General features: G+C 44.7%; 227 protein-coding genes, 4 pseudogenes and 1 riboswitch (2 of these 232 only partly in view). Of the genes and pseudogenes, 144 read left to right on the top strand and 87 right to left on the bottom strand.

The features are described from left to right. The 9 genes from FTU67_RS07005 to FTU67_RS06965 all read left to right on the top strand — a co-directional run. A protein-coding gene (locus FTU67_RS07005) for a dynamin family protein (RefSeq protein ID WP_180061601.1) crosses the window boundary here: on the top strand, positions 1 to 1,805 show its 3' portion. Its footprint begins 466 nt before the window's first position; 1,805 of the gene's 2,271 nt are visible here — the last part of the coding sequence; the start codon falls outside the window, past its left edge; the stop codon is at positions 1,803 to 1,805. Between the two features lie 13 nt (positions 1,806 to 1,818). Further along, positions 1,819 to 2,718 carry a hypothetical protein gene (locus tag FTU67_RS07000; protein ID WP_180061600.1) on the top strand — a complete coding sequence of 300 codons (900 nt, stop codon included), beginning with the start codon at positions 1,819 to 1,821 and terminating at the stop codon, positions 2,716 to 2,718. A 24-nt stretch (positions 2,719 to 2,742) separates the two neighbouring features. Continuing rightward, positions 2,743 to 5,988 (top strand): ATP-binding protein, encoded by a 3,246-nt coding sequence (locus tag FTU67_RS06995; protein WP_180061599.1) that lies wholly within the window; start codon positions 2,743 to 2,745, stop codon positions 5,986 to 5,988. 15 nt (positions 5,989 to 6,003) lie between these two features. Further along, positions 6,004 to 6,612 carry an HNH/ENDO VII family nuclease gene (locus FTU67_RS06990; protein WP_257221847.1) on the top strand — a complete coding sequence of 203 codons (609 nt, stop codon included), beginning with the start codon at positions 6,004 to 6,006 and terminating at the stop codon, positions 6,610 to 6,612. Beyond that, positions 6,609 to 7,016, top strand: a complete 408-nt coding sequence (locus FTU67_RS06985) for an SMI1/KNR4 family protein (protein WP_180061598.1) — start codon at positions 6,609 to 6,611, stop codon at positions 7,014 to 7,016. The genes FTU67_RS06990 and FTU67_RS06985 overlap by 4 nt, the downstream gene beginning before the upstream one ends. Positions 7,017 to 7,496: 480 nt before the next feature. Next, positions 7,497 to 7,940, top strand: coding sequence for a hypothetical protein (locus FTU67_RS06980; RefSeq protein WP_180061597.1), 444 nt, complete (start codon positions 7,497 to 7,499; stop codon positions 7,938 to 7,940). Between the two features lie 266 nt (positions 7,941 to 8,206). Further along, complete coding sequence (locus FTU67_RS06975; RefSeq protein ID WP_171502409.1) at positions 8,207 to 9,439, top strand: efflux RND transporter periplasmic adaptor subunit; 1,233 nt, start codon at positions 8,207 to 8,209, stop codon at positions 9,437 to 9,439. Next, positions 9,436 to 10,659, top strand: coding sequence for an ABC transporter permease (locus FTU67_RS06970; protein WP_078194314.1), 1,224 nt, complete (start codon positions 9,436 to 9,438; stop codon positions 10,657 to 10,659). Before FTU67_RS06975 ends, FTU67_RS06970 begins: the two co-directional genes overlap by 4 nt. Continuing rightward, positions 10,652 to 11,356, top strand: a complete 705-nt coding sequence (locus tag FTU67_RS06965) for an ABC transporter ATP-binding protein (protein ID WP_078194313.1) — start codon at positions 10,652 to 10,654, stop codon at positions 11,354 to 11,356. The genes FTU67_RS06970 and FTU67_RS06965 overlap by 8 nt, the downstream gene beginning before the upstream one ends. Before the next feature lie 23 nt (positions 11,357 to 11,379). Here FTU67_RS06965 and FTU67_RS06960 read toward each other — a convergent pair whose 3' ends face one another. Then, positions 11,380 to 12,762, bottom strand: a complete 1,383-nt coding sequence (locus tag FTU67_RS06960) for a heavy metal sensor histidine kinase (RefSeq protein WP_180061603.1) — start codon at positions 12,760 to 12,762, stop codon at positions 11,380 to 11,382. Continuing rightward, positions 12,759 to 13,430 (bottom strand): heavy metal response regulator transcription factor, encoded by a 672-nt coding sequence (locus tag FTU67_RS06955; protein WP_005177241.1) that lies wholly within the window; start codon positions 13,428 to 13,430, stop codon positions 12,759 to 12,761. The genes FTU67_RS06960 and FTU67_RS06955 overlap by 4 nt, the downstream gene beginning before the upstream one ends. 105 nt (positions 13,431 to 13,535) lie before the next feature. Between FTU67_RS06955 and FTU67_RS06950 the strand changes: the two genes are divergently transcribed. The 3 genes from FTU67_RS06950 (at position 13,536) to FTU67_RS06940 (ending at position 14,849) form a co-directional block, all read left to right on the top strand. Beyond that, positions 13,536 to 14,024, top strand: a complete 489-nt coding sequence (locus tag FTU67_RS06950) for a heme-binding protein (protein ID WP_171263817.1) — start codon at positions 13,536 to 13,538, stop codon at positions 14,022 to 14,024. A 10-nt stretch (positions 14,025 to 14,034) separates the two neighbouring features. Next, entirely contained in the window at positions 14,035 to 14,436 is a 402-nt protein-coding gene (gene uraH, locus FTU67_RS06945; RefSeq protein WP_004981585.1) for a hydroxyisourate hydrolase, read from the top strand. Between the two features lie 158 nt (positions 14,437 to 14,594). Next, positions 14,595 to 14,849, top strand: a complete 255-nt coding sequence (locus FTU67_RS06940; protein ID WP_078194347.1) for a TIGR03643 family protein — start codon at positions 14,595 to 14,597, stop codon at positions 14,847 to 14,849. Here FTU67_RS06940 and FTU67_RS06935 read toward each other — a convergent pair. Beyond that, positions 14,846 to 14,965 carry a DUF2256 domain-containing protein gene (locus FTU67_RS06935; RefSeq protein ID WP_373685114.1) on the bottom strand — a complete coding sequence of 40 codons (120 nt, stop codon included), beginning with the start codon at positions 14,963 to 14,965 and terminating at the stop codon, positions 14,846 to 14,848. The genes FTU67_RS06940 and FTU67_RS06935 overlap by 4 nt on opposite strands. Before the next feature lie 36 nt (positions 14,966 to 15,001). Continuing rightward, positions 15,002 to 16,525, bottom strand: coding sequence for a cryptochrome/photolyase family protein (locus FTU67_RS06930; protein WP_180061595.1), 1,524 nt, complete (start codon positions 16,523 to 16,525; stop codon positions 15,002 to 15,004). 389 nt (positions 16,526 to 16,914) lie between these two features. Here FTU67_RS06930 and nudC point away from each other — a divergent pair, with 389 nt between their 5' ends. From nudC to FTU67_RS06885, 9 genes and pseudogenes are all read left to right on the top strand, one after another. Beyond that, complete coding sequence (gene nudC, locus FTU67_RS06925) at positions 16,915 to 17,682, top strand: NAD(+) diphosphatase (RefSeq protein ID WP_019837893.1); 768 nt, start codon at positions 16,915 to 16,917, stop codon at positions 17,680 to 17,682. A 120-nt stretch (positions 17,683 to 17,802) separates the two neighbouring features. After that, positions 17,803 to 18,351, top strand: a complete 549-nt coding sequence (locus FTU67_RS06920) for a lipocalin family protein (protein ID WP_160243331.1) — start codon at positions 17,803 to 17,805, stop codon at positions 18,349 to 18,351. Positions 18,352 to 18,487: 136 nt separating this feature from the next. Then, positions 18,488 to 19,474: an acyl-CoA desaturase gene (locus FTU67_RS06915; protein WP_180061594.1), complete on the top strand. Its 987-nt coding sequence runs from the start codon at positions 18,488 to 18,490 to the stop codon at positions 19,472 to 19,474. Then, on the top strand, positions 19,471 to 20,754 hold the full coding sequence (locus FTU67_RS06910; protein ID WP_180061593.1) for an NAD(P)/FAD-dependent oxidoreductase: 1,284 nt from the start codon (positions 19,471 to 19,473) through the stop codon (positions 20,752 to 20,754). The genes FTU67_RS06915 and FTU67_RS06910 overlap by 4 nt, the downstream gene beginning before the upstream one ends. Positions 20,755 to 20,763: 9 nt before the next feature. Next, entirely contained in the window at positions 20,764 to 21,552 is a 789-nt protein-coding gene (locus FTU67_RS06905) for a DUF1365 domain-containing protein (protein ID WP_087549659.1), read from the top strand. Next, positions 21,549 to 22,751: a cyclopropane-fatty-acyl-phospholipid synthase family protein gene (locus FTU67_RS06900; protein WP_087549558.1), complete on the top strand. Its 1,203-nt coding sequence runs from the start codon at positions 21,549 to 21,551 to the stop codon at positions 22,749 to 22,751. The genes FTU67_RS06905 and FTU67_RS06900 overlap by 4 nt, the downstream gene beginning before the upstream one ends. 24 nt (positions 22,752 to 22,775) lie before the next feature. Further along, positions 22,776 to 23,555: a DUF1295 domain-containing protein gene (locus FTU67_RS06895; protein WP_180061592.1), complete on the top strand. Its 780-nt coding sequence runs from the start codon at positions 22,776 to 22,778 to the stop codon at positions 23,553 to 23,555. A gap of 8 nt (positions 23,556 to 23,563) precedes the next feature. Continuing rightward, a pseudogene (locus tag FTU67_RS06890) lies at positions 23,564 to 24,612 on the top strand (cyclopropane-fatty-acyl-phospholipid synthase family protein). A gap of 35 nt (positions 24,613 to 24,647) precedes the next feature. Continuing rightward, positions 24,648 to 25,970 (top strand): HAMP domain-containing sensor histidine kinase, encoded by a 1,323-nt coding sequence (locus tag FTU67_RS06885; RefSeq protein WP_180061591.1) that lies wholly within the window; start codon positions 24,648 to 24,650, stop codon positions 25,968 to 25,970. 17 nt (positions 25,971 to 25,987) lie between these two features. Here the strand turns inward: FTU67_RS06885 and FTU67_RS06880 are convergent, their stop codons facing one another. From FTU67_RS06880 to FTU67_RS06865, 4 genes are all read right to left on the bottom strand, one after another. Further along, entirely contained in the window at positions 25,988 to 26,674 is a 687-nt protein-coding gene (locus FTU67_RS06880; protein WP_045795869.1) for a response regulator transcription factor, read from the bottom strand. An 11-nt stretch (positions 26,675 to 26,685) separates the two neighbouring features. Beyond that, positions 26,686 to 27,186 (bottom strand): chalcone isomerase family protein, encoded by a 501-nt coding sequence (locus tag FTU67_RS06875; RefSeq protein WP_180061590.1) that lies wholly within the window; start codon positions 27,184 to 27,186, stop codon positions 26,686 to 26,688. Beyond that, the gene (locus FTU67_RS06870) at positions 27,162 to 27,734 is read right to left on the bottom strand and encodes a nuclear transport factor 2 family protein (RefSeq protein ID WP_180061589.1); all 573 of its coding nucleotides are present in this window, start codon (positions 27,732 to 27,734) and stop codon (positions 27,162 to 27,164) included. The genes FTU67_RS06875 and FTU67_RS06870 overlap by 25 nt, the downstream gene beginning before the upstream one ends. A 118-nt stretch (positions 27,735 to 27,852) precedes the next feature. Beyond that, entirely contained in the window at positions 27,853 to 28,734 is an 882-nt protein-coding gene (locus FTU67_RS06865) for a LysR family transcriptional regulator (protein ID WP_180061588.1), read from the bottom strand. Positions 28,735 to 28,834: 100 nt separating this feature from the next. Here FTU67_RS06865 and trpB point away from each other — a divergent pair, with 100 nt between their 5' ends. Together trpB and trpA are read left to right on the top strand one after the other, a co-directional pair. After that, on the top strand, positions 28,835 to 30,046 hold the full coding sequence (trpB, locus tag FTU67_RS06860; RefSeq protein ID WP_180061587.1) for a tryptophan synthase subunit beta: 1,212 nt from the start codon (positions 28,835 to 28,837) through the stop codon (positions 30,044 to 30,046). After that, complete coding sequence (gene trpA, locus FTU67_RS06855; RefSeq protein WP_180061586.1) at positions 30,043 to 30,831, top strand: tryptophan synthase subunit alpha; 789 nt, start codon at positions 30,043 to 30,045, stop codon at positions 30,829 to 30,831. Before trpB ends, trpA begins: the two co-directional genes overlap by 4 nt. A gap of 124 nt (positions 30,832 to 30,955) precedes the next feature. On the opposite strand, the gene ribA is transcribed toward trpA, so the two are convergent. Beyond that, on the bottom strand, positions 30,956 to 31,558 hold the full coding sequence (gene ribA, locus FTU67_RS06850; RefSeq protein ID WP_168369523.1) for a GTP cyclohydrolase II: 603 nt from the start codon (positions 31,556 to 31,558) through the stop codon (positions 30,956 to 30,958). Positions 31,559 to 32,279: 721 nt separating this feature from the next. Here ribA and FTU67_RS06845 point away from each other — a divergent pair. Further along, a pseudogene (locus FTU67_RS06845) lies at positions 32,280 to 32,426 on the top strand (IS256 family transposase); the annotation flags it as partial. Positions 32,427 to 32,637: 211 nt separating this feature from the next. Here the strand turns inward: FTU67_RS06845 and FTU67_RS06840 are convergent. The 10 genes from FTU67_RS06840 to FTU67_RS06795 all read right to left on the bottom strand — a co-directional run bounded on the left by FTU67_RS06840 (position 32,638) and on the right by FTU67_RS06795 (position 44,692). Then, positions 32,638 to 32,919, bottom strand: a complete 282-nt coding sequence (locus FTU67_RS06840) for a hypothetical protein (RefSeq protein ID WP_168416378.1) — start codon at positions 32,917 to 32,919, stop codon at positions 32,638 to 32,640. Continuing rightward, entirely contained in the window at positions 32,916 to 34,475 is a 1,560-nt protein-coding gene (locus FTU67_RS06835; protein ID WP_180061585.1) for a PepSY domain-containing protein, read from the bottom strand. Before FTU67_RS06835 ends, FTU67_RS06840 begins: the two co-directional genes overlap by 4 nt. Before the next feature lie 3 nt (positions 34,476 to 34,478). After that, positions 34,479 to 34,763, bottom strand: coding sequence for a hypothetical protein (locus FTU67_RS06830; protein WP_180061584.1), 285 nt, complete (start codon positions 34,761 to 34,763; stop codon positions 34,479 to 34,481). Between the two features lie 40 nt (positions 34,764 to 34,803). Beyond that, complete coding sequence (locus FTU67_RS06825; RefSeq protein ID WP_168384493.1) at positions 34,804 to 35,415, bottom strand: DUF4198 domain-containing protein; 612 nt, start codon at positions 35,413 to 35,415, stop codon at positions 34,804 to 34,806. Positions 35,416 to 35,479: 64 nt separating this feature from the next. Then, positions 35,480 to 37,633, bottom strand: coding sequence for a TonB-dependent siderophore receptor (locus tag FTU67_RS06820; RefSeq protein ID WP_168384492.1), 2,154 nt, complete (start codon positions 37,631 to 37,633; stop codon positions 35,480 to 35,482). A gap of 571 nt (positions 37,634 to 38,204) precedes the next feature. After that, complete coding sequence (locus tag FTU67_RS06815; protein WP_005177323.1) at positions 38,205 to 38,999, bottom strand: energy transducer TonB; 795 nt, start codon at positions 38,997 to 38,999, stop codon at positions 38,205 to 38,207. Further along, positions 38,996 to 39,442: a protein TolR gene (tolR, locus tag FTU67_RS06810; protein ID WP_005177325.1), complete on the bottom strand. Its 447-nt coding sequence runs from the start codon at positions 39,440 to 39,442 to the stop codon at positions 38,996 to 38,998. Before tolR ends, FTU67_RS06815 begins: the two co-directional genes overlap by 4 nt. Before the next feature lie 6 nt (positions 39,443 to 39,448). Then, the gene (gene tolQ / locus FTU67_RS06805; RefSeq protein WP_180061583.1) at positions 39,449 to 40,135 is read right to left on the bottom strand and encodes a protein TolQ; all 687 of its coding nucleotides are present in this window, start codon (positions 40,133 to 40,135) and stop codon (positions 39,449 to 39,451) included. Positions 40,136 to 40,206: 71 nt separating this feature from the next. Beyond that, complete coding sequence (locus tag FTU67_RS06800; RefSeq protein WP_180061582.1) at positions 40,207 to 42,174, bottom strand: phytase; 1,968 nt, start codon at positions 42,172 to 42,174, stop codon at positions 40,207 to 40,209. A gap of 58 nt (positions 42,175 to 42,232) precedes the next feature. Then, positions 42,233 to 44,692 carry a TonB-dependent receptor gene (locus FTU67_RS06795; protein ID WP_180061581.1) on the bottom strand — a complete coding sequence of 820 codons (2,460 nt, stop codon included), beginning with the start codon at positions 44,690 to 44,692 and terminating at the stop codon, positions 42,233 to 42,235. A 317-nt stretch (positions 44,693 to 45,009) separates the two neighbouring features. Here FTU67_RS06795 and FTU67_RS06790 point away from each other — a divergent pair, with 317 nt between their 5' ends. The 3 genes from FTU67_RS06790 to FTU67_RS06780 all read left to right on the top strand — a co-directional run bounded on the left by FTU67_RS06790 (position 45,010) and on the right by FTU67_RS06780 (position 47,479). After that, a complete protein-coding gene (locus FTU67_RS06790; protein WP_104988725.1) occupies positions 45,010 to 45,933 on the top strand; it encodes a GGDEF domain-containing protein in 924 nt (307 codons plus the stop codon). Continuing rightward, entirely contained in the window at positions 45,930 to 46,919 is a 990-nt protein-coding gene (locus tag FTU67_RS06785) for an AraC family transcriptional regulator ligand-binding domain-containing protein (protein WP_005177339.1), read from the top strand. Before FTU67_RS06790 ends, FTU67_RS06785 begins: the two co-directional genes overlap by 4 nt. A 185-nt stretch (positions 46,920 to 47,104) precedes the next feature. Next, positions 47,105 to 47,479, top strand: a complete 375-nt coding sequence (locus FTU67_RS06780; protein WP_180061580.1) for a transposase — start codon at positions 47,105 to 47,107, stop codon at positions 47,477 to 47,479. A gap of 307 nt (positions 47,480 to 47,786) precedes the next feature. Here the strand turns inward: FTU67_RS06780 and FTU67_RS06775 are convergent, their stop codons facing one another. The 3 genes from FTU67_RS06775 to paaZ all read right to left on the bottom strand — a co-directional run bounded on the left by FTU67_RS06775 (position 47,787) and on the right by paaZ (position 52,291). Further along, on the bottom strand, positions 47,787 to 48,281 hold the full coding sequence (locus FTU67_RS06775) for a Dps family protein (protein WP_005177343.1): 495 nt from the start codon (positions 48,279 to 48,281) through the stop codon (positions 47,787 to 47,789). Between the two features lie 267 nt (positions 48,282 to 48,548). Further along, entirely contained in the window at positions 48,549 to 49,973 is a 1,425-nt protein-coding gene (locus FTU67_RS06770; protein WP_180061579.1) for an MFS transporter, read from the bottom strand. Between the two features lie 200 nt (positions 49,974 to 50,173). Then, the gene (paaZ, locus tag FTU67_RS06765; RefSeq protein WP_180061578.1) at positions 50,174 to 52,291 is read right to left on the bottom strand and encodes a phenylacetic acid degradation bifunctional protein PaaZ; all 2,118 of its coding nucleotides are present in this window, start codon (positions 52,289 to 52,291) and stop codon (positions 50,174 to 50,176) included. 262 nt (positions 52,292 to 52,553) lie between these two features. On the opposite strand from paaZ, the gene paaA reads away from it, so the two are divergent. From paaA to FTU67_RS06705, 12 genes are all read left to right on the top strand, one after another. Further along, complete coding sequence (paaA, locus tag FTU67_RS06760) at positions 52,554 to 53,498, top strand: 1,2-phenylacetyl-CoA epoxidase subunit PaaA (protein WP_104498663.1); 945 nt, start codon at positions 52,554 to 52,556, stop codon at positions 53,496 to 53,498. Between the two features lie 36 nt (positions 53,499 to 53,534). After that, the gene (gene paaB, locus FTU67_RS06755; protein WP_005177351.1) at positions 53,535 to 53,825 is read left to right on the top strand and encodes a 1,2-phenylacetyl-CoA epoxidase subunit PaaB; all 291 of its coding nucleotides are present in this window, start codon (positions 53,535 to 53,537) and stop codon (positions 53,823 to 53,825) included. Between the two features lie 11 nt (positions 53,826 to 53,836). Beyond that, positions 53,837 to 54,592, top strand: a complete 756-nt coding sequence (gene paaC, locus FTU67_RS06750; RefSeq protein WP_180006550.1) for a 1,2-phenylacetyl-CoA epoxidase subunit PaaC — start codon at positions 53,837 to 53,839, stop codon at positions 54,590 to 54,592. A gap of 28 nt (positions 54,593 to 54,620) precedes the next feature. Further along, positions 54,621 to 55,121, top strand: a complete 501-nt coding sequence (gene paaD, locus FTU67_RS06745) for a 1,2-phenylacetyl-CoA epoxidase subunit PaaD (RefSeq protein ID WP_180061577.1) — start codon at positions 54,621 to 54,623, stop codon at positions 55,119 to 55,121. Positions 55,122 to 55,160: 39 nt separating this feature from the next. Beyond that, a complete protein-coding gene (gene paaE, locus FTU67_RS06740; protein WP_075174494.1) occupies positions 55,161 to 56,219 on the top strand; it encodes a 1,2-phenylacetyl-CoA epoxidase subunit PaaE in 1,059 nt (352 codons plus the stop codon). Between the two features lie 24 nt (positions 56,220 to 56,243). Beyond that, positions 56,244 to 57,014 carry an enoyl-CoA hydratase-related protein gene (locus FTU67_RS06735; protein ID WP_016658266.1) on the top strand — a complete coding sequence of 257 codons (771 nt, stop codon included), beginning with the start codon at positions 56,244 to 56,246 and terminating at the stop codon, positions 57,012 to 57,014. Further along, entirely contained in the window at positions 57,014 to 57,805 is a 792-nt protein-coding gene (gene paaG, locus FTU67_RS06730) for a 2-(1,2-epoxy-1,2-dihydrophenyl)acetyl-CoA isomerase PaaG (RefSeq protein WP_016658265.1), read from the top strand. Before FTU67_RS06735 ends, paaG begins: the two co-directional genes overlap by 1 nt. A 2-nt stretch (positions 57,806 to 57,807) precedes the next feature. Further along, a complete protein-coding gene (locus FTU67_RS06725; protein WP_180061576.1) occupies positions 57,808 to 59,361 on the top strand; it encodes a 3-hydroxyacyl-CoA dehydrogenase in 1,554 nt (517 codons plus the stop codon). Positions 59,362 to 59,375: 14 nt separating this feature from the next. Further along, a complete protein-coding gene (pcaF, locus tag FTU67_RS06720; protein WP_180061575.1) occupies positions 59,376 to 60,602 on the top strand; it encodes a 3-oxoadipyl-CoA thiolase in 1,227 nt (408 codons plus the stop codon). 43 nt (positions 60,603 to 60,645) lie between these two features. Next, the gene (paaK, locus tag FTU67_RS06715; protein WP_005177377.1) at positions 60,646 to 61,938 is read left to right on the top strand and encodes a phenylacetate--CoA ligase PaaK; all 1,293 of its coding nucleotides are present in this window, start codon (positions 60,646 to 60,648) and stop codon (positions 61,936 to 61,938) included. A 60-nt stretch (positions 61,939 to 61,998) separates the two neighbouring features. Continuing rightward, the gene (gene paaX, locus FTU67_RS06710; RefSeq protein ID WP_005177380.1) at positions 61,999 to 62,946 is read left to right on the top strand and encodes a phenylacetic acid degradation operon negative regulatory protein PaaX; all 948 of its coding nucleotides are present in this window, start codon (positions 61,999 to 62,001) and stop codon (positions 62,944 to 62,946) included. 70 nt (positions 62,947 to 63,016) lie between these two features. Further along, positions 63,017 to 63,616 (top strand): gamma carbonic anhydrase family protein, encoded by a 600-nt coding sequence (locus FTU67_RS06705; RefSeq protein WP_180061574.1) that lies wholly within the window; start codon positions 63,017 to 63,019, stop codon positions 63,614 to 63,616. Between the two features lie 108 nt (positions 63,617 to 63,724). Here the strand turns inward: FTU67_RS06705 and FTU67_RS06700 are convergent, their stop codons facing one another. Then, positions 63,725 to 65,359, bottom strand: coding sequence for a long-chain-fatty-acid--CoA ligase (locus FTU67_RS06700; protein WP_180061573.1), 1,635 nt, complete (start codon positions 65,357 to 65,359; stop codon positions 63,725 to 63,727). 659 nt (positions 65,360 to 66,018) lie between these two features. Between FTU67_RS06700 and FTU67_RS06695 the strand changes: the two genes are divergently transcribed. Continuing rightward, positions 66,019 to 66,228, top strand: a complete 210-nt coding sequence (locus FTU67_RS06695; RefSeq protein ID WP_075166751.1) for a hypothetical protein — start codon at positions 66,019 to 66,021, stop codon at positions 66,226 to 66,228. A gap of 42 nt (positions 66,229 to 66,270) precedes the next feature. Here FTU67_RS06695 and bioB read toward each other — a convergent pair whose 3' ends face one another. The 3 genes from bioB to queG all read right to left on the bottom strand — a co-directional run bounded on the left by bioB (position 66,271) and on the right by queG (position 68,828). Beyond that, a complete protein-coding gene (gene bioB, locus FTU67_RS06690; RefSeq protein ID WP_180061572.1) occupies positions 66,271 to 67,272 on the bottom strand; it encodes a biotin synthase BioB in 1,002 nt (333 codons plus the stop codon). Between the two features lie 143 nt (positions 67,273 to 67,415). After that, on the bottom strand, positions 67,416 to 67,631 hold the full coding sequence (locus tag FTU67_RS06685) for a hypothetical protein (protein ID WP_005177388.1): 216 nt from the start codon (positions 67,629 to 67,631) through the stop codon (positions 67,416 to 67,418). 120 nt (positions 67,632 to 67,751) lie between these two features. Further along, positions 67,752 to 68,828, bottom strand: a complete 1,077-nt coding sequence (queG, locus tag FTU67_RS06680; RefSeq protein ID WP_163146317.1) for a tRNA epoxyqueuosine(34) reductase QueG — start codon at positions 68,826 to 68,828, stop codon at positions 67,752 to 67,754. Positions 68,829 to 68,869: 41 nt separating this feature from the next. Here queG and FTU67_RS06675 point away from each other — a divergent pair, with 41 nt between their 5' ends. Further along, positions 68,870 to 70,327, top strand: a complete 1,458-nt coding sequence (locus FTU67_RS06675) for an NAD(P)H-hydrate dehydratase (protein WP_180061571.1) — start codon at positions 68,870 to 68,872, stop codon at positions 70,325 to 70,327. A 3-nt stretch (positions 70,328 to 70,330) separates the two neighbouring features. Next, complete coding sequence (locus FTU67_RS06670) at positions 70,331 to 70,606, top strand: acylphosphatase (RefSeq protein ID WP_005177399.1); 276 nt, start codon at positions 70,331 to 70,333, stop codon at positions 70,604 to 70,606. Positions 70,607 to 70,658: 52 nt separating this feature from the next. On the opposite strand, the gene ruvC is transcribed toward FTU67_RS06670, so the two are convergent. Beyond that, a complete protein-coding gene (gene ruvC, locus FTU67_RS06665; RefSeq protein ID WP_045795787.1) occupies positions 70,659 to 71,204 on the bottom strand; it encodes a crossover junction endodeoxyribonuclease RuvC in 546 nt (181 codons plus the stop codon). A gap of 482 nt (positions 71,205 to 71,686) precedes the next feature. Here ruvC and FTU67_RS06660 point away from each other — a divergent pair, with 482 nt between their 5' ends. Both FTU67_RS06660 and FTU67_RS06655 read left to right on the top strand, forming a co-directional pair. Next, entirely contained in the window at positions 71,687 to 72,262 is a 576-nt protein-coding gene (locus FTU67_RS06660) for an FxsA family protein (protein WP_016658253.1), read from the top strand. Positions 72,263 to 72,378: 116 nt separating this feature from the next. After that, positions 72,379 to 73,014 carry a LysE family transporter gene (locus FTU67_RS06655; protein ID WP_005177415.1) on the top strand — a complete coding sequence of 212 codons (636 nt, stop codon included), beginning with the start codon at positions 72,379 to 72,381 and terminating at the stop codon, positions 73,012 to 73,014. Here the strand turns inward: FTU67_RS06655 and FTU67_RS06650 are convergent. Beyond that, positions 72,961 to 73,191 carry a hypothetical protein gene (locus FTU67_RS06650; protein ID WP_005177416.1) on the bottom strand — a complete coding sequence of 77 codons (231 nt, stop codon included), beginning with the start codon at positions 73,189 to 73,191 and terminating at the stop codon, positions 72,961 to 72,963. The two genes, FTU67_RS06655 and FTU67_RS06650, sit on opposite strands and share 54 nt — an antisense overlap. A 319-nt stretch (positions 73,192 to 73,510) precedes the next feature. Here FTU67_RS06650 and FTU67_RS06645 point away from each other — a divergent pair, with 319 nt between their 5' ends. Further along, positions 73,511 to 73,747 carry a hypothetical protein gene (locus FTU67_RS06645; RefSeq protein WP_370459256.1) on the top strand — a complete coding sequence of 79 codons (237 nt, stop codon included), beginning with the start codon at positions 73,511 to 73,513 and terminating at the stop codon, positions 73,745 to 73,747. Between the two features lie 40 nt (positions 73,748 to 73,787). Here the strand turns inward: FTU67_RS06645 and FTU67_RS06640 are convergent, their stop codons facing one another. Together FTU67_RS06640 and metK are read right to left on the bottom strand one after the other, a co-directional pair. Then, complete coding sequence (locus FTU67_RS06640) at positions 73,788 to 74,108, bottom strand: monooxygenase (RefSeq protein WP_306669562.1); 321 nt, start codon at positions 74,106 to 74,108, stop codon at positions 73,788 to 73,790. Positions 74,109 to 74,244: 136 nt separating this feature from the next. Continuing rightward, positions 74,245 to 75,411, bottom strand: coding sequence for a methionine adenosyltransferase (metK, locus tag FTU67_RS06635; RefSeq protein ID WP_005177421.1), 1,167 nt, complete (start codon positions 75,409 to 75,411; stop codon positions 74,245 to 74,247). Between the two features lie 642 nt (positions 75,412 to 76,053). On the opposite strand from metK, the gene tkt reads away from it, so the two are divergent. From tkt to FTU67_RS06620, 3 genes are all read left to right on the top strand, one after another. Next, positions 76,054 to 78,042 carry a transketolase gene (gene tkt / locus FTU67_RS06630; protein ID WP_005177422.1) on the top strand — a complete coding sequence of 663 codons (1,989 nt, stop codon included), beginning with the start codon at positions 76,054 to 76,056 and terminating at the stop codon, positions 78,040 to 78,042. A gap of 86 nt (positions 78,043 to 78,128) precedes the next feature. Next, on the top strand, positions 78,129 to 78,578 hold the full coding sequence (locus FTU67_RS06625) for an N-acetyltransferase (RefSeq protein ID WP_180061569.1): 450 nt from the start codon (positions 78,129 to 78,131) through the stop codon (positions 78,576 to 78,578). A 113-nt stretch (positions 78,579 to 78,691) separates the two neighbouring features. Beyond that, positions 78,692 to 79,276: a YceI family protein gene (locus tag FTU67_RS06620; protein ID WP_005177424.1), complete on the top strand. Its 585-nt coding sequence runs from the start codon at positions 78,692 to 78,694 to the stop codon at positions 79,274 to 79,276. A gap of 85 nt (positions 79,277 to 79,361) precedes the next feature. On the opposite strand, the gene FTU67_RS06615 is transcribed toward FTU67_RS06620, so the two are convergent. Together FTU67_RS06615 and FTU67_RS06610 are read right to left on the bottom strand one after the other, a co-directional pair. Further along, complete coding sequence (locus FTU67_RS06615; RefSeq protein ID WP_180061568.1) at positions 79,362 to 80,072, bottom strand: glutamine amidotransferase; 711 nt, start codon at positions 80,070 to 80,072, stop codon at positions 79,362 to 79,364. A 237-nt stretch (positions 80,073 to 80,309) separates the two neighbouring features. Continuing rightward, a complete protein-coding gene (locus FTU67_RS06610) occupies positions 80,310 to 81,821 on the bottom strand; it encodes an aldehyde dehydrogenase family protein (RefSeq protein ID WP_016658247.1) in 1,512 nt (503 codons plus the stop codon). 244 nt (positions 81,822 to 82,065) lie between these two features. Here FTU67_RS06610 and FTU67_RS06605 point away from each other — a divergent pair, with 244 nt between their 5' ends. After that, entirely contained in the window at positions 82,066 to 83,247 is a 1,182-nt protein-coding gene (locus FTU67_RS06605; RefSeq protein WP_160243289.1) for a transcriptional regulator, read from the top strand. Between the two features lie 57 nt (positions 83,248 to 83,304). Here FTU67_RS06605 and FTU67_RS06600 read toward each other — a convergent pair whose 3' ends face one another. Both FTU67_RS06600 and FTU67_RS06595 read right to left on the bottom strand, forming a co-directional pair. After that, positions 83,305 to 84,300, bottom strand: a complete 996-nt coding sequence (locus FTU67_RS06600; protein ID WP_168398626.1) for an alpha/beta hydrolase — start codon at positions 84,298 to 84,300, stop codon at positions 83,305 to 83,307. A 247-nt stretch (positions 84,301 to 84,547) separates the two neighbouring features. Continuing rightward, positions 84,548 to 85,720, bottom strand: coding sequence for an iron-containing alcohol dehydrogenase (locus FTU67_RS06595; protein WP_104491824.1), 1,173 nt, complete (start codon positions 85,718 to 85,720; stop codon positions 84,548 to 84,550). A 454-nt stretch (positions 85,721 to 86,174) separates the two neighbouring features. Here FTU67_RS06595 and FTU67_RS06590 point away from each other — a divergent pair, with 454 nt between their 5' ends. From FTU67_RS06590 to FTU67_RS06575, 4 genes are all read left to right on the top strand, one after another. Continuing rightward, the gene (locus FTU67_RS06590) at positions 86,175 to 88,193 is read left to right on the top strand and encodes a hypothetical protein (RefSeq protein WP_180061567.1); all 2,019 of its coding nucleotides are present in this window, start codon (positions 86,175 to 86,177) and stop codon (positions 88,191 to 88,193) included. Positions 88,194 to 88,280: 87 nt separating this feature from the next. After that, positions 88,281 to 89,996, top strand: a complete 1,716-nt coding sequence (locus FTU67_RS06585; RefSeq protein ID WP_168405410.1) for an AAA family ATPase — start codon at positions 88,281 to 88,283, stop codon at positions 89,994 to 89,996. A 253-nt stretch (positions 89,997 to 90,249) separates the two neighbouring features. After that, positions 90,250 to 91,170, top strand: coding sequence for a LysR family transcriptional regulator (locus FTU67_RS06580; protein WP_180061566.1), 921 nt, complete (start codon positions 90,250 to 90,252; stop codon positions 91,168 to 91,170). Between the two features lie 173 nt (positions 91,171 to 91,343). Then, on the top strand, positions 91,344 to 92,525 hold the full coding sequence (locus FTU67_RS06575) for a CynX/NimT family MFS transporter (RefSeq protein ID WP_228153082.1): 1,182 nt from the start codon (positions 91,344 to 91,346) through the stop codon (positions 92,523 to 92,525). A 43-nt stretch (positions 92,526 to 92,568) separates the two neighbouring features. Here the strand turns inward: FTU67_RS06575 and FTU67_RS06570 are convergent, their stop codons facing one another. Beyond that, positions 92,569 to 93,021 (bottom strand): DUF441 domain-containing protein, encoded by a 453-nt coding sequence (locus FTU67_RS06570; RefSeq protein WP_034597660.1) that lies wholly within the window; start codon positions 93,019 to 93,021, stop codon positions 92,569 to 92,571. Between the two features lie 151 nt (positions 93,022 to 93,172). Between FTU67_RS06570 and FTU67_RS06565 the strand changes: the two genes are divergently transcribed. Beyond that, a complete protein-coding gene (locus FTU67_RS06565) occupies positions 93,173 to 93,883 on the top strand; it encodes a pseudouridine synthase (protein ID WP_005177444.1) in 711 nt (236 codons plus the stop codon). A 21-nt stretch (positions 93,884 to 93,904) separates the two neighbouring features. Here FTU67_RS06565 and FTU67_RS06560 read toward each other — a convergent pair whose 3' ends face one another. The 3 genes from FTU67_RS06560 to FTU67_RS06550 all read right to left on the bottom strand — a co-directional run bounded on the left by FTU67_RS06560 (position 93,905) and on the right by FTU67_RS06550 (position 95,791). After that, the gene (locus FTU67_RS06560; RefSeq protein WP_180061565.1) at positions 93,905 to 94,348 is read right to left on the bottom strand and encodes a GNAT family N-acetyltransferase; all 444 of its coding nucleotides are present in this window, start codon (positions 94,346 to 94,348) and stop codon (positions 93,905 to 93,907) included. 92 nt (positions 94,349 to 94,440) lie between these two features. Then, positions 94,441 to 94,776, bottom strand: a complete 336-nt coding sequence (locus FTU67_RS06555) for a type II toxin-antitoxin system RelB/DinJ family antitoxin (RefSeq protein WP_005177448.1) — start codon at positions 94,774 to 94,776, stop codon at positions 94,441 to 94,443. A gap of 112 nt (positions 94,777 to 94,888) precedes the next feature. After that, on the bottom strand, positions 94,889 to 95,791 hold the full coding sequence (locus FTU67_RS06550) for an RluA family pseudouridine synthase (protein ID WP_104488995.1): 903 nt from the start codon (positions 95,789 to 95,791) through the stop codon (positions 94,889 to 94,891). Between the two features lie 128 nt (positions 95,792 to 95,919). Between FTU67_RS06550 and tsaE the strand changes: the two genes are divergently transcribed. The 4 genes from tsaE to hfq all read left to right on the top strand — a co-directional run bounded on the left by tsaE (position 95,920) and on the right by hfq (position 99,936). Continuing rightward, positions 95,920 to 96,399, top strand: a complete 480-nt coding sequence (tsaE, locus tag FTU67_RS06545) for a tRNA (adenosine(37)-N6)-threonylcarbamoyltransferase complex ATPase subunit type 1 TsaE (protein WP_075166770.1) — start codon at positions 95,920 to 95,922, stop codon at positions 96,397 to 96,399. After that, entirely contained in the window at positions 96,389 to 98,371 is a 1,983-nt protein-coding gene (mutL, locus tag FTU67_RS06540; RefSeq protein WP_180061564.1) for a DNA mismatch repair endonuclease MutL, read from the top strand. The genes tsaE and mutL overlap by 11 nt, the downstream gene beginning before the upstream one ends. Before the next feature lie 6 nt (positions 98,372 to 98,377). Continuing rightward, a complete protein-coding gene (gene miaA, locus FTU67_RS06535; RefSeq protein WP_005177459.1) occupies positions 98,378 to 99,322 on the top strand; it encodes a tRNA (adenosine(37)-N6)-dimethylallyltransferase MiaA in 945 nt (314 codons plus the stop codon). A gap of 92 nt (positions 99,323 to 99,414) precedes the next feature. After that, positions 99,415 to 99,936, top strand: a complete 522-nt coding sequence (hfq, locus tag FTU67_RS06530; RefSeq protein WP_168407102.1) for an RNA chaperone Hfq — start codon at positions 99,415 to 99,417, stop codon at positions 99,934 to 99,936. Between the two features lie 131 nt (positions 99,937 to 100,067). Here the strand turns inward: hfq and FTU67_RS06525 are convergent, their stop codons facing one another. Next, entirely contained in the window at positions 100,068 to 101,366 is a 1,299-nt protein-coding gene (locus tag FTU67_RS06525; RefSeq protein ID WP_016658233.1) for a peptidylprolyl isomerase, read from the bottom strand. Further along, positions 101,366 to 103,831: an LPS-assembly protein LptD gene (locus FTU67_RS06520; protein WP_180061563.1), complete on the bottom strand. Its 2,466-nt coding sequence runs from the start codon at positions 103,829 to 103,831 to the stop codon at positions 101,366 to 101,368. The genes FTU67_RS06525 and FTU67_RS06520 overlap by 1 nt, the downstream gene beginning before the upstream one ends. Positions 103,832 to 103,951: 120 nt before the next feature. Between FTU67_RS06520 and FTU67_RS06515 the strand changes: the two genes are divergently transcribed. From FTU67_RS06515 to pyrF, 28 genes are all read left to right on the top strand, one after another. Further along, positions 103,952 to 104,965: an aminoglycoside phosphotransferase family protein gene (locus FTU67_RS06515; protein WP_005177470.1), complete on the top strand. Its 1,014-nt coding sequence runs from the start codon at positions 103,952 to 103,954 to the stop codon at positions 104,963 to 104,965. After that, entirely contained in the window at positions 104,965 to 105,654 is a 690-nt protein-coding gene (gene murU / locus FTU67_RS06510) for an N-acetylmuramate alpha-1-phosphate uridylyltransferase MurU (protein WP_180061562.1), read from the top strand. The genes FTU67_RS06515 and murU overlap by 1 nt, the downstream gene beginning before the upstream one ends. A gap of 86 nt (positions 105,655 to 105,740) precedes the next feature. Next, positions 105,741 to 106,373 (top strand): 16S rRNA (guanine(527)-N(7))-methyltransferase RsmG, encoded by a 633-nt coding sequence (gene rsmG / locus FTU67_RS06505; RefSeq protein ID WP_016658229.1) that lies wholly within the window; start codon positions 105,741 to 105,743, stop codon positions 106,371 to 106,373. A 24-nt stretch (positions 106,374 to 106,397) separates the two neighbouring features. Beyond that, complete coding sequence (locus FTU67_RS06500) at positions 106,398 to 107,180, top strand: ParA family protein (protein ID WP_005177476.1); 783 nt, start codon at positions 106,398 to 106,400, stop codon at positions 107,178 to 107,180. After that, positions 107,177 to 108,064 (top strand): ParB/RepB/Spo0J family partition protein, encoded by an 888-nt coding sequence (locus FTU67_RS06495; RefSeq protein ID WP_005177477.1) that lies wholly within the window; start codon positions 107,177 to 107,179, stop codon positions 108,062 to 108,064. The genes FTU67_RS06500 and FTU67_RS06495 overlap by 4 nt, the downstream gene beginning before the upstream one ends. Before the next feature lie 31 nt (positions 108,065 to 108,095). Then, positions 108,096 to 108,728, top strand: a complete 633-nt coding sequence (locus FTU67_RS06490) for a MotA/TolQ/ExbB proton channel family protein (protein WP_005177480.1) — start codon at positions 108,096 to 108,098, stop codon at positions 108,726 to 108,728. An 8-nt stretch (positions 108,729 to 108,736) separates the two neighbouring features. Further along, positions 108,737 to 109,159, top strand: a complete 423-nt coding sequence (locus tag FTU67_RS06485; RefSeq protein WP_005177483.1) for a biopolymer transporter ExbD — start codon at positions 108,737 to 108,739, stop codon at positions 109,157 to 109,159. Further along, the gene (gene msbA, locus FTU67_RS06480; protein WP_180061561.1) at positions 109,159 to 110,883 is read left to right on the top strand and encodes a lipid A export permease/ATP-binding protein MsbA; all 1,725 of its coding nucleotides are present in this window, start codon (positions 109,159 to 109,161) and stop codon (positions 110,881 to 110,883) included. The genes FTU67_RS06485 and msbA overlap by 1 nt, the downstream gene beginning before the upstream one ends. Positions 110,884 to 110,889: 6 nt before the next feature. Continuing rightward, positions 110,890 to 111,906, top strand: coding sequence for a tetraacyldisaccharide 4'-kinase (gene lpxK / locus FTU67_RS06475; RefSeq protein WP_016658225.1), 1,017 nt, complete (start codon positions 110,890 to 110,892; stop codon positions 111,904 to 111,906). Then, on the top strand, positions 111,903 to 112,667 hold the full coding sequence (gene kdsB / locus FTU67_RS06470) for a 3-deoxy-manno-octulosonate cytidylyltransferase (protein ID WP_104488987.1): 765 nt from the start codon (positions 111,903 to 111,905) through the stop codon (positions 112,665 to 112,667). Before lpxK ends, kdsB begins: the two co-directional genes overlap by 4 nt. An 8-nt stretch (positions 112,668 to 112,675) precedes the next feature. After that, the gene (locus tag FTU67_RS06465; RefSeq protein WP_075166783.1) at positions 112,676 to 113,659 is read left to right on the top strand and encodes a DNA polymerase III subunit delta'; all 984 of its coding nucleotides are present in this window, start codon (positions 112,676 to 112,678) and stop codon (positions 113,657 to 113,659) included. A gap of 11 nt (positions 113,660 to 113,670) precedes the next feature. After that, positions 113,671 to 114,012, top strand: coding sequence for a PilZ domain-containing protein (locus FTU67_RS06460; RefSeq protein WP_005177501.1), 342 nt, complete (start codon positions 113,671 to 113,673; stop codon positions 114,010 to 114,012). Positions 114,013 to 114,041: 29 nt separating this feature from the next. Continuing rightward, positions 114,042 to 114,815, top strand: a complete 774-nt coding sequence (locus tag FTU67_RS06455; RefSeq protein WP_005177502.1) for a TatD family hydrolase — start codon at positions 114,042 to 114,044, stop codon at positions 114,813 to 114,815. 60 nt (positions 114,816 to 114,875) lie between these two features. Next, positions 114,876 to 115,490, top strand: a complete 615-nt coding sequence (locus FTU67_RS06450) for a TetR/AcrR family transcriptional regulator (RefSeq protein ID WP_075166784.1) — start codon at positions 114,876 to 114,878, stop codon at positions 115,488 to 115,490. A gap of 5 nt (positions 115,491 to 115,495) precedes the next feature. Further along, positions 115,496 to 116,068: a prepilin-type N-terminal cleavage/methylation domain-containing protein gene (locus tag FTU67_RS06445; protein WP_180006533.1), complete on the top strand. Its 573-nt coding sequence runs from the start codon at positions 115,496 to 115,498 to the stop codon at positions 116,066 to 116,068. Between the two features lie 115 nt (positions 116,069 to 116,183). Next, positions 116,184 to 116,555: a type II secretion system minor pseudopilin GspI gene (gene gspI / locus FTU67_RS06440; RefSeq protein WP_228288776.1), complete on the top strand. Its 372-nt coding sequence runs from the start codon at positions 116,184 to 116,186 to the stop codon at positions 116,553 to 116,555. Then, complete coding sequence (gene gspJ / locus FTU67_RS06435) at positions 116,552 to 117,187, top strand: type II secretion system minor pseudopilin GspJ (RefSeq protein ID WP_152342358.1); 636 nt, start codon at positions 116,552 to 116,554, stop codon at positions 117,185 to 117,187. The genes gspI and gspJ overlap by 4 nt, the downstream gene beginning before the upstream one ends. A 45-nt stretch (positions 117,188 to 117,232) precedes the next feature. After that, positions 117,233 to 118,180 carry a type II secretion system minor pseudopilin GspK gene (gene gspK, locus FTU67_RS06430; RefSeq protein ID WP_180061560.1) on the top strand — a complete coding sequence of 316 codons (948 nt, stop codon included), beginning with the start codon at positions 117,233 to 117,235 and terminating at the stop codon, positions 118,178 to 118,180. Positions 118,181 to 118,327: 147 nt separating this feature from the next. After that, positions 118,328 to 118,924, top strand: a complete 597-nt coding sequence (locus tag FTU67_RS06425; protein ID WP_005177512.1) for a 6-carboxytetrahydropterin synthase — start codon at positions 118,328 to 118,330, stop codon at positions 118,922 to 118,924. A gap of 41 nt (positions 118,925 to 118,965) precedes the next feature. After that, entirely contained in the window at positions 118,966 to 119,679 is a 714-nt protein-coding gene (gene ung, locus FTU67_RS06420; RefSeq protein WP_005177514.1) for a uracil-DNA glycosylase, read from the top strand. Further along, entirely contained in the window at positions 119,676 to 120,800 is a 1,125-nt protein-coding gene (locus tag FTU67_RS06415; protein ID WP_005177517.1) for an enoyl-CoA hydratase/isomerase family protein, read from the top strand. Before ung ends, FTU67_RS06415 begins: the two co-directional genes overlap by 4 nt. Before the next feature lie 3 nt (positions 120,801 to 120,803). Beyond that, on the top strand, positions 120,804 to 121,325 hold the full coding sequence (tadA, locus tag FTU67_RS06410) for a tRNA adenosine(34) deaminase TadA (RefSeq protein ID WP_180061559.1): 522 nt from the start codon (positions 120,804 to 120,806) through the stop codon (positions 121,323 to 121,325). Positions 121,326 to 121,382: 57 nt separating this feature from the next. Next, on the top strand, positions 121,383 to 121,814 hold the full coding sequence (locus tag FTU67_RS06405; protein ID WP_104473640.1) for an SRPBCC family protein: 432 nt from the start codon (positions 121,383 to 121,385) through the stop codon (positions 121,812 to 121,814). A gap of 27 nt (positions 121,815 to 121,841) precedes the next feature. Then, entirely contained in the window at positions 121,842 to 122,525 is a 684-nt protein-coding gene (gene cmk, locus FTU67_RS06400) for a (d)CMP kinase (RefSeq protein ID WP_016658215.1), read from the top strand. A gap of 106 nt (positions 122,526 to 122,631) precedes the next feature. Next, on the top strand, positions 122,632 to 124,308 hold the full coding sequence (rpsA, locus tag FTU67_RS06395) for a 30S ribosomal protein S1 (RefSeq protein WP_005177527.1): 1,677 nt from the start codon (positions 122,632 to 122,634) through the stop codon (positions 124,306 to 124,308). A gap of 160 nt (positions 124,309 to 124,468) precedes the next feature. Then, positions 124,469 to 124,774 (top strand): integration host factor subunit beta, encoded by a 306-nt coding sequence (locus FTU67_RS06390; RefSeq protein WP_005177533.1) that lies wholly within the window; start codon positions 124,469 to 124,471, stop codon positions 124,772 to 124,774. A 25-nt stretch (positions 124,775 to 124,799) separates the two neighbouring features. Further along, positions 124,800 to 125,165 carry a lipopolysaccharide assembly protein LapA domain-containing protein gene (locus tag FTU67_RS06385; RefSeq protein ID WP_005177535.1) on the top strand — a complete coding sequence of 122 codons (366 nt, stop codon included), beginning with the start codon at positions 124,800 to 124,802 and terminating at the stop codon, positions 125,163 to 125,165. A gap of 245 nt (positions 125,166 to 125,410) precedes the next feature. Continuing rightward, positions 125,411 to 126,091 carry an orotidine-5'-phosphate decarboxylase gene (gene pyrF / locus FTU67_RS06380; protein ID WP_104488985.1) on the top strand — a complete coding sequence of 227 codons (681 nt, stop codon included), beginning with the start codon at positions 125,411 to 125,413 and terminating at the stop codon, positions 126,089 to 126,091. Positions 126,092 to 126,160: 69 nt separating this feature from the next. On the opposite strand, the gene FTU67_RS06375 is transcribed toward pyrF, so the two are convergent. Both FTU67_RS06375 and FTU67_RS06370 read right to left on the bottom strand, forming a co-directional pair. Next, a complete protein-coding gene (locus FTU67_RS06375) occupies positions 126,161 to 127,069 on the bottom strand; it encodes a lysine exporter LysO family protein (protein ID WP_180054538.1) in 909 nt (302 codons plus the stop codon). Between the two features lie 41 nt (positions 127,070 to 127,110). Further along, on the bottom strand, positions 127,111 to 128,640 hold the full coding sequence (locus tag FTU67_RS06370; protein WP_180061558.1) for an NAD(P)/FAD-dependent oxidoreductase: 1,530 nt from the start codon (positions 128,638 to 128,640) through the stop codon (positions 127,111 to 127,113). Between the two features lie 157 nt (positions 128,641 to 128,797). Between FTU67_RS06370 and FTU67_RS06365 the strand changes: the two genes are divergently transcribed. From FTU67_RS06365 to FTU67_RS06345, 5 genes are all read left to right on the top strand, one after another. Continuing rightward, the gene (locus FTU67_RS06365; RefSeq protein WP_168389801.1) at positions 128,798 to 129,805 is read left to right on the top strand and encodes an AraC family transcriptional regulator; all 1,008 of its coding nucleotides are present in this window, start codon (positions 128,798 to 128,800) and stop codon (positions 129,803 to 129,805) included. Between the two features lie 83 nt (positions 129,806 to 129,888). Then, positions 129,889 to 131,043, top strand: coding sequence for a cell division protein ZapE (zapE, locus tag FTU67_RS06360; protein ID WP_005177549.1), 1,155 nt, complete (start codon positions 129,889 to 129,891; stop codon positions 131,041 to 131,043). A gap of 379 nt (positions 131,044 to 131,422) precedes the next feature. Next, positions 131,423 to 133,588, top strand: a complete 2,166-nt coding sequence (locus tag FTU67_RS06355; protein WP_005177554.1) for a malate synthase G — start codon at positions 131,423 to 131,425, stop codon at positions 133,586 to 133,588. Positions 133,589 to 133,723: 135 nt separating this feature from the next. Next, a complete protein-coding gene (locus FTU67_RS06350) occupies positions 133,724 to 135,166 on the top strand; it encodes an aldehyde dehydrogenase family protein (protein ID WP_180061557.1) in 1,443 nt (480 codons plus the stop codon). A 68-nt stretch (positions 135,167 to 135,234) separates the two neighbouring features. Continuing rightward, positions 135,235 to 135,903, top strand: a complete 669-nt coding sequence (locus tag FTU67_RS06345; RefSeq protein ID WP_005177558.1) for an SOS response-associated peptidase — start codon at positions 135,235 to 135,237, stop codon at positions 135,901 to 135,903. Positions 135,904 to 135,926: 23 nt separating this feature from the next. Here the strand turns inward: FTU67_RS06345 and FTU67_RS06340 are convergent, their stop codons facing one another. Continuing rightward, positions 135,927 to 136,391, bottom strand: a complete 465-nt coding sequence (locus FTU67_RS06340) for a MarR family winged helix-turn-helix transcriptional regulator (protein WP_005177561.1) — start codon at positions 136,389 to 136,391, stop codon at positions 135,927 to 135,929. 992 nt (positions 136,392 to 137,383) lie between these two features. Between FTU67_RS06340 and FTU67_RS06335 the strand changes: the two genes are divergently transcribed. Next, entirely contained in the window at positions 137,384 to 138,904 is a 1,521-nt protein-coding gene (locus FTU67_RS06335) for a transporter associated domain-containing protein (protein WP_005177562.1), read from the top strand. A 99-nt stretch (positions 138,905 to 139,003) separates the two neighbouring features. Here the strand turns inward: FTU67_RS06335 and FTU67_RS06330 are convergent, their stop codons facing one another. Further along, positions 139,004 to 139,861 (bottom strand): alpha/beta fold hydrolase, encoded by an 858-nt coding sequence (locus FTU67_RS06330; protein WP_180061556.1) that lies wholly within the window; start codon positions 139,859 to 139,861, stop codon positions 139,004 to 139,006. 116 nt (positions 139,862 to 139,977) lie between these two features. On the opposite strand from FTU67_RS06330, the gene FTU67_RS06325 reads away from it, so the two are divergent. Then, positions 139,978 to 140,439, top strand: coding sequence for a hypothetical protein (locus FTU67_RS06325; protein WP_005177567.1), 462 nt, complete (start codon positions 139,978 to 139,980; stop codon positions 140,437 to 140,439). A gap of 85 nt (positions 140,440 to 140,524) precedes the next feature. On the opposite strand, the gene FTU67_RS06320 is transcribed toward FTU67_RS06325, so the two are convergent. Both FTU67_RS06320 and brnQ read right to left on the bottom strand, forming a co-directional pair. Continuing rightward, positions 140,525 to 140,770 (bottom strand): hypothetical protein, encoded by a 246-nt coding sequence (locus tag FTU67_RS06320; RefSeq protein ID WP_016658209.1) that lies wholly within the window; start codon positions 140,768 to 140,770, stop codon positions 140,525 to 140,527. A 489-nt stretch (positions 140,771 to 141,259) separates the two neighbouring features. Further along, positions 141,260 to 142,552, bottom strand: a complete 1,293-nt coding sequence (gene brnQ, locus FTU67_RS06315; RefSeq protein ID WP_160241350.1) for a branched-chain amino acid transport system II carrier protein — start codon at positions 142,550 to 142,552, stop codon at positions 141,260 to 141,262. Positions 142,553 to 142,895: 343 nt separating this feature from the next. Between brnQ and map the strand changes: the two genes are divergently transcribed. Then, positions 142,896 to 143,690 carry a type I methionyl aminopeptidase gene (gene map, locus FTU67_RS06310; protein WP_171431941.1) on the top strand — a complete coding sequence of 265 codons (795 nt, stop codon included), beginning with the start codon at positions 142,896 to 142,898 and terminating at the stop codon, positions 143,688 to 143,690. A gap of 171 nt (positions 143,691 to 143,861) precedes the next feature. Here map and FTU67_RS06305 read toward each other — a convergent pair whose 3' ends face one another. Continuing rightward, positions 143,862 to 144,761: a LysR family transcriptional regulator gene (locus FTU67_RS06305; RefSeq protein WP_075168197.1), complete on the bottom strand. Its 900-nt coding sequence runs from the start codon at positions 144,759 to 144,761 to the stop codon at positions 143,862 to 143,864. 176 nt (positions 144,762 to 144,937) lie between these two features. Between FTU67_RS06305 and FTU67_RS06300 the strand changes: the two genes are divergently transcribed. Beyond that, positions 144,938 to 145,273 (top strand): hypothetical protein, encoded by a 336-nt coding sequence (locus FTU67_RS06300; RefSeq protein ID WP_180056811.1) that lies wholly within the window; start codon positions 144,938 to 144,940, stop codon positions 145,271 to 145,273. 48 nt (positions 145,274 to 145,321) lie between these two features. Here the strand turns inward: FTU67_RS06300 and glnG are convergent, their stop codons facing one another. Together glnG and glnL are read right to left on the bottom strand one after the other, a co-directional pair. Next, complete coding sequence (gene glnG, locus FTU67_RS06295) at positions 145,322 to 146,797, bottom strand: nitrogen regulation protein NR(I) (RefSeq protein WP_005177581.1); 1,476 nt, start codon at positions 146,795 to 146,797, stop codon at positions 145,322 to 145,324. Next, a complete protein-coding gene (gene glnL / locus FTU67_RS06290) occupies positions 146,784 to 147,893 on the bottom strand; it encodes a nitrogen regulation protein NR(II) (RefSeq protein ID WP_005177582.1) in 1,110 nt (369 codons plus the stop codon). The genes glnG and glnL overlap by 14 nt, the downstream gene beginning before the upstream one ends. Before the next feature lie 349 nt (positions 147,894 to 148,242). On the opposite strand from glnL, the gene rimO reads away from it, so the two are divergent. The 14 genes from rimO to FTU67_RS06220 all read left to right on the top strand — a co-directional run bounded on the left by rimO (position 148,243) and on the right by FTU67_RS06220 (position 163,339). Beyond that, positions 148,243 to 149,586, top strand: a complete 1,344-nt coding sequence (rimO, locus tag FTU67_RS06285; protein WP_005177586.1) for a 30S ribosomal protein S12 methylthiotransferase RimO — start codon at positions 148,243 to 148,245, stop codon at positions 149,584 to 149,586. A gap of 48 nt (positions 149,587 to 149,634) precedes the next feature. Beyond that, positions 149,635 to 150,363, top strand: coding sequence for a UMP kinase (gene pyrH, locus FTU67_RS06280; RefSeq protein ID WP_005177594.1), 729 nt, complete (start codon positions 149,635 to 149,637; stop codon positions 150,361 to 150,363). 79 nt (positions 150,364 to 150,442) lie between these two features. Beyond that, entirely contained in the window at positions 150,443 to 150,997 is a 555-nt protein-coding gene (gene frr / locus FTU67_RS06275; RefSeq protein WP_005177597.1) for a ribosome recycling factor, read from the top strand. 6 nt (positions 150,998 to 151,003) lie between these two features. Next, a complete protein-coding gene (gene uppS / locus FTU67_RS06270) occupies positions 151,004 to 151,756 on the top strand; it encodes a polyprenyl diphosphate synthase (RefSeq protein WP_005177599.1) in 753 nt (250 codons plus the stop codon). A gap of 3 nt (positions 151,757 to 151,759) precedes the next feature. Beyond that, positions 151,760 to 152,584 (top strand): phosphatidate cytidylyltransferase, encoded by an 825-nt coding sequence (locus tag FTU67_RS06265; RefSeq protein WP_180061555.1) that lies wholly within the window; start codon positions 151,760 to 151,762, stop codon positions 152,582 to 152,584. Then, the gene (gene ispC / locus FTU67_RS06260; RefSeq protein ID WP_180061554.1) at positions 152,585 to 153,781 is read left to right on the top strand and encodes a 1-deoxy-D-xylulose-5-phosphate reductoisomerase; all 1,197 of its coding nucleotides are present in this window, start codon (positions 152,585 to 152,587) and stop codon (positions 153,779 to 153,781) included. Between the two features lie 3 nt (positions 153,782 to 153,784). Beyond that, the gene (gene rseP, locus FTU67_RS06255) at positions 153,785 to 155,140 is read left to right on the top strand and encodes an RIP metalloprotease RseP (protein ID WP_180061553.1); all 1,356 of its coding nucleotides are present in this window, start codon (positions 153,785 to 153,787) and stop codon (positions 155,138 to 155,140) included. A gap of 42 nt (positions 155,141 to 155,182) precedes the next feature. Beyond that, a complete protein-coding gene (gene bamA / locus FTU67_RS06250; RefSeq protein ID WP_180061552.1) occupies positions 155,183 to 157,684 on the top strand; it encodes an outer membrane protein assembly factor BamA in 2,502 nt (833 codons plus the stop codon). Positions 157,685 to 157,726: 42 nt separating this feature from the next. Next, entirely contained in the window at positions 157,727 to 158,224 is a 498-nt protein-coding gene (locus FTU67_RS06245; protein WP_075168192.1) for an OmpH family outer membrane protein, read from the top strand. Between the two features lie 3 nt (positions 158,225 to 158,227). Beyond that, positions 158,228 to 159,298 carry a UDP-3-O-(3-hydroxymyristoyl)glucosamine N-acyltransferase gene (gene lpxD / locus FTU67_RS06240; protein WP_180061551.1) on the top strand — a complete coding sequence of 357 codons (1,071 nt, stop codon included), beginning with the start codon at positions 158,228 to 158,230 and terminating at the stop codon, positions 159,296 to 159,298. Between the two features lie 5 nt (positions 159,299 to 159,303). Beyond that, positions 159,304 to 159,789, top strand: a complete 486-nt coding sequence (fabZ, locus tag FTU67_RS06235) for a 3-hydroxyacyl-ACP dehydratase FabZ (RefSeq protein WP_087662207.1) — start codon at positions 159,304 to 159,306, stop codon at positions 159,787 to 159,789. Next, positions 159,786 to 160,574 (top strand): acyl-ACP--UDP-N-acetylglucosamine O-acyltransferase, encoded by a 789-nt coding sequence (gene lpxA, locus FTU67_RS06230; protein ID WP_016658197.1) that lies wholly within the window; start codon positions 159,786 to 159,788, stop codon positions 160,572 to 160,574. Before fabZ ends, lpxA begins: the two co-directional genes overlap by 4 nt. A 141-nt stretch (positions 160,575 to 160,715) precedes the next feature. Continuing rightward, a riboswitch (glycine riboswitch) is annotated at positions 160,716 to 160,802 on the top strand. Positions 160,803 to 160,934: 132 nt separating this feature from the next. Next, a complete protein-coding gene (locus tag FTU67_RS06225; RefSeq protein WP_180061550.1) occupies positions 160,935 to 162,185 on the top strand; it encodes a D-amino acid dehydrogenase in 1,251 nt (416 codons plus the stop codon). A 245-nt stretch (positions 162,186 to 162,430) separates the two neighbouring features. Continuing rightward, positions 162,431 to 163,339: an AEC family transporter gene (locus FTU67_RS06220; protein WP_104488970.1), complete on the top strand. Its 909-nt coding sequence runs from the start codon at positions 162,431 to 162,433 to the stop codon at positions 163,337 to 163,339. A gap of 14 nt (positions 163,340 to 163,353) precedes the next feature. On the opposite strand, the gene FTU67_RS06215 is transcribed toward FTU67_RS06220, so the two are convergent. Continuing rightward, entirely contained in the window at positions 163,354 to 164,004 is a 651-nt protein-coding gene (locus tag FTU67_RS06215) for a hypothetical protein (RefSeq protein WP_005177627.1), read from the bottom strand. A gap of 97 nt (positions 164,005 to 164,101) precedes the next feature. Between FTU67_RS06215 and ispF the strand changes: the two genes are divergently transcribed. Then, positions 164,102 to 164,590, top strand: a complete 489-nt coding sequence (gene ispF, locus FTU67_RS06210) for a 2-C-methyl-D-erythritol 2,4-cyclodiphosphate synthase (RefSeq protein WP_180061549.1) — start codon at positions 164,102 to 164,104, stop codon at positions 164,588 to 164,590. Here ispF and FTU67_RS06205 read toward each other — a convergent pair. From FTU67_RS06205 to FTU67_RS06195, 3 genes are all read right to left on the bottom strand, one after another. Further along, positions 164,578 to 165,102, bottom strand: coding sequence for a protein tyrosine phosphatase family protein (locus FTU67_RS06205; protein ID WP_016658194.1), 525 nt, complete (start codon positions 165,100 to 165,102; stop codon positions 164,578 to 164,580). The genes ispF and FTU67_RS06205 overlap by 13 nt on opposite strands. 64 nt (positions 165,103 to 165,166) lie before the next feature. Continuing rightward, positions 165,167 to 166,258 carry a 3-deoxy-7-phosphoheptulonate synthase gene (locus FTU67_RS06200; RefSeq protein WP_005177632.1) on the bottom strand — a complete coding sequence of 364 codons (1,092 nt, stop codon included), beginning with the start codon at positions 166,256 to 166,258 and terminating at the stop codon, positions 165,167 to 165,169. Between the two features lie 127 nt (positions 166,259 to 166,385). Beyond that, positions 166,386 to 167,276 carry a sulfite exporter TauE/SafE family protein gene (locus FTU67_RS06195; protein WP_016658193.1) on the bottom strand — a complete coding sequence of 297 codons (891 nt, stop codon included), beginning with the start codon at positions 167,274 to 167,276 and terminating at the stop codon, positions 166,386 to 166,388. 631 nt (positions 167,277 to 167,907) lie between these two features. Here FTU67_RS06195 and lpxB point away from each other — a divergent pair. Then, positions 167,908 to 169,077: a lipid-A-disaccharide synthase gene (gene lpxB, locus FTU67_RS06190; protein WP_045795717.1), complete on the top strand. Its 1,170-nt coding sequence runs from the start codon at positions 167,908 to 167,910 to the stop codon at positions 169,075 to 169,077. Here lpxB and FTU67_RS06185 read toward each other — a convergent pair. Beyond that, a complete protein-coding gene (locus tag FTU67_RS06185; protein ID WP_180061548.1) occupies positions 169,067 to 170,005 on the bottom strand; it encodes an AraC family transcriptional regulator in 939 nt (312 codons plus the stop codon). The genes lpxB and FTU67_RS06185 overlap by 11 nt on opposite strands. Before the next feature lie 192 nt (positions 170,006 to 170,197). Here FTU67_RS06185 and FTU67_RS06180 point away from each other — a divergent pair, with 192 nt between their 5' ends. Continuing rightward, on the top strand, positions 170,198 to 171,403 hold the full coding sequence (locus FTU67_RS06180; protein WP_016658190.1) for an alkane 1-monooxygenase: 1,206 nt from the start codon (positions 170,198 to 170,200) through the stop codon (positions 171,401 to 171,403). Between the two features lie 85 nt (positions 171,404 to 171,488). Here the strand turns inward: FTU67_RS06180 and FTU67_RS06175 are convergent, their stop codons facing one another. The 5 genes from FTU67_RS06175 to FTU67_RS06155 all read right to left on the bottom strand — a co-directional run bounded on the left by FTU67_RS06175 (position 171,489) and on the right by FTU67_RS06155 (position 176,689). Beyond that, positions 171,489 to 171,983 (bottom strand): GNAT family N-acetyltransferase, encoded by a 495-nt coding sequence (locus tag FTU67_RS06175; RefSeq protein WP_104498771.1) that lies wholly within the window; start codon positions 171,981 to 171,983, stop codon positions 171,489 to 171,491. A gap of 115 nt (positions 171,984 to 172,098) precedes the next feature. After that, positions 172,099 to 173,298 carry an acyl-CoA dehydrogenase family protein gene (locus FTU67_RS06170; protein WP_168406309.1) on the bottom strand — a complete coding sequence of 400 codons (1,200 nt, stop codon included), beginning with the start codon at positions 173,296 to 173,298 and terminating at the stop codon, positions 172,099 to 172,101. A 26-nt stretch (positions 173,299 to 173,324) separates the two neighbouring features. Then, complete coding sequence (locus FTU67_RS06165; RefSeq protein ID WP_180061547.1) at positions 173,325 to 174,620, bottom strand: acyl-CoA dehydrogenase family protein; 1,296 nt, start codon at positions 174,618 to 174,620, stop codon at positions 173,325 to 173,327. A 224-nt stretch (positions 174,621 to 174,844) separates the two neighbouring features. Further along, complete coding sequence (locus FTU67_RS06160; RefSeq protein WP_005177645.1) at positions 174,845 to 176,218, bottom strand: AarF/ABC1/UbiB kinase family protein; 1,374 nt, start codon at positions 176,216 to 176,218, stop codon at positions 174,845 to 174,847. Positions 176,219 to 176,383: 165 nt separating this feature from the next. Continuing rightward, positions 176,384 to 176,689, bottom strand: a complete 306-nt coding sequence (locus FTU67_RS06155) for a hypothetical protein (protein WP_005177647.1) — start codon at positions 176,687 to 176,689, stop codon at positions 176,384 to 176,386. A gap of 197 nt (positions 176,690 to 176,886) precedes the next feature. Between FTU67_RS06155 and FTU67_RS06150 the strand changes: the two genes are divergently transcribed. From FTU67_RS06150 to aroC, 3 genes are all read left to right on the top strand, one after another. Then, positions 176,887 to 177,264 (top strand): lysozyme inhibitor LprI family protein, encoded by a 378-nt coding sequence (locus FTU67_RS06150; protein ID WP_257221844.1) that lies wholly within the window; start codon positions 176,887 to 176,889, stop codon positions 177,262 to 177,264. A gap of 168 nt (positions 177,265 to 177,432) precedes the next feature. Continuing rightward, positions 177,433 to 178,443: a 50S ribosomal protein L3 N(5)-glutamine methyltransferase gene (prmB, locus tag FTU67_RS06145; RefSeq protein ID WP_180061545.1), complete on the top strand. Its 1,011-nt coding sequence runs from the start codon at positions 177,433 to 177,435 to the stop codon at positions 178,441 to 178,443. 14 nt (positions 178,444 to 178,457) lie between these two features. After that, positions 178,458 to 179,549, top strand: coding sequence for a chorismate synthase (gene aroC / locus FTU67_RS06140; protein WP_016658184.1), 1,092 nt, complete (start codon positions 178,458 to 178,460; stop codon positions 179,547 to 179,549). A gap of 363 nt (positions 179,550 to 179,912) precedes the next feature. On the opposite strand, the gene FTU67_RS06135 is transcribed toward aroC, so the two are convergent. The 8 genes from FTU67_RS06135 to FTU67_RS06100 all read right to left on the bottom strand — a co-directional run bounded on the left by FTU67_RS06135 (position 179,913) and on the right by FTU67_RS06100 (position 185,941). Continuing rightward, the gene (locus FTU67_RS06135) at positions 179,913 to 180,215 is read right to left on the bottom strand and encodes a cyd operon YbgE family protein (RefSeq protein WP_005177656.1); all 303 of its coding nucleotides are present in this window, start codon (positions 180,213 to 180,215) and stop codon (positions 179,913 to 179,915) included. Positions 180,216 to 180,218: 3 nt separating this feature from the next. Further along, the gene (gene cydX, locus FTU67_RS06130) at positions 180,219 to 180,320 is read right to left on the bottom strand and encodes a cytochrome bd-I oxidase subunit CydX (protein ID WP_002120988.1); all 102 of its coding nucleotides are present in this window, start codon (positions 180,318 to 180,320) and stop codon (positions 180,219 to 180,221) included. A 26-nt stretch (positions 180,321 to 180,346) separates the two neighbouring features. Then, positions 180,347 to 181,492 (bottom strand): cytochrome d ubiquinol oxidase subunit II, encoded by a 1,146-nt coding sequence (cydB, locus tag FTU67_RS06125; protein ID WP_005177659.1) that lies wholly within the window; start codon positions 181,490 to 181,492, stop codon positions 180,347 to 180,349. Continuing rightward, positions 181,489 to 183,075, bottom strand: coding sequence for a cytochrome ubiquinol oxidase subunit I (locus tag FTU67_RS06120; RefSeq protein WP_005177660.1), 1,587 nt, complete (start codon positions 183,073 to 183,075; stop codon positions 181,489 to 181,491). The genes cydB and FTU67_RS06120 overlap by 4 nt, the downstream gene beginning before the upstream one ends. Beyond that, positions 183,075 to 183,266 carry a cytochrome oxidase putative small subunit CydP gene (gene cydP / locus FTU67_RS06115; RefSeq protein ID WP_005177663.1) on the bottom strand — a complete coding sequence of 64 codons (192 nt, stop codon included), beginning with the start codon at positions 183,264 to 183,266 and terminating at the stop codon, positions 183,075 to 183,077. The genes FTU67_RS06120 and cydP overlap by 1 nt, the downstream gene beginning before the upstream one ends. A 701-nt stretch (positions 183,267 to 183,967) precedes the next feature. Next, complete coding sequence (locus FTU67_RS06110; RefSeq protein ID WP_016658183.1) at positions 183,968 to 184,585, bottom strand: OB-fold-containig protein; 618 nt, start codon at positions 184,583 to 184,585, stop codon at positions 183,968 to 183,970. A 28-nt stretch (positions 184,586 to 184,613) separates the two neighbouring features. Then, positions 184,614 to 184,922 carry a Rieske (2Fe-2S) protein gene (locus FTU67_RS06105; protein WP_171065079.1) on the bottom strand — a complete coding sequence of 103 codons (309 nt, stop codon included), beginning with the start codon at positions 184,920 to 184,922 and terminating at the stop codon, positions 184,614 to 184,616. 14 nt (positions 184,923 to 184,936) lie between these two features. Next, positions 184,937 to 185,941, bottom strand: coding sequence for an adenosine kinase (locus FTU67_RS06100; RefSeq protein WP_016658181.1), 1,005 nt, complete (start codon positions 185,939 to 185,941; stop codon positions 184,937 to 184,939). Between the two features lie 136 nt (positions 185,942 to 186,077). Between FTU67_RS06100 and FTU67_RS06095 the strand changes: the two genes are divergently transcribed. The 3 genes from FTU67_RS06095 to FTU67_RS06085 all read left to right on the top strand — a co-directional run bounded on the left by FTU67_RS06095 (position 186,078) and on the right by FTU67_RS06085 (position 190,779). Further along, on the top strand, positions 186,078 to 186,527 hold the full coding sequence (locus FTU67_RS06095; protein WP_005177673.1) for a GNAT family N-acetyltransferase: 450 nt from the start codon (positions 186,078 to 186,080) through the stop codon (positions 186,525 to 186,527). Positions 186,528 to 186,672: 145 nt separating this feature from the next. Then, positions 186,673 to 189,612: an insulinase family protein gene (locus FTU67_RS06090; RefSeq protein ID WP_075167736.1), complete on the top strand. Its 2,940-nt coding sequence runs from the start codon at positions 186,673 to 186,675 to the stop codon at positions 189,610 to 189,612. A 21-nt stretch (positions 189,613 to 189,633) separates the two neighbouring features. Continuing rightward, the gene (locus FTU67_RS06085; RefSeq protein ID WP_005177679.1) at positions 189,634 to 190,779 is read left to right on the top strand and encodes a phospholipase A; all 1,146 of its coding nucleotides are present in this window, start codon (positions 189,634 to 189,636) and stop codon (positions 190,777 to 190,779) included. A gap of 71 nt (positions 190,780 to 190,850) precedes the next feature. Here FTU67_RS06085 and FTU67_RS06080 read toward each other — a convergent pair whose 3' ends face one another. From FTU67_RS06080 to ilvA, 3 genes are all read right to left on the bottom strand, one after another. Beyond that, positions 190,851 to 192,215, bottom strand: a complete 1,365-nt coding sequence (locus FTU67_RS06080) for a TrkH family potassium uptake protein (protein ID WP_168406313.1) — start codon at positions 192,213 to 192,215, stop codon at positions 190,851 to 190,853. A gap of 11 nt (positions 192,216 to 192,226) precedes the next feature. Further along, entirely contained in the window at positions 192,227 to 192,877 is a 651-nt protein-coding gene (locus FTU67_RS06075; RefSeq protein WP_005177682.1) for a TrkA family potassium uptake protein, read from the bottom strand. Between the two features lie 144 nt (positions 192,878 to 193,021). Further along, on the bottom strand, positions 193,022 to 194,560 hold the full coding sequence (gene ilvA, locus FTU67_RS06070) for a threonine ammonia-lyase, biosynthetic (RefSeq protein WP_005177685.1): 1,539 nt from the start codon (positions 194,558 to 194,560) through the stop codon (positions 193,022 to 193,024). Between the two features lie 107 nt (positions 194,561 to 194,667). Between ilvA and rpiA the strand changes: the two genes are divergently transcribed. The 7 genes from rpiA (at position 194,668) to FTU67_RS06035 (ending at position 201,380) form a co-directional block, all read left to right on the top strand. Continuing rightward, a complete protein-coding gene (rpiA, locus tag FTU67_RS06065; RefSeq protein WP_005177689.1) occupies positions 194,668 to 195,339 on the top strand; it encodes a ribose-5-phosphate isomerase RpiA in 672 nt (223 codons plus the stop codon). Positions 195,340 to 195,449: 110 nt separating this feature from the next. Further along, on the top strand, positions 195,450 to 196,130 hold the full coding sequence (locus FTU67_RS06060; RefSeq protein WP_180006519.1) for a M48 family metallopeptidase: 681 nt from the start codon (positions 195,450 to 195,452) through the stop codon (positions 196,128 to 196,130). 183 nt (positions 196,131 to 196,313) lie between these two features. Beyond that, positions 196,314 to 197,369: an N-acetyl-gamma-glutamyl-phosphate reductase gene (gene argC / locus FTU67_RS06055; RefSeq protein ID WP_180057202.1), complete on the top strand. Its 1,056-nt coding sequence runs from the start codon at positions 196,314 to 196,316 to the stop codon at positions 197,367 to 197,369. A 79-nt stretch (positions 197,370 to 197,448) separates the two neighbouring features. Continuing rightward, positions 197,449 to 198,195 carry a DUF6776 family protein gene (locus tag FTU67_RS06050; protein WP_005177701.1) on the top strand — a complete coding sequence of 249 codons (747 nt, stop codon included), beginning with the start codon at positions 197,449 to 197,451 and terminating at the stop codon, positions 198,193 to 198,195. A gap of 18 nt (positions 198,196 to 198,213) precedes the next feature. Further along, entirely contained in the window at positions 198,214 to 198,630 is a 417-nt protein-coding gene (gene clpS / locus FTU67_RS06045) for an ATP-dependent Clp protease adapter ClpS (protein WP_035363010.1), read from the top strand. Between the two features lie 9 nt (positions 198,631 to 198,639). Further along, the gene (clpA, locus tag FTU67_RS06040) at positions 198,640 to 200,916 is read left to right on the top strand and encodes an ATP-dependent Clp protease ATP-binding subunit ClpA (protein WP_005177712.1); all 2,277 of its coding nucleotides are present in this window, start codon (positions 198,640 to 198,642) and stop codon (positions 200,914 to 200,916) included. 110 nt (positions 200,917 to 201,026) lie between these two features. Further along, on the top strand, positions 201,027 to 201,380 hold the full coding sequence (locus FTU67_RS06035) for a YnfA family protein (RefSeq protein ID WP_005177718.1): 354 nt from the start codon (positions 201,027 to 201,029) through the stop codon (positions 201,378 to 201,380). 83 nt (positions 201,381 to 201,463) lie between these two features. On the opposite strand, the gene FTU67_RS06030 is transcribed toward FTU67_RS06035, so the two are convergent. Continuing rightward, complete coding sequence (locus FTU67_RS06030) at positions 201,464 to 201,937, bottom strand: hypothetical protein (protein ID WP_016658171.1); 474 nt, start codon at positions 201,935 to 201,937, stop codon at positions 201,464 to 201,466. Positions 201,938 to 202,295: 358 nt separating this feature from the next. On the opposite strand from FTU67_RS06030, the pseudogene FTU67_RS06025 reads away from it, so the two are divergent. Next, positions 202,296 to 203,549: pseudogene (locus FTU67_RS06025) on the top strand (MFS transporter). A gap of 78 nt (positions 203,550 to 203,627) precedes the next feature. Here the strand turns inward: FTU67_RS06025 and argF are convergent. Together argF and FTU67_RS06015 are read right to left on the bottom strand one after the other, a co-directional pair. Beyond that, on the bottom strand, positions 203,628 to 204,542 hold the full coding sequence (argF, locus tag FTU67_RS06020; RefSeq protein WP_180006518.1) for an ornithine carbamoyltransferase: 915 nt from the start codon (positions 204,540 to 204,542) through the stop codon (positions 203,628 to 203,630). 114 nt (positions 204,543 to 204,656) lie between these two features. Continuing rightward, positions 204,657 to 205,307 (bottom strand): TetR/AcrR family transcriptional regulator, encoded by a 651-nt coding sequence (locus tag FTU67_RS06015; RefSeq protein WP_075167741.1) that lies wholly within the window; start codon positions 205,305 to 205,307, stop codon positions 204,657 to 204,659. A 226-nt stretch (positions 205,308 to 205,533) separates the two neighbouring features. On the opposite strand from FTU67_RS06015, the gene prpB reads away from it, so the two are divergent. Beyond that, positions 205,534 to 206,418, top strand: coding sequence for a methylisocitrate lyase (gene prpB / locus FTU67_RS06010; protein ID WP_016658168.1), 885 nt, complete (start codon positions 205,534 to 205,536; stop codon positions 206,416 to 206,418). Positions 206,419 to 206,422: 4 nt separating this feature from the next. Continuing rightward, positions 206,423 to 207,562 (top strand): 2-methylcitrate synthase, encoded by a 1,140-nt coding sequence (prpC, locus tag FTU67_RS06005; RefSeq protein WP_045795691.1) that lies wholly within the window; start codon positions 206,423 to 206,425, stop codon positions 207,560 to 207,562. Between the two features lie 77 nt (positions 207,563 to 207,639). Here the strand turns inward: prpC and FTU67_RS06000 are convergent, their stop codons facing one another. Both FTU67_RS06000 and FTU67_RS05995 read right to left on the bottom strand, forming a co-directional pair. Next, positions 207,640 to 208,260: an aminotransferase gene (locus tag FTU67_RS06000; protein ID WP_180006517.1), complete on the bottom strand. Its 621-nt coding sequence runs from the start codon at positions 208,258 to 208,260 to the stop codon at positions 207,640 to 207,642. Between the two features lie 74 nt (positions 208,261 to 208,334). Next, the gene (locus tag FTU67_RS05995; protein ID WP_005177742.1) at positions 208,335 to 208,817 is read right to left on the bottom strand and encodes a CinA family protein; all 483 of its coding nucleotides are present in this window, start codon (positions 208,815 to 208,817) and stop codon (positions 208,335 to 208,337) included. Between the two features lie 209 nt (positions 208,818 to 209,026). Here FTU67_RS05995 and FTU67_RS05990 point away from each other — a divergent pair, with 209 nt between their 5' ends. The 4 genes from FTU67_RS05990 (at position 209,027) to FTU67_RS05975 (ending at position 210,671) form a co-directional block, all read left to right on the top strand. Then, positions 209,027 to 209,260: a hypothetical protein gene (locus FTU67_RS05990; protein WP_005177745.1), complete on the top strand. Its 234-nt coding sequence runs from the start codon at positions 209,027 to 209,029 to the stop codon at positions 209,258 to 209,260. 177 nt (positions 209,261 to 209,437) lie between these two features. Next, positions 209,438 to 209,581 (top strand): hypothetical protein, encoded by a 144-nt coding sequence (locus FTU67_RS05985; RefSeq protein WP_168395233.1) that lies wholly within the window; start codon positions 209,438 to 209,440, stop codon positions 209,579 to 209,581. A gap of 118 nt (positions 209,582 to 209,699) precedes the next feature. Beyond that, entirely contained in the window at positions 209,700 to 210,032 is a 333-nt protein-coding gene (locus tag FTU67_RS05980; RefSeq protein ID WP_160241333.1) for a hypothetical protein, read from the top strand. A gap of 402 nt (positions 210,033 to 210,434) precedes the next feature. Beyond that, positions 210,435 to 210,671, top strand: coding sequence for a hypothetical protein (locus FTU67_RS05975; protein ID WP_005177751.1), 237 nt, complete (start codon positions 210,435 to 210,437; stop codon positions 210,669 to 210,671). 377 nt (positions 210,672 to 211,048) lie between these two features. Here the strand turns inward: FTU67_RS05975 and FTU67_RS05970 are convergent, their stop codons facing one another. Next, a complete protein-coding gene (locus FTU67_RS05970) occupies positions 211,049 to 211,396 on the bottom strand; it encodes a four-helix bundle copper-binding protein (protein ID WP_180061544.1) in 348 nt (115 codons plus the stop codon). Between the two features lie 38 nt (positions 211,397 to 211,434). Continuing rightward, positions 211,435 to 211,671 (bottom strand): DUF2171 domain-containing protein, encoded by a 237-nt coding sequence (locus FTU67_RS05965; protein ID WP_075174873.1) that lies wholly within the window; start codon positions 211,669 to 211,671, stop codon positions 211,435 to 211,437. A gap of 290 nt (positions 211,672 to 211,961) precedes the next feature. Here FTU67_RS05965 and FTU67_RS05960 point away from each other — a divergent pair. Next, positions 211,962 to 212,117: pseudogene (locus FTU67_RS05960) on the top strand (N-acetylmuramidase domain-containing protein); the annotation flags it as partial. A 28-nt stretch (positions 212,118 to 212,145) separates the two neighbouring features. On the opposite strand, the gene FTU67_RS05955 reads toward FTU67_RS05960, so the two are convergent. Continuing rightward, positions 212,146 to 212,730, bottom strand: coding sequence for a hypothetical protein (locus tag FTU67_RS05955; protein ID WP_168391026.1), 585 nt, complete (start codon positions 212,728 to 212,730; stop codon positions 212,146 to 212,148). 153 nt (positions 212,731 to 212,883) lie between these two features. On the opposite strand from FTU67_RS05955, the gene FTU67_RS05950 reads away from it, so the two are divergent. From FTU67_RS05950 to FTU67_RS05935, 4 genes are all read left to right on the top strand, one after another. Then, entirely contained in the window at positions 212,884 to 213,249 is a 366-nt protein-coding gene (locus FTU67_RS05950) for a hypothetical protein (RefSeq protein ID WP_158650429.1), read from the top strand. A 457-nt stretch (positions 213,250 to 213,706) separates the two neighbouring features. Next, positions 213,707 to 214,234, top strand: a complete 528-nt coding sequence (locus FTU67_RS05945; RefSeq protein WP_171526645.1) for a Panacea domain-containing protein — start codon at positions 213,707 to 213,709, stop codon at positions 214,232 to 214,234. An 18-nt stretch (positions 214,235 to 214,252) separates the two neighbouring features. After that, on the top strand, positions 214,253 to 215,305 hold the full coding sequence (locus FTU67_RS05940; RefSeq protein WP_168391025.1) for a hypothetical protein: 1,053 nt from the start codon (positions 214,253 to 214,255) through the stop codon (positions 215,303 to 215,305). A gap of 278 nt (positions 215,306 to 215,583) precedes the next feature. Further along, positions 215,584 to 216,744: an MFS transporter gene (locus tag FTU67_RS05935; protein ID WP_075175222.1), complete on the top strand. Its 1,161-nt coding sequence runs from the start codon at positions 215,584 to 215,586 to the stop codon at positions 216,742 to 216,744. Between the two features lie 48 nt (positions 216,745 to 216,792). Here FTU67_RS05935 and FTU67_RS05930 read toward each other — a convergent pair whose 3' ends face one another. Continuing rightward, entirely contained in the window at positions 216,793 to 218,280 is a 1,488-nt protein-coding gene (locus FTU67_RS05930; protein ID WP_180061543.1) for an amidase, read from the bottom strand. A 197-nt stretch (positions 218,281 to 218,477) separates the two neighbouring features. Between FTU67_RS05930 and FTU67_RS05925 the strand changes: the two genes are divergently transcribed. Further along, positions 218,478 to 218,969: a hypothetical protein gene (locus FTU67_RS05925; protein WP_034597534.1), complete on the top strand. Its 492-nt coding sequence runs from the start codon at positions 218,478 to 218,480 to the stop codon at positions 218,967 to 218,969. 64 nt (positions 218,970 to 219,033) lie between these two features. Here FTU67_RS05925 and accC read toward each other — a convergent pair whose 3' ends face one another. The 3 genes from accC to aroQ are packed head-to-tail and all read right to left on the bottom strand — an operon-like array spanning position 219,034 to position 221,310. After that, positions 219,034 to 220,398, bottom strand: a complete 1,365-nt coding sequence (gene accC, locus FTU67_RS05920) for an acetyl-CoA carboxylase biotin carboxylase subunit (RefSeq protein ID WP_005177767.1) — start codon at positions 220,396 to 220,398, stop codon at positions 219,034 to 219,036. Between the two features lie 17 nt (positions 220,399 to 220,415). Next, complete coding sequence (gene accB / locus FTU67_RS05915; RefSeq protein ID WP_005177770.1) at positions 220,416 to 220,838, bottom strand: acetyl-CoA carboxylase biotin carboxyl carrier protein; 423 nt, start codon at positions 220,836 to 220,838, stop codon at positions 220,416 to 220,418. 16 nt (positions 220,839 to 220,854) lie between these two features. Further along, entirely contained in the window at positions 220,855 to 221,310 is a 456-nt protein-coding gene (gene aroQ, locus FTU67_RS05910; protein WP_005177772.1) for a type II 3-dehydroquinate dehydratase, read from the bottom strand. Positions 221,311 to 222,373: 1,063 nt separating this feature from the next. Here aroQ and FTU67_RS05905 point away from each other — a divergent pair. The 6 genes from FTU67_RS05905 (at position 222,374) to FTU67_RS05880 (ending at position 226,496) form a co-directional block, all read left to right on the top strand. After that, a complete protein-coding gene (locus FTU67_RS05905; protein WP_005177774.1) occupies positions 222,374 to 222,631 on the top strand; it encodes a hypothetical protein in 258 nt (85 codons plus the stop codon). Between the two features lie 3 nt (positions 222,632 to 222,634). Further along, complete coding sequence (locus FTU67_RS05900; protein ID WP_016658159.1) at positions 222,635 to 223,381, top strand: hypothetical protein; 747 nt, start codon at positions 222,635 to 222,637, stop codon at positions 223,379 to 223,381. A 496-nt stretch (positions 223,382 to 223,877) separates the two neighbouring features. Continuing rightward, positions 223,878 to 224,294 carry a YeeE/YedE family protein gene (locus FTU67_RS05895; RefSeq protein ID WP_016658158.1) on the top strand — a complete coding sequence of 139 codons (417 nt, stop codon included), beginning with the start codon at positions 223,878 to 223,880 and terminating at the stop codon, positions 224,292 to 224,294. Position 224,295: 1 nt separating this feature from the next. Then, complete coding sequence (locus FTU67_RS05890; RefSeq protein WP_005177782.1) at positions 224,296 to 224,718, top strand: DUF6691 family protein; 423 nt, start codon at positions 224,296 to 224,298, stop codon at positions 224,716 to 224,718. Beyond that, entirely contained in the window at positions 224,715 to 225,590 is an 876-nt protein-coding gene (locus tag FTU67_RS05885; protein ID WP_005177784.1) for an MBL fold metallo-hydrolase, read from the top strand. Before FTU67_RS05890 ends, FTU67_RS05885 begins: the two co-directional genes overlap by 4 nt. 141 nt (positions 225,591 to 225,731) lie before the next feature. Further along, positions 225,732 to 226,496, top strand: a complete 765-nt coding sequence (locus FTU67_RS05880; protein ID WP_180061542.1) for an alpha/beta fold hydrolase — start codon at positions 225,732 to 225,734, stop codon at positions 226,494 to 226,496. A 13-nt stretch (positions 226,497 to 226,509) separates the two neighbouring features. Here the strand turns inward: FTU67_RS05880 and FTU67_RS05875 are convergent, their stop codons facing one another. The 5 genes in view from FTU67_RS05875 to tssA are tightly spaced (at most 14 nt apart) and all read right to left on the bottom strand, a layout consistent with a single transcriptional unit that may run on beyond the window. Beyond that, entirely contained in the window at positions 226,510 to 227,472 is a 963-nt protein-coding gene (locus FTU67_RS05875) for a M15 family metallopeptidase (RefSeq protein WP_180061541.1), read from the bottom strand. Continuing rightward, entirely contained in the window at positions 227,469 to 228,113 is a 645-nt protein-coding gene (locus FTU67_RS05870) for a hypothetical protein (protein ID WP_180061540.1), read from the bottom strand. Before FTU67_RS05870 ends, FTU67_RS05875 begins: the two co-directional genes overlap by 4 nt. 14 nt (positions 228,114 to 228,127) lie before the next feature. Then, complete coding sequence (gene icmH / locus FTU67_RS05865) at positions 228,128 to 228,934, bottom strand: type IVB secretion system protein IcmH/DotU (protein WP_005177793.1); 807 nt, start codon at positions 228,932 to 228,934, stop codon at positions 228,128 to 228,130. A 12-nt stretch (positions 228,935 to 228,946) separates the two neighbouring features. Further along, entirely contained in the window at positions 228,947 to 230,311 is a 1,365-nt protein-coding gene (tssK, locus tag FTU67_RS05860) for a type VI secretion system baseplate subunit TssK (RefSeq protein WP_005177795.1), read from the bottom strand. A gap of 5 nt (positions 230,312 to 230,316) precedes the next feature. After that, positions 230,317 to 230,686, bottom strand: partial view of a type VI secretion system protein TssA gene (gene tssA / locus FTU67_RS05855; protein ID WP_104484624.1) — the 3' end only. 746 nt of this gene lie beyond the right edge of the window; 370 of the gene's 1,116 nt are visible here — the last part of the coding sequence; the start codon falls outside the window, past its right edge; the stop codon is at positions 230,317 to 230,319.

The following is a 230,686-nucleotide window of genomic DNA, read 5'->3' as shown; positions in this document are numbered from 1 at the left end:
TCATTAATGCAATGTTAGGCACTGATTTATTACCTGCTCGTAATGAAGCCACTACTGCAACAATTGCAAAAATTTTTGATACTAAATCAGAAGCCTACTATGGCAATCGTTATAATGTAGATGGTGAGATTCTAGAAGAAAATATAATTCTAAATAGCGATGTTTTGAATTCTTGGAATGATCAAAAAGATACACATACGATCAATATTACTGGTCCAATTTATGGAATGAAAAAAAGAGATAATGTCAGACTAGTATTGACTGACACACCAGGTCCAAATAATAGTCGTGATGAATCTCATGCTCGTTTGACAATGTCTTTCATTCAAGACTCCCAACGTAGCCCTCTAATTTTATACATTTTAAATGCTACACAATTAGGCATTAATGATGATAAAAACTTATTAGGGCTAGTGGCTAAGGAAATCAAAAAAGGTGGTAAGCAGGCCAGAGATAGATTTATTTTTATCGTAAATAAATGTGATGAATTTGATTTAGAAAAGGAATCGTTAGAAAAAGCTTTGGATAATGTTAGAGCATATCTGATAGAGAATGGTATCCAAGATCCTTTGGTATATCCAATTTCAGCATTTGCTACTCGATTAATGCGTAATGATGAGCAACAGCTAACAAAACGTGAACGTAGCAAGAAAAATGAGTATATTGATCAATTTTTAGAAGAAGAATATAACTTTATTAAATATATGCCTTTAACGTCAAAGGTCTCTCATAAGGTGAACAGTTTAAAGCTAGTTGATGATTATGAGCTGAATACTGTATTAAAAAACAGTGGTATACCAGCTGTTGAAATGATGATAGATGAATACATTGAAAAATATAATCTACCACACAGGTTAAATCGGGCAAGAGAAGCCTTAGATACCGCAATAGGGTTAGCATTAAATGAGGAGCAAATGAATGCTTCATTAGAGCAAGATGAGAAGGAGTTAGAAAATATTTTAGCATCCATTAAACATCTAGAAGCTAAGCGGGCTAAAGGTTTTGAAACAGCTTCATATAAGGCAAAACTTAAAGAACGTAAAAATCATGTCCCTGAAGCTATTCAGTCTAAAATCAAATCACTAAGACGTGGAATAGAAGATAAATGGAGTTCGATTACTAATACCATGCAAGGTGATGTGAGTGTTGATCAGGCGAATGACAAATTAGAAAAATTAGAAGATGATTTGAAATTTAAATTTAATGAAGTCATTAATGAGTTGGATAATGCTTATTTGGCTATACAAAAAAATATTCATAAGGAATTAAATTTAGAATATCAAAAGTATATTTCAGATATTTTTGAAGATGTGAAAGATTTAAAAATTCCTGTTTTGAGTGGATTAGAGAGTAAATTTAAAAACTTTGATATTACAGTGACTAAAACTAATCGTGGTGAGATTAACACACGTACTGTGGTTGTTGGTCAAAAACAAGTTAAAACCTCAAAATGGTATAAACCATGGAGTTGGGGGGATACTAAGACAGTTAATATAACTGAAGAAAGAGAGTATGTTTCTTTAAAAGATGCTTGGGATAAACGTGGAGCAGAAATAAGAACGCAATTTAATAATCTTATTCAACAGGGTACAACGCATATCACTGAAGGTGGAAATAAAATTATTGATATGTATACGGAATTTTTGACTCAAGAGTTTGACAAGAAATTTGAGCAAATAATAAAAGAGATCAAAGGGAAAATTCAGGATAAAGATTTACGTATAAAAGCTATTGATCATGCTAAATCTGAATTAGTTTGGATTGAAAAGATGCGTCAAGATTTAGATGACATTTTAAAGATTTAAGGAGAAATACCCAGTGTTTAAGTTAAAAGAAGAGATTATTGAAACTCTTGAAAATTGTAATCAAGAGGAACAATTAAAAAAACTCATTGATGTCGATTCGGAATTCTCTGAATTGGATCTTGATTATGGTGAATTAATTTCTAAAAATACTTTATATAACGAAAATGATTTTTATGGATCTTTAGACCTGTTAAAGAGGAATTTTAGTAAGGAGAGGCTTGATAGTGTAATTGGAATAAAACTTTGGTTAATTAATCATGAAATTCAAGGTTTTGTAGATGTTATCCAAAATGAAATTATTAATATTGAAGAAAATTTTATCAACACTAACCCTGATTTAGATGAAAGTTTAAATCAATTGAATCTTAAACAGAAAGAAAATAAATTTTCAAATAATTTATTTGATCAGGCTTTTTCATCAAAAGATCTAGATAAAATTAAAGCTATTCTTTTAAACCTAATTATTGATCGAGATGTTAGCACCTTAAAGTTGACAGAATATGGGAAAGTTATTCAAGAAAAAATTCCTGAAATATTTGAAGCTTATAAGGAAGATATTTTTAATGAAAAAATGAAGATCGATCGTGATAAATGGGATTCACAATATTTACAAGATCAGCATTTATCTTTACAGACAAATTTTTCCTTAGATCGTTATAACCATGTACTTGAAGTGAGAAAATTTCTAGGTATAAATAATAATGCCTTGTTAAATAATCCAAATCCAAATCCAAATCCAAATCCAAATCCAAATGTGGAATCAGATAATACGGCTTATGATAAGAATCCTAATAGAGATGAATCTAGTAAAAGTATTATTGAAGAACTTCTTGATAAAATTGTTGATGGTTTGAATAAATTAAAAGATGCTAGTTGCAATTTAATTGAAAAAATAAAATCTAAGTTTAAGTAATTTAAATAATAGGGGGAGAAAAATATGAACAATCAATTTAACCGAAAATTGGTAAGAGCTGAAGAAACAGAAAATTTAGAAAGATCATTATATTCAGCTGAATATATGATCAAGAAAAGTTATCTAACTGACTTGCCAAACATGTCTATTCTCCCTACTTTTAATATTGAGCAGATTAATTTTAGTGCAGAAGTTCGCTTATTTAGATTAGAGCGTTTAGTACAAAATAATAAGCAATCAGTATTAGAAAGTTTAGTTGCTATTTACACTGCCCTTGGTAAAGCAGGTCATAGTATTTTCTTTATCTTAGAGGGTAATGGTGATACTACCCAAATTTATATTGGTGTAAAAAGTAAATCGGGAGATTTTGAAGGGCAGAATGCTGGTGAGTTGCTAAAGTCAACATTTGATGGGCAATTCTCCGGTAGTAACTTAACAGGAGTATTAAATACTGAATTAAAAGAAATTTTTCAAACTACCGTAAATCATGAAAAAAATGATTGTAGTGGCGTTACGGCTGTGACTTTGATTCCATCATTATCAGTAGATAATCGAGAAAACTTTATCCAGGGTATGGAGCGATTTATTGATGCTGCGGAAGGAAAGATCTATCAAGCAATCTTTTTAGCAGAAGCGGTCGAGGAAGCTGTTTTACATACTATTCGCCGAGGTTACGAACAGATATACACTCAAATATCACCTTATTCGAAGAATACATTTAGTTATTCAACACAAGAGTCAGAAAATATTGCTCATGTACTTGGTTCAAGCGTAACAGAGACACTAGGTAAAAGTATTGCTTTAACTGAAACTAAAGGAACTAGTATTTCAAATGGGGTAAATGAAAGTTCACAACAAGGTTCATCTACTTCCCAAAATAAAGGGGGGGCTGTAGCTAGTGTTGGAGCTGGTATTGGTATGGGAGTTGGTGCAGCTATAGCTGGCCCTGCTGGAGTGCTTATAGGTGGGGCAGTGGGTGGAGCAGTTGGAGGCCTTGCAGGAAGTTTATTAGGATCTGACAGTCAAAGTTCATCTCAAACAAAAGGAACTAGCTATACGGAGTCTGAGAATCTTTCAGAAGGAAAAACTAGTACGAATACAAGTTCAACAGCTAATACATCAACGAAAAGTACAAGCAAGGGTGCAACATACGGCACAAGTCAACAGAGTACTATAGAATTTCAAAATAAATCTGTACAACAAATTCTCAATAAAATAGACCAGAACCTAGCAAGACTTGATGATGTTGAATCTTATGGCGGGTGGAATTTCGCTGCTTACTTTATAGGTGAAACACCTACCGTTTCTCATGCTTTAGGTAGTATTTATTATGGTTTAATGAAAGGTGATGATTCGAATTCAGAAGCATCTACTATAACCACTTGGACTAGTGAGGATAAATCATTAATCCTAAAATACTTAAAAAATTTACAACATCCACAATTAAAAGTATCCACGCAATTAAATGTACAAGTACCATTTTTAAGCCCGACGAGTTTATTGTCTACCAAGGAAATAGCGTTAACATTGAACTTACCTCATCACTCTACATCTAGTGTAAGTGTTGTTGAAACAGTGCCTTTTGGACGATCAATTCAGTACCTAAATGATCTTAAAACGTTTCATGACAATGCAATTGATTTAGGCGTATTACGTCATTTGTGGAAAGATTCCAATCAGCCTGTATTCTTAGAAAATAAACAATTAACGCAGCACACATTAGTATGCGGATCAACAGGATCAGGTAAAAGCAATACTTTATATACGATTTTAAAAAACTTACGCCAGCAGCAGATTCCCTTTTTAGTGATTGAACCTGTAAAAGGTGAATATAAACATGTATTTGGTAATTATTCAGATGTTTTTGTCTATGGGACTAATCCGAAACATACTGATTTATTGAAATTAAATCCATTTAGTTTTCCAGTGGATATTCATGTCTTAGAGCATGTGGATCGTCTTGTTGAAATTTTTAATGTATGTTGGCCAATGTATGCCGCTATGCCAATTGTTTTGAAAAAAGCAATTTTACAGGCTTATCAGCGGGTAGGATGGGATTTAGATGTATCCGAAAATGTACAAACGCAGCAAATTTTTCCGACCTTCACTGATGTAGCATTGACATTAAAAGAGATTATTGAAGATTCTGCTTATTCTGAAGAGGTTAAAGGTAATTATATTGGTTCGTTAGAAACTCGTATTATGTCTTTAACGGATGGTTTAAATGCACAATTATTTACGTCAAATGAGATAGATAGTTCTATCCTATTTGACCAGAATGTCATTGTTGACTTAAGTCGTGTAGCTTCATCAGAAACTAAATCGCTCATCATGGGGATATTAGTAATGAAGTTGAATGAATATCGTACAAGTCAAAATTTAGACATGAATTCAGATTTAAGACATGTCACGATATTAGAAGAAGCACATCATTTATTAAAACGTACAAGTACTAGTCAATCAATGGAATCCAGTAACTTAGTTGGAAAGTCTGTTGAGATGCTTAGTGATTCAATTGCAGAGATGCGTACTTACGGTCAGGGTTTTATCTTAGTTGATCAATCACCTAATGCATTAGATATTTCTGCAATTAAAAATACAAATACTAAAATTATTTTAAGGCTTCCTGAAGAGCAAGATCGACAGGTTGTAGGAAGTTCTGTTTCCCTAAAGGATGAACAATTGGCTGAAATTTCTAAATTACCTCAGGGGGTTGCAATTGTTCATCAAAGCCATTGGCTAGAACCAATATTATGTAAAATTAATTATTTTCAGCCAGACCATTCTAAATTTTATTTTAAAAGATTAATTGGAAAGGCTGTGACTATAAAACAAATTGAACAAGAAATCTTGCTCTTTTTATTGTGTATAGGTGAACGTTTACCTTCGAATTATCAGCAACCTAATCTTGATTTCCTTCTAGAAAATTTGGTCATGATTTCAGATACGGTTATGCGAATTGAGCTCGAACAACTTTTACAAGCATATAAAGATAATAAGTTAAAATTGAATATTAAGGACTTTGCTAAAATTAGTCGATATATTGTAAGAATATTAAATTTAGAGAATAAACTAGAGCCATTATTAAAAATATCTGTAGATATAATAGATTTTGACGAACAGTTAAACAGATTGATTTTTAATGAAGATTTTATTATTAAAAATCAAATCAAGCAGGCTTGTTTGAAATATCTTACTAGTATCGATTACGGTTATCTCAAAGCTTACCAAACATGGGTAGAGCATGTACACAAACAAAATGTTGCTTAATAAAAGAGAAAAAGTATGGAATTGATTTCAGTATTGGCTTCTACTCTAGAGAAAATGGGCGATAGTAGTGCAGTTCAGAACATCTGGTATAAAGATTCAATTATGGACCAGAAAGTTTTCTATAATGTAGGGCAATTGGATCAGCCTACGTATCTGCAAAATAAGATGCAATTGACCGACTTATCTGATGAAAGCAAAGATAATTTAAAAGAGCAAGGATATGGTGAAAAAACAGTAGAAGCAATTCGCTCTGAAGAGGAAGCGGAAATTTATAAGGAAGCGGGACTTGAATCAAAAGAAATTAATGGTAGAGAATGCTTAGTTCGTACTGATATCAATTATGAGCAAGTTGATGATCGTGGTAGAACAAACCTAGAGCGTATGGAAAAGGGATTGTCGCCTTTAGATAAAGATGGTCAACCCTATGAATTACATCATATTGGTCAAAAAATGGATGCCCCTTTAGCTGAGTTGACAAAGAAAGAACATATTACGGATGGCAATTACAATATATTGCACGAATCAAAAGAGTCTGAAATTAGTCGTCCCGATTTCAATAAGGAGCGTGCAGATCACTGGAAATCACGTGCATCAGAAATAAAACAGGAATTAGCAAACACATGAATACTTTAAAAGATTTTATTGAATCAAATGCTATCGATGTTATATCAGTGAGTGAAGATGAGATTCTTCAAGCACAGCAGATTTTAAAACTTCAGTTTGATACTGATTATTTATCATATTTACAAATTTGTGGACAATTGGAGTTTGAATATCTGGAGTTTTATGGTCTAGGCGTTAAACCTGATTCATACTTGAATCTCATTCAAATCTATAGTCTATTAAAAGAAAATGTTACTTATCCACAAAAAGCTTTACCTCTTCTAGATCTTGGAGATGGTCATTATTCTATATATGACTTAGAAACTGGACATGTTTTAGAATGGACGAAAGACGGGGTAGTGAGTAAATTGAGTCAAACATTGGAGCAATATTTATTAGATACTTTAGAAAAAGTTAAGGCTTAATAATTTTTATTCAATTTATCACTTATTCTCTTGTCAAAAATTTTAAATGTTAGAATAGAAAAGTGATTTATAGAAAGACGCCTTATGATCAAGAGATAAGTTTTGATTCATATATTTATTATTAACCGAGCAATTTTCTAATAGCAGCTTAATCTTTAACTTGGATTGTTGAAGGAAGAATTAGTTGCATATTACTGAATAAGTCGGCCACCCATTCCTGTTCGTGGTCTACCAGTTATTCTATCCAAGTAGGGCATTTATCAGTCACAACACCTAATTCAATTGGGGTGGGTAATGCAACGCAGACGATCGTACCTAATCGAAATTTATGGACAACACCAAAATCAATCAATATACAGATTAAGGTGAAGTAATGTGAAACTCTGGTGTATTTATATTATTGTCTTGATTTTTCCGATAGTTATATATGGATTATCCCGAATTTCGGTGGATTATTTTGAGAAGAAAAGGATATGTAAAGTGAATGAACAGGAAGAGCAACGGAGAGCTGAGATACAAGCAACTCTCAAAAACAAACCTTTTGTACTAGATCAAGCGGCGATTCAAATTGCAGCTGAAGAGTTTATGCAGGCATTAATTAAGTGGAAAGATCGGGATTCCATTCGTAAATTACTTGTTGAAACTGGAGATTCTTGGGCAGAAGAAAAGCTTGATAGAACAGTGCAATTTGAGTCAAATTATATTGATCCAATAATAAAAGTGTACCAGCCTGTTTATGACGTGGAAATTCAGGGAGGAGTGGATCAGCCCTTTGCCTTTTCAGGTTACATCCATTCTTTTTTTACGGGTTTTTATTGGAGTGAAGTTGATTATTCCGAGATTAATAAGCCTTTAGATAAATTAAGTGAATTAATGAGAGGAGGGTTATCTCAAGAGGAGTTTTGGGGTACTGATTTGTACTAGCTCAAACCTGATCTGACAGTTACCCATTTTTAATTTAGTCCCCACTTAAAAACAAGTGGGGACTAAATTTATGACTACAAATAATCAGACATTCATCGCATATCTTGTGAAAAAACGAAGACCTCACACCCAAGTTGTTACTTAAATTTGAATATATTAGGGGGAAATTAGCTGTTGAATGTTTATGCAACAAAGCCATTTTCATATATATTTAACTAAGAATTAATTATTCGATTAAAAAACTTTCTTTTAATCTGGCTTGGAGAATGGAATTGCTTGTTACCCACTATAAGCCTTGGATCATGATCATACTACTGGTTTTAGCTGTCAGTTTTGCTACATATCGCTGGTGGCAAGGACCATTGCTGCCTAGTTATGAAGTCGTATCTAGTCCATTGATTCAAACAGTTGTCGCTTCAGGGCGGGTAGAGAAAGTATCTCGGACTCAGATTGGTAGTGAAATTACAGGGGTTGTTCTTGAGCGATTGGTTCAAGAGGGAGATCGGGTCTCTCGAGGGGATATTCTTTTAGTACTGAAATCTGATGAAATTTCAGCGCAAGTGCGGCAGGCAGAAGCTGAATTAAAAGAACTCGAAACCACTAGACGCCCGCAAGCAGAAGTTGATTTAGCGAATGCCAAAGTACAATTAGAACAGGCTCAAAGAGAGGCGTTACGCAGACGAAATACCGAATCAGGAATATTATCAGCAGAGGAAAGGGAGAAATCGATAGAGGCAGAAAGACTCGCCCGTAATAATTTGGAATCAGCTCGATTAAAAGTTGCTTCACTTGCCCCAAATAAAGTTGAAGAGACAAAATTACGCGAACGACTCGCTGCACTACAAGCGCAACTTGCCAAGACCAAAATTCGTGCAGAAGTTTCAGGTATTATTTTAACGCGTAATGTTGAGCCAGGGGATCTGGTACAACCGAGTCAGACTCTCTTCACTATTGCACTGGATGGTGCGACTGAAATACGAGTGCCATTTGATGAACGAAATTTACCACTGCTGGCTTTACAACAAAAAGCCGCAGTGATTGCAGATGCCTATCCAAATCAATCTTTTCCTGCCCATATTAATTTTATTGCTCCAAGTATTGATGCTCAACGTGGCACAGTAGACGTCCGATTAACAGTTGATCCAGTCCCAGGTTTTCTGCGTCAAGACATGACGGTATCGGTAAATGTTGAAACCAACAAGCGCGAGCGAACCTTGGTCATTCCAAATGATGCTTTAAGCAGTATAAGTGGCAACAAGGCTATGGTTATTTTAGTAAGAGATAGAAAAATTCAACGTCATCCTATCACACTGGGTTTACGTGGTTTGGTTATGTCTGAAGTTGTAGCTGGAGTGAAAGAAGGTGATCACGTCCTTACCGATGCAGAATCAGTGCTTAAAGATGGAACTCGTGTCCGAATAGAGAAAACTAAACGTGTTTTCCAGAGTCAAACGGATCAGAAAAATAGCAAAAATGAATTACCGGTGAAATTCGATTGAAAAACTTTTTTAGGCGACTTTGGACCGAGTGGACCATCGCAATCAGTTTTTTGCGAGAGGGTCGCACACAGTCGATGATGATTACCATTGGCGTCGCGGTGGGGGTAGCGGTCATTGTGTTCATTAGCGCTTTAATTCAGGGTTTACAATCGAATATTGTAGAAAGGACTTTAGGGACACAAGCGCATATTCGTTTGCTCTCACCAGATGAGGTGAATCATATTGTGCCACCAGCAGCAGGAACACTTCAGTTGTTACTAGAAGATCAGCGTGCACAACGCTTACGTTCTATTAATAATTGGCAGCAGATTACTGGGACTTTAGATCATTTACCGGTGTTGACTGCGGTTTCTCCTGTGGTCTCTGGTCCTGCATTTGTACAGCGCGGAGATGCAATTCAATCTGTTGCATTGGTTGGTATCAACCTTGAACGTTATCAACAGATTATTCCGTTGAAGCAATATATGGTGAGTGGTGAATTACGGGTCAGTGCGGATAATGTATTAATTGGGCGTCAATTAGCCAAAGATTTGGGTGTGCAAGTCGGGAGCAAATTAAGATTAGATACTGGGCAACAGAAAAATGCAGTGGTGAATATCTCTGGAATATTTGAACTGGGCGTGCGTGAATTGGATGCGCGCTATGTCTATCTGGATTTGAAACAGGCGCAATCTTTACTTAATTTGCCTGGTGGGGTCACAGTGATTGATCTGACGATCCAAGATATTTTTCAGGCGGAGCAAATTGCCTCACAAGTTGGACGCCTGGCTGGATTAAAAGCAGAAAGCTGGATTGAAACCAATGCTCAATTAATGAATGCGATTACCGCTCAAAGTCTTTCGACCAACATGATTATTGTTTTTGTAGGGATTTCAGTCGCTTTTGGAATTGCCAGTGTGATGTCGGTGAGTGTGGTGCAACGGACTCGGGAAATCGGTATTTTACGTGCAACTGGGGCTACACAAACGCAAATTTTAAGAGTTTTCTTATTTCAGGGAGCAATTTTTGGTCTGCTTGGTTCGATGCTTGGTAGTGTTGTCAGTTATTGTCTAATTTGGGGATTTAATCAGTTTGGTCCCGGTTTGTTTTATATTTCGATTTCAATCAAGCTTATCTTGTCAGCATTATTCTTGGCGACTTTAACGGGAGTTTTGGCTGCTGCAATACCATCCCGTCGGGCTGCTGCACTCGATCCTGTGGAGGCAATTCGTCATGTCTGATTCATCTGAGGAAGTACTACGTTTAGAAGCATTGCGAAAGTCCTATAATGTTGGGCAACCTAATGAAGTGGAGGTATTACATGGAATTGACCTGTGTATTCAACGGAATGACTTTGCTGCATTAATTGGTCCTTCTGGTTCAGGCAAAAGTACTTTACTGAATATTCTTGGCTTATTAGATCAGCCTAGCTGTGGTGAGTTGTACTTGTTGGGTCAGGCAACAAGTCGTATGGATGATATGGCTCGGACAGCATTACGTGGCAACAGTATAGGTTTTGTGTTTCAATTCCATCATCTTATACAGGCCTTTACTGCCTTAAATAATGTGCTTATGCCATTAATGCTGAAGCAAGGTAAGCCAGATCAATCTGCGTTGCAATATGCCCATGAATTATTGGCCGCTGTAGGGTTAGATAAGTTCGCTGACCGTAAACCCAATGAGCTTTCTGGAGGGCAACAGCAACGCATAGCGATTGCACGTGCACTGATTACTCAGCCTGCACTATTGTTGGCCGATGAACCGACAGGTAATCTTGATACTCAAACTGCTGCGGAAATGTTTGAATTATTTCGTAAAGTTCATCGCGAACATGGCTGTGCAGTATTATTGGTGACTCATGATCCTAGATTATCGGCAACCTGTGATCGAACCATTAATTTGGTGGATGGGAGAATTCAGAGTGATTCCAAAAAATGATATAAGCTCAGTGTGAATGTGAATCACGTATCTGGGAAAAGCAGTTCAAAGCATATACCTTCTGCGCTATTAATCGCCTGATACATCCCTTGATGAAGCGTCATAATAGATGCCACAATGGATAGTCCCAAACCACCTGTTTGATGATAACTTTGTCTACTGGAACTGCATTGATAAAATCGCTCAAAGATATGCGGCAAATGTTCCGGGGCAATTTCTAAACCACTGGTCACGACCGATAGCGCAATCATAGACAGTTTGTTGATGATCTTTCGATAGCTATGCACATAAATAGTCCGGTGCTTGCCGCCATGAATCAGGGCATTGGAGAGCAGATTATACAGAGCTTGTTGTAACTGTTCTGGATCTGCCAATAGCTCAGTTGCCTCAAGCTTTAAAACAAAATTGCAGTGTTGTTCTTCGGCTTGATACTCAAAAATGCTGAAGATATTTTCTATAAAGGATTGAAGTTGGATTTTTTGTCTGTTTAAGCAAACCTTCTGCGCATCTGCACGTGCCAGAAATAACATGCTGTCAATCATTCTTTTTAAGCGTTGATAGTCCTCTAGGTTGGAAATCAGCACTTCCTGATATTGTACGGGACTGCGTTCACTCATGAGTAAAATTTCGGTTTGTCCTATTAAATTATTCAATGGTGTTCTAAATTCATGCGCAATGTCTTCTGAAAAACGATTCAGCTGGCTATATCCCAGCTCAATACGGTCGAGCATGGCATTGATATCGGAGGCTAGTTGTGCAATCTCTTGAGGGGGATAGGGCAGATTGAGTCGCTGTTCAAGTTGCTGAATATTTATCGCATGGGTTTGTTCTCGCAGGGTTCTTAATACTTTTAATCCCAGATGGCTAGCAATAGCACAAAGGATGAAAATCGCCAAGATACCTGTGAAAACATAAATGACAAGGCTCTTTTGAAAAGGTGCAATGATGCCTAAACGTTCAGACCACTGTTTGCCTGCAATTAACAGATACGGCTGGCGATTAATTTGAATAGTTTTCCAGGCAATGCGGGTGGGATAAGCATGCGCCGATAAATCTTGGAATTGAATTTGGGGCTGATGGGTAAATTCAGGTAGAGGAATGCCAAGAGGATTAATGCTGATCAGCGCCTGATCACCCTGAATCAATAAAAACAAATTATCCTGATTTCCCAACATGTTTTGATACAGCTTCGGGCGAGCGATAATCTGTTCAATATTGCTACTGTCTTGTAGTAATATTTCCAGTCGCTCAATTCGCTCAATCAAAGCCCTATCTTGCTGAGCAATTAAAATCTGGTTGATACCCAGATAGGTCATAAATGCTACACCGCACAAGACCATTGCAGCACACCCTGTAACCAAGAGTGTTAATCGGAGTTCTAGCGAACGAATCGGTTTCAACATTATTTCTCTGCCGAAATTTTATAGCCCAAACCGCGAACAGTATGAATTAACTTTATATCATGTCCCTCATCAATTTTACTACGTAAACGCCTTACCGCTACATCAATAAAATTGGTATCGGTATCAAAATTGATCTGCCAGACTTCAGAAGCTATTTGCCTGCGCGTAATAATTTCATTCGGATGGCGCAGCAGAAAGCGCAAAAGGTTGAATTCTTTTCTACTGAGTTCTATCGACTGCTCGTTACGCCAGACTTTATGATGGATCAAATCCAATTTCAGATTGGCAATTTCTAATTGGTTTTCCTGTGCATACTGCTGGCGCCTAAGTAGACTTTTAATTCGGGCCAGTAATTCAATATAAGAAAAAGGCTTGGCCAGATAATCATCGGCGCCCAGTTCCAAACCTTTGACCCGATCAATCACCTGATCTTTTGCTGTAAGAAAAATGACCGGAATTTGGGAAAATTGTCGCAAGACTTTCAGGACTGCCCAGCCATCAATATCGGGCAACATTACATCTAATATGACTAGGCTATATGCATGCATCTTTAACTTTTCCAAACCTTCTAGTCCTGAATGGACGCATTGTGCCTCATAGCCAGATTCATTTAACCCTTTAACCAGATATGAGGCGATCTTCGCTTCATCTTCGATAATTAGAATACACATTTTGTTCAGACTCATTTTAAAGATGACAACTTTGTAATGTGATTGTCATCCTTCAAATCATTCAGGTTGTATAAGATTTTTAAAACTTAATTCAGGGCAATCATGATGAACAAACTCAAAGGGCTTATTGCAACAGTAATGCTGATGAGTAGCAGTACTTTTGCACAATCCGTTCAATTCAATCAAGTTTATTCACTTGATTCTCAGTCAGCACGAACTCTTACGGATGCTGCGGTGACTGCGTGTCAAAAAATACAGCACAATATCGCTGTGGTGGTGGTGGATCGGGGCGGAAATACGTTAATGGCAAACAGGCATGAAACTGTCGGACCGCATAATTTGGGCGCAGCTGAAAAGAAAGCCTATACCGCCTTATCGACCAAAACGGCGACTATGTTGTTAAGTCAAAATGCCAATGAAAACAAGGATGCAAAAAATTTAACCACCTTATCTAATCTACTGCTGTTGGGTGGCGGCCTACCTGTGAGTTATGAAAATCAGGTGGTCGGTGCCATTGGCGTTGCCGGAGCAGGGGGTGCAAAAAATGACCATTACTGCGCTGAAACAGCTGTTAAGTCTATTTTCAATCCTTAAGGAATTCATCATGTTTAAAAAATTATTGCCACTTTCAACACTATTGTTGACCTCAATGACTTTCGCACAAACTAACCCTTTAAGTGTGCATGTGTTGAATCTAGAAAATGGTCTACCCTCAGCTCAAGTCGAAGTGGTACTCGAAAAAAGTACTGGGAATAAATGGGTGAAGTTAAATCAGCAATATACTGGTCCTAATGGCCGTATTACTGGATTGTTTCCTGAAAATCAGAAGCTTGAAGCCGGTATTTATAAAGTTACTTTTAAAACTGAGGACTGGTTTAAAAAAAATAAGCAAGATACTTTCTTTCCTGAAGTTCCTGTAATTTTTAAGGTAGATGGAAGTGTCAGCCATTATCATATTCCTCTACTTTTAAGTCCTTATGGATATTCGACTTATAGAGGTAACTAAGACTTAACAGGGCTAGTTTAACTAGCCCTTTTATTCGTGCTGAGTCCGTAAACTAGAGAAAAATCACAAAAAATTCATGACTGTATTGTTATTCTTTTAGTCAGATTAAAGTCGATAAAGCTTATTGACGCTTCGTGATGATTAAAAACGAGAATGGTATGAATCAATTTTCTGAAGAGGACTTATCCAGAATTATAGAAATGGCTTGGGAAGATAGAACTCCTTTTGAAGCTATTTTATGTGAGTATGGTTTAAATGAAGCGGCGGTGATCCGCTTGATGCGGCAAAATATGAAAGCATCGAGTTTTAAAATGTGGCGTGGACGCGTCACCGGCCGAAAAACCAAACATCTGCAACTGCGTTCACCCGACGTGATACGGGCCTATTGTTCACGGCAATACAAGCGTTTCTAAGCGTTTGATTTTGATAAACGTCTGGACTCACGTTTACATCGTTCAGAACAGTATCTGACTTCCTCCCAGCAGCGTTGCCATTTTTTGCGCCAAGTAAAAGGACGCAAACAGTGCATACAGATTTTTTCAGGAAAATGCTGTTTTTTCATGGTTTATAACTCATCAATCCGGCTAAGAAGTTGCTGGGCATGGCTGATAATCTGAGGCCGATCTTTAAGCTTGTCCAGCTGTCGATAGATCATGCACATACGTGGATGATTGCGGAATGTCGCTTCATGCCGGATCATGAAATACCAGTACAGGCTGTTGAACGGACAGCTGTCTGGCTCGGTACGGGTTTTGACATTGTAGCTACAGTGCTTGCAATAATCAGACATCTTATGGATGTAATTGCCTGAAGCGGCATAGGGTTTGCTGGCCATCAAGCCGCCATCGGCATGCATCACCATGCCCAGCGTATTCGGCAGTTCTACCCATGCATAGGCATCGGCATAGATTCCCAGATACCACTCGCTGATCTGCTGCGGGTCTACACCAGTTAATAAAGCAAAATTGCCAGTCACCATCAAACGTTGGATATGATGTGCATAGGCATGCTGAAAGGTATTACGGAAACACTCCGCCATACAGTTCATCCGGGTATGGCCGGTCCAGTAAAATTGCGGCAGCGGAGTTGAGTGCTGCAGGGCATTGCGGCTGGCATATTCCGGCATGTACAGCCAGTAAATCCCGCGGACATATTCGCGCCAGCCGAGAATCTGCCGGATAAAACCTTCGACTGCATTTAACGGTGCATGACCAGCATGGTAGGCTGCTTCTGCAGCATCACAGACTTCTCGGGGCAGCAGCAAGCCACAGTTCAAATAGGGTGAGAGCAGGCTGTGAAACAGCATGTCTGCACCCTGAACCATGGCATCCTGATAATCGCCAAAATGCGGCAAACTGTAGGCAATGAAATGCTCCAGTGCAAGCAGGGCATTGCTACGCGTGGTGGCCCAGCGAAAATCGGCAAGGCTGCCGGGGTGATGGGAAAACTCGCGTTCAACCAGTTCCAGTACATCCAGATCAATCTGATCGCGTTCAAAGTACAGTGGCGCGGTCAATGGTGGACTGCCTGACCAAGCCTTGCGATTGGCACTGTCATAGTTCCATTGCTGTCCAAGCGGCTGCTGTCCCTGCATTAAATAGCCGGTCTGCTTACGCATTTCCCGATAAAAATATTCCATACGCAGTGTCTGGTAACGGCTGGCCCAGTGCCGGAACTGCTCCGGACTGCAGAAAAAACGCTCGTCATTCAGACACTGTATCGGCAGTTGCAGCTGCTGGCTCCAGTGCTGTTCAATCTGCTGCTGCAAGCGGTATTCTCCGCATTGGGTCATGACCAGTACTGTGACGGGGAACTGCTGTTGCTGTGCCTGCACAAAATCCAGCAGGCTACGAATCGGACTGCTGGATTGAAAAGCATGATAACGTACACGCCAGCCTTCTGCTTTGAGTTCTTTGGCAAAATGACGCATGGCGCTAAAAATCAGGGCAATTTTCTGCGGATGATGGGCGACATAAGTGGCTTCCTCAACAACTTCGGCCATCAGGATCACATCCCGGGTACGGTCCAGTGTCTTGAGTGTAGCAAGCTGATGATGAAGCTGATCACCCAGAATTAAACCGAAACGCATAGCTATTCCAGACCCAATGAAAGATAGCGCAGTGTAAATTCAGAGAGTTCAATTTTTTGTGAAAATAAATATCAACCCGTATGTTGAATCAATTCAACTCGACCAGATGATCCTCTGACATCGCATAGGAATCATAATTGCTGCAATAAAAGACTGTTCATCTCTACAATGCTAAAGCCAGTTGATGAAACTTACTTTGCATGATTTCTGAGTTCATAATTGGTGTGAAAATTATGTGATTTTAATCAAAAAGATACAAATTATTATGCTTGTAATTTAGGTGGCGTGCACCTAGTATCTGGCTAGAAGTTACTCCATGTAAGCTTCCTTAGTTTTGTCCCATACATCCCCAGTATGGGATTTTTTTTAATCAGGGAATTCTCACGAGCATGCATTCAAAAGCGTATATTTTTAGACAGCAGCAATTACTGGTGGATGAGCATTTTCAGTTGCCGCAGGTAGCCAAACTGCAGCACGACTTGAACTTGACGGAAAATGGCGAGATCATTGCTCGTGACCTGAAAGAAGACGAACCGGTGCCTGAAGGTTATCAGCTGGTTCCGATCCGACAACTAGTGCAAGTCTGGAACAGACCACAATTTGAAGAGGCCAGCCGTGCGGTACAGTTACTGGAATGGCGCCGTAACCACCGCTTTTGCAGTAAATGCGGCCATGCCACCCAGCAACACGCCAGCCAGTATGCCATGGTCTGTCCATCCTGTGGCTATAACCAGTATCCACGGGTGAATCCCTGTGTGATTACCATCATTACCCGGGGCGAAGATGAAATTCTGCTGGCAAAAAATGCCCGCAATAAAACCCAAATGTACAGTCTGATTGCCGGCTTTGTTGAAGTCGGAGAAACCCTGGAAGAGGCAGTCCGCCGTGAAACCCTAGAAGAAGTTGGGCTGCAGATCAAAAACATTCAATATCTGGCCAGCCAGCCGTGGCCGTTTCCCAGCAATCTGATGATGGCCTTCAAGGCGGAATATCATACAGGGGACATTCAAATTCAGGAAAATGAACTGAGCGATGCGCAGTTTTTCAAATTTGATCAGTTACCCGAAATTCCGTTCAAGGGCAGTATTGCCTATGCCATGATTCAGCATGTGATGCATGGTACCCCTGTGGCAGATGACAGCAAAGAATGGCTTTAACCCGGAAACCAGTCTAGGACTTTTTTAGCAGCACGCCTCCTGAATCACATCATTTCGTCTTCACGCTTTGTTCACATGCTGTTGAGTTATCTTAAGCCTAAAATCAAACAAGGCTAAAAAATGAAGATGCTATTCAAGTCTGTTTTGGCAGCGACAACGCTGGCGATAATCAGCTTAAGCTTTACTACGCAAGCTGAAACGGTTCCACCTCAGGCAGTCGATCAGGTAGATATCCAACGGTATGCGGGCAAGTGGTATGAAATTGCGCATCTACCGATGTATTTTCAGCGTAAATGCGTATCGAATATCTCGGCACAATACACTGTCAATGCCGATCAGACTATGGGCGTATTAAATAGCTGCCGGATTGAAAATGGTGAAATGATCAGCTCTGAAGGGGTGGCCTATCCGCAAAATCAGGGCAACAGCAAACTGAAGGTCAGCTTTTTGCCGCCAGGTTTAAGATGGATTCCGTTTACCAAAGGGCATTACTGGGTATTACGCGTGGATCCGGAATATAAAGTGGCGCTGGTCGGTGGACCGAGTACCAAATACCTGTGGATTTTATCGCGCGAACCGCAACTGGATGAAGCCATCTATAAGTCTTATCTGGAGACAGCAAAATATTATGGTTATGACATCACAAAACTGATCAAATTGCCGCATTAATCTGTTACCCTTTTGCCGAACTCATTAGTCTCTCTACAGTTCGGCTTTTTTTTATTTCACTTCACATAAAATTCATATCTGACTGATTAGACTCATCAAATGGAATAAAGACAGTCGCTTGAAATAGGATGAGTCCATGTTGAAAAGTCTGATGCGATGGATAGACAGCTGGTCTACACCCACAGCGCCCAAAACCCTGACGGCTGAAAACAGCAAGATTCAGTGGCTGAGGATTTTACCCTTTATTCTATTACATCTAGCCTGTCTCGCCGTGTTCTGGGTGGGAGTGTCGTGGTTTGCGATTGGCTTTATGCTGCTGTTCTACCTGATCCGCATGTTTTCCATTACGGCCTTTTTTCATCGCTATCTGTCACATAAAACTTTTCAGACTTCGCGTCCGGTGCAATTCCTGTTTGTGTTAATTGGAACTATGAGTGCACAGCGTGGTCCGCTATGGTGGGCGGCCCATCACCGTTATCACCACCGCTATACCGATACACTACAAGATCCACACTCCTCAACACATGGTTTTTGGTACAGCCATGTCGGCTGGTTTTTAAATGAATATAATTTTGCCACGCGTAAAGAAGTGATCAAGGACTGGCTGAAATATCCGGAACTGATCTGGCTGGACCGCTTCAGTTTAATTGTGGTGCTGCTGACCGCGGGCGGGATTTATGCGCTAGGGGAGTGGCTGGCCATCACCTGGCCGCAACTTAGTACCTCCGGCCTGCAATTGCTGGTCTGGGGATTTGTGGTCTCCACTGTGTTGCTGCTCCATGCCACTTTGTGTATTAACTCACTGGCGCATCATTACGGCAGCCGGGATTTTGATACGGACGATCACAGCCGCAACAACTTATTCTTGTCCATCATTACCTTGGGCGAAGGCTGGCACAACAATCACCATTATTATGCCGGCAGTACCCGGCAGGGTTTTTACTGGTGGCAGATTGATGTGACCTATTACTTGCTGAAACTCATGTCCTGGCTGGGACTGGTCTGGGGCCTCAAGCCCATTCCGGCACGGATTTATGAAGCCAGTAAAATCGCTCAGGCTCGAAAACATAAAAAAGCTGCTACTGCCGACACTCACACGATTCAATCGAAGGAATCACCATGAAAATTGCAATTATTGGTTCAGGTATTTCCGGTCTGTACGCTGCCTGGAAACTCAGCAAAGTGCATGAAGTCACAGTCTTTGAAAAGAATAACTACTTTGGTGGTCATACCGATACCCATCAGCTGAATATCGAGGGTGAACAGGTTGCGGTGGATAGTGGCTTTATTGTGTTTAATGAGCATAACTATCCGCTGTTTTGCTCGATGCTAAAAGAACTAGGGATTCAATCGCAAAGCAGTGACATGGGCTTTTCGGTGAATAATCAGGTCAGTGGCTTACAGTACAATCCTTCAAAAAAATTCTCGCTGTTGTTCCGACCTCAAAACTTTCTTAATACTGATTTTCGCGCGATGTTGTCGGATCTGTTCCGTTTCTATGCGGCCAATAAAGATCTGGATGTGGAACAGGTCGATGCACAGCTAAGTATTGATGAGTATTTAAATCACCATGGTTATAGCGATGCCTTCCGTCATGAACATCTCTATCCGATGTGTGGAGCGCTGTGGTCCTGTCCGGTGGAACAGGCCGGACAGATTCCCTATAAATTTGTGGTGAGCTTTTTCCAGCATCATCGGATGTTGCAGCTCAAAGACCGTCCTTTATGGCTGACGGTCAAGGGTGGATCAGCTCGCTACGTTCGTGCCATTCAAGCCCAGTGCAATATCACCTTCCGTAAAACTGCTGTGCATCAGGTGTCTCGCAGCGCCAATGATGTACTGATTGAAACCCAACAAGGTAGCGAGCGTTTTGACTGGGTGATTTTCGCCAGCCACGCCGATGACAGCCTGAAACTGCTGAAAGACCCGACCGCGCAGGAGCTGGACGTGCTAGGCAAGTTCCGCTATCAGGATAACCGCATGGTGGTACATTCCGATACCTCTATCATGCCCAAATCCCGTCGCCAGTGGGCCAGCTGGCATGTACACGTCACGCCGACTCAGGCCACTGAACAGACGCCATTCCAGCACAGTGGCACACATTATGGCTTTAGCTACTGGATGAACCAGTTGCAGAACCTGAACTGCAAAACCCAAGTCTTTGCCACCCTGAATCCTAATTTTGCCCTGAATCCGAAAAAAGTCTGGGTAGAACGACATTACCGTCATCCAGTGTTTGATGCCCCGGCGATTGAAGCACAGCAACGCTGGGTCGAGGTCAACGGCCAAAACCGCACTTCATACTGTGGTGCTTACTGGGGCTGGGGCTTTCATGAGGATGGGGCGCGTAGCGCATCATGGGTAGTCGATCAGCTATTGAAACAGGCCGAACAGGCCGCCTAGGAGCACATGATGCAGATGTATCCACTGGCGATTGCCTCTGCCGAAATCCGGCACCGACGTTATTTGCCCAAAGCCCATGCTTTTGAGACCCAGCTAACCTATCTATGGTTTGATCCGGATCAGCTCGCGACCTTTACCGGTAAATCCTGGCTCTGGTCTTCCAGCCGCTGGAATTTCTTGACCCTAGATGAGCGGGATTTTCTGACCATGGAATATGGTTCGATTCGGCAGAAGGTCTCACGTTTGCTCATCAAGCGGGAAAACTATCTATTACCGCATGCCGCATCTATCCGAGTAATGGCTTTGCCACGAACACTCGGCTTTCGCTTTAATTCTGTAGTGTTTTATCTAGTCTTAGATGCCACCGACCAACTGATATTTGTACTTAGTGAAATTACCAATACACCGTGGAATGAAAGACAGGTCTACATTCACGACTGCCGAAACAATGCAGACCAACATGCGCCGTACCAAAGTCACCAGTTTGATTTTAAAAAGGACTTTCATGTGTCGCCGTTCATGCCGATGGAGCTAGATTATCGTTGGCGTTTTAGCTTTTCAGAACAACAAAATGTGATTCATATGCAGCTGTTTGAGCAGGCCGTGCTGCAATTCGATGCCACCCTGAAATTTTCCCTGCAGGCCATCACAGTTCCTTCACAGCAGCATCGCTATGCTGTACTGAAAGTTCTTGAACCCTTCAGGATGGTCAGCGGAATTTATCTGCATGCCTTTCGTTTATGGAAAAAGAAAATTCCGTTTTACCGCCATCCTAAAAAAGAAAAAGGAAAGACATGACTATGAAAACACTGTTAATGGGAGAGCACACCGAACTGCCGGTGGTATTACGGCATTTGCTGAAATTGCGGCATGGTCAGCTGATTTTTAAAGGCATCTGGAGCGGAACAGTTGGCGAAAACAGTGATCTGCAGGCCGTGATTCAGGTGCACGATACCCGTCTAATGGAACTGTTGTTCCGTAATGGTGTACTGGGGGCAGCAGAAGGATTTATTCGTGGTTACTGGAGCAGTGAAGATCTGGTCAATGTAATTCGTATTCTAGCGCGTAATCGTGATGTGCTTGATCGGATGAATCAAAATGTGGTGGCAAAAGCTAGCCAGCTGGTACTCAAGGCTTGGTATAAATCCCGCAAGAATTCGATTGATGGCAGTCGTCAGAATATTGCTGAGCATTATGACTTGAGCAATGATTTTTTTAAATTGTTCTTAGATTCCAGCATGATGTATTCCAGTGCGGTGTTTAAAGACCCTTGTATGAGCTTGGAACAAGCTTCAGATTATAAAAAAGAACTGATCTGCCAAAAACTTCAATTGCAACCGATGGACCATTTGGTTGAAATTGGCAGCGGCTGGGGAGGCTTTGCCATTTATGCGGCTCAGCATTATGGCTGTAAGGTGACCACCATTACCATTTCCCAGGCACAATATGATGAGGCTGTAGCCCGAGTTGCTGAAGCAGGGCTGTCTCATCGGGTGTCTGTACAGCTTCAGGACTACCGTTTACTAGAAGGCAAATACGACAAGCTTGTGTCGATTGAAATGATTGAAGCAGTGGGTGAGCAATATTTACCAACTTATTTCCAAAAATGCCGCGAGCTCCTTAAGCCGAATGGTCTAGCCTTGATACAGGCGATTACCATTGAAGATGCACGCTATGTTAAAGCTTTAAATACGGTGGATTATATTAAGCGTTATATTTTCCCCGGTAGTTTTATTCCATGTATCAGTGTGATGACGCAAACGGCTTCTGAGCAAAAACTTCGTCTCAAACATCTGGAAGATATTGGTCAAAGCTATGCACAAACCTTGAAGTGTTGGCGCCAGCGTTTTCTGGAGCAACGTGATCAGGTGTTGCAACTTGGTTTTGATGAGCGCTTTATCCGCATGTGGGATTTTTATCTGTGTTATTGCGAAGGTGGCTTCCGCGAAGGTGTGATCAGCGATGTTCATTTGCTGTTTGAAGCCAGTGCTTACTAAGCAAAAATAAAACAGGAGGGCGACATGCTGCTAGATTTATTTTTGCTCAATGTCTTCATCATGCTCTGTAGCTGGGTGTTGGTGACCTATAACCGCAGAGCAGGGCTGGTCGATGTCGCTTGGAGTTTCAGTATTGCTCTTAATGTGATTATTGCCGCTTGGGCGACTGATAGTGCACCACTGTTGGTTCGGTTATTTCTGGGACTGGCGAGTGGGATCTGGTTTTCACGACTGACTTGGCATCTGTTACGGCGCTATGCCAATGAAACCCAAGAAGACACGCGTTATGCCAACATGCGCAGAGCGATGGGGGACTATCAGCATCTTGGTTTTCTGGTGTTTTTTATATTTCAGGCAGGTTTGGCGCTACTGTTTTCTTACCCAATGCTGAAGTTGTTAAGTATCTCGACCGAGCAATGGAATGACTGGACTTTGGTCACTGTGATTGGGGCGGGTATGATCATGCTCTCGGCTTTGATAGGCGAAAGCACTGCCGATCAGCAACTTTACCGTTTTAAGCTAGATCCACAGAATCAAGGTAAAACTATGGATCAGGGCTTATGGAAATATTCGCGTCATCCGAATTATTTTTTTGAATGGCTGCATTGGTTTGCCTATCCAGTGCTCGGTTTGGCAGCAGGATGCTATGAATTATGGATATATCCACTGCTGATGTGGCTATTCTTGTACTACTTTACAGGTATTCCATTTAGTGAAAAACAGGCGATCGCCCACCGTGGCGACAACTATAAAGACTATCAACGACGAACTTCAATGTTTATTCCGTGGCCACCCAAAGAGTAGGTAAATACATGGACTTTATGATTCAAAAAACCTTAGAACTGATCGAAAATGGCAAGGTGCCAGACCCAGTGATTCGTGCAGGCATTCGTACTTTAAGCAAAAAACGTTTGGCACAAGAAGGTCGGTTTAACCCCGCATTGGCAGCGCAGCGCTATATGGATGTGCTGACCATGCTGAAAAACAGCGAAATTGCCATTGAGACAGACAAAGCCAATGAACAGCATTATGAACTGCCGACCGCATTTTTTCAGGCAGTACTCGGTAAGCGTTTGAAATATAGCGCGAGTCTCTTTGAACATGCCGATACAACGCTAGACCAAGCCGAAGAAGCTGCTCTTGCATGCTATTGCCAGCGAGCACAACTGAAAGACGGGCAGGATATTTTGGAAATTGGCTGCGGTTGGGGTTCTTTAAGTCTATATATGGCCGAGCGTTATCCAAGGGCCCGTATTACAGTCGTGTCAAATTCTTCAACGCAGCGCGAGTATATTCAGGAACAAGCCCGTTTAAAAAACTGGATAACCTGACGGTGATCACTTGTGATGTCAATGTGTTGCAACTTGAACCTGCCTCTTTTGATCGTGTGGTGTCAGTGGAGATGTTTGAGCACGTGCGTAACTATCAAAAACTATTTGAAAATATCAGTATTTGGCTCAAACCAAATGGCTTATTGTGGTGTCATATTTTCTGTCATCGTTTCTTGCATTATCCTTTTGAAGTCAAAAATGAGTTTGACTGGATGTCGCAATATTTCTTTAGTGGTGGTTTGATGCCAGCAGCCTCAACTTTCCTACATTTTCAGCAGCATTTACAGCTAGAACAGCACTGGCAATGGGCGGGCACGCAGTATGAACGTACCGCAAATGCTTGGCTAGAAAATATGGATGCTAAACAGGCCGAGCTAAAGCCCTTATTTGAACAAACTTATGGCGCGGATGCCGCAATCTGGTGGCAGCGCTGGCGGATTTTCTTTATGGCCTGTGCCGAGCTATTTGGTTATGACCATGGACGTGAGTGGGTGATTGGACACTTTCTGTTGAAGAAGAAAGCCGTATAACTGAACATTGGGATGGGCCAGCGGGGAATGCATCAATGTTAAAGCTGTTTAGGGATAAACGTGATCATCCTCTGGGTGAGGTGTTTAACCGATACTACTGGCTGCAAATCGGATTCATTGCCCTGTCCGTGGTGATTGGGATTGGCTTCAGTGCTTGGGTGATTAAAGGGTCTTTGCTCAGAACAGCGCTAGAACAGGAAATGTCTCACTACTGGCAACGATTAGAACGTAATCCTGCCGCAGAATTGCCCGACACCAAAAATCTGTATGGTTACCGCTGGAACACTGTGCCACCACCCCAATTTAAGACTATGCAGCTTGAGCAAGGAGTGAATCGGCATTTTGTCGATGGCAAGGAACGCATGACCGTTTATGGTGAAAAAGACGGGCAGCATGTGCTGTTGGTTTTTGGCGAAAGCAATGTCAATAAACTGGTCTGGCTGTTTGGTCTGGCACCACTGATGGTCAGCTTGTTTGTACTTTATAGTATGTTATGGTGGTGGAATCGTCGTGCTCGGCGCTATTTTTCTCCCATTACCAGGCTTGCCAACGCACTGGAACATATTGATTGGGAAGACTATAAAAATCAGGCTTCGCCGTTTCAGGACATCCGTACCGATTCCAATCTAGAAGCAGAATATCTGAAGCAGGCGCTAGAAAAATATCATCAAGTATTAAGCGAGTTTATTCAGCGTGAGCGTGAATTTACAGGTGATGTCAGCCATGAACTGCGCACGCCACTGACCATTCTAAAAGGCAATGTGCAGCTGTGTCAGGCACGCTATGGCGACAACAAATCATTTACTCGCTTGAACAACACCATTGAAGACATGCAACTATTAGTGGACACACTACTGGCTATCGCCCGCAATACCACCAATACTTTAACTGCTGAACCGACTATGCTTTCTGAATGTCTGGAAAATCTAGTTCAGGATCTGGATAGTGTTAGCGATAACAAAGGCATGCGGATAAATTTTCAAAAAGATCTAGACGAACAGCGACGTAAACTTTACCCGTCGATGACAAAAATGGTATTTGGCAATATTCTGCGCAATGCGCTGAATTATTCACAAGGCACAGAAATTGATGTCATTTTGCAAAAAAATACAGTATTGATTGCAGATAATGGTGTCGGCATTCCTTTACCGAATAACTCCAAAGTGCAAGAACTGTCAGGGCAACAATTGCAATTAGAGATCAAAGGTCATGGCATTGGACTGCAATTGGTACAGAAGTTGTGCAAGCAGCTTGGCTGGCGGGTGGAGTTGTTTGATCGGCAGTTTTATCTCAATACCCATCAGGATGTTGATCTGGCGATGACGACTGGACTGATTGTCGTCGTGTATTTAAAGTAAGGTTGGGCTTCTACAGCTTAAGCTTCTAAAGTGATCTTTAAACCGACCCCCGAGATGGTATGAATTAGCTTTTGCTCAAAAGGCTTATCGACCATTTTACGCAGATTATAAATATGACTACGTAGGGCATCGCTTTCAGGCTCCTCATCCCCCCAAAGCTCTATCATAATTTCCTGTTTAGTTAGAACTTTAGGCGAATGACGCATCAGTAGTTTGAGCAGTTTGAACTGAATTGGAGGCAGTTCAATGGGTTGTCCTGCACGAGTCAGTTGCTGTGTTGCGGGGTCCAGAATAAGATCATGAATTTGAAGACGGCCAGACGAGACTTCACCCAGTGAGCGCTTGATCAAAGCTTTGACTCGAACCACCAGCTCATTAAAATCAAATGGCTTGACTAGATAATCATCCGTGCCTGAATTGAAACCTTTGAGTTTGTCATTCAACGTATCGCGTGCGGTGAGCATCAGCACAGGGAGGTCCATAGCTTCTTTATTTCGTAGCCATTCACATAGTTCATAACCCGAACCATCAGGTAAGTTAATATCTAAAAGTAAAATATGATAGCGTTGCTGTTTGAGTAATTGACGCGCAGCATTAAGGTTTCGAGCATGATCGACCACAAAACCATGCTCTTCTAGAAACTCGCATAAGGTAGATGCCAGTTCGTAATGATCTTCAACCATCAAAATAAAATGTTTAGACATAACTGTAGAGACTACTTTATTAATTGCTGTTTTAATTTAACACTAAATGGCTGGGGACCCAGCCATATATTAAAATATTGTTGTGCCAGAGGATGTTTAAGCTGCCCTAAACTTTGCTGGTTCAAAGATAAGCTTAGGGTCTGTGTAGTATGGTTGTATTTTAAACGGTACAGGTCGCCTGATCTGACCGGACGATACAAATCAGTGATTGGGTTGAATAGAGCATGTATTTTTGCGTCTTTAACATTACGTTTCAGTAAATGTGTGGCCGCACGTTTAAATGCCCATTCCGGAATATTCTGGGTATAGGAAAAGTCCATCTGTATATTTTGTTTTTCCCAGGACTGACTACAGTTTTGTGCAAAATAACTGGCCATACCGACCTGTTTTTTACCCACCATCAGCGGACCATTGCCGCATTGATTCAGGCTTTGTGCCTGTGCCCATGGACTGAAGCTACATCCTATCACTAAGGCCGTGCTGATCGCTATTTTTTGAAAGGCAGTAGCCATGAGTAGACCCCTCCAACATAAGGCAGGGAACGGTACAGGCCATTCGCAGGGTCCCAGAAATCCTGCTGGAAAATAATCTTGTTGTTTTCGTTGATCTTGATTTCACTGATACCGTAAGAGTCCATACTGCGGGTCGTGCCGAACATTTTAAAATCATAGGCCATATGCCAGTGCACATAGGCAGAGTCCTGATGATAAGAAGCGTTTAACAGCTTGACGCTGACCTTGCTGACCCGTTTGTTCATGCCTTGAAAGTGCTCCAGCAGATTTTGACGGGATGAAAATTGCGATAGGGTATCGTTAATAAACAGCTGGTCGGCATACAGCGATCCGGCTCTTTCCACAAATTCCGGTGTGCCCAAGGTATTAAAGGCTGAGGTAAAGCGGAGGCCGATATCCTGAGCTTTAGCCTGATCCAGCGCTATCCCCTGAATACCGTTTCTGGATGGGGCGTAATCGGCTGAATAACTGGGAATACTTTTACATCCGGCTAACAACAGAAGCGGCAAGGATAAGGCTGTAGCAATTAGTGTTTTTACAAGTCTCATCATCAGTGTCCGTATGAAGTGTATGTTTATACCTTAGGCAGCACAGCGTGAACAGAATGTGAAATAGACGTTATAGATGAGCAATTGAATAGAATTTTTCAAATCAAAGATTAAATGTTTAACTTTTTTCTTCGGCCATTAACCAATCAATGATATTCATAACATCACGATTTTCGTTATTTTTTCTGACCATTGCATAAAAATTATAGTCACAATAGATAAAACCAAAAGGGGCAATGATCTTTCCATTTAACATTTCTTTTTCTACTAGAATTTGAGGTGCTATGGCAATTCCTAACCCAGACACGGCAGCTTCTATCATTAAATTCAGACTATCAAAATAACGGTCATTGGATTTTGGGGAAAAGCTTATTTGAAACTGATCAAACCATGTATGCCATGCACTTTTATTTGAGTGGGTATGAAGTAATGGATAGTTTAAAAGATCATTTACGGAATGAAGAAGATTTATTTCACGATTACAAATAGGACCCATGTTATCGGGAAATAACAGATATTTATTCAAAAAGTTGGGAAGTAGATGATGCTCACTGACGCTATTGATAAATATGTCAACTTTCTCTTTTTCTAACAATCTTAAGTCATTACATGTCATTAATTTGATATGGATATTGGGATAAATGACTTCGAGCTTTTCTAATCGAGGAATCAGCCAATTTGCCATAAAACTATGAGAAGCGCCTATTACCACCTCTACCTCTGATGTTTTATTTGTTAACTCAAAGACACATTGTTCTAAACGATTAAAAAATTGCGTACAAACGAGCGATAATTCTTCGGCGTCCGCCGTCAGAGAGATGGTCGAGGAATGTCGAATAAACAATTTTTTATCTAACCATTCTTCTAACTGCTTTATTTGATGACTAATCGCACTATGGGTGACACACAATTCTTCCGCAGCTAAGCTAAAACTTTTATTTCTAGCAACTGCTTCAAATGATTTTAAAGCATTAAGGGGAGGGAGTGTTCTGCGTTTCATGTTGTAAAATTTTCTAACATCATCAGCTCAAAATATATCAATTATCAGAAAAATGAAAATATTTTAAGATGAAAAAAATGGATACAGTAAGAGATATGAGATGACAACCCCTTATACAGGTAATGGTCCTGATGACTTGGGATTTTTTGGTAAATTTGGTGGATGTTACATGCCAGAGAGCTTAATGCCAGCACTTCAAGAATTAGAGCAAGCCTTTAATACTGTTCGGCACAAACCTGAATTTTGGGCTGAATATCAGCAGATTTTAACGGACTTTGTTGGTCGTCCTAGTCCTCTTTTTTTTGCAAAAAACCTAACAGCTTATGCAGGCGGCGCTCGAATATATTTCAAGCGAGAAGATTTGAACCATACGGGTGCGCATAAGATTAATAATTGTGTAGGGCAAATCTTATTAGCCAAATTTATGGGTAAAACCAGAATCATTGCAGAAACGGGTGCTGGGCAACATGGTGTTGCAACAGCAACGGTTTGCGCGCTATTTAAGATGAAATGTACCATTTTTATGGGAGAAACAGATATTCAGCGCCAACAAATGAATGTTGAACGCATGAAATTACTCGGTGCTGAAGTCAGAAGTGTTCAAAAGGGTCGTGGGACTTTAAAAGATGCCATGAACGAAGCATTACGTGACTGGATTCGTCATGTGGATACAACCTATTACCTATTGGGTACGGGTGCAGGCCCTCATCCATATCCCACCATGGTGAGAGAATTTCAGAAAATTATTGGTTTAGAAGCCAGAAACCAAATACTCCTGAAAGAAAATAAACTGCCTGATGCTCTAGTTGCTTGCGTGGGTGGGGGATCAAATGCACTAGGGTTGATGTATCCTTTTCTAGAAGACCTGAATGTCAAAATGTTTGGCGTTGAGGCAGGTGGAAAAGGAATAAATAGCGATGAACATGCCGCCTCTATTTGCAAAGGTCAGGTCGGTGTGCTGCATGGCAATTTAACCTATTTATTACAAGATTCAGATGGGCAGATTTTAGAGGGGCACTCTATATCAGCTGGCTTAGATTATCCTGGTGTTGGTCCAGAGCATGGCATTCTGTTTGAAACAGGACGTGTTACATATACGGCGATCACCGATCAAGAAGCGGTAAATGCCTTTCAGCTTTTAAGTCAACAGGAGGGTATTATTCCTGCTCTTGAGAGTTCTCATGCGATTGCATATGCGATTCAACTTGCTCAAGAAATGCAGCCAGAACAGATCATTATTGTCAATTTAAGTGGCAGAGGAGACAAAGACTTAAACACGGTCAAAAAATATCTTTCAGGAGCTATAGCATGAACCGTCTAGATCAAAAATTAGAGCAATTGAAACTGGAAAATCGAAGTGGTCTGGTCTGTTATTTTACTGCTGGAGATCCTAATTTTACAGAAAGTTGTCGTCTGTTAAGCCAATTAGGGCAAGCAGGGGCTGACATTATTGAAGTGGGTATTCCATTTTCTGATCCAGTGGCAGATGGAGAGATCATTCAGGCAGCGCATCTTCGGGCTTTAGATGCAGGTCAAACGGTAAAACAGACCATTGAGTTGGTAAAAGTAATCAGGCTGCATGATGACCAGACACCAATAATTTTCATGACTTATTTAAATCCGATGATGCAATATGGTTTTGAGACACTTATCGCCGAAACAGAAAATCTTATAGATGGAATATTGATTTTAGATGCTCCATATGGATATCGAGAAAAATTTGAGGTGCAATTAAATGAAAAAAATATGCATTTAATTGCAATGACAGCGCCGACTACCCCAGTTGAAAGGTTAGAGCAAATTTCAGCGCGCGCGACAGGTTTTTTATATCATATTGCAGAAAATGGCTTAACAGGAGGAGAATTAAATTTGTCTAATCTTGAGAAAAAGATTGCTGAAATCAAGCCCGTTTTTAATATTCCAGTTGCAATTGGCTTTGGGATCAAAAATGCAAGTCATGTTAAAGCATTAGCCAATAAAGTAGATCTTATTGTTATTGGCTCAGCGCTTGTTGATACTTTTTTTAATAAGGGAATGAATGCGACTTTAGAAAAAGTGACGGTTTTTGCACAGATACTGAGACAAAATAAAGAATAGTCAGGCACCTTTCATAAATCTTCTTTAAAACCATAATTGGATATAAAACAATATTTTATCTTGGCCTTCTCCCGAAAGGGAGATGGAACTTTATACGTGAATTTTTTCTAAAAGTGATCGCTTTTTAAAAATCACTATTATCATATAGATGTGACATGCGTTTTTGCTTTGTTTCAAGATAAGCTTTGTTAAAGATATTTAAACCAACTTTTAAAGGAATACGTTCAACAACATTAATTCCTAAATCAGTTAAAGATTTAATTTTAAGGGGATTATTTGTAATGAGTTTTACATTCTTTATTTTTAAATAATCTAACATAATGGTACACATATCATATTTACGAGCATCTGCTGGTAAATTTAATAATAAGTTAGCATCTAGAGTATCATGTCCTTGGTCTTGAAGTGCGTAAGCTCGAATTTTATTGGTTAGTCCTATGCCGCGACCTTCTTGGCGTAAGTATAAGATCACACCTTGACCTGCATCATTAATCATTTTCATGGTTGATTGTAATTGAGGTCCACAGTCACATTTCAGTGAAGCAAAAGCATCACCTGTTAAGCATTCTGAATGAATTCTAACAAGTACTGGTTGATTAGAAATAGTATTCATGCCTTTGGCAAGAGCAATATGTTCTTCACCAGTACTTTGGTCTTGAAATGCTATAATTTCAAAATTGCCAAATGCAGTAGGTAGTTTTGATTTTGAAACAAATTCTATAGCCATTGAAGAATACACCTATATAAATTTATATTTGATACGATTTACTTAATCTATCTTAAAAGCATCGGCTAAATTTTTTACAATTATAAATTTCAGCGTTTTACTTCTGATTAAAGAGTATGTATTTAATAGTGAATTTTTTGTGAAATGTTAAGTTGACAAAAACAACTAACCAGGTGGAAAAGTTTTTTAGTTAGCCAATGTTCACACATGCCTCGCATTGTTTCTATCCTACTCAGCCTAGAACAGCAAGAACAACTCATTTTTTTGACTAAGCATGCAAAACATTCGCGTGAAAGGCAACGTACCTAAATGATTCTTTTGCTTTCTGAAAGTAAAAGTGTTGTAGAAGTTGCTGTTTTACAAGAATGTATTTGATAAAAGATAAGGCTACTACGTCGACGTTGGGAGCTATATGAATTTGAATCGATCTAAGATGGGCATCGCTTAAGTCGGTGCAATACATTAACCTCGGACGATCAGGCGAAAATTCTAGGTTGGGTCAATACAACTACACTCGGCGCAGAACAAATCTGAGTCTAATTATATGAAGGATATAATGTGTCCGTGTCGATAATGTCAGTCAGTTAAGCAAACATTAGCAAAATGTAGTAAAAATGAGTGTATGCCAATACGCTCATTTTTTATGACTTTATCTGAAAATTTAGATTGCACTCTCCAAAAAGCCTCCCCCTCACTCGAGCCTGTAAATTAAATTGTGTAATTGCCTGAATTTGCTAAAGGAATCAAAACAGAAGACGATCTCAACCAATTCACCCGATTGTTGACCAAACTCACTGTTAAAACGGCTCTTAATGCCGAACTTACCGAACATCTCGGACATGAAAAAAATGCCCGTAAATCTGGCTCTCCTTCGGGGTATTATTTTTTCTTATGAACAATATTTTTTTTTAATTTTGTTATCTTTAAGATAAATCATCTGAAAAACTTCAGATATTAAATAGTCTATGTATAAAAGCAAAACAGAGTAATAAATATATAAACACTTCAAGCTTATTAATTAGGGAACTTTAATTTTAAAATCTTTACGTAACCAAGCCATTTATAATGAAAACCCAAAATTATAACTTTTTCCCTAAATGGTTCATTTTTAAAATAAAGACAAAAAGTACCGGACTTAGCAGCACCCAGAGCGCAACGAAGCTAATACTCTTGCTAAACTGTGCATTTAAGAGCCACATCACCATACATAAAATAGTGCCTGACGTGATTTGAACCAAGACTGGAAATGTCGCGAGTAGGGCATATCTGGAGGTTCTGGTTTTGATGATCTGTTTTTCACTGACGGTATAAAAACCAAAACAGGCCAGCCAGAGAAGTCCAAGCACTGCAATCCCTATCATGATGAAGATCCTTGCTGCACAGTTTTGAGTTTGGTCTGGATTTTACGGACCGCCTTTTGCTGAATAGGGTGAATATTCTGGTGTAAAAAGCAAGCAAGCAGTGCCAATAGCCAGAGCATCAAATCAATACGTAAAAATGGCCAGTAGCTTTTAAACGAATCAATATCGTGTTGCGAAACCAGATAATACATATCAATAAGTGGAAGTATGAATGCAGCCCCAATCAGGATTTTGAGCTGGGTTTTCCATAAATACTGCTGTGGCGTTAAACAGGCCAGCATGAAACTGCCAATCCAGATAATGAAAAAACTATAAATTTCATAATTCGGTGCACCTGCAGGGATGCTGACAAAACGATTGGCATACAGATAGCCGAGCATGGCCAGCGGAAGGCCAAGGATCATGCTGATATTTAAACGGTTAACTAGATAGTATCCGAGATGAAAACGTACCGACTTTTTCTGCATCTGACGTTTCAGGCTCCAGAGCAATAAACCCGAGGCAATCATGGCGCAACCTAAGAGGCCGGAAAAAAACAGAGCCAACCGTAACACCGGGTCAGCAAAACGTGCCATATGCAAGCCATACACGCCGGCATTTAAAGTGGCAATTGCACTGTCATTACGTGTGTTTTTTAGCAGTTTACCTGTGGCGGCATTGAATGTGAGTTGAGCCTGATTTCGGGTAATAGAATGATCTTTCAGTTCCGTGAAGGTGATTTGAGCCAGTTGGGTATTGGGCTGTTTAATGGTAATGCTCTCAAATTCAGTCTGTCCCCAATGCTGCTGTACCGTTGTAGTAAAATGCTGAACAGGCAGCATGTTGCTTTTGACAGGCGCAGTAGAAATAGCTGATCCCTTTACAGTCTGGATATCTTCAAAATATTGAAAAGGATGTTCCGGATATAACTTTTTCATACCAGACGGCAGGATAATATAAAAGAAAATCGCCAATCCGGTAAAGGTGATGGTCAAGAAAAAGGGAAGTGCAATTACCGAACTGACATTATGAAAATCCAGATAGGATCGTTGTCCTTTAAAGGCCCTTAAGGTAAAAAAGTCGGTCAGGATTTTTTTGTGGGTAATAATTCCTGAAATCAGGGTGATCAGCATGATGAATGCTGCAATGGTCACCATCAGACGCCCGATGGTGTAGGGCATACCATACAGTTGAAAATGAAAATTATAGAAAAAATCTCCGCCTTGTGTCGCTGAAAGGGTTAATTCACGGCCCGTCGAGGCATCTAGAGTTTTCATTTCATAGTGGCCATCGGGTGTTTGCCAGTAGATTTTATTGACCGGCGCGGCGGGATGAGCGACGCCAATGTACCAGTGCTGCGCATCCGCTGCATGTTGCTGTAAATATTGATAGGCCGTTTTGACCGCGATGTCCTGATTTACCTGCATTGAGGCAAATTGTGGCTGCATCCACATGGTAATTTCATGACGATAATAGGTCACTGCACCGGTTAAAAAGATCGCGAAAAGCAGCCAGCCAAAGCTTAAACCCAGCCATGAATGCAGCCATGCCATAGATTGACGGACAGATTTATGCATGATTTAACCTGTGAAGTGCGAGAGAATAAACAAGAGGATGATGGGGACCAAGCCATATACAGAAAGCTTTTTTAAACTTTGAATGCAAAAGGTTCCAATCACGAAGCAGATATAAAAAATCAGTGCAGTAAAGGCCGCCAGATAGACCGATTCGGCTTTGGGGAAATAGGCTTGTAAAAAATAAGCCAGATCACGTGCTATCAGGTCACTGCCTATATAGCCCATCCCAAAGCATATTCCTAAGCGATAAAGGACAGCGAAGGGCTGAATCACAGAAATCGAAATCATAGAGGACCTTTAGCTGCATCCAGACAAAAAATAAGCTGGCTTAATGCACAAAGCTGAGCGTGGTGACAAAATATTGTTTTTTATAGGCTTGCTGATTAAAGGTGCCTGCTTGATCTAATTCTTTTGCCACTTCAAGCATGTACTGACCTTTCCATGGCGTAGCAACCGTAATTTGTCCCTGGCTATTGGTGGTGTATTTTTTCAGCCAATACTGAGGAGAAAAGACGGTAACCTCCAGATCAGCCGCGGGCTTGCCTTGATACAGCACGGTAAAGGTATTGCTGTTGCGTTGGGCGGGGATAATATCCAGCTCGGATTCGGCTTTCAGATTCTGTCGTCCGGCTTTAGCATGGTAGCTCAGTAAAGATTCACCATAGATCAGTTCATGGCTGAGTTTTACATCAGCCTGATCTTGCGTAGCATAGACCAGATGATCCTGCTGAAGCTGAGGACTGAAGATTTTTTTGGCCTGAACCAGCTTGGCCTGGCTGAATGACTTTAAGGCACCTTCCTGAGTTTCTTTCAGCTGTTCACTGTATTCACCAAAGAAGGCATAGGTTTGAGCATTTGGGCCACGTTCAAGCCACAGCATATGCGCTTGAGCAGACAAGCTCATCGACAAGCCCATTGTCAACGCTATCATTTTTTTCATGTGTTTTTACCTGTTTTTAAATAAAAGGATTGGTCCTGAAAAAGTTTTAAGGCCAAGGGAGTAATCAATATTTGAATTTCACCGCAACGCTATAATTTGCGGGAGCACCATAAAAGCCTTGCTGGTTCGGGAAATTGAACAGGTATTTTTCATTGGTCAGATTATTTCCGTTGGCCTGCAGGGTGATATGTTCATTCAGCTCATAACTGGCCATCAGATTGACCAGTGCATACGCATCCTGTTCAATCACACCTGCTTGCTGGGTCACGCCATTTGTAGTTGTTTCAGGTACTTCCAGATAGGTTTTATCCTGCCATTGCAGCCCAAGGCCCAGTTTGAGTTTTGGAATTTGCGGTACCTGATAGGTTGTTAACAGATTAAAAGACTGGTTCGGATTAAAGGTACGGGCATCTCCGCCGTTGATCAGATCTTTGAGGCTAAACTGGGTATAACCAAAACTGAGATTGAGATGATCGCTTAACTGTCCAGCAAGACTGAACTCATACCCTTGAGAACGTAAATCGCTGACCTGGGTTTTGCGTAACGTCGGAATACCATCAGAGTCGCGTAGCGGATAATTGCTTTGTTCTGTCCTGAAGATGGCCATGGTGGCGGTCAGTCTGTCATCTAACCAGGAACTTTTAATGCCGGCTTCGTAACTTTCACCTTCAATCGGTTTATTGAGGTTGCCATCTGCCGCTTTGCTGGTTTGCGGACGGAAAATGGAGGTATAGCTTAAATAGCCGGTATATTCAGGACTGAAGTTATACGTCAGCCCGGCATAGGGGAGGACTTTATCTTCATCATAAATGGTATCGGTCCCATAACTGCTGCCTGTACTTTTGGCTTGTACATAATTGGCACCAAGCAGTACTTTGAGATCATCATTCAGATGCAGACGGGTGGCGGCATACAGGCTCTGATTTTTCTGCCGGATATGCATTTCCCCACTGGTTTTCGATAGATCCCAGCTCGGTTCTTCCGGGGTAAAACTGGCTAAATCTGTGGTGAGAGGCTGGGCAAAACGACCTCCGTAACCCAGTTCATCCAGCTGGTTTTCTGCCCAGATATACCCGACAGATGCTTCATGACGTTGTCCCCAGAGTGGATAAGTACCACTGAAACTCAGACTGGCTTGCTGCTGTTTATTGTCATCCAGATACATGCCCGGATAGAGAAACACGCCTGATGTGCCATCAGCCGCTGGCCTGCCGGACAGATATAAAAGTTTTGCATCCCGTTTTGTCCGCTTTTCGTCATAGCTGAGTTTGGCCGTCCAGTCACCCCCGAGTTTTTGTTCAATCTCGGCAAAATAGTTTTTAATATTGCTATCCCAATAGGCCCAGTCCGGACTGTAATTATAGTTTTGTGGATAATGAAGCTGTTCGCCTTCGGTGTTGATGAGCGGATTGGAACCCCAGTTCACGCTATTCGGTTGATGCTGAGTTTCGCTATACCCGGCGGTCAACAGGGTGGTATCGGTCAGATCTGCTTCTAGCACAGCCCCGACACCGTTTTTCTCCAGGCTATAACGCTCCAGATAACTGTCACCCGTCTGCTGATAACCAAACAGTCGCCCTCGGATTCTGCCATCTTCCGTCAGGGCGGAGGATACATCGGCTTCATAGCGCTGGGTATTCCATGAACCGTAACTGGCATTGAGTGCTGCCTGAAAGTCCTGAGTCGGGCGTTTTCGAATCAGGTTAATGGTTGCGCCCGGATTGCCAATCCCATTATTCAAGGCATTGGCACCTTTAACGACTTCAATCCGGTCAAATAAAAAACTATCCGGATTGTCATTATTGTAATTATAGCCTTCAAGCGGCAGCCCAACGCCGTCGACCAGCACATTGGAAATTTCAAAGCCGCGTGAGAGGTAAGAGCTTCGTTCCGTTTCCTGATTGCTCACCATAATACCGGGGGAGTTACGCAGGACATCGCGGGTATTGTTCAGGCTAAAGTCATCCAGTTGCTGGCGCGTGACCACATTGACCGTTTGTGGGGTTTCTTTGAGTGGAATATCGAGCTTGGAGGCTGTTGCAGAGTTTTGAATTATATAACGTTGAGTGTGTTCAGAACTTTGATCTGCCTTAGCGGGTTCAGCGGTCATGGTAATGGTGGCGAGCTGCTGCGTATCTTCTGCAAAGCCTTGTTGACTCACTAAAATTGCAAGACTTAGCAAAGATAGCTTGAAGGATGGGTGCACGATGTAGGACATTTTTGTTAATGAAAATGATAATAATTATCATAAATATTATTTGTTAATTTATTGCAAAGCAATCCTGAATCCATAGGAAATATGAATGAAAGATGAATAAATCATAGAGAAATTAGGAGGTCGTGCTCTTAAGTGTGCGATAGAAGTTAATTATTGTGATGAATAATAAGGAGTTACTGCATTAATTATTTCTGGCCAGATCATGTTGCAGATATCGCTATATATTCTTTTAAATATTCTGGTTGGATGTTCTGGTGTTAAGTGATTGGCTTTTGAATAAGAATTGGGGGATAGAAGAGGTATTTTGCATCTTAGTCTATAAGAGATGACCTCAATTCAATGATCGGGGATAATGCAAAGCTTCTTTATCAAAGTTTTGCTCTGGTGAACAGGATTGGTGTCATATTGCTGTCAGCCATTTTTCAGTTCAACCACCTGAGTTCCTGTTCGCATCGAGATGACTTCATTTTTGAGCTACTCATATCAGCCCTTATGAATGACAGATAATCCAGTGACCTAGATGTTTTCATAAAGATAGACTATACAAAGAACTGAGCCTATTTAAGCATCTTTATTCAATCCGGTATTCAAAGGTATTTTTAATTTTAGCAACTTCAACAGCCTGACCATTGACGATCCGTGGCTGGTATTTGAACTGCCGGGCTGCATTGAGTGAAGGACGCACAAATATCGGATCACAGTCTGTTAATGCTTTAGGATTTACCACTTGGCCTTGAGTATTCACGCTATATTCGACCGTGCAGTTGCCTTCCAATTCATTCTCCAGAGCTCGCATTGGGTAATCCGGTTTCACTTTTGAAATCGGTTTATAGTTTTTTTCATCAAATACAGGCGGAGGTTGTGTATTTTCCGCCACTATCGGTTTGCTGACAGATGGCGCCGGCTGTGTGGTCGCAGCAGGCTGGGCCGGTGCAGGAGGAGCCTCATGCGTCACTACTGCAGTAGTTTGCATGGTGGTGGATGTATGATCTGTCATTGCTTGTGAGCTGGTGATTTTGGGTTGAGGATTTGGCTCTGGTCTTGCTTTGGCAGATTGGTTTGAAACTGGCTTCGCTTTAACCGGCTGAACGGGTTGAGTTGGCGCGGACTGGACTGGTGCAGCGACTGGGGGCATTACTTGAGGTTGAGCTGGTTCTTGAGTTGGCGCATGTTCAGGTTGGAGCTGAGGTGATATGTCAGCTTTTGGAAGCTGTATAAATTTAACCTGTACCGACTTGGGTGTGACTTCTTGGATGGGACTGTCAAAATTCTGGTTTAACACGCTGTAGACCAGGGTGGCATGCAATACAGCCGTCACAGAGAAAGCGACAGCAGTGGCTGGATTGATCCGTGATATGCTTTTCACTGATCCTGCTCCTCGGTGACTAGGCCCAATTGCTCAACGCCACTTTGTTGTAGCAATCCAATGGTTTGTGCAACAAGCTCATAATTGGCGCTACGATCCGCACGAATAAACACCTGAATATCCTGATGGATTTGTAGCAGTGGAGATAATTTTTCTTTCATTTCTGTCAGACTCGTTGCCCGATCGGTGACTTGTGTAGTATCGACACTTTCTCCCACATTCCAGTAATAGCGGCCATCTTCCTGAATCGAGATAGTAATGACTTTTTGTTCCTTGGGGGTGACCAGAGTTTCAGCTTCCAAATTCGGCAAGTTCACTTTTATGCCTTGGGTGAGCATGGGGGCAGTGACCATAAAAATCACCAGCAGCACGAGCATCACGTCGATATAGGGAACAACGTTCATTTCTGCGTTGAGTGCGTGCTTTTTCTGACGTTTCTGCATGTGGTATTAATTCCCTGCCTGTAAAAAACGCAGCATTCGGGTTTGTAATTCATTGCCGAAACTGTAATAACTATTAGAAATTTTTTCTGCACGGGCACTCAGGCGGTTATAGGCAATCACCGCAGGAATGGCTGCAAATAAACCAATGGCAGTGGCAATTAATGCTTCCGCAATACCCGGTGCGACAGCGGAAAGGGTGGCTTGTTCAAGCTGAGACAGGCCAATAAAAGAATTCATGATGCCCCAGACGGTGCCAAACAAACCGATATAGGGACTAACTGAACCCACAGTCGCCAGAAAACTCAGGTGCTTTTCCAGTTTTTCTTCCTGTTCGGTGACGCAGGTGAGCAAACGCCGTTCAACTTGATCGGTCACCGCTGCCGAGGAGAGGCGAGTGCTGGCATGTTGAAGCGCATGAAATTCATCCAGGCCGGCCTGATAGATCTGTCCAAGACCCCCTGATTTCGGCCCGGATGGTTCGGTTGTGGCAAGCGGAAAAGGCTGTTGGCGGAACTGGCTTAAAAAGACTTTATTCGCAGCTGTTTCCTGACGCAGACGAATACTCTGTTTGATAATGACATACCAGCTAATAATGGATGCCAGTAATAAAATCAGCATTACTGCTTGAACCAGCAGACTGGCATGGCTAATCAATTCCCATACTGAAAGCTGTGCTGCAGATGGATTCGACATAAAAACCTCAATAAAATTATTCTTAGATGAAACACAGGTACAGCGCCGTAGGCTGTACCTGAGGCAAGGGCTTATTCCAGACCCAAGGCTTGTGCAATTTTTTCCCAGGCCACATATTTGTAGTTCTGATTGCCTTCTGGCATACGCTTACGTCCGTCCTGAACCACCAGCATACCTTTTTTCCAGATACCTCCCAGATTGGCTGAGGTCACCTCAAGCCCGTCCGTTTCAGAGACCGCATCAATCTCGTGATTCAGATTGGCCAAGATTTTAAATTTCCCGCGCAGCTGATAAGGGGCGGCAGCATCGACCACAACATAACTGTCATCTCCCTGGCTGGAAATGACCAGATAATCACGTACTTGACCTTTATAAATGGCCAGTCCTTCAATGTCTGCCTTGACCTGTTCCCCAACAGTAATCACCGGTTGTAGCTGAATCTGTTTAGGGTCATCCAGCCTGGTGGTCCACACCGCTTTTGCTTCTTCACCGACATAGATCCGGTCATGTTCATCATCCACCACACAGCCTTCAGGCTGGCTAGATACTTTAAACCTAAGGACTTCCTCTACGCTCAGGCCGCTTGCCTTGCTTTGAATCTTATATTGCACAAAAGTGCCATTTTTATCGTTTGGAATGGCAAAGGTTTCACCTTGCCGGTTCTGGTACATACAGAATCCATAGATGTTATTGAGATCTGTTGGCAGTTCTCCTAAATCTTTGACCTGTCCGGTTTTTTGATGGATGCTGAACAGGTGAAGGCTGTTCTGATCGCGGTTGGTGGCGATGGCTAAATCGACTGTCTGTTGCCCCAGTTTGAAATTCGGTCGAATATCAACATTATTCAGACGGCCGACTTTTAAGTATTGCAGCTGTTTCCCGTTCAGGTCGTAGACCGCAAGGCCACCTTGTTTATCTGTACCCAGTACACGTGACAGACGTGGGTTAGCCTGATTGACCCAGATTGCGGGATCATCAGCCGCATCACCACGGCTTGGAACCAAATCGGTTTCGACATCTGCCGGGATGGCTAAGCCTGCTTTTTTAGGAGGCAGGGCTTGCGTGGTCCAGTCAATGTTCAATAGCTTGATCTGATCATCAACCAGTAATAGCTGTTTCTGGTCTTGGGTACCTTTCAGGCTGATACGTTCAGGCTCATCTACATTCTGTAGAGAGAGCGGAGGTAATTTGTGCCATGAAGTACCCTCAATGCGATAGCGGTACAGCATAGCTTTGGATTCATCCATTGCTGCCAGTGCATTGTCGATCAAGCTTAGTCCGCTAACATTGCCTAGAATTGATCCATGCGGATGATTCAAATCTACTGGATAGCGGATCAGATCTGCTTCAGGATCTGCCTCATAGGCCCAAATGCCCACATCTTCTTCATTGATATACAGTTTGTCTTGATAGTCATCTACCACACAAAAACCACTGTTGGGTGGCAGGCTCATGTTACGAATAAAACGAGGGCTAATCTGGTTTGAGCCTTCAGACTGAATCATCCATTGCTCCCCGATACCTTCTTCTCCCACCAGAAAGCTATATAAAGATTGATCAGGCGTGAGATACAGGCAGTTATCTTCGGTTTTAAAGCTACGGGCCGCCAGATAGACAGGCTTTGCCCAGGTTCCGGTGTTTAAATCAAAACGGAAAATGATCGGTTGCTGCTGTAGTAAATCAGTGGTCTGGATAATCAGCTGTTGGCCAATGCTGCGATAGTCAATTTTACTGAACGAGCCGGGAATATGCTGTACACGTTGGGCATTTGAATTCCACAGGCTTAGGCCTTGGGTTTTGCTGCTGGTGAGCACTTGAGCATTTAAACCATCAATCTCAATCCAATGTGCATCTTCGACGGTGATGGGTAACTTGAAAATTTGCTCCACCGGCAGCGCAGGCTGATCCAATGCTGAAAGAGTTTGTTCCAGATGAAGCGGGCTGCTGATGGTGTTCTTTTGGGTATGAGCAGAGGAGGTGCAGCCAGATAAAGCCACAAGCGCTGCACAGAAGGTGCTTAATTTAAAAAGCATTGTCATGATTTTTCTCTAAATAAAAAGTACCCAAAGCCAAAGTGGCTTTGGGTGAGCTAAAGGCTTAGAAATGTGTGAATTTCAGACCAACTTTATAGCTCGGGCCGTATTCTTCGTATTGCGCGTTATAATGACGATTGCCGTTATAGTTGTAATACACTTCATCGGTCAGGTTTTGTGCATTAAAGAACAGCTGGATATTTTTGTTAAAATTCACATGACCGCTCAAATCAACAAACACCTGATCATCGGTATATAAATCTTTTTCTGGCTCATCAATGCCAGAAATTTCATTCAGATAACGGGATTTATAGTTGGCGGCAAGACGCAGACCCACACGGTCGTTTTCCCAGCCGATCATGGCATTACCGACCACTTTAGATTGGTTTGGGAAATTAATGGTTCGGGTCATCAATTCACCATCGACCATACCATCAATATCGGCTTTGGCACGACTGAAGGTGCTGTTGAGACCAAAGATGAAGTTATGCCATTTTTGGCTATAGCCGAGTTCTACACCGTAAATTTTGGCGGATGAACCGTTTTTGAAAGTCATGGCTTCATCAAAATCGATCCAGTCACCAGTGCCTGCAACGTTAGCGTTATAAATAAAGTGATCAATATCTTTATAGAACGCATTCATGGAAATTACGCTGGCATCACCAAAGTATTTCTCTACGCCTAAATCAAAGTTGGAGGCTTCCAGCGCTTTAAGATTTGGATTACCAAACTCGGCTTCATCACCATCAATATAAATTCCCGGTCGGGATTGTTCAAAGTTTGGACGTACCACAGTATTGGTCCATGCGGCTCTTAAAATAGCATCACTACTTAATTGATATTTAAGATGCAGGCTCGGTAACCAGTGATCATAATCATTTTGGGTGGAAACAGAGCTGCTTTCACCGTCCAGAATCCGATAGCCTTGTGTTTCAAAATCGGTATCTTCATAGCGTAAACCCGCAATCACCCGTAACCGATCAAAATCAATGGTATTCATGACGTAAGCGGCATGAATATCTTCCGAAGTTTTATAATCGTTGATGACCGATTCTTCAGCATCTCGCCAGTCATTCAGGTTGAGCTGGGCCAGTTGGTTATGGATCGGGCCACTAGACAAGGTCGGGCCGAACTGTGCCAGTTCATAATGACCGTTTGAACCAAAATGGGCAGGGGATGTGTCTAAATCTTCAACTTTCCAGATTTCAGTATCATTGGTTTTGGTGCGCTGGCTGACTTTTGCCCCAAATTTGAAGATAGATGCATAATCGTTGAGCAGATAATCGCGGCTCAGATCGAATTTGGCATTTTTCTCTTTATCTTTGGCTGTGCTTTTTTCCCATTCTACTTCATCGAGTTCATATTGGCTTGGGTCATAGAAGCTGGCCGCGCCTTTCACGACAGGAATACGCGTGCTTGAATATTGCAGATCATCAAATTCACCGACAAATCCGGCACCGGCAATACCGCCCGGATTCTTTTCCGAGGCTTCGCTATAGCCGAGCTGAACTTCCAGCGTCCACTGATCAAAACGGTTTTTACCGCCTAGCACAAAGGATTTAATTTCCTGGGTTTCTTCACGTTCTTTCAGTTCACGAACTACTTCTGCACTGCCTGGTGTATTTATGGCGAGCGGATCGGAAAATTCAACACCTGCAGCCTGACGGGTTTCATTGTCCTGGAAGCGGCTATATAAGGTACGTAAATAGTATTCACTGTTCTTATTTGGTCGAAAATCGAAATTCAGGCCCGCGCCCAGACGTTCACGTTCAATATCATATTGACGCATTTCTGTTTCTTCGAGCAGGCCATCCTCCCATTTCCCTCCGGTTTCAACGTTATCTGAACCAAAGGTACGCTCTTGCCAGCTCAGGGCTGCAGCGACACCAAAATTATCGGTGCCGGAACCGAGACTGAATTTCTGGCTCACCGCACCTGATACTTTCGGGCTATATTCTTCACGTTTTTCATCATAACCGCCTTCAACTGCAGCCGTATAAAACAGGCCGTCATGATCAAACGCCGACAGACTTTCAACCTGAATGGTCCCGCCCAGTGAGTTTGCATCCATATCTGGAGTTAAGGTTTTAACCACGGTTAAAGACTGCACTAGTTCTGCAGGTAAGACATCCAGCGCTACACCACGGCGCGATGCTTCTGGTGCAGGAACCAGCGTGCCATTAATCGTAACCGCATTCAGATCGGTGCCCAAACCTCGCACTGTAACAAAACGGCCTTCACCCTGGTCACGTTCAGTTGACACTCCAGGAATCCGTTGTAAGGCTTCCGCTGCGTTATCATCAGGTAGTTTTGCAATGGCATCGGCATGCACCACGCTGGAAATCGAATCGGATTTGCGCTGTTCTTTTAATGCTTCATTGATACTTGCGGCCTGTCCAATTACACGGAGGTATTCGGTTGCGGTTTCGGCTGCCAGACTATGGCCAGTGGCCAACATACATAACACTAAAGTGCTGACCTTAAAGGTAAATGCTGCTGTTTTATTACTGCAATGAGTGCTCATTTATATTATCCCCAAAGAGCGCAATGGCTGTTTGTTGAGCACCTTAAATTTGGTCAATGACTAAATGATGACAATAATAAAAGCTGAAATGATATCCACCGATGTTTCAGTCCGGTTTGAGCTGATTTGATGGAAATATTGAGGCTCATGAAGCGCAGAAACGCGTATAAGCACCTGTTAGCAGTGGCATTAAAAGCGAAGCGACAGACTTTTTAAAATTTATCCTGAGCTGATTTGAAAATCGGGCAAAAGCGGCTTGCAATTAAATTGTCATAAAATACTGATTAGCTTATGAAAACAATAATTATGTTCGGGCTATGCTAAAACCATTCTTCTACTATCCACGGCACTTTTTACTGGTGATGATCATGGCCATCGCCTGTCTGGCTTTTTTTATGCTGTCCGGAAATTTTAAAGCACACAGTGAAATTCAGGTGATTGATGTGATTGGGGAGGGGCTGGCCTGTTTACTGACTTTATTATGGATTTATCTCATTCTGAAAAGCCGTCCAAGAGGCTATGTGACCCGATATTTTTATTGGGGACTGACCTTTGTCTTTCTGGCTTTATGGATGGATGTGCTGGATGAATTTATTGCCATCCCCAAAACATTGGTTTGGGATGATTTACTGGAATCCTTTACTACCCCTATCGGTTTTATTGTGCTGACCATTGCTATGGTGAACTGGCATAAAGAGCAGCTGGTCTTGTCCAGAAAATTGCAAACCAAAGAGCATGTATTTCGGGATCACCGTTTATTTGATGCGATTACACCGCTGGCAGATGCCCAATACTTTAAACAGCAATTACAGCATGAAATTAACCAGCGCCATCATTCGGCAAAAAATATCCATCTGATGATGATCAATATTAAAGATTTAAGCGCCATCAATAGAGAGTTTGGTTTTGATACGGGCAATCAGGTCTTGTCGGTCATTGCACAAACCATCAGTCTGAATATCCGACCGTGTGATCTGGTCTGCCGTTTGGCCGGTGACAAATTTATTTTGATGCTGCTGGATCTGGCTGATGCACAGGTTGAGATCATGGCCAGAGAACTGCAGAAATGTATTCAGTCACAAATTTTTTATACACATCAGGATTTTCAGAAATTTAACATCGACTGCCGCTATACCATCAGTGAAGTTCAACAAGACAGCCCAGCTACGGAAATCCAGAAATTATATAAACAGATGAAACATCAGCAGATTATCAAGTTAAGAACAAGGATGTCGGTATGAGCTATCAGAATGATCAGTTGATTCTGCCGACTTATCTGGCACCTGCATTATTGATTGATTTAGCTGAGATGTACGGTGTAAATCCTAACCGTATTTTAAAAGGAACACCGGTGTTTATTGAGGGGCTGATCTCGGTGAATCAGTGTGTTAGTGTCGAACAGCTGATACACATGATCAGGAATTTGCATGAGAGTATTGTGCATCCTGAAGTGCAATTTTTATTTGGTCAGCGTTATATTGAAACTTTAACGCATCCGGCCTTAAATGCCATTGCGTATAGCCAGAATATTAAAGAAGCGATACAGCGCTATGTCGAGTTTCATATATATTTAAGCCCTTGGCTGACGCCGGTGGCTTACTATTCTGATCATAAAATTATTCTGTTCTGGCTAAATAGCCAGGAGCGTCATGCCACCTCTCTGGTTATTAGTGCCATGACGGCTGTCCGGACAATTTTGCTCAATAGTACCCAAGAAGAGCTGAAGATGAACTATCACTTTGTCGGTGCAGAGCCGGAATTTATTGAGCAGTTCTGGGAACATCTGGGAGAGAATATTCAATTTAATAGTCTGGTGAATGCCATACAGATTGATATTCAGGAGTGCACACAAAAACAGAATTATCAAACCAGTGCGATGCGCCAAGCCTACTATCATCAGGCGAAAGTGCTGCAACAACAGTCCGGTCTGGAGCAGAGCTTTCTGCAAGAGGTACATCATTTTTTGATTCGTAACATTCATCAGGCACCGAATCTGGAAGAATGTGCAGAATATTTTCAAATCAGTATTGCGAGTTTTAAGCGAAGATTGAATAAACATAATACCAGTTATCAGCAAATGCTGGATCAGGCCCGTTTGTTTACGTCTATACAATTAAAGACCTTATTTGCCTATAACGATGAGCTGGTCGCCGACTATTTAAATATTAATGATATTCATAATTTTAGAAGGGCATTTAAGCGCTGGAGTAATGTGGTTGTATCCTGATTTAGAGGATTTTATAGAGAGCTGGGACAGGTTTCGGCTTTGAGTTGAGGCCTTGATTGATGTCTCGGATTTCCAAGTGAGTTGCAATTTAATTTCCGTTATTTGTAAGCGTCCGCTGAGCCCCACTTTTTCTAACTCATTAATACCGCGATAGTGTCCACTAAATTTTAAGTGGACACCTATTTATGGATTTAAAGATAGTTATAGACAGCACACCAACGCTAAAAAAGCCCCGTCGAACCTTCACTGCTGAATTTAAACATCAACTTATTCAGCAATGCCAGCAGCCAGATACATCGGTGGCTAAGGTCGCAATGCAACATCAGATCAATGCCAATCTGTTGCATAAATGGATTCGTCAGTCCAGATCAATGGTTCCATCATTAACAATCTCATCCATTCCACAGATCGACTTCCTTCCCGTCATTCTTCACCCGACGCCAGTCAAACAAGAAGCACCTCCGCCACCTGTGCCAGAGAGGAAAGCTACCGCTCATATCAGGATTCCATTACATGATGAACAATGTTCCGTAAAGGATCAGATGATCGAAATCGAATGACCGGTGGAGTCTGCAACTGAATTACTGCTTTTACTTCAGGGCTTGATCAAATGATCCGTATCGATGAAATCTGGTTGTCTACCCAGCCCATGGACATGCGTGCGGGTATGGATACGACCCCATACAGGCAGCTTAGAAAATTCCGCTCTGCTGGCTGGAAATACCTGTCTAGTTCACTGCCATATAGGCAGCTTAGAAAATTCGCCAAAGCAATCAGCGCCTCTTCACCACGTTCACTGCCATGTAGGCAGCTTAAAAACACCCAAAATAAAACCGGAGCATCGCCCCGGTTTTATTCTTCATCTATTTATTCTTCTAACAGGCTTCTTAACATCCAGGCAGTTTTTTCATGGACTTCCAATCGTTGGGTCAGTACATCCGCAGTTGGCTGGTCATTGGCTTCTTCCACCACATCAAAAATACTGCGTGCGGTACGGGCAACTGTTTCATGGGCACGAACCAATAACTCCACCATTTCATTGGCTTTTGGTACACCTTCGACTTCTTCAATCGACGCCAGTTTTACAAATTCTTTATAGGTTCCCGGCGCCGGAAAACCCAGCGCACGAATCCGCTCGGCAATAACATCCAGTGCATTCCATTGCTCGGTATATTGCGTCATAAACATGGTGTGCAGGCTGTTAAACTGTGGCCCGGTCACGTTCCAGTGGAAATTATGGGTCATTAAATATAGGGTATAACTGTCGGCCAGAAGTCGGGAAAGCCCTTCGACAATTTTGGCCCGGTTATCTTCAGAAATACCAATATCAATATGCATCGATGCTTTTTTCATTTTCGCCATGAGTCGCTCCCAAAGCTTGTCGTTATAAGGAATCAGATGATCAACATACATGAATGTAGCACAGTTGCTGCTGCAAAAAGATTGCAGATGGTAGTAATACTGTATAAGCATCATCACCAGAAATCAGAGGAATTTTGAAGATGCTGAGAACGCGCAGATCAGGAGATAGAAAAGTCAATTTGAACAGGGAAGATGAGATAGGATGGATGATCTGCCAGAAATAAATGAAGAATGAGACCGGCTCATTCTTCATTAGGGATGGAGCACTTAGTTCAGTTTTTCATGCTGGATACTGTCACGATAATAGCGACAGCCTTTATACAGCAGGAATACGCCAATCACACCGGCTACTGCATTGACAATTGAAATTGAGTTGCCAACCATCAGTGTGTTTTCAAAATAGTTATCGGTAATTAAAGCCACAGCCGTAGTACCCACACCCAGGGCAATCAGGTTGGAGATTAGCAGGAATTTTGCAGAAACCTGAGCACGTAGCTGGTTGGGAGTCAGCATTTGTGTCGCGGCAGCCGAGGCTGGAATCGGGAAGGTCGAGAAGAACATGGCCACAAAAATCAGCGCAAACGATAAGTACAGATTATCTACCTGGGTAAACAGCATACTTGGAATAATCAGCGCTGCACAGCCCAAAGCACCGGCACGAATAGCCGCATCGCTATAGCCACGTTTGGAGAAAAAGTCGATGAGCCAGCCGCAGAACAGCGCACCCGCCGTATTCGCCACCAGAATAATACAGCCCAAGACATAACCGGTCTGACTGGCATCGAGACCAAAATGACGCATGTAATAGGCCGGTGCCCAGCCTAATAACGAATACAGCATCATGGTGTAGAAAGAGAAGCCAATAAAATGACAGAAGAAAGTTTTCTTGTGCAATTTAATAAAAGCCACCGAGTTCTTAAATGAGGCTTTAACCACTTCACCATCCTGACCGACTTTTACACCTTTACGGCTGGGTTCACGTACGGTCAGAATCATCACCAGGGCCAATAATACACCCGGTAAACCGACAATAAAGAAAGTCAGTTGCCAGGTTTTTAATTCACCAATTATTGGCAATACCACAAAATCGACTTCTTTTAATAAGCCAATCACGTAGCCGCCAATCAGGAAGGCCAGACCAGAACCAATAAAGGCACCAATCGCATAAACACCTAAAGCACGGCCAAGTTTTTCTTTCGGGAACAGGTCAGCCACAATCGAGTAGAAGGCAGGTGACAGGGCCGCTTCACCGGCGCCGACACTTAAACGTGCTAAAAACATCTGGATGAAGTTTTTACTTAAACCACAAGCCGCTGTGGCCAGACTCCAGAAGGCAATGCCGATAGAAATAATTTTAATCCGTGATTTTTTATCGGCCAGTGCGGCAATGGGCACACCCATAAAGGCATAGAACAGCGAGAAGGCCAGGCCTTGCAATAAGCTGAACTGGGTATCACTGAGCATTAAATCGGCCTTAATTGGCTCAATCATTAAGGACAGAATCTGGCGGTCTACAAAAGACAGGATATAGGCCACCATACAGATAATCACCACATACCACTGATAGGTACTGCTGCTGTCCTGCGAACTAGGCGTGGCCGGCAGGTCAATGGGATGAGCCGCTTCAAACTGTTTGCTTTCGGGTTGAATATTCCTTTCAACCGCATCTATCTCTAGAGTTTTATCATTCATTGTGCAACTTCCTGTGCTGAACGTATAAGATAATATGATACGTTTTAAACCTTGTTATTTTTGTTTTGTATCGTCTATCTTCAATTTATTCCTTTCTGCACAGCGGGTCAATCTGTTCTGAATAAAAAGATACATATTTTTAAGTATAAATAAAAAAAGGAATCATAAAGATTCCTTTTCTTGGTTCAATATAGTTCGGCTTAAGCTTCGCCACGTTCTACCAGTGTCAGAATATCGTAGGTGGCGACCAGTTCATTACGCTGGTTTTTCACTTTAATATCCCACACCACCACGCCGTGTGGCTTCTGGCTTGGGTCGCGTTGCTGTTTCGGGGTTTTCTGCTTGCAGGTCAGCTCGACCTGAATGGTATCACCAATTTTCACCGGCTCGACAAAGCGCAGGTTGTCCATGCCGTAGTTGGCAATCACCGGGCCAGGCGCAGCATCAACAAACAGACCGGCTGCGGCCGACACCACAAAGTAGCCGTGTGCGACACGCTCTTCAAACAGCGATTCTGCCGCGGCAATTTTGTCCATATGTGCATAGAAATAATCACCGCTTAAGCAGGCGAAGTTCACCAGATCGGCCTCGGTTACGGTACGGCGTGCGGTGAGCAGACGTTCACCAACACGTAATTCATCAAACGATTTTTTAAATGGATGAACCCGATCTTCAAACACCTGAGCACCGGCGGTCCAGCTATGCCCAATCTGGGTCATGGCATTCGGTGAACCTTGAATTGCGGTGCGTTGCATATAATGTTTTACCGCGCGCAAGCCGCCCAGTTCCTCACCTCCACCAGCACGACCCGGACCACCATGCACCAGATGCGGCAATGGCGAACCATGACCGGTACTTTCTTTGGCGCTTTCCTCATCCAGCACATGCACACGGCCATGCCACGGGGCAATCTTGGCAATCAGCTGTTCAATATTCTGCTCGCAATCACGTACCACCGAGGCCACCAGACTACCTTCACCGCGTGCCACCAGACCGGCCAGTTGTGCCAGATTATCATAGGCCATCAGCGTTACCACCGGACCAAAGGCTTCAATCTGATGCAGGCTGCTGGCCTGTTCAGGCTGTTCACAGACCAGTACAGTTGGTGGATAGAATGCGCCGAGTTCAGGTTGATCAGCCTGAATACTAAAGTCCTGACGTAAATGGCTACCAAAGACAATTTGGGCTTCCTGGCTTAACTGTTCCACCTTGGCCGCCACGTCCTGTTTCTGTTTGAGGCTGGCCAGTGCGCCCATAGTGACCTGATCCAGCTCCGGATTACCGACCACCACTTTTTGCAGCTTGGCAATCAAACGTTCTTGTACGGTCGCTAAGAGTTCACGTGGCACAAAAGCACGACGAATTGCAGTACATTTCTGGCCTGCTTTGCTGGTCATTTCGCGGAAGACTTCACGCACAAACAGGTCAATTGCCGTTTCGCTGGCCTGTTCCGTCAGAATGGCGCTGTTGACGGAATCGGCTTCCATGCTAAAGGGAATCGAGTACTGATTCAGGTGCGGATGTGCACGTAATTTCTGGCCGGTTGCCGCAGAACCGGTGAAAGTCACGGTATCTTGTGGAGTCAGCTGCTCAAACAGGTCATAAGTCTGGCCGCAAATCAGCTGTAATGCACCTTCCGGTAAATACCCGCTGGCATGAATAGCTTTAACCACGGCATGGGTCAGCTCGGCACCTTCGGTCGCCGGTTTAACAATACATGGTACACCGGCCAACAAGGTTGGCGCGATTTTTTCCAGCATGCCCCAGATCGGGAAGTTAAAGGCATTAATATGCACCGCCACGCCTGCTTTCGGGCTTAAGACGTGTTTGGCGCCAAAAGAGCCATGCTTGGACAGTGGAATCCAGCTGTCTTCCACCCAGGCGGTTTCATCACTCAGTTCGCGGCGCACCAGACTGGAGTAGGCAAACAGGGTACCAATACCACCTTCGACATCAATCCAGGCATCTTTACGGGTACAGCCGGTGGCTTTGGCCAGTTCATAAAAGTCTTCTTTACGTTCCAGCAGATATTGCGCCACCTGTTTTAGCGCATTGGCACGCTGATGAAAAGTCCAGGCAGCAATCGCCGCGCCATGCTGTTTGGCATAGTCGACCACCGCACGGGTGTCGAGGCCAAAGCTACTGACCTGATAAATGGTTTCACCGGTAATGGCATGCTGTACCGGACGGAAATCCTGACTGGCGACAAATTCCTGACCGCATACCAGTGAGCTTAAGGTCTTCAGTGCCGGGCGAACGCTTGAATAATCAGTCGCTTGTGATTCCGTCTGCGCTGTCTGGGTGTCTAACTCAAGCATGATATAACTCCTTTTATGATACGTTTTTGAGTAATATTTTAGTTTTGATGTTTCATAATTTCTGACTTTAACGCGATTTTGTCAATCATATTTCTGCTCAAATTTTGCAATAAAAAATTTTTTAAAAAATAAAAATATTAAAAAACAATAAATTGAGTTAATTTTGTGAATTATTTTATTTGATACTTAAAAATTAATATTGATTTTTAAAATGTATCGTTTTAATTTTAATACCAGAACACTTGGGATAAGTGAGGATAAAATGACAAATCAACTTCACAGCTTTGAGCAGGCAATTGAAAAGGACATTTCAATTGAACCTAAAAACTGGATGCCAGAGGCTTACCGTAAAACCCTGATTCGCCAGATTGGCCAGCATGCACATTCCGAAGTGGTCGGCATGTTGCCAGAAGGCAACTGGATTACCCGTGCACCTAGCCTAAAACGTAAGGCCGTATTGCTGGCCAAAGTGCAGGATGAAGCCGGTCATGCGCTGTATCTGTACAGCGCGGCAGAAACTCTGGGCGCCGATCGTGACGACATGATGGACAAGCTGATTGCCGGTCGCATGAAATATTCATCCATCTTTAACTATCCAACCCTGAGCTGGGCCGATGTAGCCGCGATTGGCTGGCTGGTCGATGGCGCAGCGATTGTGAATCAGGTCGCGCTTTGCCGTACCTCTTATGGTCCGTATGCCCGTGCCATGGTGCGCATCTGTAAAGAAGAAAGTTTCCATCAGCGTCAGGGCTTTGAAGCCATGATGCAACTGGCCAACGGTACGTCAGAACAAAAACAGATGGCGCAAGATGCGGTTAACCGTTTCTGGTGGCCGGCGCTGATGATGTTTGGTCCAAGCGATGACAACTCGCCGAACAGCGCGCAAAGTATGGCCTGGAAAATCAAACGTTTCAGTAATGATGAACTGCGTCAGAAGTTTGTCGATAACACCGTACCACAAGTGTTGCAGCTTGGCCTGAGCGTGCCAGATCCAGATTTACGTTTTAATCAAGACACTGGCCATTACGAGTTTGGTGAAATTAACTGGACCGAATTCTTTGATGTGATTGCCGGCAAAGGCCCATGTAACCACGAACGCATTGAAGCACGTCGTAAAGCCTGGGAAGGCGGCAAATGGGTGCGTGATACCGCAGCCGTTTATGCCCAGAAACAACAGACCCAGCAACAACAACAGAAAGTTGCTTAAACAGCTCACATACGGAAATGAAGAAGGAATACGCTCATGGACAATAAAAATCACTGGTCTTTATATGAAGTGTTTGTACGCAGCAAACAGGGTTTAAGCCATCGTCATGTTGGCAGCCTGCGTGCATCTGATGATGAAGTGGCACTGCAAAATGCACGTGATGTTTATACCCGCCGCAATGAAGGGGTGAGCATCTGGGTGGTGAAATCGGAACTGATTACTTCATCTCAACCAGATGAAAAACCGGAATTTTTTGATCCTTCACTGGACAAAGTCTATCGTCACCCGACGTTTTACAATATTCCAGATGGCATTGAGCACATGTAAGGAGCAGTACAATGAATCAAACTGTATTAGCACAATTTCTCCTGCATGTGGGCGATAGCCAGCTGATTTTATCGCACCGTCTGGCCGAGTGGTGTGGCCATGCGCCGGAACTGGAGCTGGACATTGCACTGGCCAATATCGGTCTGGACCTGCTCGGTCAAGCACGTACCGCTTTAAGTCTGGCTGGTGAGATCGAAGGTTTGGGCCGTGATGAAGACAAACTGGCTTATTTCCGCACCGAACGTGAATACCGCAACCTGTTGTTATGTGAACAGCCGAATGGTGACTTTGCCCAGACCATGGTACGCCAATGGTTGATGGATCTGTACCACCTGGAGCTGTTTAGCGCTTTAAGCCAGAGCCAGCAGGCCGATGTCGCTGCTTTTGCGGTGAAATCTTTAAAAGAAGTCAAATATCATCTGCGTTTTTCTACCACCTGGATGGAGCGCTTAAGTCTGGGCACTGCCGAAGCGCATGAGAAAACCCAGCAGGGTTTGAACCAGTTATGGCGTTTTACTGCAGAGCTGTTTGAACAGACCGCAGATGAGCAGCAGCTGGTCGCACAGGGCATTTTACCAGACTTTGCACCTTTAAAAGCCGCCTGGACGGCACAGGTACAGACCGAACTGCAACGTTTTGGCCTGAGCCTGCCAGACACGGGTGCGTATCGTAGCGGTGCCAAACAGGGCCTGCATACCGAACACCTGGGCTTTATTCTGGCCGAACTGCAATATATGCAGCGTTCCTATCCAAATATGGCCTGGTAATTCAGCTTGATCACAGGGAGTGAGTCGAATGAATTTAATTAGACATTGTCTAGATGAATGCTGGGATGCGCTGGCGCAGGTGTCTGATCCGGAAATTCCAGTGCTGTCGGTGCTGGATCTGGGCATGATTCGCGGCGTTGAACTCAACGCGCAAGATGAAATTCTGGTGCGACTGACCCCGACCTATAGCGGATGTCCGGCCACCGATCTGCTTAAAGATGAAATTACCGCGGCGTTTCAAAGTAAAGGTCTAACCCCGGTTCAGGTGGTGGTGGATTTATCGGAAGCCTGGACCACCGACTGGATGAGCGAAAGCGGCAAGCAGAAGCTGCAGCAGTACGGCATTGCACCGCCACAAGGCCAGTCACATCAATGTGGTACGCATGTGGCGCTCAGTGATGGCATTCGCTGTCCACACTGTCATAGCCAGCAGACCAAATTATTAAGCGAATTCAGTTCCACAGCCTGCAAAGCCTTATACAAGTGTCAGGACTGTCTTGAACCGTTTGACTATTTCAAATGTATATAAGCATGACAAGCATCGTCGGCATGCAAGAGGGATTTTCACATGAGCCAATTTATACCTTTAACCATTAAATCAATTCAGCCACAAACCGAACAGGCCATCTGTATTGCCTTTGATCTGGCACCTGAACAGGCCGATTTATTCCAGTATCAGCCAGGCCAGCATCTTACCATCCGTCATTTGACCGAGCAGGGTGAAATCCGTCGTTGTTATTCAATTTGCAGTGATCGTGCTGAAGACATGAGCATTGCCATCAAGAAAATTGATCAGGGCCAGTTTTCGACTTGGGCCAATGAACATCTTAAAGCCGGTGATGTACTGGAAGTGATGCCACCACAAGGCGTATTTTTTCAAAAAGCAGCCAAAACTGGCGGCCAGAATTATCTCGGCTTTGCTGCCGGCAGCGGCATTACCCCAATTTTGTCGATTGTAAAATCGGTGCTGAATCATCAGCCGGGTGCGCATTTTACCTTGGTTTATGGTAACCGTTCCTGGAAACAGACCATGTTCTCGGAACAGATCATGGATTTAAAAGACCGTTATAAAGAGCGTCTACAACTGGTCAATGTTTTCTCGCGTGAACTGAATGACAGCCAGTTACTCAATGGCCGGATTGATGCGGAAAAACTGCAACAGCTGTTTCAGGCGGGTTTAATTCATTCCCAGTTCGATCACTGCTTTGCCTGTGGTCCGGAAGAGATGATGAATGCGGTGGAAACAGTGTTACCAGAACTGGGCATCGAGCGCAGCAAAATTCACACCGAGCGTTTTAATACCGGTACTGTGCCGAAAGCCAGCGCTGCGCAAATTGAAAGCCGTAGCGAAGAGAAGGTCAATATTATTCTCGATGGCCGTGAACTGATTGTCGACGTTTCCAAACAGGATGACAGCATTCTCGATGCCGCCTTGCGTGCCGGTGCTGACTTGCCTTATGCCTGTAAAGGCGGGGTCTGTGCGACCTGTAAATGCAAGGTGCTGGAAGGTGAGGTCGAAATGGCCATTAACTACAGCCTGGAAGAAGATGAAGTGGCCAAAGGCTATGTGCTGAGCTGTCAGGCACGTCCGACCAGTGCCAATGTGCGCTTGAGTTTTGACGAATAAGCAGCGGACAGGGAGTCACAAGCCATGGATTATTTAAAAAGCAGTCTGGCTGCGCCGGGTGTGGTGTTAATTGAACTGAACCGCCCGGAAAAGCGTAATGCCTTGAACAATGCCACCTTAAAAGAACTGGCTGATCATCTGCAGCAGCTGGATGCAGATTCCAGTGTAAAAGCCGTGGTGATTACCGGCAATCCGCAATGTTTTGCTGCCGGCGCAGATTTAAATGAACTGGCGCAACTGGATGTGGTGAGCATCCAGCAGGATCAGCGTCCATTGCTGTGGAAAGGCATTGATGAGTTTTCCAAGCCACTGATTATGGCGGTCAATGGTTATGCACTGGGGGCAGGTTTTGAACTGGCCCTGCATGGCGACATGATCATCACCGGTGAAAATGCCCAGTTTGCACTCCCTGAAATTGGTTTGGGCATGTTACCAGGCGCCGGTGGGACCCAGCGTTTGGCGCGTCTGGTTGGGCAGCAACTGGCGATGCGCTGGGCCATGACCGGAGAGATGGTCTCCGCCACGACCGCCTTGCAACACGGCATTAGCAGTCAGGTCTGTCCAAGCGGCCTTACGGTGCAATATGCACTGGAACTGGCAACAAAAATTGCAGCGCAGGCGCCACTGGCTATCCGTGCCATCAAACAGTCCTTAAAGTCGATTCATGAAGTGACCTTGAGCCAGGGCCTCAAATTAGAACGTCAACATTTTGTCTGGCTGGCCGCGACCCAAGACCGTCAGGAAGGCATTCAGGCATTTTTAGAAAAAAGAAAACCGGAATTTAGAGGTGTGTAATGGATTACCAAACAATTATTGTCGAAGAAAAAAATGCAGTGGGCTATTTGACCTTTAACCGTCCGAAGCAGCTCAACAGTTTTAATGAAACCATGCATCAGGAAGTGTCCAAGGTTATGAAGGCCTGGGCCAAAGACAGCAAGATTCGCGCGGTGGTCATTTCTGCCGAAGGTCGTGGTTTCTGTGCCGGACAGGATTTGAATGACCGCGTGGTCGATCCGAATGCCGATGCACCAGATTTAGGCCTGTCAATTGAAAAATATTACAACCCTTTAATCAAGCTGATTACCGATATGCCCAAACCGGTGCTGTGCGCAGTCAATGGGGTTGCGGCCGGTGCTGGTGCCAATATTGCTTTGGCCTGTGACATTGTACTGGCGGCAAAATCGGCGTCTTTTATTCAGGCTTTCTGCCGTTTAGGTCTGGTTCCGGATTCTGGCGGCACCTGGTTCCTGCCGCGTCTGGTTGGCCGTGCCCAAGCCATGGGGCTGGCCATGCTGGGTGATAAAGTCAGCGCAGAACAGGCGCTGCAACTGGGCATGATCTGGCAGGTGGTAGAAGATGATCAGCTGAAAGCCGAAGCCGAGAAAATGGCCGAGCATTTAGCCAAACAGCCGACCTATGGCCTGTCCTTAATTAAAAAAGCCATTCATGCTGCAGCCGACAATAATCTGGATGAACAGCTCATTCTGGAACGTGACCTGCAGCGTCTGGCCGGCCGTTCAAGTGATTATAAAGAAGGCGTCCAAGCCTTTATGCAAAAACGCACACCGCAATATACAGGATGCTAATCATGGAACAACTTTGTTTACAGCAGGCCCGTGTCGCGGTGATTGGCGCCGGCACCATGGGCATTGGTATTGCACAATTGGCGGCGATGCATGGCCATCCAACCCAGCTGTTTGATGTGGATGTGCAAAAATCTGAGGCTGCTTTGGCACAATTGAAAACACAGCTGGAAAAACGTGTTACGGCCGGGAAAATGACAGCGCAGCTGTTACAGCAAACGCTGGCCAATTTAACGATTGCCAGCGATCTTCAGGCACTGGCTGATGCACAACTGGTGGTTGAAGCCATTGTGGAAAAGAAAGAGGTCAAACAAGCGCTGTTTCAGCAACTGGCGGCACTGTGTCCAGAAGAAACGATTTTTGCATCTAACACCTCATCCATTTCCATTACCGCCATTGCCGCGGCAATTCCACAGCCTGAGCGTGTGGTCGGACTGCACTTTTTTAATCCGGCACCGGTAATGAAACTGGTAGAAATTATTCGTGGCCTGAAAACCTCAGCAGAGATTGCACAGGCATTGTTCAGCCTGATGCAAAGTTGGAATAAAGTGCCAGTGACGGCCAAATCAACTCCGGGTTTCATTGTCAACCGGGTGGCGCGTCCTTATTATGCCGAAGCTTTTCGTGCCTTACAGGAAAATGTCACCACGCCTGAACAATTGGATTTTATCATGCGTGAATGTGGCCGCTTTGCCATGGGGCCATGTGAACTGACCGACTTAATCGGGCAGGATGTCAATTTTTCCGTGACCCAAAGCGTGTATCAGGAATTCTTTTATGAGCCGCGCTATCGTCCGTCTTTAATCCAGAAAGAACTGGTGGATGCCGGCTGTTTCGGCCGTAAAAGCGGGCAGGGTTTTTATGATTATCGTCAGGCTGAACGTTCACCGGCCTATCGTTTGCCGGCCATGCCGAGCGTTGCACCGGGTGAACTTGAGATTGAGGTCAATGGGAGCTGGTCACATTCTAGCGGCTTGATCTCGCGGATTCAGGCTGCCTCACAGCTGAAGGTGCAGCGTCAGCCGCAGGCAGATGAAGCGATTGTGCTGGGTGATGTACGCCTGCGTTTAAGCCGCGGTGAGTCGGTCGAGCTGGACTATAGCAAGGACAAAGTGGTGCTGATGGACTGGCATGCTGACTGGAATGTGGCACAGGCGTTACCAATCGTGGCATCACCGGCCTGTAATGCAGCCGATATCGCCAAAGTCGAGCAGTTTTTTGCTGCGATTGATCTGATACCAATCTGGACTAAAGATCATGCAGGTCTATATGTGCTGCGTACCATTTCCATGCTGGTCAATGAAGCCAGTGAAGCAGTACTGCATGCTATAGCAACCGAACAAGATATTGATTCAGCAATGAAATATGGTGTGAATTATCCGCAAGGTCCATTCCAGTGGGCAGAAAAAATTGGATATAACACTATTTTACAAATTTTGGAAAATATGTATCGTATTTATGCTGAAGAGCGCTACCGTTGTAGTATATATTTAAGCAAGAAGGCTGCACAGGAACGTACGCAGTCAGAGCAAGAATTAGAATTTCGCCAAGCAGGCTAAGGAAACCACAGGACATGGAACAGGTATTTATTTGCGATGGAATTCGCACCCCAATTGGCCGTTATGCCGGTGCGCTCAGCAGCATCCGTGCAGATGACCTGGCTGCCTTGCCAATACAGTATTTAAAAGCCCAGCATCCTGAACTGCCTTGGCAGGAACTGGATGAGGTGATTTTAGGCTGTGCCAATCAGGCTGGTGAAGATAACCGTAATGTGGCGCGTATGGCTGCCTTGCTGGCCGGCATGCCGGACAATGTCGCGGGCATTACCCTAAACCGTCTTTGTGCTTCAGGTTTAGATGCGGTTGCCACAGGCGCGCGTATGATCAAGGCTGGTGAAGCGCGGTTTGTACTGGCCGGTGGGGTCGAGTCCATGAGCCGTGCGCCTTTTGTCCAGTCCAAACCGGAAACCGCTTTTAGCCGTACCCCGGAAATTTTTGACACCACCATCGGCTGGCGCTTTATTAACCCGAAATTTAAAGCGCAGTTTGGTGTCGACAGCATGCCGGAAACCGCCGAGAACGTTGCAGAAAAATACCAGATTCATCGTGCCGATCAGGACCTGTTTGCCTATCGTAGCCAGCAGAAAACTGCAGTGGCCCAGCAAAACGGAATTCTGGCCGAAGAAATTATGCCGGTTGAAATTAAAGACCGTAAGAAAAACAGCATCATCTTCCAGACCGATGAGCATCCACGTGCTGACACCACGCTGGAGGCTTTAGGCAGCTTGAAAACCCCGTTTCGTAAAGAAGGTGGTTCAGTCACTGCTGGTAATGCTTCCGGGGTAAATGATGGCGCTGCCTGTGTCATGCTGGCCAATCAGGCTTTTGTCGATCAGCATCAGCTCAAGCCTTTGGCAAAAGTGGTGGCTTCGGCCAGTGCCGGTGTTGAAGCTAAATATATGGGCATTGGGCCGGTGCCGGCGGTACGTAAAGTACTGGCGCTGACCGGGCTAACCCTGGACCAGATGGATATCATTGAGTTGAACGAGGCCTTCGCCGCACAGGCACTGGCGGTGACCCGTGAACTGGGCTTGCAGGAGGATGATGCCCGGGTCAATCCAAATGGCGGCGCGATTGCCTTGGGACATCCACTCGGGATGAGTGGAACGCGTCTGGTGATTACCGCCATGAAAGAATTAAAACGTCGTCAAGGGAAATATGCACTGTGCACCATGTGTGTCGGTGTGGGCCAGGGCGTGGCCATGATTATCGAAAATGTGGATGAGGACACATCCAAGTAAAAAATACAGCACTCAATCAGGATGATTGAAAAGGAGTAATAAGATGAATAACAATGCAATGGAAAAAATCGAAACTGTTTCAATCGATGAGTTACGTAGCATCCAGCTGCAACGCATGAAAAAAACGCTGCAGCATGCCTACCAGAACAGCCCGGTGTATCAAAAGAAGTTTGATGAAGCAGGGGTCCATCCTGATGATTTCAACACTTTGGAAGATCTGGCCAAATTCCCGTTTACCACCAAACAAGATTTACGTGACAACTATCCGTTTGGCATGTTTGCCGTGCCACAGGAACAGATTGTGCGCGTGCATGCCTCATCAGGTACCACCGGCCAGCCGACCGTAGTCGGGTATACCCAGCAGGATATTCAGACCTGGTCAGATGTGGTGGCGCGTTCCTTACGTGCAGCCGGTTTAAGCGCCAAAGATACCATTCAGGTGTCCTATGGTTATGGTCTGTTTACTGGCGGTTTGGGTGCGCATTATGGCGTAGAGCGCTTAGGTGCCACGGTTATTCCAATGTCGGGCGGCCAAACCGAGCGTCAGGCGCAGCTGATTCATGACTTTAAGCCTACCGCTTTAATGGTTACGCCATCTTACTGCCTGAATATTATTGAAGCGCTGGAAAAGAAATTTGGCACAGCCAAAGACTGTTCTATCCGTACCGGTATTTTTGGTGCCGAGCCGTGGACCAATGAAATGCGCAAGGAAATTGAAGAGCGCTTGGGCATTGATGCGCTGGATATTTACGGCCTGTCTGAAGTAATGGGGCCGGGTGTAGCAATGGAATGTCTGGAAAGCAAAGACGGCCCAACCATCTGGGAAGATCATTTCTATCCGGAAATTATTAATCCGGAAACCGGTGAAGTCCTGCCAGATGGTGAACTGGGCGAGCTGGTCTTTACCACCATCACCAAAGAAGGCATGCCAGTGATCCGTTACCGTACCCGTGACCTGACCCGTCTGTTACCCGGTACGGCACGCACCATGCGTCGTATGGACAAAATCGTTGGACGCAGCGATGATATGATGATTATCCGCGGTGTGAACGTGTTTCCGTCACAAATTGAAGAGCAGATTCTGCATATTCCGCAGCTGATTCCGAATTATCAGATTCATATTTGTAAACAGGGACACCTCGACACATTGCATATTCAGGCAGAAATGCGTAAAGATACCAATGATGTTATGGCGCACCAGTTGGCCGGGCAGTTAAAAGCCCAGATTAAAACCATGGTGGGCATTAGCGTGACGGTGGATGTGTTGCCGGAAGGCAGCCTGCCACGCTCAGAAGGTAAGGCGCAGCGGGTATTTGATATCCGAAAGTCTGCATAGGTTCAGTGGGCGATTGACTGCGGTCAATTGCCCTCACAAACAGGGTGTGAATACATCGCAATGAATCCAAAATTAAAACAAAGTATTGATGATTTTATTCAGCATGAAGCCTTAAGTGGCACATCGCTGATTATGACCGTATTTGGTGACTGTATTTTTCATCGCGGTGGGATTATCAGTCTGGCTAGCCTGATCCAGCTGATGGATGTGTTTGGCCTGAACGAACGTTCGGTGCGTACCGCTGTGTTTCGTCTGGTACAAAACGGCTGGCTGGTGTCGGAAAAAATTGGCCGCACCAGTTATTACCGTATTACCGAAAACAGCCGCCAGCGTTTTATTATGGCGGACCAGAAAATTTACAGCTTCCAGCACAAGGAATGGGATCAGAAATGGGATCTGGTACTGCTCAGTTCGGTCGAGCTGGAAAATAAAGCCATTTTAAAGAAAGAACTGGAATGGCTCGGTTTTGCCAATATTGCCACCAACGTGATGGCTTATCCGGGTTGTGATCATCTGAAACTGCAAAATCTGCTACTGAATCTGCAAATGACCGATCAGGTGGTGATCTTTAAAGCTGAAACCTTGCAGTTATGGCAGGAGTCGTATCCAACCATCAAACGCATGGTGGCAACCAACTGGCCAGTGCCGGAACTGCATCAGCGTTATGAAAAATTCATGGGTGATTTCCGCGAATTTCTGAATCTGGTTGATGCTGAAGATGAACTGGACCCGGTGCAAGCCTTCCAGATCCGGATTTTGCTGATTCATCAGTATCGCCGGATTTTGCTGAAAGATCCGAACCTGCCGTTTGAGCTGCTGCCATCGGACTGGTTATCGCTGAATGCACGCAACTTAAGTAGCAACCTGTATCAGCGTGTGGTCAGTGCCGGAGAAGAATTCTTTATGGAACTGGCGCGCACGTCGGAAGGTTCAATGCCACCGGCGCATCCGCAATTCTTCAAGCGTTTTGGCGGTATTAAAATAGAAGAACCCAGCTCATTGGCTTGAGCTTATTCATAGAGCTTCCTTGCCTCGTGGTGGGGAAGCATCTACTCCGCTTATTTTAAAGGAATAAAATATGCCGTGTTACTCCATTGATGGTGTGATTCCTGTGGTGCATCCGCAGGCTTATGTGCATCCAACTGCTGTACTTATTGGTGATGTGATTATTGAAGCCGGGGCTTATATTGGCCCATTTGCTGCCTTACGTGCCGACTTTGGCCGAATCCATATTCAGCAGAATGCCAATGTGCAGGATTCCTGTACCGTGCATGGTTTTCCAGACAGCGTGACGCTGGTAGAAGAATATGGCCATATCGGACATGGGGCAATTTTGCATGGCTGCATCATTCGTAAAAACGTACTGGTTGGCATGAATAGCGTGATTCTGGATGAAGCGGAAATTGGTGAAAATACCATTATTGGTGCCAACAGTACCGTAAAAGCCAAAGCCCAGATTCCGGCCAATGTCCTGGCACTTGGCAGTCCGGCTAAGGTGGTGCGGCCACTGGAAGACAAGGAAATTGCCTGGAAACGTCATGGCACCCAGCAATATATTGAACTGACTGCACGCTGTCTGCAGAGCATGCACGAGGTCGAGCCATTGCCTGAACAAACTGCCTCACGCTGTAGCTATCGTGATTTTTCCGCCGAGCATGTGATTAAAAAAAACGCTTAATTGAATATAAAAACCTGTGATCTTTAGGTATATCGCATTGTTGATCCCATAAAAAAGCGCTGAATCCATCAGCGCTTTTTTCTATCTTATCTCTACATAGACCAATATTTACACGGGCGCTTCCATCAGCACCTGACCATATTGTTCGCGTAAATCTTTTTTCAGCATTTTGCCGGTCCCGCTGAGTGGAATACTGTCAACAAAAATCACCTTGTCCGGAATCTGCCATTTGGCAACCTTATCGGCATAGTAGTCCAGCAATTCGCTTTCGGTAAGCTGACTGTCCGGCACTTTCATGGCAATCACCACCGGACGTTCATCCCATTTTGGATGGCTGGCGGCAATCACTGCGGCCATGGCAATCTCCGGATGGCACATGGCCAGATTTTCCAGTTCTACCGATGAAATCCATTCACCACCCGATTTAATCAGGTCTTTAGAACGGTCACTAATGTGCAGGAAACCATCACTGTTCAGGCTGGCAATATCACCGGTATCGAACCAGCCATCACTGGTCAGGGCAGATTCCTCTTTGCCAAAGTAACGCTCGATAATCCAGTGGCCTTTAATCTGTAAATTGCCAGTGGTCTGGCCATCACGTGGTAGCAAGTCGGTGCCTTTTTCTGCCGAAGCCAGACGTAAATCCACCCCAAATGGCGGACGACCTTGAGACAGGCGTAGCTGGGTTTTCTCCTCCGGACTGAGCAGTTCATGCTTGGCTTTGAGCTGGTTGGCAGAACCCAGCGGACTGGTTTCAGTCATGCCCCAGGCATGAATGGTGTCGCAGTTATACTGCTCTTTAAAGGTTTTCAGCATCGCTGGCGGGCAGGCTGAACCACCAACCACATTGCGGTTCATGCTTTCCAGTGTGCTGCCCGACTGTTTGGCTGCGGCCAGTAAACCTTGCCAGATGGTTGGTACCCCCAAGGCCACGGTGACTTTATAATTATCAATGAGCTGTACCAGACTGGCACCGTCCAGCCCTGGTCCCGGCAACACCAGGGTTGAGCCAACCATCGCCGCAGCATAAGGCGTGCCCCAGGCATTGACATGGAACATTGGAACCACCGGCAGCATTACATCTTTGGCCGATAAATTCAGGGAGTCGGGCAGGCTGATGCCATAACTGTGCAGCAAGGTGGAACGGTGGCTGTAGAGCACGCCTTTTGGATTACCGGTGGTGCCTGAGGTGTAGCACAGGGAACTGGCCATATTTTCATCCAGTTCTGGCCAGTCAAATGTCTTGGACTGGGCGGCAATCAAATCATCATAAAACTGAACTTCAGGCAATTTTTCCCGGACCGCATCATCCGGTGCATCCAGACAGATAAAATGCTCCACCTGCGGCAAATGCTGTTTGACCCCGACAATTAGCGGCAGGAAGGTTTTATCAAAAATCACCACCCGGTCTTGAGCATCATTAATAATAAAAATCAGCTGTTCAGGAAACAGACGCGGGTTAATGGTATGGCAGACCAGACCACTCCCGGAAATTGCATACCAGCTTTCCAGGTGACGATGATTGTTCCAAGCAATGGTTGCCACACGGTCACTCTGTTCTAGGCCCAAGGCCTGCAGTGCATTGGCAAAGTGTTTGGCATTCTCTGCCACAGCGGCCCAGTCAGTGCTGCTCATGCTGCCATCGGTATTTTTTGAAATGATGGGTGTATCGCCATGATAGCGTGCTGCATGTTCAATCAGCGAGCTAATCAATAACGGTTGATACATCATACGTCCAAGCATGTTGATATCCTTATTCCATTTTTTTGTTGTTTAAATAATGTCTTGTTTCTTGACTACTTTTCCGAGGCATCATTGCCGAAAAAGGCTGTTTTTTTCATCCTAAACACTTGCGTGATGAAATCAAGAGGGGATTACAAAAAATCTGTTTTGTGCAGACTTAAACCGAAAAATGCGCTAGCTATTTGAATATAGAGTAAAAGCTTCAATAATTATGATGAATGACGTTCAAAAGAAGTCCTTGAAATAACACTTGATCTTTTTAAAAAATGTGTTAAAAAATGAGTATAACCAATTTTGGTTATGCTTGTTTCAGGATGAAATAAGCGGCAAGAAGCTGAATGAAAAAATAATCAAAAATAGGAGTGTTAGGATGCTTCAATTATTAAAAAACTTTTTCTGCTTACATATTTATGAATATGAGCAAATGGAGGAAATTGGTGCGCATATTGAGTGTCGTAAGTGTGGGGCCAATAAATCATAGAGGGGATCAAACCAGATTCAAAAAAGAAGTGGGCTAGACTCACTTCTTTTTGTTTATACACTGCATCAACATTCGCGCAGGCTCATTTCCGCCTTTAAATATCTAAATCTCATTCCAAGCTGCTTTTTTACTGCCGTTTCAGGCTAAAATCCTGTCATCTCTCTATAACTGAATGCACATGGCCAAAGATTTTAATGCCCCGACCTATATTGTAGATGATCAGCTCAGCGATACCTTGGCCTGGCTGTGTCAGCATCAGGACTGTTTTGATGCCTTTCATTTTGATGTCATCAAGCAGGAACTCACGGTTTATCATGCCAATGGTGCCGATCTGATTAAACCGGGTATGTATCTGAATGCCAATTATGGTCTGTTAATTACCTCATAAAAAAAGCCCATCCAGAAGATGGGCTTTTTCGTGTGATGCGGATTAAACCGCCATCGCATTTACCGACAGTTCCTGAACGGTCGGTTTGGCTTTTTCCGCCACCAGTCCCAGTTTCTGGAACAGTTGACGGTCTTTACCTTCACCGGCATTCGGGGTGGTCAGCAGCTTTTCACCCGAGAACAGCGAGTTGGCACCGGCCATAAAGGCCAGAGCCTGATCTGAATCAGATAAAGATTCACGACCGGCAGACAGGCGGATATAACTGGTTGGCATGATAATGCGTGCCACGGCAATAGTACGAATCCATTCGGTGACATCGAGTTTTTCTACATCGGCCAGTGGTGTACCTTCAATTGGGACCAGCATGTTAATCGGTACAGATTCCGGATGAATCGGCAAGGTGGCCAGTTCATGTAACAGGCCAATCCGGTCCTGAGTATCTTCACCTAAACCGACAATACCGCCGCTACAGACTTTCATGCCGGCATTACGCACATGCTCTAGGGTATTTAAACGGTCATCGAAGCTGCGGGTACTAATAATATTGGCATAGTATTCGCGCGAAGTATCGAGGTTATGGTTGTAATAATCCAGGCCGGCATCTTTCAGGCGTTCTGCCTGAGACTGGTTCAGCATACCCAGCGTCATACAGGTTTCCAGACCCAGCGCTTTTACTTCACGCACCATTTCCAGCACATAAGGCATATCGCGTTCATGCGGATTGCGCCACGCTGCGCCCATACAAAAACGTGAAGAACCTGATTCCAGCGCTTCCTTGGCTTCCTGAATCACTTTTTCAACGGCAATACGTTTTTCAGCTTCCAGCTGTGAATCATAATGAGCCGATTGAGAGCAGTATTTGCAGTCTTCCGGGCATTTACCGGTTTTAATCGAGAGTAAGGTACTCACCTGAATGGTATTGGCAGCAAAATGCTCACGATGTACACGCTGCGCCTCAAAAACCAAATCTAAAAACGGTTGCTGATAAAGTGCCTCAATTTCTTCACGAGACCAATCATTACGTACCGGACGCATACTGCTCATAAGTCTGTCCCTAATTATCCATATTTTGCATACTGCATATTAAGCAAAAGCGGCAGGCGCTTCATTAGCAAAATATGACGTAATCCAAAAACAAAGTCCACCTGAAGTGGACTTTGTTGAGCGAGGGAACATGAACTTCAGCATTATTCACGATGATTGCCGTGCATGTTCTGGTTTTGCAGATCGGCGCGATGCTGTTTATTCAGCATCCGGTCATCCTGTTCATGCTGGTTGTTTTTAGGGCTATCAATAGGCCCTTGGGGTTGCTGCTGTTGCTGTTTTAAATGTTCAGTCTGCTGTTCAAGTTCCTGCTTTTGCTGTTGTTTCTGCTGCTGTTGGTTTTTATGATGCGTTTGCATAATAAATTCCTCCTGATGACAACATCTTTTCTGTTGGATTCCTCTATTGAGCCACAATTCAATACCACGCGCTGTAGGGCTTGTGTGGGGATCTGTGAGCTCAGGTAAAGAAATGAAAAATTATGCAGATTTGGTCAACTGCTCCTGAATGGCCCAGTCGATATGCACATTCACCACCTCATCATGCAGCGTTTTGGCCTGTTGCAGCTGGGCAATAATATCTGCGGAATAAGGCGCATTGCCCAGACCAATCGCAATATTGCGTTTAAAACTCTGATAACCGGTCCGTCTGAGTGGACTGCCTTCGGTGCAGGCCAGGAAGGTGGCTTCATCCCATTGCCAGAGTTCCAGCAGGCTCATCCGGTCTAGCCCATGACGCGGGGCAAAATCATCCAGCGGAGTCAGCTGGGCAAAACTGTTCCAGGGGCAAATTAACTGGCAGTCATCACAGCCAAAAACCCGGTTGCCAATCGGCCGGCGCAAATCTTCAGGAATAATTCCCTTATATTCAATGGTTAAATAGGCAATACATTTACCAGCATCCAGCACGTAGGGCTCGACAATGGCTTTGGTCGGGCAGATGTCGATACAGGCGCTACAGGAACCGCAGTGCGCCGTGGCCGGTTCATCAAACGGCAACTCAAGCGAGCTAAACAGCTCACCTAATACAAAGAATGAGCCGGATTTTTTATGAATCAGCAGGGTATGTTTACCGGTCCAGCCCATGCCGGCACTTTCGGCCAGTGATTTTTCAAAGATCGGGGCTGAATCGGCAAAAGGACGTGATTCAAAATCACCAACTTTGTCCCGAATCAGGCTGGCTAAAGTTTTAAGACGACCGCGCATGACTTTATGATAATCGCGGCCGCGGGCATAACGCGCAATAATGGCGCTATTGGGTGCATCTGGCACGTGTCGTGGTGTAGGCCGATCGACCAGATAATTCATGCGCACACAAATAATGCTCTTGGTGCCCGGCACCAGTAAGGCCGGGTTGGCACGTTTCTCCAGATTTTCGCCCAGAAAATGCATATCTGCCTGATAACCTTGTGCTAAATAGGCTTCCAAACGGGGTAATTCTGCTTGAGCATCGGGCCGGGCAATGACACAATCAGCAAAGCCCAGTGCTAAAGCCTGCGCTTTAATCCATGCTTTTAACTGGACGGGATCAAGTTGACTGACCGGAATATTCTGCATGGCAGGCGATGAGTTCATAATGACAAAACAAGGGAAAAACAATGCATCCACAAGTTTATCATAGCCGTGATATTCAAGCATGGGAGCAGCGCTGGTTTGCTCGGCAAAACTCGTCTTATGGCCTGATGCAGCAGGTGGCCTGGTCGATTGCCCAGCGCGTCATTCCCGTTTTACAGCAACATAAATATCAGACAGTGGCGGTTTGTTGCGGGCAGGGCAATAATGCCGGAGATGGCTATCTGCTGGCCAAATATTTACAGCAGGCCGGTTTTCAGGTGCATATTTATGCGGCTGAATTGGGTTCTTCACCTGATTTGCAGCAGGCTGAACACGAGGCTCGAGCGGCTGGCCTGGATATTCAATCTGGCTTTCAGTTTCAGCAGTCGTATGAGGTCTATGTTGATGCGCTGTTTGGGATTGGCCTGAATCGTGAACTGAGCGTTGAGTGGCAACAGATTATTCATCAGATGAATCAGCAGCGCGGCTTGAAAGTGGCGATTGATATTCCAAGTGGCCTGGATGCCAATTGTGGTCAGCCTTTACCCTGTGCGATTCAGGCCGATTTGACCTATAGCGTATTGGGTTTAAAAGCTGGACTCTTTACCGGTAAGGGCAAAGCCTACGCCGGACAGGTGGAGCTGATTGCCGCCATTCCTCCCGATCCTGAATTACACGCCATCGCCCAGCTGGTACCCACCCAGATTCAGTTGCCGCCACGTCAGGCTTTTGGTCATAAAGGCAGTTATGGGCATGTGCTGGTGGTCGGCGGTCATGCCGATATGGGCGGCGCGGTAATAATGGCGGCGGAAGCGGCGTTTGCGGTTGGCTGTGGCAAAGTAACCGTGGTCTGTGATGCCAAACATCATACCGCCATTTTAAGTCGCGCTCCGAATATCATGCTGCGTGATATTAACAGCTTGCAGGATGATGCCATTGAACAGCTGCTACAGCAGGTCGATGCCATCTGTTTTGGTATGGGACTTGGACGTGATGACTGGGCGGCTTGTCAATATGCGATGTGGTTGCCGAAACTGTTACAGGCTGAACTGGAACGGGTACTCGATGCCGATGCCTTATGGTTTCTGGCCGCACATCCGCAGCAGTTACCTGAAGGTAGTTATTTAACGCCACATCCGGGTGAGGCGGCGAAACTTTTAGGCCTAACGACAATGGAAGTTGAGCAGAACCGCTTACAGGCTATTCAGGAATTACAGGCTCGTTATGGCGGCCAGTGGGTGCTTAAAGGCGCGGGCAGCCTGATTCTGGAAGATCAGCTCTGGCTATGTACTGCCGGCAATGCCGGAATGGGCACAGGTGGCATGGGCGATGTCCTGTCCGGCATGATCGCCAGTTTAAAAGCGCAATATCATACTGAACTCAGTTTACATGAGATTGTCACTTTACATGCGCAAGCTGGAGATGTACTGGCGGAATCCGGTATGCGCGGACTTCAGGCACAGCAGATGAATCAGGCCATTTATCAGGTCGTGAACAGGTGAGAGATGCAAGCACTTAAAATTATTATTCAGGGAAATGTGCAGGGCGTGGGGTATCGCCGCTGGTTTGAACAGCAGGCGCAAGAACTGCAGCTAACCGGCTATGTCAAAAATCTGGACAATGGTGATGTCGAAGCAGAAATTATTGGCGAGGAAATGCAGATTCAGGAAATTCTGAAACGCAGTCTGGTTGGACCATTGCGGGCACAGGTCACTAAAATTGAGCGCATCCCGTTTGATCCGGCAGAACGTGAATACACCCATTTCCAGATGATCCGTTAAGTAGAAACTCCCGATTTGGACATCCCCTCACCGGGATCAAGATGGCTTCCAGTTAGCGCCGTCTGCTGCTAGAACGGCTACGGCCGCGCGCCATACCACCCAGGGCATTCAGTACCGCCATTTTGCTCATACTGCCGGAGGCGTGGGCATGGCAGATGGCAGCGGCCAGCGCATCAGCTGCATCAGCTTGCGGTTTAATGCTTAAATTTAACAGCTTCATCACCATCATCTGCACCTGTTCTTTATCGGCTGCCCCATAGCCGACCACAGACTGCTTGATTTGGCGGGCGGTATATTCCGCCACCTGTAAATCCAGATTGGTCAGTGCGGCAATGGCAGCACCACGCGCTTGACCCAGTTTCAGTGCCGAGTCCGGGTTTTGCGCCATAAAAACCTGTTCAACTGCGGCCTCAGTCGGGCCATGAAATTTTACAATCCGGTCAATACCACCAAAAATACGTTTCAGGCGTTCAGGCATTTCCGTGGTTTCGGTCCGAATGGTGCCGGCATCTACAAAACGCAATTTTGAGCCATCACGCTCAATAATGCCGTAACCGGTAAGCCGGGAACCGGGATCGATACCAATAATCAGTGACATGCCAAGCCTTAAAAAATTACATCAAAATGAATTATATGATTTTACAGCGGTATTGTGTGAGGGAATTTGCAGCAACCGGTGCGGATACTCAAGACTATCAATAATGCTTCAAACTCGCTGGAGCTGCTATTAAAAATAGCAGGGACAATATATAGGTTATCTTGGTAAAAAAGGCTGCATCTTCATTTTGGCTTAAGTTTCGGGGTTTATACTGTACATCTACAGTCAAAAGCCGTGCAGTACAGTGGCCGCGGCAGTGTTTATCGGGCTGTGGCTGCTGCTCGTGTATGCGGCTTATGTTTATTTTTATCGTGCTACAGCATAAAGCTCAGGTCTGTCATTGAAAATATTAATGACAGGCCTGCACTTTAAAAATAGAATAATGCCCATATTGTTACATAAGCGTGTCAAAAAAAGCTTGATGCTGATTAAGCAGTTGATGCCTGCACTCTATTTATTTTGTTGAGATTAGATTAATTTTCATGAAATTATTTCTTATTATTCTGGCTGGTTTAATTCTGGAAGTATTCGTCTGGATCGGCGTGGGTGACCTGGTCGGTAGCATGTGGTACGTGTTCTTCTGGTTTATTGCCGCCTTCTTTATTGGTATGAATCTGATCCGTAAGTATTCTGCGGGCATCATGCCACAAATGCAGCAGATGCAGATGGGACAAATGAGTGCAGATCCGGCATTAAGCAATAACTTGCCTAAAATCTTTGCAGGTTTCCTGCTGTTGATTCCAGGTCTGATCACCGATGTGCTGGCTGTGCTGATTATGATTCCGGGCGTACAAAATGCCTTTAAAGCGGCCATGATGAAAGCGATGATGAAACGTCAGCAAGCCATGATGAACCAGATGATGGGGGGCATGATGGGCGATATGAATGGCATGGGTGGTGGTGCACAAGGCCAGAATCCATTTGCTGATCTGATGCGTCAGATGCAGGACATGCAAAACCAGCAGGCGGGCCGCGACTCGACTATTATTGATGGTGAAGCGCGCGAAGTGACGCCAGAAGCAAAAAAAATTGAAATGAAAGATGTGAATAAACACTAAGCCATCTTTATTTGAAAAACCGGATCTGCAAGGATTCGGTTTTTTTATGCTTGCAGTGCTCGTATATTTTTGAACGGGCGATATAATAAATGACTTTTTAAGCTTCTCCCTGTGTTATGTCCTTACTGTTGACCATTTGTGCCTTACATTTTGTGGCACAGCTTAGTCCCGGCCCCGATATTATTCTGATTGCCAAAAGCTCGGCATCGACCACACGTCGCAATACCATTCATATTATTGCCGGAATTTCATTGGGCATTGTGCTGTGGGTGGTTTTAACCCTGCTGGGCTTTACCGTTCTGGTCGAGCAGTTTCCATGGATTCAGCAGGTATTGATGCTGATAGGCGGTTTGTTTCTGGCGAAAATGGGCTGGGCCATGCTCAGTGGCGGACTACGCAGTTTAAAACAGTCTAGTGCACTGGAGGATGTGCAGGCACAGAGCTCTGCACAGAAAAACTATTTTTTACTGGGCCTGTTCACCAATTTATCTAATCCTAAAACCCTGATTTATTTTAGCAGTGTATTTTCATTGGCGCTCAGTTCATCGGCCAGTGATTATTTAAAAGCACAGCTGGCAGTGATTATTCCGCTGCAAACCTTCCTGACCTTTGTGTTGCTGATGCTGTTATTGTCACAGCCGAAAATTAAGGCGGTGTACCAGCGTTCAGGCAGTTATATTGATATTTTATCGGGCGCCTTATTCCTGATTTTTGCCCTGTGGCTGGGCTATGACGCCATCGGTATGTTCTGATTCAGAATCTGGCTGATCCTGTTCACTAACCAAAGCAGAAACAGCCGTTTCTGCTTTTTTATGGGCAGATGAATAACGGTTTGGTGCCAGAGTGGTTTCGGTATTTTCAGAGCCATGAAAACGGCGGCTGCGGTTGGCGCGTTCGCGTAATCCGCCTTTTTTGATCAGTTGTACCATCTTCATCCTCCTGTATTTCAGTCCGCTAGTTTAAACAAAAGGGCAGCCGGATGCATCTGACTTAAGAGTAGTCCGATAAAATTATTGGCAGAGAATACGGTGTTAAAGCAGCAGCTTAAGTGTCTGAAAGCGTGCATAAAAAGATAAATAAAGTCAACAAAAGCAGGCAGGGTTTACTTAAGCTTACATAGACTCACCAGTAATAGAGCTTGCTATGCTACACAGGCTCACATAAGATAAAACAATATTACAAAAAGCGTTTTTCGCATGATGTAAAAATAAAAACAAGAATTACAGTAAATTAGGAGAACTGCCTATGCTGTACCATCAATACCATTGCTCATGTTGCAATCAAGTGGTGGCGTCAACAGAAAAAGAATGTCCAAATTGCGGTTCACACAATATTCGTAGTCCTTATGGTTTCTGGATGTTCTGTATTTTAAGTTGTCTGGCCTTTGCGGTTATTTTTAAAGTCGTGCATGTCTATTTGCAGGACCATCAGGAAACCCCGACACAGCCGACTTTATTGGAAGTCTTAAAACAGGAATCCAGCTAACTGGATTCCTTGAATCTGATGAGCTTAACTCAACTTTCGTTTAGCGGGATGACGCCAGAAAAGCGGCCTGATTCAGCACCGACAGTTCAGTATTAATGTCAAAAATTTTCCCGTGAATCTTGTCGATGCCAAAACTTTGCAGACGCGCCGTATGCATCTGTAAATATTGTTCTGCATGATGCTTTGTATCAAACAGGTAAATCCCGCCAGCCTGCTGGGTGTCACTATTTTCGGTCCAGATTTTCCAGATGAGACCTGGTTCCTGGTTAATACTGGCTGCCAGCTCGCGATAGGCCGTGGCCATTTCTGCGCCAAAAGGGCCATTTGAAGGGAAATCAACCTGAAGAATTACCACCATCATGTTCATCCTGTTTTAAATGTTCCATCTTATTGTAAACAGTTTATGTTTTTATAAAATGATATTTCTGCCCAGAGTTGCGATAAAGCAGACAATAAAAGACCCATCACGTGGATGGGTCTTTTAATATCTTCAGAGCTTAAAGGCCAGCAGCGGCTTTTAAGATATCGACTTTGTCGGTTTTTTCCCAGGTAAAGGCAGTGTCTGAACCTTCGCGGCCAAAGTGACCGTAGGCAGCAGTCTGCTTGTACATTGGTTGTAACAGGTCCAGCATACGGGTAATGCCGTATGGACGCAGGTCAAAGTGTTCACGAACTAGCTGAACAATCAGTTCATCAGCCACTTTACCGGTGTTAAAGGTGTTAATTGAAATTGAAGTTGGCTCCGCCACACCAATTGCATAAGACACCTGAATTTCACATTTGTCTGCCAGGCCAGCAGCGACAATATTTTTCGCCACATAACGACCCGCATAAGCAGCAGAGCGGTCTACTTTCGATGGGTCTTTACCAGAGAAGGCACCACCACCATGACGCGCCATACCACCGTAGGTATCTACAATAATTTTACGGCCAGTCAGACCACAGTCACCCACTGGGCCACCAATCACAAACATTCCGGTCGGGTTGATGTGGAATTTGGTGTCAGCATGGAACATGTCCGCAGGGATGATCTTTTTCACGATTTCTTCAATCACAGCTTCTTTCAGCTGTGCTTGACTAATTTCAGGATCATGCTGGGTTGACAGCACCACCGCATCTAAACGTACTGGTTTGCCATTTTCATAGGCAAAAGTCACCTGGCTTTTCGCATCTGGACGTAACCAAGGCAGGGCACCGCTACGACGCAGTTCAGCCTGTTTTTCCATTAAGCGATGCGCATAAGAAATTGGCGCAGGCATCAGCACATCCGTTTCACGGCTGGCATAACCAAACATCAAGCCCTGGTCGCCGGCACCCTGATCTTCAGGTTTTTGACGGTCTACACCTTGGGCAATTTCTGGTGACTGCTTACCAATCATGTTAATCACGGCACAGGTTGAACCATCAAAGCCGAGGTCAGAATGATGATAGCCAATACCATTTACGGTTTGACGTACAATCGCTTCAAAGTCCACATTGGCTGTGGTTGTGATTTCACCCGCAAGTACGACCGCACCGGTTTTTACAAGCGTTTCACAAGCAACCCGCGCATATGGGTCTTCTTTTAAGATTGCATCCAAAATGGCATCACTGATTTGGTCAGCCATTTTATCTGGATGGCCTTCGCTTACAGATTCCGAGGTAAATACAGCGTACTCGCGCATAAGTCCTATCACAGTTATTTCAAAAGACGCAATATGTTACATCGAGTTAGACTTTAGGACTAGCTCAATACGACCAAATTGGCTGAATTTATTTCAATTCAATGACTTTTTATCTGATATAGGCATTTAAAAAACTGATATAAAATCCAAAACGGTATAGATTCATCATCCGGATAAACTTGAGTTTTAATTCAATAAATCACTATTTTAAAAGCGGCTGTATTCTTATAATTTATATTAGGAATCAACCAATTATCTTGTTTTTAGAGTTTTGGGAAAATGCTGTCTGTCGTCTTTTGGTCGTCATCATGCTCTAAAATGAAGTCTGTTACTGTTGAGCAGGATTGTGCAGTTTTGAATTAAATTGAATGAATTTCACAATGAGCGCTTTTTTGTATAAAAAACCATCCAAACAGGTCAGTTATGTAACGGGAAAATCCGGATGAGCTACCCGGTTATTCGCCAGAAATTCAATTTTCTCATGCCTCTAGCCAGGAATTGTACGAAAATGCGCAGGCAAACGAATAAATACCGAAAAATTACCGCTGAGGCTTTACCCCATACGCTTTTTTTAAGACAATAGACGTGTTTTGAATTCCTATTCATCTTCCTTTATTAAACGATTTATTTGGACTCTGACCTATGACGACCCCGCTTAATGAACGTCGTATTGCAAACGCAATTCGTGTATTGGCTATGGATGCCGTGCAAAAAGCAAATTCCGGACATCCAGGTGCGCCGATGGGGATGGCAGACATCGCTGACGTGGTGTGGCGTGAATTTTTAAATCATAACCCGACGAACCCACAATGGGCTAACCGCGACCGTTTTGTTTTATCCAATGGTCATGGCTCTATGCTGCATTATGCGCTGTTACATTTAACCGGTTATGATCTTTCAATTGAAGATTTAAAAGCATTCCGTCAACTACACTCTAAAACACCAGGTCACCCGGAATACGGCTATGCACCAGGGGTTGAAACCACCACTGGTCCACTTGGTCAGGGTATTGCCAATGCGGTTGGTTTTGCTCTGGCTGAAAAGACGCTGGCAGCGCAGTTCAATAAAGATGATATGCAAGTGGTTGACCATTACACCTACTGTTTCCTGGGTGATGGCTGCCTGATGGAAGGTATTTCTCACGAAGTATGTTCACTGGCCGGTACTTTAGGTCTGGGTAAACTGGTGGTTTACTATGATGACAACGGCATTTCAATTGATGGTGAAGTTGAAGGCTGGTTCTCTGATGACACTGAACAACGCTTCCTGTCTTATGGCTGGCAAGTGCTGAAAGTTGATGGTCATGATGCAGATGCTATTCGTGAAGCAACTGTGGCTGCCAAAGCTGAAACTGCTAAACCAACCATTATTATCTGTAAAACCATTATCGGTTTAGGTTCACCAAACAAACAGGGTAAAGAAGATTGCCACGGTGCACCGCTGGGTAATGATGAAATCGTGTTAACCCGCGAAGCGCTGGGCTGGACCGATGAAGCGTTTGTAATTCCTGAAGATGTGTATGCTGCTTGGGATGCCAAAACCAAAGGTGCTGAAACTGAAGCTGCCTGGAATGCTACTTTTGCTGCCTATGCAGCAAAATATCCTGCAGAAGCGGCTGAATTAAAACGCCGTTTAAGCGGTGAATTACCAGCAGAATTCCTGGCACAGGCCGATGCCTATATTGCTGAAGTGAACGCGAAAGCAGAAACCATTGCGACCCGTAAAGCCAGCCAGAATACGCTACAGGCTTTTGGTCCATTATTACCTGAATTATTGGGTGGTTCTGCGGACCTGGCTGGTTCAAACCTGACGCTTTGGAAAGGTTGCCAGGGCGTACAAGACAATGCCGCAGGTAACTATGTGCACTACGGCGTACGTGAATTTGGTATGACCGCGATTGCCAACGGTGTGGCGCTGCACGGCGGTTTCATTCCTTATGTAGCAACATTCTTAATGTTCATGGAATATGCGCGTAATGCCGTGCGTATGTCTGCGTTAATGAAGCAACGCGTAATTCATGTTTATACCCATGATTCGATCGGTCTGGGTGAAGATGGTCCTACGCACCAGCCAATTGAGCAGATTGCATCGTTACGTGGTACGCCAAACCTGAACACATGGCGTCCATGTGATACGGTTGAAGCAGCGATTTCCTGGAAATCTGCTTTAAGCCGTGCGGAAGGTCCATCTGCGTTAATCTTCTCTCGTCAAAACCTGCCATTCCAGGCGCGTACTCAAGCACAAATTGAAAACGCGGCCAAAGGTGGTTATGTGCTGGCTGAAGAAAAAGGTGAATTGAAAGCAATCATCATTGCGACTGGTTCTGAAGTGGCCTTGGCGATGGAAGCACATGCACAGCTTGAAGGTGTGCGTGTTGTATCTATGCCATGTGCTGAAGAATTCATGCAGCAAGATGCGGCGTATCGTGAAGCAGTTCTGCCATCTAATATCCGTGCCCGTGTTGCGGTTGAAGCAGCGCATGTCGATTACTGGTGGAAATTTGTGGGTCTGGACGGCCGCGTGATTGGTATGACCACTTACGGCGAATCTGCACCAGCCAAAGATTTGTTCCAGCACTTTGGTATTACTACTGAAGCAGTGGTTGCTGCAGTGAAAGAACTGACGGCTTAATCGCTCAGACATTTCAAAAAGACGCTCCGAATGGGGCGTTTTTTTATGCTAGTTTTAAAGGCTGAACAATATAAAAGAAGACCCTCATGACAGCAATCAGTATTGTGCCTTTGGCACAGACCAGTCAGCCGCAATGGCAAGCACTTTGGGCCGGTTATCAGGCCTTTTATCAAACCCGGTTATCAGATGAACTGAGTGCCCATACCTGGCAGCGTCTGACATCAGCCGAGTCTGCGCATATGTATGGTTTTGCGGCACTGTTTGAACAGCAGATGGTCGGCTTTGTTCATGTGATTGAACATGACAGCTGCTGGACATTCAGGCCTTATGCCTATTTGCAGGATTTATTTACTCACCCCGATTATCGCGGGCAGGGTGTGGCCAGATTACTGATTGAACAGGTCTATATGGAAGCCAAAAAACGCCAGTGCGACCGGGTTTACTGGCTGACACAAGAAGCCAATCAAACTGCACAAATATTGTATGATAAAGTGGCACACAAGACCGGATTTATTCAATATAAACAGGGTCTATAAACAGCATCCATGCGTTAATCGTTTCATTGCTGCAACAGAACGTTTTATCTGTAGCAATGAACTCTAACAAGAAATCTATACACTAATAAGCATTCAAAAAGCGAGATAAAAGCATGAACTTTAAAGCACTTGTACTTGGTTTGGCGGTTACTTCAGTAGCAACAGCTGCGTTGGCAAAACCAGTGGCGTATCAAATTGACCCGACCCATACTGCAACTGTATTTAGCTGGGATCACTTTGGTTTCTCTACGCCATCAGGTAACTTCTCTAACATTCAAGGTACCATTAATGTTGATGAGAAACAGCCAGAAAAATCATCTGTAAACGTGACTATTCCATTAAACAGCCTGAACACCAACGTCAAAGCGCTGGATGAGCACTTAATGGCAGCAGACTGGTTTGATGCAGCAAAATATCCAACTATTACTTTCAAAAGTACCAAAGTTGAAACTCAGGACAAAAAGAACTTTAAAATCACAGGTGATTTAACCGTGAAAGGTGTAACGAAACCTGTAGTTCTGGATGCAGTACTGAACAAACAGGGTCCACATCCAATGACCAAAGCGGCAACTGTTGGTTTTAATGCCACTACGTCATTTGACCGTTCAGCATTTGGTATCGCCGGTTTTGTACCAAATGTAGGTGATAAAATTACTGTAAACATCACCACTGAAGCTTCTGTTGCTGCGAAAAAATAATTGCAAAAACAGCTAAAAAAAGCACCCGCTTCAGGGTGCTTTTTTTATGACGATGATAAATGTAAGGGCAATCTAAAGCTTCCGGTCAGCTTTGAGATTTTAAGCCGGCCAGAAACTGACCCAGAACCGTCGCGCTGACCTGTTGCAGTTGCGGCGCGTATTGCTGATGAGCGGCGCGTAAGGCGGGAATATTAATCTGGGCCTGACGTAATTCACAGGTATGGCCAATCAGCCATTTTTCTAAACTGTCTGCTGCAACTTCAGCATGAAACTGTAGTGCCAGAATATGTGGTCCGACCCGGAATGCCTGATTCGGATACAGGTCGGAGCTGGCCAGTAATTCAGCCTGTGCTGGTAAATCAAAAGTATCGCCGTGCCAATGCAACACCGGTGTGTTGGCTAATGCCGCCAGTGGATGATGGACGGCATCTGCCAGACTGAGGCGGCTCCAGCCAATTTCTTTGGCATGGCCAGCATAGACTTTGGCACCCAAGGCATGAGCAATGAGCTGTGCACCCAAACAAATACCAATAGTGGGTAAATTCCTCTCTAAACGTACTTTTAGTAAGTCTATTTCTTGTTGTAAGAAAGGGTAGTCTGTGGTTTCATAAATGCCAATTGGGCCACCCAAAATAATCACTAATCCTTCATGTGCAAACGCCTTTTCTAGATTTTCCACACCAGCTTCAAAATACCGTACCCGTAAACCTTGTTCATACAGGACATCTTCCCACGCGCCGAGGTCTTCAAATGCAAGATGTTGAATGGCATAGACAGTGTCGGGTAAATCGAACATGGCAGATACTTCAGGCTGAAAGGGAGATTTAATGTAACGTGAAATAATCCTGAACTAAAGTGTAATACTTTAATAAAGGATAGATTTTTAATTTGATCTTCCGGTTTATAACACGCTGAAAGAGCGTGCTGCGAAAGTCATAGCATTTTATGTCGCAATAAAAACGCCCGATGCAAATACATCGGGCGCAGCTTGAAACGGTAACTTCAACGCTGTTGGAATCCTAAAGACGAGTCTTTAGAAAAAGCCAGCAGGTTTAGTTGAGTAGCTCACCAACAAGTTTTTGGTTTGTTGATAATGTTCTAACATCATCTTGTGGTTTTCACGGCCAATACCTGATTTTTTATAACCACCGAAAGCTGCATGCGCAGGGTAAATGTGGTAACAGTTCGTCCAAACGCGGCCCGCTTGAATAGCACGACCTGCACGGTAAGAAGTGTGCGCAGAACGTGACCAAACACCTGCACCTAAACCGTAAATGGTGTCATTGGCAATTTTAATGGCTTCATCAAAGTCTTTAAATGTAGTCACAGAAAGCACTGGGCCGAAAATTTCTTCTTGGAAAATTTTCATGTCATTGGTGCCTTTGAAAATTGTCGGCTCAATATAGAAACCACTGCCAACTTCATGACGTTCACCGCCACCCGTTAAAACTTGCGCACCTTCGGCACGACCTGTCGCAATACAACCCAAGATTTTGTCTTGTTGTTCTTGTGACGCCTGCGCACCAATCATAGTTTCAGTATCAAGCGGGTGACCTGTTTTAATACGTTTAACACGTTCGATGGCTTTTTCAAGGAAACGGTCAGCAATACTTTCCTGTACGAGCGCACGTGATGGACAAGTACAAATTTCACCCTGATTCAGCGCAAACATAGCAAAGCCTTCGAGTGCTTTGTCTAAGTAGTCGTCATCTTGCGCCATAATATCTTCAAAGAAAATATTTGGAGATTTACCACCAAGCTCCAAAGTCACTGGAATGATGTTTTCAGTGGCGTATTGCATGATCAATTGACCGACCTGGGTCGAACCTGTGAACGCAATTTTGGCAATACGTGGATTGGTTGCCAATGGGCGACCCACTTCTACACCGTAACCATTGACTACGTTTAATACGCCTGCTGGCAATAAATCTTGAATCAGTTCAACCAAAACTAAAATGCTGGCAGGGGTTTGTTCTGCAGGTTTAAGTACGATACAGTTACCCGCAGCCAAAGCAGGTGCAAGTTTCCATGTTGCCATTAAAATTGGGAAGTTCCATGGAATAATTTGCCCTACAACGCCCAACGGCTCATGAAAGTGATAGGCAATGGTATCTTCATCAATTTCAGAAATTCCGCCTTCTTGGGCACGAATACAGCCTGCAAAATAACGGAAATGGTCAATCGCCAATGGAATGTCGGCAGCCAATGTTTCCCGAACAGGCTTACCATTATCCCATGTTTCTGCCACTGCCAATAATTCTAGATTTTGTTCTAAACGATCTGCAATTTTTAACAAAATATTAGAACGTGTCGTTGGAGATGAACTGTTCCATTGTGCTTTGGCTTTATGGGCTGCATCTAAAGCTAGTTCAATGTCTTCTGCCGATGAGCGTGGGACTTTGGTAAATACTTTGCCATCTACAGGAGAGATATTTTCAAAGTATTCGCCTTTTACAGGGGCGACCCACTCGCCACCAATAAAGTTTTCGTATTGTGCTTTAAATTGAACTTTTGAACCGGGTTGATTGGGATCTACATAACGCATAATTCACTTCCTTTGATGGTTTTTTTATAATCTGCAGTCTATTTACCGTTTACAATAATCCTGTGTTTAAATCAGGTTAAATTTACGGCTAAGGTATAAGGTACTTTAGTACGTTATTTGTTTAGCATACCAATATAAGGTTGGAAAAAGGTTGGAAAGTTGCAGGTTTACAAGCAGCGAACAAATCCTTACAAAAGTAAGCGGTACAATGGATGTAATGCCCACAGGATTGTGAGAATCAATAATGATGAAAAAACAAGACCTATTGAAAAAAAGGCAGCATATTGAACAGTTTAGACAAAGCAGCAGTTTATCGCCGCTGCATGCGCAGCAAATTCAGCAGAGTATTTTAAAATCTTGGCAACGCTCTCAAATTGCTGAAATTCCTGTTGATCGGTTGGCAGCCCCGTTAAATTATAGTCTAACGCATACACGTGGTGGTTCGGCCTTACAACGTGCTGTGCAAAACTGCGCAGAAGATTTAAGACATATCGCGCAGCAGTCCGACATGGTGGCAGCCGTGGGCGATGTGGGCAGTACAATTATTTGGACGGCAGCGAGCGCGCAAATGCGTAATGTGGCGGAACAGGTGCATTTTGTAGAGGGCGGGCAGTGGCGTGAGGAGTTGGTAGGTACCAATGCTTTGGCTTTGTCACTTAAAACGCAGCAAGCAAGTTGTGTGTTTTCCAGTGAACACTTTATGTCATCATTACATGACTGGGTTTGTTATGCAGCGCCTATTTTAGACCCTTATTCCAAACAAGTATTGGGCGTAATTGATTTATCGACTACTTGGAAAAACCATAACAGTTTGGGGATGTTGGCAGCAGAACGCTGTGCTTCTTTGATTCAAAATGCACTGCTTGATCAGCAAAAACAGCAGATTTATATTCGCGCGTTTCGCGTGCCACAAGTGTTATTTAATGGCAAAGTGGTGGTGATGACACCACGTCAAATTGAAATATTGGTGATTTTAGCACTTTGTCCACAAGGCATGAGTTTAGATACTTTACACCAAGCTCTATATGGTGAGCGTAAAGTCAGTATGGGCACGCTTAAAGCTGAGATGTCTCAATTACGTGATATTCTAGGTGGGATGCTTGGTTCGCGTCCTTACCGAATTTTGGCGCATATAGAAGCCGATTTTTTACAAGCTGAGCAGGCTTTAGATGCTGGTTATGTGCAGTCTGCCTTACAAACGTGTGCAGGAGTATTTTTGGCGAAAACTGAAAGTCCATTTTTATGTGCATGGCGAGATTGCTTAGAATCTCGCCTGAGTGATGCCATTTTTAATGCACAAGATACCGATGTATTGCTAAAACATTTGGCACGCAGCCCTGAAGCGATTGACGCAGTGGAGCGTTTAATTGAATTGATGCCCAAGGGGCATCCTGCACATCAAATTTTATTAAAATACACAGCTTAAGGGATGCATCAAGTCATTTAGCCGTTAATTCACTTCCTTTAGTTCTAGTTTTTAGTTTTATAGCCCCTTGCGGTTTAACCAGTCAAACAAGGACTGATACACTTCCGCACGGACTTCGGGCGCAGAAAGTACCAAATCATGCACGCCATTTTCAATTTGGCAAAGCTGAATATCGCCATGCATGTGATGTCCATATTTTTGCATATCTGCAACATTTAAAATTACGTCAGTGCGTTGCGCAATCTCATTCCATTGGCGTGGATAACTACTTTGACTCGCATGCATAATTAAGGTGGGTACACCTAAATGCACACTGGCATGAATTTCTTTTTGCGCTTCATGAATTGCACGTACAAAACTTAATCGCACTTTTGGATAACGCGGTTTCTTCCATTCCAAATTAAATAACCATTCACCATGATATTGTTTGTGTAGACTTGGTACATAAAATGGATTAAGGCGGCTTGGAAATTTCATTTCTGGCAACAATTTGCCCAATTGGCTCAAACGAGGAATGCCGAATTTTTTCTCAATCTCGCTCATATTGAAATCATAAAAAGGGCTGTTACACCATAAACCACGAATCAGTGGATGATTGGGATGATGTGCTACATATAACGTGGTGATTAATCCACCTGTTGAATGTCCCGCCAAAATCACCGAGTCATGTTCTTCTGTGGCAATTTGCTCAAGTGCAGCGGAAATTTCTGCATCATATTCAGACAAGCTGCGCACATTGTACCAATGTTGATGTGACAAATGCGAACGCCCGTATTTACGCAAATCCAACGCATAAAAGTCATAACCGCGCTGATTAAACTGGTCTGCCATTTCTGTTTGAAAAAAATAGTCAATAAAACCATGAATATAAAGTACGGCTTTACGGGTTTTCTGTTCGGCTTTTTTGCGTACCAAGGTAGCAATCACTTTGCCTTCATAATCCGAAGGAAAATCCAGCGTCATTTGTTGGTAATCGGCACCCAAAATATCGGGTTGATAGCTTGGTGTTGTTTTTTGTTTTTTACCTAACAGCATAAGGTGTTCGTCATCCATTTTATTTTGACTATATCCTTGATGCGCTGTGCGCATTTGTCAAATTGAATTATGCAAACCCTCTGCATCTACATCGCTTTAGTTTTATGCTGCGAGTTCATTTTGTTCTGAACAGCAAAAAAAAGCAGAACGCATCTGAGATGGTTCTGCCAAAGGGAAGGATAAAAATAAAACAGCAAAAGAGGAAAATTGAAAAAAAGATGGGAGATGCTGAGCAAATCGTGATTCACTCAGCAGGAGATTCAAATTACATCGCGGCTTTAAAAATTTCGACCACTTGTGCATGATTGGCTTTACGTGGGTTGGTGAGCATGCAGGCATCTTTTTGTGCATTTTCAGCCATAATAGCCAAGTCATTTTCTTTCACGCCTAACTCTGCTAAACCTGTTGGAATACCAATCGAGCTAGATAGTTCACGAATTGCATCAATTGCAGCATAAGCAGCCTCTGTGGTGGTTAATCCATCAGTATTGACTCCCATCAATTCTGCAATATCGGCATAACGCTCAGGGCAGGCAATCAGGTTAAACTCGCAAACATGCGGCAATAAAATTGCATTACAGACGCCGTGCGGCAAGTTGTAGAAACCACCGAGTTGATGCGCCATGGCATGCACATAGCCCAATGAGGCATTGTTAAATGCCATACCTGCCAAATATTGCGCATAGCTCATGGCATCACGCGCTTCAATATTTTCACCATTTGCCACGGCAGGGCTGAGCCACTGACTAATCATACGGATAGCTTTTTCAGCACAGGCATCGGTAATAGGATTGGCTGCGGTTGAAACGTAGGCTTCTACAGCATGGGTTAAGGCATCCATGCCTGTTGCTGCGGTTAAACCTGCAGGTTTGGCAATCATGAGTTTTGGATCATCAATGGCGATGAGTGGTGTACAGCGCCAATCGACAATTGCCATTTTAACGTGCGTGTCTGTATTGGTAATAATACAGAAACGGGTCATTTCCGAAGCTGTACCTGCAGTGGTGTTAATGGCAATCAGTGGGGTCATTGGCACAGTACTTTTATCAATGCCTTCATAATCACGAATATGCCCACCACCTGCGGTCACTAAGCCAATGCCTTTGGCACAGTCGTGGGAAGAACCACCACCTAAGGACACAATGAAGTCGCAGTGATTGGCATTGTAGGCATCAACACCGTTATGCACGTTAATATCGGTCGGATTTGGCTCTGCACCAGCAAAGATATGGCTGGCAACGCCTGCTTCGGTGAGGTAGCCTGCAATGGTATCGGCAACGCCAAATTTAAACAGTCCTTCATCAGTCACAATTAGGGCTTTTTTGGCGCCTAAATTTTGTGCTCTTACGCCAATTTCTTTGGCACAACCAGGGCCGAAGAGTGACACACAAGGAATATAAAAACCGTTGGTTTGATCTGCAATATTTTTAAAAGCCATGCTCAGATTCCTTCTTGCATTGGGTATTGGAATAATGTGTTGTTATCGCGGTGTTGAACCGTAATTTGAGTATCCAATGCTTTGTTGTGAAATCCTACCTACCAAATACCAACCCTATTTGCTGATCAAAGAGTGTAAAACAATCACTTGAAAATTATGGATTTTTAATTTGTTTTATTATCTGAAGTAGTGCGCAGTCTATAGGCAAGAGCACAAATCTTGTTTATAGTATTTTTTGTATCTCTAATTTTAAGGTGTGAATACAGCACACACATATTTAAAGTGTAATTCAATTAATAAGTGGCTTAAGCTAGATTGAAGAATTGTCCACTTTTTGCGGATGGGAAATAAAAAACAAAAAATAGGGATGTATCACGTGATGGGTCTATTCGGTGTAATCAAATAAAAATAAGATGACACTTAGATAGACCGCACTTAAGCATGAGGAGCGTATATGCAGCCAAGTCGCCAGCATAGCCAGTTGCATGCCGTTGCACAGCAATTGGTACGTATTTCCAGTGTGGCCGCAGAAATATATCAAGATCAAATGGATCTGGTTGGGCATTTTACAGCACAAAATATGTTTCGAATTGATCCTTTGCAGCATCGGGTCGAATTGTTGAATGGTCTGTTTAGCCTTGAATTTTATTCGCCAAAATCGCATACAAATTTAATAGAAACCCACTTTGAATTTGCGGGGCAACAGCAAGAAGCGTTTGAAGATTTTTTCTTACATGATCTGCATTTTTTGACAGGGGATTTAAAACCGCAGCATTCCTTATTTTTGCGTAAGCAGGCGCAGCAATTGCGGCAATTGATTCTGCAGCAAGTTTATCTTTGGGTAGATGGTGCAGCACGGGTTAAGCAATTGTTGTTGCATTTAGATGCTATGCAGGCACAAATTTTAGATCAGGCATTAATGCAGGTAGACGATCAGTATCAACCAGTATTGACCAAATTTGTGCAGCAAGGGCAGCCGATTCCTGAAGATGTTTTAACTGCTTTATCGACACTATGCGCTTTGGAATTTGTAGAGGGTGAAACCTTTTTGCCAGTGCAAGCACTGATGCTAAGTTATGATGATTTTTGTTTTAGTGCAGCAGAAATTCTGCCTAAAGCCATGTATCGTATTTTAAGTATCTCATTTCCAGAGCGATTTAATTTACAGGATTTAATCGATCATCAGGACGATATTCGGCTGTTGTATCGACCCGCGGTAGAGCAGAGTCATTTATTAGGCTTTGTCCGGATTATGAACCGCGCGGTCTGGGCCGAAGATAATATTCTGGCCAAACGGCATTTTCTGGAAAAAAATACCCGCATCTGGCAGACCAAAGTTGCGCGCTTGCCACTGTTTGATTATCCACGTGCAGTCAACTGGCTGTTTCGGCAATCGAAACTGGTGCTGGACTGGCTCAGTGACAATATTCATCATTCCAGTGTCCGTGTGGCGGTGGTGGCGCTAAGTTTTGTTGATTGCAGCCAGATTCATCCACGCATTATTCTGGCCACCTTGCAGTATTTCCAGTATGCCTCGGCGCGGCTGTTTATTCAGAGCTGTGATCATTTTGCGCTGCAACATCAATGGTTTGAACATCAGCATAATTCCCGGGTGGTGCAAAAAGGCCAGCGCCAGTCACTGGAAGACCCGCGAATTAGCATCAGCCCGTCTATTTTGTATTTAGATGAATGGATGAATTTGCTGGCGATTGTTGCGGCACAGGATGAACTGCAGGTGAAACAGGTTTATGCATGTTTAAGCCGGGTGATGCAGGCCTATATGCTGCATCTGCATAAGGTCACGGCAGAACTGCCGGCTGAATTAATGCAGTTTATTCATCCGGAGAGTCAGCAATCGCGTGACTTTATGCACTGTTTACGCCGTCATCAGTTGACGCTGGAGCAATTCCGGCAGCTGTTTTATTTAAAGGCCGGGCCGGTGCGTGAATCGGTGTTTGATGCTTATGTGCGCGATTATCTGGTCGATTATTTTAATGAAAAAAATTACACCCCGAAAAATGTCAGCTGGAGCAGTATTTTTCAGCGTGCGGTGCGCTGGCATCATGAAGTACATAAAGCCGAAATTCTGGCTAAGCTGAAAAAACAGTTAAACGTCAGCCACTGGCCGCCCGTATCGCTACAAGGCAGAACCCAGTATCTGGGCTGGTGCTTTGAGGAATTGAACAGTCTGGACCGGATTATTCAGGAGTCGCGCAGTTTTCATCATTGTCTGGCGGTGAGTTATAGCCAGAAAATTATTGAAGGCGAATATGTGGCTTTTCATATGTCATCGCCGTGTTATCGCCAGTCCTTAACGCTGGGTTGTCATCTGCTTGACGGGCAGTTGCGCTTTGATCAGCTGGAATATCCGAACAATCATAAAGCGGAGCAGTTGCTGGTCAATATTGCGGAACAGTTTATTCAATGGCTGAACAGCCGCTTAAAACCGGACCCATCTGCTGGAACTTTATGACAAGTGATGTCGCCAGATGTGGTTTTTGCCTTAACTTTTTGCTGAAAAATGGGTAGGCTATAGCCGTTCATCTACGGTATAGGTCTTATGAAACAGGAAACTGCACTCAAACTCTTAAAAGCGGGCGAAAATGTATTTTTAACAGGCTCGGCCGGTGCAGGGAAAACCTATACGCTCAATCAGTACATCAACTATTTAAAAGCACGTAAAGTGCCGGTGGCGATTACGGCCTCGACCGGAATTGCCGCCACACATATGAATGGTATGACCATTCACACCTGGGCCGGTATAGGCATTAAAGATGTCTTGTCTGATGCCGACCTGAAAAATATGAAAGAGCGCAAATATCTGAAAGAACATCTGGAAAATGCGCAGGTCTTGATTATTGACGAAATTTCGATGCTGCATGCCAAGCAGCTGAATCTGGTCAATCAGGTACTGAAATATTTTAAGGAAAGCGATGAAGCCTTTGGTGGTATTCAGGTGATTGTCGCCGGTGATTTCTTCCAGTTGCCGCCGGTGGGCAGAAATGAGGAACGCAATCGCGATAAATTCTGCTTTATGTCGGAGGCCTGGGTCGAGGCCAAATTCCGGGTCTGCTATTTGACCGAGCAGCATCGTCAGGGCAATGACTTTTTAAACGATATTCTCAATGCGATTCGTCGTCAGAATATTGGCCCGCAGCATCTGCAGGCGCTGCAAAATACCCGTCAGCAGGATATTGGCGACACCTTTACCCGTTTATATACTCACAATATGGATGTCGATACCATCAACTTTAAGCATTTAAATGAAATTGATGCTGAAAGTCGCCAGTTCGATGCCAGCTGTGATGGGAATGACAAACTGATTGAAACCTTAAAATCTTCGGTACGTGCGCCTGAAACCTTGACCCTGAAAAAACATGCCAAAGTGATGTTTGTTAAAAACAACTTTGATATGGGTTATATCAACGGCAGTCTGGGCGAGGTGATTGGCTTTGAAGAAGATGATGAATATGGCTGCCTGCCGAAAGTCAAACTGACTGATGGCACGGTGCTGCTGGTCGAACCAGAAACCTGGTCGATTGATAATGAAGCCGGAAAAACCATTGCCAGTTTCCAGCAAATTCCGTTGCGTCTGGCCTGGGCAATTACCATTCATAAATCGCAAGGCATGACCCTGGAAGCGGCAGAAATTAACCTGAGCCATACCTTTGAAAAAGGTCAGGGCTATGTGGCACTGTCACGATTAAAAACCTTAGATGGCCTGCGTTTATTGGGCTTTAACGAGCAGGCGCTGGAGCTGGACAGTCTGGCAATTAAAGCTGATCGCCGTTTTCAGGAACTGTCAGAGGAAGCAGAACAGAATTTTGCCGAAATTGACCTGACCGCACAGCATAAAGCCTTTATTCGGCATTGTGGCGGCACCTTGAATGAGGTTGAAATTGAACGCAATGAACGGAAAATCGCACGCAGTGGCGGTAAGCAGAATTATGCCTCGGCAACGCTAGATGAAACCCGGGCCTTGTTTGAAGAAGGTTATGAGATTGAAGATATTGCCCATGAACGTGGCCTGACTCCAGCGACGATTATTAACCATCTGGCGCGTTTGCATAAGGAACAGGGACTAGATATTTCGGTGGCGCATCCGGGTGAGGAAGTGGTGGAGCAAATCCGCAAAATTTATAAACGCCTGCAAAAACGTCAGCAAAGTGATCATTTTAATGATGATGGCACGATCAAGCTGCGTCCGATTGTCGAGCTGACCAGCCCGCGGATGGGCTATGATCAGGTGCGTCTGGCCTTGTTATATGTAGAATAAACTTTGCATCCTCCCATCATCAAAGAGCATCTTAAAGATGCTCTTTTTTATGCTTATTCGGTATTTAGGCGTATTTCAAATTCAACTTCATCTTGCTTAAAAACAGCGCCATCTCTTAAAAGCTGCCTTATTTAGAATAATGAAACCAACTCATGGAATTTATGCTAAGATGAATTTAATTCATATTTTTATTTTTAGGGCGACATTGCATTCAGCGCAGTGCATCTCCTGATTTTGAGATACTTCATTTCCCATGCTTGAAATTCGTCATTTAAAAACCTTATTGGCCTTACGCGAACATGGTTCACTGGTGGCCGCGGCCAATGATTTATGCCTGACCCCATCTGCCATTTCCCATCAGTTGAAAGAGCTGGATCACTGGTATGGGGTGGAAGTGGTCAATCGTCGCTCGCGTCCGGTGACGTTTTCCAATGTGGGGCAGCGTTTGCTGAAACTGGCAGATGATATTTTGCCGCAGATCCAGATTGCCCAAACCGATATTACCCGGATTGTGCATGGGCAAACCGGCCGGATTATTTTTTCTTCGGAATGTCATAGCTGTTTTGACTGGCTGATGCCGCTGTTAAATCAGTACCGCCAGCAATATCCCGATGTTGATTTGGATTTTGCTTCCGGCTTTGAAGCCAATCCGCATGAATTATTACAACATACCGAATTTGATTTGCTGATTACCGCCGACCCGATTGCCTTAAAAGGCATCGAGTATTTCCCGATTTTTGAATATGAGTCGCGTCTGGTGCTGTCCAATACCCATCCATTGGTACGTGCTGCGGACATTTCGGTGCAGGACCTGGCCGAAGAAACTTTAATTACCTATCCGGTGGATAAACACCGCCTGGATATTATGGCCAAGCTGTTTATTCCGGCCAATATCTATCCGAAAGCCATTCGCACCACAGATTTAACCCAGATGTTAATCCAGCTGGTGGCCAGCGGTCGGGGTGTGGCGGCCTTACCGGACTGGGTGGTAAATGAATATGAACAAAAAGGTTGGGTCACTTCACGCCGTCTGCATTGTGTTTCGGCAGAGGGGTTACGCCGCACGCTGTATGCTGGCTATCGCAGTGAAGAAAAAGAAAAAAGCTATTTTGAAGGCTTCCTGAAACAGCTGGAAAAATTTTCGCAAAAGCGTAGTCATTACTATGCACAATAACATCCGCACAAATAGCGTAATTTTTGAGTAAATAATGGTGAGGATTCAGGTCGTTGAATCATCTGCCAGCTACGCCATTTATTTAGGAAAAACATAAGCTGAGATGTTTTTTCAATAAATGACAGTTACTGAACTTGATAAGCTCAAGTCACAAGATTGAAGTGAGTAAGGGTATGTCCAAAGTACAATGGTTCAGCAGGGATATTTGGATTATTTGTGCAGGTTTTGTCGCGGCGATGCATGTCGGTAAATTACCGCCAGCGGTGCCGGTATTACAGCAGGAACTGGGGATCGGGCTGGTACAAGCTGGTTTGTTGCTGTCGCTGGTGCAAGGGGCTGGTATGCTGTTTGCACTGACCTTGGGCAGTTATGTCGAAAAAATTGGACTGAAACGCTGTGTCTTGCTTGGACTGGGCTTACTAAGCGCAGCCAGTTTGCTCGGTGGGTTTAGCCAAAGCGTCAGCAGTTTGCTGCTGCTGCGGGTAGTGGAAGGATTTGGCTTTTTACTGGTGACCTTAAGTGGTCCGGCCTATATTCGCCAGCTGGTGCCGGCAGAAGAAATTTCCGCCAAAATGGGCTTGTGGAGTGCCTATATGGGCGGCGGCATGGGGATTTCCTTATTACTGACGCCGTGGCTAATCACCATGATGGGCTGGCAAGGGGTATGGCTGACGCTAACACTACTGACCTTAAACCTGTTTGCGCTGGTCGCCACCCGAGTGCCGAAACCGCAACAATCAACCCAGAAAATTGAAGTGTTTCAGCTGATCAAAACCACGCTCAAACATCCACCAGCGTGGATGCTGGCATTGATGTTCGGCACCTATGCCGGACAATGGTTTAGTCTGGTCGGTTTCTTACCGACGATTTATCAGCAAAACGAGATTTCCTTGACGCTGGCAGGCGCATTAACTGCCTCGGTGGCGATTGCCAATGCAGTCGGGACCTTTGCCTGCGGCATCATGTTGCAGCGCGGTTTGCTGCCTAAAACTTTAGTCCAAACCGGTTTTATCATCTTGATGCTGTGTGCCTTAAGTTTCTATATCTTTCAGGCCCAGTTACCATTTTTACTGCAGTTTGCCTGCGTGTTTAGCTTTTCGTTATTTGGTGGTCTGGTCGCCGCGGTGGTCTTTGCTCAAGCCTTGCGTTTTGCGCCTAGTCCGGTGGCCATTAGTGCGACCATTGGCATGATTTTACAGTGCTCAGCGACATCGCAGTTTCTGTTGCCACCAGCAATTGCTGCGATTGTTTCTGCCACCGGAGACTGGTTCTGGGTCGGTATTGTGATGGCTGCGTTCTCGGCAATGGGCTGGCTATTATGCCAAAAGCTGTTTCAGGCCGATGTACGTGCCTAATCGTGTATCCGTATCTCTTTAAAGCCGTGTCTGTATGAAGCGGCTATTTAGAACCAATCAATAACGATAAAATGCCGGCGGCAATTAATGGTCCGACCGGCACACCGCGCAGCAAGGCCACACCGGCAACCGTACCAATCAGCAGGCCAGCGACAATATTCGGTTGATGGCTCATCAGCTGTACCCCACGTGCACCGAGCCAGGCCACAAACAGGCCTATGCCAATCGCGAGTATGGATTTCCAGTGCATAAATGATTTCAGGATTTCATCACCGGGGATTTTACCGCTGGCAATGGGCGTTAGTACGCCAATGGTCAAAATGATAATGCCAATATTTAAACCATGCTGTTGCAAGAGCGGAAAATATACTTCCAGTGGTGTGATGCGAAACACGATTAACACCGCGGCGGCAATGGTGACGGCAGTATTGTGACTAAAAATACCGCAGGCCAATAAAATAAGCAGAACAATCAGGTTTAAATCGAGGTGTGACATACAGGCTGAACACGGTGGCATGGGAGAAAAAGAGGCCATTATTGTAGCCTTTTTCAGCGGGGCCTGCTGATAGATTCCAACTCCAGCGCGGTTTCAGTATAAAATACGCCATCTTCCATATTGATACAGCTTTCACTCCACAGGTAATTCGATGACTTTAGAAAAAATGTTGCAATCGCAAGGCTTTGGTTCACGCAAACACTGCCAGCAGCTGATTCAAAATGGTGCGATTGCCATTGAGGGTGAAGTCATCACCCAACCCAAACAGAAACTGCAGTTGCAGGGTTTAAAATTTTCGGTCTATGGGCAGGACTATACCTATCGGGAGAAGGTCTATATCGCGTTAAACAAACCGCAAGGTTATGAGTGTTCACATCAGGCCACCCATCATTTTAGTGTGTTTGATCTGTTTGACGATATTTTGCTGAACCGTGGCCTGCAATGTGTGGGACGTTTAGATCAGGACACCACCGGTTTGTTATTGCTAACTGATGATGGCCAGTTTTTACAGGCGCTGACCCATCCGAAAAAGCATGTGGCCAAAGTCTATCGCATGTACACCGCAGATCCGGTCACAGATGCGCAAATCCAGCAACTGGCAGATGGAGTCGAACTGCGCAATGAAAGCGGCATTTTTGCTGCCACCGATATTTGCCGTCTGGCCGAGCACGAGCTGGAAATGACCATTCATCAGGGTGTCTATCATCAGGTAAAGCGGATGCTGGCAGCAGTTGGCAATAAGGTGGAAAAGCTGCATCGTCAGCAAATTGGCGCTTTAAACCTGCCAGAACTCGAGTTGGGGCAGTGGATCTATTTAGATGACGCCCAGGTACAGCAGGCGCGTACCCGGATGCAGGATTAAACCGGCTTTTAATAGATTGGGCTATTTTAAGAAACAGTGGTAGGTCTGAAACTCATTGTCTTTAATAAAGCCCATCTGTTCATACAGTTGATGCGATTGATAGTTGTTGTTCTGGGTTTGCAGACTAATCCGTAGTGCATTGTTATGACGGGCAAAATGAATTGCGGTATCAATCAGCTGTTTGGCCGAGCCTTGACGACGATAGACCGGCGTCACATAGACATCATCCAGAATATAATAGGTGGTACAGGCCACCGAAGAAAAGCCTAAATACAGCAGGATAAAACCGGTAATCACCTCATCTTTCACATGAATAAAAATCACGCTTTCATGATTTTCAAAACGCTGTTGTAAAAACTGGTGTGAAAGCTTCGGGTTAGAAGATGCACCATAAAATTGACGATATTCATCAAATAATACGGCCAGCTGCTCGAGATCTGCTACGGTTGCGCGTCTGACAATCATCCATGACTCCCTGCATATCTTATTGTTGTCTATGCAGCATAACCAAGTTTTTAGCAGATTAAATTAAAATATTGTTTATAAATACAACACTGTTAACTTTTGTCAGTTTCACCCAAGAGGGCATTTAATTCGGCAAACAGGTCCAGATCTTCATCGTCCAGTGGGGAAGTGTCGGTGCTGACGGGCGCAGGTGTTGGTGTGGCCTGAGTATTTTGCTGTTCTTGCTTGAGCTTTCTTAACTTGATCAGCTGCTCCAGATTAATATTCTGGTTTTCGATAGAAAAAGGAATAGATTTGGTCAGAACGACCTGTTTAAAGAACAGACGAACCGCTTGTGCCGGTGTAATCCCCAACTGTTTAAACACGGCAAAAGCCTGTTTCTTTTCCTGAGAATCCAGGCGAATTTGATAAACTTCAGTTTTTCTCATGATTTTAATTAATTTAAGTGCACTTAACTGTGTAGACACATTTTAATCTAACCATTTGTAATTTCAATATTCATACACAGGAAAAATTGAAATAAATGTAATGACAATTAGATTACAGTGTCAGGTCAAATTGGGAGCTAAACGCCATTGCTGCTTTGCTGATTGGGTCCTGAAAGCAAATATCTTTGGCCAGAAGCTGTAAAGGCGCAGAAAAATCATCTTCCGTTTTATGCTGCACCTGCGGATAAAATGGATCGTTTAAAATAGCAATTCCAAGCTGATTTAAATGCACCCGCAATTGATGCTGCTTACCGGTGACAGGTTTAAGCAAATACTTTGCCAAATGACCGTTATGCGCTAACAGCTCAATATCGGTTTCGCTGTTGGGTACTCCATCCACCACCTGCATGGTATAAAACGGCTGACCTTTTTCCATGCGGTAACGGGTGGTGCAAGGAAAACTTAAATCGGCACGAAAAGGTGCAATCGCATGATAGGTCTTGCGGACCTGACGTTCGGCAAACATTTGCTGATAAAGACCACGACTGGCCGGCTGTTTGGAAAATAGCACCACGCCGGCAGTTTCCCGGTCTAAACGGTGAATCGGGGTCAGCTGTTCATTGCCAGTTTGCTGTTTCAAACGCACCAGTAAGGTTTGCTGCACATATTGTCCGGTTGGGCTCATGGTCAGAAAATGCGGTTTATCTACCACCAGCAAATCTTCATTTTCAAATAAAATCTGATGCTGAAACGGCACCGTTACTTCATGGGCCAAAAAACGATAGTAAAAACAGTGCGTATGCGCCTGAAAAGGACTGTCTGTGTTTAGACGCTGACCATGTGCATCATAGATCAGACCATCCTGAAAGCGCGACTGCCATTCAGCAGCGGAAATATGCGGAAACTGCTGGCACAGGTAGGCATACACTGTACGTGCCGATGATAGCTGCAAATAAACTTTGCTGGCGCTAACGCCATTAATCATCGGGGGAATAAAATCGGCAGTGGAGCTCATGAACGGGTGTACATCTCAAATTAGGCAACAAATGCTGTGAAAAAATACAGATTCTGACGCAGTCGAATAGGCTTTTAAGCGGCTGCGATGCTATCATAATTGCTGTTTTGAATCATGTCGCGAGTATTATGCAGTATTCATTTTGTCTGAACCTGAACAATGAACAAGAGACCCAAAATCTGGCTCAGGTTTTGGCGGCGCATTTCCCGCGCGGGGTGATTTATCTGATTGGGGATTTGGGCGCAGGGAAAACCACGCTGACCCGTTATCTGTTACAAAGCTTAGGTCATCAGGGATCGGTAAAAAGTCCCACCTATACCCTGGTGGAGCCGTATCAGGTCAATGGTCAGGATATTTTCCACTTTGACCTGTATCGCCTGAATGACCCGTATGAACTGGAGCTGATGGGCATCCGTGATTATCTGGATACAGCAAACGCCTTATTTTTATTTGAATGGCCATCAAAAGGTGGGGATGAAATTCCAGCACCGGACCTGATTATTAATATTCTAAAGTCTGAAGATGAACTGAGCCGCACCGCAACTCTCAACTCGTCTTCTGCCGCTTTGCAACACGCTCTGGAGCAGAATTTTACCCATGTCGGCTGATTTAAGTACACGTCGTATCCGCGCGCTTGATCCGGCACTGGCCAACCAGATTGCCGCCGGAGAAGTTATTGAGCGTCCGGCTTCTGTGGTCAAAGAATTATTAGAAAATGCGATTGATGCCGGTGCGACCGAACTGATTATCCGGGTGGAACAGGGCGGCAGTACCCTGATTGAAATTATTGACAATGGGCGCGGCATTCATCCTGAAGATCTGCCCTTGGCAGTGATGCGTCATGCCACCAGTAAAATTCAAACTGCCGATGACTTGCATGCCATTGTCAGCCTCGGTTTTCGCGGTGAAGCGCTGGCGTCCATTGCCGCAGTATCGCGTTTAAGCCTGATCAGCAGCCAGACAGATGAAGGGGTGGGCTATCAGGTTGAAGTGAATGGCACGGCTTTTGATCATCAGGAGATTGTGCCGGTGGCTGCGTCGAAAGGAACCCATATTCGGGTGCAGGATCTGTTTTTTAATGTGCCGGCACGCCGTAAATTTTTAAAAAAGCCGGGTACCGAATTTGGCCATATTGAAGAAATTGTGCGCCGTCTGGCACTGACGCATTTTGATATCCGTTTTGTGCTGGAACATAATAACAGCATCAAGCTGAACCTGCCGGTTGCTGACAGCGGCGAGCTGCGTTTTCAGCGTGTACAGCAATTGCTGGGACGACAGTTTACCGAAAATGCTTACTGGATTGATGCCGATAGTATCAGCATGCGTCTGTCGGGCTGGTTGGGCCATCCTTCCGATGCGCGGGCACAGGCCGATTTACAATATGTCTATGTAAATGGCCGGATTGTTAAAGACAAGACCATCTCACATGCGCTGCGCATGGCCTATGATGGTATTTTGCATGGTCATCAGCATGCGGCGTATTTGCTGTTTCTGGAAGTTGAACCTGAAAATATTGATGTCAATGTGCATCCAACCAAGCATGAAATCCGCTTTTTAAACCAGCGTGAAGTGCATGAGTTTGTGCGTCATTATGGCAAAGAAACCCTAGCACAGTTCCAAACCGCCAGTGCCGACTTGGCCACGGCCATGAAAACTGAAACCCCGGAGCCGGTGTTTGCGGCGCAGCCACGTTATCAGGAACAGTTCCAGCTGCATAAAGCAGCCGAAGCCATCGTGCCAGTATCTAATCAGGCGGCACCAGAATTACTGACAGATTTTAGCGATGCCCGCCCGCAAAGTGTGGATTATGCACTACCACAAGGCCAGAAAATGGCCAGTGGTCAGAATACCGGTTATAGCAATGCCTATACCGGTTCACAGCAGCTGAACAATGCGCTAAAAAGCTATCTGGCACCGTTACGTGAGCTGGATGAATCTGCATTATCCAGCCCACAGTCGGCCGCAGGTGAGACGCAGCCAGCTCCGGTAGATGAACATCCGCTTGGGATTGCCATCGCCCAGTTACATGGAATTTACATTCTGGCGCAAAATACCGAAGGCTTGATTATTGTCGATATGCACGCGGCACATGAGCGGATTTTATTACAGCAAATGAAATTGGCTTGGGATAAGCCGGAATTCTGGACCTCACAGCAGCTGCTAATTCCTAAAGTGATTAGCATTAGCCGGATGCAGGCGATGCGGATTGAAGAGCTAAAACCGCAGCTGGCACGTTTAGGGCTGGATCTGGATCAATATGGTGATGAGCAGGTGATTGTGCGTGGGGTGCCGGCGATTTTGCATAAGGCCAATTTTGATGCGCTGATTCCTGAATTGTTGAATGATCTGGACCCGGCCGATGAAGCACAAGCGCTGCTACAAAAACGTGACCAGATTCTGGCCGGCATGGCCTGTCATGGTGCCGTGCGTGCGCATCGTATGCTGAGCCTGTCTGAAATGAACGCCTTGCTGCGCCAGATGGAACAAACCGAATTTGCCAGCCAATGTAATCATGGCCGCCCGACCTGGCGTGCCTTTCCATTGGCTCAATTAGATAAACTTTTTGCTCGAGGAGAGTAGTGGTACATGTCAAATCAATTGCCGGTCATCAATTTAATGGGACCTACTGCAAGCGGTAAAACTGCTTTGGCGTGTGAACTCTATGAACTGGGGCATTTTGAGCTGATTTCAGTCGATTCCGCTTTGGTGTATCAGGATATGGACATTGGCACCGCCAAACCAAGCAAAGCCGAGCAGGCGCGTTATCCGCATCATCTGATTGATATTATTACCCCTTTAGAGGTGTATTCTGCTGCGCAGTTTGTAGAAGATGCCTGTGCTTTAATTGATGATATGCATGCGCGTGGCAAAACCCCGATTCTGGTGGGCGGAACTATGCTGTATTTCAAGGCCTTGCTGGAAGGGTTGTCCAGTAATTTGCCAAGTGCAGATTATGCGGTGCGCGCTGAAATTGAAGATAAGGCTGCACGTGAAGGCTGGGAAGCGGTGTATGCCGAATTGTGCACGGTAGATGCTTTAGCCGGACAAAAATTTAAAGTCAGCGATAAGCAACGGATTATCCGGGCCTTGGAAGTGTTCAAGTTAACCGGTCAACCTATTACCAAACTACAAGCAGAACAGCCCAAAAATGTACCATATCGTTACACTTTTCATAATCACGCCTTGCTGCCAGATCGGGTAGAATTACATCAACGTATAGAAAAACGATTAGAAATAATGTGGTCAATGGGTTTTTTGAATGAAGTAGAAAGGCTTATTGAAAAATACGATTTAGATGAGAATTTACCCTCTATGCGCTCTGTTGGATACCGACAAGCTTTAGAATTTCTAAAGAAAAGTGATAAAAGTCTCAATAAAAAGCAGGAAATGGAGGATAAGGCCCTATTTGCAACACGACAACTTGCAAAACGTCAATATACTTGGCTCAGATCGTTGCAGGAATCGCATAAAATTCAAACATATTTTACGATAAAGCAGGCTCAAGAAGACTTGCGAAACTGTTACGGATAAAGCAAAATTTATGAACTGTCTTTTTTATAAATTTTAATTGAAAAATAAAGATAGTTTTTGCGCTGATTTTTAATTATTTTTGGAGTTATAACATGTCTAAAGGTCAAACTTTACAAGATCCGTTCTTGAATTCTCTCCGTAAAGAACGTATTCCAGTTTCTATTTTCCTTGTAAACGGTATTAAATTACAGGGTCATATCGAATCTTTTGACCAGTATGTGGTGCTATTAAAAAATACAGTAAGCCAAATGGTTTACAAACACGCGATTTCTACAGTTGTACCTGCACGTAATCCACGTCCTGCTGGTGCACCTGCTGGTGCTCAAGGTGCTGGTGGCTTCGGTGGTCAAGGTGGTGGCTTCGGCGGCGGACAAGGTGGTGGCTTTGGTGGTCAAGGCGGCTTCGGTGGTCAAGGCGGCGGCTTCGGTGGTCAAGGTGGCTTCGGTGGTCAAGGCGGCTTCGGTGGTCAAGGCGGCGGCTTCGGCGGTCAAGGCGGCGGCTTCGGCGGTCAAGGTGGCTTCGGTGGTCAAGGCGCTGGCTTCGGTGGTCAAGCTTCTGGTTTTGACAACGACTCTAAATTTGAAGATTCTCAAGAAGATGACAACAACCGTTAATCAATATTAATGGCTTAAGTCCTCTTATAAAAAACCGCTGAATTCAGCGGTTTTTTTATTGCTATTGATGGCGAGGTGAAAAGCCAGAATTAAAAAACCAGTGCAGGCACTGGTTTTTCATTTTTTAAGACCTAGTTATTTTTACGGTCCAGGTTTGGATCTTTAATATCGACAAAGGCATTGCTGCGAATTTCACGTAACCAGCTGTCCAGTTCGGTATCAAACTGACGTTCACCTAGAATCTGGCGTGCCATACGTTCCTGGTATTCGCGGGTCATGTCCTGCTGGCGGGTATCTGTCACCTGTAGAATATGCCAGCCAAACTGGGTTTGAAACGGCTGGCTGATTTCACCTACCGGGGTGCTTTTCATTTGCTGTTCAAATTCAGGCACCATCACCCCAGGGCTAACCCAGCCCAGGCTACCGCCATCGCGGGCAGAACCGGTATCGGTTGAGAAAGTACCGGCCAACACTGCAAAATCTTCACCGGCTTTGAGGCGGTTATACAAACTGTCAATCATGTGCTTGGCATTTTCTGGGCTTACCACTTCTGTCGGCTGAATCAGAATATGACGGGTTTGATATTGGGGAACCAGGGCGCGCTGTTCACCGGCTTTACGATCGACCAGTTTCAGCACATGAATACCATCATTGACTGCAATCAGCTCAGTGGTCTGACCGACGTCAAGTGCACTTACACGTGCAGCCAGTTCAGCCGGAATTTCAGAAAGGCTGCGGAAACCCATATCAGCCGATTCAACTTTGGTGGCAGCTGTGCTGAACTGCTTGTTAATGGCATTGAGGTCATTGCTGTTATTCAGTGCAGTTTTAACCTGTTCCGCGGTGGCCTGTGCATTTTCACCGGATACGCGCACATGCAACACATGCGCCTGACTGCCTAAAGCGGCCTGACCTTGCGGGGTTTTCAGGAAGTTATCGACATCCTGATCGCTAATTTTAATTCGCGACATCACGACTTGCTGACGCAGACGGTTAATTGCCAAATCTTCAGCAATACGGTTGCGTAAAGAGGCATAGGTCCCCGGTGCAATACGGTCGACTTTCTGCTGGAAATCTTCCAGACTTTTGCTGCCATTTTGTTGGGCCACACGCATCACCGCTTCATTTAAGGCTTTTTCATCAGGCTTGATGTTATAGCGTTTGACCTGTTCCAGCTGTGCCTGACGCACGATCAGTTGTTCTAAGGCCTGTTGTTGTAGATATTGAGCCGGTGGCACGGTTTTGTTCTGTGCCTGTAATTGTTGCTGCATTTCAGCAGCGGTTTGCGCTAAATCACTTTGTAGGATGACACTGTTATCCACCACGGCCACGACCTGATCTACAGTTTGTGCAAAAGCAGGTGCAGCTGAAGAAATACATAAAGCTAAGGCAGTGGCTTTAAAAAATTGTTTTAACTGTGGTGTCTTCATTAACGTTGTGTCCAAGTTTGATTAGTTCTATTAAACCCTAAAATACGGTTTTCAAGTAAAGATGCAAGTTTATTGTTGAAACTGCCGAGGCCTTTCAGGTTTAATTCGGCCATGATGGCGCGTTTCGGCTTGACGTTGTGATCGGAGACATCATCCAGATCATTATAATAAGAGCGGCCGTAGACCGAGATGCCCCAGCAGCAGGATTCATAGTTCACACCGAGTAAATATTCACGGGCGACGCTATTGTCCAAATCGTATTGGGCATGACCCAGAATACGCCAGTTGTTGTAGACCGGTTGAATGAACGAGGCCACCACCTGATCATAATGATCCTGACGGTTTGGAATATGACGACGGTTAATATAGCCGACATTGTATAAATTGCCTTGTTCACCGGTATAGAACAGGTGCAGATCGCGCTGGGCATTGTCACCGTTTGACATCCAGGCGGCATTGGCACCAATATTCAGGTTTTCGGTTAACTGGCTGGCCAGACTCACTACCGGGCCGGTGCGGCTTTCGGTATCAAAGCTGTCTGCAGTATTTTCCAGGGTCACACGGCGATCTTCAAAGAAGAAGCTTTGACCCAGGCTGGCACGAATCCGCTCTAAACCTACTTCATCAAACAGGCTGTAGCTTAAACCGAGTGACAGGAAGTTGTTGTCTTCCAGGCGGTCATGGCCGTAGAAACGGTATGGGCTAAACAGCTGGTCATAATTAATGGAAGCAGTGGCTGAATCAAAATTTGGATGGCCATCCTGCTTCTGATACGGCGCGTAGGCATAGAAGGCACGCGGGGTAATGGTTTGCAGGAAGCGACCTTCTTTTTCAAAGGTCAGACCGGCGTCCAGGGTAAACTGCGGTACCGTCACCGATTTGGTTTCGCTAGATGAATCAAACTGATTCAGCGCGTTTTGGGTGTCTTTGTCAAAGAAGGTGTTGACGTTGCGAAGTGATACTTCTGGAATCACAAAAGACCATGGGTTGCGGTAGTTATAACGTGCTTTAAAATCGTTATAGATACGGGTACCACTTGGCTCATAGCTGTTCAGGTCGGTGGTACTGGCTTCCAGATTGTTAATATCTTTCTTGAAGTAAGCCGTGTCGTGGTTAAACTCGATCTGGAAACCTTGAGGATTCCCGGTTTTATAGTTCAATAAGAACTGTGGTAAACGCGCATACGGACGGTCTTCATCTGGAATAGTCGGGTCCAGCGTCTGGAAATCTTCAACTTTTAGCTGCGCTCTTAAACCCGGAATGCCATTGCGATAATTTAGTTCCCAGGCGCGGCGTAAGTTCAGGTCGGTTCTGGAGTTCGGGTTGTTGTTTAAGTCAGCAAAATAGTCTTTATCTGAAGCGTAGTTATATTCCAGATTGGTATTGAACTGCTCGTTAATCTGCCAGTTATGCAGAAAGTGAAAATCCTTACGATCTTCATCATTGTATTTATTGTCAGAGGCCAGGTAGCCGCCCCAGATCTGCCCCTGACCAAAATTCTCGGTCAGATAGCGGAATTCACCTTCCAGCATCGGGCCACGGTCACCAATATAGCGTGGTGTCACGGTGGCATCATAGTTTGGAGCCAGGTTCAGGTAGACCGGTACCGCCAGTTCAACTCCACCATCATTGGTAAAGCCAAAACTCGGGGTCAAAATACCGGTAGTACGACGGTCATCAATCGGGAAGTTAAAATATGGCACCGCCAGCACCGGTACATCTTTTACATACAGCTTGGTGCCACGGGTTTCACCGCGACCGGTTTCCTGATTTAGCTTGATTTCATCGGCCTGAATTTTCCAAGTCGGTGCCTGTTCAGGCGGGCAGGTGCTATAGGTGGCATTATTCAATACCAAGGTATTGGTTGAAGTGCGGGCAATCTTTTCCGCCATGCCATGTGCGTGCTGTTCTTCTGCAATATAGAAGCTGTTGTGTAAATCGCCTTGCTGGGTTTTCAGGTTGTAATTGATCTGGTCGCTTTGCGCCAGTAAACCGGCTTGCGCCATTTGTACCCGGCCTTCGGCACTGGCATAGGTCTGGGTCTGCTCAATGGTAATTTTATCGGCGCGAATCTGGCGGCCTTGCTGGTCAATGACCACATTGCCTTCTAAGACCGAATCCCCATTAGGGTTATAGTGACCATAATCAGCGGTAACGGTCGAGGTGGCTTCTTCCGCAGCAACGGCCACGGTGTCCGGGCTAATTGGCGTAACCCAGGCGCCCTGGCAATAGGCTGAACTCAGCTCCTGACCAAAACGCTGCTGGGCTTCCGGCGCGGTTTTATCGACATAATACTGTTCAAAAAACGACTGGCCCGGATAAGCATCTTGAATGCTCTGTTTGAGTTGTTGATTGGTGATGGATGAAGCGGGCTCTGTGGTCTCTGCATGACTGCTCATCGCGTGTCCACATAACAGGGTCAAGATCGCAGTCGCTAAAGGATTAAATTTAAACTGATGCTTCATTTGTCTCATTAACCAAGAGTGCTTAATCGCAATTAATTATTGTCGCATCATAGAGAAAAAGCGCAGAAGTAGCTACACTTAGCACTTTAAAAACTCAGCCTGTATTAGAATTTATTGCAAATGAATACACAACGTGAACAATTGATACAAACATGGATTACATCTGTACTCGGTTCAGATCAATTTGAAACTCATTTTTTAGCAGGCGATGCAAGCTTCCGTCGTTATGCACGAATCAAATTGAATAATAAAACATTTATGCTGATGGATGCACCACCAGAAAAAGAAGATTGTGGTCCTTTTGTGACGATTGATGAATTTTTTGATGCGCATGGTGTACGCGTGCCGCATATCATCGCCAAAGATCTGCAGCAGGGCTTTTTGCTACTGGAAGATTTTGGTGATGTATTGCTCTCGACCCTGTTAAATGAACAGACTGTCGATGACTACTATGCACAAAGCTTCAAGCAGCTGATCCAATTGCAGTCCATTGCTGGCGAAGGCCATTTCCCGGACTATTCCTATGAAAAACTGATCAGTGAAATGGAGCTGCTCACCGACTGGATGTTGCCCTCATTACAGATTCAGCCAACCGCAGAAGAGAGCGCGTTAATCAAGCGTACCTTTGCTATTCTGGCCAATGCGGCTTTGGCCCAGCCACAAGTGATTGTACATCGTGATTTTCACAGCCGGAACCTGATGAAAATTGCAGGTGAAACCGAACTTGGGGTGATTGATTTTCAGGATGCGGTAATTGGCGCCGATACCTATGATCTGATTTCAATTACCCGTGATGCCTACGTGCAGTGGAATGCAGATCGTGTCTATCGCTGGTTTAAAACCTTTTATGATTTGCTGCCGGAAAGCGCCAAGCAGGAGCGTGATTTTGAGCAGTTCAAGAAAGACGCCGACCTGATGGCGATTCAGCGTCATATCAAGATTCTGGGTATTTTTGTGCGCCTGTTCGAGCGTGATGGCAAATCGGGTTACTTAAAAGATTTGCCGCGCGTGATGTGGTATCTACTGGAAGAATCGCAGCCTTATGCCGAATTGCAGCCTTTTATGCAGTTTATTCGTGAAAAAGTTATGCCAGCATTTGAAGCCAAATATGGCCGTTATGAGGTAGCTGCCTGATGAAAGCCATGATTCTTGCTGCTGGTTTAGGTAACCGGATGCGTCCTTTAACCTTGCATACGCCTAAACCCTTACTGGAAGTAGGTGGTAAGCCGCTAATTGTCTGGCATATCGAAAAGCTGCAGCGCATCGGCATAACCGAAATTGTGATCAATACCGCCTGGCTGGGTGAAAAACTGGCTCAGGCTTTGGGGGATGGCAGCCAGTTTGGCGTTAATATTCTCTGGTCGCATGAAGGCGAAGGTCTGGAAACCGCAGGCGGGATTATTAACGCGCTGCCGCTGCTCGGCAATGAGCCCTTTATTCTGGTCAATGGCGATGTCTGGACCACCATGGATTTTGCGCCATTATTGTCGGTACAGTTACAAGATCAGCTGGCGCATCTGGTGCTGGTAGAGAATCCGGCGCAGCATCCGCAAGGCGATTTCACCTTATCGGAACAAAAAGCTTATACCTTTGATCAGGAAAAATCCGGTGAAAATCTGACCTATAGCGGTATTGCCGTGATTGATCCGCAGATGTTTCAGGGCCTGGAAGGTGGCAAGCGTCCACTGGCACCGTTATTGAAACAGGCCATGCAGGATGAAAAAATTGCCGCCAGCAAATTGCAGGGTGTCTGGGTAGATGTTGGCACTCCTGAGCGATTAAATGCACTGGATCAACAAATTCAGCAAGGTGTGTACGCTTAAGTGCATATTCACTAAGCACTCGCTGCTGTGACTTGGCAGATAAATCGGTATACTTTCAGCTAACTTTTTCGAGACGTTCATTGTTTATGCATACGTTTTTTCAGGAACTCAAGCAGGGTAGTCAGGCCTTGGGTTTAGAGCTCAGCGATGAGACTTTAAATTTATTACTCCAATATCAAGATGCTTTGGTGCTATGGAACAAAGCGTATAACTTGACCGCAATTCGTGATCCGAAAGAAATGCTGGTCAAGCATTTGCTCGACAGCCTGAGTATTCTCAACGATTTACCTGCCGGCCGTTTGCTGGACATTGGTACCGGTGGCGGTATGCCGGGCATGATCATTGCCTTATGTCAGCCGGAACGTCAGTGCGTGTTGCTGGACTCGAATGGCAAAAAAATCCGTTTCTTGAAGCAGTTTATTGCCGATCTGAAACTGCAAAACGTGGTGGCGGTCCAAACCCGAGTCGAAAATGAAGACAGTATCCGTGAGTTAGGCCAGTTTGATGTCATCACCAGCCGTGCCTTTGCATCTCTGACCGATTTTGTGGCGGCATCAAAACCGTTTATGCATGGACAGAGTATTATTGCTTCCATGAAAGGTCTGATTCCGGCCGATGAGGTTGAAGCATTGAAAGATGAGTTCAGCTGTGAAATTATCGAGCTAAAAGTTCCACGTCTGGACGAACAGCGTCATCTACTTTTATTAAAACATATTTAATTCATTCTAAGGATTGGGGTTACCATGGCACAAATTATTGCGATTGCGAACCAGAAAGGTGGTGTCGGTAAAACTACAACCGCAGTAAATTTGGCAGCATCGTTAGCTGTTTTGAAAAAGCGCGTTTTACTTGTGGATATGGATTCACAGGGAAATGCCACGATGGGTTCTGGTATCCAAAAAAACGACCTTCTATATTCCATTACCGATGTGTTGCTGGGCGAAGTGCCAATTGAAACGGCCATTACCAAATCGGAAGTGGGTTATAAGGTTTTAGGTGCAAACCGTGATTTGTCCGGTGTGGAACTGGCTATTGCCGAGCAGGAAGGGCGCGAGTTTATTCTGCGTGATGCACTGGGCGAAATTGAAAAAAGTTTTGACTACATTATTGTCGATTGTGCGCCAAGCTTAAGCTTAATTACCGTGAATGCGCTGGCTGCGGTACAGGGCGTGATGATTCCAATGCAATGTGAATACTATGCGCTGGAAGGTCTGGCCGATTTAACCCAGACCATCGACCGGATTCAGCAGGCTTTAAATCCAGAGCTGGAAATTATTGGTGTGCTGCGAACCATGTACGATGCGCGTAATGCATTAACCCGTGATGTGTCTGAAGAGCTGCAACAGTATTTTGGCAAAAAGCTGTATGACACCGTGATTCCACGTAATGTGCGTCTGGCCGAAGCACCGGCGCATGGTTTGCCTGTAATTTATTTTGAGAAAAGTTCAAAGGGTGCAGTTGCTTACCTGAATCTGGCAGCTGAAATGTTAAAGAAAAGCAAAGTGAAAAAAGGAAGTAAAGCATGACCATAAAAAAACGCGGACTCGCCAAAGGTCGTGGTTTGGATGCCTTACTTGGGTCGATCCAGAAAGAAAAATTACAACTTGAAGCCCAGTCTTTGGATCATGGTCAGCTAAAACAGATTGATGTGCATTTATTAAAACGGGGTGAATATCAGCCACGCCGTTTTATCCATGAACAGGACTTACAGGAACTTGCCGCCTCGATTGAAAAACACGGGGTCATGCAACCGATTGTGATTCGTCCGATTGATGACGAACAGCATCCGTATGAAATTATTGCTGGTGAACGTCGCTGGCGTGCCGCACAGCTGGCGGGACTCACCGAAGTTCCGGCAATTGTCCGTGACCTGACCGATCAGGTGGCGATTGCACTGGCTTTAATTGAAAATATTCAGCGTCAGGATCTGAATCCGATTGATCAGGCCATGGCCTTGCAGCGCTTCCATGACGAGTTTGGTCTGAGCCATCAGGAAATTGCCGACACCGTCGGTAAGGCACGAACTACGGTCAGTAACCTGTTGCGTTTGTTGACTTTAACTGAAGAAGTTAAAGACCTGATGCAGCAAGGGCTGCTGGATATGGGCCATGCGCGCGCCATTTTGACCTTAAAAGCCAAAGATCAGCTGAAAGTGGCTGAACTGGTGATTGAAAAGAGTTTGTCGGTCCGTCAGACCGAACAGCTGGTGCGTGACTGGAGCGCACCAAAAACAGAAAAACCAAAAGCAGAACCGGCACCGGATATTCAGCAACTGACACAACGTCTGTCAGAGCGTTTCAGTGCCAATGTCAAAATTGATCATAACAAGCAGGGTAAGGGGAAGCTGGTGATCAGCTATCACTCCTTAGAAGAACTAGATGGTATTTTAAATATCTGCTTGGCTGATTAATTTTTATTGTAGATTTATTGGGGAAAATCGAATGTGGGAATTGGTAAAAGCAGGCGGCTGGCTGATGCTGCCGTTACTGTTGTGCTCTGTGTTTACGCTGGCCATCAGTATTGAGCGTTTTTTACGTCTTAAGCGTGCCGGTGTGGTGCCGAAAGCCTTGCAATTACAAACCGGACAGCCGGTGCAAGGCGTGTTACAGCAGTTGCAGCAATCGGAAAATTTACAGCACAGTACTTTGGGCCGAATCTTTATGGCTGGTGCGCAAAATAAACACCAGTCTGAACAGTTTGCGCGCGCGCAGATGGAAGCGACAGCCTCTCAGGAAATTGGCTATCTGGAAAAAAATATTAATTTCCTCGGGACTTTAAGTGCTGTGGCGCCGTTGCTGGGCTTATTGGGGACCGTTCTGGGGATTATTGAATCTTTCCTGATGATTGATATCAGTTCAAGCAATCCGACTTTAATGATTCCGGGGATTTCCAAAGCACTGATTACCACCGCAGCGGGTATGCTGATTGCGGTGCCGGCTTTATTTGCTTACCGTTATTTCCAGCGTCTGGTACAGGAATATGTGGCCGAGCTGGAACAGCAGGCGACATTGTTTCATGCTGCGCTGTTTCATCAAACCCAGATTGTTGATGAAGACATTAAAAAAGCAGGCTAAGGTGACCTATGAAATTCAAACGCTCGCAAGTGGAAGATATTCATATTAACCTGACACCGATGATTGACTGTTTGCTGTTTATTCTGGTGTTCCTGTTACTGTCCACCAGTTTTAACCAGTTTAGCCGGATGAACCTGACCTTGCCGGAAGCGCAAGGGGTGCCACCGAAAGCCTATGACCAGAAAGTCGAGGTGGTGGTCGATGCTTCCGGGCATTATTCGGTCAACGGGCAGGCGCTTTCCAGCAAGGAAGTTGCTGATTTAAATACAGCAATTAAACAAATTTCCAATGATCGACGTGATTTAATGTTTATCATTGCGGCAGACGCGAAAGCTTCTCATCAGGATGTGATTCGTGTCATGGATGTTGCGGGACAACTGGGTTTCGTCAACATTAACATCAGTACGAAAGTACCAACTCGAGGCTATTAGTGAATCCGGATTATAAAGTCTACCTGCGTCTACTCGGTTATTTAAAACCTTTCTGGGGAATCGCAATTCTGGTTGTGGTGGGTTTTGCCATCAATGCGGCGACTGAGGTATCAGTGGCCAAGTTGCTGGAAAAAATTATTACGGCAATTCAGGAAAAAGACTACACCTTCACCCACCTGTTTCCTTTTCTGGTGGTGTTGCTGATGTTTTTCCGTGGTGTCGGCCTGTTTCTGGGCGGCTACTATACCGCGGTCATTTCACGTAATCTGGTGTTTAATGTGCGCCAGGAAGTATTTGCCAAATTGCTGCGCTTACCGTCGCAGTATTATCTGGACAATACCAGTGGCCACATTACTGCCAAAATCATGTATAACGTGGAGCAGCTGACAGCGGCTTCCACCGAATCTTTGCGTACCTTGCTGCAACAGGGTTTAATTACCATCGCCTTGCTTGGTTACCTGTTTTATAGCAACTGGCGTTTGACCATCTGTATCCTGATTTTTGCCCCGCTGATTGGCCTGTTAATCCGGAAAGCCGCCAAGCGTATGCGTAAGCTGTCAATTCAGGTGCAGGATACCATGGGTGATGTGAACCACGTGGTGCAGGAAACTGTAAACGGCAATCTGGTGGTGAAAGGTTTTGCCGGTCATCAATACGAGCAGGAACGCTTTAAACAGAACTCACTGGAAAACTTGCGCCGTGGCCTGAAAATGGTAGCTGTGCAGCAGCTCAACAGTCCGGTGGTACAGTTGATCATGTCGATTGCACTCTCCATCGTGATCTGGATTGCGCTGCGCCCGGAAATTTTACGTGACACCTCAGCTGGTGAATTTGTGGCCTATATTACTGCCGCTGGTATGCTGAGCAAACCAATTAAAGCGCTAACCGATATCAACGAAAAACTGCAACGCGGTATGGCGGCGGCGCATTCTGTATTTGAACTGCTGGATATGCCGGAAGAAAAAAATACTGGTACCTTAACTCCAGCCTTAAAAGGCAATATTGAATTTGATCAGGCCAATCTGGTCTATGCCGATGGCCATCATGCCATTCATGACTTTAGCCTGAATGTTAAAGCCGGTGAAACCGTGGCACTGGTCGGACGTTCAGGGGCGGGCAAAAGCTCACTGGTTAATTTGCTGGTGCGTTTTCAGGAATTATCTTCAGGCCAGATCAAGCTGGATGGGCTGGATATTCATCAGATTGAACTGAATAGCCTGCGTACCCAAATTGCCATGGTCAATCAGCAGGTGGTGCTGTTTAACCGTACCGTGCGTGAAAATATTGCGTATGGTCAGCTGGAAGGTGCGTCGGATGAAGAGATCATCGCGGCGGCCAAAGCGGCGTATGCGCATGATTTTATTATGGCCTTACCACAAGGTTATGACACACCACTCGGTGCGCAGGGTTTAAACCTGTCCGGTGGTCAGCGTCAGCGTATCGCGATTGCCCGTGCTATTTTGAAAAATGCGCCGATCCTGATTTTGGATGAGGCGACCAGTGCATTAGACAATGAATCTGAATACTTTATTCAACGTGCCTTTGATGCAGCGATGCAGAATCGTACCACCATTGTCATTGCACACCGTTTATCTACCATTGAAAATGCCGACCGTATTGTGGTGATGGATCAGGGGTGTATTATTGAGCAGGGTACCCATCAGGAACTGTTAAACCAGCAGGGTGCTTATTATCAGTTGCATCAGCGCAATTTCGAGGAATAATCAGCCATGTCATTTGCACAATTCATTCAGGACGCTTGGAACAAGCAAGCCAAATGGTTGGTTGTGCTACGGCCGTTGGCGCTGTTATATCGTGGTGGCAGTGTGCTGAATCAGAAGCTGTATGCTTCGGGGATGAAAGCAGCCTATACCGCACCAGTGCCGGTGATGGTGATTGGCAACATTACTGTAGGCGGTAGCGGCAAAACGCCGCTGCTGATTCATCTGGTTAATTATCTGCATAGCCTGAATGTGCGTGTTGGCGTAATTAGCCGCGGCTATGGCGGCAAAGGCCCATTCCCGGCCTATGTTGATTTTGAATCGACGCCGGACATGGTCGGCGATGAACCCTGTCTGATTGTACAATCTACCGGTGCGCCAATGGCGGTCGGTGCCAATCGTCAGCAGAGTATTGAATTGCTGCTGTCCAGACATGAACTGGACCTGATTATCAGTGATGATGGTTTGCAACATCTGGCGCTCAATCGCCAATTGGAATGGATTGTGCTGGATAATAATCGCGGTCTGGGCAATGAAAAAATTCTGCCTGAAGGTTATTTGCGAGAGCCGAAAAGCCGCCTGAATACAGCAACCGTGATTGAACATGCGGCACAGCCAAGTTCAGCGCTGAATATGCATCTGGAAGTGGCTGAGCCTTATTTACTTAATGCCATAGAGGGTAAGGTGTTTAATCCGCAAGAGGCTTTTTATGCCGTGGTTGGGATTGGTTTTCCGCAGCGCTTTTACCGCACTTTAGAGTCGATGGGCATCCAGCAATTCCAGTGCCACGAATTTCCAGATCATCATGATTATGAAATTGATGACTTGCAGTTTGAAGATCATCAACCGATTATTACCACCGAAAAAGATGCGGTGAAAATTTTGCCCTTGCTGAAACAGTATCCTGATTTTAACCGGGAAATCTGGGTGGTGCCGGTTGAAGCGGTATTGTCACCTGCTTGTTATCAGGTTTTGCATCAACAGTTAGCGCAACTGGGTTTGACCCTGAATGAAGGACAGTTATGAAACACATCGTTATTCCTGCACGTTTTGCCAGTTCACGCTTACCGGGTAAGCCCTTACTTGAAATTCATGGCCGTCCCATGATTTTACGGGTGGTGGATCAGGCCAAAAAAGTTGAAGGTTTTGATGACTTATGTGTGGCGACAGATGATGTGCGTATTGCCGATGTCTGCCGCGCTGAAGGGGTGGATGTGGTCTTGACTTCAGCGGATCATCCTTCCGGGACTGACCGTTTAAGTGAAGTAGCGCGAATCAAAGGCTGGGCCAGTGATGACATTATTGTCAATGTGCAAGGTGATGAACCTTTATTGCCCGCGCAGCTGGTGAAACAGGTGGCGCAGCTCTTGGTTGATCAGCCCGGCTGTTCGATGTCGACACTGTGTGAACCGATTCATGCACTGGATGAGTTCCAGCGTGACAGCATTGTCAAAGTGGTGATGTCCAAGCACAATCAGGCTTTGTATTTTAGCCGCGCGACCATTCCTTATGATCGTGACGGGGCGAAAAATGCCGTGCCGCAATTGCATGATCAGGCTTATCGTCATTTGGGCCTGTATGCCTATCGGGTAAAACTGTTACAGGAATATGTGACTTGGGAGATGGGTCTGCTGGAGCGTCTGGAAAGTCTGGAGCAGCTGCGGGTGCTGGAAAATGGACATCGGATTGCGATTGCCGTGGCTGAAGCCAATTTACCGCCGGGTGTCGATACCCAGGAAGATCTGGATCGTTTGAATGCGCTTGATCTTGCACATTTTGAATCGTAGAGCTGGCCATGCAGAATGAAGTGACTGCGCAGATTTATCCCTGGCAGCAAACAGTTTGGGATACACTAACGGGCAGATTTCCCCAGTTGGGCCATGGACTGCTGTTTTATGGTAAAAAAGGCTGTGGCAAAGAAGCTTTTGCGCAGCAGTTTCTGGCCTGGATTTTGTGCCAGCATCGTCATGAGCGCAATCTGCCCTGTGGCGAGTGCGGCAGTTGTCAATGGTTAAAATCAGATACGCATCCGAATTATGTTTATATCACGATCGATGAAGAGAATAAAAAACAAAACGCGAAAATTAAGATCGAGAAGATCCGTGATTTATTACCATTTGTGCAACAAACCGTAGATGGCTGGCGGGTCATTGTGATTGAGCCGGCAGAAGCCTTGAATATTGCCTCTGCCAATGCCTTGCTAAAAACACTGGAAGAACCCGGCGAGCGGGTGGTGATTATCTTGCTGGCCGATCATTATCTAAAGCTGCCCGCAACTATTCGCAGCCGTTTACAGCATTTTGCCCTCGACCGGATTGCCCCGGAACTGGCCCATGATTTTTTAAGCCAGCACTTGCCGGAAAGCAGCGAGCAGCAAAAACAGCTGCTGATGAACCTGTCCAATCAGATGCCGCTGCAAGCCATTCAGGTGGCCGAGCAGGACTGGTTCTTTAAGCGCGCTGACTTTGTGCAAGACTGGCAAAAATTGGTCAGTCAAAAAAATATGCCGATGGCAATTGCGACCAAGTGGAATAAAGAGCTGAGTTTTAGTGAATTTGGTCAGATGTTTGAATACTTGTTGTCAGATTTGATTTGTGTCAAGCTAAATCAACCGGTGAAAAACATCGACTTGACACTAAGCGCGCTGGCCGAGCAGTATTCGCTGGAAGCATTATTTGATATTTATAGTGATATACAACAATCAAAACAGATGACAGAGCAGAATGTTCAAAGCAATCTGATTCTTGATCAGCTGTGTATAAAATTGATGAATCTTTAAGGGGAAACAGTATGCAGCCACGTATGGGCGGAATTATCCAGGCCAATATTCCAGATCTAGAAACGCTTTATTTAAGTTATATGCCCTATGTGGTCGATGGCGGACTGTTTATTCCTTCCAAGCAACCGGTGCAGATGGGCGAAGAAATCTTTGTACTGGCGACCTTGCCGGAACAATCACAAAAAATTCCACTGACCGGTAAAGTAATCTGGATTTCACAAAAACAGAATGGGGTGAAATTACAGGGCTTTGGTATTCAACTCAGTGGTGAAAAGGGTCTGTATTACAAAGCAGAAGCAGAAAGACTACTGGCAGGACTTAAGTCTTCAAATCGAAACAGTTACACTATGTAGTCTGTTCTAAGTTGTTGTAGGAAACGCCTGTGTTTGTAGATACGCATTGTCATTTAACCATGCTCGATTTAACTCCGTATGATGGAAATCTGGATCTGGCATTGGCGCAGGCGCGAGAAGCCGGCGTATCTAAATTTATGAGTATTTCGGTCGATCTGGATGACCATATCGAACTGGCAAAAATTGCCGCACGTCATGCAGATGTCGGTTATACCGTGGGTGTGCATCCTTGTGAAGATGCGGCCACCATGGCGCGTGCCACCACTGACTATCTGGTCGAGCTGGCACAACCGGAAAAAGTCTGGGCGCTGGGGGAAACCGGGCTGGATTATTATCACAGTACCGATTTTATTGCCGAGCAGAAAGACTGTTTTGCCCGCCATATCCATGCCTCGCAAATCGTAAAAAAACCGGTGGTGGTGCATACCCGTTCAGCCAAGCATGATACGGTTGATATTATCCGCGCGGAAAAATCAACCCATGGGATTTTGCACTGTTTTACCGAAGACTGGGAAACCGCCAAAGCGGTACTGGACTGCGGTTACTATGTCTCTTTCTCGGGTATTGTGTCGTTTAAAAATGCCCAGGATTTACGGGATGTGGCCAAGCAGGTGCCGCTAGATCGTGTCCTGATTGAAACCGATTCGCCGTATCTGGCGCCAATGCCATATCGTGGTAAATCAAATGAACCAAAATATGTCCCATATGTAGCCAAAGCCCTGAGTGATGTATATGATAAGTCACTGGAAGAGATGGCTTTCATTACCATGCAGAATTTTGAGAACCTCTTGAACCAAAAGTAAAAATCTAGAAATTTTTAAAACTGACCGATAAGTGCATAAGAGAGAGTTTATAGGGTGAAGATGGATCGTCAGGCTCAATTTCGAGCAAGAGAAACCTTAATTTTTCAAGTGGCAGAGCAATTGCTATTAGAAAATGGTGAAGCAGGGATGACGCTTGATGCCTTGGCCGCAGAATTGGACCTGGCCAAAGGCACGCTTTATAAACATTTCCAGAGTAAAGACGAGCTGTACATGTTGCTGATTATTCGTAATGAGAACATGCTGCTCGAAATGATCAAGGATGCTGAGAAAAAGTTTCCTGAACATTTGGCCTTCTTTATGCTGCATCACTTGCATCATCCAGAGCGCACGGTACTGTTTCATCAGATTGAAGAGCGCCTGTCGACTACCGGTATGGGCATCAACCATCTGTTTAACGAGCTGTATCAGGTGCGTAAACAGCGCCTGCGTCTGATTATTCGCATGACTGAGCATTATCTGGAATCAATTCAGAGCAAAATGTCGGTGCGTGACTATCTGGCTTCGATCTGGTCGTTGACGCACGGTGCGGCAGCCATTCTAAACTCCAGTTTCTACCAGCGCTATCTGGGTTCACGCGATACCTTGCGCGTGGCCTATATCGACCAGGCGCTGGCCTTGCCGAAACAAGTTCAACATCTCGAACAGATCGCCTAAACCTCATGACTAGATCGCATCACTTCTCATCTGTTCGTGGTTTTACACTCATTGAATTGATGGTGGTGATTGTGGTCATGGCCATTGCCGCCTCACTGGTGCTGATGAATATTGGCGGGGTGGACCAGCGCAGCGCCATGCAGGCACGTGAAGTGTTTTTGATGGATGTGAAGAAGCTGCAACGCGAAGCAGACGATCAGTCGCGTGTGCTGGCTCTAAATGTTCAAAATGCCACCGATGTGTCACCATTTCGTTATGAAGTTCTGGAATATTTGCCAGCAACCACCGCTACCGACAGTTCAAGCGTCATGCTCAGTCAAGCCGCGACCCGCTGGCAAAAATATGCCGAATTTGAGATGCAAAGTTTGCCTGATGGGGTGAGCTTTCAGATTCAGCCTTTACAACACGGATTTGAGAATGCGCAGAATGCTGCCTTGCTGCAAGGCGATGCACCGAAATTGATCTGGCTGGGGAATGGTGAAGTTAAGCCGGTGCGGATTCAGTTTTATTTCGAGCAGCGTCCGGTTGGGGCTGAAATCGAAATTGATCATCTGGGTAAGATCGTGAATGAAGAATAGATTATTTTCAGCGTTCTTGTCGCCTGATCTGCAAAAACTAAACCGGCTTTTCTCCAGCTGTTCAACATCCGCGTACCGATTACGAGCACATCCGCATCAGACCCGATTCAAGCGTATTGCCGGTTTTACCTTGCTGGAAGTAATGGTGGCACTGGCGATTTTTGCTACAGCTGCTATGGCGCTGACTCAAGTGGCCATGCAATATACCCAGTCGACCTCTCATGCCATTTTAAGAACCAAAGCGCAGTTTGTGGCCTTAAACGAACAGGCTCTAATGGAAATCCAGCAGGACTGGCTGACGGGTACGCAATCAAAACAGGTCACCCTGCAAGGTGAAAGCTGGCAAATTGATAAAAGCGCACAGCCGACCATTAGCCCGAATGTGCAGCGGGTAGAAGTGCAGGTCAGCTTATTTAACCCCGATACCGGTCAGGTTGAAGCCGGCATCACCCATTTGGTGTTTTTTAATCATCGGGTGGCGCAATGATTAAGGCTAAACGCGGATTTACTCTGGTCGAGCTGCTGGTGGCCATTGCCATCTTTGCGGTGCTGTCTGCCTTAGGCTGGAAAGTATTTGATTATCTGGTCAAGGTCAAAGACCGTAACCAGTGGCATGAACAGCAGTTAGAAGGATTGCAGGGTGCCTATCAGCAAATCTTGCGTGACAGCATTCAGATTGTACCGCTGACGGCCAACATCAATAATGATATTCAGCCAGCTTTGGTATTACAAAACGGCCGTTTTAATTTTAGCAAGACCGGTGTGACCGATCCTTTGCAGCAGGGCATTGCCCCCACTGAACGGATTGAATATCAGTACCGGGCCGACGAACAAAAACTGTATCGTCTGAAATATGCCAATTTGCATCAATCCGGGCAGGATCAGCCGGTTTCCAGCGTATTATTGGACAATGTTAGCCAGTTTCAGGTTAGTGTGCTGAATCCGCAGGAACTGAGTAACTGGCCAGACAGCAGTATTGACTTAAATGATAATCAACAAAAACGCAAACTGCCAAAAGGCATTAAAATAAATTTAACCGTACAAGATGTACAATATGAATGGATTTTTAGCCTGTTAAATACTGACTTCCTGAAATCAGACAATAAAACCACATCATAAAACAGGCACTAAAGATAGGCAGTGAATGGGGCAATGGGACAGAACATGAAGCAGCAACAGGGTATTGCGCTAATCACCATTTTAATGATGGTGGCATTGGCCACCATTTTGGCGGCGACCATTGCCAAACGTCAGGCCTATACCGCAGAAAGTACTGCTTATTTAATGCGGCAGAACCAGTCCTTGCTCTATGCCAAAAGTGCCGAAGCCTTCTTCGCTGAATTGCTCAAAGATGATGCTGAAAATGCTGCCGAGGTCGATCATCTGCAAGAAAACTGGGCCCAGCCGATGCCAGCCTTTCCTGTCGAAGATGGTTTTGTGGCGGGTGTGTTGAGTGATGAATCGGGGAAGTTCAATTTAAATGCCTTGCTGAATGACAATGGCAATGTTAATGAAAATGCCAAACTGTATTTTGAACGGCTGCTGGTGCGTGTTGGCTTGCCTGCCCAAATCAGTGAAGCGGTAATTGACTGGCAAGATGCCGATGATTTACCCATCGGGCCGATGGGTGCCGAGAGTAGCTATTATCAGGGCCTACCTAATAGTTATTTACCTTCAAATTCCCTGTTTTATAGTGTCGAAGAACTGAAACAGGTGCGCGGCTTTGAAGAGGGCCAATATCAGCTGTTACTGCCTTATGTCAGTGCTTTGCCGAACCGCAGTACCAGTATCAACATCAATACGGCACCGGCTTTGGTGCTGGCCAGTATTGATGACAAGCTGGATGTGAACCAGATTCAGCAGGTGCTGCAACAGCGTCAGGCCAATCTGGAGCATTTTGCCAATACGCAGGAACTGTGGGAGCTGGATGCCTTTAAACAGGTGGATGCCGCCCTGAAAGCTCAGGTCGGTGCTTTACTGGGGGTACAGTCCAATTACTTTAAGGCAAAAATTGAAGTGATGCTGAGTGAACGCAAACGCCAGTTTAGTAGTGATCTGGTGCGCGATAAAAAAACGGTTTATGTGGCCTATCGCAGCATGGCATCATTTTAAAACACAGCCTTTCAGCGCAATTTTCACTGTGCATAAAGCGAGATAGGTTTTAGCTATCAAGTTAAACAGCAAATTTAATGCTTATTCCTTTAATTTTGCTTTATAATTAATAGTCGATTCACAAATAATCTGGCCTGATCGGGACACATGTTAATTCGTAAGTTATTTAAGTTTGAAAATGCTCATATTGTGCGTAACTGCACTTCAGACCGCTGTAAACGTTCAATACACGGCCATAGCTATAAAGTTGAGCTGTTACTTAAGGCAACGAAATTAGATCATGGTCAAATGGTCTATGATTTTGGCTTGCTAAAAGGTGTGATTAAAGAAATTTTTGATTCTTTCGATCATGCGATCTGTTTCTGGCAACAGGACAATCCGGATTATATTCAGGCCTGCCAAAACTTCAGTGCACGCTGGGTCTCTTTACCAGTATCGCCATCTGCCGAGCAGTTTTCCCGTATTTTCTTCTTTCTGGCGCAGCAGGTGCTGGCCTCAACCATCACCCAGAATGGTGAAGGTGATGTTGAAGTCTATTCGGTAATTGTGCATGAAACCGATACCGGTTATGCGCAAAGCTTTTTAGAAGATATTGAAAACGAACAAATGGGACGGCTTGCCCTGGATCAGATCGAGTTTTCAGCGCAGGTGCGCGCGGAATGGTCAGATCCCGAGATGTATGAAAAATTGAAACAGGGTATTAAATTCCAAAACCCAAGCGTAGATTTACAGGTTAAACTCTAATACACACATCCTGACATGGATATAAAGGATTTAATACAGGTATGTCTTTAACTGAACAGCAACACGCGAAACTGGAGAAGGTTCAGTTAGATGCGAGCTGGAAATATGCCCTGAGCGATTTTTTGCTGGGTGAGAAAATGGATGCCTTAAAAGCATTCCTACTCGAAGAAAAACAAGCCAATAAAGTGATTTATCCACCAAGTGGCTTAATTTTTAATGCACTAAATACCACGCCGCTAGAGCAGGTCAAAGTCGTTATTCTGGGCCAAGATCCTTATCATGGTCCGAATCAGGCACATGGCCTGAGCTTTTCTGTGCAGAGAGGGGTTGCATTACCGCCATCTTTACGTAATATTTTCCATGAGTTACATACCGACTTGGGGCTAGATATTCCCAAGCATGGCGATTTAACCCGTTGGGCGGAACAGGGTGTGCTGCTGTTAAACAGTGTCCTGACTGTTGAGGCTGCACAGCCAACATCGCATCAGAAGCGGGGCTGGGAAGAATTTACAGATCATGTGATTGATGTCCTAAATGAACAGCGTGAGCATATTGTGTTCATTTTATGGGGTGCCTATGCACAGCGTAAGGGACAACGCATTGATCCGAATAAACACTTAATCTTGAAAGCCGCACATCCGTCGCCGCTGGCGGCAAACCGTGGTGGTTTTTTTGGATGTAAAGTGTTTTCAAAAACAAATAATTACCTGAAACAACATGGCATTGAGCCTATAGACTGGCAGCTGGACGCATGACACAAACTCCCGTATTGAAACAGTATCATCCCGATTTAATTGTTGAAGAAGCACAAAATGGCTGGCGTATTGTTCGTTTGAATCGCCCAAAGTCGTTGCATGCACTGGATGAATCTATCGTGACTGCTTTACTGGAAGTCTTTCAGGACTTTCATACGGATGAGCAGGTGAAAGCCATTTGGCTCGATTCCACTACACCAAAAGCCTTCTGTGCCGGTGGCGATGTGCGCAAACTGCGTCAACTGGTGATTAATGACGAAGTTGAGGCAGCCAATAAATTCTTTGAACAGGAATATGCGCTGGATTTGTTGCTGCATAACTATGCCAAACCGGTTCTGGTCTGGGGTGAAGGTTATGTGATGGGCGGTGGTTTGGGTCTGTTTATGGCAGCGCCGTTCCGTCTGGTAACCCCGCATTCACGTCTGGCAATGCCGGAAATTAATATCGGTCTTTATCCAGATGTAGGTGCATCGCGCTTTCTGGCAGATCGGGGTGCTATTGGTCTGTTCACTGGTTTAACCGGTTCGATTATGACTGCCGCCGGCGCTTACGGAATTGGCTGGGCCACACATATCTGTGATGTCGCACGTGATGTGGTGTTGGACCGGATGATTAATATTGACTGGGATCATTATCCTGCCGGTGATTTCCGTGCTATTGATGACACTTTGAACAGTATGCATCGTCCGGTTGGACCAGGACCATTACAGAATTCGTTGGATGTAATTCATAGCGTGTGTCGTGGTGTCAACTTTGAACATGACTATGAAGCAATTGTCGGTTTAAGTGATGCGCGTAGCGACTGGCTGCGTCAGGCCAGTGAAAACCTGCAAAAAGGTTCACTGACAACTGCAGCCCTAAGCTGGTTATTATGGCAATGGGGCAAACAGGTGCATTCATGGAATGAAGTGTTTGAACTGGAAACCCAGATTTCGGCCTGGAAAATCAATCACCCTGACTTTGTTGAGGGTGTGCGTGCCCGTCTGGTCGATAAGGATTTATCTCCAGAGTGGAAGCAGGGCGCTGATCGCAGCCTAAAAGGTATTCTGGCCGATGATCCACCGGTGACGTCAATTCAAAGCTGGAATGACCTGCTGAAACGTCATGGTGTTATCAGCTGATTTATGTCTGATGTTGAAGCTTATTCTGATGAATACTGGATGCAGCATGCTTTTGAGCAGGCTGCATTAGCGGCCTCGCAGGGAGAAATTCCTGTCGGGGCAATTTTAGTCAGTCAGAACCAGATCATTGGGGCGGGCTATAATGCGCCCATTTCCCTGAATGATCCTACCGCGCATGCTGAAATTCTGGCGATTCGTCAGGCCTGTATTCACATTGAAAATTATCGCTTGCCGGAAGATACCACGCTTTATGTTACGCTTGAGCCGTGTACTATGTGTGTGGGTGCGCTGATTCATGCCCGAGTAAAACGGGTAGTCTTTGGCACCACCGAGCCGAAAGCCGGTTCTCTGGTCAGTGCACGCCAATTGCTGGACAGTGGCTATTATAATCATCTGTTTGAGTTTGAAGCGGGCTGTTTACAAGCCCAGTGTGCAGCCCAGCTGAGTGATTTTTTCAAGCTGCGTCGTGAGCAGAAAAGACAGCAAAAATTACAACAAAAGTCCTTAAATGATCAGAATCTTTAAAGCATTTTCCTCTACACTAAGCCGTGTATGTGATTGAATCCCTTTAGGAACAATAAAATGAACGCTATTCAAATTAAAAAAGAATTTAATGCGCCTGTAGCACAGGTATTTGAATTAATGTCGAAACATGCCACCTATAACACCGCTTTTGCACCTTTACAGGTTAAGCGTGTCAAGGATTCCGCTGATCCTGAACGCCCGGATGGTGTGGGTTCGGTGCGCCGGATGGGTTTTGGCCCGGTTAAGCCTTTGCAGGAGCAGATTACGGTGCTCGAGCCAAATCAGCGGATTGAATATAAAATTATTAAAAATCCGTTGGTGAAACATCATTTGGGCGTGATTGAATTTGAGCCGGTGGCAGAAGATAAAACCCTGGTGACCTACCGGATTGAGCTGCAGGCACGCGCGCCTTTTGTCAGTAAACTCATTCTTGCCCAGTTGAAAACTGCAATTAAAATCGGTTTAAGTAAACTGGCTAAATCTGTATAAAAATCTGTAAATATGTCTGGAAACGCAATGACAGTTCAAATTATTACCATTGATGGGCCAAGTGGCTCAGGTAAAGGTACGCTTGCCGCCAAACTGGCTGCACATTATCAATTTCACTTGCTGGATTCAGGCGCGCTGTATCGTCTGCTTGGGCTGTCATTGCATAAGGCAGATTTGCTGGAAAGTCTGAGTAACGAACTAAGCAAATGCATCGAAATTGCAACAAACTTAGACATCAAATTTCAGAGCACAGCAACCGGCACTCAGGTCATGCTGGATGGCGAAGATGTCAGCCAGACCATCCGTACCGAACGTGTCGGAGAATATGCTTCAAAAGTAGCAGCAATTCCGGAACTTAGAACGGCATTGTTGGCCCGTCAGCGTGCTTTTGCCCAGGCGCCGGGGCTGGTAGCCGATGGTCGTGACATGGCCACCTCCATTTTTCCTGAAGCACAAGCCAAAATTTATCTGACTGCATCGGCAGAGTCGCGCGCGCAAAGACGTGTAAAACAGTTGCAGGGTATGGGGCTGGATGCTAAAATAAACGACATTTTAGCTAATATCGAAGCTCGCGACAAACGGGATATGGAGCGCGAAGTTGCTCCACTCAAGCCAGCGGTTGATGCTTACATCATTGACAGTTCAGATTTGAACATCGATGAAGTCTTTCAACTGATGACACGTTATGTCGATCAGCAATTAGCAAACTAAATTTATTCAGCGAATGCATAGCTTGATCAGTTTTATACGGACTATGTAAACGCTTAACTAAACCGGCCTTGTCTGATCCAAGACCGCTGACTTTATCGGAAATATCATGACCGAATCTTTTGCAGCCCTCTTTGAAGAAAGCGAATTAAACCTCAACGTTGAAAAGGGTGCTGTCATCCAAGGCGTTGTAGTAAGCATCGACTCTGATTGGGTAACAGTTGACACTGGCCTTAAATCTGAAGGTATTGTTGACCGTGCTGAATTCTTAAATGAACAACGTGAACTTGAAGTTCAAGTTGGTGATACTGTTGATGTTGTTGTTGAAGCTCTCGACAACGGTATGGGTCAAACAGTTTTATCACGTGAAAAAGCGAAACGTGCTGAAACTTGGACTAAACTTGAAAAAATCTTTGAAGACGGCGAAATCGTTACTGGTGTTATCTCTGGTAAAGTTAAAGGCGGTTTCACTGTTGACATCGGTCCAGTTCGTGCGTTCTTACCAGGTTCTTTGGTAGACACTCGTCCTATCCGTGACACCACTCACCTTGAAGGTAAAGAGTTAGAATTCAAAGTTATCAAGCTTGACGCTAAACGTAACAACGTTGTTGTTTCTCGTCGTGCTGTTATGGAAGCTGAATCTTCAGCTGACCGTGAAGCGCTTCTTGCTCAGCTTGAAGAAGGTCAAACAGTTACAGGTACGATCAAGAACCTTACTGATTACGGCGCGTTCGTTGACCTTGGCGGTATCGACGGTCTTCTTCACATCACTGACATGGCTTGGAAACGTATCAAGCACCCATCAGAAGTTGTTGAAGTTGGTCAAGAAGTTACTGTTAAAGTACTTAAGTTTGACAAAGAACGTAACCGCGTATCTTTAGGCCTGAAACAATTAGGCGAAGATCCATGGTTAGCGATCATGAGCCGTTATCCTAAAGGTTCTATCGTTAAAGCTCGCGTAACTAACTTAACTGACTACGGTTGCTTCGCTGAAATCGCTGAAGGCGTTGAAGGCTTAGTACACGTTTCAGAAATGGACCACACAAACAAAAACATCCACCCATCTAAAGTTGTTCAGATCGGTGACGAAGTTGACGTTATGGTTCTTGAAGTTGATGAAGAGCGTCGTCGTATTTCTCTTGGTATCAAACAAACTCGTGCTAACCCATGGGAAGAGTTTGCTAAGAACCACGACAAAGGTGAAAAAGTTTCAGGTACAATCAAGTCAATCACTGACTTCGGTATCTTCATCGGTTTACCAGGCGGTATCGATGGTCTAGTTCACTTGTCTGACATCTCTTGGAACGAACAAGGCGAAGAAGCGATTCGTCGTTACAAGAAAGGTGACACTGTTGAAGCGGTTATCCTGTCTGTAGACGCTGAAGGCAACCGTATCAGCCTTGGTATCAAGCAATTGAACAGCGATCCATTCAACGATTTTTTGGCTGCTAACGAACGCGGTGCGCTGGTTAAAGGTACTGTAACTGCAGTTGACGCGAAAGGCGCGACTGTTAAGTTAGCTGACGAAGTTGAAGCAACTCTGAAAGCATCTGAAATCAACCGTGATCGCGTTGAAGATGCAACTAAGTTCTTAGAAGTTGGTCAAGAAGTTGAAGCGAAAATCATCAACGTTGACCGTAAGTCTCGCTCTATCAACTTGTCTATCAAAGCGAAAGACGAAGCTGAAGAGAAAGAAGCAGTAGCTAACTTACGTCAAGCAACAGCTTCTCAAGACAATGGTCCTAAGACTATTGGTGATCTGATCAAAGCTCAGATGAACCACTAAGTAGCCGTGGAAAAGTATGATTAATGTAATTTAACTCTTACTTTTTACACAAATACTGTAAACGGTAGCGTAGTATTAACTTATTGCGCTACCGTTTTGTATTTAAACAGGTTATTATCGGTTTTGAGTTAAAGTAGCTTGATAATTAAAGAGGTCGCAGATGACTACTGAAGCACTTAATAAGTCTGACTTAATAGAGCGAATTTCCCTAAAAAATCCACATTTAGCGGAACCTTTAGTTGAAGAAGCTGTTAAGATTATGATTGATCAAATGATTGAATCACTGTCTGCAGATAACCGAATTGAAATTCGTGGATTTGGTAGCTTTGCATTACATCATCGTGAGCCACGTGTAGGTCGTAACCCGAAAACGGGCAAGTCAGTTAAAGTGGCGGCAAAAGCGGTACCTCATTTCAAACCAGGTAAAGCATTGCGCGATGCAGTGAACGCATCTGCAGAGAAATAATTAATTTATATCCTGAGGTGTGTTTATGCGTTACGTCTTAGTCGCATTATTGATTGTACTGTTTGGCTATTCATTGGCTCTGGTTTTACAAAACGGGACCGAGCTGTCGGTTGACCTTTTGTTCACTCAAGTTCCAGCCATGCGTTTGGGGTTGTTGTTATTACTGACCCTGGCATTGGGTGTTGTTGTTGGACTTTTACTGGGTGTGCAGATTTTCCGCGTATTCCAGACCAGCTGGGAAATCAAGCGACTGCGTAAAGATATTGACCATCTGCGCAAAGAGCAAATTCATACGGCACAGTTGGCAGCGGCTGAGGCAGCTGCAAATACGCGCCATGAAAAAACGGTAGTCGATATTCATCCGAATGATCGTTCATCTACACCTTTATAGTGGACGCTTGAATAAAGTTGAATGGCTTTTTTGAGGTCTGCAACTTGAAATATTTAACGCTTAAGAGCTGATCTCCTAAGCGTTTTTTTATGCAGCCATGTTTTGAAACGCTTAGTTTAATCCATAAGGTTTTATAAATAAGCAGTTTAACTTAACTGCTTTGCTTATATTCAATAAAATTCACTTGGTTGCCAGATTTGAAATTCGTATAATGCTTTAATTTTGTCAGTTTTAAGGGTCTTCTCATGAGTATTATCGTTGCTTTAGATGCAAAAAGTCATTACGACGCAATGACAATTGCCGAGCAGCTAGACCCAGCCTTATGTCGGGTCAAGGTCGGTAAAGAGCTGTTTACCCATGAAGGGCCAGCAGTGGTTAAAGCACTGCAAGATAAAGGCTTTGAAGTTTTTCTGGATTTGAAATTCCACGATATTCCTAATACCACGGCTCAGGCTGTATGTGCGGCAGCAGACTTAGGGGTGTGGATGGTGAATGTGCATGCCTCTGGCGGCCGAAAAATGATGGAAACCTGTGTAGAGCGCTTAAAAGCAGGGAATTACAATACCCAGCTTATTGCTGTGACTGTTTTGACCTCAATGGGTCGTGAAGATTTACGTGATATCGGTTTAGATATTGAGCCATTTGAACAGGTGAAGCGTTTAGCTGCCTTAACCAAAGACAGTGGTTTAGATGGTGTGGTTTGTTCAGCGCAAGAAGCCAAGATGCTGCGTGACAGCTTGGGTCAGGAGTTTGCTCTGGTAACGCCGGGGATTCGCCCTGAAGGTTCAGCTGCAGATGACCAGAAGCGTATCGTCACGCCTAAACAGGCAATGCTGGATGGTTCTACACATCTGGTGATTGGTCGCCCAATTACCAAGGCGGAACATCCTCGTCAAATGCTTAAAGATATTCTAGCGACGTTGTAATCTTCCTAAACCCCCCTTTTCCAAAGGGGGACTCCTCCCTTTGTAAAGGGAGGTTGGAAGAGGTTAAATCTAAATCACTGCCAGAATACTGACCACGATAGGTGCCAATACTGACAACACAAAACCACTGACCATGGCATGAGGAATAAAGTCATTGCCACAGGCCTGTTTCACCATTGGTAAGGTCACATCCATCGCTGTAGCGCCGGCAGAAGAAATGGCCGCACGCGGATAACGCCAACCAATCAGATACATCAGCACAATCGCAAAGATTTCGCGGAATAAATCATTCATCAGGGCAATACTGCCCAGTTCAGCTGTACGCAGTTCACTAATTACAATCCCGCTCATGGAATAAAAGCCATAGCCTTGCGACAGCATGATCAGATCTTTTAGGGAAATATGTGATAGCCAGAATAAGCAGAACAGCGCCCCTAAAATCGAGCCAACAATACAGCCTACTGGCACCAGCAGGATGTTCCAGTTTAACCAGGAACGGTCAAGCGGTGCGCGTGCGAGATCAAAGCCAATCATCAGCATAAAGACCAGCAATAAATGCCAGGTACTAATATGTAAATTGAGCTGCCAATATTCACTGCCCAGATAAAGCAGATAACCAGCGGCTAAAGCAATGAAGGCATAACTGATATTGAGTAAGGATTGTAGTACCAGACTAAAGGATACGCGTCCTTGGCTGGGCTGAAAGCCGGCCCATTTAAACAGGCCATAACAGCAGGCGAAAGCACCGAGACTGGTGCTAAATGAAATCAGCATTGCGCTGGTTAAAATACGTTCCGGTTGAGGAATTTGGTTTAAAGTCTGGGCAAATTCAAGTGAAATGGCGATCAGTAGAATATAGCTAAAATAAGGTAACAGTTTTAGCATAAGCTGTTGCAGCCAGCGGGGAAACCGGGCTGCAAAGGCATAGCCGAGATAGAGACAAAATAGTAGCTGGAAAATAAGCCAAAAGGATTGCATCTATACTCGCCTAAAATCAATTCCTGCTTATTATGCCTGAATTAGCTGGCCAGCTGTTGTTTTGCACGTTTATTCAGTAAGCGATAATCGGCCGGATTCACTTTCTGGGTTTTTAACCAGTATTTCCAGGTATAGGTCGGCCAGAGGGCAAAGTTTTTACCGCCATCTTGCTGATACCAGCTGACACAACCGGATTGCCAGATGGTTCCGGCCAGCATCTCCTGAACATAACGGTTATAGTCATCATGAACCTGATCTTTAATGACTATGGCATCGGTCTGGGTACGTTCGCCCAGCTTGATCATCTGCAAAATATAGTCAACCTGTGCCTCAATCATAAACACTACGGAATTATGCGCCAGCACGGTATTGGGGCCTAGCAGCTGGAACAGGTTGGGAAAGCCTTTGGTGCAAATGCCATAATAACTTTCGGCGCCATCTTTCCAGGCCTGTTTCAGCTCCACGCCATGTTCACCGACACAATCAAACGATTTCAGATAAATGCGCGGATCGGTAATAAAACCGGTGCCATAAATCAGACAATCAATTGGGCGTTCTTTGCCATCTTTGGTGATGATGCTGTGTTCAGTCAGCTCCTGAATGGCATCAGTCACCAGTTCGACATTGGTGCGATTAAAGGTCGGATAATATTTATTGGAGACCAGAATACGTTTACAACCCATAATATAGTCAGGAATCAGCTTGGCGGCGATGCGTTTGTCCTTGACCTGATATTTTAAAAAGGCTTCGGCCAGTTTCTGGGTATATTTCATTACCCCTGGTTTTACAATCGGCACCACGCGGGATTCATTGGACCAGTACAGGCGGGCGCGGTGCAGTTTTCTAAACCAGTCAAACTTTTTAAACAGCTTTTTTTCAAGCTGGCTATAGAGTCGTTCATCGCGTGGAATGACCCAGGCGGCGGTACGCTGAAACACATACAGTTGTCTGGTTTGTGGGGCAATTTCCGGAATATATTGAATGGCACTGCCGCCAGTACCAATTGAGGCGACATTTTTACCGTTTAAGTCGTATTGATGATCCCACTGCGATGAATGAAAGACCTTGCCTTTAAATTTTTCGATCCCCGGAATATGTGGAATTTGCGGCACATGCAAGGGTCCGGAGGCAAATACCACGTATTGGGCAATTAGCTTGCGCTGCTGATTGAGCTGTAAATGCCATTCGCAGTCCTGTTCCTGATAATGCGCAGACAGGACTTCAGTCTGAAACTGGCAATAATCTCTGAGCTGGAACTGATCGGTCAGGCCCTGAATATAGGCAAAAATCTCTGGCGCTTCGGCATAGCGTTTTGACCAGTCGGTTTTGGGCGCAAATGACAGGGAATACATATGCGATTGCACATCACAGGCCGCACCCGGATACTGGTTTTCCCGCCAGGTGCCACCAACCTCATTGGCTTTTTCCAGAATCATAAAATCGGTGATCTGTTGCTGCAGCAGGCGAATAGCCATCGCCAGGCCACCAAAACCGGCACCAATAATGGCAATTTTAGTTTTTTGAACGGCATGATTTGTAGAAAAATCATGATTTGACAATGCATCATGCATAGTTGTATATCCTTTTCTTTTTATTTCTATGATTAGCATATAAGCGGGTCAGTGCAGATGCCATGATAGCACTGACAAAAAAATTGATATTTTCGGCAATTTAAAAATAGTGAATGATATAGTAAAACAGATACACAGACGTGACTCAAGCGCCCCTATGAAACGATCCATTCTCGGTCTCATGTACTTAATTCAAGGTATGCGAAATGCCGGAATTGATGTGGATGAGCGTTTGCAAAGTATCGGGCTGCATGCAGATGCACTGGATGCCAGTTCGGTGATTCATCCGCGGTTGGAACTGGATATTCTGAAGATTATTGGCGCCGGGGTGCGACCTGAGCAGGGTATTTTTATTGGCCAGCATTATGCACTGGCCGGTTATGGTCCCTTGCTGATGTTACTGGTGACCTCTGACACTATTGCGACCGCGATTGAAAAAGGCATTCAGTATCAGGGGCTGACTCATCTGACCGGGCAGCTAAAGCTGAAACATGAAGCAGATCGGGTGGCGCTGCAATATCTGCCGAATGATCTGGATAGCGATTTGGGCATGCTGCGGGCACAATGTGAAATTTCCGGGACTTTCAAGTTTATTCAGGATCTTTACAAGATGATGAGCCTGAATGTGCCGCAAATCCGTATTGAACTGCCATTTGCACGGCCAGATCAGGCGCAGGCCCTGGTGGCTTATCATGACTATTATGGTCATGACTTGTGTTTTGGCCATGACCATGCAGCGTTCTGGTTCGAGCAGTCGGTGCTGGAAGTGAAAATTCCATCCGCCGATTCAATTACCTTTAAGACCTTTGAAGAAAAGTGTATTGAAGAGCTGCAGCGCTTAAAACTGGAAGATCAGGCACCGACCTTGGTGCAGCGGGTCAAAGATTATCTGGAATTGCAGCAGGGCGTGATGCCGACCATGGCCGAAACCGCGCAGGCCTTACAGATTCCAGAGCGCACCTTGCGTCATCAGTTACAGCAGCTGAACACCAGTTATAAACAGATTCGTGAAGATTTAATTAAAGACAAGGCATTGAGATTAATTGAATATCAAGCTTATTCAATTGAAATGATTGCAGAGTTACTGGGTTATTCAGAACCTGCGGCCTTTAATCATGCCTTTAAACGCTGGTTTGGACAAAGTCCGCGCCAGTATGGGAAATAGCCTAAGCATTTTAAACCCAAAGTGGTATATTGTGCGGCGGTTATCTTCGTTATCATTTATTAACCCCAAAAGTACTGAATAATATGTCTGACTTCAACTCATCCCACAACACAGCATATACTCCATTGTCTCCGGCAGAACGCTATGCACAGGCGTTGGCGTCGGGGCAGTTCATGCCAGATGAAGCACAGGCCGAAGCGGTACACGAGCTGGATCGGGTGTGGCAAGAGTTAATTCAGCGTTATAAAGCCTCGAAAAAGGCCTTCCGCCGTTTTCGTCGTCAGACATCTCCGCGCGGTGTGTATATGTGGGGTGGGGTTGGACGCGGTAAAACCTGGCTGATGGACCAGTTCTATGAATCAATTCCGTTTCGCCGCAAAATCCGTATGCACTTCCATCACTTTATGCAGCATGTGCATCGTGAACTGAACAAACTGTCAGGGCAGCGTAACCCGCTCGATACAGTGGCTGACCAGATTTATAAAGATGCGGTGATCATCTGTTTTGATGAATTCTTTGTATCTAACGTGACCGATGCCATGATTCTCAGCGACCTGTTCCAGAAGCTGTTTAATCGCGGTATTACTTTGGTGGCCACCTCAAACATCGCGCCAGATGGCTTGTATAAAAATGGTATTCACCGTGACCGCTTTATTCCAACCATTGAAATGGTGAAAAAGAACTGTGCCATTTTAAATGTCGATGCAGGAGTGGATTACCGTTTACGCGTGTTAAAACAGGCGCAACTGTTTAAATCACCGCTGACGCATGACCATAATGTCTGGATGGCGCAGCGTTTTGATGCGCTGACTCATACCCAAACCCATTCGGATGAGCCCATTACCATCAACAACCGTTTAATTGAAACGGTGGCGCATACTGAAGATGTGTTGTGGTGTGAATTCTCGGAAATGTGCCTGAAACCGCGTAGCCCAGCTGACTATATTGAAATTGCCAACCTGTACAATACCGTGCTGGTCAGTAATGTGCCGCATTTAACCGATTATCTGGCCGATGGTACACGCCGTTTTATTTATCTGGTCGATGAGTTTTATGATCGTGGCGTAAAGCTGCTATTAACCTCAGAAGATTCGATTATTGAACTTTACCAAGGTGAAAAACTGGCCTTTGAAATTGAACGGACGCGTTCACGTTTGCTGGAAATGCAGTCAGATGATTATTTACATGCAGCGCATCGTCAGATTTCAGCTGCGGGTGCATCGACTGAAGCATCTTAATACTGAATTCGACATATTTAAAAAGCGTCCAACCGGGCGCTTTTTTTGTAGCAAAAAATCTTTGCTGCTTTTATCGACATTTTGTTCAATTCATGGCTTAATCTTGGCTAATAATAAAACCCGGAAGGGCTGAAGTGCCGAATTTTCTTTACAATTCTGAACTTAAGTCTAATTCCGACATTTCAAAAACTTTATACACTGTAGGTTATATATTTCGCTTAATGATAATGTCACATCCTAAGATTATTTTATTTTTAAATAACAATATTTATTTAATAAAAAATGATCACTATTTAGCAATGTGATAATACTATTCAGCCAAATATAAATCGGTATACTAGAATCTCTTGTATAAAAAGTAGCAATATCAGGAAAGACAATGACTGCACGTATTCAAAAAGGCAAGTTAGCGATTGCTAAAGAACTTTACGATTTCATCGAAAATGAAGCATTACCAGGTTCTGGTTTAGACAGTGACACCTACTGGAAAAACTTTGAGCAAGTCGTTGTCGACCTTACGCCTAAGAACAAGGCATTGCTTGCCAAACGTGATGATCTGCAAGCGAAGATTGACGAATGGCATCGCAATAACACATTTGAACTAGAAGCTTACAAAGCTTTCTTGTCTGAAATTGGCTACTTATTACCAGAAGTAGAAGATTTTCAAATTACGACTGAAAATGTAGATGAAGAAATTGCATTACTGGCAGGCCCACAGCTGGTTGTCCCTGTACGTAATGCGCGTTACTGCCTGAACGCAGCCAATGCACGTTGGGGTTCTCTATATGACGCACTATACGGCTTTGACGTAATCTCTGAAGAAGATGGCGCAGAAAAAGGCAAAGGCTATAACCCGAAACGTGGTGAGAAAGTTATCGCATTCGCGAAAAACTTCCTGGATGAAACTTTCCCGTTGGCGCAAGGTTCACACGCAGATGCAACAAAATATGCGGTTGAAGGCAATGCACTGGTTGTTAGCCTGAAAGATGGCTCAACTACGACTGTTGCAGATGCTGCTAAATTTGTCGGTTATAATGGCGAAGCGGCTGCACCAACTGAAGTTGTGCTGAAAAATAACGGCCTGCACGTCATCATCCAGATTGATGCCAACAGCCCAATTGGCCAAACTGATGCTGCTGGTGTTAAAGACGTAGTTCTTGAAGCTGCAGTAACAACAATCCAAGACTTGGAAGACTCTGTTGCAGCGGTTGATGCTGAAGAAAAAGTAGAAGGCTACCGTAACTGGTTAGGCCTGATGAAAGGTACACTGGAAGAGTCGATTGAGAAAAATGGTAAAACCATTACCCGTAAACTCAATGCTGACCGTACCTTCAAAAATGTTGAAGGCGGTGAAACCAAGGTCCATGGCCGTTCATTGATGCTGCTTCGTAACGTAGGTCACTTGATGACCAACCCGGCGATTCTGGTCGATGGTGAAGAAATTTATGAAGGCATCATGGATGCATTGGTAACACCACTGCTTACCGTGGCTGACATCCGCGGTGAAAACACGATCAAGAACTCGCGTAAAGGTTCAATGTACATCGTGAAGCCAAAAATGCATGGTCCAGAAGAAGTGGCATTTGCAGTTGAACTATTCGAGCGTGCTGAACAGGCGCTGGGCTTACCTGCGAAGACTTTAAAAATTGGTATCATGGATGAAGAACGTCGTACTTCTGTGAACCTGAAGAACTGTATTGCACAGGCGAAAGACCGTACCATCTTCATTAACACAGGTTTCATGGACCGTACTGGTGACGAAATCCATACCTTCATGGAAGCGGGTCCATTCGTTCGTAAAGGCGAAATCAAAGGCCAAAAATGGTTCCCGGCGTACGAAAACCGTAACGTGATGGTCGGTCTGCAAACCGGTTTACGTGGTAAAGCACAGATTGGTAAAGGCATGTGGCCTAAACCAGACATGCTGCTAGACATGTACAAAACCAAGACTGAACATCCAGAAGCGGGCGCAAGCTGTGCATGGGTTCCATCACCAACAGGTGCAGTGGTTCACGCGATTCACTACCATCAAATTAATGTCGCGAACCGTCAGCAGGAACTGCTTGCGACTGAAGCGCTGCCATTAGATGACCTGTTAACGCCACCACTGGCAACAGACACCAACTGGTCTGACGAAGAGAAACTGAAAGAGCTTGAAAATAACTGTCAGGGTATCCTAGGTTATGTGGTTCGTTGGGTTGACCTGGGTGTGGGCTGTTCGAAAGTTCCAGACATCAACGATGTTGGCCTTATGGAAGACCGCGCAACTTTACGTATTTCTTCTCAGCACGTTGCTAACTGGTTACGTCACGGTATCGTCACGCGTGCACAGGTTGAAGAAGTGATGCAACGTATGGCGAAAATTGTGGATGAGCAAAATGCCAACGATCCACTGTACACGCCAATGGCAGCAGACTTTGCCAACAACGTTGCATTCCAGGCAGCGTCTGACCTGATCTTCAAAGGTGGCGAGCAGCCAGCAGGTTATACCGAGCCGCTATTGCACGCAGCACGTTTAAAATTAAAAGGCTATACAGGTGACTAATCCTGAATTTGCCTGATCTAAAAAAGCCTTCTTCGGAAGGCTTTTTTTATGGCAATAATTACACACCGAATAGCACTAGAACTTTCTGTGCAGACCTTTTAGAGTGAGGGAAATCATCAAAATCTGGAAGATGTTATGGGCGCGTATCAATTTCTTGATCAACAGTTTATTGCCGGTGAATGGATCAAGGGCACTTCAACCCGAATCCTGGACAATCTGAATCCTTATACCCAAGAAAGCATTTTAAAATTACAAGGTGCCAGTATTGTCGAGGTCGACAGTGCCTATGCGGCGGCTTTGGAGTATGCTGCAAGGTGGGCAGACAGTTCAGCTGAAGCACGAAAAAACCTGCTGCTGCGTGTGATTGAGATTATTCAGGCGCGTCGGGAGGAAATTATCGACTGGCTGATTCAGGAATCGGGCAGTACCCGTTTAAAAGCCAATATTGAAGTCGATGCAGCAATAGGCATTTTAAAAGAAAGCTCGACTTTCCCGGAGCGCATGTTAACTCAGGAACTACCATCTCCCGATCCGACCCGTCAAAGCTATGCGGTACGTAAACCGCTGGGTGTGGTGGCGGTAATTAGCCCGTGGAATTTTCCTTTTCATTTAAGTATGCGTTCGGTGGCTGCAGCACTGGCGCTGGGCAACACTGTGGTACTGAAACCGGCCAGTGATACGCCAATTACCGGTGGCCTGCTACTGGCGAAACTGTTTGAAGAAGCCGGTGCTCCGATGGGCAGCCTTAGTGTGCTGGCAGGTGCAGGTAGTGAAATCGGCGATTATTTTGTTGAACATGAAGTGCCGAAACTGATTTCCTTTACCGGTTCTACCGAAGTGGGCAAGCGCGTGGGTCAGCTAGCAGTGAGCAGTCCCAATTTAAAACGGCTGGCGCTGGAGCTGGGCGGAAACGCACCTTTGGTGGTGCTGGATGATGCCGATCTGGACTTGGCGGTAGAACTGGCGGTGATGGGGCGCTTTTTGCATCAGGGTCAGATTTGTATGAGTACCAATCGCATTATTGTCGATGCAAAAGTGCATGACAGTTTTGTCGGTAAACTGGTTGAACGCAGTAAAAGCATTCCTTTTGGTGATCCGAATGAAGATACTACAGTGATTGGCCCAATTATTAACCGTGATCAGGTGCAGAAGATTCAGCATATTATTCAGCAAGGGCAAGAGGCTGGCGCGACGCTGGTACTGCAAGGTGCCACGCGCGGTCATGTGATTCCACCGCATATTTTTATTGATGTTGACCCGGCGTCGAGTCTGGCGCAAGAAGAAAGTTTTGGGCCGGTACTGCCGGTGATTAAAGCGCAAAATGAAGCTGAAGCACTGATGCTGGCCAATGCCACACGTTTTGGCTTATCGAGCGCGGTCTGTAGCGCCAATATTGAACGTGCCAAAGCTTTTGCTTTAAAGATTGATGTCGGGATGACGCATATCAATGCCATTACCGTAGCCGATTATCCGAATGCACCTTTTGGCGGTGAGAAAAATTCAGGTCTGGGACGTTTTAATGGTCAATGGGTGTTGGAGGAGTTTTGTCGCACCCACTGGTTAACGCTACCCAGTTAAAGCACAGACGCAACTTAACCGCCTGAAGGCGTATAATAGAGCTGTCTAAACTGAGCAGCCATATTGTCATGTGTGCCAACTTTAAACCGCTTACACCACAACAGCGACAGGATTTAAATCTCCCGGATATTCCTTTTGAATATGAAGATGAGGTCTATCCGGGTTATCACTTGCCTTTACTGTTCAAATCTGAACAGGGACTGGAATGGCGTAAGGTGATGTTTGGTCTGGTGCCGAAGTGGGCGGAAGATAAGAGTATTGCCCATAAAACCTATAATGCCCGTAATGAAACCCTGTTACAGAAACCCAGCTTTCAGGAAGCGGTGCTGAAACGCAAGTTTGGGGTCATTCCGGTAACGGAGTTTTATGAATCCAAATATATTGACAATAAACCGCAGCGCTGGGGCGTGCGCCGTAAAGATGGGCAGGCGTTTTATATTGCGGCTTTATATGAAATTTGCAAAATTCAGGATGAGATTATTCGTTCCTGCACCATGATTACCATGGACGCGATCGACCACCCAATGATGAAAGACTTTCATGAGCCGGGCAATGTCAAACGTTCGGTGATTGTGATTCCACATGCACGTTTGCAGGAATGGCTTGGCCAAACTCAGCCGGATATTCAGCGTTTTGTCGAAGGTTTTCCGGTTGAAGAATTTGAATGCTCGCATGTACCAAAAATAAAAATCGAAAAAGTTAGCCCCCAACTGAACTTTTTCGATTCTTTGTCATAAACAGTGTACAGAATGCTGGATGATTAACGCGATAAGTTATTAAAAATATGACGCAAACTATCCATCATTTTTTCAATCTGTAGCGGGGTTAAACCTTCAAAGGACTGTTCCAGTACCACACCGGTCAGGTCATTGATTTTTTCGGTCATGGCATGGCCCTGATCGGTCAGAATAACCCGGGTGATGCGCGCATCATCTTCACAGGAGTAGGTCTCCACCAGGCCTTCTTCTTTCAGGCGATAGACAATTTTGGTGGTGGTCGACATCTTTGATACCACCATGTCTGACAGGTCGGAAACGCTGGCATTCGGTTTGGCTTTTAGCGCAATCAGAATGCGGCGGCGTGAGTTATCCAGACCATATTTCTTGAGTGCATGATCGACATTTAACACATATTGAGCATGGACTTGGGTTACCCAGTAATAAGGAAACTGCTCAATATTGAAGTCTTCAGTAGAAGGCAGAAATTTGGAATATTTCTTGGTCATTTAGTTATTCCTTGCATTTTTAATTGTATTTGTGTGAAATCCCATCACATTTTATTTGAAATGTCATATGCTTAGCAAGTCGTTTTAATCGTATTCGTCAATAAAAGGCTCAGTCAAAGCGTTTTTATCGGGAGATCAGCTGGCTTAGACTGGGATAGTTAGGGAGAGATCATCCCTATTTTAGTCCTGATAAATGGTCATAATCTTCTGTGTAAACTTCAGTATTTCATCTTAAAGATGCGTATTTTTAAAGTGGTTTAGATGAGTAATGAGGATGAAGGTTTTATCCAGCAATCATTCTGCCCAAAACACCCCAAGGTCTTGTCTCCTAAAAAACAACCAATTTCACTTGATCTTAATTGGCTGTTTTTTTCTGCTTGAAATAGCAACTGATAGAGCGTGACACCTCTCTCGCGCAGTACTTTGATAAACGTATATTTGTTGTATTGTCATATATTTTTATTCGTTATTTTTTGCATGAAAATGATCATGATGATGATGTTAAGAGTGAAGCATTGAGGTTAGGGACTTGCTTATCTTTCTTCAGGATTTACTTTCAAACCGTTTAAGTAAAAGTAACAAATTGCAAACTGGGCTGCATTTATCTCAATACTAGAAATTTGAGTCTTTTAGATAGAAAAATAATATCTTGGAATTTATTTTTTAATAAAATAATAAAAATCAAATATTTATATTTAAGTTGTGAAATCTAGCCCCGATTTTTGCTCTGATTGCAGTCATTTATCTCTCTTTGGAAGTTTTAATAAAACCTGAAATTTAATTACAAACTTGTACTTTTTTTAAGCAGAAAACTTGGCTTAATTTAACCAATACAGGAATTTACCAAAAAAATTCCGAAAAAATGATTACAAAAATAGAAGATTATGCATAATATTTTTATCTACAGTTGAAAAGGTTAAATTTATGGATCCGTCGCCGGGCCCAGGTCTACATTTCGAATTACACGCTAACCCTATCGGAGAGATGAACTAATGGAGTTTTTATTAGATCCGGGAATTTGGGTTGGTTTAATAACACTTATTATTTTAGAAATTGTTCTAGGTATTGATAACCTAGTCTTTATTGCCATTCTGGCAGAAAAATTACCTCCTGAGCAGCGTGATAAAGCCCGTGTGATTGGCTTGTCTTTGGCTTTGCTCATGCGTTTGGGGTTATTATTCGCAATCTCTTGGTTAGTCACCTTGACTCAACCGCTTATTTCGATATTTGATTTAACATTCTCAGGGCGGGATTTGATTCTCCTGTTCGGTGGTTTGTTCTTGGTCTATAAGGCCGTGACCGAATTGCACGAGAAGATGGAAGGCAAGCCGGAAGTTAAAGTGACCACCAATGTGGTTTATGCCAGCTTCACCGCAGTGGTTGCCCAGATCGTAATCCTGGATGCCGTATTCTCTTTAGACTCTGTTATTACCGCAATTGGTATGGTCGACAACATCTATGTGATGATGGCCGCCATGATTGTAGCAATGGCGGTCATGTTACTGGCGTCTAAACCGCTAACAGCCTTTGTTAACCGTCATCCAACCGTGGTAATCTTGTGTTTAAGCTTCCTGCTGTTGATTGGTATCAGCCTGATTGCAGAAGGTTTTGGTTTCCACATTCCGAAAGGTTATATCTATTCAGGTATTGGTGTAGCCATTGCCATTGAAGCCTTTAACCAGTTTGGGCAGCGTAATGCGGCAAAACATGAAGCGAAAATTCCGCTGCGTCACCGTACTGCAGATTCGATTCTGAAGTTAATGGGCGGCCGTATTGAAACTACGGACATGCATTCAAGTGAAGCACAAGAAACCTTTGCGCATGAAGAGCGTTATATGATTGGCGGCGTATTAACGCTGGCAGAACGTTCGGTTGCGTCGATTATGACGCCGCGTAACCAGATTTCCTGGGTGAATATTGAAGATACACCAGAACAGATTCGTGAGCAGGTATTGTCGGTACCGCACAGTTTATTCCCAGTGTGTCGTGGTAGCCTTGACAAAGTCATCAGTATTGTTCGTGCCAAAGAGCTACTGGATGTGCTAGATGATGAAGAAGCCTTTAAGGCGCTGGTGAAACGTCATCGTCCAATTTACATTTTTGAAAAAATGAAAGTTATTGATGCGATCAATACTTTACGTACTTCAAAAGGTTCATTGGTGCTGGTGAGTGACGAGTTTGGTAATGTGCAAGGTCTGATTTCGCCGCTGGATGTGTTTGAAGCGATTGCCGGTGAATTCCCGGATGCCGATGAACAGCCAGATTTAATCCGTGTTAACGAGACCACCTGGAAAGCGACCGGTATGCTGGACGTTTATCAGCTTGAGCTGGAACTGGGTATGCTGGATCTGGTGGAAGAAGATGCAGGCTATATTAGTGTTGCTGGCCTGATTCTGGACAAAACCCAGGGTGATGTTCAAGTCGGTACGCATCTGGACTATCAGGGCGTGCACTTTGAAGTCACCGAGCTGGAAGGTAATCGCATTAAAACCGTGATGATTACCTACGCTTAATTGCCAAAAGTTGGTAAATTAAAAAAGCCTCACTGATGTGGGGCTTTTTCTGTTCTGGTGTTTATTTAAAGCTCATCTTTTTTCAAGAGCGTTACAGTTTTAGATACGTAACTCGGCCGCAATCACCGGCCACAGGTTCTGGTGAGAGCGTTTAAACATCAGCATATGACCAATTGTTTTATGACCATACTGCTGTGGTTTTAGTTCAATCATCCGGGTAGGAGCATTGGGATAAAGGCGCAGTAAATCTTTGACGTTGGCTTCAGTGGCAATTTCATCATGGGAACTCCAGAGCACGCTCATCGGGCTACGGATGTCAGCATGAAAATCTTCAAATACACTTTTACCAATAGCATTGATCACATAACCGGGTTTGCCGCAAAACTCTGCCCATTGCCGGGCCACATTTTTCGGTAAATTTTCACCCATACCAATAGCCTGGGTCGGGCCATATCCATGGGTAATACGAGCAATTGGGAAAATGACCTGAAACATCAGCGGCGCCAGTAATTTGGTGCGTCCCTTAAGACCTTTGACATGACCAGTCGAACCCGATACCGCTACAACTTTGGCTACCTTGGCATGGTTGGGGCAAATCCCCAGCAGCTGGCCGCCAGCACTATGTCCCAATAAAATCACCTGTTCGGCCTGGCTGAGTTGCAATACATGCTCGATACCGGCTGCAATATCCAGTTGTCCCCAATCGACAATACTGGCTTGCGAGTGCTTTAATTTCCCTTGTAAAGAGCCGCCAATACCACGAAAATCAAAACTGAGCACGTCATAACCTTGCTGGCTTAACCACTCGGCAAAAGGATGATAAAACCCTTGAGTAATACCGGTGGCGGGACAAATTAGAACTGGGTAAGGCTGCTTTTCAGCCTGATGGGTATAGAAGCGGCCACTCAGCTGATAGCCATCTGCGCAGGTGATATGGACGGGATCAAACGAAGTCATAGGATGAATATTAAAAAAGTGAATGACTCTAATGTAAAGGAGTTTGCTGTGAATGCGGTTGCAATCTCTGACTTCGGGGTCATGCAGTAAGGCAATTCAAATAAGGACAAAACGAAATGAATGCAATGGATCTTGATGTTGCGGTGAAAGGGGCGATTCTGGCCAGCGGTATATTTTTATGGGTGGGCATGCTGACTGGGGTGTGGAAATATTGGCAGATTCGGCATTCACCGCAGGCGCGTGCTCATTATTATGTCGATATTGCGCATCGTAGCAGTTTGCTCTATGCGCCGGCCAGTCTGATTCTGGCGGCTATGGCTTATTTTTCGGTATGGTCCACCGAACTGAATTTGCTACTGGTGGCAATTAACCTGTTTTTCTTTGCTTTTTCAATCTTGAGTTATGCACTGCATGGTTATTTAAAGGACACCACCAATCAGTTTAAAACTCCGCATCAGTTGGGCAAATGGCATCTGCCAAAAAGTTTAATGAGTCTGGCGATGTTGCTGCTGGTACTGGGTGAGGTACTGGCCACCTTGCTACTGGTGGTGGGTGCGGGATTATATTTATGGGCTTAAGGGTGTGTTGCCAAGCAGTATAAAAAGCTATTTTTCTGATTCTGAGTAGATGGATGAAGGCTCATCCATCTGGGTCGGTTAAAAATTAAGAGTTGTGCTGATCAATGGGAGCCGGCTGTCGATATTTTTCATCGACCACAGCCCAAATATAGAAGGCGATACAGACGATTAGTGCGTAGATAAAGTATGCGGGTTTCAGGTTACCCTGAATCAATCCTTGAAAGACCAGCGTCAGCAGCAGCGCAAAGGTGGTGCTGAGGAAAGTCACTAAATTGTTATTTGCCTTCAGAGCGTTAATGAAGACTTGCTTATTGAAATGTAATGATAACATCTCCATCCCTCCTGTATTTTGATCAAAAACAGACTATTTTGATCGGATTAGTTTGTTTAGTTGTACTGCGAATTGCAGTGTATTTCAAGCGCCTATCGCAATATTTTAAAAGAACATAGTGTGTATAAATAAATGCTCAAATTCAGTTCATTTATTTACGGAATATTAGGGCATCACTGTAAAGAAGTGAGTAAAGATGTAGCATTATTTATGCCAGCTTAACAATAGGGCAGCTATTAGGCTTTGGTAGAAGGTATGCAAAAAGAGGGTAAAGAGCAGCATTGCGCTGAATTGAAGGGTTTCAGAGAATGAGGAGAAGCGAAAGTGGATGAGCTTACTTCAATTGACCTGGAAGTTGAGCAAGAATGAGCTAAACCAGACTGAAAGAAAGTGACACAATAAGAGTCAGTTTGGGTAAAACTTGACCATTATTGAGCAATTTAAAATCGGGTTTGGGTAAAACCAGACTTTAACGACTCGGGTTAAGGCTTAGTGTTTAACCTTGTCGATCACAATACAAATCAGCAGGACAATGGTAGATGGAATCAGCCAGGCCAGGTTTTGCGCGCTTAACGGTAAGTTCAGTAAAGCTTCTGGTAAAAAGCCATCTAACCCCGCCACTTTTAAGCCATCAATCACGCCAAAGAATAAGGCTACTGCGGTGACCGGACGAATTACACGCGCTGGAGAATGGAAGTTTTTCCAGAAAAAGCCCAGTAAGATCACTACAATCGCAGGCGGATAAATCGCACTTAATACCGGCACTGAGAGTGCAATCAGTTTGGTCAGACCGAGGTTGGAAATCACCAGTGAGAAACCGACTAAGACAAATACCCAAGTACGATACCTAATGCGGGTAATTTGCGAGAAGTATTCTGCACAGGCACAGGTCAGGCCAATCGCGGTTACCATACAGGCAATGAAAATCATGGCACTTAAGAACAGGGAACCTAAGTCACCAAAAGCATGTTGCACATAGGCATGCAGGATCACTGCGCCATTGGTTGCATTCGGTGCTACTTCATGACTGCCTAAGCCCAGTTTGAACAGGCTTAAATACACCAGGGTTAAACCGATACCAGAGATCAGTCCGGCAATCATGGCGTATTTGGTCATCAGCTTTTTATCGCTGACCCCACGCGAACGCATGGCATTAATAATCACAATACCAAATACCAAGGCACCCAAGGTATCCATGGTTAAATAACCATTGACGAAACCTTCCGAGACTGGACTGTTGATATAGTTATTAATGGCTGGCGGAATATGACCCGCGGGAATGAACGTTGCTGCAACACCCAGAATAATTAACGATAAAATTTTCAGGGGCGACAGGAAATAACCCACCGTATCCAGAATCTTGTTTGGATACAGCGCAACAATAGTCACCACAATAAAGTAGATCAGACTGTAAATCAGCAAGCTGCTCGGGGCTGCACCAAAATAAGAGGAGAAACCAATTTCATAAGAAACGGTTGCGGTACGGGGAATGGCAAATAAAGGGCCTACCGCTAAATAACACACCACGGTTAAAATCAGACTTGCTGCTTTGCCCAGTGGCGAACTTAAAAGCTGGATCGAACCTTCTACACGAGACAGGGCAATAATGGTCAACACCGGCAAGCCCACGGCTGTAATTAAAAAGCCGAAAGCTGCTAACCAAACGTGTTCACCTGCCTGCTGTGCAACAATAGGCGGAAAGATAATATTGCCGGCACCGATAAATAGTGCAAAGGTCATTAAACCTAAGGCAATAATATCCCGTGTACGTAAACTCGTCATAAGGGAGATAGATCGGTTAAACAAAAGAAAGCGATTCTAGAACATGGCAACTGCTTTGGCTAATTTATTTTATAAATCTTATGAATTATTTTTATATCTTGGCTTGGGAAATTGATCGGGTTGTCAAAAATTAGTGAAACTATATTGTTGATTTAATTTTTAAAAGATGAAAACTGTTAAATATCAAAAGATAAATTTGAAAAAACAGTCAATAAATATAAAGGTTTTTAATTGTTGAATATTTAAGCAGTAGTGGGTTTGTGGCAGATGGAACCGCTTGTGATCAAACAAAAGTCACTGAAAAGGACTATACTAAGCAAATGTTTCATAGGGGATTTTAAGCATGAGAGCGTCTGCCGTATCGATTAAAACCGAGCAGGATTTAGAAAAATTGCGTATTTCAGGTCGTTTGGCTGCTCAGGTTTTGGCGATGATCGGGGAGCATATCAAGCCGGGCGTGACCACTGAATATCTAGATGACCTGTGCCACGACTATATTGTCAATACCTTGCAGGTGATTCCGGCCAATGTTGGCTATTGCGGCTATACCAAAACCACCTGTATTTCACCGAATGAAGTGGTTTGTCACGGTATTCCATCTGCGTCGGTTGTGCTTAAAGATGGCGATATTATCAATATTGATGTGGCGGTAATTAAAGACGGCTACTACGGCGATACCAGTCGCATGTATTACGTCGGCACGATCAAGCCGGAAGCGAAAAGGCTGGTCGAAACCACCTATGCGGCGATGGTCGCAGGGATTCATGCGGTGAAGCCGGGTGCGACTTTAGGCGATGTTGGTCATGCAATTCAAACTGTCGCGCAGCAGGCCGGCTATAAAGTGGTGCGTGAATATTGCGGGCATGGTATTGGTAAAATTTATCATGAACAGCCAAGTGTACTGCACTATGGCCAGCCGGGTCAGGGGCTACAACTCAAGCCAGGTATGGTGTTCACGATTGAACCGATGGTCAATGCCGGCGGCTCCAGAGTCAAAGAGCTCAATGATGGCTGGACCGTCGTGACCACCGATAAATCACTTTCTGCACAGTGGGAACATATGATTGCCGTGACTGAAACCGGCTTTGAAGTGCTGTCGCCGTGGCCGGAAGGTACTGGAGAATACCCGGAAATCTAGCTATAAAACGGCTTATTTATACTTTAAAAGTATTAAGTGATATAAATTAGCTATTTGTTAATGCTGTCTTTTGTACATATTATGTATTTATAGATTCTTGCTGTAGTTTCTAGTTTTTATAGCTTATCCATCCCTGGATAAGCTTTTTTTTGCCTGAAATTTGAGTTGGCTTTAACGCTGTGACAGTTTTTCCACCAGAAAATCAATAAACACCCGTACTGCCGGTAACAGGCCGCGACGGGATGGATACACGGCATGAAAAACCCCGTGCGGCGCACGCCAGTTTGGTAACACGCGTACCAGTTCGCCTGACTGAATATAGGGTTCCACAATATTGTCCGGGAGCAGGGCAATTCCACAGTCCTGACGGGCCAGTTGTGCCTGTAGCATCAGATCCGAGCCCATTACGGTCGGGTTGACTTTAATTTTCTTCTGCTGCTGATGTTCATCATAAACCACAATATGCTGATCGACATGGTCATCGGCCATACTGAGAATATGGTGCTTGGCCAGATCTTCCGGCTGTTTCAGATCACCGTGCTGGTTTAAATAGGCCTGACTGGCAAAGAGATGCTGTTCAATGGTTTCAAAGGTACGAATCACCAGATTTGGGTCATCATCCAGGTTACTACGCACACGCAAGGCCAGATCAATCCCTTCATTAATCAGATCAACCCGGCGGTTACTGACCAGAAGCTGGACTTTAATTTCCGGATAGGTCTTTAAAAATTCCGGCAGAATTCTGGACATTTCATTCTGGGCAATGGAGACCGGCAGGCTAACTTTAATCAGGCCGCGCGGCTGAATACTCAGATGATCAACCAGATCATGCGCTGCCTGTGCGGCATTGGCCATCACCTGTGCATGTCGATACACGTTCATGCCAATATCGGTTACGGCAAAATGGCGGGAATTGCGCTGAATCAGGCGCACGCCCAAACGTTCTTCCAGATTGTGCACACGGCGGCTCAGTTTGGATTTGGGGATATCGGTTGCACGTTCTGCGGCGCTAAAACCGCCATGCTCAACCACCTGGGCAAAGCAGTAAAAATCATCGAGGTCCGAAAGCATGTGTAGTTATTCCATTTATGCAACGATAAGCAGATTAAATTATGATTGTTCTGGGCTGTCAATTTGATTTGTGCGGTTTTTGCAGCGTCTCTTTTCGCCTTTGTGATGCGTGGCGAGCTTAAGTTATGGCTACAAATCCTTTACACTAAGGATAAAGTCCATGAGATGATCAATACATGTCTTATCAACTGATTCAACAGCCCGATGCCGATGCCAACGTGATTTGTCCTTGCTGCCAGCAGGCGATTATTGACTGGTCACAAGAGCAGTATATTCAGCCCTGTGAGCATACGCTGTTTGTGGCGCTGGATTTGGGTTTTGAATATATTGCCGATGTATTTGAAGCAACCATGGCGCGTAGTGTCGATGAAATTCACGCATATGATGATCAGCTGAATATGTTTCAGGAACTGACCACAGCCAGCTTTCCGCATTATCTGATTATTCGCACCGATTTGGGCGTGCAGGATTTATCACGTTATATCGGCATTGCTGTGCCGGAATCCAATTAAAAATAAGCTCCTGAAGGAGCTTATTTTTATCATGAAGATGAGACTGGTTTAGCCTTCAATTTCTTCCTCGACATCATCATCAGCACTGTCCATGCCCAGTTCTTTCAGCTTGCGGGTCAGGGTATTGCGTCCCCAGCCCAGCAGTTCAGCGGCATGGCGTTTGCGGCCACGGGTCTGTTGCAGCGCGGCATTAATCAGGGTGCGTTCAAACATCGGTGTGGCGATGTCCAGAATTTTCATTTCGCCGTTTTTCAGTTTCTGTACGGCCCATTGACCCAGCAGCTCATCCCAGTGATGGATCGAGACGCGGTCTAAATGCAGATTGGACGGTACATCGCCTGATTTTTCAATTGGAATCTGTTTCAGTTCCGAAGGTAAATCTTCCGGATAGACTTCACGGCCGGTAATCATGACGGTTAACCAGCGGCAGGTGTTTTCCAGCTGGCGCACGTTGCCTTGCCAAGGCAGTTGCTGCATATACTCCTGGGTTTCCGGACGCAAGATTTTCGGACTCACGCCTAGCTCTTTACCGGCACGCGCCAGGAAGTGCTGCGCCAGCATTGGAATATCTTCACTGCGATGCGCCAGTTTTGGAATATGAATCCGGATCACGTTCAGACGGTGATACAAGTCTTCACGGAAACGGCCTTCGTGTACCAGCTTTTCCAGATCTTGGTGCGTTGCTGCAACAATACGCACATCTACCTTCACCGGAATATGGCCACCGACACGGTAGAATTCACCATCGGCTAAAACACGTAATAAACGGGTCTGGGTTTCAAATGGCATATCGCCAATTTCATCCAGGAACAAGGTGCCGCCATTGGCCTGTTCAAAACGGCCCTGACGCTGGGTGTTGGCGCCGGTAAAGGCACCTTTTTCATGACCAAATAATTCGGTTTCAATCAGGTCTTTCGGAATGGCGGCCATGTTGAGCGCAATAAACGGTTTGCTGCTACGCGGTGAATGGCGATGCAGGGCATGTGCCACCAGTTCTTTACCGGTACCCGATTCACCATTAATCAGTACGGTAATATGCGATTGTGATAAACGGCCAATGGCACGGAATACTTCCTGCATTGCCGGTGATTCACCAATAATTTCGGTCGACTGAATGGGCTGTGCGGTTTTGGCTGATTCCTGTTGCTGTAATTTGGTGATATGCAAAATGGCACGATTCACCAGCGCCAGCGCTTCATCAATATCAAACGGTTTTGGCAAATATTCAAAGGCACCAGTTTGATAGCTCGACACTGCAGATTCCAGATCCGAATGTGCAGTCATGATAATCACCGGTAAATCTGGATAGCTGGCTTTGACTTTACCGAGGAAGGTCAGGCCATCAATACCCGGCATACGGATATCGGTCAGGATTACATCCGGTGCATCGACACCCAGTTGCTCCAGAGCAGATTGGGCTTCTTCAAAACTGGTGACGTCAAAGCCCTCTTCCTTGAAGGTTTTTTCCAGTACCCAGCGCATGGCACGATCATCATCAATTACCCAAATTTTATTTCGCGACATGGTTAGACTCCCAAGGTATATATAAGCTAAATATTGTTTTTCCTGGAACAGATTGGCACTCAATCATTCCGTTGTGTTGATGCATAATATTCTGTGCGATGCTCAGGCCCAGTCCGGTGCCTTTGGCGCGTGCCGTAACCAGCGGATAGAACACCGATTCAATAATTTCTTCCGGCACACCGGGGCCGTTGTCTTCAATATCGACCCGTACCACCGAGCGATGAATCACGCCATTAATGGTGACCAGGCGCTGAATACGAGTTCTTAAAATCAGTTCGGGCTGATGTTCTACAAAGAACTCCTTGTTTTCCATCATGGCCTGTACCGCATTGACGCTAATATTCAGCATGACCTGAATCAGCTGGTCACGATCCGCCATCACTTCCGGTAACGACAGGTCATAATCCCGGATGATTTTGACTTTTTTCTTGGTCTGGTTGGCAATTAGCGAGCGCACGCGTTCCAATGGTTCATGAATATTGACCAGTTCGTAACTCGGTAACTGACGTGAACCGAGCATGGTGTCGGCCAGATTTCTGAGCCGATCGACTTCATTAATAATAATGTCGGTAAACTCTGCATATTGAGAGTCATTCAGACTGCGCGCCAGTAGCTGGGTTGCACCGCGAATGCCGGCCAGCGGGTTTTTAATTTCATGCGCCACGCCGCGCACCAGCTGCCGCGCCACCTGATGCTGCTGAATCAGGTTTTCTTCTTTGGAAATTTTCAGCATCCGGTCAATCGGATTCAGCTCAATCAGCAATAAAGGATGATAGCTTTTGCCGGCATTCAGCTGCGAAGCGGTGTAATCGACATGAATGTCTTTAAAGTTGACATTAATGGTGGCTTCACGGCGGGTATAAGGCTGTCCGGTGCTTAAAGTATTCTGTAGTGCTTCGTAGGTATTAAATTCATCGGTCGGGAGATGCAGTAAATTCATTACCGGCTGTCCGGCAGCACGTAATAAACTGATATCAAACAGCGCCTCACAAGAGGAATTGAGGTAAAAAATATTCAGGTTGCTGTCAACCAGTAAAATGGCAGTGGTCAAATTGTCCACTAAAAGGCGATAGTCGATAGCCGGGCTTTGATCCATTAGCGGTGGCATCCTGTATTAAAATAGCGCAATGGCATCTTCATAAAGCAATAGTTTCTGAATTAAGAACGTTAATGATGCAAATTAAGCAAAATGCACGCCAACTTTGTTCAAATTCCTGTAAATCAAGCCAATTTATGAGAAAAATGCGCTGAAATGGACGGGTTGATTCAGGTATAGCGGATAACGCCAGTGCTGTAAACCAAAAGTGAATCAAAATGGTGCAATATTGTGTATAAGCCGGCTTTAGTGGTTGTATTTTGGTGCATTATGCAAAGAGTGGGCTATTTCTCTATTTTTATGGCCAGAAAAGTCATACAATACGCGCATTCTAGTGGAGCGCAGATTCATGAAGTCCCCCAAAGTCGGTTTTGTTTCTTTAGGTTGTCCTAAGGCATTGGTAGATTCTGAACGAATTTTAACTCAGTTAAAGACTGAAGGTTATGATGTCGCATCGGATTATGACGGTGCTGATTTAGTCGTGGTTAACACCTGTGGTTTTATTGAATCTGCAGTACAAGAGTCTTTAGACGCCATTGGCGAAGCCATGAATGCCAATGGTCGCGTCATTGTGACTGGCTGTTTAGGTAAAGACGAAGACAAGATTCGTCAAATGCATCCGAATGTCTTAAAAGTGACTGGTGCAGCAGCCTATGAAGAAGTTATGGATGCCGTGCATCAGTATGTGCCGGAGCCACCAAAGCACAATCCGTTTATTGATCTGGTGCCAGAACAGGGGATCCGTTTAACCCCGAAACATTATGCTTACCTGAAAATATCAGAAGGCTGTAACCACCGTTGTACTTTTTGTATCATCCCGAGCATGCGTGGTGATTTAGTTTCCCGTCCGGTCGGTTCTGTTCTGGAGGAAGCCGCAGCGCTGAAACGTGCTGGTGTAAAAGAAGTTCTGGTCATTTCTCAAGATACTTCAGCTTATGGTGTGGATACCAAATACAAGCTAGATTTCTGGAACGGCCAGCCGGTTAAAACCAAATTCTATGACATGTGTGAAGCCCTGGGCCAGTTGGGTATCTGGGTCCGTTTGCACTATGTCTATCCTTATCCGCATGTCGATGCTGTGATTGACCTGATGGCGCAAGGTAAAATCTTGCCGTATCTGGATATTCCATTCCAGCATGCCAGTCCGAAAATCCTCAAGCTGATGAAACGTCCGGCGCACAGTGAAAATACACTAGAGCGCTTAAACGTATGGCGTGAAAAATGTCCGGATCTGGTGATTCGTTCCACCTTCGTGGTTGGCTTCCCGGGTGAAACCGAAGAAGACTTCCAGATGTTGCTGGACTGGTTGAAAGAAGCGCAGCTTGACCGCGTCGGTTGCTTCACCTATTCACCAGTAGAAGGTGCAACCGCGAATGATCTACCAGATCATGTGCCGGAAGAAATCAAGCAGGAACGTTATGAACGTTTCATGCAGGTGCAGCAGGAAATTTCAGCTGCAAAACTGCAAAAACGCATTGGTCAGACCATGACTGTGCTGGTGGATGATCTGGAAGAAGAATTCCCGGTTGCCGTTGCGCGTTCTTATGCAGATGCACCTGAAATTGATGGTAACGTGTTTGTTGAAGATATCGACAAGTCAAAAATTAAAGCAGGCGATTTGCTTGAAGTCGAAATTACCGATGCAGATGAATACGATTTATTTGCCAAGCTGATTGCGATCAAATCTGCTTAAGTACTGATATACATAAAAAATTTAAATTAAATACTTTGGAGTTTGATGATGTTGGATTCTAAAAAACCACGTTATGAACGTATTTTGCTGAAGCTTTCAGGCGAGGCATTGGCGGGTAACAAGGATATGGGGATTGATGCCCAAATCCTTGATCAGATGTCTTTGGCAATTGCACACCTGGTCGGTCTGGGTGTGCAGGTCGGCATTGTGGTTGGTGGCGGTAACCTGTACCGTGGCAGCCAGTTACAAAAAGACGGTCTGGTCGGTCGTGTGACTGGTGACCAGATGGGTATGTTGGCAACTGTGATGAACGGTCTGGCCATGCGTGATGCTTTAGTACGCCGTAACATTAAAACACGTCTGCTTTCAGCACTACCAATTGGTACCGTTGTAGAATCTTATTCAAGCCGTGATGCTATTCGCCACTTAACCCAAGGTGAAGTGTGCGTATTCGTTGCCGGTACAGGTAACCCGTTCTTTACTACAGATACAGCTGCCTGCTTGCGTGGTATTGAAATTGAAGCCAATCTGATTCTGAAAGCCACCAAGGTAGATGGCGTTTATAATAAAGATCCAAGCAAATACGAAGATGCGGTGAAATATGACACCCTGACGTTCGATCAGGTGTTAGATGAAAAGCTCGGCGTGATGGATTTAACCGCAATCTGCTTATGTCGTGACCACAATGTACCGTTACAGGTATTTGATATGAATAAAGCCGGTGCTTTACTTTCAGTGGTTATGGGTGAAAAAGAAGGAACTCACGTTACGAACTAATGTACGTGGGCCTGAAAGCTCTTTATACTACACGCTATTTTAGTAATTACATCTTTAAGAATTAAGTAAGGAAGATCATATGATTAACGATCTTAAAAAAGACAGCGAACAGCGTATGCAAAAGACTCTGGAGTCTTTGGAGCAAGGTTTTGCCAAAGTTCGTACCGGCCGTGCCCATCCATCAATCTTAAACGGTGTGATGGTTCCTTACTATGGCTCAGATGTGCCGTTAAACCAGGTGGCGAACGTGGGTGTTGAAGATTCACGTACTCTAATCGTACAGCCATTTGAACGTACCATGGTGTCTGCAATTGACAAGGCGATTCGTGAGTCTGACCTCGGTCTGAACCCGATTACCGCTGATTCGATTCGTGTGCCGCTACCAGCTTTAACCGAAGAAACCCGTAAAGACATGCAGAAAGTTGCGCGTTCTGAAGCGGAAAATGCCAAAGTGGCGATTCGTAACATCCGTCGTGACGTCTTGGGCGATATCAAAGCATTGTTGAAAGAAAAAGAAATTTCTGAAGATGATGAACGTCGTGCAGGTGATGATATCCAGAAAATCACCGACAAATATGTTGCTGAAGTCGACAAGCGTTTGGCTGCTAAAGAAGCTGAGTTGATGAAGGTCTAATTGTCGATGACCACATCTGAAGACTGTCAGACGCTTCCAAAACATGTTGCCATCATCATGGATGGCAACAACCGTTTTGCCAAGAAAAATCAATTGCAAAAAGGCGACGGTCACCGTGAAGGTAAAAATATTCTAGATCCGATTGTTGACTATTGTCGCAGCAAACACATTCAGGCACTCACCGTTTTTGCATTTTCAAGTGAAAACTGGAATCGTCCGCAATATGAAGTTGATTTACTCATGCAATTGCTGGAAGACACGATTCATGAGCAAATGCCGCGCATGGAAAAATACCAGATTGCCTTGCGTTTTATTGGCGATCGCAGCCGTTTATCTCCACATCTTCGTGACTTGATGTTGCATGCTGAACAAAGGACTGCTAAGTTCAGTAGCATGACTTTAACCATTGCCATCAGTTATGGTGGCATGTGGGATATGGCAGAAGCAGCTAAACAGATTGCGGCTGATGTGCTGGCCAATAAAGTCGCGCTGGAGCAGATTGATAGCACGCTGTTCGGTCAATATGTGTGCCTAGGTGATTTACCGCCTGTGGACCTGTTGATCCGTACGGGTGGTGATTATCGGCTGTCCAATTTCTTGCTTTGGCAGGCCGCGTATGCCGAACTGTACTTTACTCCGACCTTGTGGCCAGAGTTTAGTGTGGAAGAGCTGGATGATGCGTTTCATGTGTTTGCAGGACGCGAACGTCGCTTTGGAAAAACTTCAGAGCAAATCCAACAAGAGAAACTTGAGAATTAATACATGTTAGAGCGGATAATTACCGCATTGGTATTGGTCGCTGTGGTGCTGAGCTGTATGTTTGCAACTCAGTCCCATTATCCAATGTTTGTGCTGATGATTTTTGCAGCAGGGGTTGCGGGCTATGAGTGGTTCAAACTCATGCCAAGAACAACAAAATATGTCATCAAGCCCATGGCTTGGGGTTATGGTCTGGTGACCGCCGCTCTTTCCGCGCTTGCTTTATATTTTAGTGATATTACGTTATTGCTGTGGTCAGCCTCGATTTTAACCTGGCTGCTCAGCCTGTATTGGGTCAAATCCTATCCTGAATATGATGGCTGGTACAATCCAAGCCTGAACTTTATTGGCTTTGTGCTGATTTCTGCCGCCGTGACTGCCATTTATGCGGTCTGGACCCATTCACCGTGGTGGCTGATGTATCTGTTCCTGCTGGTTTGGGGTGCAGATTCTGGCGCTTATTTTGTCGGACGCAAGTTTGGTAAAAAGAAACTGGCACCACATGTCAGTCCAAACAAATCGGTGGAAGGTTTATATGGTGGCGTGTTTACCGCCATCCTGATTGTGCTGTTCGTGGAAATTGTCTATCTGGACTTAAGCCTGACCCAACATATTTTATTCCTGATTCTGTCCATGATAACCGTATTTAGTTCGGTACTGGGCGATCTGTTTGAATCCATGATCAAACGCCGTGCCGGAATTAAAGACTCTGGTCGTATTCTGCCAGGACATGGTGGAGTGCTGGACCGCATTGACTCCTTGCTCGCAGCGGCTCCAATCTTTGCTGCAAGCATGTATGTACTGAAACTTATTGGCGTAGATTTATAGATGTTACAAGCTGTTTGTATATTGGGTGTTACAGGTTCAATTGGTCAAAGCACCTTAAAAATACTGCAACAACATCCTGAAAAATATTCGGTATATGCCGTAACGGCTCACAGTCGTATTGCTGAGCTGGTTGAAATATGCAAACAGTTTCATCCCAAAGTGGCCGTGGTACCTGCTGCACAGGTCGATTCCTTAAGACAGCTGTTACAGCAGGCCAATCTTGCCGATATTGAAATCCTCTGTGATGAAGCTGGTTTAATAGCTGTGGCTTCACATCCTGAAGTGGATGTGGTGATGGCGGCAATTGTTGGTGCCGCAGGTTTAATGCCAACGTTGGCCGCAGTGCAGGCCGGTAAGCGCGTGCTACTGGCCAATAAAGAAGCCCTGGTGATGTCCGGTGACCTGATGATGCAGGCAGCGCGTGATCATGGCGCTTTATTATTGCCGGTCGATTCCGAACACAATGCAATTTTCCAGTGCCTGCCGCAAAACTATTTTGAGGTCGAGCGTAATGGTCAACCAAAACTGGGTGTGCAGCAGATTCTGCTGACCGCATCGGGTGGGCCATTTTTAAATCATAGTCTGGAACAGTTACACAGTGTGACCCCGGCGCAAGCCTGTAAACATCCCAATTGGTCTATGGGTCAAAAAATTTCCGTCGATTCCGCCACCCTGATGAACAAGGGTCTGGAGCTGGTTGAAGCCTGCCATTTGTTCGCAGTAAAAGAACAATTTGTTACAGTGGTGGTGCATCCACAGAGTATTATTCACTCCATGGTTCAATATGTCGATGGAACAACTTTGGCGCAAATGGGTAATCCGGATATGTGTACGCCAATTGCGCATGCGTTGGCCTGGCCGGAACGTCTGCAGACGCATGTTCCGCCGCTGGATTTATTTATCCATTCACAGCTGAATTTTCAGGCACCGGACACCACGCGTTTCCCGGCCTTAAAGCTGGCACGTCAGGCCATGCAGGCAGGTGGTATTGCACCGACCTTGCTAAATGCGGCCAATGAAATTGCAGTGGCATCTTTCTTGCAAAACCAGCTTGGGTTTACCCAGATTCCAGAAATTGTTGAACAGACCCTGAATCATCTGGCCAATCGCGCCGCAGATTCAATTGAAACCATTCTTCAGGCAGACCAGAATGCCCGTGCTTTTGCACAGCAGTGTGTGATTCAGACAGGAAGCTAAGACATGAGTGCCTTATTTATTATTGTTGCGGCCATTCTTTTGTTGGGGCCGTTAATTGCAATTCATGAATTTGGGCACTACTTTGTTGCACGCAAACTGGGGGTCAAAGTCCTGGTTTATTCTATTGGTTTTGGCCCGACAGTGCTGAAATGGACCTCGAAGAAATCCGGTATTCAATATCAGCTCTCGGCTTTGCCTTTGGGCGGCTATGTCAAAATGCTGGATGAACGTGAGGGCAATGTGGCAGAAGAAGATCTGCCTTTTGCTTTTAACCGTCAGCATCCGTGGAAACGGATCGCGATTGTCGCGGCAGGTCCTTTAATTAATCTGGTTTTTGCGATTGTACTGTTCTGGATTCTGTTTTTACCGTCTCAGGAACAGCTGAATACCCGTGTTGGGAAAGTCTTGCCACAAACGCCTGCGGCTGAAGTGAATATGCAGCCGGGTGACCGGATTACCGCAGTCGATGGTACCCAGGTCAGCACCTGGGAAAAACTGAATTTTGCGCTGGTGGATCGTGCTGGTGAAACAGGTACCATTCATATTCAGGCCAACCGCGATGGTCAGCCACAAAACTTTCAATTACCGATTCAAGATTTCTTGAAAGATCAATCTCAGTCACCACTTGAGGTGCTGGGCTTTACGCCATATCGTCCGAATATTCCAGCAGTGGTCAGCAAACTGAGTGAAGATGGCGCTGCCATTCGTCAAGGGATGAAAGAAGGTGACCAGATTTTAGCGATTGACGGTGTTGTCATGAAAGACTGGTACGATGTGGTACAAGTGGTACAGGCATCGCCAGAGAAACTGTTGAACATTGATGTGTTGCGTCAAGATCAGCGGGTACAGCTGGAAATTATGCCGCAGGCCAAACGCGACAATATGGGCAACACCACCGGTATGTTAGGTGTACAAAGTGACCCTGGAAAAATAACAATTCCTGAAGAATATAAACAAACCATTCAATATAGTCCTACAGAAGCCTTAATGATGGCGGTCGATAAAACCGGTCAAATCTCTTCGATGATTTTGAACTCTATCGTCAAAATGGTGCGTGGTCTGATTGGTTTAGATAACCTGTCTGGCCCGATTACCATTGCCAAGGTGGCAGGACAAAGCGCTGAAATGGGCTGGCAAACTTTTATTTCGTTTATGGCCCTAATGAGTGTAAGCTTGGGTATTCTAAATTTACTGCCAATTCCAATGCTGGATGGTGGACATTTGGTTTATTATTTTATAGAACTAATTCGTGGTAAACCTGTTTCTGAACAAATACAATTAGTTGGTTTAAAAATTGGTATGGTATTGCTCGGTAGCATGATGCTTCTGGCATTATTTAATGATTTTATGCGTTTATAACAACGTGGATAGGCAATAAATTTAACATTGGAAAAGACTGGCATGCAGCACACACATTTATTTATGCCTCTGGCACTGGTTAGTGCTATGGCAGCAGTACAACAAGTATATGCAGCAGATGAATTTATCGTAAGAGATATACAAATTGACGGACTTGTTCGTTTAACGCCAGCCAATGTTTATGGAATGATTCCTGTAAATAGTGGTGATCGTGTCAACGATGCCACCATTGCAAATGCAATTCGCAGCCTGTATGCCACAGGTTTATTCGATGATATTAAAGCTGCCCAGCAAGGTGATACCTTGGTGTTTCAGGTGGTGGAACGTCCGATCATTTCGAAAGTCGAATTTAAAGGCAATAAATTAATTCCCAAAGAAGCCCTTGAAGAAGGCTTAAAGAAAATGGGCGTGGCTGAAGGTGAAGTGCTGAAAAAGTCTGCCTTGCAAACGCTAGAAGCGGAACTTGAACAGCAATACATGCAGCAAGGCCGTTATGATGCCGATGTCAAAGTCATTACCACAGCGCGTCCGAATAACCGCGTTGACCTGACCATTGAGTTTATTGAAGGTAAAGCGGCCAAAGTTTTTGATATTAATATCATTGGCAATACCGTCTTTAAAGACAGCGAAATTAAACAGGCCTTTGCAGTCAAAGAAAGTGGCTGGGCTTCTGTGATTTCACGTAATGACCGTTATGCGCGTGAGAAAATGGCAGCAAGCTTGGAAGCTTTACGTGCGCTGTATTTAAACCGTGGTTATATCAACTTTAATATCAATAATTCGAGCCTGAACTTAAGTGAAGACAAGCAGCACATCTTCATTGAAGTGTCGATTGATGAAGGTGAGCAGTTCAAATTTGGTCAAACCAAATTCCTGGGTGATGCTTTATATGCACCAGAAGAATTAAAAGCGCTGCAAATCTATAAAGATGGTGAAACCTATTCGCAAGAAAAGGTTAATGCGGTTAAACAGCTGCTGCTTCGCAAGTATGGTAATGCCGGTTATTACTATGCAGAAGTGAATGTGGTGCCACAAATTAATGAAGAAACCAAACAGGTTGATCTGAACTATTACATCAACCCGGGTCAGCAAGTCACAGTACGCCGCATTAACTTCAGTGGTAACACCAAAACTGCCGATGAAGTGCTACGTCGTGAAATGCGCCAGATGGAAGGTGCATTGGCCAGTAACGAAAAAATTGATCTGTCTAAAGTCCGTTTAGAACGTACTGGTTTCTTTAAAACCGTGGATATTAAACCGGTGCGTGTTCCGAATGTACCGGATCAGGTTGATCTTAACGTTGCGGTAGAAGAACAGCATTCAGGTACCAGTACCTTGGCGGTGGGTTTCTCGCAAAGTGGCGGTGTAACTTTCCAGGCCGGTTTAAGCCAGACCAACTTCCTGGGTACCGGTAATGCCGTGTCGATTGACTTGTCGCGTTCTGAAACACAGGACTACTATAACCTAAGCGTAACCGATCCGTACTTTACCATTGATGGTGTGCGTCGCGGTTATAATATGTACTACCGTAAAACCAAACTGGATGATGACTATAACGTTAACAACTATGTGACCGACAGTTTTGGTGGCGGAATTAACTTTGGTTATCCAATTGATGAAAACCAGAGCATTAGTGCGGGCTTAAATATTGATAATACTGAAGTGACAACTGGTCCTTATGTATCGACTTATGTGGCAGATTATTTAGAAAGCCATGGTGGTCGAGAAACACAAAGAGGCGATCATTGTCCAGCAAATATCAATGCAGATGGGGAGTGTGTGGATGAAAATGGAACTCTAGTTCAAACCATCCCATATGGTCGAGAGTTTAAGGGAGACTTCCTGACTTATAACCTAAATTTAGGTTGGTCATATAATACCCTTAACCGTCCGATTTTCCCAACAATGGGGATGTCGCATCGGGTGAATGCAGAAATTGCTTTACCGGGCAGTGATGTGGAATATCAAAAAGTTACCTATGATGCACAGGCCTATTATCCGCTGGGCAAAGATTTTGTGCTGCGTGGCTATGGTAAGGTGGGTTATGGTAATGACTTACCATTCTATAAGAACTTCTATGCCGGTGGTTATGGTTCGGTACGTGGTTATGACAACAGTACCTTAGGACCAAAATATCCAGGTGTTTATTTCTCTGATATTGGAAAGACTGATCCATCTCCAGAAGAAGTGGGTGGTAATGCTTTAGTACAGTTTGGTACTGAACTGGCTTTGCCGGTACCATTTAAAGGGGACTGGGCACGTCAGGTTCGTCCGGTGATTTTTGCTGAAGGTGCACAAGTATTCGATACTCAATGTAATGTTTCTAATAATGATATTTTCGTAAATGGGGATTCAGTAAGTAGTAAACAGTACTGTGAAGATAACTTTGGCTTTGACTTTGGCAATATGCGTTATAGCGTCGGTGTAGGCTTTACCTGGATTACCATGATTGGCCCATTGTCCTTAAGTTATGCATATCCGCTGAATGAAAAACCAGGTGATGAAACCAAGAATATCCAGTTTGAAATTGGCCGTACGTTCTAAGTACGGTCTGTTCATGGATGCTTGAAATAGGGATAGATCAAGATGAAGAAGATACAACTGGCTGTTTTAGGTTTTACACTGTCCTGTGCCGCAGCGGCACAGGCGGCAGGTTATGGTGTGGTCAGCTTAGAGCGTGTGGTTGAAAGCAGCAGCTATTTAAAACAGCAAAATAGTGCATTGCAACAATCGCTTAAACCTCAAACCACTAAACTTGAACAGCTGGGTAAAGAGCTGGAAACATTACAGCAACGTGCCCAGCAGTCAGCAAATTTATCTGAAGCCGATAAGCAGAAATTATCGGCGCAGTATCAGGCCAAGTTAAAAGAATTTAATACTTTACAGCAAAGTTTGCAGACCAAAGTGCAGGCTGATCTGCAAAAAATGAATGACAGTTTTGAGCAGCGCATCAAGCAGGCAGCAGAACAATTGCGTAAAGAAAATAATTTAGATGTGGTTTTGAACAAAAACTCAGCACTTGCCTATGACCCTAAGTATGATTTAACTGATAAAATGATTCAAAAGGTTAATGCAATCAAGTAATCAATGAGTTATCAACATTATCGCTTAGAAGAACTTGCTCGTCTGGTCCAGGGCGAGCTGGTCGGTCAGGCCGATTTAGGTCTCCAGGGTTTAGCGAGCCTGGAGCTTGCTAAACCGCAGCACATTGCTTTTGTCAATGCTGACAAGTATGTGGAGCAGGCAAAAGTATCTAAAGCGGGTGCTTTAATTGTCACGCCCGAGTTACAGCAGCAGCTTGATACGCATCAGAACTTTATTGTGGTGGCAAATCCCTATTTGGCGTTTGCAATTTTAACCCATGTCTTTGAGCGTAGGCACACTCAAACCGGTATTGAAAGTACCGCACAAATTCATCCCTCAGCGATCATTTCCGAAAGTGCTTATATTGGCCATTATGTGGTGGTGGGTGAAAATTGTGTGGTGGGTGATAAAACCATTATCCAATCGCATAGCAAAATTGATGATTTTGTTGAAATTGGTAAAGAATGTTTTATTGATTCGCATGTCACCATCACTGGTGAAGCCAAAATTGCTGACCGGGTCCGCATTCATGCCAATACCGTGATTGGGAGTGAAGGCTTTGGTTTTGCTCCGTATCAGGGCAAATGGCACCGTATTGCACAGTTAGGTTCAGTACAGATTGGTAATGATGTACGAATTGGTTCGAATTGTAGTATTGACCGCGGTGCGCTGGATGACACAATTTTGGAACATGGTGTCATAATTGATAACCTTGTGCAAATCGCCCATAACGTGAAAGTAGGGGCCAATACTGCGATCGCTGCAAAATGCGGTATTGCCGGCAGTACTATCATTGGCAAAAACTGTATTCTGGCAGGCGCATGTGGGGTCTCTGGTCATCTTTCTATTGCTGACAACGTGACTTTAACCGGAATGTCAATGGTCACAAAGAGTATTTCTGAACCAGGAACCTATTCTTCGGGCACCGGTGCATTACCAAATGCGCAATGGAAACGCGCGGTGATTCGCTTTAGACAATTAGCAGATGTGCCATTGACCCAATTGCAGAAAAGACTCGATCATATGCAGACTCAAATTGAGTCCCTTGAATCAACTTTAAAATTGCGTAAATAATTATGATGACTGAGTCGAATACCCCAACATTTACGAAACCTGAATTGCCAATGCATATTCAAACCATCCGTGAATATTTGCCACATCGTTATCCATTCTTATTGGTAGATCGAATCGTTGATGTAACTGACAATGGGATTGTGGGTTATAAGAACGTTTCGATTAATGAAGAGTTTTTACAAGGACATTTCCCTGAATATCCAATTATGCCAGGGGTGTTGATTGTAGAAGCGCTGGCACAGGTTTCAGGCGTGCTTGGCTTTATTATGAATAATCAGAAACCGACTGCGGGTGCATTATTCCTATTTGCCGGTGCCGAAAAAGTTAGATTTAAAAAACAAGTGGTTGCAGGCGACCAACTTGTATTAAAATCTGAATTAGTAATGCAGAAACGTGGTATTTACAAATATAATTGTATCGCCACGGTCGATGGCATTGTTGCAGCAACCGCGGAAATTATGATTTCGCATCAGAAAACAGAGCAAGCATGAGCAATAACCCCCTCATTCACCCCACCGCTATAATTGACTCCTCTGCAGTCATTGCGCCTGATGTGCAAATTGGACCTTATAGTATTATTGGTCCGAATGTCAGCATTGGTGCGGGTACAAAGCTGCATTCACACGTGGTGGTGGGTGGCTATACCCGTATTGGTGAGCATAATGAGATTTTCCAGTTCGCAAGTGTTGGCGAAGTCTGTCAGGACCTGAAATATCAGGGTGAAGAAACTTGGCTGGAAATTGGTGACTATAACCTGATTCGTGAACATTCCAGCTTACATCGCGGGACGGTTCAGGACAAAGGCATCACTAAAATTGGTAGCCACAACCTGTTGATGGTCAATACGCATATTGCTCACGACTGTATCGTGGGTGATCACAATATTTTTGCCAATAATGTCGGTGTCGCAGGGCACGTGCATGTCGGTGATTATGTGGTGGTGGGTGGAAACTCGGGTATTCATCAGTTCTGTAAAATTGACTCTTACAGCATGATTGGTGGCGCATCTTTAATTCTGAAAGATGTACCGGCCTATGTGATGGTTTCGGGTAATCCTGCGCATGCTTTTGCTATGAATATTGAAGGTATGCGTCGTAAAGGCTGGTCGAAAAATGTGATTCAAGGATTACGGGACGCCTTTAAACTGATTTACAAATCAGGATTAACCACTGAAGAAGCCATTCAGAAAATCCGTGCAGAGATTCTGCCAGAAGTGCCGGAAGCACAGCGTTTAATTGATTCACTAGAACAGTCTAAACGCGGGATTGTACGCTAACACGCTGTTTGAAGCTGATTCAAAAAACTGCTCCAATTGGGGCAGTTTTTTTATATCCAGATTTTGAGGTTTCTTGAACATCAGATACAAATTTCTACTCGTGCTTGGCCCGGATTTTGCTCATATTCAAGCTATACAATAAAAATTATTGCGGGAGAGCGGCACTTGGTGCTCGCCGAAGGAGCAACGACCCCGGAAACTCTCAGGCAAAAGGACCGTAATAATTCAAAAATCTGGAGAGAAGCACGCGCAGTGCTCACCGAAGGGGATGGTTGGGCTGAACATCAGTTCAATCGAAGCTCTCAGGTACCCTGACAGATGGGGCATCACGTCTGGAACAGCTGTTCCAAGGAGCGTTTTATGCCGCATGTTGTTGTCATTGGTGCAGGAATTACCGGGGTCACTTCAGCCTACGAGCTGATGCGTTTAGGCTATCAGGTCACGGTGATTGACCGGCATTTATACCCGGCGATGGAAACATCGTATGCCAATGGTGGCCAGTTATCGGCCAGTAATGCAGAAGTCTGGAATCAGAAAGCCACTGTACTGAAAGGCCTGAAATGGATGTCGCAAAAGTCGGCGCCGCTCTTATTAAATCCTGCATTTGATCTGCATAAGTGTGGCTGGCTGATCGAGTTCTTAAGCAATATCCGCAACTATGAACACAATACCCAGGAAACAGTGCGCCTGGCACTTCTGGCACGCAAACGTTTATTTGAAATTGCAGACCAGGAACAGATTGATTTCAATCTGGAAAAACGTGGAATTTTACATTTTTATCATAATAAAGCGGATTTTGACTTTGCAATTCGGGTCAATGATTTGCTCTGTCAGGGGGGGCTGGAGCGTTATCAGGTCAGTCTGGATGAAATCCGACAGATTGAACCAAGTCTAACTGGGCAATATTATGCAGGTTTTTACTGCCCGGGAGATGCCACCGGCGACATTCATAAATTCACGGTGGGGCTGGCTCAAGTCACCATGCAGCAGGGTGTACGTTATATTTTCGGCCGGGATGTTCATGATATTCAGCTAGACGCCCAGCAGGTACAGCTGAGTTATAGGCCAGCCATTGAAGATCCGCTGGCAGATCAGCCGATGGTGGAAACCTTACATGCCGATGCCGTGCTGATTTGCGGCGGTGTGGGGAGCTATCAATTGGCGCGACAGGTAGGTGATCGGGTCAATGTTTATCCGGTCAAAGGCTATTCCATTACCGTCAATTTACAGGATGAACAGAGCCAAAAGCAGGCACCTTGGGTCAGTCTGCTAGATGAAAGTGCCAAAATTGTGACCTCACGTTTAGGCACAGATCGGCTGCGGATTGCCGGAACGGCCGAATTTAATGGTTATAATCGCGATATTCGCCATGACCGGATTCAGCCACTGGTGCGCTGGGTGCAGCGGAATTTTGATATTTCAACCGAAAGCGTGGTGCCGTGGGCAGGTTTACGTCCGATGATGCCAAATATGATGCCGGTGATTCGGCAGGGCCAGCATCCACGGGTATTTTATAATACTGGCCATGGGCATCTGGGCTGGACCTTATCTGCGGCGACAGCATTGATGATTAGTCAGGAAATTGCGCAGCATTATCCGGTGACCGGGTAATGAGAACATTCAGTTAAGCTCTGTTTTAAAGTAACAGGGCTTTAGGAGAGATGCTGATCATCTGCCGGGTTCTGGCAAAATAAATCCATCAAAATGAAGCAAATCGCTGTCAATTCAACGGGCTATTTGGCTTATACTCAGGCTTTAAATAAAATATCTTTTTGCTTTAAGATTTTGAACTGCCATTAAAAAAATGGATTGAGATGCTGCCGTCCTGGGCAGACCGCGATATGTATGGATAAACGATGGCAAATATAATTCTGGTTGCGCTATTTCCTTTAATCTTTCTGATTGCGTTGGGCTATGTACTCAAGCGCTTTAGGTTTTTAGAAGATAAATTCTGGCACGGTGCAGAAAAGCTCAACTACTATCTGCTGTTCCCGGTGATGCTGTTTTTGGGCCTGGCGCATGCTGAAATTCAGGCCAGCGAAATTCGCCACATGATGCTGGGAGCGGGTCTGACCCTGCTGATTGCGGTTTGTCTGTTATATATCCTCAAGGCGCTGTATGGCACTGCAGCGGCACGTTTTGGCGTGTATATGCAGGGCATGGTGCGTTTTAATACCTATATCGGTCTGGCGCTGTCGGCGTCTTTGTTTTATCAGCAGGGTATGGCGCTGTTTGCTATTCTGCTGGTGTTTTGCATTCCTCTGGTCAATGTGCTTTCGGTTTTGGCCCTGACCAATTCAGAAGGGATGCGCTTGCAATCCATCCTGTTATCATTATTGAAAAATCCCTTAATTTTAGGCTGTATTGCAGGCGGGGTGTTTAATCTGCTGAATTTACGCTTATGGATTGGCTTTGAAAATTATTTAAAACAGATTGCCATTTCCAGTTTGCCATTGGGCTTGATGTGTATTGGTGCAGCATTACAGTTTCAGGGGCTGCGTAAAGATCTGCGGACCTTGTTATTAAACACTTTTGGACGCTTGCTGTTGATGCCGATGATTGCGTTGGCGACCTGTCTGGCATTGAATCTGCCGGCCCTGCATACCCAGATTCTGGTGATGTTTTTTGCCTTGCCGACGGCCTCATCGGCTTATATTCTGACCAAAGTTTTGGGGGGAGATAGCCAGCTGATGGCCAGTGTGATTAGCCTGCAGACTGTGTGTGCGGCGTTCAGTTTGCCATTGATTTTGTGGTGGGTGATGTAAAGCGCTGTCAGGTTTTAATCATAGAGTCGATAAATACCACTAAAACGCTCGCAGCCTTTTTGTTCAGTACGCACCGCCAGATAAGCCTTCTGAAAGTCGAGCTGGTAATTGCAGTCATGTTCATTGTCAATAATATGCTGCTTTTGCTGCGGTGAGGTATAAGCCAGTAAGGAAATGGTTTGGGTATCTAGCTTGTTGTTTGGACTGCGATAGGCCACACCTTCAATTTTAATACTGTCTTTATTCAGTTGATGAATCTGCAAATGTACCGGTTGCTTGGCCAGTTGTCCCTGTTCAAATTTCAGATAATGCTGGGTCATGCTCTGGTTCATCGAGCTAAAGAAATTTAACTGATCCAGACGCGCTTCAAACTGTTGTTTAAAACACTCGGTGGTTTTACACTGCTGCGCACGTTTAAACCAGAGCTGATGGGTATCTTGCAGAATACGCAGCGGGGCATCGGTCACCAGAAAAGCTGTCAGAAACTGATCATTGAGCTGCTCACGAATCTCCTGTAAATCGGCATGGCAGATTTTATTGAAAGCAGGCGTGTTGGCCTGCTCGCAATTGATTTTCTGTGCATGCGACAGCGGGGTGCCCGCGGCGCCCAAAAACAACAGGGTTCCAATGATTTTTATAAGATTCATCTCGGTTTTCAACAGCATGATCGCTTATACTTTCATTAGCTTGCGTAAGCTAACTATAGCGAAAGAGAAACTGTGAATACAAGATTTCAATCGTTTATTTCTGAAGGAGTTGAATATGGTTGCACAAATACGAATTGGGCAGGGAATAGACGTACATGCCTTTGAAGAAGGCGATTTTGTGACATTGGCTGGGGTTAAAATTCCACATACCCATGCTCTGAAAGCCCACTCAGATGGGGATGTGATTTTACATGCGCTATGCGATGCCTTATTGGGTGCATTGGCACTGGGCGATATTGGACAGCATTTTCCCGACACCGATCCTGAATTTAAGGGCGCTGACAGCCGGGTGTTGCTGAAGCATGTTTATCAGCTGATTTTAGACCGCGGTTATCTATTGAATAATGCCGACATTACCGTGGCCTGTGAACGCCCGAAACTGGCCAAGCACAATCTGGAAATGCGCCAGAGTATTGCCGATGTGCTGGATGTGGATGTGACTCAAATCAGCATTAAAGCCACCACCACGGAAAAATTAGGCTTTACCGGCCGTCAGGAAGGAATTCTGGCTACAGCTACGGTGTTAATTTATCACGCAAAGTGATCGGTTTTCATTAAGGAAATTTGCAGTTCCTGGGTTGCTTTACGGCCCTGAAGTTGTAAGGCAACAGCGTGAATCAGACCGGTCCAGGTTTCATTCGGCTCCCAGATCTGGTGCAACATTTCCTGCGCGGTAGGCATGTCCATATTCATATAATACTGACGATATAAATACATCAGGCTGCTGACATGCTGATTGGTACCGCAATGCAACCACACCATCTGATCCTGCACCAGATGATCAATCAGGTCTAAAACCAGCAGACATTGGGCGTCAGATGGAGTTTCCCAAGAAATCGGTAATTGTACATAGTTCAGGCCCAGTTCCAGACAGATTTTATCTTCATTGGCTAGATGCTGCTCGGCATCACTCAGTGCGACATTAACCACAGTGGTAATGCCATATTCTTTAATCTGACGTAACTGTTCCGCATTCGGCTGGCCGGATGTGTACAGGTGTTCATGCACAAACTGAAAGTGATCAATTTGGCTTAAAGCGGTTTCAATTTCATTCATCAGATAAAATTTCCTGCAACTGAAATGGAAACGCCATCTTGACGATGGCGTTTTTGAGTCAGTTTTAGCGGCTGGCTAAAACCTCTTTCAATGCTTCATGCATCTCAAGCAGGGATTTTTCAGTGGTTTCCCAGTCGATGCATCCATCGGTAACAGACTTACCATACTCCAAATCGCAAAGATTTGCAGGAATATCTTGACGACCGCCTTTTAAATGACTTTCGACCATAATCCCGACAATTGATTTATTGCCATCTAAAATCTGTTCGGTGATGTTTTTTAAGACCAGTGGTTGCAGGTACGGGTCTTTGTTGGAGTTGGCATGACTGGTGTCAATCATGATTTTGGTGCTGACTTTGGCTTTAATTAGCGCTGCTTCTGCATCGGCGACTGAACCGGCATCATAGTTTGGCTTGCCATTACCACCACGCAATACCACGTGCGCATAGTTGTTACCGCTGGTACGAATTACCGACACCTGACCATGTTCGTTCAGCCCCAGGAAGCTGTGACCATGTTTTACAGACTGCATTGCGTTGGTCGCAACAGTTAAGCCGCCATCGGTACCATTTTTAAAGCCAACCGGTGAAGACAGGCCAGAAGACATTTCACGGTGAGTCTGACTTTCTGTGGTACGCGCACCAATCGCTGACCAGGAAATCAGATCCTGATAATACTGTGGAGAGTTCGGGTCCAGTGCTTCAGTGGCACAAGGCAGACCTTTTTCATTCAGTTCCAGCAGCAGTTTACGGCCAATACGCAGACCTTTTTCAATATTGAAAGAGTCATTCATGTCCGGGTCGTTAATCAGACCTTTCCAGCCCACGGTCGTACGCGGTTTTTCAAAGTACACCCGCATTACGATGTATAAGGTATCTTTTACTTTTTCGCTCAGCACTTTCAGGCGGTCTGCATAATCATGTGCTGCCACAGGATCATGAATCGAGCAAGGCCCAATGACCACAAACAGACGTTTGTCTTTACCATCAAGAATATTGCGGATGGTTTCACGACCTTTCAGTACGGTGTGATAAGCAGAGTCAGTCAGTGGAAGTTCTGCTTTGAGTTCAGCAGGGGTCACAAGTGGCTGGATGCTTTTAATATTCACATCATCGATATCTGAAGGTGTAATAGGGTTAGACTGTAAAGTGTTCATTGCCGTCACTGGTTTAATCGTATACAAGATTGTTTAATAGCCTGAATATAACACGAATATAGCAGCCTATTGTTATAAAAAAGATCAATAGATTACTGAAAAAAAAGTGATGAATCGCAGAGATAAATTAAACTGGCGATGTTTTTTCAGCGCTCACCACCATCGCCGCTTCAACTGGTTGTGCCGGTTTGGATTTGACCGGGTTCAGCATAAAGTTCACCCCAAGTGCGAACAGGGTAATGCCCAGCACTTTACGGATAATTTTTTCAGGCAGGCGTGAGCTGACTAAAGTACCGACCACAATTGCCGGAATAGAACCGACCAGTAACCACATCAGCAGTTCAAAATCGACATTGCCCGAGGTCATGTGACCCATACCGGCGACAAAGGTCAATAAGACTGCGTGGACCACATCGGAGCCGATAATGCGGATCATTGGCAAGTTCGGGAACATTAGCACCAGCGCCATAATGCCGAAGGCACCTGCACCCACCGAAGATAGGGTGACGAACACACCCAGGACAATTCCCATCACCACAATCATCGCGCGCTTGTTGGTGGCCTTCAGGTCGACCTTTTCCAGGTCTTGAGTCATATCTGGCAATTCGTGTTTGCGATATTTGTTGAAAAATTTTTCAATCTGGCTGCGGAAAATAATAGATATGCCGGTTAGGGTCAGCATAAAGCCCAAGACCATGGTCAGCACAGCTTTATAATGCGTGGACTGGCTTAAATAGTTGTCGAGTACCCAATGCGTTGCAAAAGACGCCGGGATACTGCCGACAGACAGCCAGATCACAATTGGCCAGACGATATTCATTTTTTTGGCATGGACTAGTGAACCACAGAATTTGGAAATTGCGGCATAGAGCAGATCGGTACCAATGGCAATGTGCGGTTCAATCTTAAACAGGCTGATTAAAATCGGGGTCATTAACGAACCACCGCCTACACCGGTCACACCTACACAGAAGCCAACCAAAACACCTGCCAAAATAAACTCAACTGCACCAAACATGGGGATATGCCATACATCAAAAAACGTGCTTATCTTATGACTTTCGGATATAAGTCGTTGGCATGATTAATGATTTGCTTATTCTAAAAAATGCTAAAGATGAGAAAAAGATCAACATTTATAGTGAAACAGCGTGGAGTAGATCTATCTGAAATCTGCTGGATTTAAAGCTGAAAAAAAGGGGATTTTTTAGTAAAAAGATCAGGATGTGCAGGGCCGAATAGACGGATTTTGTGATGACAGCGCAGCAAAATGGAAAGATAAAAAGATTAAAAATAGCAGGAAATTTCACTTTAAAATTATTATTTGTGTATTCAGTGTCATTACATAGGGATGACATGTGTTGGGTTTTGGATTTTATTTGATCAATCTTTCAGCATGATAAAAAGCAGTTAATGGTCATGAAACTGCAAGTCAGGTGGAATAGAGTGAGATAAAGCGGTGAAAGCGTGATAAATGAATGGGCCCAGCACAGCATCATAAATCAAACCTGATAGTCATGCTGTATAAAAACAAAGCAGTTAAAATATAGAAAAACCTGAATTTTTTCTCAGCTCAGGACAAACAGTCGTTACAGTCACTTCAAGCAGAATATGTTAAAATTCCACGCAGCAATTGAAGGAGCAAGGTCTTGCAAAAACGAAAACTGAAAATAGGCATTGTGGTGGGAGAAGTTTCTGGGGATACCTTGGGTGCCAGACTGATCCGCCGTTTTCGTGAGCAAGGCATTGAGGCTGAATTTGAAGGTATTGGCGGCCCGCAAATGATTGCTGAAGGCTTTAAAAGCTATTATCCGATGGATATTTTGTCGGTCATGGGCATTGTTGAAGTCTTAAAAGACATTAAAAAGCTGTTTGCCGTGCGTGATGGACTGGTTGAACAGTGGAGCAAGGAGCCGGTCGATGTTTTTATTGGGATTGATGCGCCGGATTTTAACCTGCGTTTATCGAAAAGCCTGAAGCAGAAAAGTCCAAGCATTAAAACCGTGCAGTATGTCAGTCCTTCGGTCTGGGCATGGCGTCAGGGCCGTGTCCACGGCATTAAAGCCAATATTGATCTGGTGCTGTGTTTATTTCCATTTGAAAAAGCCTTTTATCAAAAATGGCAGGTTCCGGCTGCCTTTGTCGGGCATCCATTAGCGAGTCAGTTGCCTGTCGATAATAATCTGGCCGATGCCAAACTGGAACTGGGGCTGGAAGCTTCGCAAAAGCATATTGCCTTATTGCCCGGTAGTCGTCGTGGTGAAATTGAGCGTTTAGGGCCATTGGTTCTGGCAGCCGCTGAAATTCTGGCTGCGAAATATCCAAACTATCACTTCTTAATTCCCGCCATTAACGATGCGCGTAAACAGCAGATTGAAAGTTTATTACAGCATTGTGCTGCTGATCTGAGATCACGGGTTAGTCTGCTGGAAAATACCGATACAGAATCAAAAATTGGCCGTCAGGTCATGAATGCAGCGGATATTGTTGCGCTGGCTTCAGGTACTGCAACGTTGGAAGCGATGTTATTGCATCGTCCAATGGTGACTTTTTATAAGCTCAACCGGATTACCTACTGGATTGCCAAACTGCTGGTTAAAATTCCGTATTACTCGCTACCGAATATTATTGCCGGCAAAAAAGTGATTGAAGAGCTGATTCAAGAAGAGGCTACACCAGAGCGTCTGGCGCATGAAATTGAAAAGCTGATGCATATTGAAGCTGCACAAATTCAGGTGATGCAGCATCGTACCATGCATAAACAGCTGCTATCCGGCAATTGTGAAGACCCGGTAGCGGCGATTCTGGCTATTTTATAAGAGCCTGCTGAAACTGCTGCCGGTACTGGCTTGGGGTCAGGGCAAACTGTTTTTTAAAAGTCTGGCTAAAGGCGGTTTCAGAAGAATAGCCAACTTTATAGGCAATTTGCTGGATTGAGAGCTGGCCATGACGTAAATATTGAGCCGCCAGTCTTAAGCGATGTTGCTGTAAATAGGCCAGTGGCGATTCACCAACAATCTGGGCAAACAGATTGGCAAATTTTGAGCGCGACATGCAGCATTGTTCGGCCAGGGTTTCGACGGTCCAGCTTTTTTCCGGTTGTCCATGAATGGCGGTTAAAGCATTGGACAGTTCCGGATGGGTCAGGGCACTGAGCCAGTTATTAGAATCACTCAGCTGGGCAATATAATCACGCACACATTCAATAAATAAAATACTGATCAGATGATCAAGAATTTTATCGCGGCCGGGCCGGATCTGATGGCTTTCTACTGCCAGAAACTGTAAGCCAATTTGCAACCATTCCGGCGCAGTGCTGCTCATAATATGATGAATATGCATATAGTCCGGCAAGGCATTTAACAGCGGCTTGGCCATAATGCTGTCCATTGTGCCGTGCATGGCTAAAATAAATGATTTTTCACCGGATGCTTCACCAAACTCGATGGTCTGCTGGCGTTTCTGCTGAAACAGGTCACTAATATCCAGGGCATCTAGCCACTCCAGTTGCGTGCTACTTTTGCCAACATGGCTACCGCCGGAAGGAATCAGCACAATATCACCGGCCTGCGCATAGACCTGACGCTGGGTCGATAATTCCAGATATAATTCACCACTTAGTACCACATAGGCAATAATGGCGCTGTGATCCTGATATTGAAATGCCCAGTTTCCCTGTGGATTCAAATAGATAAATTCAGATTTGTTGAGATGAATATCATCAAAAATTTTACTTAAAGCATCCATATCGGGTTGATATCTTCTTATTTGAGCCTAGCTATTTGGTCATTAAGCCTGAATTTATCGTGTGATGAAAGGCCAATTTCAGGCAATGTGGGCCAAAGACGTTTACATAGCTTTTTTGGACGTTTGCAACTGTTCTCTGTGGCTTGTTTGCTGAAATATATAGATAAGTTAAGCAGGATGGAAGTGCAGGCAATGAATGCTCCGCTACAGCTCACAGAACAACAACAGCAATTTTTACTTGAAAAATCCGGTCTGGCTTTAGATAAAAAACGTTATTTATGGCTGATTAGCCCATTTTTACCGGTTTTAGGCATAGGGATTCTGGCCGGTTACCAGTTTGCACCGAAACCATTTAAAACTGTATTTGCTCTAGGTGGACCACTGTTAATTCATGTGATTATTCCCAGCATTGATACCCTGGTCGGTAAAGACGAGCACAATCCAAGCCCGGAAGAAGTCAAGCTCTTGGAGCAGGACCCGTATTATTCCCGTTTGGTAAAAAGTTTTATTCCCTTGCAGTATATCGCCAATATTTATGCGGCCTATCTGGTATCGCGTAAAGAGACTTCACTGCTGGATAAAATTTTTCTGGGCGCGTCGATGGGACTGGTTAATGGGGTGGCGATTAATACTGCGCATGAACTGAGTCATAAATCCTCCAAACTGGAGCATTATCTGTCGCATCTGGCACTGGTACCATCGGGTTATAACCATTTCCGGATTGAACATCCGTATGGGCATCATAAACGCGCTGCAACTCCAGAAGATCCGGCGTCTTCCCGTATGGGAGAAACCTTTTATGAATTCTGGCCACGCACGGTGAAAGGCTCGTTTAAATCGGCAATTGAAATTGAAACCCAGCGTTTAAAACGCAAAGGCAAGAATTTCTGGTCAAAAGACAATGAATTGCTACAAGGCTGGGGCATGAGTGCGCTGTTTCATGCCGGAATGCTGGCGAGCTTTGGGAAAGGCATTGTGCCGTATTTAAGCACGCAGGCCTTTTATGCCATCAGCCTGTTTGAACTGGTCAATTATATTGAGCATTATGGCTTGCTGCGACAAAAAGATGCGCAGGGCAAATATGAGCGTACCCAGCCGGAACATAGCTGGAACAACAATAATATTGTCACCAATCTGTTTTTATATCAGTTACAGCGTCATTCTGATCATCATGCCTATCCGACCCGTCCATTTCAGGCCTTGCGACACTTTGATGAAGCGCCTGAATTGCCAAGCGGTTATGCCAGTATGTTGCTGCCGGCGCTGATTCCACCGCTGTGGTTTAAAATGATGGATAAGCGCGTGTTCAAGCATTACAAAGGTGATTTAAACAAAGCCAATATCCAGCCGAAACGCCGTTTAAGCCTGTTTAAAAAGTTCGGCCTGAAGGCAGATTAATTGTATAAAAATCCATTCGACTGTTTTAATCGGCCCTATGGTGAGTAGGGCTTTTTTGTACTCAGGCGGTTGATGTTATGCAGATTTATCTGCATTTAAAGCTCTTTTCCATCCAGATTTCACAGGCATGACTATGACCGGTCTGGCCTTGTGGGGCAGATAAATGTACAAACCCCAGCTTTTCATAGAGTTTTACTGCCTGCCACAGTGATGCTGTGGTTTCCAGATAGCAGGACTGAAAACCAGCCTGTTGGGCAAAGTCAAAAGCGTGTTCCAGAATCTGTTTGGCAAACCCGTAGCCGCGTACCTTCGGCAGAAAATACATTTTCTGGATTTCTAGGCGGCTTGCATCGCCCTGTAAAGGCGCAGCTCCGCCACCACCAAAAATATCGCCCTGATCATTGGTAACGACCCAATACTGTGCGTGTGGCTGTGAATACGCCGCATATAAATTATCGACCGCAGCATCGGCCACGGCAAAACCGGATTCTGGCGCCAGTCCAAATTCTTTGGAAACCTCACGAATAATACGGGCCAGTGCAGGATTGTCTTGGGCTTGAATCGGGCGTAAAAAATACATAAGCGCAGTGCTAAAAGATAAAGAGATGAATTTTATCACTAAATATTCATCTCTTGAGCAGATTTGAGGCACATTTGTTGGACTTTAAATGTCGCTTGATGCTGTATTCGGTATCTTATTTAAGTTCACTGGAGTTTTTACCCAGTTCACGCCGGGCAATAATCAGTTGCTGAATTTGCTGGGTGCCTTCAAAAATATCCAGGATTTTGGAATCGCGTGCCCATTTTTCCAGCAGTTCATCTTCGTTATAGCCCACAGCGGCGGCCAGTTCTACACACTTCAGGGTAATTTCATTCCCGACACGGCCAGCTTTGGCTTTGGCAATTGAGGCTTCTTTGGAATTAGGCTGCTTGTTATCGGCCATCCAGGCAGCTTTAAGCATTAATAAACGCGCTGCTTCCCATTCGGCTTCCATGCGATAAATCTGCGCGGCTATCTGGGAGCTGTGTAAATAGGTGGTCTGATAATGCTCATCCAGCTCGTGTTTAAAAATCTGCTTGATCCGTTCCAGGGATGCTTTGGCACAGCCAATGGCCATGGCCGCGACCAAAGGACGGGTGTTGTCAAAGGTTTCCATCACCCCGGCAAAGCCTTTGGAGACATCAATCTCGGCATTGCCAAGCAGGTTGCTGGCTGGCACCCGGCAATCGACAAAGCTGATGGCTGCAGTATCGGAGGCTTTAATCCCGAGTTTATGCTCCAATCGCTCTACGGTCATGCCGGGCGTGCCTTTCGGCACCACAAAAGACTTGATGGCAGCACGGCCGAGCTTTTTATCCAGCGTGGCCCAGACCACCACGGCATCGGCGCGTTCACCCGAGGTCACAAAGATTTTCTCGCCATTCAGGATATAATCATCGCCATCTGCGACCGCTGTGGTGCGAATTGCCGCTGAATCGGAGCCGCAGCCGGGTTCGGTAATGGCCATGGCGGCCCAGGTGCCGTGAAAACGCTGTAACTGCTCGTCATTGGCCACCGCAGCAATGGCGGAGTTCCCCAGACCCTGACGCGGCATACTCAGCAGCAGGCCGGTATCGCCATAACACATTTCGACAATACTTAAAGCGGTGGACATATTGACGCCATTTTTATTGCCACTGGCGGTATCGCCACGTTTATTCACCGCAGCGCCGGCGTTCATGCCATCGCCACCTGCATTCATGCCATCGACCACTGAGGCTAGCATATCCAGTTCTTTCGGGTAGGCATGTTCCGCCTTATCATATTTACGTGAAATTGGACGCAGGACATTCAGGGCAACCTCATGTGCCTGATCTATCAGCAGTTTAAATTTTTTCGGGTTCTGTAAATTCATGGGCTGTTCCTTATTTTTATGGTTATTTAGGCATGCAGGCCAGACTGGACAATCGCGGTCGCGCGCAGATCACGATACCAGCGCTCGACCGGATGTTCTTTGGTAAAGCCGTGACCGCCCAGAATCTGCACGCCATTTGTGCCAATTTGCATGGATTTTTCTGCACATAACAAGCGTGCCAGATAGGCTTCCCGATGAAAGTCCTGTCCAGCTTCGGCCAGACTGGCAGCATTCAGCACTAGCATGCGCATCGCATCAATTTCAATCGCCATATCGGCAATCATAAAAGCCACACTTTGACGATGTGAGATGGGCTCGCCAAAGGCCGTGCGCTGGTTGGCATAGTCAATACAATAGGCTTTCACGGCTTCGCAGCACCCAACCGCCATGGCACACCAGACTAAATTACCCAAATCAATAAAAGCACTATAGTCAAAATCATCATCGCCCAGACGTTCGGCTGGGGTATGCTGAAAACTGAGGGTGACTGTTTCTGTGGCCTTCAGCCCCATTGCCGGGCTTTTTTGTGCACGAATGCTGCTGTCGCGTTTCACCACAAATACTTCTGGCTGGCCATTGAATTCAGCACTTACCAGATACAAGTCCGCCGTTTCACCCAGCATTACCAGAGTTTTTTCACCCTGAATCCAGTACTGGCCCTGGCTAAAAGTGGCTTGTGTATTTAAACGCAGCGGATCAAAAGCCGGTGTAGCTTCCTGCACGGCAAAGCTGGCGCGCAGTTCCGAATCTTCTGCAAAACTGGTCAGATAACGTGACTGGATGCTTTCAGAACCCCAGCGGGTCAGGGCATTGATTACCCCAAAGGTCGACAATAAACCTGCGGTCAGGCTGAAATCACCCCGGGCCAAATGCTCGGCCATCAGAATATTAGTGACAATATTCTGCTCGCTGGCCACGCCACCCAAAGCCTCCGGCAGTACATAATCATTCAGGCCCAAATCCTGACTGTGTCGCCATAACACTTCGGGAAACTGTTCCAGATGATCCGCCTGATGCGCCAGTGGATAAAGCACCTCTGTGGCAAACTGCTGCATGGTATCTACCGTCATTTGCTGTTCTTCGCTCAGGCTTAAATCAAACAGGGATTTTTGCTGATGGGGTAAACGCTGTCTGGGTACCTCATCGTGCTTTTGAAAAGCTTTCTGGGTCACGCTTAAGGTTTTAAAGCCGGCTTTGGCCCCCTGATATAAAGATTTTTCTACAAATTTACGCAGTTTGAGCTGGTCTAAAACCTCGCTGCTGGCAAGCCGAGTGAGCAGCGACAGTCCAAATCCTTGGGCCTTGTTTACCATATTGGTCATTGTTGTTGTTCCATCATGCGGGTGATTATTTTTATGCTGACACGCGGCTGTTTAAAAAACCATGTCAGAACTGACATACTCAATTGTCAAAGATAAACGGTTGTTGCAAGATGAAACAGGAATCTAAATAGTTGCTTCTGTTTATATTTTTAATTTTTGGAAAGAGCGGGGAAGGGAGAGGATTGACCCGAATGACATTAGCTGCATTCGGGTCGGGTGTGGCTTTACTGGAATTTTTTGATCATGTCGCGCACATTGGTTTTGGCATCAATCACGGTCATAAAGGTATAAGCCCCAATAAATTTACGGCTAATAAACATAAACTCTTTCGGCGGAACACTGAAATAACGTGAAGCCATGGATTTAGAGGCCTGTTGCATCACCCGGCTATGCAGCTGGCTTTTTTTCCAGTCATAACGATGCTGATCATCCATCACACCGGCTGGTAAATCCGGGTTGTTTTCAGGACTGCTAAAGGCTTCGGTGGCCAGTAAAAAGACTTTGGCCATATCCGGCTTAATGCTTTGCGGAATGGAGTCAAAAAACTCATAACCGGTCATGGCTTTCACCATCATCTCCGCGTCATGCTGATAGCCGGCCTGAATCAGGTTACGTGCGACCGAGAGCAGGTTGTCATCAAACTGGCGAATGGCACCGAAATCCAGCAGCACAATTTTATCCTGTACATCTGCGCCATTGCCCAGACGTACTAGATAGTTACCGAAGTTTGGGTCGGTCTGCATTTCGCCCCATTCAAAAATTTCCCGCACTGCCACTTCTAAAGAGGCTTCACCAAGCAGGTTACGACGTTCTTGTGGTAAAGACAGCATCACCGGACTGTTGATTGGTACGCCACGTTCAAAGGTCATGCACAGCACCTGATCGGTACAGTAATCTTCAATAATGGTTGGAACGATATAGCGCGGGTCCTGCTTTAAACGCTCGGCAAAACGGCGTGTGGTGGCTGCCTCAATCCGATAATTGACCTCGCGGTGCATCATTTCGCGGACTTCATCAAACCACTGATCAAATTCGCGGGTTTGCGGCACCATGCGGGTCAGTTTCAGCATGTTTTTAAACAGACTCATATCCGAATCAATGGCATCGGCCACACCCGGATACTGGATTTTTAATACCAGTTCCATACCATCAGATTTACGGGTGGCGCGGTGTACCTGAGCTAAAGAGGCGGTACCTAAAGGCTCATGGTCAATGGTGAGATCATTAAGTTTGGAACCTAACTGGTCCTGTAACTGGGTTTTAATCGCAGGCCAGGCCAGGGCAACAGTCTGGTTATTCAGGGTATTCAGGGCTTGGGTGATTTCTTCAGGCAGGAAATGTTCGCCGTAAAGCGCCATCATCTGGCCAATTTTAACGATAGAGCCTTTCAGTTTGCCAATTTCTGCGACCAGATAATCGGCCTGTTCTTTCATGGCTTTTTTGCGTTTCTTTTCTTTTTCTTCTTCACTGGAAAAGATTGAACCGGCACTGGAGGCGGCCCAACGTGTCCCGGCCAGCAACGATGCCTTCGCGATCGATAAGCGTCGATCCATAGAGGAAGTTTTCAATTGTTTAAGCTTATCGTTCTGATCTGACATGTAAATTTAATCCTTCAATCAGCAATTCGCAGAAAGGTCATAGTTTAACGAATATTAACGGGTCTTAACGTATTAAAAAAGTTCAAGTTGCTGAATGTCGAGTTAAGTTTTGCATTCTCTATGAAATAGCCTAAGCAAAATCTATAAAGATGCAATTTCGCTCACTCACATCCGGAATTTAATCTTGAGGGTACTTTTTTGTTGCAGCATCTGCTTGTTTTCATCAATGTATTTTAAAATCAGGCTTTGTACCGATTCATGCAGAAAACCATGCGCATAGCCTTTGACAATAATAATGCTGGGCAGGTTAAAGAACAGATATTTGGCATCATCCAAAGTCGCATCCTGAAAAATGCCGCGTTCCACCAGCATCTGCTGTAAAAACTGTTTTTCCTGCAAGACACGCGGTGAATCGTTGTCATTCCAGTAGTTTTGACGCATGGCCAGCAGGTTATTGTGTTTGTAACTCATATCAACAGGTTCACGGGAGTCTCATAGTCAATATAAGGTCTATTTTTGCAGATTCAATCGCAAAATGGCAGGAAATTGTGAAGATCTGGAAATTCTATCCTGTTCATCGCTATAGGTTTTTTGCTTGAAGTTCAGTAATATGCTTTACATAAATTAAAACAAAGATGATCGCTGTGTTTGGCAGCAAGGGGAATATGATGCGTTTAGCATTCATCGGGGGAATGGCCTGGGCGCTGCTGGCGGGTTCGGCCTATGCGCAGGAAAGTTATTCAAAACAGTATATTCAATGTAGCAATCATGCCTATGGGCAACCATCAGTCTTGCAAAAATGTGTCGATAAAGAGCTGAAACAGCAGCAAAAACGCTTAAAGAAAAGCTATAAGTCCTATTATCGGGCCAGTGGGATGCATCAGGCCAATATTGCCCAGCAACATGCGCTGTGGGAGCAGCGTTTAAAGCAGCAATGTTATCGGGGCATGAACGGTGATGTTGCCAAATTGCAGCAATCGCGTTGTACGCTGGCACAGGTGATTGATCAGGCCAATTATTATCAGAGCAAATTTATTGCCCGTTAATCGTGTACTTACCATTTCAGGGCTTTATTCCAAATCTGGCTAAGGCCGTGAAAGTTGAGATCAATTTATCAGATTGAAATCCGGCTTTTACGCACAGAGACATTATAAAAGCGCACAAAACAAGGTATCATAAGGCGTTTTAAAAAATTGACTCTGGAGAGACCTTAGGTGGATCGACCGACTATTAGCCCTGAACATTTGCAGGAAGCCGCTGAAACATTAGTCACCATTCGTGATTTTATCCGTTTTGGTGTAACAGCATTACGTCAATATGATGCACATCTAGGTCAAGGTACAGAAGATTATTTTGCTGAAAGTTCCGCGTTGGTATTACAAACCCTGTCGCTGGACTGGAATGCCGATGCAGAAATTCTGGATGCCAAATTACTGCCGAGCGAAAAGCAGGAATTTTTAAGTCTGCTGGAGCGTCGTATTAATGAACGCACGCCAACCTCTTATCTGCTCAATCTGGCCTATTTCTATGGCAAGCCGTTTTATGTCGATGAGCGTGTACTGATTCCACGTTCGCCAATTGCTGAACTTATCGAAAACCGTTTTGCGCCATATTGTCTGGATGAAAATGGCCAGATGGGTGAAGCCAATAATAACTTGCCAGCCAACCCAAAGCCGCAAATGCCACGTCGTATTCTGGATATGTGTACCGGTTCAGGCTGTATCGCAATTGCATTGGCTTATGCTTTCCCGGATGCAGAAGTGGATGCGACCGATATTTCTAAAGATGCTTTAGAAGTTGCGGCCATTAACACCGAACATCACAACATGCAGTATCAGGTGGCGCTGCTTGAGTCGGATTTGTTCTCTAAAATTCCAGCAGAAAATCAGTATGATCTGATTGTATCGAATCCACCATATGTCGATGCCGAAGACATGGCCGACCTGCCAGATGAATTCCGTCATGAGCCAGAGCTGGCGTTGGCTGCCGGTCAGGATGGTCTGGACTTGGTGCGTAAAATGCTGGCCCAAGCCGCAGACTATTTAACCGAAGATGGTCTGATTGTGATTGAAGTCGGTAACTCTGAATGGGCCATGAAACAGAACTTTAATACCGTCGATTTCCACTGGCTACAATTCCAGAAAGGTGGTTCAGGCATTTTTGCCCTAACCGCAGCACAGTGCCGTCAATACCGCGATTTATTCATTCAATCTGTTAATTCATAAAGGAGTCGTTGCACATGGCAGGTAATAGTATTGGACAACTCTTCCGTGTCACGACTTGTGGTGAATCGCATGGTGTAGGCCTGATGGCCATTGTTGATGGTGTACCGCCGGGCCTGGAACTGACTGAAGCCGATTTACAGCACGATTTGGACCGCCGTAAGCCGGGGACTTCCAAATTTGCAACCCAGCGTAAAGAGCCGGATCAGGTTGAAATTATTTCTGGGGTATTTGAAGGTAAAACCACAGGTACCCCAATTGGCTTGCTGATTCGCAATACCGACCAGAAATCCAAGGATTATGGCAACATTGCCCAGACTTTCCGTCCGGGTCATGCCGACTACACCTATACCCAAAAGTACGGTTTCCGTGATTATCGTGGTGGTGGTCGTTCCAGTGCCCGTGAAACTGCGATGCGTGTAGCTGCCGGTGCGATTGCCAAAAAATATCTGGCAGAAAAATTCGGGATTCTGATTCGTGGTCATGTGACCCAAATTGGTACAGAAAAAGCGGAAAAGCTGGACTGGAATGAAGTGCCGAATAACCCGTTTTTCTGTGGCGATGCCGATGCTGTGCCACGTTTTGAAGCGTTGGTGACTTCACTACGTGAACAAGGCACCAGCTGTGGCGCCAAACTGGAAATTCTGGCCGAAAAAGTGCCTGTGGGCTGGGGCGAGCCGGTATTTGACCGTTTAGATGCCGATATTGCCCATGCCATGATGTCGATTAACGCCGTTAAAGGCGTAGAAATTGGTGATGGTTTTGCCGTGGCGGAACAGTTCGGTCATGAAACCCGTGATGAACTGACTACCCAAGGTTTCCTGGCCAATCATGCTGGCGGTATTTTGGGGGGTATTTCCAGTGGTCAAACCATTCGTGTGGCGATTGCGCTTAAACCAACCGCATCTATTACCACACCGGGTAAAACTATTACTATTGATCGTGAAGATACCGATGTACTGACCAAAGGCCGTCACGATCCATGTGTGGGTGTGCGTGCTGCACCAATTGCGGAAGCGATGCTGGCGATTGTGCTGATGGATCATTTCTTACGTCACCGTGCACAAAATGCCGATGTGGTGGCGCCATTTGCACCGATTGAGCCTTAATTATCCCAGATTAAAGAAGCCGGACTGAATGTCCGGCTTTTTTTATGGCGATAGGTTGTATCCGTTTGAAATTTCCTAAGAAAATACCACGATCAATGAGATAAATACAGAAGTTGATTGAGCTTGAATCTAAATATTAGTTGCTTTATCACCACCTTAAATTAAGCATCCATATAGACATCAATTCAGATATAAATAAAAAGCGGGGTTGGATAAAAATAGATTTTAATTTTTAAAAGAGATCGGGCTGATCTTTTTTAAAGGATGTGGGAAATCATCTTGTGATGAAATTGTGCTGATCCCATTTTGTATCAGAATGGATCTCCCAGAAATTAAAAAGCTCCCCGAAGGGAGCTTGTTTCATCAAGAAAAGAACCAGGTGTAATAGCCCCAGATCATTAATGGCCAGGCCACAAATGGACTAAACAGCCATTTCCACAGCCAGAAACGTGGGACAAAACCAACACCATGGATAAATCCGCCGGAAATGCCAATCATTATATACATCATGGCACTGTGGCTGTAATTGCCATCGGCATCCAACATGGCAGCTGGATGAAGTAATAACACGGCTGCCAATGGAAAGGCCAATAAGCAAGAAATGACCATCGCAAGTTTATTCGGTTTTTTTTCGATTACTGGAGTTTCCATTACAACCTCTGTCATGACTTATTCCTCATCCAGGTCTTGATGATGCTCGATATAGAGCGCACTCAGTACACCTGCAAAACAGGCCATCAAAATACCGAGAATCCAAGCAAAATACCACATAATCTTTACTCCTTTAGAGCATAGCCTTAGTACAGGCTATGCGAATTCTCTTTGATGTGTTTGTTGGTAATCACGCCCCACATCTTGTAGTAACACCAGGTGGTGTACAGCAAAATGATTGGCACAAAAATACAGGCTGCAACAGTCATTACCGTTAAAGTATTTTGACTAGATACCGCATCCCACATGGTCAAGCTAGATACAGGATCTATGCTCGATGGCATCAGGAATGGGAACAGGGCAAAACCTGCAGTCAGAATCGCACCTGTTACTGCCAGTGCAGAACCAGTGAAGCTTAAACCTGCTTTACCTTTAGAGGCTGCCAGAATCACAATGATACCGCCAAGAATACCCATAATTGGTGCAATCATGGTGATCGGGTAAGCCGAGTAGTTGTTCATCCAGCCCGGGTTGGCATTGGTCATCACTTCTTTGGCTAACGGGTTTGCAGCGCTACCGGTGTCATATGGTGTAACCAGGGTATAACCTTGGATGCCACCGAAGTATAACCATGCACCTGCCAGCAGGAAGCAGACCAGGAACACGATACCGCTGATTTTGGTGGCTTTAGCAGAACGCTCGCGTAAAGCACCATCGGTACGTAACATTAACCATGCACCACCATGCGCACACAGCATGGCCAGACTCACGATACCGCAGACCAAAGCAAACGGGTTAAGCAGGGCAAAGAAGCTGCCGGTGTAGTTGGATCGTACAGTCTCATCCAGTTCAAAAGGTACACCCAAGAACATGTTACCGAACGCTACGCCAAATACCAGCGCAGGTACTGCACCACCGATACATAGACCCCAGTCCCAGGCAGTACGCCATTTAGTGTTTTCCAGCTTGGAGCGGTAGTCAAAGCCGACCGGACGCAGGAATAGCGCAAACAGGACTAAAAGCAGCGCCCAGTACATGCCCGAGAAGGCAGTTGCATACACCATTGGCCATGCAGCAAATAGAGCACCACCAGCAGTAATGAACCAGACCTGGTTACCGTCCCAGTGTGGGGCAATCGTGTTGATTGCCGCACGACGTTCTTCATCATTTTTTCCAACGAATGGCATGATCGCCATAGAGCCCATATCGAAACCATCGGTGAGGGCGAAACCGATGAGCAGTACGCCCACCAGTACCCACCAGATGATTTTGAGTAATTCATATTCGATCATGCTTGAGTCTCCTCAGATGCTTTTTTGGCAGCTTCCAATTTTTCGAAATGGTATTTGCCGGTATGTAACGAGCTTGGACCAAGACGAGAGAATTTAATCATCAGGTACATTTCAATGATCAGCAGTACGGTATAGAACGATGCTAATGCAATGATTGAACCCCATACATCGCCAGTACTTAAGCTAGATGCAGAGAGATATGTTGGTAGAACTTCACCAATAGTCCAAGGTTGACGACCTACTTCAGCCACATACCAGCCAGTTTGCGCAGCAATCCATGGTAGTGGTAGGGCAATCAGGGCGAATTTTAATAACCAAGGTTTGTTTTCTGCATTACGTTTTGCTACAGCCAGTGTTGCCAGAACGAACAGGAGTAGCATTAAGAAGCCAGAAGCCACCATGGCACGGAAGGCCCAGAACAAGCTTGGAACGTGTGGAATAGTGTCTGCTGCAGCAAGTTTGATTTGCTCATCAGTCGCATCTACCACGTTAGGTGTATATTTTTTCAGTAACAGGCCATAACCCAGGTCTTTTTGAGATTCATCAAATGCCGCTTTGAGTTCTGGTGAGGTGTCACCTGCACGCAGTTGTTCAAGTTGCTGATAAGCCACCATACCGTTACGGATACGCACTTCATGCTGGGCAATCAGGTCTTTGATCCCGGTCACTTCTTCAGTGGTTGAACGTGTTGCAATCAGACCCATCACATACGGAATTTTAATCGCATAATCGGTGGTCTGGGTTTCCTGATTTGGAATACCAAACAGAGTAAATGCAGCCGGTGCCGGGTGAGTTTCCCATTCCGCTTCAATTGCAGCCAGTTTGGTTTTTTGGACATCGCCCAGTTCATAACCAGATTCATCACCCAGTAAGATTACAGACAGGGTAGATGCCAGACCGAAGATAGCCGCAATCGCGAAAGAACGACGCGCAAATGGCAGGTCACGTTTTTTCAGCAGGTAGTAGCTCGAAATCGCCAGAACGAAAATCGCACCTGTAACATAACCGGCAGAAACGGTATGGACGAATTTAACCTGTGCCACCGGGTTGAAAATCAGCGCACCGAAATCAATCATTTCCATACGCATGGTTTCATAGTTAAACGCAGAGCCGACCGGGTTTTGCATCCAGCCGTTAGCCACCAGAATCCACAGTGCCGACATGTTTGAGCCCAAGGCCACCAGCCAGGTTACACACAAGTGCTGTACCTTGGACAGACGATCCCAGCCGAAGAAGAACAGACCAATAAAGGTCGATTCAAGGAAGAAAGCCATCAAGCCTTCAATGGCCAGCGGAGCACCAAAAATATCACCCACGTAGTGCGAGTAATACGCCCAGTTTGTACCGAACTGGAACTCCATGGTCAGGCCGGTAGTTACCCCTAAAGCAAAGTTAATACCGAACAGTTTTCCCCAGAATTTGGTCATGTCCTTATAAATTTCTTTGCCGGAAATCACATAGGTGGTTTCCATAATGGCCAGAATAAAAGCAAGACCAAGTGTCAGTGGAACAAAAATAAAATGATACATCGCGGTCATTGCGAACTGGAACCGCGAGAGATCGACCACGCTTTCAGAAATCATCAACGTGTCTCCTTGATTTGGGAAGGATTGCTAGCAATACGCTCAGCAACTTGAGAGTCAAAATTTTCAGGAATGGTAGGGGCATCGAACCAGATATTTTTAATCGCCATTAAAATAACAACCTTAATTATTAAAATGGCTGCTATTTCTCGGGTTACGCGACGGTTCAAATCTTTCGGGACTAAGCTCATAGAAACAAGCCTGTTTTTTAAACTGTGTCTTATATTATTAAACAAAATAATACAAAAAATAAATAGTCTGCACAGTTAAAATAAAAATATATTGTTTATATTATAAAATACAATCACTTATAAAAAGTTTTTTTAATTTTTAATCAAAAGTATTCCAGTTAAAAAACTGACTAAAATGCTTGTATTTATAATAATGATTATTCTGACTAAAATAGTTTGAATTAAAATTTAATTCCGACTAAAATAGTTATATTTAAAAATTTTGACGATTTTATTAAAAATTCCAGCTTTTAATTTTTAACTTTTATTCAATAGTTAGGTGTTAAAAAATGGCTGTAAGGCTTGAGGTGTAAGCATTTGCGCGGAAAACAATCAAGCACCAAAATGAAGCAATTTGTAGCAAATATGCACAGTGAAGTGCGATAAAAGTGCAATAAGCAGTGACACGGAAAATTTCTTTTTCGTATTCAACGTGGAGGGCAGAGTGAATAACTACAGCGAACAACCATAGAGATAGTCACAATGCACAGAACAGCTGATCTTGAGGCCAAGAGAAAGTGAATCGAGCAGCTTAAACGGAAAGAACGAACGTACACGGCAAGGAAGAAGGGAAAGCTGCGAGATACATGGCGTTGTAGCTTTATCTTGGACAAAGTAAGGATGTGTATCTGACTCGTGGCTGAAAGATGAGCGAGCTTAAATCAGCTGCTAGTTTCACCATAGAACAGATTGTTCGAAGCGGAAATTTTCTTGGCAATGTAATAGGATTTTTTTTGCCGGATTAAAATGACTTGTGCCTGAAATTCCAATTCACCAAATTCCGGTTCGACCTGCACGTAATGCAGCTGGCCGTATTCATCCCGAACCCGAGCCTGAGCCGAAAAACCGGGACGGGCATTGCCACTAGAAATGGTGGCCAGTCGGCCCAGCAAATTGACATGCTGAATGGTTTTTTGCGGTTTAATCACCTGATCCAGACAGTGAATCATAAACACGGTAAAAAACAGGGCAATGATAAGCGCCGGTAAAATCAGATAGTACGATGGAACAAAACTTTGCTGCTGCGAATAGAGCGCAAACTGCAGGAAATAGCCTGCAACACTAAAATTCAGGAGCAGAAACACGAAAATTAGCAGTTTGGAGAATTTGACATTGAGTAAGGGAGAGTCTAGCAGCCGCTGCGGAAACAGTTGCTTGAATATCGCGCTGGGCTTGAGATTAAAATAATGCCCCACAATTTCCGCCAGGCTGAGCAAGACAAGTGCAATCAGACTTAAATGAAAAGGAATTAAGTCGATGTCTAATACAAACTCAAGCATGGCGTAACCTGCAGATGGGGGCTTAAAATTATTCTGTTAAGTAAATTCCGCCATCAGAATGCACGGTAATCTCTACTTTTTCAAGTGCTTGACCTTGGCATGGGCCAGAAATACATTCCCCGGTTTCAACCACAAACAGCGCACCATGAGTCGAACATTCAATAAATTCTTGATCCCGGTCTAAAAACTGGTTTTCCAGAAATTCAAGCTCGACCTGCAAATGCGGGCACAGGTTCTGATAGGCATAGAACATGCCATCACGTTGGGTAATAAAAATGGTATCGCCATCTGGAAGCTCGAACGAGCGTGCTTCGCGTTCAGGGATATCTTCGGTCATGCAGATTTTATGCATTAGGCACATTCCTTGTTATAGCTCTGAAGAAGGGTTGCGTACTGTTCAACCTCTAGACGTGGGCCAAATTGTGATACCACTTCACTGGAAATTAAAATGGCCAGCTCGGCAGCGGCTTTAAAGCCAAGGTTGGCATTCAAGGCATACAGGAATGCACCGGCAAAGGCATCACCCGCACCATTGGCATCAATGGCATGCACCTGACGGCCTGCAACGCTAAAAGTATGTTGACCATCAAAAATCATTGCGCCTTGTGCGCTCATTGTAATGACAACGTATTTGCTTTTTTGCTTCAGCTGTTCCAAAGCGGCTTCTGCCGTTTCGGTGCCGGTATACATCATGGCCTCCTGCTGGTTACAGAACAGCAGGTCCACGCCATCATCGAGTAATTCATCTAAACCTTGACGCGCATATTGCACCATTGCCGGGTCAGATAAGGTTAAGGCAATTTGGGTCTGGTGAGCTTTGGCAATTTCGCGCGCCTGTTTTACCGCCTGACGTGCGCTGTCCGAAGTCGATAAATAACCTTCGATATACAGCCATTTCGCGGTTTTTAAGGGTTCAAAATCAATTTGTGCATCGGTGAGTTCTGCAGTAATACCCAAATAGGTATGCATGGTGCGCTCAGAATCCGGGCTGACTAATACCATACAGGTTCCGGTTACGCCTTCACTGACCGATTTTGCGGTGGTGCGAATGCCCGCATCATTCAGGCCATTCAGGTAAATTTCACCCAAGTCATCATTACCTACGCGGCAGGCATAAAAGGCAGAACCGCCCAATGCGCTAAAGGCAACTGTTGTATTTGCAGCCGAACCGCCTGAAGCTTGACCTTTATAGCTTTGCGTTTGCTGTAAGTTGTTGTATAAATTTGCTTGGGTTTCGCCATCGGTCAGCTGCATGGTGCCTTTTTGCAAATTTTGTTGAGTAAGGAAGTCATCAGAGACTTGAAATTCCTGGTCAATGAGTGCATTACCAATTGCAAAGAGGTCAACAGTTGCCATGTCGTTCAATCACATCAAAAAATAAATGCTAAGTTTACACCAATGCTCAGGATTGCTGTAGATTTGTGAATAAAATTCATTTTTTAGACGGTTTTATTCATTGAGGAAAGTTAGTAAAGCAGATCAGGATAGTGAAATGAATATCGAGATAAAAGAAGCGCAAGGATTACCAGAGCAAATTGTAGAGCTTGAAAAACAGGCATCGAAAGAGGGTTTTGCTTTTGTACAGCGTTTAATTGATGAGTATCAGAGTGCCAAGAATCGTTTCGATCAGCCTGGGGAGTTTTTACTTTTTGCTTATGATCAGGACAAGCTGATTGCCTGTGGCGGCCTGAATCAGCAGTGGAATGATCAGGAAGTGGAACAGGGAATTGGCCGGGTGCGCCGTTTCTATGTATTGCCTGAATATCGTAAACACGGCGTGGGCAAGCTGTTATTGCAATACTTAGAGAAAAAGGCGCGTCCTCATTTTTCGGCCTTGTGTCTGGATACCGAAACCAAATCTGCGGCGCATTTTTACCAGAAGCAGAATTATGTCTATGTCGAAAACCATCCCAATTATAATTATTTTAAATATTTGGTTTAAACGGCAGCATGAGCTTCGGACTGGGGTTTGAAAATTGCCTGGTTTGCAAATTTCTATAATTTTAGTCGGGATTTAAGCGTGAATTATATCAAGAACTAAAGCTATAATGGCTTTAGTTTTTTTATTTTGATGATTAGGAGATCGCATGACTGTAGATGTCACTGAAACCATTTCTCAAACCGTTCATCCTGCGTTTCAGTTGGTACGTCAACACCATGTTGAAGCCTTAGACATTTTAGTGTCTGAATATAAGCATCGGGTTACCGGTGCGGTGCATTATCATTTGGCCACCAATCATGATGAAAATGTATTTCTGGTGGCATTTCGTACCCAGCCCATGGATTCCAAGGGCGAAGCGCATATTCTGGAACATACTGCACTGTGTGGCTCTGAAAAATTCCCGGTACGCGACCCGTTTTTCCTGATGATTCGCCGTTCATTAAACACCTTTATGAACGCCTTTACCGCAGCCGACTGGACGGCCTATCCATTTGCCACCCAAAACCAGAAAGATTTCCAGAACCTGCTGGAGGTGTATCTGGATGCAGCCTTTGCAGCTAACCTGAATCCACTGGATTTTGCCCAGGAAGGGATTCGTATCGAGCTGGAAAATGGTGAGCCTGTATATAAAGGCGTGGTCTTTAATGAAATGAAAGGCGCGATGAGTTCGCCTTCAGATCAGCTGTATCACCAGTTGGCACATCATTTGTTCCCGGAAACCACCTACCATTACAATTCCGGTGGTGACCCGAAAGATATTCCAGACTTAACTTACCAAGAGTTAGTGGATTTCTATAAATCCCATTATCACCCAAGTAATGCGGTATTTATGACTTTTGGTAATCAGTCAGCGTATGACTTGCAAGAACAGTTCCAGAGCTTGGCTTTAGCCAAGTTTGAACAGGGCGAAACCCTGTATTCAAAACCTGAGCGCCGTTTGGCTGCGCCAGTGACCGTAACTGAAAGCTATGCGGTCGATGCTGAAGATTTAAAAGACAAAACTTACCATGTTCTAAGCTGGTTATTGCCAGAAGCCAGTGATATTAAACTGCGTTTGGGCATGCGTCTGGTCGAAGGTGTGTTACTGGAAAACTCGGCTTCACCACTGCGTCATTATTTAGAAACCTGTGGTTATGCGCAATCAACCGGGCCATTTATGGGCGTGGATGATTCCAACTTTGAAATGACTTTCTTCTGTGCCATTCAAGGTTCTAATCCTGAGCATGCAGCAACCTTTAAAGAGGGCGTCTTCAAGGTACTGCAAGAAGTGGCGTCTAAACCGGTCGACAGCGATACTGTCAATGCCATTTTACACCAGATCGAGCTGCATCAGCGTGAAATTAACGGCGATGGTATGCCATACGGTTTAAGCCTGATTCTAAACGGCTTGAGCAGCGCGATTCACCATAGTGATCCGGTGCATGTCTGGGATGTTGACAGTGCCATTGAACAGGTTAAAGAAGAACTGAAAGATCCAATGTGGCTGTCTCAGTTGATTCAGCAGCACTTGATTGATAATCCGCATCGCGTCCAAATGACCCTGGTCCCAGATGCCAGCAAATCAGCCAAAGATGCCGAAGCTGAAAAAGCCCGTCTGGCTGAAATTGGTGCGCAGCTGACCGAAGCACAAAAAGCAGAAATTATCGCCCAGACCGAAGCGCTAAAAGTGCGTCAGGATACCCCGGATGATTTAAACCTGCTGCCAAAAGTCGGCCTCGAAGATGTGCCGGCAGAATTGCAAATTGTACAGGGGCAGCTACGTGAGATTATCTGCAACCGCATTGATACACCATTAAACCTGTATCATGCCGGTACCAACGGTATTTATTACCAGCAGGTCTTGGTGCGTATTCCCGATGAGATCGTGAAATCGCCTTATTTTAATCTGCTGTCGATTTTAATGGGTGAAGTCGGTGCCGGTGAATATGATTATCTGGAACTGCAACAGCTGCAAACTGCAGTGAGTGGCGGTCTGGGTATGGGGGCATCCTTACGCTCTAAGGTCGATGACAAAAACCGGATTAGTGCCTGGCTGACCTTAACCACCAAATCACTGGTGAATAATTTTGATGCCATCCGCCTGCTAAAAATTGCCTTTGAGCAACTGCGTTTTGATGAAAAAGACCGGATTATCGAGCTATTACAGCAACGTAAAACGCGCTGGCAGTCCCGGGTATCGGGTGCAGGACATAGCTATGCCATGCAGGCCGCTTCACGTAACCACAGTGCTTTAGCGCTGCGTGATTATCATAATACTGGTCTGGGCGCATTGAACTGGTTAAGCGAGCTGGTCAGCAAAATTGAACAGGATGATGCTGCTTTTGATGCGCTGATGGATGAGCTTAAGCTTATTCACAGTATGTTGCTGCAAGCGCCAAAACAGTTCCTGCTGGTCTGTGAAGAGCCACAATCAGACCGTCTGATTGAAGAAATTCAAACCGTGTGGGACAAGCTGGCAATTGAACCGCACGAGGCAGCTTTAACTCAAGTGCCTGTTGAAAATAACAATGCAGATGAAGCCTGGCTGATTCAGGCCAATGTACAGTTCTGTGCGGCAGCGTATCCTGCGGTGGAAGTATCGCATCCAGATGCAGCACCATTGATGGTCTTGGCGGCGTATTTGCGCAATGGCTTCCTGCACAGTGCCATCCGTGAAAAAGGCGGCGCCTATGGTGGCGGTGCCAGCTATGATGGCAATGCCTGCTCGTTCCGTTTCTATAGCTACCGTGACCCGCGTCTGGCTGAAACCTTTAAGGATTTTGACGCCAGTGTGGACTGGTTACTGAATACCGAGCAGTTACCGCATCAGCTGGAAGAAGCCATTCTAGGTTTGATTGCCAGTATGGATAAACCAGGCTCTCCAGCCGGTGAAGCAATTACCGCATGTTATGCCTTATTGCATGCGCGCACCCCGGCCTTTAGAACCAAACTGCGTGAACGTTTACTGGCGGTTACTTTAGATGATCTGAAACGTGTGGCCGACGTTTATTTACGTCAGCAAACCCCGGTGAAATCGGTGGTGGCACCGGTGGCGAAACGTGAAGCGCTGCAGGAGCTAGGTTTCCAGATCAAACAAGTCAATTAAAAAAACAATAGAGGAAGTTCTATGGCGTTCAATCCTGTTGAGCGCACAAGCTGGTCGCTGAGTGTTACTGCACTCAGCGCTTTGTTTGTGACACATGTACAGGCGCTGGAAGCAACGGTGGTCACCATTCCGCCGACACCGGAAGCCTGTGTGGCGCTGGAGTCCAATGCCGAGCGTTTAGCCTGTTATGATGCTTTATTCAAGCTGCCGGAAGCGGAAAAGGCAGATCTGGTTTCCGAGCGTCAGGCAGCGCAGCAATTGGCCCCTCCACCAGAAACCGTTAAAGAAAAAATTGTGGCCGGGGTGAACAACCTGTTTTCGCTGGAAGGCTCACATATTGATCCGAACGTGTCGTTACTGGATAAACGCTGGGAACTGGCACCCGAAAGCAAGCTGGGCACCTGGAATATCCGGGCTTATCAACCGGTGTATCTGATGCCGGGCTTCTGGACCTCCGATAAAAACGAACGTCCATCCAGTCCGAATGAAAACAATACCGTTACTGAAGCGCAGCAGCAGAACCTGACATCAACCGAAGCCAAATTCCAGTTGTCACTAAAAACCAAAGCGGTTGAAAACCTGTTGGGCGATAATGGCGATCTCTGGCTCGGTTATACCCAGTCCTCACGCTGGCAGGTTTATAATGGTGAAGAATCACGCCCATTTCGTGAAACCAATTATGAACCTGAAGCCAGTTTAATGTTCAGAACTAATTATGAGATTCTGGGCTTGAATGGGCGCTTGTTAGGCCTGACCTTGAACCATCAGTCCAATGGCCGTTCCGATCCGCTGTCACGGAGCTGGAACCGGGTCATTTTGAATCTGGGCTTTGAAAAGAACAATTTTGCGCTGATGTTGCGTCCGTGGTATCGCATTGAAGAAGACCGCAGTGATGACAACAACCCGGATATTAAAAACTATATTGGCCGTGGCGATATGCTGGCATTCTACCGCTGGAAAGATCATGATTTCTCGCTGATGTTACGGCATAGCCTAAAAGGTGGAGATGATGCGCATGGCGCTGCCCAGTTTGACTGGGTATTCCCGATTAGCGGCAAATTAAGAGGGCATTTCCAGCTGTTTGATGGCTATGGAGAAAGCCTGATTGATTATAACCACCGCGCGACCTATGTCGGCCTAGGTGTATCGTTAATGAACTGGTTCTAAATTCATGCACCCGCAAAAAGCCACTGTAGACAGTGGCTTTTTTAATTTCAGTTGATAACGGAACTCGCGCATCAACCAATCTGAATATCGGTGGTGGGATGTTGCAGGCGGCTGCGTTTTGGGGTAGCAATTAAATAGGCCAGGGTCAGTGGGCCTAAACGGCCGGCAAACATCAGCAGCATTAAGGCCACCAGACTTAAGGGTTGTAATTCCCCTGTAATCCCGCGAGATAAACCTACGGTACAGGCCGCAGAAACCGCCTCAAACAGCAAGTCCATAAACTCATGTTCAGGTTCCAGCAGCAACAGGCTGAAAATCCCGGCAAAGACTAAAAATGCAGTAATCGACACCACAGCCAAGGCTTTAAAGGTGGTTTTTTCCGGTACCGAATAATTAAACACCCGCACTTCATCGGCGCGTCGTAAAAAGCTGATCACGCTTAATACCACAATAATAAAGGTGCCGACTTTAATGCCACCGGCGGTACTTAAAGAGCCTCCGCCAATAAACATTAGGAACATGGTCAGTAAATTGGAAGCATCACTCATGCTGGCAATATCCAGACTGTTAAAGCCGGAAGAACGGGGTACGGTAGCATGGAACCAGGCATTCCAGGCCTGATCGGTCAGGCTCATGGCGGCCAGCGTCGCAGGGTTACTGGCTTCGAGTAACCAGATGGTGATAAAGGCAAACAGGTTTAAACCCAGAATGGTGGAGAGGATCAGCTTGCTGTTGGCGCTGAGTTTATGCCAGTGCCGGGTTTTTTTAATGTCCATTAGCACCACAAAGCCCACACCGCCAATAATGTAAAGCATGCTGATGGTAAAGGTAATCAGGTACTGGTCGGCAAAGCTCATTAAACTGTTGGGAAATAATGAAAATCCGCCATTATTAAAAGCCGAGACACTATAAAAGGCGGCATAGAAAAAGGCTTCCAGAAAATCGTAATCTTGCAACCAGGCCAGGGTCAGAATAAAGGTGCCGATGCCTTCAAAAAACAGCGAATAGAGTAATACGCCTTTGATGGTAAAGCCTACCGTCGCCAGACTGGTCTGACCAATGGTTTCCTGGGCCATCATCTGCTGTTTTAAGCCAATTTTCGGTGACAGGCTCATGGCGGCCAGAATTGCGAAAGTCATAAAGCCCAGCCCGCCACATTGCAGCAACAGCATAATCACAATCTGGCCAAATACGGTATAGGCCTCGCCGACATTGACCACCGACAAGCCGGTAATGGTCACCGCAGAGGTGGCAGTAAATAAAGCCTGTAACCAGCTCAGGTCCCCCTCATGGGCAAAGGGCAGTTTAAGCAATAGAGTGCCGATCACAATAAAGCTTAAAAATCCCAGCGCGAGCAGACTCGGCGGGCTTAAATTGACCGTGGTTGCTGTGCTGGGCTTCGCCGTATTTTTATAGGCAGTCTTATTCTTCGTCATGTGATTCATGGCTATTTAAAATGCTTGGATAAGCGTTTCAGCTGTTCAACCTGGCCTTCAAGCACCAGAATATCGCCTTGCTGCATAATTAACTGCGGATCAAGGCTGAACTGAATCTCGCTGCCGCGTTTATGCAACAGGGTTTTTACTTCTGGCGCATGACCGATAAATTCATGATAGCGTGTGCCATTTAAGGCTTCAGTCACCTCGACTTTGACAATAAAGTGATCATCTTCCAGTGCCATATAGCGGCTGACCATCGGATAACTCAGTGACTGGGCAATGCGGACACCCATATCTTCTTCCGGATGAATAATTTTGCTGACCTGCAGATGGGTCAGAATCATGTGGTGGGCTTTGGACTTGGCTTTGACATAAATTTTTTCCAGCCCCATATTTTTCAGATGCAGCACACATAAAATACTGGCTTCAATATCTTCACCAATGGCCACCACCACCGCATCACAGTTCTGGATATTCAGCTCCTGTAGCACGTGTTCGTCGGTGGCATCGGCAATCACGGCATGGGTAATTTCCTCGGCAATATTTTCCACATATTTTTTATTAATATCGATGCCAATCACATCATGTTTCAGGCTGACCAGTTGCGTGGCAACGGTGGCACCAAAACTGCCTAAGCCAATGACTGCAAATTGCGCCATAGTGTGTTCCTAATTACATTTTTATGGTTAGCGTGAATATAAATTTATTTTAAAGATCAGGTGGATATTTACATCATTTTTCTTAGGGTGTTTGTGTAAACCAATAAAAAACCGCCAGCAAATGGCGGTTTTTTAAACTAGATTTTATTTCAGGAAGCGCTGATAACCTAAGTTATTGCTAATTTCCGCATATGGATAGCTAATGCTTTCCAGGGTTTCAATCAGCCCGTCCGGGTTCTGTTTGGCATCGCTGGCTTCCAGACCCACCAGCACACGGCCTTCGGCGGCGCCGTGGTTACGGTAATGGAACAGGGTGATGTTATGGGTCGGGCCTAAACGCTCCAGGAAGGTCAGCAGGGCGCCTGGACGCTCCGGAAATTCCACCCGGAACAGACGTTCATTTTCAATATCGGCATGACCGCCAATTAAATAGCGGATGTGCAGTTTGGCCACTTCATCATCGGACAGATCATCAACATCATATTGCACTTTCAAGGCCTCAAAGATGTCATGACGTTCTTTTTCACCGCCTTTTAAGCTAATGCCGACAAAGACCTGTGCGGCCGATGCATCACTGGCACGATAGTTAAACTCGGTAATATTACGGCCTTGCAGGGCGCGGCAGAAGTTCAGGAAAGAGCCTTTCTGTTCTGGAATAGTCACCGCAAAAATCGCTTCTTTGCGCTCACCGAGTTCAGTGCGCTCGGCGATATAACGCAGGCGGTCAAAGTTCATGTTTGCGCCGCAAACAATTGACACGATATTTTTGCCAATCAGCTCATGCTGCTCGACATATTTTTTGATGCCGGCCAAGGCCATAGCACCTGATGGTTCCACAATGCTGCGGTTTTCATCAAAAGTATCTTTAATTGCAGCGCAGATTTCATCGGTATTCACCAGCACCACATCCGGTTCGACAATCGGGCCAGAGTTGTCTGATTTTTGCAGGCGAATCACATCAAATGGTTTTTCACCAATCTGTGCCACGGCGGTTCCATCGGCAAACAGACCAACCGAAGGCAGAACAATACGCTCACCGGCTTCTAAGGCTGCTTTCAGACAGGCCGATTCATCATATTCCACTGGAATGACTTTGACATGCGGAGCGACATCACCCAAGTACGCTGCTACACCGGCAATCAGGCCACCGCCACCTACGGCAACAAAGACATAATCGACATCGCGCCATTGACGTAAAATTTCATTGGCGATGGTGCCTTGGCCGGCCATGACCAGTTCATCATCATAAGGTGGAATGAAGGTCATGCCATCATCCTGGGCACGCTGAATGGCATATTTGTTGGCCACATCAAACGAATCGCCGTGTAGTACTACTTCGCCACCTAAACGTTTTACCGCCTGTACTTTAATATCTGGCGTGGTTTTAGGCATCACGATAATGGCACGAATCCCCAGTTTTTTTCCTGAAAGAGCCACGCCTTGAGCATGGTTGCCGGCTGAAGCTGTGATCACGCCACGTTCTAACTGCGCTTTAGGTAGTTGGCTAATACGGTTATAGGCACCGCGTAGTTTGAAAGAAAAGACCGGTTGTAAATCTTCCCGCTTGAAGCGGATGTTGTTATTCAGTCGTTCACTAATTCGTGGCGCTGCTTCGAGTGGGGTTTCGATTGCAACATCGTAGACTGTTGCTTGTAAAATTTGTCGAACCAAACGAGACAGCATGTTAATCTTCCATCTAACAGTTTAAAATAGGGGTTTATTGTAACAAACCCCTGTACATTTGGGCTGTAAAATCAGCATCAAATGTCAAAAAATAGTTGAGCGAAGTCATGAGTCTGTATGCAACCCAAGATGAGAAGAAACAAGCTGCGGCAAAAGCAGCCTTAAAACATTTGCCTAAAGGCGGGATTCTGGGTGTAGGCACAGGCAGTACCGTCAATTTCCTCATCGATTTATTGCCTGAATTGCAATTGGAAGCGGCTGTAGCCAGTTCTGAAGCAACGGCAGAGCGCCTGAAAAAGCTGGGTATTGAAGTCGTGGATATGAACAGCGTGGGCGGTTTAGATGCCTATGTCGATGGCGCAGATGAAATTGACCGTCATATGCACATGATTAAAGGTGGCGGTGCGGCGTTAACCCGTGAAAAAATTGTCGCGTCGATTGCGAAAAAATTTGTTTGTATCGTCGATGATTCAAAATGGGTTGAACAGTTGGGCCGTGAATTCCCGCTACCGGTTGAAGTAATTCCAATGGCGCGTTCTGCTGTGGCACGCAAGCTGGTCGCACTTGGGGGTGATCCGGCGTACCGTGAAGGTGTGGTAACCGATAACGGCAATGTGATTTTAGATGTTTATAACCTGAATATCTTAAATGCACTGGAACTGGAAAAAACCATCAATGATATTCCGGGTGTGGTGTGTAACGGTATTTTTGCTTTAAACAAAGCTGATATTGCTATTGTTGCAACCAATAACGGTATCGAAGAGCGTACTGCAATTTAAACTTAACAGCTTTAAGAGTTAATCTCCCCAAACCCCTCTTTAAAAAAGAGGGGCTTTTCTCCCTCCTTTATTAAAGGAGGGTCGGGGAGGACTCTCTAAAAAGAACAATAATGACATTATCCGACCTTCCTGAAATTCAAATCACCCGTAATGTTCGTGCGACGCGACTGCGTTTACGTGTCGATGGTCAGCAGATTAAAGTCACGGCGCCTGTTTTTTGTAGCAATCGTCAAATCCAGAAATTTATTGCCGATGCCGAAAGCTGGCTGTTAAAAACCTGGCAAGCGCAACAGGCCCAGTTGCAGCGGGTTGATCAGAGCCTGCCTGCTGAATTACAACTGTTTAATCTCAATACACCCATTCAGATTGGTTATCAGAGCCAGAAACAGAATTTTATCTGGGATGAATCTGCTTTACAGCTGTGGATTAGTGATCGGCATCCTGAAGCTTATTTAAAAACCTTTATGATTGCTTATGCCAAGCAGCATTTGCCGCTGTATTTAAAACAGTTGAGTCTGGATACTGGGCTGAACTTTAACGGCTGTAATATCCGCCAGCCGAAAACCCGTTGGGGCAGTTGCTCGGCCCGCCACGATATTATGCTGAATAGTGCGCTGGTATTAATGCCAGAAGCGATTTGTCGTTATGTCTGTGTGCATGAGTTGGCGCATACCCGCCATTTTGATCATAGCCCGCGCTTTTGGGCAGAGGTGGCGCGGCATGATCCTGAGTTTCAGCAGCATCGACAATTTTTAAAACGCTTTCAGTTGCCGTATTGGTGGTTGGGGTGAGGGTGCCGGGTCATCCTTGTTGAACTCACCCATTCCTCGTTCATTTTTCTGAAAAATCAGTACTCTGATCGATCCAATAGGCACATAAGACAAAAAACCATCAATACCGAGTAAAAAGGTTTAGAAAGCACAAACTTCCTGTCATACTACTGCTTTATTGAACATAGCACACTTGATTGAGGTATGAACGTGATTTCAGTAGGTATTGTCGGCGGTACAGGTTATACAGGCGTTGAACTTTTACGTCTTTTACTACGACATCCAGAGGTACAGGTCACTGTATTAACCTCACGTACTGAAGCTGGTCGCCGTGTCGATGATATGTTCCCAAGTCTGCGTGGTCATACCGATTTATGCTATTCAGATTTAAATATTGAAGATTTAAAACAGTGTGATGTGGTGTTCTTTGCTACGCCGCACGGTGTTGCCATGAAACACGCGGCCGATCTGGTTGCGGCCAATACCAAAGTCATTGATCTGGCGGCAGATTTCCGTTTACAGGATTTGGCCCAATTCGAAAAATGGTACGGCATGGAACATGCGTGTCCGGACATTCTTAAAGATTCAGTTTATGGTTTATCTGAACTGAACCGTGAGCAGATTAAAACAGCACAGGTGATTGGCAACCCGGGCTGTTATCCAACTACCGTGCAATTAGGTTTGGCACCATTATTAAAATCTGCTGAAACCTTGATTAAGCCTGAAAGTATTATTATTGATGCCAAATCGGGCGTATCCGGCGCCGGCCGTAAAGCCAGCCTGGGCATGATTTACTCTGAAAATGCCGATAACTTCAAGGCTTATGGGGTGGCAGGTCACCGTCATCATCCGGAAATTGTGGAAGCATTGGAAAACATTTCTGGTCAAAAAGATGTGTTTAACCACATTGTGTTTGTGCCGCATTTAGTACCGATGATTCGTGGCATGCTCAGCACCATGTATATTGACCTGACCGATGCAGGGGATGCGGCAGATGTACAGGCGCTGTATGAACAGTTTTATGCGCAAGAGCAGTTTGTAGATGTAATGCCAGCAGGCAGCTCACCAGAAACACGTTCAGTACGCGGCGCCAACCAGTTACGTATTGCCCTATACAAGCCGCAACCGAAGAAACTGGTGGTGCTGGTGGCGCAGGACAATCTGGTGAAAGGTGCAGCAGGTCAGGCAGTACAAAACATGAACCTGATGTTTGGCTTTGCAGAGCAGGCTGGCCTAGAGGTGATTGGTCTATTACCATAAGAAACGCTTTTCGACTTCACACACATTTAGATTTCGATTTAAATGTGTGGTTTGAATGCAATCAAAACAAGAGATGACGATGCAGAATACGGATACCAATACCACGTCACAACCGACGCCACCGAAAAAACCTTTTATGCAAAGCAATTTACCTCTCGTACTCGGTGCAGCTGTATTAATGTTAGGCAGCGGCTTTTTGGGCTATTCGGTGGGGCATCGTCAGGGTTTGACTGTGGTCGGTTATGATGCCGATGCAGAGCAGCTGGTTGAAGTCGTACAGGAACAGAAAGTTCGTCTGGAAAGCCTGAATAAAACCCTGAATGCAGCGGTTCAGGAGCGTGATGTAGCGGTCAGCAATGCCAATGACCTGTATGCGGCCCTGAATCAGGCACGTAATGATAAAATCCAGGCCGATGGCATGGGCAATTTATACCGTGAAGTGCTGCGTAATCGGGGTGGTTTAAGTCTGACCATCCAGAATATTGGGATTAAACCTTTACCCGATAATGCCTATGAATATCAGCTCGATCTGGTGCAAATCAGCCCGAATAAGCGCCGTGCTTCAGGCAATGTTGAACTGCGTCTGATTCAGGGCACCGAGGTGCTGGTGGTGCCCATGGAAGACAATAATTTCAATTTTGATAATTATGAGCGCCTAACCGGCCGCTGGACCATGCCAAAAGGCTTTAGTCCGCAATTTATTGAAGTGCGTTTAACTGGTAGTACCCCTGTGACCAAGCGATTCAGCTGGGCACGTGGAAAAGCCACGGAAGCGCCTTCTGCCTTTATCTCTGAAATACCGCAAGCAGAAGCCACTGCGCAATAACTGTGAAATAAATCTCTTATGCGAAGTAACAAACGACCAATTTGTTTAAACGAAATCAAACAGTCTTTTCAGCAGTCTGGCATGGTGGACTGGCATTTTAATCCGCGTTTAAGTACGGATGAGCCGAATGAGCATGAGGACGGAGACATTGCCGTACAGACGGCGCCGCCTGAATTAAAGCGTCCACCACTATACGCTGTCGTTTTATTGAACGATGACTATACCCCAATGGACTTTGTAATTGAAATTTTACAACAATACTTTGCAATGAATCTTGACCAAGCGACTCAAGTAATGCTAACTGTACATTACGAAGGAAAAGGTATTGCAGGGGTTTATCCGCGAGACATCGCAGAGACCAAAGCAAACCAAGTCAATAATTACGCTCGATCTCAAGGTCATCCATTACTTTGTCAGATTGAGCCTAAAAACTAAGGGGGTTACATGCTCAGTCGTCAATTAGAAGTATCATTACGTTTGGCTGTTAGCATGGCTCGTCAAAAGAGACATGAGTTTCTGACGGTAGAACATTTATTATTGGCTTTGCTCGACAATGATTCTGCAGTAAATGCGCTAAAAGCATGCGGGGCAGATATTATTGTGCTGCGCAAAGAACTTGAAGAATATGTAGAACAACATACCCCTAAACTCGGTGAAAACAGCGATCAGGCACCGCATCCAACGGAAAGCTTTGACCGTATTTTGCAACGAGCAATTTTCCATGTGCAATCCAGTGGTGGTGATCGCACAGTCGAAGGCGCAGATATTCTGGTTGCGATGTATTCGGAACGGGATTCTTTTGCCGTATATCTATTAAAACGCCATCAAATTAACCGTTTAACCTTAACTCAGTATCTTTCTCATGGTACGCGTAAAGAAGAATCGCAAGCCGAAGAAGAAATTGAAGAACTCGATGGGGAAAGCTCAACTTCGGCCAATAGCGGTCCGCTGGAGCTGTATACCACCAACCTCAACAATGAAGCGGTGAAGGGCAAAACTGACCCACTGATTGGCCGTGAAAAAGAAATTGAACGCGCCGCGCAAATCTTATGTCGCCGTCGCAAAAACAACCCGCTGCTGGTCGGTGATCCGGGGGTGGGTAAAACCTCAATTGCCGAAGGTCTGGCCTGGTTAATCGTGAATGGTAAAGCGCCAAAACCACTGCTCAATTCAGAAATTTACAGTCTGGATATTGGTGCCTTGGTGGCCGGAACCAAATACCGCGGTGATTTTGAAAAACGCCTGAAACAGCTGTTAAATGCGTTAAAGAAAAAGCCGGAAGCGATTTTATTTATTGATGAAATCCACATGATTATTGGTGCCGGTTCCAGCATGGGCAGCACCATGGATGCCTCGAACCTGATTAAACCGGCGCTAGCCAATGGCACTTTGCGTTGTATCGGTTCGACCACGTTCCAGGAATATCGTCAGGTCTTTGAGAAAGATCATGCCTTGTCGCGTCGTTTCCAGAAAATTGATGTCAATGAGCCATCAATTCCTGAAACCATTGATATTTTACGTGGCCTGAAATCAAAATTTGAAGATTTCCACCATGTCCAATATGATGATAAAGCACTGGTTTCTGCGGTTGAGTTGTCATCTAAATACATTAATGACCGTTTCTTGCCAGACAAGGCCATTGACGTGATTGATGAAGCCGGTGCACAGCGCCGTCTGAAAGATGAGCAGGAAGATCGTCTGATTACCGTGGAAAATATCGAAGATATTGTGGCGAAAATTGCCCGTATTCCACCGAAAACGGTGTCTAAAGATGACAAGACTGTGCTTGAGCATCTGGAACGTGATCTGAAACGTGTGGTGTTCGGTCAGGATGAAGCGATTGAAGCGTTAGCATCTGCCATCAAACTGTCACGCGCCGGTTTGAAATCGCCTGATAAACCAGTGGGTAGTTTTGTATTTGCCGGCCCGACCGGGGTGGGTAAAACTGAAGTCACCAAGCAGCTGGCCAAATTGCTGGGTGTCGAGCTGGTCCGCTTCGATATGTCGGAGTACATGGAACGCCACGCGGTGTCCCGTTTAATTGGTGCGCCGCCGGGCTATGTCGGTTTTGATCAGGGTGGTTTGCTCACCGATGCGATTCATAAAAATCCGCATTGTGTGCTGCTACTCGATGAAATTGAAAAAGCCCATCCGGATGTGTTTAACCTGTTGCTGCAAATTATGGATCATGGCTCATTGACCGATAATAACGGACGTAAGTCAGACTTCCGTAATGTGGTGCTAGTACTGACCACCAATATTGGTGCAGAAAGTATTTCTCGTGTCAGCATTGGCTTTATGGAACAGGACAACAGTAATGACAACCAGGAAGCAATGAAAAAGGCCTTCTCGCCTGAGTTCCGTAACCGTCTGGACAGTGTGATTCAGTTTAAAGCCTTGCCGACCAGCGTGATTGAAAGCGTGGTCGACAAGTTCCTGACTGAACTGCAAGCCCAGCTGGATGAGAAAAAAGTTATTCTTGAAGTGGATCAGGATGCACGTGAATGGATGGCTGAACATGGCTATGACCGTTTAATGGGTGCACGTCCAATGCAGCGCTTAATTCAGGAACACCTGAAGAAACCACTGGCAGAGATGATCCTGTTTGGTGAGCTGGCGGAACATGGCGGCAATGTAGCCGTATCTGTCAAGAAAGAAAACGGTAAAGCCACCGGTTTGAAACTTGAAGTATTTGAAGATCAAACCGCTGAACCGGCTTAATCCTGTACTTGAATATGAAAGCCCGTGTATGCACGGGCTTTTGTTTGTTTAAGGTTTATCTTTTTACCTTTCTATTGGAAAGCTGCGCGTCACTTGTATTGTGAGTTTTTATGGATTTTTCTATCACTAAAATTCTGACCACGGTTTGTCTGTTCTTGGTGACGGCGGTGGCGGAAATTTTGGGCTGTTACTTTCCTTATTTAATTTTGAATCAGGGGAAATCACATTGGCTCTGGTTACCAACAGTATTGGCCTTGGCGGTATTTGTCTGGCTGTTAACCTTGCATCCGGCAGCATCAGGGCGAATTTACGCCGCTTATGGTGGAATTTACATTTTTACCGCGCTGATGTGGCTGAAATTTGTTGATCAGGTCAGTTTGAGCCGTTGGGATCTGCTGGGCGGTCTGGTGGTGATGTGCGGCGCGCTGATTATTATTTTGCAGCCACAAGGACTGGTGCGTTAATTTTTCTATTGTCATTGTGGGCTGAAAATGGGAATTTACTGCGGCAGGATTTACTACCGCAGTTAGTGATTAATCGGGTTGGTTTAGAATTGACATTCCGAATTTTTTAGCTGTAACTGATACTGCTGCTGCGCCGAGCTTAACTGCAGCTCAATCCGGTAGGGATTGACGCGTTGGAACTGATGCTCAAAAATCATCTCGCAATTCTGCAGTAAATTCTTTTTCATGATTTTTTTCACTTCGCTATGGCCAACATCCTGAGCAAACTGCTCGAAATCCGGGCTGCTAATCAAACCTTTCACTTCAACTCGGTCTGCAAATAGCTGCATCTGTTCAATAATCGTATTCTGATCGACCTGATACGGCAGGGTGCGTGAATCTTCCACACTAATAATATTCAGAATTTCATTAAGTCCGGTCGTATTCTTGATTTTGTACTCGGCATCAATGATCTGTTTTTGTTGCAGATACTGGTCCAGTTCACTGGCATGGCTGGTGAATGAAAGGGCACTGAGTCCGAGGGCTAAAACTGTCGACAAATAGATTTTATTGTTCATTCGAGTCACACATTATGAGCTGTATTCTAGACATTTATATCAACATGAATAGGGCGGATAAGCAACCATCCGATCTGGCTTTATCTCTATAAATTTAAGAAATATATAATCTATTTATCTATAAATTATTGTTTTTAAAGACTTTTTAACTAAAAAATTGATTAAAAATTACATTTTATTTTTTGTGTGAAGTTTCCATTAAAAGTTATATTAGCAACGTGCTTATGCTGTATCTAAGCAAAAATATCTCCTTATGTGGCAAGAGCTTATCGCCTCTACATGAGAAATTTCAATAAATTAAAAATGAGGAAGATAAACCTTGGGCCAAGCTTAAACCAAACAGGAAAAAGCCAGTCGAATTAAGGGAATTATCGGGGCGGCCTCGGGCAACCTCGTCGAATGGTTCGATTTCTATATCTATGCTGTATTTGCGGTTTACTTTACCCAAGCGCTGACTGCACCGAACATGGATAGTTCTACCCAGGCCATTTATGTCTGGGGGGTATTTGCGGCAAGCTTCTTTATGCGTCCGATTGGCAGCTGGCTGTTTGGACGTATTGCCGATAAACATGGCCGTAAAAAGTCCATGGTGATTTCCATCTGCCTAATGGCCTTCAGTTCCTTTCTGTTTGCTGCATTGCCGACTTATGACCAAGTCGGGATGGCGGCACCGTTCCTGCTGTTGCTGGTGCGTTTGTTACAAGGCTTGTCGGTTGGCGGGGAATATGGTGCGGTTGCCACCTATATGAGTGAGCTGGGTTTAAAAGGTCAGCGCGGCTTTTTTGCCTCGTTCTAATATGTGACTTTAACCGGCGGACAGTTACTGGCCAGCTTGCTGGGTGTAATTTTCCTGAGTTTTATGACCGAGCAGCAGTTACAGGATGGCGGCTGGCGTATTCCGTTTGTGATTGGTGGTCTGGCTGCCATTGCCTCACTGCTGGTACGAAGCCGTCTGGAAGAAACGTTGTCACATGAAGACAGCGATAAAGAAGAGTCGGGCAGCTTAAAAGAGCTGTTTAAAAATCACTGGAAAACTTTCTTGCTGGTGGTGGGCTATACCTCGGCGGGTTCACTTAGTTTCTATGTGATTACGGTTTATTCCAAAACCTATCTGACCAATATCGGCATTGATTCGCAGACGGTCGGGCTAATCATGACGGGCTGTATTTTTATTCTGATGGTGGCGCAGCCATTCTTCGGGATTTTATCAGACAGGATTGGTCGCAGAAATTCGATGCTGCTGTTTAGTGGTCTGATGGCGATTGCCATTTATCCTGTTATGGCAATCGGGATGCGTGCCTTTAGTGATTCACCCATGATGGTGGCCTTGCTGTTGATTTTCCTGATGATGCTGTTAAGTCTGTATACCTCGATCAGTGGAATTGTAAAAGCGGAAATGTTCCCGCCGCATGTGCGTGCACTCGGTGTTGGTTTCTCTTATGCGGTTGGTAATGCAGTATTTGGCGGCTCAGCCCCTTCAGTGGCTTTACAGTTTAAATCAGCCGGTATTGAAAACAGTTTCTTTATCTATGTGATTGTGATGCTGGTGATCTGTTTCTTCTATAGTCTGCAAATTCCTCGTGAAGCGCGCTATTTAAAAGATGATCATTAATCCGGATTTCATGACTTGATCAAAACGAAAAAAGCACCGGGAATGAACGGTGCTTTTTTATCTTGATGCGGTTAGCAATTATTTTAAATGCTCGTTGATCAGGAATTCCATTAGGGCTTTTTGTGCGTGTAGACGGTTTTCCGCTTCATCCCAAACCACAGAATTTTTATGATCCAGCATATTTTCTGAAATTTCTTCACCGCGGTGTGCAGGCAGGCAGTGCATGAACAGACAATCTGGATGCGCTAGATCCATGAGGCGTTCATTAACCTGATAGTTGGCAAATGCCTGTTCACGGATTTTCTGTTCTTCTTCTTGACCCATGCTGGCCCACACGTCGGTCACGATTAAATCGGCATTGACTGCGGCATCTTCAGCAGAATCGACCAGTTCAACACAGTGAGCAAATTCAGACAGGAATTTTTCTTGTGGCTCATAACCTTTAGGTGCGGCCACTTTCAGCTTGAAGCCCCACATGTGTGCCGCTTCAATATACGAGTTACACATGTTGTTGCCATCACCAATCCAGGCCACGGTTTTGCCTTCGATTGGACCGCGATGCTCAAGGAAGGTTTGCATATCGGCCAGTAATTGACATGGATGATGATCGTCAGTTAAGGCATTAATCACCGGCACTTTGGAATAAGAAGCAAAACGCTCCACAATGTCATGTCCAAAGGTGCGAATCATGACAATATCCAGCATGCTTGAAATCACGCGTGCTGAATCTTCAATAGGCTCACCACGACCTAACTGGGTGTCGCGTGGAGATAAGAAAATTGCGCTACCACCAAACTGATTCATACCAGCTTCAAACGATACACGGGTACGGGTACTCGACTTCTCAAAAATCATGCCCAAAACTTTACCAATAAAAGGTTGGAAAACTTCATTCTGATGCTGCTTGCGTTTAAGTTCAATTGCGCGTTGCAAAATCTGGTTAAGTTCTAAAGTCGACAGGTCGCGTAAAGTGAGAAAGTGACGTAGAGCCATTCGTTACTCCACAATAATTGCTGAAATTGAAATCAAAACAACAATTAGTTGTTGGTTGGTTAAATAAAATAGGGAATCGGCTAATATACTATATTGAATCGAAATTGCAAAAAACTAGACGATTTGGTGACCTTGCAGAAAGTGATCGACACAGTAATGAATATAGTCATCTGTGGTTTGCGGGTCATCCTGAACAGGCAAGCCCATTAAAATCCGCCATTCCAGATTACGCAGAATGCCAAAGAACAGCTGCGCTGAATAAAGTGAATTCTCACAGCGAATCAGACCCTGGGCGGCGGCATGATCCAGCGCATGTGCAATGGAAGTTTGCAAATGCTTGGGGCCTTGTTCATAGATATAACGTGCCAGTTCCACATTGTGCTGGGTGCGCTCCAAAATTAACCTTAAAAAGGCAGAATTGGCCGGCACACTTAAATGGCTTTTAAAGTTATCTAGTGTATGAATTAAATAAGCCCGTAAATCACCCTCAAAAGATTCAAAGGGTAAGCAAATGTCTTTAAAGAACTTTTCCGCACGATAATCACAAATGGCGGTAAACAGGCCTTCTTTATTGCCAAAATATTTATAGATAAAGGCCTTGGAACCACCGGCATGATGCACGATATCATCCAGCGAGACAGCATCGTAGCCATGTTCCAGAAACAGGTCATTGGCGCTCAATAATAAAGCCAGACAGCGTTCATGCCCACGCTTGGTCGGAGGGACATCTTTGCTAAAGGGTTCTAACTGAGCCAAATCATGCATAATCAGGGAGCAGGCCGCCAATTGGTAAGGAATAAATATAATTGTAGCAAATATATGACCGCTTGGCATGGAATAGCGTAGACGGAAATGTATTGACTTTTTTCTTACAGATTTACTTGAATATTTGACTAAAGTTTTAGGGACTTTATTCTAATTGGTCATGGTTTAGGCAAAGATTCTGAGTATACTCAAGCCTCAATAATTAGAAACTACTGTGGAAAGGACGATGACAGAACAAACATCTGCAGGCTTAAGATTCAGACAGGCGCTGGACACGGAAAAGCCCTTACAAATTATCGGTACAGTCAATGCCTATGCAGCCATGATGGCAAAACAGGTCGGCTATAAAGCCATTTATGTATCGGGTGCAGGTGTCGCCAATTATTCCTACGGTTTGCCGGATTTGGGCATGACCAGCCTCGATAATGTCCTGGAAGATGTACGCCGTATTACAGAACGTGTCGATACACCTGTGCTGGTGGATATTGATACCGGCTGGGGCGGTGCATTTAATATTGGCCGTACCATCAAGCAAATGATTGCAGCAGGTGCTGCTGCGGTGCATATTGAAGATCAGGTGGCGCAAAAACGCTGTGGCCATCGTCCGAACAAGGAAATTGTGACCCAGCAGGAAATGGTGGATCGTATTAAAGCGGCAGTCGATGCCAAAACTGATCCCAACTTTGTGGTGATGGCGCGTACCGATGCCTTGCAAAAAGAAGGTTTGCAGGCGGTGATTGACCGGGCCTGTGCCTGTGTCGAGGCAGGTGCAGATGCCATTTTTGCAGAAGCCATGACCGACATTACCATGTACAAAACTGTTTGTGATGCAGTCGGTGTACCGGTACTGGCCAACATTACCGAATTTGGTGATACGCCGTATTACACCACTGATGAACTAGCTGAGCAGGGCGTGCGTATGGTGTTATATCCATTGTCGGCAACACGTGCAATGCAAAAAGCAGCGCTGGAAGTGATGCAGTCGATTCGTGAGCATGGCACACAAACCCATGTGCTGGATAAAATGCAGCAACGCAAAGAATTATATGAATTTTTAGATTACCACACCTTTGAAAACACATTAGATAAACTGTTCAAGCAGGAGAATTAAAACAATGGCTGAAGGAAAAGTACTGACTGGCGCTGGATTGCGCGGACAAGTCGCAGGGAAAACCGCATTATCGACGGTTGGAAAAAGCGGTGCGGGTCTGACCTATCGTGGTTATGACGTGCAGGATCTGGCAGAAAACTGCCAGTTTGAGGAAGTCGCTTATCTGATCTTCTTTGGTGAATTACCTACCACCGAACAGCTAACCAGCTATAAAGCCAAGCTGAAATCTTTACGTCAGTTACCAGATGCACTAAAAGAAGTACTGGAGCGTATTCCGGCCGATTCACATCCCATGGATGTAATGCGTACCGGCGTGTCGATGCTTGGCAATCTGGAAACCGAACAGTCGTTTGATGTACAGCAAGATGTTGCTGACCGTATTCTGGCCGCTTTACCGGGCATTATCTGTTACTGGTACCGTTTTAGCCATGACGGCGTACGTGTTGATGAAAACACCGATGATGATTCAATTGGCGCGCAATTCCTGCATCTGTTACGTGGTGAAAAACCAAATGAGCTGCATGAACAGGTGATGAACGTGTCATTAATTCTGTATGCAGAGCATGAGTTTAACGCATCCACCTTTACTGCACGCGTGTGTGCATCAACCTTGTCTGATATGCATTCATGTATTACCGGCGCGATTGGTTCACTGCGTGGTCCACTGCATGGCGGTGCCAATGAAGCGGCCATGGAAATGATTGAAAACTGGACCTCTCCAGAAGAAGCTGAGCGTGAAATGCTGGGCATGCTGGAGCGTAAAGAGAAAATCATGGGCTTTGGTCATGCTATTTATAAGGACAATGACCCGCGTAATGGCATTATTAAAGTCTGGTCAGAGCGTCTGGCCAAAGATGTGGGTGATACTGTGCTTTATCCGGTATCGGTCCGCTGTGAAGAAGTGATGTGGCGCGAGAAAAAACTGTTCTGTAACGCAGACTTCTTCCATGCTTCGGCCTATCACTTTATGGGTATTCCGACCAAGCTGTTCACGCCAATCTTTGTGATGTCGCGTGTGACCGGTTGGGCGGCGCATGTGATGGAACAGCGTGCAGATAACCGTATTATCCGTCCAAGTGCGGATTATACCGGTCCAGAACTGCGTAAAGTGGTGCCAATTGCAGAGCGTACTTCGGCGGCTTAATCTGCCGTGTACTTGAATAAAGCCTCATCTGAGGCTTTATTTTTTGCTGCTATATTTTTTTCGCTCCATTTTTGCTGTTATTGAGAATTGCTGAGTAGAACCGGATCTTCAATCGGATAGCCCATTTCAAACGGAATGCCTAAATATTTCACAGTCACCAGCATTTTGGACTGCTGCGGGATGTTATAGGCCTGGTGAATGTTCAAGCCTTGCTTATAACTGGTGGCTTGCTGGACGGTACTGCGGAAGTTCCCCGCATCAACCCGATAGCAATACTGCCACTGCGGCACTGGTTCCGTACCATTAATCCAGTCGGCACGACGTTTGCTACTGTGCAAAACCTTAATTTGTGCCTGTTGCGTTCTAAGCTTGGTTAAGGGGTTTAGGCGGTTTTTAATTTTGGCCAACTCGGCATTAAAGCGGGTAGGCTGCTGGTCATAGTCAATCTTTTTGGTTTTGGGGTTAATATACAGCGAATTGACCTGAACCAGCTGATTCGGCTGTTTAGATTTAAAGTTGTAATAATACAGCTGCGGCAAACGGCCACGGCCATCTTCATAATGGCGCAGCAGATAGACTTTTTGATCTTTCTGGTCATAGCCCAGCACTTCAATCCGTTGCTGGCCGCCGACGGTGGCAGAACTGATGATGGGCAGACAGGCTAAAGCAGAAAATAATAATGGTTGAATCAGTTTCATACTTCGACTCCACATTACAGGATATGGTTTTACTTTAAGCCAAAATCATGGAGAAAAGATGAGAAACAGTGTATCTAGGCGGGTGAAGATAAAATAAGCGCCAATACTTCCTGTGCTACCAATTGGGTCAGCTGATCCAGCCGTTCAATCGGGCTGCCATCGAGCAGATAATGAAAATTATGCAATTGCTGCTGATAGTGAATGGCAATATAAAAAGTGCCTTCGGGTTTCTCTGCAGAGGCGCTGCCACCGGGTTTTAGCAAGCCGGTACAGGCCACCACAATATTGGCCTGTTTAAACAGAGCCTGGCCATGCAAGGCCATCTGCGCGGTAATTTCCGCAGACTCCGCCGTGTAATGCGCAATCAGTGCCGGATCAATCTGTAACAGGTTGGCTTTAATACTTGGGTCATAGCTGACCAGCGCCCCGAGTAAAATATCTGCGCCGCTATTTTTATAAATTGAAAACTGGCTGCATAAATAGCCTGAACTGGCACTTTCAATAAAGGCAATGGTCAGTTGCTGTTGTTCCAGCGCATCACAGCAGCGTTTCAGCATGATGAATCTCCATTTCTTCTTCTTTTCCAAGCGATTTTAAGCGAGATCAGCCTCAATCTTGTTGCTGATTCAGGCATTTAGCGCTAAAGATAGCGCGTTCCGGTTTCAATTGTATAGCAGTTAGGCGAAACTCGAAATTATCGGTTTATTCTGCTGCAAAAGAATGGTAAAACTAAAAATAAAGTGCTTAGTGAAAGTAGGTTAATACAATGAAAACGATTGTGAAATATATGGTCTTAAAAGACCTCGACTACCAGTTAGGAACCTTACTTTTCCAGGAAGAATTACAGGCCGATGCTTTATATTTTGACCAGATTCCTGAAGTAATTTCTTATCAGAACCATCAGTTTAAAGTGATTAGTAAAGAACTGAAACGCGTCCAGAATGCAGCAGAGCCAGAAAACCTACAACGTATTATTGTCAAAGTCGTGACTGTGGCATAACACGGAAAGTCGCCTGCGGGCGGCTTTTTTTATCTACCTTATTTTTAAAAACTGTTGCAAGAACAAAGCCTGAATTAACAAGAAAGCTGAAATATTGACCAAAGCCATACAGCGCGGCTGTCTTAAATCATGAACAATAAAAACAGTTCAACACAACAATAAAGACAGGAGTCGATGATGGCTAAACCAGAAAAAAACTCGAATGAAAAGACCCAGCAACAGCAACCTCAGCCCAAGACCGATTCACAAGTGATTCCAAATAAAAAGAATCCGCATCCACAACATCCAAGAGATAAACAGGATACCGCCGTACAGCGCTAAGTCTGGGGGATGTTTATCCATCAGCTCCTAATTTCTCATAGTTCAATCAAACGTGTTGCAGGGCAGGAAGCATCAGTATAGCGCAGAGCTCGCAGCAGTTTGATCAAGGAGATGCAAGATGAAGATCGGTTTATTATTTGGCATGTTTGCCAGTTGTACGCTGATGGCATGTCAAAGCGTACCTTCTACACCAGCACAACAGGTAGATGTGACCAAGTCCTTAGGTTTAAAGCAGTGTGAGGGGGATGATCCCAAAGTGCGTTTACAGCAGCTGAAAGAGCAACTGCAGCAGGCCGGGATAGAAGTTTATAATGAAGCACTCGGGCATGATGGTCTGGTACATATTACCGTATGTGGTGCCAGTACCGGCCAGACTGCCATCTTTACCATTTCGGCAACACAACTGGGTGCGGCGCAAGGCTTGGGTTATCAGCTAACGCCAGCACCTTAGTCAATAAAATGTGATAAGTAACGTTTTGAAATTACTTTGAAAAATATGACTTATCGTTTAAAAAAAATAAAAAATGGAAGCTTTTGCCAATGCTGGAAATCCAGGAAAATAGGACAATTTTAATCAGGAAATATGCGCTGTAAATTCTTATTTTCTCTTGACTTTTCTCTTTATGAGTTTGAGTCCATACATCCCTCGTATGGACTCTTTTTTTGCCTGGATTTTAATAGAAATGTAATTTATTAAAATATTTTAAACAATGGTAAAAATCGAGCAAAGCTAAATAACTGATATTTTTTATATTATATATCTATATATTATTTTTTCTATATTCTTAAAAATGAAACTTTTGCTACTTATATTTAAAACTAATGAATAAAGGTTAAAGTGAGGTTAAAGCAGATGAACGATGTCAGCTTGGAGTTTTTAAATCAGGCCATTGATAAGTGCCTAAAAGAGGGCAAGAAACCGAAAAAACTACGTTTGGGCTATAAATTGTATGCGCATTTTATGCATGATATGCGTTTTTCCAAGGAAGTCCGAGATTCTGCACTCGATCCGGACAAGCGCCGTTATCGTGGAATCAAGCTAAAAGTGACCCAAGATGAGTATGAATTAAGTTTTGTGGAAAAAGAATAATCCGTATTTTTAAATAGATAAAAAAAGTAAATGTTATTTTTTGCTAATTTTGGTGATATAAATTTAATATAAATTACCAAGTATTCTGGATTTATATACATGTAGGGGATGTATATTATAAATAGGTGAGCTTTTGTAATATAATGCAATTGGTCATATCACTATTTATTGGTATAAGAACAGAACAATAATAAGAAAGGAGTATGGATATGAAAGTGAATACACGACGGTCTTTAGATATTACGGTTCTGGTGAGTGCTTCATGTATTATCACCTGTCTGATTTACTTATTAGGGCAAACCAGAGTCGTGCTCTTTTAAAAATAAAAACCACCTTCGGGTGGTTTTTATTTTCCAGTTGAGATTCGTTAAACCATATTAACCTTCAATCTGACAGGCTTCTGCGCAGGCACGACAGGCGCGGGCACAGTTTTGACAATGTTCATCTTCATGCTGGCCACATTCTTCGGCACACAGTTCACAGGCTTTGGCACACAGGTCCATGGCTAAATGATGTAGCTCCGAGTTGCGAACTTCAAAGGTAACACAGAGTTTGCAGGTTTCAACACAGTCCAAACAGCGCTGGATGCAGGTTCGCATCATCTGCACATGTTCTTCGTGTAAACAGGCATCTGCGCAGCGTTGACAAGCAACAATGCATTCCAGACAGGCCTGTATTGAAAGCGAAGATTGTTGAATGGATGAAAGATGTGGCAGCTGATTCATAAGCAGATCCTCGAATAAAGTCCGGTTGATGTCAAAATTTATTGCGGTATTTCAATCCAGGTTTCTTGTACTTCTTGCAGGTTTTTAATCAGGATTATACGCTGCTCACAAATATCACCCACCCACGATAGCGGGATCAGATGTGCTTTGCCTTCGGCATCCTGACTTAATTGGATTCGATCTAAATCCAGAAACTGTTCAATTTGGCCCAGATGAACGCCGTTAGCGGTAAAGACCTCCGCATGTTGTTGCACATGATGACGAAACTTGGCCATACTGCTGCCTCAAGAACAGGATTTTTTCACTCTAATGCAAGCTATCGTACAAAAGATGAAAAGCAATAAAAGCGATACAAATCAGCGGCAGATATTCACGTCGTATTAAACGGTTACATGCTTTTAAATAGAATAAAGAGAGGCGTGGGTTTTATTTATATACAAAAGTATTTTATTTATGACAGGATTGTCCTATTTATATCAGACAGTTTAAGTGTACTAGCTCAAATTTAACCTGACAGGCACAATAAAAAATGGGTAACTGTCAGATCAGGTTTGAGCTAGTACATGATGCGATGTGTCGATTTATTGTGACAAATAAGCTCATTAATGCACTCAAAAATAAGGATTGGAAAGCATTTGCACGTGGCTACAATGGTGCGGCCTATGCTAAAAACTCTTATGATGTGAAGCTTGGTAATGCGTATAAGAAAGCCCTCAAGTGAGGGCTTTTGCTTAAATTAACTTTGTTTATTAATAGCTTGGAGCGGATGTCCAAGTTTTATTAGATATTACTTCAGAGCAAGGAGATGAGTTTGCTACAGGCGATTGACTTAACTTAATTAAAGTCGCTGCTTGTAACTCCATTTCTTTTGCTTTTTCCAAAGACAGGCTCGAATAAGCCAAAGCTACAGAGGCACAATTTGCCCACGTGTGAACATTGTTACTGTCTGATTCCGCAAGTTTAAAATATTTATCAGCAAGAGCTTTCATCTGATTGCCTTTATCCTCACTTGAGGCTTTGGCTGATGCAGATTGTAATGTGAGAACCGTTGTTGAGTTTGGAACACCTGGCTTGTATGCCTCTATGGTTTTGTCATCCACAACACGCATACCATAAGTAATGTTGTTGGTTGGATTTGTGAAAATATAATTTCCACTCGTATCTTTTAGATAAGTGGATGTTTTATTAGGCTCAACAATTGTGAGACTATTTTCTGCGAATTTAACATTGATAGAGTAGTAGCCATTTTGAATAGCATACACCCCATCTGTAGCCGCAAATGTACACATGGATATAACCGAAAGCGCTATTATCCCCAGAATATTTTTTTTCATTTTTAAGTCCCTTTATAGCAACACTTTTACTAAATTAATCGAAGCGTCATCCAAAAGACATCCTAATATTGGGAGTATCCCTATTTAAATAGTCATGCTATATATGAAATTTTAAGCAGCATTTCAGAGTTAATTTTTTAAGGGGAATTAAAGATGAAGACTTTAAAATTATTTGCAGCTATGACTATGTGTTTTTCAATTTTTGGATCCACGCAAGTAATAGCTGATGACTCTCCTAATACAGCACTTGCAGTTTGTTGGGAGACTAATTCAGGTAAATATCAATGTGATGGACCAACACAAAGACTATCAACCTCCTATACGACATTATCAGAAGCCTTGAGCTTATCTGGTTGTTCTACTGGAAGAGCGGTACAAACCAATTATCTGACACATGCAAGAACTGGCCGTCAGTATGCAACAGTTTACACCTGCAACTACACACTGAAACCAGGTAACACTGCCTCATATACAACCAACAGAGATGTGCGTGGTTGGTGGGATGGTATTATTTATTAATTTCTTTCTATTAAAAAAGCCCGCTGATTGCGGGCTGTTCTTCAAATTATGCAGTAATTTCCTTTAAGCGCTCAATCATAAATTCTTCATCAAGATCGAAAGATTTAGCGAGTTTTAAGTTGTTTTGATAGGCTTTTGGCGGCTAGGTAGTAGACACATGGTAGAAACCCCAACATTCCAAGGGGTGTCCGAGTAAAAAAATATAGTGTTAAGTTTGACCATAATGTGGTCTGTGAAACAATATGTATGTTCCACAGTATTGCATATTTGCGGTATATGTTATTAAATAGAGTGAAGGGCAGTATAGTGAACAATAAGTTCCGATCTGTCTTTTTTTGACTATAAAATATTGATTTTGGAAATATTATGAACACCTTCACTGAATTCCGACAATGTTAATCCTTAGATTTTTCGATCTGGGTCTTGTTGATTTAAGTGTTAATTTTGGAGGTGAATAATGAATAAAAGAACTACTGCAATCGATATTGCAAACTATATTGTAGATGTTGTAAATAATAATCCAGATATGAAAGGTATTTTGACGCCTATTAAATTACAAAAAATTCTATATTATGTCTATGTAAACTGCTTGGTTAATCGTAACGAGAAACTGTTTGAACAACCGATTGAGAAATGGAAATTTGGACCAGTTGTAAGCGACGTTTATCATAGTTTTAAAATGTTTGGAACGGGCCACATAGACTCTACTATTTCAACATTTGAATTTTCAGATGAAGAAAATGGTGGTTTTTCCTTAAAGGAAGTTAAATTTGACCCAAATAGCCTTTCATTAAATCCTGAAGTTCAAGATGAAATTCATTCAACGATTAAAGCTTTAATAAATGAAAAGCCTTTTGATTTGGTTGAAAGAACGCATGGAGAAGAACCTTGGAGGCTTTTGGAAGCTCGGATCCTGGCTGGAGAAAGGGGCTTGATTTATACAGATCAAGAAATTAAAGACTTTTTTTCAAAAAAATCTTATTAAACTTAGGCAGAGTTAGTTTTGGATACGCAAACCGATATACTCAATATTTTCGTATCACGTTTAATATCTAGCCCTGCTCATGATGAAGCCATAAGAAGCTTAATAAAAATTTTTGATCAAGTTATTATTAAAACTAGATGTTTGCCAAACTTTGATATTCCATATGATGACATCACTGAGTTGATTTATGACTATTCTCAAGATATTAGTCTTGAGGAGTTAGACTTAATGATGGAAGAACTTGAAGGCCGATATCAGGAGCTATATCCCCTCTTAGACGATGGCAATAAGCATCCTAAACATAAGTGTTTAACTAAGTTTAGAAGACACATATATTTAGCTGCGACTCAAAAAAATTACATTAACAAAGTCACTCAACAAGAGGCCAAAATTGCGAGAAACACTGCAATATCTGCACAAGAAATATCAAGAAGAGCAGAAAAAATCTCAACTGAAGCGGAATTATTGGCTAAGAAATCTGAGAAATTAGCAAATGAAGCAGACGCTCAAGCTAAATCAACCATAGCAAACTATATTTCTATTCTAGGCATATTCGCTTCCATTATTTTCACGCTTTTTGGTGGCGTAAACCTTATTGGATCAACTGTAAAGCTATTAGAAGTAAATTCTAGATGGCCGTATTTAACCTTTATTATTTCACTATTGATGATCTGTTTACTGACATTATTGAATACGTTGGTTAAATGGATTAACTCGATGAGTAATTTAAAAAGAGCATTGGAGAATCAGAATCGAAATGATGGTTTTACGATTGGTAAAATCAGTGTTTGGAAGCCATGGACATGGGATTTTTATAGCAAGTCAGTTTCATCATTCCTAATAATTTTACTAATAAGTTTGGCTGGTATGTATAACGTAAATAAGGAGCATTTATTTACTGTAACTAATGAAACTACCACTAAAATGGTTGCTGCCACGCCACCAAGTGTAGAGCCTAATAAAAAACCGTCAGAAACTGTTGAGACAACAGAAGTTAAAAAACTAACTGTAACTAATAAGATTAAAGAGGATGCAAGGGAAGAAAATAAAGAGGAAAAAACGGAGAATTGATAGTAGGCAGAGTAACACTTGAAGTGCGACATAAACCACCTAAGAACCCCATCAATCCATCACCTCACTTAATGCAACGTGCTTTTCATCAAATTTAATCATAAAATTAACAATATTTCTGTCATATACTGCGGTCTACAAAAAATTAGGAAAAATATTTTTTTAAAGTTTGTAGACTGATTTGTAGACAGTTGAACTGCAATCAAGGACAAACTTATGCAAGGCTATGCAACCTTTGAATATTTTAAGTTATTGAAAATACAAGGATATGCAAGCTAATGCAACCTATTCCAATTCGACACAAACTAAGTGGATTCTACTTTTTCTACTACGCCATTGTTGGAACCTTCATGCCGTTTTGGAGCCTGTATCTGGAAGATCAGGGCTTTAATTATCAGGAAATCGGGATTCTGTCTTCCATTGCAATTATCACCCGGTTTTTTGCCCCTTTTATTTGGGGCTGGATTGCCGATAAATCCGGGAAACGCATGTTGCTGGTGCGTATTGCCACCTGGATGGAAGCCTGTATCTGGTTCATGCTGTTTATCATTCCGAATAGTTTCCAGTCAGTGGCATTGTTGATGCTGATTTTCAGCTTTTTCCAGAATGCCATTTTGGCTCAGTTTGAAGGAGTGACCTTATTCTGGCTGGGCGATCAACGTGAACAGCTGTATGGCAAGGTGCGTAAATGGGGATCGGTCGGTTTTATTGTTGCGGTATTTGGTATCGGCGCGTTGCTGGAAATTATTCCAATCTCCATGCTGCCAGTATTGTTGCTATGTATCGCGTTTCTGGCATTTATCTGGTCTTTTAGCATTAAAGAACCCAGCGCTGCACCTAGTTCCCAAAAACAGCTGGAACCTTTGTGGCCAGTGTTAAAACGGCCTGTAGTGGCCTGTTTTTTCCTGATTGAGTTTATTCTGCTGTTTTCGCATGCGCCGTTTTACAGTTTTTATAGCAATTATCTGAGTCAGGCTGGTTTTAGTACTTCAATAATTGGTTTGTTGTGGTCAGTAGGCGTGATTGCGGAAATTATCATGTTTGCTTATGCAACCTTTTTCCTGTCGCGCTGGTCATGGCGAACGCTGGTGATGGCCTGTTTGCTGCTGACCGGTTTACGCTGGATTATTGTGGGTATGCTACCTGACAGTTTTATCGCCCAGTTTTTTGCCCAAACCATCCATGCCTTTAGTTTTGGCTTATTCCATGTGATTGCGATGCGGGTGATTTTTCAGAATTTCAGCTTGGGGCAGCAAGGGCGAGGACAAGCCATCTATAGCACCATGTGGGGTATGGGTGTGGCGTTGGGAAGTATTCTGGCCGGTTATTATTGGGATATTTTTTCAGGGCAAACGGTCTTTATCTGGGCTGGCTTATCTACATTACTGGGTTTGTTGCTGGTCTTTGGTTTACCGAAACAGCTACAAAAACAGGCATAGCAAAAGCCAGTCATACCGACCGGCTGTTGAATCAGGCTATTCAAGTCTTTAAATTTTGATGTGTTGATATTGCGGGAACCACGGCTGAGCCTGTTCCAGTTGTGCAGCCAGTTGTAGTAATACATCTTCACGAGCAAAAGGTGCAATAAACTGTGAACCCAAAGGCAAGTGCTGTTTATTCCAGTACAGCGGCACAGACATCGCCGGTAAGCCGGTAATATTGGCCAGCTGGGTAAAAGGTACCCATTTCAGGTTTTCCCGTACAATCTGATCGACCAGTTTGCCTTGGGTTAACAGATGCGCCTGACCGACTTTCAATAAGGCTCTTAACACTGGTTTTTGCCAGGCTGGCGTTTTGACTTCGCCATTCTGGGGCGCCACCGAGGCTGTGGCTGGGGTCAGATATAAATCATACCGGTCAAAGAACTGGTTCATTTGCGTGGTATAAACGCCCCAGTTATTCAGGTTGTGAATATAATCCAGCGCAGAGGTTTTGGCGCCAAATGCGGCCAGCGCCAGTGAATCCAGTTCAAAATCATCATCACGTGAAGGATACTGCGCGCGAATCTGGCTGAGCATATAAGAGAACTGGCTAAACCAGGTGGTAATAAAATCTTTGGCTAGTTGCATGCCATCAATAGCTGGCTGATCTTCAATTACTTCATGCCCAAGGCTGGTTAAGAGTTTTACAGTGTGCTCAATCGCCTGAATAGCATCTTTAGATACAGCGGTGCCAATTGGAGAGCGGGTGCTAAATGCAATTTTCAGTTTTTTTGGTGCTTGCTGCATCAGCTGCAGATATTGACCTTCCGGGCGCTGAATCTTAAATAAAGAGCTGTGTTCTTCGCCGTGGGTTACATCAAGCATGGCAGCGCTATCTCGGACACTGCGCGTCAACACATGCTGAATGGCAGCACCGTGCATGGCTTCACTCATGGACGGTCCCCATGGGGTACGGCCACGACTCGGCTTTAAACCGAACAAGCCGCAATAAGAGGCAGGAATACGAATCGAGCCACCGCCATCGCCGGCACCGGCCAGTGGCACAATACCGGCGGCCACAGCAGCCGCAGAACCACCCGATGAGCCTCCACTATTATGTTTTAAATGCCACGGGTTTTTACAGCTGCCCCAAGCATCCGGTTCGGTAATGCCTTTGATTCCGAATTCAGGAGTGTTGGTACGGCCAAAAGTCACAATTCCGGCCTGTTCCCAACGATTGACAATTTCAGCGTTTGTTTCGGGAATATAGCCCATTCTTTTTAAGCCCTGACAGCCATAAGAAGTCGGGTAGCCAGCGTATTCCTGAAACAGGTCTTTGACCAGAAAGGGTACCCCAGCAAATGGACCCGACAATGGCCCTTGTACGCGTTGCTGGGCATGTTCATGCATCGGAATAATAATTGCATTCAGGCTTTTGCTTTGTTCGGCACGTTGTATGGCCAGTTTCAGTAGTTCCGATGCCTGAATTTCTTTTTTTGCCACTAATTCGGCCAGCCCCAGACCATCATATTTTAAATATTCTTGTAACTTCATTTTCAATCCTGAAAATATAAATTGTCAGAAACTGTTGTAAGAGATTTTGCGCAAAGTTGCAAGGTGAGATTAAAATTTAAACAGTAAAAATCAGCGATTTTTGGGCTTAAAAAAATTGTTGAGTTATGTTTATGCACTAAGTTTATTGCAAAAAATATGCTAACGTTAGCGGGTACTTTATATCATTGAATCAATGTATGAAAAAACTTTATCTCACCAGTTTAATGTTAGTATGTTGCACTGCCGTGATGGCCAATGAAACAAAAACGACAACAACAAATAGTGCTGCCGCAACCGCTGCAAAAGCGCCTGTCAATGCCAATACCGTTCGTGTCATTACCCGTCCTGAAATTGTGGGATTGTGGGGCATGGAAATTCCAAATAACCGCAAATGTATTGAATATTATAATTTTCGGGGTGATAACGATGTCATTATCAAAAGCGGTCAGGAATGGTCGTCTGGCATCTATGACTATCAGCCGGCAGAAGATCCGGCCAGCAGTTTACCTGCCTTAATCATGCAAATTAAATATGACAATAATGAGGTCGATTGTTCCGGTTATCAGGAAGATCAGACCGGGGAGATTTCACAATATTTTGTGCAATGGAAAAACCCGCATACTATTCATTTCTGTAGTAATGAAAAAGCCGAACAGTGCTTTGCCACTTTGCGCCGTGTTTTGCCTTAAAGCTGAAATTCAGCCATAAAAAAACCGCTGAAATCAGCGGTTTTTTATTTTCACAAGGAAACGCTTAGGCTTCCTTGTTGGCACCTTCAAGCTGCTTTAACAAATGCTTTTCCAGGTAGTGAATATCCATTGCCTGTTTGCAGAAGTTTTCATCTTGCAAGATCAGATCTTTATGTAATGGAATATTGGTTTTCACACCGGTCAAAATCATTTCATCCAGCGCCTGACGCATGCGCGCAATACTGGTGCTACGGTCTTTACCATGCGCAATCAGTTTAGCGATCATCGAGTCGTAATAAGGCGGAATGCTATAGCCCGGATAGATATGTGAATCTAAGCGGATACCGGCACCACCAGACGCGTAGAAGTTTTCAATCTTGCCTGGTGATGGCAGGAAGGTTGATGGATCTTCCGCATTGATACGGCATTCAATGGCATGACCTTTCACCTGAACATCTTCCTGCTGAATGTCGAGGCCTAAACCACCGGCAACGCGCAGTTGTTGTTCAATAATATCAATACCTGTGACCATTTCAGTTACCGGGTGTTCTACCTGAACACGGGTGTTCATCTCGATAAAGAAGAACTCGCCATCTTCAAACAGGAACTCGAAAGTACCGGCACCGCGATACTGCATCATCTTACAGGCGTTGACACAGGCTTCTAAAATATCTGCACGTGCTTGCTCTGGCAGGTTTGGTGCTGGTGCTTCTTCCAGAACTTTTTGATGGCGACGCTGTAAAGAGCAGTCACGGTCATACAGATGGATGGCATGGCCGTTACCATCGCCCAGTACTTGCACTTCAACGTGACGAGGCTTTTGCAGGAAACGTTCCATATAGACCGTATCATCACCAAACCACATTTCCGCATCACGCTGCGCCGCTTGTACCGATTCCAGCAGGGTATCGACACGTTCAACAATACGCATACCACGACCACCACCACCGGCAGCTGCTTTAACAATCAGTGGAAAGCCGATTTCTTTGGCTTCAGCCAGGGCATTTTGTGGTGTTACTGCATGGGCAGAACCTGGTACCGTCGGTACGCCGGCTTTACGCATGGCGGTAATGGCAGAAACCTTGTTCCCCATTAAGCGGATGTGTTCTGGACGCGGACCAATAAAGATAAAGCCTGAGCTTTCTACAATTTCGGCAAATTCCGCATTTTCAGACAGGAAACCATAACCCGGGTGAATGGCATCAGCACCGGTAATTTCTGCTGCGGTAATAATCGCAGGAATATTCAGATAACTGTCGCTGCTCGCGCCCGGACCGATACACACGGCTTCATCACAGAAACGTAAATGCATCAGGTCTTTATCGGCATCGGAATAGATACCGACAGTTTTGATTCCTAAAGTTTTGCAGGCCCGGGTGATGCGAAGCGCAATCTCACCACGGTTTGCAATTAAAACTTTTTGCAACATTGTGAGTCCCCGTGGTCTTAAGCGCGGTAGCGGAAGAGTGGTTGACCAAACTGAATCACTTCACCATTTTTAACTAGAATTTCTTCAATCACGCCGCTTTGAGTCGCTTCAATCGGGTTCATGATTTTCATGGCTTCGATAATACCTAAGGTTTCACCTGCAGAAACGGTTTGACCGATTTTCACAAAAGGTGCTTCACCTGGGCTTGGTGCTGCATAGAACACACCAACCATTGGAGAAGTTTCAACTGCGCCACGTGGAGAAGATTTCGGTGCTGATGGCAGATCTGCTGCTGGAGCAGGCATTGCTGGAACTGCTGCCGCTACTACTGGACTGCGACGAGTAAGCGCAATCGCCTGATCGCCTTCTTTAACTTCAATCGCTTGTAAGTCAGATTCAATCATCAGGTCGATGAGTTTCTTGATTTTACGGATATCCATGAGACAGTATTCCTAATTAAGATTGCGAAGTGAGTTGAATTTTTTCGATAACGTAGTCAAGTGCAGCAGCATAGCCTTTTGCACCCAATCCGCAGATCACGCCTACAGCTTTATCGGACAAATATGAATGATGTCTAAATGCTTCACGTGCATGCACGTTAGACAGATGGACTTCAATAAACGGGATGGCAACGCCAAGAAGTGCATCACGTACTGCGACTGAGGTATGGGTCAGGGCTGCAGGATTAATAATGATGAATTGAACGCCTTCTTGACCTGCCTGATGAATTCGGTCGACAATGGCACCTTCCCAGTTACTCTGGAAAGTTTCTAGCGAAAATGATGCATTTTGCGCTTGTGTCATGAGCTGCTGATTTATATCCTCAAGGGTAAGGTGTCCATAAACCTCAGGTTCTCGCTTTCCTAGCAAATTTAAATTCGGTCCATGAATAACCAAAATGGTTGAACTCATCCAGCCTGCTCCAATTAATAAGTTGCAAATAGTCTTTGCAAGATGTCTGCAAAGTTTGCTTATTATGGCATGAAATTCCACATTTTTTTTATAATTTCTTTAAATTTACGTGAAAAGCATGTCGCAAAATATGGCTATATCATGCAAACTTTGCATACAATTCGCAATGTTAAAAGATTCCAAATTTGCACGAAATTACGGTTTTTTACATTGTAATGAGAATTGACCAAAACCATTCACAGGTTTGCCGCAAAATAGTTTGATGAGTTTAAGCCCAAGTAGATGGCCTGCATGTGCATCCGGTTTTATCTCTGGATTTCCCCCGGAATGCTATCCCTGAATTTGGGGAGTTTTTATCCTCCTCCTGATTTCTATATTGAATTGGCCGCGTTTTAAAATTTATACCATTCAATATATCTGCTGAGAGGTTGCCGCTATAGATTCTGTTTTATCTGGCTTTAAACTACCGTGTTGCTATCTTTATTTATTATTGAATTACAAATATTTATCTTTATTCTGTGCTTGGGATATAGTACTTAGATCAGTCATTAGCGTGCTGTTTAGATCAGTTTAGCATGTGCTTAATAGTTGGGCTGATCTTTCAGATAGAGGGTGTATTCGAGTATTTAAAGCACCAATAGGAAAAGAGCAATCCTGATCATGGATAGTCATTGTGACGAACACGAGAGCAGGTTGAAGTCAAAAGCGTTAGATTTATTTTCAGGAAGTCATTGACCAATTCTTTCATTGAAAAAGACAGTTTTGTGTCTTTCTGTACGAAAGCCGTTCAGGCAAGGTTGGCAAAATTTGATAGTTCACGTATTGCCTAAACTGGTTTGGCGAGTAGGGCCTTGATTTTAGAATTAAAAAATAACAGTATTGCTTTAATTAAGGGGAAATCTTCTTAAAAGCGACAAATATCTTAATTTAGCCTAAGTAAGACAGATCTATCTAATTCAGCCTGTGACAACTCTGTATCGGCGAAGTGCTGTATAAATAGACAAATAGCCCTGATGTGCTAAGATAAAGACATATTACACACAGTGTGAACAGGAGTTGTCCAATGACAGCTTATACGATTATGAAAGCAGGCAAGGTGGAGGATGATATGATTCCAAAACTGGCGATTCACGCATTCCGTGATGCTTTTAAGCAGGCATGTGCGTCTTCAACTGTGGTGTATGTGAAAGATCAGCAACTGGTACAGCGCCAGCCGAATGGTCAGGAAAGCGTAATGAAGGATGTATCTGCGGCTTATCGTAGTGCGCAGCATCTTCCAAAAACCTTGACACGTAAAAAGAAATTACAGACCGTTCACTAATTTATGCCACAACCCCGCATCAGGATGTTTGCAGGTCCGAATGGTTCAGGAAAAAGTACCATTAAGGAATATTTGTTGCCCCATCATATTGGGGCATATTTAAATGCAGATGAACTCGAATATCAGCTTAAACACTCTGCAGTTTTGCATTTGGACCATTATCATCGGGCATTGAATGCAGCTGCTTTAATTTCCTTTCTAGAACAAAAACAACGACCGCAGGCAAATACATGGGTGCCTTTATTACGTCAGCCACCGGTACTGATTAGTGCAAGCTGCGTACAGTTTGATCCTGCGGAAATCGACTCCTATTTATGCGCGCGTATTATTGATTATATTCGCCTGGAGTTTTTACGTTTAAAGGTGAGTTTTACCTTTGAAACAGTGATGTCGCATATTTCCAAGGTAGAATTTTTACATGAGGCAAAACGCCACGGATTTAAAACCTATCTGTACTATGTTTCCACGGTTGATCCGCTGATTAATATTGCACGGGTGCAGTATCGCGTAGAGAAGGGCGGGCATGGCGTGCCTGAACAGAAGATTAAACAGCGTTACTACCGCAGTATGGATTTATTAATGCAGGCGGTGGATGCCACAGATCGAACCTACTTTTTTGATAACTCGACGGATGGTCAAGCCGCATCTTTTCTGGCCGAGATTGAAAATGCCGAGCTGTTAAAAATAAATCCCGAGGCGCAGGTGTTGCCAGAGTGGTTTGTAGAGAAAGTTTTAAATGCTTTTGAGTAAGTCAGTTCACTTGGATGGGTACTCATCTCTATTTCTGATCAGCAGCTTTAAAACGCCAAGAAATTAAAGCCAAACTACATAATATTCTGCCGAAGTACAAAATTCCCCGAGGATATATTCGGGGGATTTGCCCAACTATCAAGATCAGCTAATTAATTCACATGATTTTTCTAGCAAACTGTTTTCCATTTACGACCTGTAAGGCGGTTTATTAAACTAAAATAGTCTTTATCCAAGTCCTATTTTTAGAGATGTGCTGGCCGCGCTAAGCCTCTAGTCAGTGGAAGCTTTTTTATTTTCCTTATTTTTTAAACGCTTCATTCTCATTCCTTTATCCCTAAAATAGCCTAAGCAATACTCTCCTTAATCAGCAAATGACAACGCAAAAGCCAGAATAAAGGAAGGGGGGAGGATGGTTAGCTCTTTGTAAGAAAGGATAGCTATTTATTGATATTTTATATATTATAAAAACATATAATGTTTTGGGTGTATGGCGATGCATGATTTCCTGATTGCGTTTTTAGGTGGTCTTTTATTAGGGGCCGCCGTGGTCGGCTATTTATATGTGAACGGACGAATCGCAGGGATTAGTGGTTTGCTGGCTCAGGTGATGCAGCCAAGCACCATCTTTAAAACACCGGCGCTGTGGTTTTTATTGGGACTGTTTGTTACGCCGTTTATTTATGGAATCTGGCAGCAGCCACAGATTGAACTTGACGCCAGACCACTCATGATGGTGGTGGCCGGTATTTTGGTTGGTTTTGGGACCCGTTTAGGTTCGGGTTGTACCAGTGGTCATGGTATTTGTGGAATCAGCCGTTTATCCAAACGTTCGATGGTAGCGACCTTGACCTTTATGCTGACGGGCGTATTGACAGTGTATGTCATCCGCCATATCACAGGAGCATTCTAAAATGAAAAATATCTGGGCGTTTCTATTTGGCGGATTATTTTCATTGGGCCTGATGATTTCGGGTATGTCCAATCCGGAAAAAGTACTAGGTTTTCTGGATATTTTTGGGGATTGGGATGCCAGTCTGGCTTTTGTGATGATGGGTGCCATCGCCGTGGCTTTTATTCCGTTTCAAAAGGCAGTACGTCAGGCCGAACCTAAGACGGTGTATCATGAGGCCATTGAGTTACCGCGGCAAAATCAGCTAGATTCTAAACTGATTATCGGCAGCGCTTTGTTTGGGATTGGCTGGGGAATTGCCGGCATTTGTCCTGCACCTAGCTTTACGTTAATTGGTTTGGGCTATTATCAGGCGCTGTACTTTATTGCTGCGATGATGTATGGCATGTATCTCCATCATCGACTTTTAGGGAAAAAATCATGACCGCTACGCCAGTTGTACAACATTTTTTTGACAAAGAGACCAATACATTCAGCTATGTAGTGACCGATCCAGCCACGCAGCAATGTGCAATTATTGATAGCGTCTTGAATTATGATGCGGCTTCAGCATCTACCTCGACTGAAGGTGCAGACGCAATCATTAGCTATATTCAGCAAAATAGCCTAAGCGTTGAGTGGATTTTAGAAACCCATGTGCATGCAGATCATCTGACCGCAGCCCAGTATTTAAAAGAAAAGCTGGGTGGAAAAATTGCCATCAGTAACAAGATTATTGTGGTGCAGGATACGTTTGGCCGTATTTATAATCTGGATTTGAAATATCTGAATGCGCATCAAGCCTTTGATTATCTGTTTGATGATCATGAGCAATTCAGTATTGGTGAATTAACGGCCTACAATATTCCAACACCAGGGCATACACCGGCCTGTTTAAGCTATGTGATTGGTGATGCAGTCTTTGTCGGCGATACCTTGTTTATGCCGGATTATGGTACTGCACGCTGCGATTTCCCGAAGGGTAGTGCAGAGCAACTGTTTGATTCTGTGCAAAAACTGTATAAGTTGCCAGCACAGACACGGGTATTTTTATGTCATGACTATCTGCCTGAAGGGCGTGAGGTCTTTATACACGAAACCAGTATCCAGCAGCAAAAAGCCGAGAATATCCATATTCACGATGGTACGCAAAAAGCTGAGTTTGTAGAAATGCGTAATCGCCGTGATGCCGGTTTATCGATGCCAAAACTGATTCTGCCTGCCATTCAGATCAATATGGTGGCCGGACATTTCCCTGAACCGGAAGCCAATGGCACGCGCTATCTGAAACTGCCACTCAATTATTTCAACAAATAAACTGGATCGGCCAATGCTTTCGTGCAACTGGCCGATATTTTTGAACCGATACAAAATAGCCTAAGCAAAAATACAATTTTAATAAAACACTTATCCTATAATATCGAGATAGCCAAAACCGATGCATTCAAGGAATCAAAAATGCTGCTCAATTTCCAGACTTCACAACAACATCTATCAAGCACCGACATTCCGGTTGTTCTTATTCATGGTTTATTTGGCAGCTTGAGTAATTTAGGTATGCTGGCACGTGCGTTACAGGAACGTTATCCGGTCATTCAGATTGATGTGCGTAACCACGGAAAATCGGAACATTGCCAGAGCATGAGCTATACCGAGATGGCGCAAGATGTACTGGAAACCCTGGATGCGATTCAGGTACAAAAATTTATCGTGATTGGCCATTCCATGGGTGGAAAAATTGCCATGCAACTGGCTGACCTTGCACCAGAGCGAGTGGAAAAACTGGTGGTGCTGGACATGACACCATTTGCCTATCAGGAAAATCATCATGATCAGGTGTTTGATGCGCTATTTGCTGTCAAAAAAGCACAAGTAGAATCGCGCCAGGATGCCACCCAGATTATGCAGCAGCATTTGCGTGAAGATGCGGTGATTCAGTTTCTGATGAAATCGTTTAGTAAAGGGCAGTGGTTATTTAATGTCGATGCGCTTTATGCATCTTATTCGAAAATTTTATCTTGGCAGCCAGTTCAGGTGGATGTGCCAAGTTTATTTATTCGTGGCGGCGCCTCTCCGTATTTATCTAAACCGGAACACTATGCTGCCATTGAACAGCAGTTCAGTCAGGCCAGCATTGAAACTGTTGAAAATGCTGGCCATTGGCTGCATGCAGAGAAAACTGCTGAAGTGGTTGATAAAATCCAGCAGTTTTTATCTGCATAAGCCCGGTATTGTTTTAATCAAGTGCATTGGCCATCAGCTGACCTTCCGAGGTCAGCTTTTCCGCCATTTCCCGGGTTTTCTTTAAGCCTGGCATCCGGTATTCGGTATGACCATAATCTTTAATGGATTTCCAGCGGCCACCCCAGGTCAGACCAACCGACTCCGCCACTTCGCCATACAGTTCATAACCGCGCATTGCCCACGGGTCACGCTCGGAAATCACCACTTTGCCATTGCGTTTAAAGGCCACATCGGCGGCTAAACCAAATTGATGATAGCTTTGATAACCACGGGCACGGGTGGTGTTTTTATTTTTGGACAGCGAGTTTTGTCGCTCCGGACTACGATAACCCTCCAATAGCACCAGCTCATAGCCGTGGCGTTCTTTCATGATTTTAAACACCATCAGCAGGCGCTGTTTATAACGCGGATTCATCTTATGCCACTTTCGGTCAGCGCTCACAATTGATGGATTGACATGAGAATGAGCATGTAAATCTTCCACCGCTGGATCATAACTATGCTGATCTGCCGGCACAGCCGCCCACTGATTTTCCAGTTGCATGGCCTCAACCACGGCGGCTTCAACCAGTGCTTCTTCTACTTCAGGTGGTGGCGACAGCATTTCACCTTCAAGCAGGGCATAAACTTGAGGATCGACTTCTCTTAAATAGTCAGCTTCAATTTTGGTGGCGCTAATCGGGCGGGTAAAGGCAAACAGGATGATGCTGGAAAACAGAAAAAATCCGGCAATCAGAATCCACCATTGCTGAATATGCCAATGGGTTTGAGTCTGTTCTGCTGCAGCCGCATGATTAAACTGTTGAGCCAGACTTTTCACCGAGCTCAACTGTTTTTTGCTGTTGGGAATAAGTGACTGAAAACCGGATAATACCTTGGCCCGCAGTTCATAAGACAATAGCAGTGCCAAACTGCAGGCAACAAGCACAAAGGCAATAAAAATAACCGCAATCATGGATGAATAGCAGTGTCCTGTACGCTTACAGTTTCAACTTTTTCTACCGGTTTACGGATGACCGAAATTTGGACACTGGCCTGTGGTGTTTCTTCTGGTTCTACGGCGGCCATTGGTACCACGACCGGTGCAGCCGGTTTAGCAGGAACAGCTTTGGCTGGTGCTGGAGCTGGTTTTGGTGCAGGCGGCTGTTTTGCTGTCGCCGCAGGAGTACTGGCCATGTCTTGCGGAAAGTTCGGAGCTACACGCGCTTGATTTGGCGCAGGCTGGGCAGCAACTTTTGCTGGTTGATGGGCAAAGATTTTACTTAAATCACCATCATTGGGTTGCTGAAATTCAACCGGATGTTCAGTCTGCACATCTTCGAGTTCTTCAAAACTACTAGAGTGATCGGTCATCTGGTTTTTTAATTCTTCCAGTTCTGCCGGCAGTTCCGATGGAGTAACCGCTGGCGCGGCCATTGCCTGAGTGGACTCTGCTAGTGTTGTCGATGGCTGGCCTGCATAAAAATAGGCATAACCGGCTAAACCGGTGACCACGACCCCCGCCACAAAACCGCCCAGACTATATAAAAGTGGCGACGGCGATTTTGGCTTGTTACTTTGTAAAATCCGTAATGAAGTTTGTTTTTCGTTTGCCATGTTTTATCTAAATTTTATGGTAAATGAATGGTGATATGCGCCTGTTCCGTTGGTGCAGTAATCACGTTTTGATATTGGCTCATTGCGCTATTATTCTGGTTGGACAGCATGTAACGCAGGCCGGCAAAGGACAATAAGGCAAAAAGGGCTAAGAACAGCAAAATCCAGAAAAAAGGTAATTCACGGTGAATAATATGTTTGATCTGATCCGGTAAGGCGGCAAAAGGCGAAAACGCGGTTTTCTTGCCTTTCAGATAATCAATTTCATCGCCAACACGCGCCACAATATGGTTCAGCGCTTCCATCGACTCAATACGATATTTGCCCTGAAAGCCCAGCAGCATGCAGTAATGATAAACCTCTAAAGCCGCCAGACGTTCTTTGCCACGACTTCTGAGCTGTTCCAGCATTTCAAAAAAGCGATAGCCGGCCAGCTGCGAACCGAACAGATTGAGTTGTAGGGGATTAATCAGCCAGTGATTCTGCAAATCAAAAAATTGCGGGTCCTGCTGGGTCACAATGGTTTCATCCAGCAAGGCACAATACGCATATTTGGCATCGTGAATATCATCGGCTGAAAACTGCAGTTTTTTTGCCTGGGTTTCAAAGCGGTTCAGCATATCCATGATTTTTTCACGGAATGCTTCAACATTGCCTGGCACATACTGGTTCTTGATCAAGAACACAATATAGAAGCCGTCATGAAGTAAATCGACCAGATTGGCACTATTGCTAATTTTCGGGTTGACCTGTGGTGGGGTCAGACCAGTACCAATCTGACCATCATCAAATAAGGAAGGTGCATGATGTGGAGTATTCATGAAAAAATGTCCTTAACCGTTCATGACAGCAATAAGTTCAATAGAAAGATCCTGGAAGCCGGCCGGCACATAGATACAGATCGATTCCGAGTCGAGCATGCGTTGATACAGGTCATTATTCGGCTCAATTTCAAAATAGCTCACTCCGGAACGTACCGGAATAGCGGTCGGAACCTGCATCAGGTGATGAATTGGAATAGCCGGTAAGGCAGCCATCACGCGCTGTTCAACATCAACCGTATTACCGACTTTAAAACGCAGTGGCACAATCTGGATCAGTTCATGCGCCTGCATCATCGAGCTGGACACGGCAATATACAGACGGGTATCGCGAGTAATCTTGTCGGATTCCAGACTGCCGACCCAATAAGACGGACGGATTTCTTTCAGGGCGATGCTGATATAACGGCTGGAAATAATGGTATCCAGCAATTCTCTCAGAATGACATCCAGCTGTTCAAAACTGTCCTGTAGCTGATGATGCTTATAACGCGGCAACTGATCGACTTCATAGGCCGTCGAGAAGGTCAGCAAAGAACCGGTTAAACGTAATAATTCAAAAAATAGACGTTCCGGATGAATCTGAGGATATTGCAGAACATGACTTAAAGTCGCATGTGCAGTATTTAAGGCATTCACCAGCCAGAACGAAACAATATCGCCAGAACGGAATTCAATCAGTTTTTGTTCATTTTCCCGGTTATTGGTTTGAATGGTTTTGATTTTGGCTTTAATCACATTCAAGGTACGGCGCAGGCCTTGCAGCAAGCTGTCGCTCGATTCAATATGTAAAATTGGTGGAATAAATTTGCGCTCAAACTCGAAATGGCCGGAACTGTGGCGTTTGATTTTGGCCACCGGCAAATAGATAAAGCCATCCATTTCATGATTTGGTTCAAACTGGGCATCCAGCAGTTTAAATTCGGCACGGCGTTTCAGCAGGGTAATATCTGCCGGGGTAGCGTCGGTGAATAAATCATGGGTTTGAGTGAGATGTGAATGGTAACGGCCCGGTTGAGCGCCAGATTCAAACACCACATTATTTTTATTTGGCTGTACAATCGGTAGCGCTAGATAAACCAGCATTTCACCACGCAGATTCAGATCATCCAGCTGTACCGGTTCAGGCAGTAAATCACGTGCTGGCGCCTGATAGATTTCTCCATCTTGCCACAGCATTTCAATACTTTCTAAAGCCAGCACATGGGTATTTAGCTGAGCTTCATCAAACTTTATAGATTGCACGCCATAAGCAAATGGAATAGTGGAACGAACAGTATGGTTCAGGCGCTGTTCATGATAGCTGTCTTGCAACTGAAAATGTTGCGGGCGTAAAAACAAGCCTTCGCCCCAAAGAATTTTATCTGCTTTAAACATGGCACTTACCAATCACTATTTGTTTCATTAGAGCTTTGCACACCCAGTAATTCCTGAATATTTTCAAGTGGGTTGTCATTTTTAATTACCTGAGTCAGCCATTCATGCAGCGGCATCTGACTCCATTTAATAGTTTTTTGCAGCATGTAGCTGACCGGGCTATGGGGTTCATTGGCCTGAAAATAATCGGCAATTTCCTGTAAAACCTGCATTGCCTGTTCACGGTTGGCCAGATGGTTTTGAGGTTGCGGTTGAAAACCGGTCGGTGAATTCATGATGGGCATCGCTATGGCAGGGGCTGCTGTAGTATTAATGGCATCAGCAGTCACAATGTTATTCTGTTCAGGTGCTTCAACCAGAGTCTGCGCGGCAAAG

It is taken from the genome of Acinetobacter sp. YH12132 (genome assembly GCF_013418645.1).
Classification (GTDB): Bacteria; Pseudomonadota; Gammaproteobacteria; order Pseudomonadales; family Moraxellaceae; genus Acinetobacter; species Acinetobacter indicus.
The sequence above is the reverse complement of the archived record's forward strand: the minus strand, read 5'-3'. Positions and strand labels throughout refer to the sequence as shown.

Excerpts from the sequence above, each read along its gene's own strand:
- FTU67_RS06995 (WP_180061599.1), top strand. The coding sequence starts at position 2,743 with ATGAACAATCAATTTAACCGAAAATTGGTAAGAGCTGAAGAAACAGAA.
- FTU67_RS06990 (WP_257221847.1), top strand. The coding sequence starts at position 6,004 with ATGGAATTGATTTCAGTATTGGCTTCTACTCTAGAGAAAATGGGCGAT.
- FTU67_RS06985 (WP_180061598.1), top strand. The coding sequence starts at position 6,609 with ATGAATACTTTAAAAGATTTTATTGAATCAAATGCTATCGATGTTATA.
- FTU67_RS06975 (WP_171502409.1), top strand. The coding sequence starts at position 8,207 with ATGGAATTGCTTGTTACCCACTATAAGCCTTGGATCATGATCATACTA.
- FTU67_RS06965 (WP_078194313.1), top strand. The coding sequence starts at position 10,652 with ATGTCTGATTCATCTGAGGAAGTACTACGTTTAGAAGCATTGCGAAAG.
- FTU67_RS06955 (WP_005177241.1), bottom strand. The coding sequence starts at position 13,430 with ATGTGTATTCTAATTATCGAAGATGAAGCGAAGATCGCCTCATATCTG.
- FTU67_RS06950 (WP_171263817.1), top strand. The coding sequence starts at position 13,536 with ATGAACAAACTCAAAGGGCTTATTGCAACAGTAATGCTGATGAGTAGC.
- uraH (WP_004981585.1), top strand. The coding sequence starts at position 14,035 with ATGTTTAAAAAATTATTGCCACTTTCAACACTATTGTTGACCTCAATG.
- FTU67_RS06940 (WP_078194347.1), top strand. The coding sequence starts at position 14,595 with ATGAATCAATTTTCTGAAGAGGACTTATCCAGAATTATAGAAATGGCT.
- FTU67_RS06935 (WP_373685114.1), bottom strand. The coding sequence starts at position 14,965 with ATGCACTGTTTGCGTCCTTTTACTTGGCGCAAAAAATGGCAACGCTGC.
- FTU67_RS06930 (WP_180061595.1), bottom strand. The coding sequence starts at position 16,525 with ATGCGTTTCGGTTTAATTCTGGGTGATCAGCTTCATCATCAGCTTGCT.
- nudC (WP_019837893.1), top strand. The coding sequence starts at position 16,915 with ATGCATTCAAAAGCGTATATTTTTAGACAGCAGCAATTACTGGTGGAT.
- FTU67_RS06920 (WP_160243331.1), top strand. The coding sequence starts at position 17,803 with ATGAAGATGCTATTCAAGTCTGTTTTGGCAGCGACAACGCTGGCGATA.
- FTU67_RS06915 (WP_180061594.1), top strand. The coding sequence starts at position 18,488 with ATGTTGAAAAGTCTGATGCGATGGATAGACAGCTGGTCTACACCCACA.
- FTU67_RS06910 (WP_180061593.1), top strand. The coding sequence starts at position 19,471 with ATGAAAATTGCAATTATTGGTTCAGGTATTTCCGGTCTGTACGCTGCC.
- FTU67_RS06905 (WP_087549659.1), top strand. The coding sequence starts at position 20,764 with ATGCAGATGTATCCACTGGCGATTGCCTCTGCCGAAATCCGGCACCGA.
- FTU67_RS06900 (WP_087549558.1), top strand. The coding sequence starts at position 21,549 with ATGACTATGAAAACACTGTTAATGGGAGAGCACACCGAACTGCCGGTG.
- FTU67_RS06895 (WP_180061592.1), top strand. The coding sequence starts at position 22,776 with ATGCTGCTAGATTTATTTTTGCTCAATGTCTTCATCATGCTCTGTAGC.
- FTU67_RS06885 (WP_180061591.1), top strand. The coding sequence starts at position 24,648 with ATGTTAAAGCTGTTTAGGGATAAACGTGATCATCCTCTGGGTGAGGTG.
- FTU67_RS06880 (WP_045795869.1), bottom strand. The coding sequence starts at position 26,674 with ATGTCTAAACATTTTATTTTGATGGTTGAAGATCATTACGAACTGGCA.
- FTU67_RS06875 (WP_180061590.1), bottom strand. The coding sequence starts at position 27,186 with ATGGCTACTGCCTTTCAAAAAATAGCGATCAGCACGGCCTTAGTGATA.
- FTU67_RS06870 (WP_180061589.1), bottom strand. The coding sequence starts at position 27,734 with ATGAGACTTGTAAAAACACTAATTGCTACAGCCTTATCCTTGCCGCTT.
- FTU67_RS06865 (WP_180061588.1), bottom strand. The coding sequence starts at position 28,734 with ATGAAACGCAGAACACTCCCTCCCCTTAATGCTTTAAAATCATTTGAA.
- trpB (WP_180061587.1), top strand. The coding sequence starts at position 28,835 with ATGACAACCCCTTATACAGGTAATGGTCCTGATGACTTGGGATTTTTT.
- trpA (WP_180061586.1), top strand. The coding sequence starts at position 30,043 with ATGAACCGTCTAGATCAAAAATTAGAGCAATTGAAACTGGAAAATCGA.
- ribA (WP_168369523.1), bottom strand. The coding sequence starts at position 31,558 with ATGGCTATAGAATTTGTTTCAAAATCAAAACTACCTACTGCATTTGGC.
- FTU67_RS06840 (WP_168416378.1), bottom strand. The coding sequence starts at position 32,919 with ATGATAGGGATTGCAGTGCTTGGACTTCTCTGGCTGGCCTGTTTTGGT.
- FTU67_RS06835 (WP_180061585.1), bottom strand. The coding sequence starts at position 34,475 with ATGCATAAATCTGTCCGTCAATCTATGGCATGGCTGCATTCATGGCTG.
- FTU67_RS06830 (WP_180061584.1), bottom strand. The coding sequence starts at position 34,763 with ATGATTTCGATTTCTGTGATTCAGCCCTTCGCTGTCCTTTATCGCTTA.
- FTU67_RS06825 (WP_168384493.1), bottom strand. The coding sequence starts at position 35,415 with ATGAAAAAAATGATAGCGTTGACAATGGGCTTGTCGATGAGCTTGTCT.
- FTU67_RS06820 (WP_168384492.1), bottom strand. The coding sequence starts at position 37,633 with ATGTCCTACATCGTGCACCCATCCTTCAAGCTATCTTTGCTAAGTCTT.
- tolR (WP_005177325.1), bottom strand. The coding sequence starts at position 39,442 with ATGCAGAAACGTCAGAAAAAGCACGCACTCAACGCAGAAATGAACGTT.
- tolQ (WP_180061583.1), bottom strand. The coding sequence starts at position 40,135 with ATGTCGAATCCATCTGCAGCACAGCTTTCAGTATGGGAATTGATTAGC.
- FTU67_RS06800 (WP_180061582.1), bottom strand. The coding sequence starts at position 42,174 with ATGACAATGCTTTTTAAATTAAGCACCTTCTGTGCAGCGCTTGTGGCT.
- FTU67_RS06795 (WP_180061581.1), bottom strand. The coding sequence starts at position 44,692 with ATGAGCACTCATTGCAGTAATAAAACAGCAGCATTTACCTTTAAGGTC.
- FTU67_RS06790 (WP_104988725.1), top strand. The coding sequence starts at position 45,010 with ATGCTAAAACCATTCTTCTACTATCCACGGCACTTTTTACTGGTGATG.
- FTU67_RS06785 (WP_005177339.1), top strand. The coding sequence starts at position 45,930 with ATGAGCTATCAGAATGATCAGTTGATTCTGCCGACTTATCTGGCACCT.
- FTU67_RS06780 (WP_180061580.1), top strand. The coding sequence starts at position 47,105 with ATGGATTTAAAGATAGTTATAGACAGCACACCAACGCTAAAAAAGCCC.
- FTU67_RS06775 (WP_005177343.1), bottom strand. The coding sequence starts at position 48,281 with ATGGCGAAAATGAAAAAAGCATCGATGCATATTGATATTGGTATTTCT.
- FTU67_RS06770 (WP_180061579.1), bottom strand. The coding sequence starts at position 49,973 with ATGAATGATAAAACTCTAGAGATAGATGCGGTTGAAAGGAATATTCAA.
- paaZ (WP_180061578.1), bottom strand. The coding sequence starts at position 52,291 with ATGCTTGAGTTAGACACCCAGACAGCGCAGACGGAATCACAAGCGACT.
- paaA (WP_104498663.1), top strand. The coding sequence starts at position 52,554 with ATGACAAATCAACTTCACAGCTTTGAGCAGGCAATTGAAAAGGACATT.
- paaB (WP_005177351.1), top strand. The coding sequence starts at position 53,535 with ATGGACAATAAAAATCACTGGTCTTTATATGAAGTGTTTGTACGCAGC.
- paaC (WP_180006550.1), top strand. The coding sequence starts at position 53,837 with ATGAATCAAACTGTATTAGCACAATTTCTCCTGCATGTGGGCGATAGC.
- paaD (WP_180061577.1), top strand. The coding sequence starts at position 54,621 with ATGAATTTAATTAGACATTGTCTAGATGAATGCTGGGATGCGCTGGCG.
- paaE (WP_075174494.1), top strand. The coding sequence starts at position 55,161 with ATGAGCCAATTTATACCTTTAACCATTAAATCAATTCAGCCACAAACC.
- FTU67_RS06735 (WP_016658266.1), top strand. The coding sequence starts at position 56,244 with ATGGATTATTTAAAAAGCAGTCTGGCTGCGCCGGGTGTGGTGTTAATT.
- paaG (WP_016658265.1), top strand. The coding sequence starts at position 57,014 with ATGGATTACCAAACAATTATTGTCGAAGAAAAAAATGCAGTGGGCTAT.
- FTU67_RS06725 (WP_180061576.1), top strand. The coding sequence starts at position 57,808 with ATGGAACAACTTTGTTTACAGCAGGCCCGTGTCGCGGTGATTGGCGCC.
- pcaF (WP_180061575.1), top strand. The coding sequence starts at position 59,376 with ATGGAACAGGTATTTATTTGCGATGGAATTCGCACCCCAATTGGCCGT.
- paaK (WP_005177377.1), top strand. The coding sequence starts at position 60,646 with ATGAATAACAATGCAATGGAAAAAATCGAAACTGTTTCAATCGATGAG.
- paaX (WP_005177380.1), top strand. The coding sequence starts at position 61,999 with ATGAATCCAAAATTAAAACAAAGTATTGATGATTTTATTCAGCATGAA.
- FTU67_RS06705 (WP_180061574.1), top strand. The coding sequence starts at position 63,017 with ATGCCGTGTTACTCCATTGATGGTGTGATTCCTGTGGTGCATCCGCAG.
- FTU67_RS06700 (WP_180061573.1), bottom strand. The coding sequence starts at position 65,359 with ATGCTTGGACGTATGATGTATCAACCGTTATTGATTAGCTCGCTGATT.
- FTU67_RS06695 (WP_075166751.1), top strand. The coding sequence starts at position 66,019 with ATGGCCAAAGATTTTAATGCCCCGACCTATATTGTAGATGATCAGCTC.
- bioB (WP_180061572.1), bottom strand. The coding sequence starts at position 67,272 with ATGAGCAGTATGCGTCCGGTACGTAATGATTGGTCTCGTGAAGAAATT.
- FTU67_RS06685 (WP_005177388.1), bottom strand. The coding sequence starts at position 67,631 with ATGCAAACGCATCATAAAAACCAACAGCAGCAGAAACAACAGCAAAAG.
- queG (WP_163146317.1), bottom strand. The coding sequence starts at position 68,828 with ATGCAGAATATTCCGGTCAGTCAACTTGATCCCGTCCAGTTAAAAGCA.
- FTU67_RS06675 (WP_180061571.1), top strand. The coding sequence starts at position 68,870 with ATGCATCCACAAGTTTATCATAGCCGTGATATTCAAGCATGGGAGCAG.
- FTU67_RS06670 (WP_005177399.1), top strand. The coding sequence starts at position 70,331 with ATGCAAGCACTTAAAATTATTATTCAGGGAAATGTGCAGGGCGTGGGG.
- ruvC (WP_045795787.1), bottom strand. The coding sequence starts at position 71,204 with ATGTCACTGATTATTGGTATCGATCCCGGTTCCCGGCTTACCGGTTAC.
- FTU67_RS06660 (WP_016658253.1), top strand. The coding sequence starts at position 71,687 with ATGAAATTATTTCTTATTATTCTGGCTGGTTTAATTCTGGAAGTATTC.
- FTU67_RS06655 (WP_005177415.1), top strand. The coding sequence starts at position 72,379 with ATGTCCTTACTGTTGACCATTTGTGCCTTACATTTTGTGGCACAGCTT.
- FTU67_RS06650 (WP_005177416.1), bottom strand. The coding sequence starts at position 73,191 with ATGGTACAACTGATCAAAAAAGGCGGATTACGCGAACGCGCCAACCGC.
- FTU67_RS06640 (WP_306669562.1), bottom strand. The coding sequence starts at position 74,108 with ATGATGGTGGTAATTCTTCAGGTTGATTTCCCTTCAAATGGCCCTTTT.
- metK (WP_005177421.1), bottom strand. The coding sequence starts at position 75,411 with ATGCGCGAGTACGCTGTATTTACCTCGGAATCTGTAAGCGAAGGCCAT.
- tkt (WP_005177422.1), top strand. The coding sequence starts at position 76,054 with ATGACGACCCCGCTTAATGAACGTCGTATTGCAAACGCAATTCGTGTA.
- FTU67_RS06625 (WP_180061569.1), top strand. The coding sequence starts at position 78,129 with ATGACAGCAATCAGTATTGTGCCTTTGGCACAGACCAGTCAGCCGCAA.
- FTU67_RS06620 (WP_005177424.1), top strand. The coding sequence starts at position 78,692 with ATGAACTTTAAAGCACTTGTACTTGGTTTGGCGGTTACTTCAGTAGCA.
- FTU67_RS06615 (WP_180061568.1), bottom strand. The coding sequence starts at position 80,072 with ATGTTCGATTTACCCGACACTGTCTATGCCATTCAACATCTTGCATTT.
- FTU67_RS06610 (WP_016658247.1), bottom strand. The coding sequence starts at position 81,821 with ATGCGTTATGTAGATCCCAATCAACCCGGTTCAAAAGTTCAATTTAAA.
- FTU67_RS06605 (WP_160243289.1), top strand. The coding sequence starts at position 82,066 with ATGATGAAAAAACAAGACCTATTGAAAAAAAGGCAGCATATTGAACAG.
- FTU67_RS06600 (WP_168398626.1), bottom strand. The coding sequence starts at position 84,300 with ATGGATGACGAACACCTTATGCTGTTAGGTAAAAAACAAAAAACAACA.
- FTU67_RS06595 (WP_104491824.1), bottom strand. The coding sequence starts at position 85,720 with ATGGCTTTTAAAAATATTGCAGATCAAACCAACGGTTTTTATATTCCT.
- FTU67_RS06590 (WP_180061567.1), top strand. The coding sequence starts at position 86,175 with ATGCAGCCAAGTCGCCAGCATAGCCAGTTGCATGCCGTTGCACAGCAA.
- FTU67_RS06585 (WP_168405410.1), top strand. The coding sequence starts at position 88,281 with ATGAAACAGGAAACTGCACTCAAACTCTTAAAAGCGGGCGAAAATGTA.
- FTU67_RS06580 (WP_180061566.1), top strand. The coding sequence starts at position 90,250 with ATGCTTGAAATTCGTCATTTAAAAACCTTATTGGCCTTACGCGAACAT.
- FTU67_RS06575 (WP_228153082.1), top strand. The coding sequence starts at position 91,344 with ATGTCCAAAGTACAATGGTTCAGCAGGGATATTTGGATTATTTGTGCA.
- FTU67_RS06570 (WP_034597660.1), bottom strand. The coding sequence starts at position 93,021 with ATGTCACACCTCGATTTAAACCTGATTGTTCTGCTTATTTTATTGGCC.
- FTU67_RS06565 (WP_005177444.1), top strand. The coding sequence starts at position 93,173 with ATGACTTTAGAAAAAATGTTGCAATCGCAAGGCTTTGGTTCACGCAAA.
- FTU67_RS06560 (WP_180061565.1), bottom strand. The coding sequence starts at position 94,348 with ATGATTGTCAGACGCGCAACCGTAGCAGATCTCGAGCAGCTGGCCGTA.
- FTU67_RS06555 (WP_005177448.1), bottom strand. The coding sequence starts at position 94,776 with ATGAGAAAAACTGAAGTTTATCAAATTCGCCTGGATTCTCAGGAAAAG.
- FTU67_RS06550 (WP_104488995.1), bottom strand. The coding sequence starts at position 95,791 with ATGAGCTCCACTGCCGATTTTATTCCCCCGATGATTAATGGCGTTAGC.
- tsaE (WP_075166770.1), top strand. The coding sequence starts at position 95,920 with ATGCAGTATTCATTTTGTCTGAACCTGAACAATGAACAAGAGACCCAA.
- mutL (WP_180061564.1), top strand. The coding sequence starts at position 96,389 with ATGTCGGCTGATTTAAGTACACGTCGTATCCGCGCGCTTGATCCGGCA.
- miaA (WP_005177459.1), top strand. The coding sequence starts at position 98,378 with ATGTCAAATCAATTGCCGGTCATCAATTTAATGGGACCTACTGCAAGC.
- hfq (WP_168407102.1), top strand. The coding sequence starts at position 99,415 with ATGTCTAAAGGTCAAACTTTACAAGATCCGTTCTTGAATTCTCTCCGT.
- FTU67_RS06525 (WP_016658233.1), bottom strand. The coding sequence starts at position 101,366 with ATGAAGACACCACAGTTAAAACAATTTTTTAAAGCCACTGCCTTAGCT.
- FTU67_RS06520 (WP_180061563.1), bottom strand. The coding sequence starts at position 103,831 with ATGAAGCATCAGTTTAAATTTAATCCTTTAGCGACTGCGATCTTGACC.
- FTU67_RS06515 (WP_005177470.1), top strand. The coding sequence starts at position 103,952 with ATGAATACACAACGTGAACAATTGATACAAACATGGATTACATCTGTA.
- murU (WP_180061562.1), top strand. The coding sequence starts at position 104,965 with ATGAAAGCCATGATTCTTGCTGCTGGTTTAGGTAACCGGATGCGTCCT.
- rsmG (WP_016658229.1), top strand. The coding sequence starts at position 105,741 with ATGCATACGTTTTTTCAGGAACTCAAGCAGGGTAGTCAGGCCTTGGGT.
- FTU67_RS06500 (WP_005177476.1), top strand. The coding sequence starts at position 106,398 with ATGGCACAAATTATTGCGATTGCGAACCAGAAAGGTGGTGTCGGTAAA.
- FTU67_RS06495 (WP_005177477.1), top strand. The coding sequence starts at position 107,177 with ATGACCATAAAAAAACGCGGACTCGCCAAAGGTCGTGGTTTGGATGCC.
- FTU67_RS06490 (WP_005177480.1), top strand. The coding sequence starts at position 108,096 with ATGTGGGAATTGGTAAAAGCAGGCGGCTGGCTGATGCTGCCGTTACTG.
- FTU67_RS06485 (WP_005177483.1), top strand. The coding sequence starts at position 108,737 with ATGAAATTCAAACGCTCGCAAGTGGAAGATATTCATATTAACCTGACA.
- lpxK (WP_016658225.1), top strand. The coding sequence starts at position 110,890 with ATGTCATTTGCACAATTCATTCAGGACGCTTGGAACAAGCAAGCCAAA.
- kdsB (WP_104488987.1), top strand. The coding sequence starts at position 111,903 with ATGAAACACATCGTTATTCCTGCACGTTTTGCCAGTTCACGCTTACCG.
- FTU67_RS06465 (WP_075166783.1), top strand. The coding sequence starts at position 112,676 with ATGCAGAATGAAGTGACTGCGCAGATTTATCCCTGGCAGCAAACAGTT.
- FTU67_RS06460 (WP_005177501.1), top strand. The coding sequence starts at position 113,671 with ATGCAGCCACGTATGGGCGGAATTATCCAGGCCAATATTCCAGATCTA.
- FTU67_RS06450 (WP_075166784.1), top strand. The coding sequence starts at position 114,876 with ATGGATCGTCAGGCTCAATTTCGAGCAAGAGAAACCTTAATTTTTCAA.
- FTU67_RS06445 (WP_180006533.1), top strand. The coding sequence starts at position 115,496 with ATGACTAGATCGCATCACTTCTCATCTGTTCGTGGTTTTACACTCATT.
- gspJ (WP_152342358.1), top strand. The coding sequence starts at position 116,552 with ATGATTAAGGCTAAACGCGGATTTACTCTGGTCGAGCTGCTGGTGGCC.
- gspK (WP_180061560.1), top strand. The coding sequence starts at position 117,233 with ATGAAGCAGCAACAGGGTATTGCGCTAATCACCATTTTAATGATGGTG.
- FTU67_RS06425 (WP_005177512.1), top strand. The coding sequence starts at position 118,328 with ATGTTAATTCGTAAGTTATTTAAGTTTGAAAATGCTCATATTGTGCGT.
- ung (WP_005177514.1), top strand. The coding sequence starts at position 118,966 with ATGTCTTTAACTGAACAGCAACACGCGAAACTGGAGAAGGTTCAGTTA.
- FTU67_RS06415 (WP_005177517.1), top strand. The coding sequence starts at position 119,676 with ATGACACAAACTCCCGTATTGAAACAGTATCATCCCGATTTAATTGTT.
- tadA (WP_180061559.1), top strand. The coding sequence starts at position 120,804 with ATGTCTGATGTTGAAGCTTATTCTGATGAATACTGGATGCAGCATGCT.
- FTU67_RS06405 (WP_104473640.1), top strand. The coding sequence starts at position 121,383 with ATGAACGCTATTCAAATTAAAAAAGAATTTAATGCGCCTGTAGCACAG.
- cmk (WP_016658215.1), top strand. The coding sequence starts at position 121,842 with ATGACAGTTCAAATTATTACCATTGATGGGCCAAGTGGCTCAGGTAAA.
- rpsA (WP_005177527.1), top strand. The coding sequence starts at position 122,632 with ATGACCGAATCTTTTGCAGCCCTCTTTGAAGAAAGCGAATTAAACCTC.
- FTU67_RS06390 (WP_005177533.1), top strand. The coding sequence starts at position 124,469 with ATGACTACTGAAGCACTTAATAAGTCTGACTTAATAGAGCGAATTTCC.
- FTU67_RS06385 (WP_005177535.1), top strand. The coding sequence starts at position 124,800 with ATGCGTTACGTCTTAGTCGCATTATTGATTGTACTGTTTGGCTATTCA.
- pyrF (WP_104488985.1), top strand. The coding sequence starts at position 125,411 with ATGAGTATTATCGTTGCTTTAGATGCAAAAAGTCATTACGACGCAATG.
- FTU67_RS06375 (WP_180054538.1), bottom strand. The coding sequence starts at position 127,069 with ATGCAATCCTTTTGGCTTATTTTCCAGCTACTATTTTGTCTCTATCTC.
- FTU67_RS06370 (WP_180061558.1), bottom strand. The coding sequence starts at position 128,640 with ATGCATGATGCATTGTCAAATCATGATTTTTCTACAAATCATGCCGTT.
- FTU67_RS06365 (WP_168389801.1), top strand. The coding sequence starts at position 128,798 with ATGAAACGATCCATTCTCGGTCTCATGTACTTAATTCAAGGTATGCGA.
- zapE (WP_005177549.1), top strand. The coding sequence starts at position 129,889 with ATGTCTGACTTCAACTCATCCCACAACACAGCATATACTCCATTGTCT.
- FTU67_RS06355 (WP_005177554.1), top strand. The coding sequence starts at position 131,423 with ATGACTGCACGTATTCAAAAAGGCAAGTTAGCGATTGCTAAAGAACTT.
- FTU67_RS06350 (WP_180061557.1), top strand. The coding sequence starts at position 133,724 with ATGGGCGCGTATCAATTTCTTGATCAACAGTTTATTGCCGGTGAATGG.
- FTU67_RS06345 (WP_005177558.1), top strand. The coding sequence starts at position 135,235 with ATGTGTGCCAACTTTAAACCGCTTACACCACAACAGCGACAGGATTTA.
- FTU67_RS06340 (WP_005177561.1), bottom strand. The coding sequence starts at position 136,391 with ATGACCAAGAAATATTCCAAATTTCTGCCTTCTACTGAAGACTTCAAT.
- FTU67_RS06335 (WP_005177562.1), top strand. The coding sequence starts at position 137,384 with ATGGAGTTTTTATTAGATCCGGGAATTTGGGTTGGTTTAATAACACTT.
- FTU67_RS06330 (WP_180061556.1), bottom strand. The coding sequence starts at position 139,861 with ATGACTTCGTTTGATCCCGTCCATATCACCTGCGCAGATGGCTATCAG.
- FTU67_RS06325 (WP_005177567.1), top strand. The coding sequence starts at position 139,978 with ATGAATGCAATGGATCTTGATGTTGCGGTGAAAGGGGCGATTCTGGCC.
- FTU67_RS06320 (WP_016658209.1), bottom strand. The coding sequence starts at position 140,770 with ATGTTATCATTACATTTCAATAAGCAAGTCTTCATTAACGCTCTGAAG.
- brnQ (WP_160241350.1), bottom strand. The coding sequence starts at position 142,552 with ATGACGAGTTTACGTACACGGGATATTATTGCCTTAGGTTTAATGACC.
- map (WP_171431941.1), top strand. The coding sequence starts at position 142,896 with ATGAGAGCGTCTGCCGTATCGATTAAAACCGAGCAGGATTTAGAAAAA.
- FTU67_RS06305 (WP_075168197.1), bottom strand. The coding sequence starts at position 144,761 with ATGCTTTCGGACCTCGATGATTTTTACTGCTTTGCCCAGGTGGTTGAG.
- FTU67_RS06300 (WP_180056811.1), top strand. The coding sequence starts at position 144,938 with ATGTCTTATCAACTGATTCAACAGCCCGATGCCGATGCCAACGTGATT.
- glnG (WP_005177581.1), bottom strand. The coding sequence starts at position 146,797 with ATGTCGCGAAATAAAATTTGGGTAATTGATGATGATCGTGCCATGCGC.
- glnL (WP_005177582.1), bottom strand. The coding sequence starts at position 147,893 with ATGGATCAAAGCCCGGCTATCGACTATCGCCTTTTAGTGGACAATTTG.
- rimO (WP_005177586.1), top strand. The coding sequence starts at position 148,243 with ATGAAGTCCCCCAAAGTCGGTTTTGTTTCTTTAGGTTGTCCTAAGGCA.
- pyrH (WP_005177594.1), top strand. The coding sequence starts at position 149,635 with ATGTTGGATTCTAAAAAACCACGTTATGAACGTATTTTGCTGAAGCTT.
- frr (WP_005177597.1), top strand. The coding sequence starts at position 150,443 with ATGATTAACGATCTTAAAAAAGACAGCGAACAGCGTATGCAAAAGACT.
- uppS (WP_005177599.1), top strand. The coding sequence starts at position 151,004 with ATGACCACATCTGAAGACTGTCAGACGCTTCCAAAACATGTTGCCATC.
- FTU67_RS06265 (WP_180061555.1), top strand. The coding sequence starts at position 151,760 with ATGTTAGAGCGGATAATTACCGCATTGGTATTGGTCGCTGTGGTGCTG.
- ispC (WP_180061554.1), top strand. The coding sequence starts at position 152,585 with ATGTTACAAGCTGTTTGTATATTGGGTGTTACAGGTTCAATTGGTCAA.
- rseP (WP_180061553.1), top strand. The coding sequence starts at position 153,785 with ATGAGTGCCTTATTTATTATTGTTGCGGCCATTCTTTTGTTGGGGCCG.
- bamA (WP_180061552.1), top strand. The coding sequence starts at position 155,183 with ATGCAGCACACACATTTATTTATGCCTCTGGCACTGGTTAGTGCTATG.
- FTU67_RS06245 (WP_075168192.1), top strand. The coding sequence starts at position 157,727 with ATGAAGAAGATACAACTGGCTGTTTTAGGTTTTACACTGTCCTGTGCC.
- lpxD (WP_180061551.1), top strand. The coding sequence starts at position 158,228 with ATGAGTTATCAACATTATCGCTTAGAAGAACTTGCTCGTCTGGTCCAG.
- fabZ (WP_087662207.1), top strand. The coding sequence starts at position 159,304 with ATGACTGAGTCGAATACCCCAACATTTACGAAACCTGAATTGCCAATG.
- lpxA (WP_016658197.1), top strand. The coding sequence starts at position 159,786 with ATGAGCAATAACCCCCTCATTCACCCCACCGCTATAATTGACTCCTCT.
- FTU67_RS06225 (WP_180061550.1), top strand. The coding sequence starts at position 160,935 with ATGCCGCATGTTGTTGTCATTGGTGCAGGAATTACCGGGGTCACTTCA.
- FTU67_RS06220 (WP_104488970.1), top strand. The coding sequence starts at position 162,431 with ATGGCAAATATAATTCTGGTTGCGCTATTTCCTTTAATCTTTCTGATT.
- FTU67_RS06215 (WP_005177627.1), bottom strand. The coding sequence starts at position 164,004 with ATGCTGTTGAAAACCGAGATGAATCTTATAAAAATCATTGGAACCCTG.
- ispF (WP_180061549.1), top strand. The coding sequence starts at position 164,102 with ATGGTTGCACAAATACGAATTGGGCAGGGAATAGACGTACATGCCTTT.
- FTU67_RS06205 (WP_016658194.1), bottom strand. The coding sequence starts at position 165,102 with ATGAATGAAATTGAAACCGCTTTAAGCCAAATTGATCACTTTCAGTTT.
- FTU67_RS06200 (WP_005177632.1), bottom strand. The coding sequence starts at position 166,258 with ATGAACACTTTACAGTCTAACCCTATTACACCTTCAGATATCGATGAT.
- FTU67_RS06195 (WP_016658193.1), bottom strand. The coding sequence starts at position 167,276 with ATGTTTGGTGCAGTTGAGTTTATTTTGGCAGGTGTTTTGGTTGGCTTC.
- FTU67_RS06185 (WP_180061548.1), bottom strand. The coding sequence starts at position 170,005 with ATGGATGCTTTAAGTAAAATTTTTGATGATATTCATCTCAACAAATCT.
- FTU67_RS06180 (WP_016658190.1), top strand. The coding sequence starts at position 170,198 with ATGAATGCTCCGCTACAGCTCACAGAACAACAACAGCAATTTTTACTT.
- FTU67_RS06175 (WP_104498771.1), bottom strand. The coding sequence starts at position 171,983 with ATGTATTTTTTACGCCCGATTCAAGCCCAAGACAATCCTGCACTGGCC.
- FTU67_RS06170 (WP_168406309.1), bottom strand. The coding sequence starts at position 173,298 with ATGAATTTACAGAACCCGAAAAAATTTAAACTGCTGATAGATCAGGCA.
- FTU67_RS06165 (WP_180061547.1), bottom strand. The coding sequence starts at position 174,620 with ATGACCAATATGGTAAACAAGGCCCAAGGATTTGGACTGTCGCTGCTC.
- FTU67_RS06160 (WP_005177645.1), bottom strand. The coding sequence starts at position 176,218 with ATGTCAGATCAGAACGATAAGCTTAAACAATTGAAAACTTCCTCTATG.
- FTU67_RS06155 (WP_005177647.1), bottom strand. The coding sequence starts at position 176,689 with ATGAGTTACAAACACAATAACCTGCTGGCCATGCGTCAAAACTACTGG.
- FTU67_RS06150 (WP_257221844.1), top strand. The coding sequence starts at position 176,887 with ATGCGTTTAGCATTCATCGGGGGAATGGCCTGGGCGCTGCTGGCGGGT.
- aroC (WP_016658184.1), top strand. The coding sequence starts at position 178,458 with ATGGCAGGTAATAGTATTGGACAACTCTTCCGTGTCACGACTTGTGGT.
- FTU67_RS06135 (WP_005177656.1), bottom strand. The coding sequence starts at position 180,215 with ATGACAGAGGTTGTAATGGAAACTCCAGTAATCGAAAAAAAACCGAAT.
- cydX (WP_002120988.1), bottom strand. The coding sequence starts at position 180,320 with ATGTGGTATTTTGCTTGGATTCTCGGTATTTTGATGGCCTGTTTTGCA.
- cydB (WP_005177659.1), bottom strand. The coding sequence starts at position 181,492 with ATGATCGAATATGAATTACTCAAAATCATCTGGTGGGTACTGGTGGGC.
- FTU67_RS06120 (WP_005177660.1), bottom strand. The coding sequence starts at position 183,075 with ATGATTTCTGAAAGCGTGGTCGATCTCTCGCGGTTCCAGTTCGCAATG.
- cydP (WP_005177663.1), bottom strand. The coding sequence starts at position 183,266 with ATGAGCTTAGTCCCGAAAGATTTGAACCGTCGCGTAACCCGAGAAATA.
- FTU67_RS06110 (WP_016658183.1), bottom strand. The coding sequence starts at position 184,585 with ATGCTTGAGTTTGTATTAGACATCGACTTAATTCCTTTTCATTTAAGT.
- FTU67_RS06105 (WP_171065079.1), bottom strand. The coding sequence starts at position 184,922 with ATGACCGAAGATATCCCTGAACGCGAAGCACGCTCGTTCGAGCTTCCA.
- FTU67_RS06100 (WP_016658181.1), bottom strand. The coding sequence starts at position 185,941 with ATGGCAACTGTTGACCTCTTTGCAATTGGTAATGCACTCATTGACCAG.
- FTU67_RS06095 (WP_005177673.1), top strand. The coding sequence starts at position 186,078 with ATGAATATCGAGATAAAAGAAGCGCAAGGATTACCAGAGCAAATTGTA.
- FTU67_RS06090 (WP_075167736.1), top strand. The coding sequence starts at position 186,673 with ATGACTGTAGATGTCACTGAAACCATTTCTCAAACCGTTCATCCTGCG.
- FTU67_RS06085 (WP_005177679.1), top strand. The coding sequence starts at position 189,634 with ATGGCGTTCAATCCTGTTGAGCGCACAAGCTGGTCGCTGAGTGTTACT.
- FTU67_RS06080 (WP_168406313.1), bottom strand. The coding sequence starts at position 192,215 with ATGACGAAGAATAAGACTGCCTATAAAAATACGGCGAAGCCCAGCACA.
- FTU67_RS06075 (WP_005177682.1), bottom strand. The coding sequence starts at position 192,877 with ATGGCGCAATTTGCAGTCATTGGCTTAGGCAGTTTTGGTGCCACCGTT.
- ilvA (WP_005177685.1), bottom strand. The coding sequence starts at position 194,560 with ATGCTGTCTCGTTTGGTTCGACAAATTTTACAAGCAACAGTCTACGAT.
- rpiA (WP_005177689.1), top strand. The coding sequence starts at position 194,668 with ATGAGTCTGTATGCAACCCAAGATGAGAAGAAACAAGCTGCGGCAAAA.
- FTU67_RS06060 (WP_180006519.1), top strand. The coding sequence starts at position 195,450 with ATGACATTATCCGACCTTCCTGAAATTCAAATCACCCGTAATGTTCGT.
- argC (WP_180057202.1), top strand. The coding sequence starts at position 196,314 with ATGAACGTGATTTCAGTAGGTATTGTCGGCGGTACAGGTTATACAGGC.
- FTU67_RS06050 (WP_005177701.1), top strand. The coding sequence starts at position 197,449 with ATGCAGAATACGGATACCAATACCACGTCACAACCGACGCCACCGAAA.
- clpS (WP_035363010.1), top strand. The coding sequence starts at position 198,214 with ATGCGAAGTAACAAACGACCAATTTGTTTAAACGAAATCAAACAGTCT.
- clpA (WP_005177712.1), top strand. The coding sequence starts at position 198,640 with ATGCTCAGTCGTCAATTAGAAGTATCATTACGTTTGGCTGTTAGCATG.
- FTU67_RS06035 (WP_005177718.1), top strand. The coding sequence starts at position 201,027 with ATGGATTTTTCTATCACTAAAATTCTGACCACGGTTTGTCTGTTCTTG.
- FTU67_RS06030 (WP_016658171.1), bottom strand. The coding sequence starts at position 201,937 with ATGAACAATAAAATCTATTTGTCGACAGTTTTAGCCCTCGGACTCAGT.
- argF (WP_180006518.1), bottom strand. The coding sequence starts at position 204,542 with ATGGCTCTACGTCACTTTCTCACTTTACGCGACCTGTCGACTTTAGAA.
- FTU67_RS06015 (WP_075167741.1), bottom strand. The coding sequence starts at position 205,307 with ATGCATGATTTGGCTCAGTTAGAACCCTTTAGCAAAGATGTCCCTCCG.
- prpB (WP_016658168.1), top strand. The coding sequence starts at position 205,534 with ATGACAGAACAAACATCTGCAGGCTTAAGATTCAGACAGGCGCTGGAC.
- prpC (WP_045795691.1), top strand. The coding sequence starts at position 206,423 with ATGGCTGAAGGAAAAGTACTGACTGGCGCTGGATTGCGCGGACAAGTC.
- FTU67_RS06000 (WP_180006517.1), bottom strand. The coding sequence starts at position 208,260 with ATGAAACTGATTCAACCATTATTATTTTCTGCTTTAGCCTGTCTGCCC.
- FTU67_RS05995 (WP_005177742.1), bottom strand. The coding sequence starts at position 208,817 with ATGCTGAAACGCTGCTGTGATGCGCTGGAACAACAGCAACTGACCATT.
- FTU67_RS05990 (WP_005177745.1), top strand. The coding sequence starts at position 209,027 with ATGAAAACGATTGTGAAATATATGGTCTTAAAAGACCTCGACTACCAG.
- FTU67_RS05985 (WP_168395233.1), top strand. The coding sequence starts at position 209,438 with ATGGCTAAACCAGAAAAAAACTCGAATGAAAAGACCCAGCAACAGCAA.
- FTU67_RS05980 (WP_160241333.1), top strand. The coding sequence starts at position 209,700 with ATGAAGATCGGTTTATTATTTGGCATGTTTGCCAGTTGTACGCTGATG.
- FTU67_RS05975 (WP_005177751.1), top strand. The coding sequence starts at position 210,435 with ATGAACGATGTCAGCTTGGAGTTTTTAAATCAGGCCATTGATAAGTGC.
- FTU67_RS05970 (WP_180061544.1), bottom strand. The coding sequence starts at position 211,396 with ATGAATCAGCTGCCACATCTTTCATCCATTCAACAATCTTCGCTTTCA.
- FTU67_RS05965 (WP_075174873.1), bottom strand. The coding sequence starts at position 211,671 with ATGGCCAAGTTTCGTCATCATGTGCAACAACATGCGGAGGTCTTTACC.
- FTU67_RS05955 (WP_168391026.1), bottom strand. The coding sequence starts at position 212,730 with ATGAAAAAAAATATTCTGGGGATAATAGCGCTTTCGGTTATATCCATG.
- FTU67_RS05950 (WP_158650429.1), top strand. The coding sequence starts at position 212,884 with ATGAAGACTTTAAAATTATTTGCAGCTATGACTATGTGTTTTTCAATT.
- FTU67_RS05945 (WP_171526645.1), top strand. The coding sequence starts at position 213,707 with ATGAATAAAAGAACTACTGCAATCGATATTGCAAACTATATTGTAGAT.
- FTU67_RS05935 (WP_075175222.1), top strand. The coding sequence starts at position 215,584 with ATGCAACCTATTCCAATTCGACACAAACTAAGTGGATTCTACTTTTTC.
- FTU67_RS05930 (WP_180061543.1), bottom strand. The coding sequence starts at position 218,280 with ATGAAGTTACAAGAATATTTAAAATATGATGGTCTGGGGCTGGCCGAA.
- FTU67_RS05925 (WP_034597534.1), top strand. The coding sequence starts at position 218,478 with ATGAAAAAACTTTATCTCACCAGTTTAATGTTAGTATGTTGCACTGCC.
- accC (WP_005177767.1), bottom strand. The coding sequence starts at position 220,398 with ATGTTGCAAAAAGTTTTAATTGCAAACCGTGGTGAGATTGCGCTTCGC.
- accB (WP_005177770.1), bottom strand. The coding sequence starts at position 220,838 with ATGGATATCCGTAAAATCAAGAAACTCATCGACCTGATGATTGAATCT.
- aroQ (WP_005177772.1), bottom strand. The coding sequence starts at position 221,310 with ATGAGTTCAACCATTTTGGTTATTCATGGACCGAATTTAAATTTGCTA.
- FTU67_RS05905 (WP_005177774.1), top strand. The coding sequence starts at position 222,374 with ATGACAGCTTATACGATTATGAAAGCAGGCAAGGTGGAGGATGATATG.
- FTU67_RS05900 (WP_016658159.1), top strand. The coding sequence starts at position 222,635 with ATGCCACAACCCCGCATCAGGATGTTTGCAGGTCCGAATGGTTCAGGA.
- FTU67_RS05895 (WP_016658158.1), top strand. The coding sequence starts at position 223,878 with ATGCATGATTTCCTGATTGCGTTTTTAGGTGGTCTTTTATTAGGGGCC.
- FTU67_RS05890 (WP_005177782.1), top strand. The coding sequence starts at position 224,296 with ATGAAAAATATCTGGGCGTTTCTATTTGGCGGATTATTTTCATTGGGC.
- FTU67_RS05885 (WP_005177784.1), top strand. The coding sequence starts at position 224,715 with ATGACCGCTACGCCAGTTGTACAACATTTTTTTGACAAAGAGACCAAT.
- FTU67_RS05880 (WP_180061542.1), top strand. The coding sequence starts at position 225,732 with ATGCTGCTCAATTTCCAGACTTCACAACAACATCTATCAAGCACCGAC.
- FTU67_RS05875 (WP_180061541.1), bottom strand. The coding sequence starts at position 227,472 with ATGATTGCGGTTATTTTTATTGCCTTTGTGCTTGTTGCCTGCAGTTTG.
- FTU67_RS05870 (WP_180061540.1), bottom strand. The coding sequence starts at position 228,113 with ATGGCAAACGAAAAACAAACTTCATTACGGATTTTACAAAGTAACAAG.
- icmH (WP_005177793.1), bottom strand. The coding sequence starts at position 228,934 with ATGAATACTCCACATCATGCACCTTCCTTATTTGATGATGGTCAGATT.
- tssK (WP_005177795.1), bottom strand. The coding sequence starts at position 230,311 with ATGTTTAAAGCAGATAAAATTCTTTGGGGCGAAGGCTTGTTTTTACGC.